The organism is Pseudomonas palmensis (assembly GCF_049942755.1).
Taxonomy (GTDB): Bacteria; Pseudomonadota; Gammaproteobacteria; order Pseudomonadales; family Pseudomonadaceae; genus Aquipseudomonas; species Aquipseudomonas palmensis.
On record NZ_CP187958.1, the window covers coordinates 2321341 to 2544790 of the forward strand.

211 protein-coding genes, 1 other RNA gene and 6 pseudogenes (2 of these 218 running past the window's edge) are annotated in these 223450 nt (G+C 64.7%); 126 read left to right on the top strand and 92 right to left on the bottom strand.

Features of this window, described 5'->3' with window-relative positions; translation table 11 throughout:
• A protein-coding gene (locus tag ACPRTJ_RS10605) for a D-hexose-6-phosphate mutarotase (RefSeq protein ID WP_426428799.1) crosses the window boundary here: on the bottom strand, positions 1–209 show its start. 688 nt of this gene lie to the left of the window's left edge; 209 of the gene's 897 nt are visible here — the first part of the coding sequence; it begins with the start codon at positions 207–209; the stop codon falls past the left edge of the window.
• Positions 210–281: 72 nt separating this feature from the next.
• On the bottom strand, positions 282–683 hold the full coding sequence (locus ACPRTJ_RS10610; RefSeq protein WP_009402429.1) for an acyl-CoA thioesterase: 402 nt from the start codon (positions 681–683) through the stop codon (positions 282–284).
• A 360-nt stretch (positions 684–1043) separates the two neighbouring features.
• Here ACPRTJ_RS10610 and ACPRTJ_RS10615 point away from each other — a divergent pair, with 360 nt between their 5' ends.
• The 8 genes from ACPRTJ_RS10615 (at position 1044) to ACPRTJ_RS10650 (ending at position 11488) form a co-directional block, all read left to right on the top strand.
• Positions 1044–2333 carry an MFS transporter gene (locus ACPRTJ_RS10615; RefSeq protein ID WP_043861540.1) on the top strand — a complete coding sequence of 430 codons (1290 nt, stop codon included), beginning with the start codon at positions 1044–1046 and terminating at the stop codon, positions 2331–2333.
• A 150-nt stretch (positions 2334–2483) separates the two neighbouring features.
• Positions 2484–3485, top strand: a complete 1002-nt coding sequence (locus tag ACPRTJ_RS10620; protein WP_043861541.1) for a phosphate ABC transporter substrate-binding protein PstS — start codon at positions 2484–2486, stop codon at positions 3483–3485.
• Between the two features lie 138 nt (positions 3486–3623).
• Positions 3624–5912: an ABC transporter permease subunit gene (locus ACPRTJ_RS10625; RefSeq protein ID WP_043861542.1), complete on the top strand. Its 2289-nt coding sequence runs from the start codon at positions 3624–3626 to the stop codon at positions 5910–5912.
• A gap of 17 nt (positions 5913–5929) precedes the next feature.
• On the top strand, positions 5930–7600 hold the full coding sequence (pstA, locus tag ACPRTJ_RS10630) for a phosphate ABC transporter permease PstA (protein ID WP_043861543.1): 1671 nt from the start codon (positions 5930–5932) through the stop codon (positions 7598–7600).
• An 80-nt stretch (positions 7601–7680) separates the two neighbouring features.
• On the top strand, positions 7681–8514 hold the full coding sequence (pstB, locus tag ACPRTJ_RS10635; RefSeq protein WP_043861544.1) for a phosphate ABC transporter ATP-binding protein PstB: 834 nt from the start codon (positions 7681–7683) through the stop codon (positions 8512–8514).
• Positions 8515–8570: 56 nt separating this feature from the next.
• Positions 8571–9335: a phosphate signaling complex protein PhoU gene (phoU, locus tag ACPRTJ_RS10640; RefSeq protein WP_043861545.1), complete on the top strand. Its 765-nt coding sequence runs from the start codon at positions 8571–8573 to the stop codon at positions 9333–9335.
• 162 nt (positions 9336–9497) lie between these two features.
• Complete coding sequence (locus tag ACPRTJ_RS10645; RefSeq protein ID WP_088513972.1) at positions 9498–10406, top strand: response regulator; 909 nt, start codon at positions 9498–9500, stop codon at positions 10404–10406.
• A gap of 185 nt (positions 10407–10591) precedes the next feature.
• A complete protein-coding gene (locus ACPRTJ_RS10650; RefSeq protein WP_278929023.1) occupies positions 10592–11488 on the top strand; it encodes a peptidoglycan DD-metalloendopeptidase family protein in 897 nt (298 codons plus the stop codon).
• A gap of 5 nt (positions 11489–11493) precedes the next feature.
• On the opposite strand, the gene ACPRTJ_RS10655 is transcribed toward ACPRTJ_RS10650, so the two are convergent.
• The 3 genes from ACPRTJ_RS10655 to phoB all read right to left on the bottom strand — a co-directional run bounded on the left by ACPRTJ_RS10655 (position 11494) and on the right by phoB (position 15055).
• Complete coding sequence (locus ACPRTJ_RS10655) at positions 11494–12834, bottom strand: hemolysin family protein (protein WP_043861548.1); 1341 nt, start codon at positions 12832–12834, stop codon at positions 11494–11496.
• A 114-nt stretch (positions 12835–12948) separates the two neighbouring features.
• The gene (gene phoR, locus ACPRTJ_RS10660) at positions 12949–14223 is read right to left on the bottom strand and encodes a phosphate regulon sensor histidine kinase PhoR (protein ID WP_213085772.1); all 1275 of its coding nucleotides are present in this window, start codon (positions 14221–14223) and stop codon (positions 12949–12951) included.
• A 142-nt stretch (positions 14224–14365) separates the two neighbouring features.
• The gene (phoB, locus tag ACPRTJ_RS10665) at positions 14366–15055 is read right to left on the bottom strand and encodes a phosphate regulon transcriptional regulator PhoB (RefSeq protein WP_028942483.1); all 690 of its coding nucleotides are present in this window, start codon (positions 15053–15055) and stop codon (positions 14366–14368) included.
• Between the two features lie 147 nt (positions 15056–15202).
• Here phoB and ACPRTJ_RS10670 point away from each other — a divergent pair, with 147 nt between their 5' ends.
• The gene (locus ACPRTJ_RS10670; RefSeq protein WP_100634848.1) at positions 15203–15577 is read left to right on the top strand and encodes a COG4315 family predicted lipoprotein; all 375 of its coding nucleotides are present in this window, start codon (positions 15203–15205) and stop codon (positions 15575–15577) included.
• Between the two features lie 31 nt (positions 15578–15608).
• Here the strand turns inward: ACPRTJ_RS10670 and ubiA are convergent, their stop codons facing one another.
• Positions 15609–16499: a 4-hydroxybenzoate octaprenyltransferase gene (gene ubiA / locus ACPRTJ_RS10675; RefSeq protein WP_054916464.1), complete on the bottom strand. Its 891-nt coding sequence runs from the start codon at positions 16497–16499 to the stop codon at positions 15609–15611.
• On the bottom strand, positions 16499–17065 hold the full coding sequence (locus ACPRTJ_RS10680) for a chorismate--pyruvate lyase family protein (RefSeq protein WP_043861552.1): 567 nt from the start codon (positions 17063–17065) through the stop codon (positions 16499–16501). The genes ubiA and ACPRTJ_RS10680 overlap by 1 nt, the downstream gene beginning before the upstream one ends.
• A gap of 168 nt (positions 17066–17233) precedes the next feature.
• Between ACPRTJ_RS10680 and ACPRTJ_RS10685 the strand changes: the two genes are divergently transcribed.
• The 12 genes from ACPRTJ_RS10685 to ACPRTJ_RS10740 all read left to right on the top strand — a co-directional run bounded on the left by ACPRTJ_RS10685 (position 17234) and on the right by ACPRTJ_RS10740 (position 24192).
• Positions 17234–17401 carry a rubredoxin gene (locus ACPRTJ_RS10685; protein ID WP_007954349.1) on the top strand — a complete coding sequence of 56 codons (168 nt, stop codon included), beginning with the start codon at positions 17234–17236 and terminating at the stop codon, positions 17399–17401.
• Between the two features lie 30 nt (positions 17402–17431).
• Positions 17432–18580 carry an NAD(P)/FAD-dependent oxidoreductase gene (locus ACPRTJ_RS10690; protein ID WP_426428803.1) on the top strand — a complete coding sequence of 383 codons (1149 nt, stop codon included), beginning with the start codon at positions 17432–17434 and terminating at the stop codon, positions 18578–18580.
• Positions 18581–18766: 186 nt separating this feature from the next.
• Positions 18767–19042 (top strand): HU family DNA-binding protein, encoded by a 276-nt coding sequence (locus ACPRTJ_RS10695; protein WP_008366879.1) that lies wholly within the window; start codon positions 18767–18769, stop codon positions 19040–19042.
• A gap of 272 nt (positions 19043–19314) precedes the next feature.
• Positions 19315–19740: a hypothetical protein gene (locus ACPRTJ_RS10700; protein WP_058541951.1), complete on the top strand. Its 426-nt coding sequence runs from the start codon at positions 19315–19317 to the stop codon at positions 19738–19740.
• Complete coding sequence (locus ACPRTJ_RS10705; protein WP_043861554.1) at positions 19730–19942, top strand: hypothetical protein; 213 nt, start codon at positions 19730–19732, stop codon at positions 19940–19942. The genes ACPRTJ_RS10700 and ACPRTJ_RS10705 overlap by 11 nt, the downstream gene beginning before the upstream one ends.
• Entirely contained in the window at positions 19942–20268 is a 327-nt protein-coding gene (locus ACPRTJ_RS10710; protein ID WP_058541950.1) for a hypothetical protein, read from the top strand. Before ACPRTJ_RS10705 ends, ACPRTJ_RS10710 begins: the two co-directional genes overlap by 1 nt.
• Positions 20265–20621: a hypothetical protein gene (locus tag ACPRTJ_RS10715; RefSeq protein WP_043861556.1), complete on the top strand. Its 357-nt coding sequence runs from the start codon at positions 20265–20267 to the stop codon at positions 20619–20621. The genes ACPRTJ_RS10710 and ACPRTJ_RS10715 overlap by 4 nt, the downstream gene beginning before the upstream one ends.
• Complete coding sequence (locus ACPRTJ_RS10720) at positions 20618–21169, top strand: hypothetical protein (RefSeq protein ID WP_052504257.1); 552 nt, start codon at positions 20618–20620, stop codon at positions 21167–21169. The genes ACPRTJ_RS10715 and ACPRTJ_RS10720 overlap by 4 nt, the downstream gene beginning before the upstream one ends.
• On the top strand, positions 21166–22146 hold the full coding sequence (locus tag ACPRTJ_RS10725) for a sel1 repeat family protein (RefSeq protein ID WP_426428805.1): 981 nt from the start codon (positions 21166–21168) through the stop codon (positions 22144–22146). Before ACPRTJ_RS10720 ends, ACPRTJ_RS10725 begins: the two co-directional genes overlap by 4 nt.
• Positions 22137–22838: a hypothetical protein gene (locus tag ACPRTJ_RS10730; protein ID WP_058541948.1), complete on the top strand. Its 702-nt coding sequence runs from the start codon at positions 22137–22139 to the stop codon at positions 22836–22838. The genes ACPRTJ_RS10725 and ACPRTJ_RS10730 overlap by 10 nt, the downstream gene beginning before the upstream one ends.
• Positions 22835–23704: a hypothetical protein gene (locus ACPRTJ_RS10735; RefSeq protein WP_153002517.1), complete on the top strand. Its 870-nt coding sequence runs from the start codon at positions 22835–22837 to the stop codon at positions 23702–23704. Before ACPRTJ_RS10730 ends, ACPRTJ_RS10735 begins: the two co-directional genes overlap by 4 nt.
• A 110-nt stretch (positions 23705–23814) precedes the next feature.
• Positions 23815–24192: a helicase gene (locus ACPRTJ_RS10740; protein WP_043861558.1), complete on the top strand. Its 378-nt coding sequence runs from the start codon at positions 23815–23817 to the stop codon at positions 24190–24192.
• Between the two features lie 24 nt (positions 24193–24216).
• On the opposite strand, the gene ACPRTJ_RS10745 is transcribed toward ACPRTJ_RS10740, so the two are convergent.
• The 6 genes from ACPRTJ_RS10745 to exbB form a co-directional block, all read right to left on the bottom strand.
• Positions 24217–25617, bottom strand: coding sequence for an aminoacyl-tRNA deacylase and HDOD domain-containing protein (locus ACPRTJ_RS10745; RefSeq protein WP_058541946.1), 1401 nt, complete (start codon positions 25615–25617; stop codon positions 24217–24219).
• A gap of 77 nt (positions 25618–25694) precedes the next feature.
• The gene (recG, locus tag ACPRTJ_RS10750; protein WP_043861560.1) at positions 25695–27770 is read right to left on the bottom strand and encodes an ATP-dependent DNA helicase RecG; all 2076 of its coding nucleotides are present in this window, start codon (positions 27768–27770) and stop codon (positions 25695–25697) included.
• A gap of 9 nt (positions 27771–27779) precedes the next feature.
• The gene (locus tag ACPRTJ_RS10755; protein ID WP_043861561.1) at positions 27780–28700 is read right to left on the bottom strand and encodes a hydrogen peroxide-inducible genes activator; all 921 of its coding nucleotides are present in this window, start codon (positions 28698–28700) and stop codon (positions 27780–27782) included.
• 94 nt (positions 28701–28794) lie between these two features.
• Positions 28795–29538, bottom strand: a complete 744-nt coding sequence (locus ACPRTJ_RS10760) for an energy transducer TonB (protein ID WP_043861562.1) — start codon at positions 29536–29538, stop codon at positions 28795–28797.
• Entirely contained in the window at positions 29535–29960 is a 426-nt protein-coding gene (exbD, locus tag ACPRTJ_RS10765) for a TonB system transport protein ExbD (RefSeq protein WP_043861563.1), read from the bottom strand. Before exbD ends, ACPRTJ_RS10760 begins: the two co-directional genes overlap by 4 nt.
• Before the next feature lie 3 nt (positions 29961–29963).
• Positions 29964–30953 carry a tonB-system energizer ExbB gene (exbB, locus tag ACPRTJ_RS10770; protein WP_426428808.1) on the bottom strand — a complete coding sequence of 330 codons (990 nt, stop codon included), beginning with the start codon at positions 30951–30953 and terminating at the stop codon, positions 29964–29966.
• Positions 30954–31149: 196 nt separating this feature from the next.
• On the opposite strand from exbB, the gene ACPRTJ_RS10775 reads away from it, so the two are divergent.
• The gene (locus tag ACPRTJ_RS10775) at positions 31150–32007 is read left to right on the top strand and encodes an SDR family oxidoreductase (protein WP_043861565.1); all 858 of its coding nucleotides are present in this window, start codon (positions 31150–31152) and stop codon (positions 32005–32007) included.
• Between the two features lie 12 nt (positions 32008–32019).
• On the opposite strand, the gene ACPRTJ_RS10780 is transcribed toward ACPRTJ_RS10775, so the two are convergent.
• The 5 genes from ACPRTJ_RS10780 to ACPRTJ_RS10800 form a co-directional block, all read right to left on the bottom strand.
• Positions 32020–32754: a hypothetical protein gene (locus ACPRTJ_RS10780; RefSeq protein WP_043861566.1), complete on the bottom strand. Its 735-nt coding sequence runs from the start codon at positions 32752–32754 to the stop codon at positions 32020–32022.
• A gap of 57 nt (positions 32755–32811) precedes the next feature.
• Positions 32812–33192 carry a RidA family protein gene (locus ACPRTJ_RS10785; RefSeq protein WP_058541944.1) on the bottom strand — a complete coding sequence of 127 codons (381 nt, stop codon included), beginning with the start codon at positions 33190–33192 and terminating at the stop codon, positions 32812–32814.
• Between the two features lie 23 nt (positions 33193–33215).
• Positions 33216–35324, bottom strand: coding sequence for a bifunctional GTP diphosphokinase/guanosine-3',5'-bis pyrophosphate 3'-pyrophosphohydrolase (gene spoT / locus ACPRTJ_RS10790; protein WP_043861568.1), 2109 nt, complete (start codon positions 35322–35324; stop codon positions 33216–33218).
• Between the two features lie 60 nt (positions 35325–35384).
• On the bottom strand, positions 35385–35651 hold the full coding sequence (gene rpoZ / locus ACPRTJ_RS10795) for a DNA-directed RNA polymerase subunit omega (protein ID WP_043861569.1): 267 nt from the start codon (positions 35649–35651) through the stop codon (positions 35385–35387).
• A 252-nt stretch (positions 35652–35903) separates the two neighbouring features.
• A complete protein-coding gene (locus ACPRTJ_RS10800; RefSeq protein WP_054916676.1) occupies positions 35904–36794 on the bottom strand; it encodes a LysR family transcriptional regulator in 891 nt (296 codons plus the stop codon).
• Positions 36795–37037: 243 nt separating this feature from the next.
• On the opposite strand from ACPRTJ_RS10800, the gene ACPRTJ_RS10805 reads away from it, so the two are divergent.
• The 3 genes from ACPRTJ_RS10805 (at position 37038) to ACPRTJ_RS10815 (ending at position 40851) form a co-directional block, all read left to right on the top strand.
• Entirely contained in the window at positions 37038–38420 is a 1383-nt protein-coding gene (locus ACPRTJ_RS10805; protein ID WP_043861571.1) for a glutamine synthetase family protein, read from the top strand.
• Positions 38421–38453: 33 nt separating this feature from the next.
• On the top strand, positions 38454–39224 hold the full coding sequence (locus ACPRTJ_RS10810; RefSeq protein WP_054916675.1) for a gamma-glutamyl-gamma-aminobutyrate hydrolase family protein: 771 nt from the start codon (positions 38454–38456) through the stop codon (positions 39222–39224).
• 106 nt (positions 39225–39330) lie between these two features.
• Positions 39331–40851: an APC family permease gene (locus ACPRTJ_RS10815; protein ID WP_043861573.1), complete on the top strand. Its 1521-nt coding sequence runs from the start codon at positions 39331–39333 to the stop codon at positions 40849–40851.
• An 18-nt stretch (positions 40852–40869) separates the two neighbouring features.
• On the opposite strand, the gene gmk is transcribed toward ACPRTJ_RS10815, so the two are convergent.
• Together gmk and ACPRTJ_RS10825 are read right to left on the bottom strand one after the other, a co-directional pair.
• Positions 40870–41490 (bottom strand): guanylate kinase, encoded by a 621-nt coding sequence (gene gmk / locus ACPRTJ_RS10820; protein WP_043861574.1) that lies wholly within the window; start codon positions 41488–41490, stop codon positions 40870–40872.
• Positions 41491–41503: 13 nt separating this feature from the next.
• Entirely contained in the window at positions 41504–42367 is an 864-nt protein-coding gene (locus tag ACPRTJ_RS10825; RefSeq protein ID WP_043861575.1) for a YicC/YloC family endoribonuclease, read from the bottom strand.
• Positions 42368–42631: 264 nt separating this feature from the next.
• Between ACPRTJ_RS10825 and rph the strand changes: the two genes are divergently transcribed.
• Both rph and ACPRTJ_RS10835 read left to right on the top strand, forming a co-directional pair.
• Entirely contained in the window at positions 42632–43354 is a 723-nt protein-coding gene (gene rph / locus ACPRTJ_RS10830) for a ribonuclease PH (protein WP_043861576.1), read from the top strand.
• 12 nt (positions 43355–43366) lie between these two features.
• Positions 43367–43732 (top strand): DUF4870 domain-containing protein, encoded by a 366-nt coding sequence (locus ACPRTJ_RS10835; protein WP_058541942.1) that lies wholly within the window; start codon positions 43367–43369, stop codon positions 43730–43732.
• Between the two features lie 132 nt (positions 43733–43864).
• Here the strand turns inward: ACPRTJ_RS10835 and ACPRTJ_RS10840 are convergent, their stop codons facing one another.
• Positions 43865–44644 carry an exodeoxyribonuclease III gene (locus ACPRTJ_RS10840; protein ID WP_043859862.1) on the bottom strand — a complete coding sequence of 260 codons (780 nt, stop codon included), beginning with the start codon at positions 44642–44644 and terminating at the stop codon, positions 43865–43867.
• Positions 44645–44724: 80 nt separating this feature from the next.
• Here ACPRTJ_RS10840 and pyrE point away from each other — a divergent pair, with 80 nt between their 5' ends.
• Positions 44725–45366: an orotate phosphoribosyltransferase gene (gene pyrE / locus ACPRTJ_RS10845; protein ID WP_043859861.1), complete on the top strand. Its 642-nt coding sequence runs from the start codon at positions 44725–44727 to the stop codon at positions 45364–45366.
• An 86-nt stretch (positions 45367–45452) separates the two neighbouring features.
• Here the strand turns inward: pyrE and argB are convergent, their stop codons facing one another.
• The 5 genes and pseudogenes from argB to coaBC form a co-directional block, all read right to left on the bottom strand.
• The gene (gene argB, locus ACPRTJ_RS10850; RefSeq protein ID WP_043859860.1) at positions 45453–46358 is read right to left on the bottom strand and encodes an acetylglutamate kinase; all 906 of its coding nucleotides are present in this window, start codon (positions 46356–46358) and stop codon (positions 45453–45455) included.
• Between the two features lie 29 nt (positions 46359–46387).
• Positions 46388–47764: pseudogene (locus ACPRTJ_RS10855) on the bottom strand (phosphomannomutase/phosphoglucomutase); the annotation flags it as partial.
• A 169-nt stretch (positions 47765–47933) separates the two neighbouring features.
• Positions 47934–48647 carry a hypothetical protein gene (locus ACPRTJ_RS10860; RefSeq protein WP_058541940.1) on the bottom strand — a complete coding sequence of 238 codons (714 nt, stop codon included), beginning with the start codon at positions 48645–48647 and terminating at the stop codon, positions 47934–47936.
• Positions 48644–49099: a dUTP diphosphatase gene (dut, locus tag ACPRTJ_RS10865; protein ID WP_043859857.1), complete on the bottom strand. Its 456-nt coding sequence runs from the start codon at positions 49097–49099 to the stop codon at positions 48644–48646. Before dut ends, ACPRTJ_RS10860 begins: the two co-directional genes overlap by 4 nt.
• Positions 49100–49105: 6 nt before the next feature.
• Positions 49106–50314: a bifunctional phosphopantothenoylcysteine decarboxylase/phosphopantothenate--cysteine ligase CoaBC gene (gene coaBC / locus ACPRTJ_RS10870; protein WP_058541939.1), complete on the bottom strand. Its 1209-nt coding sequence runs from the start codon at positions 50312–50314 to the stop codon at positions 49106–49108.
• A 135-nt stretch (positions 50315–50449) separates the two neighbouring features.
• Between coaBC and radC the strand changes: the two genes are divergently transcribed.
• Positions 50450–51130 (top strand): RadC family protein, encoded by a 681-nt coding sequence (gene radC, locus ACPRTJ_RS10875; protein ID WP_058541938.1) that lies wholly within the window; start codon positions 50450–50452, stop codon positions 51128–51130.
• 21 nt (positions 51131–51151) lie between these two features.
• Here the strand turns inward: radC and ACPRTJ_RS10880 are convergent, their stop codons facing one another.
• Both ACPRTJ_RS10880 and ACPRTJ_RS10885 read right to left on the bottom strand, forming a co-directional pair.
• Entirely contained in the window at positions 51152–51958 is an 807-nt protein-coding gene (locus ACPRTJ_RS10880) for a hypothetical protein (protein WP_058541937.1), read from the bottom strand.
• A 147-nt stretch (positions 51959–52105) separates the two neighbouring features.
• A complete protein-coding gene (locus tag ACPRTJ_RS10885; RefSeq protein WP_054916672.1) occupies positions 52106–53695 on the bottom strand; it encodes an ABC transporter substrate-binding protein in 1590 nt (529 codons plus the stop codon).
• Between the two features lie 362 nt (positions 53696–54057).
• Here ACPRTJ_RS10885 and rpmB point away from each other — a divergent pair, with 362 nt between their 5' ends.
• Both rpmB and rpmG read left to right on the top strand, forming a co-directional pair.
• Complete coding sequence (rpmB, locus tag ACPRTJ_RS10890) at positions 54058–54294, top strand: 50S ribosomal protein L28 (protein ID WP_043859852.1); 237 nt, start codon at positions 54058–54060, stop codon at positions 54292–54294.
• A gap of 11 nt (positions 54295–54305) precedes the next feature.
• Positions 54306–54461: a 50S ribosomal protein L33 gene (gene rpmG, locus ACPRTJ_RS10895; protein ID WP_010225867.1), complete on the top strand. Its 156-nt coding sequence runs from the start codon at positions 54306–54308 to the stop codon at positions 54459–54461.
• A 68-nt stretch (positions 54462–54529) separates the two neighbouring features.
• Here rpmG and ACPRTJ_RS10900 read toward each other — a convergent pair whose 3' ends face one another.
• Together ACPRTJ_RS10900 and ACPRTJ_RS10905 are read right to left on the bottom strand one after the other, a co-directional pair.
• A complete protein-coding gene (locus tag ACPRTJ_RS10900; protein ID WP_370409248.1) occupies positions 54530–54778 on the bottom strand; it encodes a hypothetical protein in 249 nt (82 codons plus the stop codon).
• Positions 54779–54868: 90 nt separating this feature from the next.
• A complete protein-coding gene (locus ACPRTJ_RS10905) occupies positions 54869–55231 on the bottom strand; it encodes a cupin domain-containing protein (protein ID WP_043859851.1) in 363 nt (120 codons plus the stop codon).
• Positions 55232–55424: 193 nt separating this feature from the next.
• Here ACPRTJ_RS10905 and ACPRTJ_RS10910 point away from each other — a divergent pair, with 193 nt between their 5' ends.
• The 5 genes and pseudogenes from ACPRTJ_RS10910 to ACPRTJ_RS10930 all read left to right on the top strand — a co-directional run bounded on the left by ACPRTJ_RS10910 (position 55425) and on the right by ACPRTJ_RS10930 (position 61973).
• Entirely contained in the window at positions 55425–56918 is a 1494-nt protein-coding gene (locus ACPRTJ_RS10910) for an aldehyde dehydrogenase (RefSeq protein WP_043859850.1), read from the top strand.
• Positions 56919–57036: 118 nt separating this feature from the next.
• Positions 57037–58176, top strand: coding sequence for an MFS transporter (locus ACPRTJ_RS10915; protein ID WP_043859849.1), 1140 nt, complete (start codon positions 57037–57039; stop codon positions 58174–58176).
• 208 nt (positions 58177–58384) lie between these two features.
• Positions 58385–60742: pseudogene (locus ACPRTJ_RS10920) on the top strand (RHS repeat-associated core domain-containing protein); the annotation flags it as partial.
• A gap of 320 nt (positions 60743–61062) precedes the next feature.
• Positions 61063–61464 carry a hypothetical protein gene (locus tag ACPRTJ_RS10925; protein ID WP_148071558.1) on the top strand — a complete coding sequence of 134 codons (402 nt, stop codon included), beginning with the start codon at positions 61063–61065 and terminating at the stop codon, positions 61462–61464.
• A 116-nt stretch (positions 61465–61580) separates the two neighbouring features.
• Positions 61581–61973 (top strand): immunity 50 family protein, encoded by a 393-nt coding sequence (locus ACPRTJ_RS10930; protein ID WP_078480634.1) that lies wholly within the window; start codon positions 61581–61583, stop codon positions 61971–61973.
• A 67-nt stretch (positions 61974–62040) separates the two neighbouring features.
• Here ACPRTJ_RS10930 and ACPRTJ_RS10935 read toward each other — a convergent pair whose 3' ends face one another.
• Both ACPRTJ_RS10935 and ACPRTJ_RS10940 read right to left on the bottom strand, forming a co-directional pair.
• The gene (locus ACPRTJ_RS10935; RefSeq protein WP_058541849.1) at positions 62041–63564 is read right to left on the bottom strand and encodes a phospholipase D family protein; all 1524 of its coding nucleotides are present in this window, start codon (positions 63562–63564) and stop codon (positions 62041–62043) included.
• 93 nt (positions 63565–63657) lie between these two features.
• Positions 63658–65088 carry a PLP-dependent aminotransferase family protein gene (locus ACPRTJ_RS10940; protein WP_043863325.1) on the bottom strand — a complete coding sequence of 477 codons (1431 nt, stop codon included), beginning with the start codon at positions 65086–65088 and terminating at the stop codon, positions 63658–63660.
• 177 nt (positions 65089–65265) lie between these two features.
• Here ACPRTJ_RS10940 and ACPRTJ_RS10945 point away from each other — a divergent pair, with 177 nt between their 5' ends.
• Positions 65266–65481: a DUF1127 domain-containing protein gene (locus ACPRTJ_RS10945; protein ID WP_426428820.1), complete on the top strand. Its 216-nt coding sequence runs from the start codon at positions 65266–65268 to the stop codon at positions 65479–65481.
• Here the strand turns inward: ACPRTJ_RS10945 and ACPRTJ_RS10950 are convergent.
• Positions 65478–66755, bottom strand: coding sequence for an NAD(P)/FAD-dependent oxidoreductase (locus tag ACPRTJ_RS10950; protein ID WP_043863327.1), 1278 nt, complete (start codon positions 66753–66755; stop codon positions 65478–65480). The two genes, ACPRTJ_RS10945 and ACPRTJ_RS10950, sit on opposite strands and share 4 nt — an antisense overlap.
• A gap of 117 nt (positions 66756–66872) precedes the next feature.
• Between ACPRTJ_RS10950 and ACPRTJ_RS10955 the strand changes: the two genes are divergently transcribed.
• The gene (locus ACPRTJ_RS10955) at positions 66873–67226 is read left to right on the top strand and encodes a YkgJ family cysteine cluster protein (RefSeq protein ID WP_043863328.1); all 354 of its coding nucleotides are present in this window, start codon (positions 66873–66875) and stop codon (positions 67224–67226) included.
• Positions 67227–67229: 3 nt separating this feature from the next.
• On the opposite strand, the gene dadR is transcribed toward ACPRTJ_RS10955, so the two are convergent.
• On the bottom strand, positions 67230–67718 hold the full coding sequence (dadR, locus tag ACPRTJ_RS10960; protein ID WP_042121505.1) for a transcriptional regulator DadR: 489 nt from the start codon (positions 67716–67718) through the stop codon (positions 67230–67232).
• Between the two features lie 156 nt (positions 67719–67874).
• Here dadR and dadA point away from each other — a divergent pair, with 156 nt between their 5' ends.
• The 6 genes from dadA (at position 67875) to ACPRTJ_RS10990 (ending at position 73831) form a co-directional block, all read left to right on the top strand.
• Entirely contained in the window at positions 67875–69176 is a 1302-nt protein-coding gene (dadA, locus tag ACPRTJ_RS10965; RefSeq protein WP_043863329.1) for a D-amino acid dehydrogenase, read from the top strand.
• On the top strand, positions 69148–69501 hold the full coding sequence (locus ACPRTJ_RS10970; protein WP_043863330.1) for a RidA family protein: 354 nt from the start codon (positions 69148–69150) through the stop codon (positions 69499–69501). The genes dadA and ACPRTJ_RS10970 overlap by 29 nt, the downstream gene beginning before the upstream one ends.
• A 40-nt stretch (positions 69502–69541) precedes the next feature.
• Positions 69542–70615: an alanine racemase gene (alr, locus tag ACPRTJ_RS10975; RefSeq protein WP_088514602.1), complete on the top strand. Its 1074-nt coding sequence runs from the start codon at positions 69542–69544 to the stop codon at positions 70613–70615.
• 108 nt (positions 70616–70723) lie between these two features.
• On the top strand, positions 70724–71272 hold the full coding sequence (locus ACPRTJ_RS10980; RefSeq protein ID WP_043863332.1) for a cupin domain-containing protein: 549 nt from the start codon (positions 70724–70726) through the stop codon (positions 71270–71272).
• Between the two features lie 168 nt (positions 71273–71440).
• Entirely contained in the window at positions 71441–71848 is a 408-nt protein-coding gene (locus tag ACPRTJ_RS10985; protein ID WP_043863333.1) for a c-type cytochrome, read from the top strand.
• 123 nt (positions 71849–71971) lie between these two features.
• Positions 71972–73831, top strand: coding sequence for an acetyl-CoA hydrolase/transferase C-terminal domain-containing protein (locus ACPRTJ_RS10990; protein ID WP_426428824.1), 1860 nt, complete (start codon positions 71972–71974; stop codon positions 73829–73831).
• Positions 73832–73915: 84 nt separating this feature from the next.
• Here the strand turns inward: ACPRTJ_RS10990 and ACPRTJ_RS10995 are convergent, their stop codons facing one another.
• On the bottom strand, positions 73916–74488 hold the full coding sequence (locus ACPRTJ_RS10995) for a xanthine phosphoribosyltransferase (RefSeq protein ID WP_043863335.1): 573 nt from the start codon (positions 74486–74488) through the stop codon (positions 73916–73918).
• A gap of 62 nt (positions 74489–74550) precedes the next feature.
• The gene (gene rep / locus ACPRTJ_RS11000; RefSeq protein WP_043863336.1) at positions 74551–76560 is read right to left on the bottom strand and encodes a DNA helicase Rep; all 2010 of its coding nucleotides are present in this window, start codon (positions 76558–76560) and stop codon (positions 74551–74553) included.
• Positions 76561–76825: 265 nt separating this feature from the next.
• On the opposite strand from rep, the gene ACPRTJ_RS11005 reads away from it, so the two are divergent.
• Positions 76826–78490, top strand: a complete 1665-nt coding sequence (locus tag ACPRTJ_RS11005) for a putative bifunctional diguanylate cyclase/phosphodiesterase (RefSeq protein ID WP_058541722.1) — start codon at positions 76826–76828, stop codon at positions 78488–78490.
• A 59-nt stretch (positions 78491–78549) separates the two neighbouring features.
• Here ACPRTJ_RS11005 and ACPRTJ_RS11010 read toward each other — a convergent pair whose 3' ends face one another.
• On the bottom strand, positions 78550–79935 hold the full coding sequence (locus tag ACPRTJ_RS11010) for a NorM family multidrug efflux MATE transporter (protein WP_058541723.1): 1386 nt from the start codon (positions 79933–79935) through the stop codon (positions 78550–78552).
• Between the two features lie 150 nt (positions 79936–80085).
• On the opposite strand from ACPRTJ_RS11010, the gene ACPRTJ_RS11015 reads away from it, so the two are divergent.
• Together ACPRTJ_RS11015 and ACPRTJ_RS11020 are read left to right on the top strand one after the other, a co-directional pair.
• A complete protein-coding gene (locus tag ACPRTJ_RS11015; protein WP_043863339.1) occupies positions 80086–81030 on the top strand; it encodes a LysR substrate-binding domain-containing protein in 945 nt (314 codons plus the stop codon).
• Between the two features lie 152 nt (positions 81031–81182).
• A complete protein-coding gene (locus tag ACPRTJ_RS11020; protein ID WP_058541724.1) occupies positions 81183–83168 on the top strand; it encodes a methyl-accepting chemotaxis protein in 1986 nt (661 codons plus the stop codon).
• Between the two features lie 62 nt (positions 83169–83230).
• On the opposite strand, the gene hglS is transcribed toward ACPRTJ_RS11020, so the two are convergent.
• Both hglS and ACPRTJ_RS11030 read right to left on the bottom strand, forming a co-directional pair.
• A complete protein-coding gene (hglS, locus tag ACPRTJ_RS11025; RefSeq protein ID WP_104572799.1) occupies positions 83231–84631 on the bottom strand; it encodes a 2-oxoadipate dioxygenase/decarboxylase HglS in 1401 nt (466 codons plus the stop codon).
• Positions 84632–84726: 95 nt separating this feature from the next.
• A complete protein-coding gene (locus ACPRTJ_RS11030) occupies positions 84727–85626 on the bottom strand; it encodes a LysR family transcriptional regulator (protein WP_043863342.1) in 900 nt (299 codons plus the stop codon).
• A gap of 139 nt (positions 85627–85765) precedes the next feature.
• Here ACPRTJ_RS11030 and ACPRTJ_RS11035 point away from each other — a divergent pair, with 139 nt between their 5' ends.
• The 4 genes from ACPRTJ_RS11035 (at position 85766) to ACPRTJ_RS11050 (ending at position 92721) form a co-directional block, all read left to right on the top strand.
• A complete protein-coding gene (locus tag ACPRTJ_RS11035; RefSeq protein ID WP_426428827.1) occupies positions 85766–87256 on the top strand; it encodes an aldehyde dehydrogenase family protein in 1491 nt (496 codons plus the stop codon).
• Between the two features lie 112 nt (positions 87257–87368).
• On the top strand, positions 87369–88655 hold the full coding sequence (locus ACPRTJ_RS11040; protein ID WP_043863344.1) for an L-pipecolate oxidase: 1287 nt from the start codon (positions 87369–87371) through the stop codon (positions 88653–88655).
• Between the two features lie 245 nt (positions 88656–88900).
• A complete protein-coding gene (locus tag ACPRTJ_RS11045) occupies positions 88901–90901 on the top strand; it encodes a DUF4034 domain-containing protein (protein WP_315405007.1) in 2001 nt (666 codons plus the stop codon).
• 5 nt (positions 90902–90906) lie between these two features.
• On the top strand, positions 90907–92721 hold the full coding sequence (locus tag ACPRTJ_RS11050; RefSeq protein WP_426428829.1) for a M48 family metalloprotease: 1815 nt from the start codon (positions 90907–90909) through the stop codon (positions 92719–92721).
• A 484-nt stretch (positions 92722–93205) separates the two neighbouring features.
• Here the strand turns inward: ACPRTJ_RS11050 and ACPRTJ_RS11055 are convergent, their stop codons facing one another.
• The 3 genes and pseudogenes from ACPRTJ_RS11055 to ACPRTJ_RS11065 all read right to left on the bottom strand — a co-directional run bounded on the left by ACPRTJ_RS11055 (position 93206) and on the right by ACPRTJ_RS11065 (position 96494).
• Complete coding sequence (locus tag ACPRTJ_RS11055; RefSeq protein ID WP_426428830.1) at positions 93206–94585, bottom strand: PAAR domain-containing protein; 1380 nt, start codon at positions 94583–94585, stop codon at positions 93206–93208.
• Positions 94586–94801: 216 nt separating this feature from the next.
• A pseudogene (locus ACPRTJ_RS11060) lies at positions 94802–94903 on the bottom strand (hypothetical protein); the annotation flags it as partial.
• 100 nt (positions 94904–95003) lie between these two features.
• Positions 95004–96494 (bottom strand): YifB family Mg chelatase-like AAA ATPase, encoded by a 1491-nt coding sequence (locus ACPRTJ_RS11065; RefSeq protein WP_236176478.1) that lies wholly within the window; start codon positions 96492–96494, stop codon positions 95004–95006.
• A 156-nt stretch (positions 96495–96650) separates the two neighbouring features.
• Between ACPRTJ_RS11065 and ACPRTJ_RS11070 the strand changes: the two are divergent.
• A pseudogene (locus ACPRTJ_RS11070) lies at positions 96651–96764 on the top strand (GNAT family N-acetyltransferase); the annotation flags it as partial.
• Between the two features lie 42 nt (positions 96765–96806).
• Here ACPRTJ_RS11070 and ACPRTJ_RS11075 read toward each other — a convergent pair.
• A complete protein-coding gene (locus tag ACPRTJ_RS11075) occupies positions 96807–97070 on the bottom strand; it encodes an accessory factor UbiK family protein (protein ID WP_043863349.1) in 264 nt (87 codons plus the stop codon).
• A 341-nt stretch (positions 97071–97411) separates the two neighbouring features.
• Between ACPRTJ_RS11075 and glnK the strand changes: the two genes are divergently transcribed.
• The 3 genes from glnK to sutA all read left to right on the top strand — a co-directional run bounded on the left by glnK (position 97412) and on the right by sutA (position 99906).
• On the top strand, positions 97412–97750 hold the full coding sequence (gene glnK, locus ACPRTJ_RS11080) for a P-II family nitrogen regulator (RefSeq protein WP_002555808.1): 339 nt from the start codon (positions 97412–97414) through the stop codon (positions 97748–97750).
• Positions 97751–97791: 41 nt separating this feature from the next.
• Positions 97792–99117, top strand: a complete 1326-nt coding sequence (locus ACPRTJ_RS11085; protein ID WP_043863350.1) for an ammonium transporter — start codon at positions 97792–97794, stop codon at positions 99115–99117.
• 465 nt (positions 99118–99582) lie between these two features.
• Entirely contained in the window at positions 99583–99906 is a 324-nt protein-coding gene (gene sutA, locus ACPRTJ_RS11090) for a transcriptional regulator SutA (RefSeq protein ID WP_043863351.1), read from the top strand.
• 160 nt (positions 99907–100066) lie between these two features.
• Here sutA and ACPRTJ_RS11095 read toward each other — a convergent pair whose 3' ends face one another.
• The 6 genes from ACPRTJ_RS11095 to lptM are packed head-to-tail and all read right to left on the bottom strand — an operon-like array spanning position 100067 to position 104639.
• Positions 100067–100762 carry an HAD family hydrolase gene (locus tag ACPRTJ_RS11095; protein ID WP_123753391.1) on the bottom strand — a complete coding sequence of 232 codons (696 nt, stop codon included), beginning with the start codon at positions 100760–100762 and terminating at the stop codon, positions 100067–100069.
• On the bottom strand, positions 100759–101658 hold the full coding sequence (gene xerC, locus ACPRTJ_RS11100; RefSeq protein ID WP_078480655.1) for a tyrosine recombinase XerC: 900 nt from the start codon (positions 101656–101658) through the stop codon (positions 100759–100761). Before xerC ends, ACPRTJ_RS11095 begins: the two co-directional genes overlap by 4 nt.
• Entirely contained in the window at positions 101658–102395 is a 738-nt protein-coding gene (locus ACPRTJ_RS11105) for a DUF484 family protein (RefSeq protein ID WP_088514612.1), read from the bottom strand. Before ACPRTJ_RS11105 ends, xerC begins: the two co-directional genes overlap by 1 nt.
• A gap of 13 nt (positions 102396–102408) precedes the next feature.
• Positions 102409–103239 carry a diaminopimelate epimerase gene (gene dapF, locus ACPRTJ_RS11110; protein ID WP_058541735.1) on the bottom strand — a complete coding sequence of 277 codons (831 nt, stop codon included), beginning with the start codon at positions 103237–103239 and terminating at the stop codon, positions 102409–102411.
• Between the two features lie 4 nt (positions 103240–103243).
• On the bottom strand, positions 103244–104491 hold the full coding sequence (gene lysA / locus ACPRTJ_RS11115; RefSeq protein WP_043863359.1) for a diaminopimelate decarboxylase: 1248 nt from the start codon (positions 104489–104491) through the stop codon (positions 103244–103246).
• A 13-nt stretch (positions 104492–104504) separates the two neighbouring features.
• Entirely contained in the window at positions 104505–104639 is a 135-nt protein-coding gene (gene lptM / locus ACPRTJ_RS11120; protein WP_043863360.1) for an LPS translocon maturation chaperone LptM, read from the bottom strand.
• 195 nt (positions 104640–104834) lie between these two features.
• Here lptM and cyaY point away from each other — a divergent pair, with 195 nt between their 5' ends.
• The 3 genes from cyaY (at position 104835) to rnk (ending at position 105957) form a co-directional block, all read left to right on the top strand.
• Positions 104835–105167, top strand: a complete 333-nt coding sequence (cyaY, locus tag ACPRTJ_RS11125) for an iron donor protein CyaY (protein ID WP_043863361.1) — start codon at positions 104835–104837, stop codon at positions 105165–105167.
• 1 nt (position 105168) lies between these two features.
• Positions 105169–105384 (top strand): DUF1289 domain-containing protein, encoded by a 216-nt coding sequence (locus ACPRTJ_RS11130; protein ID WP_078480661.1) that lies wholly within the window; start codon positions 105169–105171, stop codon positions 105382–105384.
• A gap of 153 nt (positions 105385–105537) precedes the next feature.
• Positions 105538–105957 (top strand): nucleoside diphosphate kinase regulator, encoded by a 420-nt coding sequence (gene rnk / locus ACPRTJ_RS11135; protein ID WP_043863363.1) that lies wholly within the window; start codon positions 105538–105540, stop codon positions 105955–105957.
• Here the strand turns inward: rnk and ACPRTJ_RS11140 are convergent, their stop codons facing one another.
• The 3 genes from ACPRTJ_RS11140 to ACPRTJ_RS11150 all read right to left on the bottom strand — a co-directional run bounded on the left by ACPRTJ_RS11140 (position 105958) and on the right by ACPRTJ_RS11150 (position 109626).
• Positions 105958–108807: a class I adenylate cyclase gene (locus tag ACPRTJ_RS11140; protein ID WP_426428838.1), complete on the bottom strand. Its 2850-nt coding sequence runs from the start codon at positions 108805–108807 to the stop codon at positions 105958–105960. It abuts the gene before it with no gap.
• A 197-nt stretch (positions 108808–109004) separates the two neighbouring features.
• Positions 109005–109253, bottom strand: a complete 249-nt coding sequence (locus ACPRTJ_RS11145; RefSeq protein WP_043863365.1) for a TIGR02647 family protein — start codon at positions 109251–109253, stop codon at positions 109005–109007.
• An 88-nt stretch (positions 109254–109341) separates the two neighbouring features.
• On the bottom strand, positions 109342–109626 hold the full coding sequence (locus ACPRTJ_RS11150; RefSeq protein WP_043863366.1) for a hypothetical protein: 285 nt from the start codon (positions 109624–109626) through the stop codon (positions 109342–109344).
• Positions 109627–109771: 145 nt separating this feature from the next.
• Between ACPRTJ_RS11150 and ACPRTJ_RS11155 the strand changes: the two genes are divergently transcribed.
• Positions 109772–110434: a glutathione S-transferase gene (locus tag ACPRTJ_RS11155; RefSeq protein ID WP_043863367.1), complete on the top strand. Its 663-nt coding sequence runs from the start codon at positions 109772–109774 to the stop codon at positions 110432–110434.
• Positions 110435–110476: 42 nt separating this feature from the next.
• Here ACPRTJ_RS11155 and argH read toward each other — a convergent pair whose 3' ends face one another.
• Positions 110477–111871, bottom strand: a complete 1395-nt coding sequence (gene argH, locus ACPRTJ_RS11160; RefSeq protein ID WP_426428841.1) for an argininosuccinate lyase — start codon at positions 111869–111871, stop codon at positions 110477–110479.
• A 218-nt stretch (positions 111872–112089) separates the two neighbouring features.
• Here argH and ACPRTJ_RS11165 point away from each other — a divergent pair.
• From ACPRTJ_RS11165 to ACPRTJ_RS11200, 8 genes and pseudogenes are all read left to right on the top strand, one after another.
• A pseudogene (locus ACPRTJ_RS11165) lies at positions 112090–112197 on the top strand (sensor histidine kinase); the annotation flags it as partial.
• The gene (locus tag ACPRTJ_RS11170) at positions 112194–112940 is read left to right on the top strand and encodes a LytR/AlgR family response regulator transcription factor (RefSeq protein ID WP_043863369.1); all 747 of its coding nucleotides are present in this window, start codon (positions 112194–112196) and stop codon (positions 112938–112940) included. The pseudogene ACPRTJ_RS11165 and the gene ACPRTJ_RS11170, both read left to right, overlap by 4 nt.
• Positions 112941–113057: 117 nt before the next feature.
• A complete protein-coding gene (hemC, locus tag ACPRTJ_RS11175) occupies positions 113058–113999 on the top strand; it encodes a hydroxymethylbilane synthase (RefSeq protein WP_043863370.1) in 942 nt (313 codons plus the stop codon).
• Complete coding sequence (locus ACPRTJ_RS11180) at positions 113996–114763, top strand: uroporphyrinogen-III synthase (RefSeq protein WP_253086259.1); 768 nt, start codon at positions 113996–113998, stop codon at positions 114761–114763. Before hemC ends, ACPRTJ_RS11180 begins: the two co-directional genes overlap by 4 nt.
• Positions 114764–114809: 46 nt before the next feature.
• Positions 114810–115943: a uroporphyrinogen-III C-methyltransferase gene (locus ACPRTJ_RS11185; RefSeq protein WP_426428844.1), complete on the top strand. Its 1134-nt coding sequence runs from the start codon at positions 114810–114812 to the stop codon at positions 115941–115943.
• Positions 115940–117178: a heme biosynthesis HemY N-terminal domain-containing protein gene (locus ACPRTJ_RS11190; protein ID WP_058541740.1), complete on the top strand. Its 1239-nt coding sequence runs from the start codon at positions 115940–115942 to the stop codon at positions 117176–117178. The genes ACPRTJ_RS11185 and ACPRTJ_RS11190 overlap by 4 nt, the downstream gene beginning before the upstream one ends.
• 210 nt (positions 117179–117388) lie before the next feature.
• A complete protein-coding gene (locus ACPRTJ_RS11195; RefSeq protein ID WP_043863374.1) occupies positions 117389–117910 on the top strand; it encodes a disulfide bond formation protein B in 522 nt (173 codons plus the stop codon).
• A 232-nt stretch (positions 117911–118142) separates the two neighbouring features.
• Entirely contained in the window at positions 118143–118613 is a 471-nt protein-coding gene (locus ACPRTJ_RS11200; protein WP_043863375.1) for an Rsd/AlgQ family anti-sigma factor, read from the top strand.
• Positions 118614–118638: 25 nt separating this feature from the next.
• Here ACPRTJ_RS11200 and ACPRTJ_RS11205 read toward each other — a convergent pair whose 3' ends face one another.
• Positions 118639–119304: an FKBP-type peptidyl-prolyl cis-trans isomerase gene (locus ACPRTJ_RS11205; protein ID WP_116052410.1), complete on the bottom strand. Its 666-nt coding sequence runs from the start codon at positions 119302–119304 to the stop codon at positions 118639–118641.
• A gap of 227 nt (positions 119305–119531) precedes the next feature.
• Here ACPRTJ_RS11205 and ACPRTJ_RS11210 point away from each other — a divergent pair, with 227 nt between their 5' ends.
• Positions 119532–120530, top strand: coding sequence for an AlgP family protein (locus ACPRTJ_RS11210; protein WP_078480670.1), 999 nt, complete (start codon positions 119532–119534; stop codon positions 120528–120530).
• Here ACPRTJ_RS11210 and ACPRTJ_RS11215 read toward each other — a convergent pair.
• Complete coding sequence (locus tag ACPRTJ_RS11215; RefSeq protein ID WP_100634252.1) at positions 120506–120982, bottom strand: TIGR02444 family protein; 477 nt, start codon at positions 120980–120982, stop codon at positions 120506–120508. The two genes, ACPRTJ_RS11210 and ACPRTJ_RS11215, sit on opposite strands and share 25 nt — an antisense overlap.
• A gap of 50 nt (positions 120983–121032) precedes the next feature.
• On the opposite strand from ACPRTJ_RS11215, the gene ACPRTJ_RS11220 reads away from it, so the two are divergent.
• The 3 genes from ACPRTJ_RS11220 (at position 121033) to ACPRTJ_RS11230 (ending at position 124248) form a co-directional block, all read left to right on the top strand.
• Entirely contained in the window at positions 121033–122943 is a 1911-nt protein-coding gene (locus ACPRTJ_RS11220) for an ATP-binding cassette domain-containing protein (protein ID WP_043863378.1), read from the top strand.
• Positions 122943–123530 carry a mechanosensitive ion channel family protein gene (locus tag ACPRTJ_RS11225; protein ID WP_043863379.1) on the top strand — a complete coding sequence of 196 codons (588 nt, stop codon included), beginning with the start codon at positions 122943–122945 and terminating at the stop codon, positions 123528–123530. The genes ACPRTJ_RS11220 and ACPRTJ_RS11225 overlap by 1 nt, the downstream gene beginning before the upstream one ends.
• 85 nt (positions 123531–123615) lie before the next feature.
• Positions 123616–124248, top strand: coding sequence for a LysE family transporter (locus tag ACPRTJ_RS11230; protein ID WP_043863380.1), 633 nt, complete (start codon positions 123616–123618; stop codon positions 124246–124248).
• Positions 124249–124371: 123 nt separating this feature from the next.
• Here ACPRTJ_RS11230 and ACPRTJ_RS11235 read toward each other — a convergent pair whose 3' ends face one another.
• Genes ACPRTJ_RS11235 through ACPRTJ_RS11250 form a run of 4 tightly spaced genes read right to left on the bottom strand, consistent with a single transcriptional unit; the run spans position 124372 to position 127513 of the window.
• The gene (locus ACPRTJ_RS11235) at positions 124372–125112 is read right to left on the bottom strand and encodes a hypothetical protein (protein WP_043863381.1); all 741 of its coding nucleotides are present in this window, start codon (positions 125110–125112) and stop codon (positions 124372–124374) included.
• A gap of 3 nt (positions 125113–125115) precedes the next feature.
• Positions 125116–125703, bottom strand: a complete 588-nt coding sequence (lpoB, locus tag ACPRTJ_RS11240; protein ID WP_043863467.1) for a penicillin-binding protein activator LpoB — start codon at positions 125701–125703, stop codon at positions 125116–125118.
• A 29-nt stretch (positions 125704–125732) separates the two neighbouring features.
• The gene (locus ACPRTJ_RS11245; protein WP_043863382.1) at positions 125733–126107 is read right to left on the bottom strand and encodes a YcfL family protein; all 375 of its coding nucleotides are present in this window, start codon (positions 126105–126107) and stop codon (positions 125733–125735) included.
• Positions 126108–126121: 14 nt separating this feature from the next.
• Positions 126122–127513, bottom strand: coding sequence for a COG3014 family protein (locus ACPRTJ_RS11250; protein WP_426428848.1), 1392 nt, complete (start codon positions 127511–127513; stop codon positions 126122–126124).
• Positions 127514–127941: 428 nt separating this feature from the next.
• On the opposite strand from ACPRTJ_RS11250, the pseudogene ACPRTJ_RS11255 reads away from it, so the two are divergent.
• Positions 127942–129465: pseudogene (locus tag ACPRTJ_RS11255) on the top strand (FTR1 family protein); the annotation flags it as partial.
• Between the two features lie 98 nt (positions 129466–129563).
• A complete protein-coding gene (locus ACPRTJ_RS11260) occupies positions 129564–130025 on the top strand; it encodes a YaiI/YqxD family protein (RefSeq protein WP_043863384.1) in 462 nt (153 codons plus the stop codon).
• A gap of 4 nt (positions 130026–130029) precedes the next feature.
• Here ACPRTJ_RS11260 and elbB read toward each other — a convergent pair whose 3' ends face one another.
• Together elbB and ACPRTJ_RS11270 are read right to left on the bottom strand one after the other, a co-directional pair.
• Positions 130030–130698, bottom strand: coding sequence for an isoprenoid biosynthesis glyoxalase ElbB (elbB, locus tag ACPRTJ_RS11265; protein WP_426428850.1), 669 nt, complete (start codon positions 130696–130698; stop codon positions 130030–130032).
• Positions 130699–130814: 116 nt separating this feature from the next.
• Entirely contained in the window at positions 130815–131456 is a 642-nt protein-coding gene (locus ACPRTJ_RS11270; RefSeq protein WP_043863386.1) for a DedA family protein, read from the bottom strand.
• Between the two features lie 207 nt (positions 131457–131663).
• Between ACPRTJ_RS11270 and hemB the strand changes: the two genes are divergently transcribed.
• Both hemB and ppk1 read left to right on the top strand, forming a co-directional pair.
• Entirely contained in the window at positions 131664–132674 is a 1011-nt protein-coding gene (hemB, locus tag ACPRTJ_RS11275; RefSeq protein ID WP_043863387.1) for a porphobilinogen synthase, read from the top strand.
• Positions 132675–132693: 19 nt separating this feature from the next.
• The gene (gene ppk1, locus ACPRTJ_RS11280; protein WP_043863388.1) at positions 132694–134928 is read left to right on the top strand and encodes a polyphosphate kinase 1; all 2235 of its coding nucleotides are present in this window, start codon (positions 132694–132696) and stop codon (positions 134926–134928) included.
• Here ppk1 and ppx read toward each other — a convergent pair.
• The gene (gene ppx / locus ACPRTJ_RS11285; RefSeq protein WP_043863389.1) at positions 134915–136417 is read right to left on the bottom strand and encodes an exopolyphosphatase; all 1503 of its coding nucleotides are present in this window, start codon (positions 136415–136417) and stop codon (positions 134915–134917) included. The genes ppk1 and ppx overlap by 14 nt on opposite strands.
• 240 nt (positions 136418–136657) lie before the next feature.
• Between ppx and trxA the strand changes: the two genes are divergently transcribed.
• The 7 genes from trxA (at position 136658) to ACPRTJ_RS11320 (ending at position 143199) form a co-directional block, all read left to right on the top strand.
• Positions 136658–136987 carry a thioredoxin TrxA gene (gene trxA, locus ACPRTJ_RS11290; protein WP_043863390.1) on the top strand — a complete coding sequence of 110 codons (330 nt, stop codon included), beginning with the start codon at positions 136658–136660 and terminating at the stop codon, positions 136985–136987.
• Positions 136988–137217: 230 nt separating this feature from the next.
• Positions 137218–138477, top strand: a complete 1260-nt coding sequence (rho, locus tag ACPRTJ_RS11295) for a transcription termination factor Rho (RefSeq protein ID WP_043863391.1) — start codon at positions 137218–137220, stop codon at positions 138475–138477.
• Positions 138478–138602: 125 nt separating this feature from the next.
• A complete protein-coding gene (gene ubiD, locus ACPRTJ_RS11300; protein WP_043863392.1) occupies positions 138603–140069 on the top strand; it encodes a 4-hydroxy-3-polyprenylbenzoate decarboxylase in 1467 nt (488 codons plus the stop codon).
• The gene (locus ACPRTJ_RS11305) at positions 140069–141037 is read left to right on the top strand and encodes a CDP-6-deoxy-delta-3,4-glucoseen reductase (RefSeq protein ID WP_043863393.1); all 969 of its coding nucleotides are present in this window, start codon (positions 140069–140071) and stop codon (positions 141035–141037) included. The genes ubiD and ACPRTJ_RS11305 overlap by 1 nt, the downstream gene beginning before the upstream one ends.
• Before the next feature lie 276 nt (positions 141038–141313).
• A complete protein-coding gene (locus ACPRTJ_RS11310) occupies positions 141314–141964 on the top strand; it encodes a gamma-glutamylcyclotransferase (RefSeq protein ID WP_043863394.1) in 651 nt (216 codons plus the stop codon).
• 51 nt (positions 141965–142015) lie between these two features.
• Positions 142016–142657: an energy transducer TonB gene (locus tag ACPRTJ_RS11315; protein ID WP_081315193.1), complete on the top strand. Its 642-nt coding sequence runs from the start codon at positions 142016–142018 to the stop codon at positions 142655–142657.
• An 11-nt stretch (positions 142658–142668) separates the two neighbouring features.
• Positions 142669–143199, top strand: a complete 531-nt coding sequence (locus ACPRTJ_RS11320) for a CbrC family protein (protein ID WP_054915498.1) — start codon at positions 142669–142671, stop codon at positions 143197–143199.
• A gap of 61 nt (positions 143200–143260) precedes the next feature.
• Here ACPRTJ_RS11320 and ACPRTJ_RS11325 read toward each other — a convergent pair whose 3' ends face one another.
• Positions 143261–144238 (bottom strand): NADPH:quinone oxidoreductase family protein, encoded by a 978-nt coding sequence (locus ACPRTJ_RS11325; RefSeq protein WP_043863397.1) that lies wholly within the window; start codon positions 144236–144238, stop codon positions 143261–143263.
• A gap of 156 nt (positions 144239–144394) precedes the next feature.
• On the opposite strand from ACPRTJ_RS11325, the gene ACPRTJ_RS11330 reads away from it, so the two are divergent.
• Positions 144395–144805, top strand: coding sequence for a flagellar basal body-associated protein FliL (locus ACPRTJ_RS11330; RefSeq protein ID WP_054915500.1), 411 nt, complete (start codon positions 144395–144397; stop codon positions 144803–144805).
• Here ACPRTJ_RS11330 and ACPRTJ_RS11335 read toward each other — a convergent pair whose 3' ends face one another.
• The 4 genes from ACPRTJ_RS11335 to ACPRTJ_RS11350 all read right to left on the bottom strand — a co-directional run bounded on the left by ACPRTJ_RS11335 (position 144806) and on the right by ACPRTJ_RS11350 (position 150157).
• Complete coding sequence (locus ACPRTJ_RS11335; protein WP_043863399.1) at positions 144806–145915, bottom strand: ABC transporter permease; 1110 nt, start codon at positions 145913–145915, stop codon at positions 144806–144808.
• Positions 145915–148650 carry a ribosome-associated ATPase/putative transporter RbbA gene (gene rbbA, locus ACPRTJ_RS11340; RefSeq protein WP_426428855.1) on the bottom strand — a complete coding sequence of 912 codons (2736 nt, stop codon included), beginning with the start codon at positions 148648–148650 and terminating at the stop codon, positions 145915–145917. The genes ACPRTJ_RS11335 and rbbA overlap by 1 nt, the downstream gene beginning before the upstream one ends.
• Positions 148647–149612, bottom strand: a complete 966-nt coding sequence (locus ACPRTJ_RS11345) for an HlyD family secretion protein (RefSeq protein ID WP_043863401.1) — start codon at positions 149610–149612, stop codon at positions 148647–148649. Before ACPRTJ_RS11345 ends, rbbA begins: the two co-directional genes overlap by 4 nt.
• Positions 149613–149707: 95 nt before the next feature.
• Positions 149708–150157 carry an EVE domain-containing protein gene (locus ACPRTJ_RS11350; protein WP_088514621.1) on the bottom strand — a complete coding sequence of 150 codons (450 nt, stop codon included), beginning with the start codon at positions 150155–150157 and terminating at the stop codon, positions 149708–149710.
• Positions 150158–150339: 182 nt separating this feature from the next.
• Here ACPRTJ_RS11350 and ACPRTJ_RS11355 point away from each other — a divergent pair, with 182 nt between their 5' ends.
• Complete coding sequence (locus ACPRTJ_RS11355) at positions 150340–150489, top strand: hypothetical protein (protein ID WP_167400226.1); 150 nt, start codon at positions 150340–150342, stop codon at positions 150487–150489.
• A gap of 16 nt (positions 150490–150505) precedes the next feature.
• Here ACPRTJ_RS11355 and ACPRTJ_RS11360 read toward each other — a convergent pair whose 3' ends face one another.
• The 4 genes from ACPRTJ_RS11360 to ACPRTJ_RS11375 all read right to left on the bottom strand — a co-directional run bounded on the left by ACPRTJ_RS11360 (position 150506) and on the right by ACPRTJ_RS11375 (position 151918).
• The gene (locus ACPRTJ_RS11360; protein ID WP_043863403.1) at positions 150506–151111 is read right to left on the bottom strand and encodes a 5-formyltetrahydrofolate cyclo-ligase; all 606 of its coding nucleotides are present in this window, start codon (positions 151109–151111) and stop codon (positions 150506–150508) included.
• A gap of 86 nt (positions 151112–151197) precedes the next feature.
• Positions 151198–151375, bottom strand: a non-coding RNA gene (ssrS, locus tag ACPRTJ_RS11365) — 6S RNA.
• 19 nt (positions 151376–151394) lie between these two features.
• Positions 151395–151712: a cell division protein ZapA gene (locus tag ACPRTJ_RS11370; protein ID WP_043863404.1), complete on the bottom strand. Its 318-nt coding sequence runs from the start codon at positions 151710–151712 to the stop codon at positions 151395–151397.
• Positions 151709–151918, bottom strand: a complete 210-nt coding sequence (locus ACPRTJ_RS11375) for a TIGR02449 family protein (protein WP_043863405.1) — start codon at positions 151916–151918, stop codon at positions 151709–151711. Before ACPRTJ_RS11375 ends, ACPRTJ_RS11370 begins: the two co-directional genes overlap by 4 nt.
• Before the next feature lie 153 nt (positions 151919–152071).
• Here ACPRTJ_RS11375 and ACPRTJ_RS11380 point away from each other — a divergent pair, with 153 nt between their 5' ends.
• The 9 genes from ACPRTJ_RS11380 to gcvP all read left to right on the top strand — a co-directional run bounded on the left by ACPRTJ_RS11380 (position 152072) and on the right by gcvP (position 163881).
• Entirely contained in the window at positions 152072–152626 is a 555-nt protein-coding gene (locus ACPRTJ_RS11380; RefSeq protein ID WP_043863406.1) for a YecA family protein, read from the top strand.
• A gap of 26 nt (positions 152627–152652) precedes the next feature.
• Positions 152653–153987: a Xaa-Pro aminopeptidase gene (gene pepP / locus ACPRTJ_RS11385; protein WP_043863469.1), complete on the top strand. Its 1335-nt coding sequence runs from the start codon at positions 152653–152655 to the stop codon at positions 153985–153987.
• On the top strand, positions 153984–155180 hold the full coding sequence (ubiH, locus tag ACPRTJ_RS11390; protein ID WP_426428859.1) for a 2-octaprenyl-6-methoxyphenyl hydroxylase: 1197 nt from the start codon (positions 153984–153986) through the stop codon (positions 155178–155180). Before pepP ends, ubiH begins: the two co-directional genes overlap by 4 nt.
• 36 nt (positions 155181–155216) lie before the next feature.
• Positions 155217–156434, top strand: a complete 1218-nt coding sequence (locus ACPRTJ_RS11395; RefSeq protein ID WP_168186836.1) for a 2-octaprenyl-3-methyl-6-methoxy-1,4-benzoquinol hydroxylase — start codon at positions 155217–155219, stop codon at positions 156432–156434.
• A gap of 105 nt (positions 156435–156539) precedes the next feature.
• Positions 156540–157541 carry an extracellular solute-binding protein gene (locus ACPRTJ_RS11400; RefSeq protein WP_043863409.1) on the top strand — a complete coding sequence of 334 codons (1002 nt, stop codon included), beginning with the start codon at positions 156540–156542 and terminating at the stop codon, positions 157539–157541.
• A 130-nt stretch (positions 157542–157671) separates the two neighbouring features.
• Positions 157672–159294 carry an ABC transporter permease gene (locus ACPRTJ_RS11405; protein WP_058541753.1) on the top strand — a complete coding sequence of 541 codons (1623 nt, stop codon included), beginning with the start codon at positions 157672–157674 and terminating at the stop codon, positions 159292–159294.
• A 118-nt stretch (positions 159295–159412) separates the two neighbouring features.
• A complete protein-coding gene (gene gcvT, locus ACPRTJ_RS11410; RefSeq protein WP_043863411.1) occupies positions 159413–160495 on the top strand; it encodes a glycine cleavage system aminomethyltransferase GcvT in 1083 nt (360 codons plus the stop codon).
• 45 nt (positions 160496–160540) lie between these two features.
• Positions 160541–160924: a glycine cleavage system protein GcvH gene (gene gcvH / locus ACPRTJ_RS11415; protein ID WP_043863412.1), complete on the top strand. Its 384-nt coding sequence runs from the start codon at positions 160541–160543 to the stop codon at positions 160922–160924.
• Positions 160925–161007: 83 nt separating this feature from the next.
• Positions 161008–163881 (top strand): aminomethyl-transferring glycine dehydrogenase, encoded by a 2874-nt coding sequence (gene gcvP, locus ACPRTJ_RS11420; RefSeq protein ID WP_426428861.1) that lies wholly within the window; start codon positions 161008–161010, stop codon positions 163879–163881.
• A gap of 62 nt (positions 163882–163943) precedes the next feature.
• Here the strand turns inward: gcvP and ACPRTJ_RS11425 are convergent, their stop codons facing one another.
• From ACPRTJ_RS11425 to ACPRTJ_RS11445, 5 genes are all read right to left on the bottom strand, one after another.
• Positions 163944–164258 carry a DUF2388 domain-containing protein gene (locus ACPRTJ_RS11425; RefSeq protein ID WP_043863414.1) on the bottom strand — a complete coding sequence of 105 codons (315 nt, stop codon included), beginning with the start codon at positions 164256–164258 and terminating at the stop codon, positions 163944–163946.
• A gap of 71 nt (positions 164259–164329) precedes the next feature.
• Positions 164330–164779 (bottom strand): NfeD family protein, encoded by a 450-nt coding sequence (locus ACPRTJ_RS11430; RefSeq protein ID WP_054915507.1) that lies wholly within the window; start codon positions 164777–164779, stop codon positions 164330–164332.
• 2 nt (positions 164780–164781) lie between these two features.
• Complete coding sequence (locus tag ACPRTJ_RS11435) at positions 164782–165702, bottom strand: SPFH domain-containing protein (RefSeq protein ID WP_043863416.1); 921 nt, start codon at positions 165700–165702, stop codon at positions 164782–164784.
• Between the two features lie 83 nt (positions 165703–165785).
• Positions 165786–167528, bottom strand: coding sequence for a GspE/PulE family protein (locus tag ACPRTJ_RS11440; RefSeq protein WP_286902102.1), 1743 nt, complete (start codon positions 167526–167528; stop codon positions 165786–165788).
• 89 nt (positions 167529–167617) lie between these two features.
• Positions 167618–167959 carry a hypothetical protein gene (locus ACPRTJ_RS11445; RefSeq protein WP_426428864.1) on the bottom strand — a complete coding sequence of 114 codons (342 nt, stop codon included), beginning with the start codon at positions 167957–167959 and terminating at the stop codon, positions 167618–167620.
• A gap of 126 nt (positions 167960–168085) precedes the next feature.
• On the opposite strand from ACPRTJ_RS11445, the gene ACPRTJ_RS11450 reads away from it, so the two are divergent.
• On the top strand, positions 168086–168550 hold the full coding sequence (locus ACPRTJ_RS11450) for an Lrp/AsnC family transcriptional regulator (protein WP_426428866.1): 465 nt from the start codon (positions 168086–168088) through the stop codon (positions 168548–168550).
• A 3-nt stretch (positions 168551–168553) separates the two neighbouring features.
• Here ACPRTJ_RS11450 and ACPRTJ_RS11455 read toward each other — a convergent pair whose 3' ends face one another.
• Complete coding sequence (locus tag ACPRTJ_RS11455) at positions 168554–169921, bottom strand: inorganic triphosphatase (protein WP_315405000.1); 1368 nt, start codon at positions 169919–169921, stop codon at positions 168554–168556.
• A 120-nt stretch (positions 169922–170041) separates the two neighbouring features.
• Between ACPRTJ_RS11455 and argE the strand changes: the two genes are divergently transcribed.
• Positions 170042–171199 (top strand): acetylornithine deacetylase, encoded by a 1158-nt coding sequence (gene argE, locus ACPRTJ_RS11460; protein ID WP_043863421.1) that lies wholly within the window; start codon positions 170042–170044, stop codon positions 171197–171199.
• Between the two features lie 123 nt (positions 171200–171322).
• Positions 171323–172621, top strand: a complete 1299-nt coding sequence (gene argA, locus ACPRTJ_RS11465) for an amino-acid N-acetyltransferase (protein ID WP_043863422.1) — start codon at positions 171323–171325, stop codon at positions 172619–172621.
• A gap of 75 nt (positions 172622–172696) precedes the next feature.
• Here the strand turns inward: argA and ACPRTJ_RS11470 are convergent, their stop codons facing one another.
• Complete coding sequence (locus tag ACPRTJ_RS11470; RefSeq protein WP_043863423.1) at positions 172697–174073, bottom strand: glutamine synthetase family protein; 1377 nt, start codon at positions 174071–174073, stop codon at positions 172697–172699.
• 603 nt (positions 174074–174676) lie between these two features.
• On the opposite strand from ACPRTJ_RS11470, the gene ACPRTJ_RS11475 reads away from it, so the two are divergent.
• The 7 genes from ACPRTJ_RS11475 (at position 174677) to ACPRTJ_RS11505 (ending at position 182976) form a co-directional block, all read left to right on the top strand.
• Positions 174677–176035: a glutamine synthetase family protein gene (locus ACPRTJ_RS11475; protein WP_043863424.1), complete on the top strand. Its 1359-nt coding sequence runs from the start codon at positions 174677–174679 to the stop codon at positions 176033–176035.
• A 48-nt stretch (positions 176036–176083) separates the two neighbouring features.
• Complete coding sequence (locus ACPRTJ_RS11480; RefSeq protein ID WP_426428869.1) at positions 176084–177442, top strand: aspartate aminotransferase family protein; 1359 nt, start codon at positions 176084–176086, stop codon at positions 177440–177442.
• A gap of 169 nt (positions 177443–177611) precedes the next feature.
• Positions 177612–178709, top strand: a complete 1098-nt coding sequence (locus ACPRTJ_RS11485) for a polyamine ABC transporter substrate-binding protein (RefSeq protein ID WP_043863426.1) — start codon at positions 177612–177614, stop codon at positions 178707–178709.
• Between the two features lie 164 nt (positions 178710–178873).
• Complete coding sequence (locus ACPRTJ_RS11490; protein ID WP_043863427.1) at positions 178874–179968, top strand: polyamine ABC transporter substrate-binding protein; 1095 nt, start codon at positions 178874–178876, stop codon at positions 179966–179968.
• Positions 179969–180026: 58 nt separating this feature from the next.
• Positions 180027–181169, top strand: a complete 1143-nt coding sequence (locus tag ACPRTJ_RS11495; protein ID WP_043863428.1) for an ABC transporter ATP-binding protein — start codon at positions 180027–180029, stop codon at positions 181167–181169.
• Positions 181170–181204: 35 nt separating this feature from the next.
• A complete protein-coding gene (locus tag ACPRTJ_RS11500) occupies positions 181205–182086 on the top strand; it encodes an ABC transporter permease subunit (RefSeq protein WP_173925095.1) in 882 nt (293 codons plus the stop codon).
• Positions 182083–182976: an ABC transporter permease subunit gene (locus ACPRTJ_RS11505; protein ID WP_043863430.1), complete on the top strand. Its 894-nt coding sequence runs from the start codon at positions 182083–182085 to the stop codon at positions 182974–182976. The genes ACPRTJ_RS11500 and ACPRTJ_RS11505 overlap by 4 nt, the downstream gene beginning before the upstream one ends.
• Before the next feature lie 102 nt (positions 182977–183078).
• On the opposite strand, the gene ACPRTJ_RS11510 is transcribed toward ACPRTJ_RS11505, so the two are convergent.
• Positions 183079–185451, bottom strand: coding sequence for a penicillin acylase family protein (locus ACPRTJ_RS11510; protein WP_088514627.1), 2373 nt, complete (start codon positions 185449–185451; stop codon positions 183079–183081).
• 100 nt (positions 185452–185551) lie between these two features.
• Here ACPRTJ_RS11510 and ACPRTJ_RS11515 point away from each other — a divergent pair, with 100 nt between their 5' ends.
• Positions 185552–186100 carry a sugar O-acetyltransferase gene (locus tag ACPRTJ_RS11515; protein WP_043863432.1) on the top strand — a complete coding sequence of 183 codons (549 nt, stop codon included), beginning with the start codon at positions 185552–185554 and terminating at the stop codon, positions 186098–186100.
• Here the strand turns inward: ACPRTJ_RS11515 and ACPRTJ_RS11520 are convergent.
• A complete protein-coding gene (locus ACPRTJ_RS11520) occupies positions 186097–186654 on the bottom strand; it encodes a DUF6436 domain-containing protein (protein WP_043863433.1) in 558 nt (185 codons plus the stop codon). The genes ACPRTJ_RS11515 and ACPRTJ_RS11520 overlap by 4 nt on opposite strands.
• Positions 186655–186817: 163 nt before the next feature.
• Here ACPRTJ_RS11520 and ACPRTJ_RS11525 point away from each other — a divergent pair, with 163 nt between their 5' ends.
• Positions 186818–187747 (top strand): alpha/beta hydrolase, encoded by a 930-nt coding sequence (locus ACPRTJ_RS11525; RefSeq protein ID WP_058541761.1) that lies wholly within the window; start codon positions 186818–186820, stop codon positions 187745–187747.
• On the opposite strand, the gene ACPRTJ_RS11530 is transcribed toward ACPRTJ_RS11525, so the two are convergent.
• The gene (locus tag ACPRTJ_RS11530) at positions 187748–188497 is read right to left on the bottom strand and encodes a DUF2059 domain-containing protein (protein WP_426428874.1); all 750 of its coding nucleotides are present in this window, start codon (positions 188495–188497) and stop codon (positions 187748–187750) included.
• A 114-nt stretch (positions 188498–188611) separates the two neighbouring features.
• Here ACPRTJ_RS11530 and ACPRTJ_RS11535 point away from each other — a divergent pair, with 114 nt between their 5' ends.
• Positions 188612–189244, top strand: coding sequence for a 2OG-Fe(II) oxygenase (locus ACPRTJ_RS11535; protein ID WP_043863436.1), 633 nt, complete (start codon positions 188612–188614; stop codon positions 189242–189244).
• A gap of 1 nt (position 189245) precedes the next feature.
• Positions 189246–189734 carry a DUF523 domain-containing protein gene (locus ACPRTJ_RS11540; protein ID WP_229588982.1) on the top strand — a complete coding sequence of 163 codons (489 nt, stop codon included), beginning with the start codon at positions 189246–189248 and terminating at the stop codon, positions 189732–189734.
• Here ACPRTJ_RS11540 and ACPRTJ_RS11545 read toward each other — a convergent pair.
• Positions 189731–190270, bottom strand: a complete 540-nt coding sequence (locus ACPRTJ_RS11545) for a transporter substrate-binding domain-containing protein (RefSeq protein ID WP_043863438.1) — start codon at positions 190268–190270, stop codon at positions 189731–189733. The two genes, ACPRTJ_RS11540 and ACPRTJ_RS11545, sit on opposite strands and share 4 nt — an antisense overlap.
• Before the next feature lie 229 nt (positions 190271–190499).
• Between ACPRTJ_RS11545 and ACPRTJ_RS11550 the strand changes: the two genes are divergently transcribed.
• Entirely contained in the window at positions 190500–190973 is a 474-nt protein-coding gene (locus tag ACPRTJ_RS11550) for a DUF4399 domain-containing protein (protein ID WP_058541763.1), read from the top strand.
• Positions 190974–191043: 70 nt separating this feature from the next.
• Here ACPRTJ_RS11550 and serA read toward each other — a convergent pair whose 3' ends face one another.
• Positions 191044–192273 carry a phosphoglycerate dehydrogenase gene (serA, locus tag ACPRTJ_RS11555; RefSeq protein ID WP_043863440.1) on the bottom strand — a complete coding sequence of 410 codons (1230 nt, stop codon included), beginning with the start codon at positions 192271–192273 and terminating at the stop codon, positions 191044–191046.
• A 172-nt stretch (positions 192274–192445) separates the two neighbouring features.
• Here serA and ACPRTJ_RS11560 point away from each other — a divergent pair, with 172 nt between their 5' ends.
• The 4 genes from ACPRTJ_RS11560 to ACPRTJ_RS11575 all read left to right on the top strand — a co-directional run bounded on the left by ACPRTJ_RS11560 (position 192446) and on the right by ACPRTJ_RS11575 (position 196622).
• Positions 192446–193843 (top strand): FAD-binding oxidoreductase, encoded by a 1398-nt coding sequence (locus ACPRTJ_RS11560; RefSeq protein ID WP_043863441.1) that lies wholly within the window; start codon positions 192446–192448, stop codon positions 193841–193843.
• 38 nt (positions 193844–193881) lie between these two features.
• Positions 193882–194547 (top strand): fumarylacetoacetate hydrolase family protein, encoded by a 666-nt coding sequence (locus ACPRTJ_RS11565; RefSeq protein ID WP_043863442.1) that lies wholly within the window; start codon positions 193882–193884, stop codon positions 194545–194547.
• Between the two features lie 162 nt (positions 194548–194709).
• Positions 194710–195642 (top strand): SdiA-regulated domain-containing protein, encoded by a 933-nt coding sequence (locus tag ACPRTJ_RS11570; RefSeq protein ID WP_100634265.1) that lies wholly within the window; start codon positions 194710–194712, stop codon positions 195640–195642.
• A 77-nt stretch (positions 195643–195719) separates the two neighbouring features.
• Positions 195720–196622 carry an SdiA-regulated domain-containing protein gene (locus ACPRTJ_RS11575; RefSeq protein ID WP_088514631.1) on the top strand — a complete coding sequence of 301 codons (903 nt, stop codon included), beginning with the start codon at positions 195720–195722 and terminating at the stop codon, positions 196620–196622.
• An 87-nt stretch (positions 196623–196709) separates the two neighbouring features.
• On the opposite strand, the gene rpiA is transcribed toward ACPRTJ_RS11575, so the two are convergent.
• Positions 196710–197381 (bottom strand): ribose-5-phosphate isomerase RpiA, encoded by a 672-nt coding sequence (rpiA, locus tag ACPRTJ_RS11580; RefSeq protein WP_058541765.1) that lies wholly within the window; start codon positions 197379–197381, stop codon positions 196710–196712.
• Between the two features lie 136 nt (positions 197382–197517).
• On the opposite strand from rpiA, the gene ilvA reads away from it, so the two are divergent.
• Both ilvA and ACPRTJ_RS11590 read left to right on the top strand, forming a co-directional pair.
• Positions 197518–199032, top strand: a complete 1515-nt coding sequence (gene ilvA, locus ACPRTJ_RS11585) for a threonine ammonia-lyase, biosynthetic (protein WP_054915520.1) — start codon at positions 197518–197520, stop codon at positions 199030–199032.
• Positions 199033–199072: 40 nt separating this feature from the next.
• Positions 199073–199501: a DUF2269 family protein gene (locus ACPRTJ_RS11590; RefSeq protein WP_043863447.1), complete on the top strand. Its 429-nt coding sequence runs from the start codon at positions 199073–199075 to the stop codon at positions 199499–199501.
• A gap of 74 nt (positions 199502–199575) precedes the next feature.
• Here ACPRTJ_RS11590 and ACPRTJ_RS11595 read toward each other — a convergent pair whose 3' ends face one another.
• The gene (locus ACPRTJ_RS11595) at positions 199576–200232 is read right to left on the bottom strand and encodes an HAD family hydrolase (RefSeq protein WP_043863448.1); all 657 of its coding nucleotides are present in this window, start codon (positions 200230–200232) and stop codon (positions 199576–199578) included.
• A 140-nt stretch (positions 200233–200372) separates the two neighbouring features.
• On the opposite strand from ACPRTJ_RS11595, the gene ACPRTJ_RS11600 reads away from it, so the two are divergent.
• Together ACPRTJ_RS11600 and ptsP are read left to right on the top strand one after the other, a co-directional pair.
• Positions 200373–200852, top strand: coding sequence for an RNA pyrophosphohydrolase (locus ACPRTJ_RS11600; RefSeq protein WP_043863449.1), 480 nt, complete (start codon positions 200373–200375; stop codon positions 200850–200852).
• Between the two features lie 22 nt (positions 200853–200874).
• Positions 200875–203154 (top strand): phosphoenolpyruvate--protein phosphotransferase, encoded by a 2280-nt coding sequence (ptsP, locus tag ACPRTJ_RS11605; RefSeq protein ID WP_043863450.1) that lies wholly within the window; start codon positions 200875–200877, stop codon positions 203152–203154.
• 110 nt (positions 203155–203264) lie between these two features.
• Here ptsP and ACPRTJ_RS11610 read toward each other — a convergent pair whose 3' ends face one another.
• Positions 203265–204011, bottom strand: a complete 747-nt coding sequence (locus ACPRTJ_RS11610) for an NRDE family protein (RefSeq protein WP_054915521.1) — start codon at positions 204009–204011, stop codon at positions 203265–203267.
• Positions 204012–204140: 129 nt separating this feature from the next.
• Here ACPRTJ_RS11610 and ACPRTJ_RS11615 point away from each other — a divergent pair, with 129 nt between their 5' ends.
• Genes ACPRTJ_RS11615 through ACPRTJ_RS11625 form a run of 3 tightly spaced genes read left to right on the top strand, consistent with a single transcriptional unit; the run spans position 204141 to position 206770 of the window.
• On the top strand, positions 204141–204923 hold the full coding sequence (locus tag ACPRTJ_RS11615; RefSeq protein ID WP_043863452.1) for a sulfite exporter TauE/SafE family protein: 783 nt from the start codon (positions 204141–204143) through the stop codon (positions 204921–204923).
• A 14-nt stretch (positions 204924–204937) separates the two neighbouring features.
• A complete protein-coding gene (lgt, locus tag ACPRTJ_RS11620; protein WP_088514634.1) occupies positions 204938–205750 on the top strand; it encodes a prolipoprotein diacylglyceryl transferase in 813 nt (270 codons plus the stop codon).
• A gap of 48 nt (positions 205751–205798) precedes the next feature.
• Positions 205799–206770 carry a thymidylate synthase gene (locus ACPRTJ_RS11625; protein WP_088514635.1) on the top strand — a complete coding sequence of 324 codons (972 nt, stop codon included), beginning with the start codon at positions 205799–205801 and terminating at the stop codon, positions 206768–206770.
• 93 nt (positions 206771–206863) lie between these two features.
• Here ACPRTJ_RS11625 and cadR read toward each other — a convergent pair whose 3' ends face one another.
• The gene (cadR, locus tag ACPRTJ_RS11630) at positions 206864–207307 is read right to left on the bottom strand and encodes a Cd(II)/Pb(II)-responsive transcriptional regulator (RefSeq protein ID WP_043863455.1); all 444 of its coding nucleotides are present in this window, start codon (positions 207305–207307) and stop codon (positions 206864–206866) included.
• Positions 207308–207391: 84 nt separating this feature from the next.
• Here cadR and ACPRTJ_RS11635 point away from each other — a divergent pair, with 84 nt between their 5' ends.
• The 6 genes from ACPRTJ_RS11635 to ACPRTJ_RS11660 all read left to right on the top strand — a co-directional run bounded on the left by ACPRTJ_RS11635 (position 207392) and on the right by ACPRTJ_RS11660 (position 215820).
• On the top strand, positions 207392–209683 hold the full coding sequence (locus ACPRTJ_RS11635) for a heavy metal translocating P-type ATPase (protein WP_426428880.1): 2292 nt from the start codon (positions 207392–207394) through the stop codon (positions 209681–209683).
• An 8-nt stretch (positions 209684–209691) separates the two neighbouring features.
• Entirely contained in the window at positions 209692–210561 is an 870-nt protein-coding gene (locus ACPRTJ_RS11640) for a LysR family transcriptional regulator (protein WP_043863456.1), read from the top strand.
• Positions 210562–210741: 180 nt separating this feature from the next.
• On the top strand, positions 210742–211806 hold the full coding sequence (locus ACPRTJ_RS11645; protein ID WP_426428882.1) for a putative 2-aminoethylphosphonate ABC transporter ATP-binding protein: 1065 nt from the start codon (positions 210742–210744) through the stop codon (positions 211804–211806).
• Position 211807: 1 nt separating this feature from the next.
• Positions 211808–213526: a putative 2-aminoethylphosphonate ABC transporter permease subunit gene (locus ACPRTJ_RS11650; RefSeq protein WP_043863458.1), complete on the top strand. Its 1719-nt coding sequence runs from the start codon at positions 211808–211810 to the stop codon at positions 213524–213526.
• A 39-nt stretch (positions 213527–213565) separates the two neighbouring features.
• Positions 213566–214591, top strand: coding sequence for a putative 2-aminoethylphosphonate ABC transporter substrate-binding protein (locus ACPRTJ_RS11655; RefSeq protein WP_426428885.1), 1026 nt, complete (start codon positions 213566–213568; stop codon positions 214589–214591).
• 113 nt (positions 214592–214704) lie between these two features.
• Positions 214705–215820, top strand: a complete 1116-nt coding sequence (locus ACPRTJ_RS11660) for a TIGR03364 family FAD-dependent oxidoreductase (protein ID WP_054915527.1) — start codon at positions 214705–214707, stop codon at positions 215818–215820.
• Positions 215821–215898: 78 nt separating this feature from the next.
• On the opposite strand, the gene ACPRTJ_RS11665 is transcribed toward ACPRTJ_RS11660, so the two are convergent.
• Together ACPRTJ_RS11665 and ACPRTJ_RS11670 are read right to left on the bottom strand one after the other, a co-directional pair.
• Complete coding sequence (locus ACPRTJ_RS11665) at positions 215899–217263, bottom strand: DUF3482 domain-containing protein (RefSeq protein WP_426428887.1); 1365 nt, start codon at positions 217261–217263, stop codon at positions 215899–215901.
• Positions 217256–218635: a DUF2868 domain-containing protein gene (locus tag ACPRTJ_RS11670; RefSeq protein ID WP_043860006.1), complete on the bottom strand. Its 1380-nt coding sequence runs from the start codon at positions 218633–218635 to the stop codon at positions 217256–217258. The genes ACPRTJ_RS11665 and ACPRTJ_RS11670 overlap by 8 nt, the downstream gene beginning before the upstream one ends.
• Positions 218636–218710: 75 nt before the next feature.
• On the opposite strand from ACPRTJ_RS11670, the gene ACPRTJ_RS11675 reads away from it, so the two are divergent.
• Positions 218711–219229, top strand: coding sequence for a dihydrofolate reductase (locus ACPRTJ_RS11675; RefSeq protein ID WP_236176460.1), 519 nt, complete (start codon positions 218711–218713; stop codon positions 219227–219229).
• A 67-nt stretch (positions 219230–219296) separates the two neighbouring features.
• Here ACPRTJ_RS11675 and ACPRTJ_RS11680 read toward each other — a convergent pair whose 3' ends face one another.
• The 3 genes from ACPRTJ_RS11680 to ACPRTJ_RS11690 form a co-directional block, all read right to left on the bottom strand.
• Positions 219297–220688 carry an L-cystine transporter gene (locus ACPRTJ_RS11680; protein WP_043860004.1) on the bottom strand — a complete coding sequence of 464 codons (1392 nt, stop codon included), beginning with the start codon at positions 220686–220688 and terminating at the stop codon, positions 219297–219299.
• A gap of 333 nt (positions 220689–221021) precedes the next feature.
• Entirely contained in the window at positions 221022–222863 is a 1842-nt protein-coding gene (gene ilvD, locus ACPRTJ_RS11685) for a dihydroxy-acid dehydratase (protein ID WP_043860003.1), read from the bottom strand.
• 259 nt (positions 222864–223122) lie between these two features.
• Positions 223123–223450, bottom strand: the 3' portion of a protein-coding gene (locus ACPRTJ_RS11690) for an APC family permease (RefSeq protein WP_213606477.1). 1037 nt of this gene lie beyond the right edge of the window; the window shows 328 of its 1365 coding nt (coding positions 1038–1365); its start codon lies beyond the right edge, outside the window — the gene reads right to left on this strand; the stop codon is at positions 223123–223125.

The window sequence follows — 223450 nt, forward strand, 5'->3', positions numbered from 1 at the left end:
GGCCAGCACACCGGGGCACCGGCGCGCACCGATCTGCCCTGCCTGAAGATCGCCTGATCGCTGAGCCACAGCAGCGGCGGCTCGCCCACGCGCTGGTAACTGAGCACCTGTGCGCCCTGCTGGGCAATCAGCAGCTCGGCGCGAGGCGTGGTGATACGCCAGCAGGCAATCTCGCCATGCTGTTCGACTTCTACCTTGGATGTGGACATGCGTTGCTCTCGAAGGGTGGCCTACGAGGTCTTGGACCTCGCGCAGACCCTCGAGTTTAGCGCGCCCCAGGCTCAGCGACGAGGCGGCACCGAGCGGGTGCGGCCGCTGCCGTCGATGGCGACGAACACGAACACCGCCTCGGTGACCTTGCGCCATTCACTGCTCAGCGGGTCGTCGCTCCACACCTCGACCATCATCTGGATCGAGCTGCGGCCGATTTCCAGGGTCTGGGTATAGAAGGACAATTGCGCGCCCACCGCCACCGGCACCAGAAAGGCCATGCGGTCGATCGCAACGGTGGCGACGCGCCCGCCCGCGACTCGGCTGGCCATGGCCGTGCCGGCCAGGTCCATCTGGGCGACCAGCCAGCCGCCGAAGATATCGCCGAAACCGTTGGTTTCACGGGGCAATGCGGTGATCTGCAAGGCCAGGTCGCCTTGCGGAATAGGATCTTCTTGTTCGAGTTCAATCATGCCGGGGGTGCCTCTGACCCGTAACGCTTCGTTGGTTTGCGCTGGTGCGGACGCCGCGAAAAACGATTCAGCACGAACATACTACGCTGCTTCGCTCTGCCGTGCGGCGAAGGGAAACTCTGCGAAACCGACTAAGCATACCTAGCGGCGTTTTCGCACAACATCCCACACAAGGCGTAACCGTTTGATACGAGCGGCCAGTATATAGAGCCGCGCGTGGGGCGACGACCATGCGGTCATGATTATCTGCCCCGATTATGTCGATCCATGTGCTTTTTCGAACAATTTGCTATCGTTCGACCTCCTGACAGGCCGGGGCCAGCGCTGCCGCGGCCTGATTTGCCAATAAGAGACGCTTCGATGACCTCCGTGCCCCCCTCCATAGAGCAGCCCTCGCGGCCGCTCACCCGCAGTGACTACAAGACCCTGTCGCTCTCCGCCCTGGGCGGGGCGCTGGAGTTCTACGACTTCATCATCTTCGTGTTCTTCGCCGCGGTGGTGGGCAAGCTGTTCTTCCCGGTCGACATGCCCGAGTGGCTGCGCCTGATGCAGACCTTCGGCATCTTCGCTGCCGGCTACCTGGCGCGCCCGCTGGGCGGCATCGTGATGGCCCACTTCGGCGACCTGCTGGGGCGCAAGAAGATGTTCACCCTGAGCATCTTCATGATGGCCGTGCCGACCCTGATCATGGGCCTGCTGCCTACCTACGCGCAGATCGGCATGTGGGCACCGATCCTGTTGCTGCTGATGCGCGTGATCCAGGGCGCCGCCATTGGCGGTGAAGTGCCGGGTGCCTGGGTGTTCGTGTCCGAACACGTGCCGGCGCGCAACATCGGCTACGCCTGCGGCACCCTGACGGCGGGCCTCACCTCGGGCATCCTGCTCGGCTCGCTGGTCGCGACCCTGATCAACACCGTATACACCCCCGAGCAACTGAGCGACTACGCCTGGCGGATCCCGTTCCTGCTCGGCGGCGTGTTCGGCCTGTTTTCGGTGTACCTGCGCCGCTGGCTGCACGAAACCCCGGTGTTCGCCGAGATGCAGCAGCGCAAGGCATTGGCCGAGGAAGTGCCGCTGCGCGCGGTGCTGCGTGACCACCGTGGCGCCATCGTACTGTCGATGCTGCTGACCTGGCTGCTGTCGGCCGGCATCATCGTGGTCATCCTGATGACCCCGACCGTGCTGCAGACCCTCTACGGCATCAGCGCCACCGAGGCCCTCAAGGCCAACAGCCTGGCCATCGTGCTGCTGAGCATCGGCTGCATCGTGGCCGGGCGCCTGGCCGACCGCTTCGGCGCCGGGCGCGTGTTCATCGTCGGCAGCCTGGCGCTGCTGGCCAGCTCCTGGAGCTTCTACCACAACCTGGCGGCGCACCCTGAGTGGCTGTACCCGATGTACGCCGTTACCGGGCTGTGCGTGGGCATCGTCGGTGCGGTGCCTTACGTGATGGTGCGCGCCTTCCCGCCGGTGGTGCGTTTCAGCGGCCTGTCGTTTTCCTACAACCTGGCCTACGCGATCTTCGGTGGCCTGACCCCGATCATGGTCACCTCGCTGATGAAGTTCAGCCCGCTCGGCCCGGCCTACTATGTCGCCGGCATCTGCACCCTGGGCCTGCTGGTAGGCATCTACCTGCTGCTCACCAAGCGCTGAAACCCCGCCCCGCGTCCGCTATGAAGGCCATCCCTCGAACGAGGTGATGGCCTTTCATCTAATTGTCACATTCAGTTCATAGAGTAGTCATACGGCCTGCAGATACTTGGGCCCGATCCATCTACCCCCAATTCCTGCTAGGAGTAAGGCATGAAACTGAAGCGTTTGATGGCGGCCCTGACCTTTGCCGCCGCTGGCGTTGCGACTGCCAACGCAGTTGCCGCTGTTGATCCTGCTATTCCGACCTACGTCAAAACCACCGGCGTATCGGGCAACCTCTCCAGCGTCGGTTCCGATACCCTGGCCAACCTGATGACCCTGTGGGCCGAGGCCTACAAGAAGGAATACCCGAACGTAAACATCCAGATCCAGGCCGCCGGCTCCTCCACCGCGCCACCCGCGCTGACCGAAGGCACCGCCAACCTGGGCCCGATGAGCCGCAAGATGAAAGACGTCGAGCTGCAGGCGTTCGAACAGAAGTACGGCTACAAGCCGACCGCCATCCCGGTCGCCGTCGACGCCCTGGCCGTGTTCGTGCACAAGGACAACCCGATCAAGGGCCTGACCATGGCTCAGGTCGACGCCATCTTCTCCTCCACCCGCCTGTGCGGTGCCAAGGCCGACGTGAAAACCTGGGGCGACCTGGGCGTGACCGGCGACCTGGCCAACAAGCCGGTCCAGCTGTTCGGTCGCAACTCGGTATCCGGCACCTACGGCTACTTCAAGGAAGAAGCCCTGTGCAAAGGCGACTTCAAGCCTAACGTCAACGAACAACCTGGCTCGGCGTCCGTCGTGCAGTCGATCAGCAGCTCGCTGAACGGTATCGGTTACTCGGGCATCGGCTACAAGACCGCCAGCGTGAAAACCGTGGCCCTGGCCAAGAAGGAAGGCGGCGCGTTCGTCGAAGACAACGAAGCCAACGCCCTGAACGGTACCTACCCGCTGTCGCGTTTCCTCTACGTCTACGTCAACAAGGCCCCGAACAAGCCTCTGGCCCCGCTGGAAGCCGAGTTCGTCAAGCTGGTGCTGTCGCAGGCCGGTCAACAGGTCGTGGTGAAAGACGGTTACATCCCGCTGCCCGCCAAAGTGGCCGAGAAAGCGCTGGCCGACCTGGGCCTGAACCACGCCGCCAAAGGCGTCGCTGCAAACTGAGTGTGAACGGGCGCGCCCTGCATCTGTGCGGGCCGCGCTGCAAATTGCGAGTCCGCTGCCAGGCATGCCTGAGCGGCGGGCTTTTTTGCGTCACTGCATTGTCATGTTTTTGTCATACGGGACCGCTAGGGTGAGCGCATGAATGATCTGGCCAACTCCACCATGACCCAAAATTCTCCCCCCGTGCGGATTGATTTCAATACGCCCGAGCTGCAACGCAAGCGTCGCCTGCGTGCATTCAAGGACCGCCTGACCCGCTGGTATGTACTGGTGGGCGGGCTCGCCGTGCTGGCGGCGATCACCTTGATCTTCTTCTACCTGGCCTACGTGGTGGTGCCGCTGTTTCAAGGCGCCGAACTGACCACCAAGAAGGCCATGACCCCGGCCTGGCTGACCCAGGACGCCGGCAAGCCGCTGATGATCGCGCTCGAAGAGCAGAACCTGGTCGGCATGCGCGTCTCGGACAAGGGGCAGGCGCTGTTCTTCGACACCAAGACCGGTGCCGAGCTCAAGCGTGTCGACCTGCCGGTACCGGCCGGCACCCAGGTGACCTCGATCGGCGCCGACCAGCCGGGCAACCCGCTGGTGGTGCTGGGCCTGTCCAACGGCCAGGCACTGGTGTTCAGCCACAGCTACAAGATCACCTACCCGGACAACCACAAGACCATCACCCCGGCCATCGACTACCCCTATGGCCAGCAACCGTTCGCCCTCGGCGATTCGGGCCGTGCCCTGGAGCACGTGAGCCTGAACGTCAATGGCGACACCCTGGTGGTGGCCGGCTCCAGCGGTGCGCAGTTGCAGGTACTGCAACTGAGCCGCGAAGAAAACATGATGACCGGCGAAGTCACCAGCGAGCAGAACCACATCGAACTGCCGCAGATGACCGAGGCGGTCAAGGCGATCTTCATCGACCCGCGCCAGCAGTGGTTGTACGTGATCAACGGGCGGGCCCAGGCCGATGTGTTCAGCCTGCGCGACAAGAGCCTCAACGGTCGTTACAAGCTGCTCGACGACGCCGATGCCGAAGTCACCGCCAGCGCCCAGCTGGTGGGCGGCATCTCGCTGATCATCGGTGACTCCAAGGGTGGCCTGGCTCAGTGGTTCATGGCCCGCGACCCGGACGGCGAGCAGCGCTTCAAGCAGATTCGTACCTTCCAGATGGGCAAGGCGCCGATCGTGCAGATCGATGCCGAAGAGCGCCGCAAGGGCTTCGTGGCACTGGATGCCAGCGGCAAGCTCGGCGTGTTCCACAGCACCGCGCACCGCACCCTGCTGGTGGAGCCGATGGCCGAAGGCGCCGGCGTGCTGGCACTGTCGCCACGGGCCAACCGCCTGTTCGTCGAAGAGGGCGGCAAGCTGATCCCGGCCAGCCTGCGCAACCCGCACCCGGAAGTGTCCTGGAGCGCGCTGTGGAGCAAGGTCTGGTACGAGAACTACGACGAGCCCAAGTACGTCTGGCAGTCCACCGCGTCGAACACCGACTTCGAGCCCAAGCTGAGCCTGTCGCCACTGACCTTCGGTACGCTCAAGGCCGCGTTCTACGCGATGATCCTGGCCGCACCGCTGGCGATTGCCGCAGCAATCTACACCGCCTACTTCATGGCCCCGGGCATGCGCCGCAAGGTCAAGCCGGTGATCGAGCTGATGGAGGCGATGCCCACGGTGATCCTCGGCTTCTTCGCCGGGCTGTTCCTGGCGCCTTACCTGGAAGGGCATCTGCCCGGTGTGTTCAGCCTGTTCGTGGTGATGCCGTTCGGCATCCTGCTGGCCGGCTTCATCTGGAGCCGCCTGCCGGAGTCGATCCGCCTGCGTGTGCCGGATGGCTGGGAAGCGGCGATCCTGATCCCGGTGATCCTGTTCACCGGCTGGGGTGCGCTGACCCTGAGCCCGTTCCTCGAAACCTGGTTCTTCGGCGGCGACATGCGCCTGTGGATCACCAACGACCTGGGCATCACCTACGACCAGCGCAACGCCCTGGTGGTCGGTATCGCCATGGGCTTTGCGGTCATCCCGAACATCTACTCGATTGCTGAGGACGCCGTGTTCAGCGTGCCGCGCAGCCTGACCCTGGGCTCGCTGGCACTCGGCGCCACGCCGTGGCAGACCCTGACCCGCGTGGTCATCCTGACCGCCAGCCCGGGTATCTTCTCGGCGCTGATGATCGGCATGGGCCGCGCGGTGGGTGAAACCATGATCGTGCTGATGGCCACGGGCAACACCCCGGTCATGGAAATGAACCTGTTCGAAGGTATGCGCACCCTGGCGGCCAACGTCGCGGTGGAGATGCCCGAATCGGAAGTCGGTGGCAGCCACTACCGCGTGCTGTTCCTCGCCGCGCTGGTGCTACTGATGTTCACCTTCGTGATGAACACCTTGGCCGAGCTGATTCGCCAGCGTCTGCGCAAGAAATACTCGTCGCTTTGATAGAAAGGTAGAGATCCGTGAAAAAGGATTCCCTCAAGAGCTGGTTCAAGAGCGGCGCCCCCGGCGTCTGGATAAGCGGTGGCGCGGTGTCCATCGCGGTGATCATGACCATCGGTCTGCTCTCCGTGATCGCCGTGCGCGGCCTGGCGCACTTTTGGCCGGCCGACCTGATCCAGGCCAGCTACAACGTACCGGGCCAGGCCAACCACATCGTCATCGGCGAAGTGGTGCAGAAGGAAGAGGTGCCGCTGGCACGCCTCAAGGGGGCCGGCCTGCCGGTACCCGACAACGGCCCGGAGTTCATGACCCGCGAGCTGATCAAGGTCGGCAACCGCGACCTCAACGGCAGTGACTTCACCTGGGTGGTCGGCGACTGGCTGGTGGACCAGCAGAAGCCGGTCGACCTGATCGCCCTGGAGCGCCGCGAGTGGGGCAACTTCTACGGCTACCTGGTCAGCGTCAAGGAAAACGGCAAGGTGGTTGCCGAAGGGCAGGCCGCCTGGAACGAGCTGCAGGCACGCCTCAAGCGTGCTGCCGGCCTGGCCGGCGAGCTGCAGAAGCTCGAGAAGAAGGACATCGGTGCGATCAACCATGGCCTTGAGCGCCTGCGCCTGCAAGCCCGCAAGCTGGAACTGCAAGGCAAGCTGACCCCTGTAGCGCAGGCCGACATGGATGCCGAGCGCGCCGAGCTGAACAACCGCTACAAGGCCATCGAGGACCGCCTGGGCAAGCTGCACCAGGACTTCAGCCGCGACAGCCTGGTGGCCCGTGACGGCAATGGCCGCGAAGTCGAGATCAACCTCGACAAGGTGGTGCACGCCTACCAGCCCAACGCCATGAACAACTTCACCAAGCTTGGCACCTACTTCGCCAAGGTGTGGGAGTTCCTCAGCGACGACCCGCGTGAAGCCAACACCGAGGGCGGGATCTTCCCGGCGATCTTCGGCACCGTGATGATGACCCTGATCATGGCCGTGATCGTCACCCCGTTCGGCGTGCTGGCGGCGGTGTACCTGCGTGAATATGCCCGCCAGGGCCCGGTGACCCGGCTGATCCGCATCGCGGTGAACAACCTGGCCGGCGTGCCGGCGATCGTCTACGGCGTGTTCGGCCTGGGCTTCTTCGTGTACGTGCTGGGCGGCTCGCTCGACCACCTGTTCTTCCCCGAAGCACTGCCGGCGCCGACCCTGGGTACCCCGGGCCTGCTGTGGGCCTCGCTGACCCTGGCGCTGCTGGCGGTACCGGTGGTGATCGTGGCCACCGAAGAAGGCCTGGCGCGGATCCCGCGGACCGTGCGCGAGGGCTCGCTGGCCCTGGGTGCGACCAAGGCCGAGACGCTGTGGAAGATCGTGCTGCCGATGGCCAGCCCGGCGATGATGACCGGCATGATCCTGGCCGTGGCCCGTGCCGCGGGCGAGGTGGCGCCGCTGATGCTGGTGGGTGTGGTGAAACTGGCGCCGTCGCTGCCGGTGGACGGCAACTACCCGTACCTGCACCTGGACCAGAAGATCATGCACCTGGGCTTCCACATCTACGACGTCGGCTTCCAGAGCCCCAACGTCGAGGCCGCGCGGCCGCTGGTGTACGCCACGGCGCTGCTGCTGGTGATGGTGATCGCCACGCTCAACCTCTCGGCGGTATGGATACGCAACCACCTGCGCGAGAAGTACAAGGCGCTGGACAGCTGATACCCCTTATTGCAAGCGCCGCCCGTGTGTTGTGCCGGGCGGTACGATGAAACGAAATTGATAGCGTATGGAGTCTTACCATGCAGCATGAATCCCACACCCACGGCATCGACATGTCCGCCCTGGGTCGCACCAAGCAGAGCCTGCAGCTGGCCGACGAGACCGTGGCCATCGAAGTGCCGGGCCTGAGCCTGTTCTACGGCGAGAAGCAGGCGCTGTTCGATGTCAGCCTGAACATTCCCAAGCAGCGCGTGACCGCCTTCATCGGCCCCTCGGGCTGCGGCAAGTCGACCCTGCTGCGCACCTTCAACCGCATGAACGACCTGGTCGACGGCTGCCGGGTGGAAGGCGCGATCAACCTCGACGGCAACAACATCTACCGCAAGGGCGAGGACGTGGCCGAGCTGCGCCGCCGCGTGGGCATGGTGTTCCAGAAGCCCAACCCGTTCCCCAAGACCATCTACGAGAACGTGGTGTACGGCCTGCGCATCCAGGGCATCAACAAGAAGCGTGTACTGGATGAAGCCGTGGAGTGGGCACTCAAGGGTGCCGCACTGTGGGAGGAGGTCAAGGACCGCCTGCACGACTCGGCCCTGGGCCTGTCCGGCGGCCAGCAGCAGCGCCTGGTGATCGCCCGTACCATCGCGGTGGAGCCTGAGGTGCTGCTGCTCGACGAACCGTGCTCGGCGCTGGACCCGATTTCCACGCTCAAGGTCGAAGAGCTGATCTACGAACTCAAGTCCAAGTACACCATCGTCATCGTGACCCACAACATGCAGCAGGCCGCGCGGGTTTCGGACTACACCGCGTTCATGTACATGGGCAAGCTGGTGGAATACGGTGACACCGACACCCTGTTCACCAACCCGGCGAAGAAGCAGACCGAAGACTACATCACCGGTCGGTATGGCTAGGATTCAACGATTGAACGCCGCCTGACAGCACTTACCGGACGCGCCAAGGATTTCTCATGATCGACAAAGACAGCCTTACCCATCACATCTCCCAGCAGTTCAACGCCGAACTTGAAGAGGTTCGCAGCCATCTTCTGGCAATGGGCGGCCTGGTCGAGAAACAGGTCAACGACGCCGTCACCGCGCTGATCGAGGCCGATTCGGGCCTGGCCCAGCAGGTGCGCGAAGTCGATGAGCAGATCAACCAGATGGAACGCAACATCGACGAGGAGTGCGTGCGCATCCTGGCTCGGCGCCAGCCGGCGGCGTCGGACCTGCGCCTGATCATCAGCATCTCCAAGTCGGTGATCGACCTGGAGCGCATCGGCGACGAATCGACCAAGATCGCCCGCCGCGCCATCCAGTTGTGCGAAGAAGGCGAGTCGCCGCGCGGCTACGTGGAGGTGCGTCACATCGGCGACCAGGTACGCAACATGGTGCGCGACGCGCTCGACGCCTTTGCCCGCTTCGATGCCGAGCTGGCGCTGTCGGTGGCGCAGTACGACAAGACCATCGACCGCGAGTACAAGACCGCCCTGCGCGAGCTGGTGACCTACATGATGGAAGACCCGCGCTCGATCTCGCGGGTACTGAGCGTGATCTGGGCGCTGCGTTCGCTGGAGCGCATCGGCGACCACGCGCGCAACATCGCCGAGCTGGTGATCTACCTGGTGCGCGGTACCGACGTGCGTCACCTGGGCCTGAAGCGAATGAAGGAAGAAGTCGAGGGCAACGGCAACGGCGAAAAAGCTAATGTTCCGGGCAAACCTGACGATAAGTAGGACTGCCCCGAGAATGAACGCCCGGCCTTGGCCGGGCGTTTTCGTTTGCGGCAGCGCAACAGCACGCACCCGCGAATGATTTGACGGAGCCCCGGCATGAGCGAAGTCTTGGCAAATGGCCATCAGTCAACGTTATGCTAGCCGGGTCTTGAAGGAGTGGCGATGAGTAAAGTCAGTGTTCTGGTCGTGGATGACGCGCCGTTTATCCGTGACCTGGTGAAAAAGTGTCTGCGCAATTACTTCCCCGGCATGGTCATCGAGGACGCGGTCAACGGTCGCAAGGCCCAGGTGCTGCTGGAGCGCGAGCGTTTCGACCTGGTGCTGTGCGACTGGGAGATGCCTGAGATGTCGGGCCTGGAGCTGCTGACCTGGTGCCGCCAGCACGAAGCGCTCAAGGCCATGCCGTTCATCATGGTGACCAGCCGTGGCGACAAGGAAAACGTGGTGCAGGCGATCCAGGCCGGTGTGTCGGACTTTGTCGGCAAGCCGTTCACCAACGAGCAGTTGCTGACCAAGGTGAAGAAGGCGCTGACCAAGCTGGGCAAGCTCGATACCCTGATGGCCAGTGCGCCCACCCGCGCCACCTCCGCGTTTGCCAATGACTCGCTGTCGGCCCTGACCGGCGGCAAGGCCGAGACCGTGCGCCCGGCCGCCCCTGCTGCGGCCCCGGTGGCGGCGGCCAAGCCACTGATCAATGCGCCGCAACCGGGCGCGGCCAAGGCGGCGGCGCCGGCGGGCCGCGGACAGGGCCAGCTGCGCCTGTCCAGCGGCAACCAGGCCTGCGTGATCAAGGCCCTGAGCCTGAAGGAAGCCTTGCTGGTGGTACGCCGTGGCGAAGTGCTGCCGCAGATCCTGGAAGGCGCGGTGCTGGACCTGGAGCAGGGCGACAATGCCGAGATCGCGCGGCTCAACGGGTACCTGCATGCGGTGGTGGCGGTGGAATCCAAGCCGGACAGCGACTGGCTGCAGCTGACCTTCCGCTTTGTCGATCAGGATGCGCAGAAGCTCGACTACCTGTCGCGGCTGATTGCCCGCGGTACGGCGCTCAAGCACTTCGTGCCGGGGGCCTGACAGGCCCTTTGCTGCTCGCGGCCTCTTCGCCGGCAAGGCCGGCTCCTACAGCCGTAGGAGCAGGCCTTGCCGGCGAAGGACACACCACTGATCGCCTGCCATACCCCGCATCACTCCCCGCAACACGCCCTCCATATTCCCCTGCTAGGCTTGCTCACAGCTAACCTGTCAGATGGCCACTACCGATGCCGCCACACCTGCTGCTGTTCTGCGCCCTGTTGCTGGCTGCCGGCCCGAGCTGGGCCATGACCATCTACAAGAACACCGACGCCGACGGCGTGGTGTCCTATTCCGATCGCCCCAGCCCCGGCGCCCGTGCATTGGTGTTCCGTGATCGCATGGTCGAGCAGCTGGGCCAGCAGGTGCAGTTGCAGGTCAGCAAGTACGCCGACGGCGTGCGTTTCAGTGCCCGCAACGAGCTGCACGCCCCGGTCGAAGTGGAACTGCGCCTGGAGCGCCTGGGCAACGTGCAGAACCTGGCGCCGCGCATCGTACGGCGGGTGGTGCCGGCCCGTTCCACGCTGCTGCTCACTGCCCTCGGTGCGCGCAAGCCCGGTACCCCGGTCAGCTACCGCGAGCAGTTCAACTACACGTTGGGCAACCCCGCCCAGCGCACCCAGGCCTATCGCTACCCGTTCCCCTGGCGCGGCGGCCCGTTCCGCCTCACCCAGGGCCCCAATGGCACCTACAGCCACTTCGGCCCCAAGGGCCGCTATGCCATGGACATCGCCATGCCCGAAGGCACGCCGATCATTGCGGCGCGGGCAGGGGTGGTGATCAAGACGGAAAACACCCAGAGCGGGCGCGGTACCAACCCGGCAGGCAATTTCGTGCGGATTCTGCATGCCGACGGCACCATGGGCGTGTACCTGCACCTGATGCGCGGGTCGGTGGTGGTCAGCGAAGGCCAGCGGGTGGCCTATGGCACGCCGCTGGCAAGGTCCGGCAACACCGGCAACAGCAGCGGGCCGCACCTGCATTTCGTGGTGCAGCGCAACGTGGGGCTGGCGCTGGAGTCGATCCCATACCAGTTCAACCAGCCCATCGGCGGGCTGCCGAGCTTTACCGCCGGCAACCCGTAGGCGCGTCAATCGAGCTTGAGCACCTTGGCCAGCACTATCTTGGGCCCTTTCATCTTCTTGATGATGATGCGCAGGCCGTCGACCTCCAGCACCTCTTCTTCTTCCGGTACGCGCTTGAGCGTCTCGTAGACCAGGCCAGCAAGGGTTTCGGCCTCGATATGGTCCAGGTCCACGCCCAGCAGGCGCTCGACCTTGAACAGCGGGGTGTCGCCGCGCACCAGCAGCTTGCCGGGCTGGTAGGCGAGGATGCCGCGCTCGGTCTTGCGGTGTTCGTCCTGGATGTCGCCCACCAGCACTTCGAGCACGTCTTCCATGGTCAGGTAGCCGATCACCTTGCCATCGGCCTCTTCGACCAGGGCAAAGTGCGCGCCGCCCTTGCGGAACTGCTCCAGCAGCTGCGACAGCGGCATGTGCCGCGATACGCGTTCCAGCGGGCGGGTCAGCTCGGCCAGGTTGAACGACTCGGGCAGGTGGTCCAGCGCGGCCAGTTCCAGCAGCAGGTCCTTGATGTGCAGCAGGCCGACGAATTCGCCGCTTTCGGCGTCAAGCACCGGGTAGCGGCTGAACTTGTGCCGGCGGAACATCGCGAGGATCTCCTTGAGCGGCGCATGGGCGTCGAGGCTGACCATGTCTTCACGGGAATTGGCCCAGTCGACCACCTCCAGTTCGCCCATCTCCACCGCCGAGGCCAGTACGCGCATGCCCTGGTCGCTGGGGTCCTGGCCCCGGCTGGAGTGCAGGATCAGCTTGAGTTCCTCGCGGCTGTAATGGTGCTCGTGGTGCGGGCCGGGCTCGCCCTGGCCGGCGATGCGCAGGATGGCGTTGGCACTGGCGTTGAGCAGGTAGATGGCCGGGTACATCATCCAGTAGAACAGGTACAGCGGCACCGCCGTCCACAGCGACAGCAGTTCGGGCTTGCGAATGGCCCAGGACTTGGGCGCCAGCTCGCCGACCACGATGTGCAGGTAGGAAATCACGAAGAAGGCGCTGAAGAACGATACGCCCTTGATGACTTCAGGCGATTGCACGCCCACCGCCGCCAGCAGCGGCTCGAGCAGGTGCGCGAAGGCCGGCTCGCCGACCCAGCCCAGGCCCAGCGAGGCCAGTGTGATGCCCAGCTGGCAGGCCGACAGGTAGGCGTCCAGCTGGCTGTGTACGGTACGCAGGATATGCCCGCGCCAGCCGTTCTTGCCGGCAATCGCCTCGACCCGGGTCGAGCGCAGCTTGACCATGGCGAACTCGGCCGCAACGAAGAATCCGTTGAGCAGAACCAGCAGCAGAGCAAAAAGAATCATGCCGAAATCGGCGAACAGTGAAGCGAGGGTGATACCAGGGGAAGGGTCCATGATGGAGTTTTACGGGGTCCGTCTTCTGAAATAAGGGAGTGTGGCAATGCCAGCAGGTACTGGCGCGAGTCAGCCAATGTAGCGGCTGACTGCGCAAATTTAAAGGGCGGTCGCTCAGGAAACGGTGCGGGTTGCCACCTGAACGGGGGCGAAATGGCAGGTAAAGGTACTGCCGTGGCCCGGTACGCTGCTGATCTCCAGCCGGCCGCGGTGGCGCAGCAGTACGTGCTTGACGATCGCCAGGCCAAGGCCGGTGCCGCCGGTGGTGGAGTTGCGGCTGGAGTCGACGCGGTAGAAACGCTCGGTCAGGCGTGGCAGGTGCTTGGGGTCGATGCCGATGCCCGAGTCCTGCACGCTCAGGTGCGCGCCCTGGGCGTCGGCCCACCAGCGGATGCGGATCTGGCCCTCATCCTGGGTGTACTTGACGGCGTTGAACACCAGGTTGGAGAACGCGCTGCGCAGTTCCGCCTCGCTGCCCTTGAGGCGCACGCCCGGCTCGGCGTCCAGGGTGATGCGCTGGTTGCGCTGGCCGGACAGGGCCTGGGCATCGCCCTTGATCGACTGCAGCAGGCTGTCGATGGCCACCGGCTGATTGTCGGAGGGGTAGTCGGTGGCCTCCAGCTTGGCCAGCAGCAACAGGTCGTTGAGCAGCGTCTGCATGCGCACGCCTTGCTGCTGCATCTGGGTCAGGGCCCGCACCCAGCGCGGGTTCACCTCCTCGACGTTGTCGAGCAGGGTCTCCAGGTACCCGGCAATCACCGTCAGTGGCGTGCGCAGCTCGTGGGAGACGTTGGCGACGAAGTCCTTGCGCATCTGTTCGAGCTGGTGGATGCGGGTCACGTCGCGCACCAGCATCAGGTGTTCGTTGTTGCCGTAGCGGGTGATGTGCAGCTGGATGCGCAGGCGGTCGCTGATGGGCGAGGGGATTTCCAGCGGCTCGAGGTAGTTCTCCTGTTCGAAGTACTCCTTGAAGCGCGGGTGGCGCACCAGGTTGGTGACCGGCTGGCCGCTGTCCTGTGGGGTCTTGAGCCCCAGCAGGGTCTCGGCGGCGCGGTTCCACCACTCCAGGTTGCCGTCGCTGTCGAGCATGATCACCGCATCCTTGAGGGCGGCGGTGGACTCCTGCACGCGGTCGATAACTGCCTGCAGGCGCCCGCGCACGCGTTGGTCGCGGCGTTGCAGGTGGTAGATGCTGTCGAACACCTCGCCCCACAGGCCATAGCCGTCGGGCGGGGCCTCGTCGGGTTTGTGCTGGCGCAGCCAGTCGTGCAGGCGCAGCAGTTGCTTGAGGGTCCAGCCCAGATACACGCCAAGGCCCAGGGCCAGGCTCCAGCCGTAATGGCCGCTGATCAGCCCGGCCAGCAGGCAGACGGTGGTCAGCAGCAGCATGTGGCGAATCAGGGTGCCATGCCAGTTTTGGTTCACGGTGGGTCCTTAGGGCCCGCTGCAAGCTGCAAGCGGCAAGCTGCAAGATTGAAGCGGATCTGCGTTTGCTTTTGCTCTTACTTGAGGCTTGTAGCTTGCCGTGTTCTCAACTCTTGGTTGAGAACCGGTATCCCGTGCCGCGCACGGTTTGTACCAGATTTTCGTAGGCTTCACCCAGCGCCTTGCGCAGACGGCGGATATGCACGTCGACGGTGCGCTCCTCCACGTACACATTGCCGCCCCATACCTGGTCGAGCAGCTGGCCACGGGTGTAGGCGCGCTCCTGGTGGGTCATGAAGAACTGCAGCAGGCGGTATTCGGTAGGGCCCATCTCGGCAGGCTTGCCGTCGATGGTCACGCGGTGGCTGATCGGGTCGAGCAGCAGGCCGCCGACCTCGATCGGGGCCTCGCCATCACTGGGGCCGGCACGGCGCAGCACGGCCTTGAGGCGGGCCACCAGTTCGCGCGGGGAGAACGGCTTGGTGATGTAGTCGTCGGCGCCGACTTCCAGGCCCTGGATCTTGTTGTCTTCCTCACCCTTGGCGGTGAGCATGATGATCGGGATGTCGCCGGTCAGCTCGTCGCGCTTGAGGCGCCGCGCCAGTTCGATGCCCGAAGTGCCCGGCAGCATCCAGTCGAGCAGGATCAGGTCGGGCTTGCGGTCGACGATGATGGCATGGGCCTGCTGCGAGTTTTCCGCCTCCAGGCAGTCGTAGCCGGCCATTTCCAATGCAACGGCGATCATCTCGCGAATCGGCGCCTCGTCGTCAACGATCAGAATGTTCCTGCCAACCATGCTCAAACCTCTTCCCATTAAGGTGTCTTGGCCCGCATTAGATAACGGAATTATTGCAGTCGTGTGACAGGTCGTGTGGCCTGGCGGCAACATTCCTTGGCTGAGCTAGGCTTTAGCTCCCACCCATCACCAAAAACGGTGAATCCAATGACACGACATACGCTGAACTGGATGGCTCTCTTTGCTGTTGCAGCACTGGCCCTGCCGGGGGTGGCAGCGGCCGCGCCGGGGATGGAGAAGAACGGCGTGCTGGTCGATTCTGCCGGCATGACGCTGTACACCTTCGACAAGGATGCAGGCGGCAAATCCATGTGCAATGACGACTGCGCCAAGAACTGGCCGCCCCTCAAGGCCATGGCGGGCGACGCCGCCGAGGGCAAGTGGACGCAGATCAAGCGCGAAGACGGCTCGATGCAGTGGGCCTACGATGACAAGCCGCTGTACACCTTCGTCAAGGACAAGAAGGGCGGTGACATGACCGGCGACGGCATGAAGGACGTCTGGCACGCCGCCAAGCCATGAGGCCGGCCTTGCGCGGCCGCCCCCGGGGCGGCTAGCGCAGGGCGTAGTCCAGTACCACGCCGATGAACACCAGCAGCCCGGCCCAGTGGTTGTGCAGGAAGGCCTTGAAGCAGGCGTCGCGATCCAGGCTGCGGGTCGACCAGTATTCCCAGGCGAAGCACAGCGCCGCGCCTACCAGCCCCAGGTGGAACCAGCCACCCAGCTCGAAGCGGTTGCCGGCCATCAGCAGGCAGCCCAGCGACAGCAGCTGCAAGGTCAGGATGATGGCGCGATCGGCTTCGCCGAACAGGATCGCGGTGGACTTGACCCCGATCTTCAGGTCGTCGTCGCGGTCGACCATCGCGTAGTAGGTGTCGTAGCCCACGGTCCACAGCAGGTTGGCGATGTACAGCAGCCAGGCGATGGCCGGCAGCTCGCCGGTGGCGGCGGTGAAGGCCATGGGGATGCCCCAGGAATAGGCCGCGCCCAGCACCACCTGCGGGTAATAGGTGTAGCGCTTCATGAACGGGTAGCAGGCTGCCAGCGCCACGGCGCCGAACGACAGCCATACCGTCTGCGCATTGGTGCACAGCACCAGCACGAAACTCAGCCCCACCAGGGTCGCGAACAGGACCAGCGCCTCGCGCCCGCTGATGCGTCCGGCCGCCAGCGGGCGTTCGGCGGTGCGCTTGACGTGACCGTCGACCTTGCGGTCGGCAAAATCGTTGATCGCGCAGCCCGCGGCGCGCATCAGCACCACGCCGAACAGGAAGATCAGCACGTTGGCCACGGTGGGCGTGCCCTTGGCCGCGATCCATACCGCCGTGAGGGTGGGCCACAGCAGCAGGTAGATGCCGATCGGCTTGTCCATGCGGCTGAGCTGGATGAAGTCCCAGGCCCGGGGGTGCAGGCGATTGAGCGACTTGAGCAGGCTCAGGTACATCAGCGGTCCTCCAGGCGGGTATCGGTGGCCTGCCACAGGGCAGGCAGGAAGATCTCGGCCACAAGGATGCTCAGTTCACCCTGGTCGAACCGCGAACGGCGTGCCCACAGGCCGTCATGGCGCTGCTCGCGGGGCAACCAGGCGGCAGGGTAGTGGCACACCTCGATGGCCTGGCGGGCAAACCCGGGGCTGCAGAACAGCAACTCGCCCAGCGAACGGCTGCCCAGCGCTTCCATGTCCAGGCCGCCCTGCTGCAGGGCGCTGCGCGCGGCCACACTGCGTGCGTACACCCACGGCTGGCCATGCCCGCGCAGGTACACCTCGCGCACCCAGCCTTCGCTGCCCGGGGCCAGGCCGAGGCTGGTGCACTCGTCGGCGCGCAGCGGCTGCCAGCCCTCGTACAGGGGGGTCACGCTGAAGTGATCGGCGGATAATCGGGTCAGGCGGCGGGTCAACGAGCCCTGGTCGAACAGCCAGTCGGCGGTAAGGGGGTCGGCGCTTGCGGCCAGCGGCGTTTGCTGCTGCAGCCAGTGTGGCGCGGGCACTTGCGAGGTTTCGTACGGCACGGTAGGTATGCGGTTACAAGCCAGTGAGGCGCCGAGCTTAGCATGTTTGCCGGTTGCGCTTGCATCGCGCCACCAGCCTCAGTACAAAGCCCCCTGACGATCCATGCAGCGCCAAGACTGTAATGATCACAACCGATGTGCGTCTGGATTACTGGAGGGAGAGCGATCATGAAGAAGTGGCAATGCGTGGTATGCGGGCTTATCTACAACGAGGCCGATGGCTGGCCGGATGACGGCATTGCGCCGGGCACCTTGTGGCAGGACGTGCCGGAAGACTGGCTGTGCCCGGACTGCGGCGTGGGCAAGATGGATTTCGAGATGATCGAAATCAACTGATCATTTTTTATACAGGGAAGGGATGAAGGCATGAGCGATCCGGTGGTGATTGTCGGTACGGGGCTGGCGGGCTACAACCTCGCCCGCGAATTTCGCAAGCTCGACGACGAGACGCCGTTGCTGCTGATCAGCGCCGATGATGGTCGCTCGTATTCCAAGCCGATGCTGTCCACCGGCTTTGCCAAGGACAAGGACGCCGACGGCCTGAGCATGGCCGAGCCGGGGGCCATGGCCGAGCAGCTCAAGGCCCAGGTGCGTACCCATACGCGCATCAGCGGCATCGACCCGGGCCACAAGCGCCTGTGGATCGGCGAGGAGCAGGTGCCGTACCGCGACCTGGTGCTGGCGCTGGGCGCGCAGACCATCCAGGTGCCGGTGCAGGGCGACGCAGCCGATGCGATCTTCCCGATCAACGACCTCGAAGACTACGCGCGCTTTCGCGCCGCGGCGGCCGGCAAGCGCCGGGTACTGATTCTGGGGGCCGGGCTGATCGGCTGCGAGTTCGCCAACGACATGCACCTGGGTGGCTTCGAGATCGACATCGTCGCCCCCTGCGAGCAGGTCATGCCGACCCTGCTGCACCCGGCCGCCGCGGCTGCGGTGCAGGCTGGGCTGCAAGGGCTTGGTGTGCGCTTTCACCTGGGCCCGGTGTTGACCCGCCTGGAACGTTCGGCCGATGCCCTGCAAGCGCATCTGTCCGATGGCAGTGTGATCGTCTGCGACCTTGTGGTATCGGCCATCGGCCTGCGCCCCCGCATCGACCTGGCTGCCGCCGCTGGCCTGCAGGTCAATCGCGGGGTGGTGGTCGACCGCCACCTGCGCACCTCGCACGCCAATATCCATGCCCTGGGCGACTGTGCCGAGGTCGACGGCATCAACCTGCTGTACGTGATGCCGCTGATGGCCTGCGCGCGCGCGCTGGCGCAGACCCTGGCGGGCAATCCGACGGTGGTCAGCTACGGGCCTATGCCCATCACGGTGAAGACCCCGGTATGCCCGCTGGTCGTTTCGCCGCCGCCACGCGCCCGCGAAGGCCAGTGGCAGGTCGAAGGGCAGGGCAGCGACATCAAGGTGCTCTGCCGGGATGCCGATGGCCAACTGCTGGGCTATGTATTGACCGGTACGGCAGTGATGGAAAAGCTGGCGCTGAACCGTCAACTTCCGCCGTTGCTGGCATAAATAGCTGTCGTTCTGTCGGATATACCCTGCCATTGCCTGAACAATGGCCGCCCAGAGACTGGCGCGGCCACTGGCGGCGTGCCATTCTCACACCCGTCTGCCGCAGTTTAGAGCCTGCGGTGCCTTAGGCGCTGCCTGCAAGGCAGCACGGCATAACAACAAAAAATCCGTCAGAGGGGCTTCACCATGCGTAAACCAGAACTCGCCGCAGCCATTGCCGAGAAAGCCGACCTTACCAAGGAGCAGGCCAACCGCGTGCTCAATGCCGTACTGGAAGAAATCACCAACGCGCTGCACAAGAAAGACAGCGTCACCCTGGTAGGCTTCGGCACGTTCCTGCAGCGCCACCGTGGCGCGCGCACCGGCAAGAACCCTCAGACGGGCGAGCCGGTGAAGATCAAGGCCAGCAACACCGTGGCGTTCAAGCCAGGCAAGTTCCTCAAGGACAGCGTCAATCCGTAAGGCCGTGGGCTACTGATTGCATTGAAGAGCGGGCACCCCTACAAGGTGCCCGTTCTTGTTTGTGTGGCGGCTCCTCGCCGACAATGCCGGCGCCTACAGGAGATAACCGCCGCCTGCAGGAGCCGGCGTTGCCGGCGAGGAACCCACCGCGCAGTGCGCTATTGCCGTGCCCCGTGCTTGTGACTAGCATACGCCGCCGCCCACACCCGCGCGGCGGTGTTCCAGGGAGGGAGCGGCATGGGCAACTCATCATTCATCGAATCGTTCGGCTCATGCCTGTGAGCTGTGCGCCCCCCTATCGCTTCTACGTCTGGTTACCCTGGGTATGCCTGGTTTCGCTGCTGTGTCTGGATGTCTACCAGTACGGCCTGCGCGTGACCGGTTTCGAGCCGTTCCTGCAAATCTACCTGCTGGGCTTCGGCCTGCTTGGCTACCCCCTGTTCGCGCTGTGGGCCAGCCGCCGCCTGCACCTGGCGCCTCGGCACCTGTGGTGGGCGCCGTTGTGGTGCGTCCCTTTCTACGCACTGCCCTGGGTGCTGTATGGCCTGGTCTACCTGCTCACCGGCCGTATCGCCGGGTTGGGCCTGATGCTGATGTGGGTGGCCTTTGTGCCCTACCTGCTGGGCGCCGGCTATTTTTTCGTCACCCTGACCGCGCTGCTGCTGGCGGCGCAAAGGCGCCTGTGCAATGGATCTTGAGCTGAAGAATTACCTGGCAGGTCTCGCCGACAGCAACCTGTTCGGCAGCCTGGCCATCCTGTGCCTGTTCGCCTTGCTGCTGAACCTCGGCGAGCGCCAGCGCAACACGCGCTGGGTTAGGCTGCTGACGTTTGGCTGCCTGTTGGCGGTGGTGCTGCTGCACGGTGTGGGCACCTACTGCATGAATACCCAGGTACCGTGATGAAGGCAGTAATCGGGGTGGTATTGGTGGCCGTGCTGGCGCTGGGGGTGGGCACGCCGCTGTTCGGCAACCTGCTGATGCTGCTGATGGACCGCGACAACTTCATCCCCGCCGAATCGTCGCTGCTGAGTTTCGAGCCGTATCAGGTGTCCCAGGGCTCATCGAACTATTGGCTGTACGGCGAGGACGACCGTTACTACTACCACTTCACCCATGAGCCCACTCACCCCTATCGCTATATCGCCAAGGACAATCACTGCCCGGCGTTCGACCGTGACGATGTGCGCAGCTGGTGCAATGCGCTGCAAGGAACGCTGCCCAAATGAAGCGACAACTGCTGATCAATGTCGCCCTGCATGCTCTGGCCATCGTGCTCTACGGGGTGCTCAACGATATTGCCGTGGACTGGTACAAGGGCCACTACGGCGGCTTTACCGCCCGTGGCGTGTCCTCCGGCAGCATTGTGTTCCTGGTGATGTGGGTGTTCGTGCCGCTCAATGTGGTGCTGCCCCTGTTGACCAACTGGAAGCTCAAGTACTGGCTGGTGGCCGCGCAAATCGTGTTGATCCTCTGGTGGCTGTTGCCCGAGCACCCGGTGCGGGCGTATTTCTTCAGTTGCCTGGCGGGCGGCCTCAGCCTGTCGGCGGTGCTGATCTCGCACTGGCTGAGGCGTAAATGAGCAGCCCGACCGTAAAGCAGCAACTGTGGCGCTGGCTGGTGGTGCTGGGCGTGCTGGCGTGGGTGGGCTATCAGATTCACGCGCTGATCGAGGCACCCGGACAGACCTCGTTCGTCAGCGAGTCGGGGCGCTACCGTTTCCAGAACGTGCCGGCGCGCAGTTGGCTGATACCTTTCGGCGGCATGGGCTACATGCGCGTGACCGATCGCGAGCGCCCGGGTGAGGTCTGGCGCACGCCGCTGTACGACCTGCAGTCGCTGGACATGCGCGACTTCGAGGATGAAGCCGAAGTGGGCATCTACTGGATCAATTTCAACAAGCGCGACCGCCATTTCGACATCGCCATGCCGCAATGGGAGCCGCACTGGCTCAACAGCTTCATCGCCAATACCGACTACACCGTGGCCGAAGAACAGGCCCGCTGCCGCAAGCCCGAGCACCTGGTGCGCTACTTCTGGGACCTGTGGCTGTGGCTGGTGTGGGTCAGCGACTACCCCTGCACGCAAACCGAGTACTACATCAACCCGCCTCCGGTGTATCAGCCATGAAGTCGAGTATCCCGATGCTGCTGGCCGGCCTGCTGGCAAGTGCGCTGGCGCAGGCCGCGCCGGTTTGCCCCAGCCGCGACTTCGCGATGTTTTTCAAGGCGTTTGCCGAGGATGCGCAGCTGCAGGCCGACTTTACCGCCCATACCCTGGTCGAGCAGCGCCTCCAGGCCGGGCCCGAGGGGCCGCAACCGGTGGTACGCAAGCTCGAGCCGGCCCTGCGTCCTGATCTTTCGCAGCTGTCGTCGGAGCGGGTGGCGGCCGCCGGGCTGATCCGTGAAATCGCGCTGCCCAACCGGGTTTACCTGCGCGACCAGCGCGGCGAGGTGTTGCAGGCATTCATCTTCGAGCAGGCCGACTGCTGGGCGCTGGCGCGGGTCGAGGACTGGTCGCCGAGCGACGCGCTCAAGAGCGTGAAAACCCCCGATGATGCCGCCCCCGGCGTGCGTGCGCTGCAGCGCGGCGATGCCTACGAGCAACTGGGCCAGGGTGAAATCAAGCCCATCGACAAGCAGCTGTTCATCGCTGCGCTCAACAGCTACCTCGATGCCGTGGACCAAGGCTCTGCCTACGCTGCCTACAGCGCTGCGGCAATCAGCCTGTCGGGCATGGCGCCGCGCCTGAGCTACCAGCGCCTGGAGCAGTTGCTGCGCCTGTCGTCGGCCACTGTCCCTGAAGGGGCACTGATGCTGGCGAGCTTCTATTGCGACGAGGGCCAGTACCGCCCCGACGACAACACCTGCAAACACCCGCAGAAGGCCCTCGAGGCCTTGCGTCAGTCCGCCGCAATGGGCTCGGGCAATGCCTTCAACGAGCTGGGCAGCGTGTATGCGCGCGGTGAAATCGTGCCCGCCCAACCGGCACGCTCGCTGGCGTGCTACACCGAAGCGGTGGCGCACGGTGCAGACTGGGCGGACTTCAATGCCCAGGAGATGATCAAACGCGGCGCCCGCGCCGACAAGGACCAGCCATGCCTGTAGCCCACAACTGGCGCGAATGCCTGCAAGACCCGACGCTGAGCCCGCCCGCGCCCTGGGTCAGCTTTCCCGAGCTCGACCCGCAGGGGCTGGGCAGCCTGCAGGGCGATTTCGAACACTACTGGCGTTACTGCTGGTGGCCGTTCTGGTTGCGCCTGGGCAAGGCCCGCCAGCAGGCATACCTGCTGCGCCACAACGCACCGCGTGGCTGGGCAGAGTATCTGGCGCACATCGACCACCAGCCTCCGTCGCCCGGGCTGGCGCCACTGCCCGAACACTGGCGTGGCGACAGCCCGGTCACCCATCGCCAGTTGCTGCGCTGGGTGCTGCCGATAGTGGTGCACCTGTTTGCGGTGGTGGCCTACGTGGCGCTCAACGGCACGCTGGTGAGCTGGTACAAGCAGTACGCCGGCGGGCTGACGTCGCGCGGGGTAGCCGTTGGCATAGCGATGTACATGGTGTTCTGGTTCTTCGTCGGCATGAACCTGCTGATCGCCCTGCTGCCACGGGTGTGGGGCAAGGTACAGGCCACGGTGTTCATGGCGGCGATCATCGGCTTCTACCTGTGGCCCGAGCATCCGCTGCGGGCGCTGTTCTACAGCACACTGTCTGCCAGTGTGACCCTGGTGGCCATCGGCGCGAATGCGCAGCTGCACCGTCACTTTCTCAACCTCATCTTCAAGGGTTCGAAATGAAGCGTACCCCTCACGCCGTTGCCTTGGCGTTGTCACTGTCACTGTCACTGGCAGGCACTGCCCATGCCGCAGTACCTGCCGAAAAAACCATCGAGGGCGCAGGCGGGGCGAAGCTTTCGTTTTCCAAATGGAGCGCCGAGGAGAACGGCTGGCATGCGGTGCAGTGGCAAGGCGCCAATGGCAAGGGCTTCACCTTGTACCCGCACGAGTTTGCGCGGGATGCGATCGATGGCGACGCTTCGGCAGTGTCGCCTGACGGGCGCTTCGTGATGCTCTACCGCCTGCGCCAGTCGGGGCGGCAGTTCACGCCCCCCACGCTGCGCTGCGACATGGTGGCGATGGACACCGGTTGTGTGATGGCCACGCGGCTGGCCCAGTACTGCGTGGGCCGTTGGCAGAACGGCGCCTGGCAGCCGGAGAACAAGCTGCCCTGGGCTACCAAGCTGGAAACCCTCAAGCCGGCCAAGGTCGCAGGCCTGCTGCACAGCAGCGAGAACCGCGAGATACCCGCGCGTCACGCCGTACTGGCCGAAGAAGTGTACATGGGCCTGGATTCCTACATGGCCTGCCATGCGCCCCAGGACAACGTGCCCGGCTACAACGACATGGGCTACCTGATCGGCGACGACTGGAACCCCAACCTGATGCTGCGCATCTATCGCGCCATCGAGCCCTTTGCCCAGGGGCGTCGGGCGCTGCAGCTGAACATTGCCGATATTCTCTGGGGCTACGGCAACTCGCGCGAAGCCGGCCCTTACTACGCGCGCTATCGCCAGCAGATGCTGGAGGCCGGCGCGGCGCAGAAGATTCCGTCACGGGTGCAACTGCGCCTGGATGCGGTACCGGCTGCCGACCCCAACCGGTAGGCCGCACACCCTGACATACAGTCGCCTTCAACAAAGCGAAGTCGGCTGTAGCCTTTGGTCGCAAAAAAGCTAAACTGCGCCCCTCAGTCACTTTTCGCCTAGGGGCGCATATGAAGTTTCGTTTTCTGCTCTGGGCCATGGGTTTGCTGATGGCCCGGGCCAGCCGCAACAACCCGGCGTTCCAGCAGCAACTGAAGGACAAGGACCTGGTGTTCCAGTTGCAGACCCTCGACGGCAAGGTCGCCCGGCACTTCATCGTCAGCAACCAGCGCATCCGCAGCAAGGGTGGCACCCATGCCGAGCCTGCGTTCGCCATTGCCTTCAAGGATGCCGCCTACGGCTTCGCCACGCTGCAGGCCAAGAACAAGCAGCTGGCGTTCATGCAGGGGATTCAGGACAAGTCGATTCAGATCAAGGGCAACCCGGCCCTGGTGATCTGGTTCCAGGGCCTGATGAAGTACCTGATGCCGCGCAAGAAGAAAGCCTGAGCGCAGCGCCCAGGCTTCAGGTTGTCAGTGCGGGGTGAACTGTGACGCCAGTTCACGCAGCAGCGATTCGGCTTCAAGCACCTTGTGCACCACGTCCTCGGCCTTCTCGCGGCTGATGTTCAGGCGCTCCAGCAACGCGTCGGGGATGCGGTCGTCCGGCCCCGAGCCGATGCCGCGCGCGCGCAGCAGGCGTACCGCCACGCACACCAGGTTGGGGAAGGCGGCATGGTCGCCCGCGTAATGCGGGTCGTGCTGAAAGCGCAGGGCGGTGGCCAGCTCTTCGGGCATGTCCCAGAAGCGCATCAGCCAGGCACCGATCTGCTCGCGGCTGATGCCCAGCAGGTGCTGCTCGACATAGCTGTGGCACAGGTGCGGGTTTACCTCCAGGTGGCGGCAGATCAGCGAGAAATGCGGCGGGAACACATGCGCCAGCAGCAGGTAGCCGAAGTTGTGCAGCAGCCCGGCCAGGTAGGTCAGGCCCGACTCAGGACGCTCGGCGCGGGGCATGGCGCGGGTCAGGCCCTCGATCACGGCGGCGGTGTAGATCGATTGCTGCCAGTAGGGGGTGGTCTGCTGCGGGTGATCCTTGGGCAGGCTCAGGGTCTTGCCCAGGGCCAGGCCCAGCGCCAGGTTGATCACCAGGTCGAAGCCCAGCACCCGCACGATGGCGTCTTCCACCGAGCGGATCTTGCCGGGGGAGGCGTAGTAGGGCGAGGCGGCCCAGCTGACCACCTGCGCGGCCAGCGCCGGATCGGTCTCGACCACACCGGTGATGTCGTCGATGGTGGCGTTGGGGTCGACCCGCAGCTTGATGATCTTCTGTGCGGTCTCGGCCAGCGGCGGGATCTCGATGGTCGATTCCAGGCGCTGCTGGATGCGTCGTGCGGTAAATGCCTGCACCGCCTCGGTGATCTCCTTGCTGTCATCGGCCGGACGGTCGAGGTTGGGGCGGATCTCGCTGAGCATTACACCGAAATGCCCGGCACTGGCCTTGGCCAGCATCTTCCTGAAGTGCTCGCTGTGGATTTCCAGCAGCAGGCCGGGGGTTCCGGAATGAATCAGCAGGGCCGGCTGCTTGAGCAGGCGCTCCTCGTACAGGCACGGTGAGCTGGTCAGCGCCGGAATGGCGGGCAGGATCGTCAGGCCGTGCTTCTTGAGCATCAGTTCGAGCCGCTCGAGCGGCACGGCGGTGAGCTTGCGGCCGGTCAGCTCGGTCAGGTGGCTGAGGTCCAGCAGCTGGTTCTGCGGGAACAGCACCATCAGCGCACCGACCGCGTCGTCGAGCAGCACGGCCTGGACCTTGGCCTCGGGCGGCAGCTGCGGGTGGTCGATGACCTCGCGGTAGGCGATGCCGAGCTTGTCGAGCAGCAACCGGATAACAGACGGTGTGTGGGGGGTTGCGGTATCCAGGGCAACTTCAGTCATGGTCTGTATCCAGTATTTTTTCAGCGGCCAGTATAGCCGGCTCGATGGGGGCGGCCCGCGTCGACATGGGAGGTACGTCACACCTGGCCATATTGCTGCCCGTGGCGTAACCAGCGGTCGAGCAACGGGCTGACGTGGTCCGGCCAGCGTGCCAGCAGGGCCTGTGCAGCATCGCGCACCGCCGGCAGCAGGTCGGCGTCGCGCATCAGGTCGGCGACCTTGAACTGCAACAGGCCGGTCTGGCGGGTCCCGAGCATTTCGCCCGGGCCACGCAGTTGCAGGTCTTTCTCCGCAATGACAAAGCCGTCATTGGTTTCGCGCATGATCCCCAGGCGTTCACGCCCGATCTGCGACAGTGGCGGATGATACAACAGTACGCAGTGGCTGGCCGCACTGCCGCGTCCGACTCGCCCGCGCAACTGGTGCAGCTGGGCAAGACCAAGGCGTTCGGGGTTCTCGATGATCATCAGGCTGGCGTTGGGTACGTCCACGCCCACCTCGATCACGGTGGTGGCCACCAGCAGTTGCAGGTTGCCCTGCTTGAACTCGGCCATCACCGCAGCCTTCTCGGCCGGCTTCATGCGCCCGTGGATAAGCCCCACGCGCAACTCGCCCAGGGCACTGGTGAGCTCTTCGAAGGTGGTTTCGGCGGCCTGGCAGGTCAGCTCTTCGGACTCTTCGATCAGGGTGCATACCCAATAGGCCTGGCGCCCTTCGGCACAGGCGGCGCGCACGCGCTCGACCACTTCGATGCGGCGGCTGTCGGCCACCAGTACAGTGTTGACCGGGGTACGCCCCGGCGGCAGTTCGTCGAGCACCGAGGTGTCGAGGTCGGCATAGGCGCTCATGGCCAGGGTGCGCGGGATCGGCGTGGCAGTCATGATCAGCTGGTGAGGGCACAACTGGCCGCCCACGCCTTTCTGGCGCAGGGCCAGGCGCTGCTGTACGCCAAAGCGGTGCTGTTCGTCGATGATCGCCAGCGCCAGGTTGTGAAACTTCACCTCTTCCTGGAACAGCGCATGGGTACCCACCACCATTGGCGCGCCGGCGGCGATCTGCTCCAGCGCGGCGGTGCGCGCCTTGCCCTTGAGCTTGCCGGCCAGCCAGGCGACTTCGATGCCCAGCGGTTCGAGCCAGCGCTTGAAGGTGACGAAGTGCTGCTCGGCAAGAATCTCGGTGGGGGCCATCAGCGCCACCTGGTAGCCGGCTTCCAGCGCCTGCAAGGCAGCGAGCGCGGCGACCACGGTCTTGCCGGCACCCACATCGCCCTGCACCAGGCGCAGCATCGGCTCGGGCTGGCTGAGATCGTAGGCGATCTCGTTGCCCACGCGCTGCTGTGCGCCGGTCGGAGCGAAGCCCAGGTTGGCCAGGTATTGGGCCGCCAGCCTGCTCGCCCTGGGCAACACCGGTGCCCGCTGGGCGCGCAGGCTCTCGCGCAGGCGCTGCTGCGACAGCTGGTGGGTCAGCAGCTCTTCGAAGGCCAGGCGGTGCTGGGCCCAGTGGTGGCCCACGGCAAGCTCTTCGACATCGGCATCGGCCGGCGGGTGGTGCAGGTAGCGGATAGCATCGGCCAACGGTGCCAGCTGGTAGTCGCGTGCCAGTTCCAGCGGCAGCCAGTCGGGCAGGCTGCGCGGGCCGAGCAGGCCCAGGCTCTGCTGGCACAGCTGGCGCAGGCGCTGCTGGGTGAGACCTTCGGTGGTCGGGTAGATCGGGGTCAGGGTGGTATCGACCGGGGGCGGTTCGTCGCCGGTCAGGGCGCGGTACTCGGGGTGGTAGATCTCCAGGCCCGAGGCGCCGGGGCGCGCTTCGCCGTAGCAGCGCAGGTGGGTGCCGCGCTTGAGCGCTTCTTTCTGGGCGTTGCTGAAGTGGTAGAAGCGCAGGCTCAGCGAACCTGTGCCATCGCCCAGGCGCACCAGCAGGCTGCGGCGCCTGCCCATGGTCACGTCGGTGCCACTGACCACGCCTTCGATCACTGCATCCTGGCCCGGGCGCAGGGCGCCGATCGGCACCACGCGGGTGCGGTCCTGATAGCGCAGGGGCAGGTGGAACAACACGTCCTGGATGTTCTCCAGGCCAACCTTGGCCAGCTTCTCGGCCAAGGCTTCGCCAACGCCCTTCAGTGCCGTGACCGACACCTTCGACAACTCGGTCATGCTCGGGCCCTAAGGTGCGGCGGGTGGCTTGGCCACCGAACACAGGCGGATCGAGTCGGCCAGAATCTCGATGGCCTTGGGCCGCGGGAAGCTCGCGCGCCAGGCGATCGCCACGGTGCGAAACGGTGCCGGCGGGCTCAATGGGCGGACTTCGATGATGCCCGGCGCGTAGTGATGGCTGTGCACGGCCGACAGCGGCAGGATCGACACGCCCAGCCCCGAGGCGACCATGTGGCGGATGGTTTCCAGCGAGCTGGACTCCACCGTGGTGTGCTTGGCGCCGTCGTTGCCCTTGGTCAGGGTCGGGCAGGCCTCCAGCACCTGGTCGCGGAAGCAGTGGCCTTCGCCGAGCAACAGCAGGCTCTTGTCGTTGAGCAGGCTGGCGTCGATGGTCTCTTTCTTTGTCCAGGGATGCTCGCTGGGCATCAGCACGTAGAACGGCTCGTCGTACAGCGGCAGCGTCAGCACGTCGGCTTCATTGAACGGCAGGGCGATGATCACCGCGTCCAGCTCGCCGTTGCGCAGCTTGTCACGCAGGATATGGGTGAAGTTTTCTTCGATGTACAACGGCATCTGCGGGGCAACCCGGTGCAGTTGCGGAATCAGGTGCGGGAACAGGTACGGGCCGACGGTATAGATGGCCCCGACCTTGAGCGGCGCGGTCAGCTGGTTCTTGCCGGCCTGGGCCAGTTCACGGATGCCCTGGGCCTGCTCCAGTACCTTCTGCGCCTGGGCCACGATGCCTTCGCCGACCGGGGTCAGGCGCACCGCGCTCTTGCTGCGCTCGAAGATCAGCACGCCCAGCTCGTCCTCCAGCTTCTTCACGCCCACCGACAGGGTCGGCTGGCTGACGTGGCAACGCTCGGCCGCGTGGCCGAAGTGCTGTTCCTGAGCGAGGGTGACGATGTAGCGCAATTCTGTGAGGGTCATAACGTGCGTCCATGAAGTTGCGAGCCCAGCATAGCGGCTGCAATCGATAGACGCACGTTATCAGACTTGCGTGCGTGTGACAGAAACAAACAACTCAGCGTTTCTTGTCCAGCGAGTACACGAACGGCGCGACCACTTCGATACTGCCGTTGTTGAGCAGTTCCTGAGGCGGCTTGGGCACGGGTTGAGCCTTGCGGATCATTTCCAGGGTTGCCCGGTCCAGTGCCGCGCTGCCTGAACCACCGGCCAGCGAGTACGATAGGATCTTGCCTTCGGCGTCGACCACGAAGCGCAGCCGGTTGATGCCCTGCAGGCCCCGCCGACGCGCGTCTTCCGGGTAGCGCTTGTACTTGCCAAGGTGACGCAACAGGTCGCTCTGCCAGGTCGGCAGGGCATTGCTGTTGGCGGCGATGCTTGGCGCCGGTGCTGCGGATTTCTGCGCCGGAGCGTTGCTTGGCGGGGAATCCACGGTTTCCTGGTCGACCGGCTTGTCCTGCGGCGGCTCCGGTTTTTTCTCCGGTTTCGGAGGCTGGGGCTTGGCCTTGGGCTTGGGCGGTGGCTTGGGTATCGCGATTTTCGGTTTGGGCGCTTCTGCCACCTTGGGCAGTGGTGGCTCCTCGACCGGCGTCGGCGGCTGTGGCGGGGCCACGACCTTCGGTGGCGGTGGTGGGGCCGGCTCGGGCATCGGCGCCATCTCGATCATCATCGCCGCAGGCGGCAGTTCGATTGCCTGGGGCACCGACCAGTTGAGCATCAGCACCACGGCAACGGCATGCACGGCCAGCACAATCGCCAGGCTGACGCCGTAGCGCGCCAGTTTATGCCGCGTATTGGTCATTTCTTGGCTGCCGTCTCAAGTCCCACCAGTCCGACCTTCAAGTAGCCGGCTGCGCGCAGGGTGTTCATGACTTCCATCAGGTCGCCGTAATCGACACCCTTGTCAGCCTGGAAGAAGATGGTGGTGTCCTTGTCGCCCTTGGTCTTGGCGTCCAGTACCGCACCCAGCTGGTCGCGTTGCACCTGATCGTCGCCGACGTACAGGTTCTGGTCGGCCTTGACGCTGAGGAACACCGGCTTCTCCGGCCTGGGCACGGGCTTGGCGGTCGAGGCCGGCAGGTCGACCTTGATGTCGACCGTGGCCAGGGGCGCCGCCACCATGAAGATGATCAGCAGTACCAGCATCACGTCGATGAACGGCGTGACGTTGATTTCGTGGTTCTCGGCGAGATCGTCGCCGCCCTCGTTAAGATGCAGGCCCATGGTTTACCCCACTTTCACCATGTGTGGCGCAGCGGAACGCTCGCCTGGCTGGTGGTCCAGGTCGCGGCTGACCAGCAGCAGCACGTGCGCCGAAGCGTCGGAAACCTGTGCCTTGTAACCGGCGATGGAACGGGCGAAGACGTTGTAGATGACCACTGCGGGGATCGCGGCAACCAGGCCCAGGGCGGTGGCCAGCAGGGCCTCGGCGATACCGGGTGCAACCACCGCGAGGTTGGTGGTCTGGGTCTTGGCGATGCCGATGAAGCTGTTCATGATGCCCCACACGGTACCGAACAGACCGACGAACGGAGCGGTGGAGCCGATGGTGGCAAGCACGCCGGTACCGCTGCTCATGTTGCGACCGCTGGCCGCGACCAGGCGCTCGAGGCGGAAGCTCACGCGCTCCTTGATACCTTCTTTTTCACGGGCATTGGCCGACAGGTGCATTTCCTCGAGGGCATCGTGCACCAGCAGGTGTGCCAGGGTGCCGGGCTTGTCGGCGGTTTCGCTGGCGCCCTTGATGCTGGTGGCCTTCTTCAGCAGGGCGATTTCAGAGCGCAGGCGGCGCTTGGCGCCCATCAGTTCGAAGCCCTTGGCAATCCAGATGGTCCAGGTGATCAGCGAGGCGATGGCAAGGCCGATCATCACGATCTTCACCACGATGTCGGCGTTCTGGTACATGCCCCATGGCGACAGGTCGTGGGCCATGCCCAGGCTGGTGTCTTCGACCAGCGCTTGGGTGGCGTCGTCGGCCTGGCCTTCGACAGGGGCAGCGCCCGGCGCGGCGGCGGCATCCGCAGGCTCGGCGCCCGGGGCAGCAGGTGCGGCCGGGGTAGCATCGGCAGGGGCAACGGCGGCGGCCGGTGTGGCGTTCTGTGCGGCGGGCTCATCGGCCATGGCGGCGGGGGCCAGTACCAGGCTGAACATCAGCGCGGCAATGGCGCGCCAGGCGCGCGACAGGGTTGGCGAAGCGGAAGGTTGAATACGTGTCATGCTGGCCGGACCTGATGAAGAAGAAATGGGTGGTTGTCCTTCCAGGCCTCGAGTCGGGCCGAGAACAAAATTTGGGCGGCCATTATTGCAAGTAATTCTTGTTAACAGAAGATACACAGTATCTTTTTTTGCATATTAACTAGCCGCCTATCGATTTCCACAGATAGGCTGTGGCTTTGTCTGACGGAGTGTGCGGATGTCTTCGCCTTCAGTTCTGATCGTCGGTTGCGGCGATGTGGGTGGCCGTCTGGCCCAGCAATTGCTGGGCCTTGGCTGGTCGGTAAGCGGTTTGCGCAGAAATGTGGCGGCCTTGCCCGCGGGGGTTGCCGGCATCGCGGCAGACCTGGAAAACCCGCAGTGCCCGACCGATTGGCCTTTGGTCGCACCCGACTACCTGGTGTACTGCGTGGCCGCGAGCCAGCATGACGAGGCGGGCTATCAGGCGGCTTATGTACAGGGCCTCAAGCATGTACTGGGCTGGCTGGCCGAGCGTGGCCAGCGACCGCAGCGCCTGCTGTTCGTGTCCAGCAGCAGTGTGTTCGCCCAGCAGGACGGCGAGTGGATCGATGAAACCGCCGCCACCTTGCCGTCAGGTTACTCGGGGCAGGTCATGCTCCAGGCCGAACAGCTGGCACTGGCCAGCGGCATCCCGGCCAGCATCGTGCGCCTGACCGGTATCTACGGGCCGGGCCGCGAATGGCTGCTCAGCCAGGTGCGCCAGGGGTATCGGGTGACCGAAGAGCCGCCGCTGTACGGCAACCGCATCCATGCCGAGGACGCGGCAGGGCTGCTGGCCTTCCTGCTCAAGGCCGATGCGGCGGGGCGTGCGCTGGAGGACTGCTACATCGGGGTGGACGATGCACCGGCGCCATTGGCCGACGTGGTGGCCTGGTTGCGCGAGTACATGGGCGTCACGCATTGGTCGGAGCAGCAGCGTGTGCGGCGCACCGGCAGCAAGCGCTGCAGCAATGCGCGTGCCCGGGCACTGGGCTGGGTGCCACAGTACCCGAGCTACAAGGAAGGCTACGCGGCGATTCTGGCGGCGCAACCCTGAGGGCTCACCTGATCAGTCGCGCTCGAGCAGCCATTGCCGGGCGCCGGGATACAGCTGCGGCATCTCGTCTGGTTGGGCGCTGTTGAGGGCACGCAGGATTTCCAGCGTCTTGCCATCACGCTTGAAAATCCACGGGTTGCCCTGCTGGTTGCGCTCCAGCCACAGGCTGTCGTACTCGCCGCTCATGCTGGCGCAGTCGCCGGCCAGGCACAGTGCGTAGCGGTCCAGATTGGGCAGGCCCTCGACACTGCCCGTGTCGCCGAAGCGCACGACATTGCCCTGACCAGGGCCCTCGATCACCTTCCAGTCACCCTTCAGGTAGGCGCCGTACAGCGCCTGCTCGAAGGTGGTCCCGGTGCGGGCTTCCATTGGGGCGGGAGAGCTGGCCTTCTGGAAGCTGTGCTGCGGCGCCATCGGGGTGGCGTGCTGCACCAGTTCGTCGCCATCCAGGCTCAGCGTCTGTATCTCATTCCCCGGGAATACCACGTCCCGCTGTTTTTCGCCGGCCTTGAGCTGGCCTTCGACGATCTCGAAACCGTTGGTGTAGCTGGCCTGTTCGGCCGCGACGTTGACCTTCCATTCCAGGTTGCCGCCGCTGTCCTGCAGCGCCTTGCGCAGGCTCACGCCTTTGGCGGCAGCATCGATGGCCTGCTGGTTGATCCAGATGCCGTTGTAGTCTTCGGGTTTGTGGCTGGCGCAGCCGCTCAACAGTGCGGCGGCCAGAGCCAGGGCAAGCGCGTGGCGCATGGCGGGGTCCTTCCAGAACAGTGCGGCGGCGAGCCGGCCGGCCCGCCGCGCGAGGTATTACTCGAGGACCAGGATCGCGTCCATTTCAACCTGCGAGCCGCGTGGCAGCGCAGCGACGCCGATGGCGGCGCGGGCAGGGTAGGGCTGTTCGAAGTAGCGGCCCATGACCTCGTTGACCTTGGCGAAGTGGCTCAGGTCGGTCAGGAAGATGTTCAGCTTGACGATGTCCTTGAACGAGCCGCCGGCAGCTTCGGCCACGGCTTTGAGGTTTTCGAACACCTGTACGGTCTGGGCTTCGAAGCCTTCGACCAGGTCCATGGTTTTCGGGTCCAGCGGGATCTGGCCCGACATGTACACGGTATTGCCGGCCTTGATCGCCTGGGAGTAGGTGCCGATGGCCGCTGGGGCCTTGTCGCTGGTGATGACGGTCTTGGTCATGGTGACTCCTTGCAGGGGGAGGGCTACGTGCGCATGCGGGTGATGCGAATCACCCCGGTCAGGGCACGCAGTTTCTTGATCACGCGGGCCAGGTGCACACGGTCGTGCACGCTGACCACCAGCTGGACCACGCTGATGCGGCCATCACGTTCGTCCATGCTGATCTTCTCGATGTTGCCGTCGGCGGCGTTGACGCTGCTGGCCAGCAGGGCAATCAGGCCGCGCTGGTGTTCCAGCTCGACGCGCAGCTCGACATTGAATTCGCCGGTGACATCCTTGGCCCAGGACAGCTGGATGCATTTTTCCGGGTTGTGGCGAATTTCGCTGATGTTGCGGCAGTTCTCCAGGTGCACCACCATGCCCTTGCCCGCCGACAGGTGCCCGACGATCGGGTCGCCCGGAATCGGCGTGCAGCACTTGGCGTAGCTGAGCACCAGGCCCTCGGTGCCGCGAATGGCCAGCGGACCCTCGGGGTTGGGCAACTGCTCGCCTTCGCTGGAGAGCAGGCGGCGCGCCACTACGTAGGCCATGCGGTTGCCCAGGCCGATGTCTTCGAGCAGGTCTTCGATCACTTCGAGGCGATACTCGGCCAGCATGGCCTGGATGCGCTCCTGGGGGATCTTGTCCAGCGCGCTGTCGAAACCGTTGAGCACCTTGTTGAGCAGGCGCTCGCCCAGGTTGATCGATTCGGAGCGGCGCTGCAGCTTCAGGGCATGGCGAATATGGGTGCGCGCCTTGCCGGTGACCACGAAGTTCAGCCAGGCCGGGTTCGGTCGTGCGCCTGGGGCGCTGACGATCTCGACCGTCGAGCCGCTCTGCAGCGGTTCGGACAGCGGTGCCAGGCGGCGGTTGATGCGGCACGCGATGCAGCTGTTGCCGACGTCGGTATGCACCGCGTAGGCAAAGTCGACCGCCGTGGAGCCCTTTGGCAGCTCCATGATGCGGCCCTTGGGCGTGAACACGTAGACCTCGTCCGGGAACAGGTCGATCTTCACGCTTTCGATGAATTCGAGCGAGTTGCCCGCGCGCTGCTGCATTTCCAGCACGCCCTTGACCCACTGGCGCGCCCGGGCATGGGTGCCCTTGGGCTGCTCGTCGTCGCTGGACTTGTACAGCCAGTGCGCCGCGATGCCGTTGTTGGCCATCTCTTCCATCTCGCGGGTGCGGATCTGGATCTCGATGGGCACACCGTGCATGCCGAACAGGGTGGTATGCAGCGACTGGTAGCCGTTGGCCTTGGGGATCGCGATGTAGTCCTTGAAGCGCCCCGGCAGCGGCTTGTAGAGGTTGTGCACGGCGCCGAGCACGCGATAGCAGGTGTCGACCTTGTCGACCACGATGCGGAAGGCGTACACGTCCATGATCTCGTTGAAGGCGCGGCGCTTGCCGCGCATCTTCTTGTAGATGCCGTAGATGTGCTTCTGCCGCCCGCTGACCTCGCCTTCGATACCGTCCACGGCCAGGCAGTGGCTGAGCGATTCCTCGATCTTGTTGACCAGCTCCTTGCGGTTGCCGCGGGCACGCTTGACTGCCTGGTAGATACGCGCCGAGCGCATCGGGTACATGGCCTTGAAGCCCAGGTCCTCGAACTCCACGCGCACAGTGTGCATGCCCAGGCGGTTGGCGATGGGGGCGTAGATCTCGAGGGTTTCCTTGGCGATGCGCCGGCGTTTTTCGCCCGACAGCACTTCCAGGGTGCGCATGTTGTGCAGGCGGTCGGCCAGCTTGACCAGGATCACGCGAATGTCGCGGGCCATGGCCATGGCCATCTTCTGGAAGTTTTCGGCCTGGGCTTCGGCCTTGGTCTCGAAGTTCATCTGGGTCAGCTTGCTGACGCCATCGACCAGTTCGGCGACGGTTTCGCCGAATTGGGAACTGAGGGCTTCCTTGGCGATGCCGGTGTCTTCGATCACGTCATGCAGCATGGCGGCCATCAGGCTCTGATGGTCCATGTGCATGTCGGCAAGAATGCTTGCCACCGCCAGCGGGTGCGTGACGTATGGCTCGCCGCTGCGACGGCGCTGGCCGTCGTGGGCTTGTTCGGCGTAGAAATACGCCCGGCGTACCAGGTTGACCTGGTCGGCGCCGAGGTAGGTCGAGAGGCGATCGGCGAGGGCGTCTATGCTCGGCACGATGTTAGCTCCTGCCGAGAAAGTGGGCCCTGCGCCGTACAACGTCGACCAGGCATGGACTTAGACGGCCTCGTTGGCCTCGTCCTCACCGAATGCAGCGAAGACCGGGTCTTCGTGGACGATGTCCTGTTCGGCCATGAATTCTGGGGTGCAGATGCCTTCGGCGATTTCGCGCAGGGCGACGACGGTCGGCTTGTCGTTTTCCCACGCCACTTTCGGCTCTTTGCCGCCGGTGGCCAGTTGGCGGGCACGCTTGGTAGACAGCATGACCAGCTCAAAGCGGTTATCCACGTGTTCTAGACAATCTTCAACGGTTACGCGGGCCATGGTCTTCCTCAGTAGCAAATGCGGTGTTCAGCCCGAATGGGCGAGCGGACTCGATAGTTTAAAAAATCACCAGCCTTTAGGGAAGCGCTGATTTCACGTCGAGACCTGTGTAAGCCGACAATAACCAGTTGTGAGGCTCTAGCACAACTGTCTTGTGGGGGTGGATTCAAATGCTTGGCCGGCAGGTCGGCGCCTGCAGAACTGCGCACCTGCCTTGTGGGAGCCGGCCTTGCCGGCGAAGGGGCCCGAAAGTCAGGCCTGACCCTCCTGGCGCCCCAGCATCCCGCGCAAACGCGGGGTCAATTCGTCGAACAGGGTCTGCACCGAACGCAGCGCACGGCAATCGGGGCGGGTCAGCAGCCACAGCTCGGTATTGCACCCGGGCAGGGCACCGCTCAACTGTTCCACCCCCGGCAAGGTGTCGGCCATGTAGTCGGGCAGGGCAGCCACCCCCAGCCCGGCCGCCACCAGCTGTGCAATCGCCGCGATTCCGCTGCAGCGATAGCGCGGCATCACCCCCGGCAGCTGCTGGCTGCGCCACACCACTGTGGCGTGGTCCTGCATGGAGTCGTCGGGGGCAATCCAGGGCACGCTGGCCGGGGCCTCGGCCAGCCGCTCGCGGTACTCCTCGCGCCCGCACACCACATACGAGGCCGCCCCCAGGCAGCGCCCCACAAGGTGCTCGGGTGGCGAATTGGTCAGGCGCAGCGCCAGGTCGGCGTCGCGCCGGCTGAGGTTGGCGAAGGTGTTGGAGGTCGCCAGTTCCAGTGACAGGGCCGGGTATGCCGGCATGAAGTCGGCCAGGGCCGGCAGCAGCAGGCTGTGCAGCACCGCATCGGTACAGGTCAGGCGCACCGTGCCGCTGACCACCTGTTCGCCGTGCTCCAGCGCCACCCGCGCCGCATCCAGCGCCTGCTCGGCACGTTCGGCCTGCTCGGCCAGGGCCTGGGCGGTGCCGGTAGGGATGTAGCCCTTGCGGCTCTTCACGAACAGCGCGGTGCCCAGGGCGGCCTCCATGCGCCGGATCGAGCGGAACACCGTCGACACATCGACCCGCAGCAGGTCTGCAGCCTTGGCCAGGGAGCGTCCGCGTACCAGCGCGAGCACCAGGGAAAGGTCGGCGTGACTGATCTGATATTGCATGGGTGCACTCTTTGCTTGCCTAAATGCCAATGTCTGTTGCGTGGGGGCCATTCTATAGTGAGGCGGCAGTCGTGAATCAACCCGCGACGTTGTCAGAACCTGGAACGACCGTGCAATGCCGCGGCGTTCGGCATTCCCCACGATGGGAACCTTAAAAAGAACAAATGAAACCATCGCCGCTCCCGATAGCGCAGTAACACCTCCTCCATTGCCGCCCGATAAAAAATCAAAGGATGCCTAGCCATGACGTCGGTCTCCCCGTGCGCCATCCCTCTCGACGAGATGGGTGAATTTCTCAAGGCCCACCCTGAGGTGCAATTTGTCGATCTGCTAATTGCAGACATGAACGGCGTGGTGCGTGGCAAGCGCATCGAGCGTGCGAGCCTGGTCAAGGTCTACGAAAAAGGCATCAACCTGCCGGCTTCGCTGTTTGCCCTGGACATCAACGGTTCCACCGTCGAAAGCACCGGCCTGGGCCTGGACATCGGCGACGCCGACCGTATCTGCTACCCGATCCCCGGCACCTTGAGCTTCGAGCCCTGGCAGAAGCGCCCCACCGCGCAGCTGCTGATGACCATGCATGAACTGGACGGCACGCCATTCTTCGCCGACCCACGCGAAGTGCTGCGCGGCGTGGTGGAGAAGTTCGACGCGCTGGGCCTGGATATCTGCGCCGCGTTCGAGCTGGAGTTCTACCTGATCGACCAGGACAACCTGAACGGTCGTCCGCAGCCGCCGCGCTCGCCGATCTCGGGCAAACGCCCGCAATCGACCCAGGTGTACCTGATCGATGACCTGGACGAGTATGTCGACTGCCTGCAGGACATGCTCGAAGCGGCCAAGGAGCAAGGCATCCCGGCCGATGCCATCGTCAAGGAAAGCGCCCCGGCGCAGTTCGAGGTCAACCTGCACCACGTGGCTGACGCGATGAAGGCCTGCGACTACGCAGTGCTGCTCAAGCGCCTGATCAAGAACATCGCCTACGACCATGAGATGGACTCCACCTTCATGGCCAAGCCGTACCCTGGCCAGGCAGGCAACGGCCTGCACGTGCACATCTCGCTGCTGGACAAGAAGACCGGCAAGAACATCTTCGCAACCGACGACCCCGAAAACAGCGAAACCCTGCGCCACGCCATCGGCGGCGTGCTCGAAACCATGCCGGCATCGATGGCCTTCCTGTGCCCCAACGTGAACTCCTACCGCCGTTTCGGCGCGCAGTTCTACGTGCCCAATGCCCCGAGCTGGGGCCTGGACAACCGTACCGTGGCCGTGCGCGTGCCTACCGGCAGCAGCGATGCCGTGCGTATCGAGCACCGCGTGGCCGGCGCCGATGCCAACCCGTACCTGATGATGGCTTCGATCCTGGCCGGCATTCACCACGGCCTGACCAACAAGGTCGACCCGGGCGAGCCGGTCGAGGGCAACTCCTACGAGCAACTGGAGCAGAGCCTGCCGAACAACCTGCGCGATGCGCTGCGCGAGCTCGATGACAGCGAGGTGCTGAACCAGTACATCAGCCCCGACTACATCGACATCTTCGTGGCCTGCAAGGAAAGCGAGATGGCGGAGTTCGAAGTGTCGATCTCCGACCTCGAATACAACTGGTACCTGCATACGGTGTGATGGCTGGATAAAGCTGCAACGGAGGCTTAACCGATGAACGAGCGCGCAGGGCGGCTGCCCCTGATTGGTGTGAGTGCTTGCCGCCAGCAACTGGGCAAGAACTCGTCGCATACCGTGGGCGACAAGTATGTCGAGGCGGCCGGTTTTGCCGGATTGCCGCTGATTCTCCCGGCCCGGGACGTCGCAAGCGACCCGAACCTTGTGCTGGAGCATCTGGATGGCATTCTTTTTACCGGTTCGCCTTCTAATGTCGAGCCGCATCATTACAATGGCGCCCCCAGCGTGGAAGGCACCCGCCACGACGTGTTTCGTGACCGGCTGACCCTGCCGCTGCTGCAGGCCGCGATTGCCAGGGGTGTACCGGTGTTCTGCGTGTGCCGGGGCTTCCAGGAACTCAACGTCAGCCTGGGCGGCACCTTGCACCAGCGTGTGCAGGAGCTGCCAGGCTACCTGGACCATCGCGAGTCGCAGGATGCGCCGCTGGAAGAGCAATACAGCCCCCGCCACCTGGTGACATGCCAGCCCGGGGGGAAATTCGAGCAGATGGGGCTGCCTGCCCGCTTCATGGTCAACTCGCTGCACAGCCAGGGCATCGATCGCCTGGCCGCCGGCCTGCGCGCCGAAGCCCTGGCTCCCGATGGACTGATCGAAGCCGTGTCCATGGATGACGCCCCAGGCTTTGTGGTCGGTGTGCAATGGCACCCGGAATACCGCTTTGCCGAAAACCCGGTGTCGCTGCGCCTGTTCGAGGCGTTTCGCGAAGCCTGCATCGCCCATGCGCTGCGCCGGGAGAAGGCCCTATGAGGTCACCCGGCTGAGCCGGCGATGCACTGCAACAAGTTTCATTGAGTGATAGCGGGCACCCCACGGGGGGCCCGGAAAACAATACCAATAGTGACGGCAACTACTCATGAGCGAACACAAAGCAGGCCTGTCCCCAGGTGTGGGCGGGCGATCCAAAGGGCTGGCCAAGGGCCGGCTCGGACTGCTGGCCAGCATCGTGCTGGGCATTTCCACTATTGCGCCGGTGTATACCCTCACCGGCGCCCTCGGCCCGACCGTACGCGAAGTCGGCGCCCACCTGCCGGCGGTGTTCATCGTCGGTTTCCTGCCCATGTTGCTGGTGGCGCTGGGTTATCGCGAGCTGAATGCCGCCGAACCCGACAGCGGCACCTCGTTCACCTGGTCGGTACGTGCCTTCGGCCCGATGATCGGCTGGATCGGTGGCTGGGGGCTGGTCACCGCCACCACCATCGTGTTGTCGAACCTCGCCGGTGTGGCGGTGGACTTCTTCTATCTGTTCCTCGGGCAGATCACCGGCAAACACGAGGTGGCGGCGCTGGCCGACAACCTGCTGGTCAATGTGACCACCTGTTGCGTGTTCATCGCCATGGCCGTGTGGATCTGCTGTCGCGGCATCGCCACCACCATGACCGTGCAGTACGGCCTGGTGGCGCTGCAACTGATCGTGCTGCTGGGTTTTGCCATGGCCGCATTCGGCGGGTCGTCGGAGGCGCCGCCGCTGACCTTCGAGATGGACTGGTTCAACCCGTTCGGGGTGGAGTCGTTCTCGGCCTTCACCGCCGGCCTGTCGCTGTCGATCTTCATCTTCTGGGGCTGGGACGTGTGCCTGAGCATCAGCGAAGAATCGGTGGGCAGCGATGACGTACCGGGCAAGGCAGCGACCCTGACCGTGCTGCTGATTCTGGGCCTGTACCTGGTGACCGCAATTGCCACCCTGCAGTTTGCCGGCATCAGCGATATCGGCCTGGGCCTGGGCAACCCGCGTATCCAGGAAAACGTCTTCGCCCACCTGGCCGGCCCGGTGATGGGGCCGCTGGCGATCCTGATGTCGATCGCGGTACTGGCCAGCACCGCGGCCTCGTTGCAGTCGACCTTCGTTTCGCCGGCGCGCACGCTGCTGGCGATGGGGTACTACGGCGCAGTGCCGGAGCGCTTCGCGAGCGTCTGCCCGCGTTCGAAAACCCCGCGTTATGCCACCATCTGTGCCGGCGTGGCCGCAGGCGTGTTCTACGTGACCATGCGTACCCTGAGCGAGAACGTGCTGGCCGACACCATCACTGCCCTGGGCATGATGATCTGCTTCTACTACTCGCTGACCGCGTTCGCCTGCGTGTGGTACTTCCGCCACAGCCTCACCGACAGCCTGCGTCACTTCCTGATGCGCGGCCTGTGCCCGTTGCTGGGCGGCGGCATTCTTTCGGTGATTTTCCTGCAGACAGCCTATGACAGTGCTTCGCCGTCGTTCGGCAGCGGTTCGCATGTAGGCGGGTTGGGGCTGGTGTTCGTGATCGCGATGATCATCACCCTGCTGGGCCTGGTGCTGATGATGCTGTCGCGCCTGCGTGCGCCGGCGTTCTTCCTGGGCATGACCCTGCGCCGTCACGCAACGGTGCCCGGCCGCGGTTAAGCGGCCGGGGCACGCTGCTCAGGCAAGCAGTTGCCTGAGCAGTTCGCTGTGACGTTGCTGCTGCTGGCCGCGCTGCAGGCGGTTGGCACGGAACACCGCCTTGAGGTCGTCCAGTGCCGTGGCGAAGTCGTCGTTGATGATGACGAACTCGTATTCGTCGTAATGCACCATCTCGCTGACCGCCTCGCGCATGCGCCCTTCGATGATCTCGTCACTGTCGGTGCCGCGGTTGGTCAGGCGCTGGCGCAGGGCCTGCTGGCTGGGCGGCAGGATGAAGATCGAACGCGCCTCGGGCATCAGCTTGCGCACCTGCTGCGCACCCTGCCAGTCGATTTCCAGGATCAGGTCATGGCCCTGGTCAAGGGTCTGCTGCAGTGCGCTGCGCGAGGTGCCGTAGCAGTTGCCGAAGACTTCGGCCTGCTCCAGGAAGTCGCCCTGGGCGATCATGCGGTCGAACTCGGCGCGGTCGACGAAGTGGTAGTTCACCCCGTCATGCTCGCCCGGACGCATGGCCCGCGTGGTGTGCGAGACCGACACGCGAATGTGGTTGAGGTCGTCGGTGAGCGCCTTGACCAGGCTGGTCTTGCCGGCGCCCGAAGGGGCCGAGACGATGAAAAGGGTGCCGCTGCTGTGGGTCATGGTAGGGGTGGCCTTACTCGATGTTCTGTACTTGTTCACGCATCTGCTCGATCAGAACCTTGAGGTTGACCGCCGCTTGGGTGCTGCGTGTGTCAAAGGCTTTGGAGCCCAGGGTGTTGGCTTCGCGGTTGAGTTCCTGCATCAGGAAATCCAGGCGCCGGCCGGCGGCGCCGCCCGACGTGAGCACGCGGCGCACTTCGGTGACATGCGTGCTGAGGCGGTCGAGTTCTTCGGCCACATCGCTCTTCTGCGCCAGCATCACCATCTCCTGCTCCAGACGCTGCGGGTCGAGTTCGGCCTGCATGTCGGCAAAGCGGTCCAGCACCTTCTGGCGCTGGGCGGCGAGCATCTGCGGCACCAGGGCGCGCAGGGTGGTGACTTCCTCGCTCATGCTGTCGAGGCGCTCGTTGATCAGTCGGGCGAGTTCCGCGCCTTCGCGGTTGCGGCCGTTCTTGAGCTCCTTGAGGGCCTGTTCGAACAGGCCCATGGCCTCGGCATTGAGCGCCTGCGGGTCGCTGGCATCGGCCACCAGCACGCCCGGCCAGGCCAACACCTCGAGCGGGTTGAGGGGGCCGGGCTGCTTGATCAGGCCGGCCACGGTCTCGGCGGCGGCGACCAGCTGAGCGGCACGCTCGCGGTCGACCTGCAGCGGCTTGCCGGCGTTCTCTTCATTGAAGCGCAGGGTACATTCGACCTTGCCGCGCGACAGGCCCTGGCGCAGGGACTCGCGCACCGCGCCTTCGAGGTCGCGCAGGGCTTCGGGCAGGCGCAGGTGCGGCTCGAGGTAGCGATGATTGACCGAGCGCAGTTCCCAGATCAGTGTGCCCTGGGTCCCGGCCTGCTCGACGCGGGCGAAGGCGGTCATGCTGTGCACCATGGGAAGTACCTCGCAGATTAGGGAGCAAGCCGACAGCCTGCAAAGGCGCAGGATTGTAACGCAGTGCGGCGCCGGCTCCCAATGCGCTGATGCTACAAAGCAGCGGGCAGGGCGCCGCAAATACCGGGCGGCGCGGGCAGATCGGGGCTTGTGGCGTGGTGCGCCGATGATCGGCTGGCCGTGCATTTGGCCGCAGGCATGTCCACCGAGGGCCCTGTAGCCCTATAATGCCGGGCAGATTCATATCCAGTACAGGTAGCCCAAATGAAACGTCCAAGTGGTCGCGTTGCCGATCAGCTGCGCTCGATCCGCATCACCCGCAACTACACCAAACACGCCGAGGGGTCTGTACTGGTCGAGTTCGGAGACACCAAAGTCATCTGCACGGTCAGCGTCGAGAACGGCGTACCGCGCTTCCTCAAAGGCCAGGGCCAGGGCTGGCTGACCGCCGAGTACGGCATGCTGCCGCGCGCCACCGGCGAGCGCAACCAGCGCGAAGCCAGCCGCGGCAAGCAGGGTGGTCGTACCCTCGAAATCCAGCGCCTGATCGGCCGCTCGCTGCGCGCCGCGCTGGACATGAGCAAGCTGGGCGACATCACCCTGTACGTCGACTGCGACGTGATCCAGGCCGATGGCGGTACCCGTACCGCGTCGATCACCGGTGCCATGGTTGCGCTGGTCGATGCCCTGCGCGTGGTCAAGAAGCGTGGCGGCCTGAAGGGCGGCGACCCGGTCAAGCACATGATTGCGGCCGTATCGGTCGGCATGTACCAGGGCGTGCCGGTGCTCGACCTGGACTACCCGGAAGATTCGGCGGCCGAAACCGACCTGAACGTGGTGATGACCAGCGCCGGTGGTTTCATCGAAGTCCAGGGCACCGCCGAAGGGGCTCCGTTCCAGCCTGAAGAGCTCAACGCCATGCTGGCGCTGGCGCAGAAGGGCATGACCGACCTGTTCCAACTGCAGCAGGCCGCGCTGGCGGACTGATCGGGAGTCGTCATGGCCGAGCCGTCCAACGCGCCGATGCCCGGTGATGCAGCCCGTCATTGGGGCATGTTGTGCCACCTGGCGGCGGCTGCCGGCATGGTGGTGCCGTTCGCCAACCTGATCGCGCCGCTGGCCTTGTGGTGGTTCAAGCGCGGCATCGACCCGTACGTCGACGCCCAGGGCAAGGAGGCGGTGAACTTCCAGCTGACCATAACCCTGCTGGGCATGGTGTGCGTGGTGGGGTTTACCGTACCGATGGCCAAGCTGGCGCTGACCATCATCTCGCTGGGGGTGGCGGTACTGATCGTCATTGCGGCGGTCAAGGTAAAGCAGGGCAAGGCCTTTCGTTATCCGTGGGCCTGGCGTGTGCTGACCTGACATGCTTCGTCGGCAAGGCCGGCTCCTACGGCGGTTGCGTTGACCCGGTAGGAGCCGGCCTTGCCGACGAAAGGGCCCGAAGGCCAGATACGAAAAAGCCGACACGCAGTCGGCTTTTTTGTGGCTGAGCGATCAGATCGTCAGCGTCCAGTCATAGTCCACGATCAGTGGCGCATGCTGGGAGAAGCGTGGCTGACGCGGCAGGCGAGCGCTTCGTACGAAGCGGCGCAGGCCCGGGGTCAGCAGCTGGTAGTCGAAACGCCAGCCCAGGTTGAGCATCTCGGCCTGCTCGTTGTCCGGCCACCAGCTGTACTGGTCGCCCTCACGGCTGACTTCGCGCAACGCATCCACATAGCCCATGTTGCCGACGATCTCGTCCATCCAGGCCCGCTCTGGCGCCAGGAAACCCGGCGACTGCTGGCCGTCGCGCCAGTTCTTCACGTCGAGCTTCTGCTGCGCCACATACAGCGAGCCGCAGTAGATGTACTCGCGACGCTTGCGGCGCTGCTTGTCCAGGTATTTGCCGAAGTCGTCCATCAACTTGAATTTCTGGTTGAGGTCTTCGTCACCGTTCATGCCCGAAGGCAACAGCAAGGTGGCAATACTGACTTTGTCGAAATCGGCCTGCAGGTAACGCCCGTAGCGATCGGCTGTCTCGAAGCCCAGGCCGCTGATGACTGCCTTGGGCTGCAAACGCGAGTAGAGTGCCACGCCACCTTGGGCTGGAACTTCTGCATCGCAGGCATAAAGGAAGTAGCCATCGAGCTGGAAAGCTGGGTCGTCGAGTTCAAAGGCCGAGGCGCGGGTATCCTGAAGGCAGATGACGTCGGCATTCTGGGCTTGTAGCCAGCTGAGCAAACCACGCTCGACTGCAGCCTGAATGCCATTAACGTTCACACTGATGATCCGCATAAATGGCCCCAAAAATCTCGTGCGTGTATGATACCCGAGCTGTACTCATTTAGCTAAATCTGTGGTAGCCGGGACTCTTCATGCAGCCGTATCAGCGCGAATTCATTCGTTTTGCCATCGATCGTGGGGTTCTGCGCTTCGGTGAGTTCACCCTCAAGTCGGGCCGCATCAGCCCGTATTTCTTCAACGCCGGCCTGTTCAACAGTGGCGCTGCCCTGGCTCAGCTCGGTCGGTTCTATGCGGCGGCGATCGTCGACAGCAAGATCCCGTTCGACGTGCTGTTCGGCCCGGCCTACAAGGGCATCCCCCTGGCTGCCGCGACGGCGGTGCAACTGGCCGAGCACCATGGGCTGGATGTGCCGTGGTGCTTCAACCGCAAGGAAGCCAAGGCACACGGCGAGGGTGGCAGCCTGGTGGGCTCGCCACTGGCAGGCGACGTGCTGATCATCGACGACGTGATCACTGCCGGCACGGCCATCCGCGAGGTGATGCAGATCATCCAGGGCCAGCAGGCCAGGGCGGCGGGCGTACTGATCGCGATGAATCGCCAGGAGCGTGGCAACGGCGACCTGTCGGCGATCCAGGAAGTGGAGCGTGACTTCGGCATTCCGGTGGTCAGCATCGTATCGCTGACCCAGGTGCTGCAGTTCCTCGCCGATGACCCGGCGCTCAAGCAGCACTTGCCGGCCGTCGAGGCCTACCGGGCCCAGTACGGTATCTGAGGCAAACAAAAAGGCGACCCGCGGGTCGCCTTTTTTGTACCTGTGGTGGCCCGCTCCTGTAGGAGCCGGCCTTGCCGGCGGATGCCTCAGCGCGGTTCGTGATTGGTAATCAGGGTACCCACGCCACTGTCGGTGAAAATTTCCAGCAGCACCGCATTCGGCACGCGGCCGTCGATGATGTGCGAGCTGTGCACGCCGCCCTGTACTGCTTCCAGTGCGCAACGGATCTTGGGCAGCATGCCGCCGTAGATGGTGCCGTCCGCGATCAGTTCGTCAACCTGCTCGGTGGTCAGGCCGGTGAGCACGGTGCCCTGCTTGTCCATCAGGCCGGCGATGTTGGTCAGCAGCATCAGCTTCTCGGCCTTGAGCGCTTCGGCCACCTTGCCTGCCACCAGGTCGGCGTTGATGTTGTACGACTCGCCGTTGGCGCCCACGCCGATTGGCGCGATCACCGGGATGAAGTCGCCCTTGACCAGCATGTTCAGCAGGTCGGTGTTCACCCCGACCACTTCGCCCACATGACCGATGTCGATGATTTCAGGGCTGGTCATCTCTGGCGTCTGGCGGGTGACGGTGAGCTTCCTGGCGCGAATCAGCTCGGCGTCCTTGCCGGTCAGACCGATGGCGCTGCCGCCATGACGGTTGATCAGGTTGACGATGTCCTTGTTCACCTGGCCGCCGAGCACCATCTCCACCACGTCCATGGTCTGCGCATCGGTGACGCGCATGCCATCGACAAACCGGCTTTCGATGGACAGGCGCTTGAGCAGGTCGCCGATCTGCGGGCCGCCGCCGTGCACCACCACCGGGTTGATGCCGACTGCCTTCATCAGCACCACGTCGCGGGCGAAGCCGGTCTTGAGCTCTTCGCTCTCCATCGCGTTGCCGCCGTACTTGATCACCAGCGTCTTGCCGACAAAGCGGCGGATGTAGGGCAGCGCTTCGGACAGTACCTGGGCGACATGGGTGGCGGCATCACGATCAAGGGTCATGCAGGGCTCCAGTTGGAACAAGGGGTCGGTCAGAACGTTGGTTGCAGATCAGGGGCTGCGCGCTTGAGCTGGGCAAGGAACACGTCCTTGATTCGCTGCAGCTCGGCTTCGCTGTCGGCCTCGAAGCGCAGTACCAGCACCGGCGTGGTGTTGGAGGCGCGAACCAGGCCCCAGCCGTTGGGGTAGTCGACCCGTACACCATCGATGGTGGTCAGGTTGGCGTCTTGGCCCCAGTCGGCGTCGCGTTGCAGTGCCTCAATGATGCTGAATTTACCCTCGTCCGTCACATCAATGTTGATTTCAGGGGTACAAATATCGTTCGGGAACGCCGCGAACAGCGTTTCGGCATCGCTATCGGCCTTGCTCAGGATCTCCAGCAGGCGCGCGGCGCTGTAGATGCCGTCGTCGAAACCGTACCAGCGCTCCTTGATGAAGATATGCCCGCTCATCTCGCCGGCCAGCAGGGCGCCAGTCTGCTTCATCTTCTTCTTGATCAACGAATGACCTGTCTTCCACATCAGCGCGCGGCCGCCGTACTGTTCGATCAGCGGGGTCAGGCGGCGGGTGCATTTGACGTCGAAGATGATCTCGGCGCCCGGGTTGCGCGCCAGCACGTCCTGGGCGAACAGCATCAGCAGGCGATCGGGGTAGACGATGTTGCCGGTGTTGGTCACTACGCCGACACGGTCGCCGTCACCGTCGAAGGCCAGGCCCAGGTCGGCGCCGCTTTCCTTGACCTTGGCGATCAGGTCCACCAGGTTTTCCGGCTTGCCCGGGTCGGGGTGGTGGTTGGGGAAGTTGCCGTCGACCTCGCAGAACAGCGGGATCATCTCGCAGCCCAGCGCCTCGATCAACTGCGGGGCGATCACCCCGGCGGCGCCGTTGCCGCAGTCCACCACCACCTTGAGCTTCTTCGCCAGCTTGATGTCGCCGGTGATCTGGGTGAAGTAGCGGTCCAGGATCTCGACCTTCTCGACGCTGCCTTCGCCGCGGGTGAGGTCGTTGGTCTGCAGGCGGATCAGGAGGGCCTGGATCTGCTCATTGGCCAGGGTGTCGCCGGCGATGACGATCTTGAAGCCGTTGTAGTTCGGCGGGTTGTGGCTGCCGGTGAGCATCACCCCGGACTTGCCGGCCAGCACGTTGGCGGCGTAGTACAGGGCTGGCGTGGGTACCAGGCCGACGTCGCTGACCTTGCACCCGGCCTCGACCAGGCCCTTGATCAGTTGCTCGACCAGCATCGGGCCGGACAGGCGACCGTCGCGGCCAACCGATACATGCGGCTCGCCCTGGGCCAGGCTCTGTGCACCGATGGCGCGGCCGATCCAGTAGGCGGTTTCGGCGGTGAGGCCTTCGCCGACCACACCTCGGATATCGTAGGCGCGGAAGATGCTGGCGGGGAGGTTCGGGGTCATGCGTTCCATGTTGCTCACCTGGGGAAACTCCAATTGGAAGGGGCTATGTTGGGTCGACGGTCGGCATGCGCTGCAGGCACCCGGCGCGCCGCGCGGCTAAAGATGTCCGGCTTTGACGGCATTTTCGACATAGAGTTCTTGAGCCGGGCGATTCATCCGTCGATCACCTCTGAAAGATCGACCCGGGCTGAAAGTGCAGGCTCCATGCATCGTTGAAGGTCCCTATCGGGGTTATTGCCGGGCTATCACTTTCGCCTGCGCTGGCCAGTACGGCCTGAGGGTCGTCGAACACGCCTTGCACGAGGCTGGCCTTGCCGATTTCCGGCATGTCTATTTTCAGAGCAGCACTTACACGTTGCAGCTCGAAAGTCATGAGCAGCACAGCCTGCACCGGGCCTGTCGCACTGCCTCGAATGGGCGTGACACTGTGGATATGCAGTTGCCCGTTGGTCGGGTGGGCCTCCAGGTTCGGTGGTACCCCGCGTTCGGCTCGCCCGATCATGTCCAGCAATGGCGGGCTGAGTGAGCGGTCGTGGAGGCTCTCGCGCCTGGCCTGGCCGGGCGTGAGCAACCGACTGCTGACCAACCCTTCGAGGTAGCTGAAGTCGTCCAGCACCTGGCGCGCCTGGCGGGCGTCAGCCGCCTTGGCGGCGGCAAGCAGGGCCGGATGGCGGGCCACGGTGTCGACCTCGGACACCAGACGGGCGATCTGCTGGTCGAGCGCAATGACCAGCCCGAAGGCCGGAAAATACGTCTGCAGGTTACGTTGCTCGCGTTGCAGAGGGATTACCAGCGTCAGCCACACCGCGAGCCCGGCGACGAGCATGCCGGCCAGGCCCCAATACAGGCCTGGCAGCAGGGCTCGCGCGTTGTTCAATGGCTGCCCGAATGGCCGAAGCCGCCAGCGCCACGCTGGGTTTCGTCGAAGGTTTCGACGATGTCGAAGTGCGCCTGTACCACCGGTACCAGCACCAGTTGCGCAATGCGCTCGCCGATGGCGATGGTGAAAGGGGTCTGGCCGCGGTTCCAGCACGACACCATCAGCTCGCCCTGGTAGTCCGAATCGATCAGGCCGACCAGATTGCCCAGCACGATGCCGTGCTTGTGGCCCAGGCCCGAGCGCGGAAGGATCAGCGCGGCCAGGCCCGGGTCGCCGACGTAGATCGACAGGCCGGTAGGGATCAGTATGGTCTGGCCCGGCTCCAGGACGGTCTCTTCCTTGAGCATGGCGCGCAGGTCGAGGCCGGCAGAACCGGGGGTGGCGTATTGCGGCAGCGGGAATTCGCTGCCAAGGCGCGGATCGAGAATCTTGGCTTGTAAGGCGTGCATGCAGAGTTAAACCTGGTTGAGACGTTCGGCGATGAAGGCTACCAGCTGACGGGCGATCTTGCCCTTGCTGGTCTGTGCAAAGAGTGTTGCTTGAAGTTGGCGATCGATCACGCTGCAGGCGTTCTCCTCGCTGTTGAAGCCGATGCTGGGGTTGGCCACGTCATTGGCGACGATCAGGTCGAGGTTCTTGTCCTTGAGCTTGCGCGCGGCGTAATCGAGCAGGTGTTCGGTCTCGGCGGCAAAGCCGACGCTGAACGGGCGGTCGGGGCGGGTGGCGATGGTGGCCAGAATGTCCGGGTTGCGCACCATCTGCAGCAGCAGGCCGTCACCTGTCGTAGGGTCTTTCTTGAGCTTTTGCGGGGCGACGACTTCGGGGCGGTAGTCCGCAACCGCAGCCGATGCGATGAACACATCGCACGGGATCGCCGCTTCGCACGCGGCGAGCATGTCCCGCGCGCTCACCACGTCGATACGGGTCACCCGGTCGGGTGTGGGCAGGTGCACCGGCCCTGTCACCAGGGTTACCCGAGCACCGGCTTCCACCGCCGCTTCGGCCAGGGCAAAGCCCATCTTCCCCGAGCTATGATTGGTGATGTAGCGCACCGGGTCGATGTTTTCCTGGGTCGGGCCTGCGGTAATCAGCACGTGCTTGCCGGTCAGCGACTGGCGCTTGAAGGTTTCGGCGGCGCACCAGGCCAGGTCGGTGGCTTCGAGCATGCGGCCAAGGCCCACGTCGCCACAGGCCTGGCTGCCGGAGGCCGGGCCGAACACCTGGATATCGCGGCTTTGCAGCAGCTGCAGGTTGGCCTGGGTGGCCGGGTCGCGCCACATGGCCTGGTTCATGGCCGGTGCCAGCGCCACGGTGGCGTCGGTAGCCAGTACCAGGGTGGTCAGCAGATCGTTGGCAACGCCTTGCGCCAGGCGCGCGATCAGGTCGGCGGTGGCAGGTGCGATCAGCACCAGGTCGGCCCACTTGGCCAGTTCGATATGGCCCATCGCCGCTTCGGCGGCAGGGTCGAGCAGGTCCATGTGCACGGGGTGCCCGGACAGGGCCTGCATGGTCAGCGGGGTGATGAATTCGGCCCCGCCGTGGGTCATGACGACGCGCACTTGCGCGCCGTGCTCCAGGAGTCGGCGAACCAGCTCGGCGCTCTTGTAGGCAGCAATGCCGCCGCCGACGCCAAGAACGATGCGTTTCCGATACAGCCGCTGCATAGGCTTGCCTTTCTTTGATCAGTGTTTGCACGCGGCGACGACGCCTCCCCAGGCCGAATCGTCGCGTAAAAAGAGGGGGCTACGATAGCACAGGGCTGAAATGGGGAGCAGCCACACACAGACAGAGGGACAGCTATGGGTATCAGGGATTGGCCGTCGGCGGAACGCCCGCGGGAGAAGTTGCTGGAGCGAGGGGCCGCGAGCCTGTCGGACGCCGAGTTGCTGGCGGTGTTCCTGCGCACCGGTGTGGCAGGCAAGAGCGCGGTGGACCTGGCGCGCCACCTGTTGCAGCAGTTTGGCGGCTTGCGGCAACTGCTGGAGGCCGATCAGCCGACGTTTCAGCGCGAGCTGGGGCTGGGCCCGGCGAAGTATGCGCAACTGCAGGCGGTGATGGAGATTGGGCGCCGGCACTTGGCCGAAACCATCATCCGCGACCCGGCGTTGCAGAGCCCGGGGGCGGTCCGGCGTTACCTGAAATCGATGCTGCGTCATGAAGAAAGCGAGGTGTTCGGCTGCCTGTACCTGGACAACAAGCACCGTCCTCTAGGGTTCGAGGCGTTGTTCCGCGGGTCCATCAGCAGTGCCAACGTCTACCCTCGGGAAGTCATCAAGCGTGCGTTGGCCAGAAATGCCGCAGCATTGATCCTTTGCCACAATCATCCGTCAGGTGTTTCCGAGCCAAGCCAGGCAGATATCAATCTGACCCTGCGCTTGCAGAAAGCCCTGGGCCTGATCGAGGTGCGGGTGCTGGATCACATCATCATCGGCGATGGGGAGCCATTGTCGATGGTGGAGCGGGGCTTGTTCGCTGCCTGACGCTGCTGTGCGTGGGCGGTACTAGTCGATCAGCTTTGTTGCAACAAACGACGCAGCCAGCCCGACAACCGAAGCCAGCAGCAGGTAGTGACGCACCACAAGCTCGGTTCTGATCGTGGCTGGAAAGGACTCCACGTCTGCGGCCTGCAGCGATCCTGTTCTGATGAAGAGCTTCGCATGAGCCAGAAGCGCAGCGATGCATACGGTAAACACGATTCTGCCAAACACCGTGTTGTACATCACCGGGCGCTGTCGATTCACCACCGCCTTGCAGTTGGCAAGGTACCGGGATGCACTGGTCATGTAGCGCATGCCAGCCTGTGCGTACTGGGTGGCGACCCACCCCAGGCCGGCGATGCAAGGCAGTTGCAGTGCAAGGGGCAGCCAATAGGGTGAATACCCGCCGAGCCCGAACTCCGTCGGCTCGCCCTGGTGCTGAACGGCTTTGAGCACCTGCAGGGCAAGGGCCAGCAGCACCAGAACGGCCAGCATTGCCAGCCTGAGGTGGTGGCTAAGAACCAGCAGCGTTCTGAGGTTGCCGGGGAAGCGCTTGATGTCCTCTGCGCTCAGGCCCCCGAACTCGACCGGGCAATCGGGGTAGGCCAACAGGCCGGCAATGTCGCCCACTGCCCTGAATCGCTGGCGCAGGCCCAGGTTGAGGCTGTACCGATGAGCGTCAACCAGCGGCGAGTTGTGAAGGTGCTCGAGTGCTTCGGCCAATCGCTGGGTGGCAATGTAGAGAAGCAGTGCGCCGAAGACCACCGGGCCGAGTATCAGTGCCACGGTGAGGCCGGCGATAGCCGCTTCGGTCCAGTATTCAATATCCAATGCGGCTATCCGTACGGTGCGGTTCGCTGGGCAACCATCGTAAGTCGATGGCGAGAGTCACCTGGCGGCTGAACACGCGCTGCAGGCTGCTGCAGTGTCCTTCGGGCTACCAGAGGACGCTGTCAGAAGCCTGCAGGCGCGAGTCGTTCAGCGTGCGGTCTTCACCGTGGCAAAGTCCTGCCGGCCGAACGGGCTGACCGTGTAGCCCTCCACATCCTTGCGCATCAGCACCGCTGCCGTGGGGTGCGCCAGTGGCAGCCACAGCGCCTGCTGCTGGATCAGCCCCTGGGCCTGCTGGTACAGGCGGCTGCGCACGCTCTGGTCGTTGGTGGTCTTGCCGGCACTGATCAACTGGTCCAGGCGCTTGTCGCAGTACCGCGCGAAGTTGGTCCCCGACTCGACTGCCGGGCAGGCAAACTGCGGGCTGAGGAAGTTGTCGGGGTCGCCGTTGTCGCCGGCCCAGCCCATGAACAGCAAATCGTGCTCACCGGCCTTGGCACGGCGGATCAGCTCGCCCCATTCGATCACGCGAATCTCGGCCTTGATGCCGACCTTCGCCAGGTCTGCCTGCAGCAGTTGTGCCCCCAGGCTCGGGTTGGGGTTGAGCAGGCTTCCCGAAGGGCGCGTCCAGATTGTGGTGCTGAAGCCGTCCGGCAACCCGGCCTTGACCAGCAGCGCCTTGGCTTTGGTCGCGTCGGTCGGGTAACCCGGCAAGTCCTTGGCGTAGCTCCAGGTGTTGGGCGGCAGGGGGCCTTCAGCGGCGACTGCGGTGCCTTCGAACACGGCCTTGAGGTAGCTGGTCTTGTCGAACGCCAGGTTGATCGCCTGCCGTACCTCGACCTTGTCCAGCGGCGGGTGCTGGCTGTTGATCGCGACGAACGCGGTCATGAACGCCTCGGTCTTCTCGACCTTCAGGTTTGCGTCTTCGGCGGCTGCCGCAACGTCCAGCGGCTTGGGCGACAGGGCGATCTGGCACTCGTTGCGCCGCAGTTTCTGCAGGCGCACGTTGGCGTCGGGGGTGATCGCGAAAATCAGCGGGTCGACGCTCGGCTTGCCGGCAAAATAGTCGGCATTGGCGCGGTAGCGGATCACCGCGTCCTTCTGGAAACGCTGGAACACGAACGGGCCGGTGCCGATCGGCTGGCTGTTGAGCTTCTCCGGGGTGCCGGCCTTGAGCAACTGGTCGGCGTATTCGGCCGAATAGATCGAGGCGAAGCCCATGCTCAGGGTGGCGAGGAAGGTTGCGTCCGGATGGTCGAGGGTAAAGCGCACGCTCAGCGGATCGGGTGCCTCCACCTGCTTGATCAGGCTGGGCAGCTGCAACGACTGGGCATGCGGGTAGCCGCTCTGGGTGATCTTGTGCCAGGAGTGGGCGGGGTAGAGCATGCGCTGGAAGCTGAACAGCACGTCGTCGGCGTTCAGCACGCGGCTGGGCTTGAAGTACGGCGTACTGTGAAACTTTACCCCCGGGCGCAGCTTGAAGTCGTAGACCAGGCCGTCGGCCGATACCGTCCAGCTTTCGGCCAGGCTCGGCACCACCTTGCCGCTGGTGGCGTCGAATTCCACCAGCCGGTTCATGAGCACATCGGCAGAAGCATTGGTGGTGGTCAGCGCGTTATACTGCACCACGTCAAAGCCTTCGGGGCTGGCCTCGGTACATACGCTCAAGGCGCCTGCCTGGGCCAGTGCGGGGCTTAGCAGCGCTGCGAGCAACAGGGGTAAAGCGGCACGACGCATGGTGACTCCTTGGCTGATCAATGGCCCATCTGCCCGTGCAGTCTGGAAAACTCCTACCCTAGTGCGCAAGGCCGTAAATGGCCAACTCCTTTTTCAAGGAATATTGCGACGAGCGGTTTTGTCGCTGGAAGCCCTGCATCCGGGCGGCCTGGGTTGATTCATGCATCGTGCGATCACATCAAATGTTGTTGTACCCCGGCCTTTCTGGTATAAAGCAGCGCTCTTTTCTAGGGGCTCGGTTTGTCGCATCTGCAGATCTTGCCGATAAGACCCTGAAGAAACACGGCGCCTGGCGCCAAAGACTGAGAGATTAAGCGGCCAACCCATGCCGGGTTGGGCATGTGGTTTTAGAGGGCTGAGGCATGTCGAGAGTCTGTCAAGTTACCGGTAAGGGTCCGGTAACCGGGAATAACATTTCCCACGCGAATAACAAAACCCGTCGTCGTTTCCTGCCGAACCTGCAGCATCACCGCTTCTGGGTCGAGTCGGAGAAGCGTTTCGTGCGTCTGCGCGTTTCTGCCAAAGGCATGCGTATCATCGACAAGCGCGGCATCGATGCCGTTCTGGTCGAAATTCGCCGTAACGGCGCCAAGGTCTAAGGGAGAAAATCATGCGTGAATTGATCCGTCTGGTGTCGACCGCTAATACCGGCCACTTCTACACCACCGACAAGAACAAGCGCACCACTCCGGACAAAATCGAAATCAAAAAATTCGATCCGGTTGTTCGCAAGCACGTGATCTACAAGGAAGCCAAGATCAAGTAATTGATCCCGGCTTACGAAAAAAGGCCCGCATCTCACGATGCGGGCCTTTTTTTATGGCGATTTTCTGTTCAGCCGAAATGGAAACCGCTGATCAGGCCCGCCTCGTTGCCGCTGATGTTCACGCGTTGCGGGTCCATTTCGCGGGTCGACATCTCGCCGATGCCGACCACGCGCTGGCGCCCGGTCAGTTCGCTGATGTAGGCCTTCACGGTCGGCACGTAGCGGGTGCCGACCAGGCGGCCGATGCAGGTGAGCACTTCGTCGTTGCTCAGCTGCAACGCTTCGATGGGGCAGACGACCGGTTGATCCTTTTGCATGGTGAGGCTCCTTGAGTTCAGGTGGGTCCGGATAAGGACCTCGCCATGCTCGCGCTAGGGAGGGCTGGCGCGGCGGTATCTATCTATGGCCTATGCCTTGGGCTCGAACATCACGTAGATCTTGCGGCAGGTCTCCAGCACCTCCCAGGTGCCCTTGAAGCCGGCCGGGATCACGAAGCGGTCACCGGTGCGCAGGGTCTTGGCGTTGCCTTCTTCGTCGCGCAACACCGATACGCCGTGCACGATCTCGCAGTATTCGTGTTCAGTGTAATTGACGGTCCATTGCCCGGGCGCTCCCTCCCACACGCCAGCGGCGAATTGCCCGCAAGGGCTGGCGTAATGGTTGTAGACCGCCTGCTCCGGGTCGCCCTTGAGCACTTTTTCGGCAGCCGGGCGGTAGCGCTCGGCCTCGGTCAGTACCTGTGCGAAGTCGACAATCTGCTGGATATTCATGTTTGGGTCCCCGGATTGTTAAATAAAGTGCACATCACTAGGCATTTGGCCATGTATTGTCAAATATATTGATAATTCAGGTGCCAGAGTTTAGGGTGTCGAGTGCCGTAGAGCGACAATCGCTCCGGCCGTATTCTGACAGCGCCCTGGCCCCTCGTGCGGCGCTGCATTTCAACAACAGGAGGAGTTTCGTATGACCACCCTGACTCGTGCGGACTGGGAACAGCGTGCCCAGCAACTCAAGATCGAAGGCCGTGCTTTCATCAATGGTGAATACACCGCCGCCGTTTCCAACGCCACGTTCGAGTGCCTGAGCCCGGTTGACGGACGCCTTCTGGCGCAGGTCGCCAGCTGCGACGAGGCCGACGCCCAGCGCGCCGTGGAAAACGCCCGCGCCACCTTCGAGTCCGGCGTGTGGTCACGCCTGGCCCCGGCCAAGCGCAAGGCTACCCTGATCCGTTTCGCCGCGCTGCTCAAGCAGAACGTCGAGGAGCTGGCCCTGCTCGAAACCCTCGACATGGGCAAGCCGATCAACGACTCGCTGAACATCGACGTGCCGGGCGCTGCCCAGGCACTGAGCTGGAACGGCGAAGCCATCGACAAGATCTACGACGAAGTCGCGGCCACCCCGCACGACCAGCTAGGCCTGGTAACCCGCGAGCCTGTGGGTGTGGTGGCGGCCATCGTGCCGTGGAACTTCCCCCTGCTGATGGCCAGCTGGAAACTCGGCCCGGCGCTGGCCACCGGTAACTCGGTGGTGCTCAAGCCGTCCGAGAAGTCCCCGCTGACCGCCATCCGCATCGCCCAGCTGGCCATCGAGGCCGGTATCCCGGCCGGCGTGCTGAACGTGCTGCCTGGCTACGGCCACACCGTCGGCAAGGCCCTGGCCCTGCACATGGACGTCGATACCCTGGTGTTCACCGGCTCGACCAAGATCGCCAAGCAGCTGATGATCTACGCCGGCGAATCGAACATGAAGCGCGTGTGGCTGGAAGCCGGCGGCAAGAGCCCGAACATCGTGTTCGCCGATGCCCCGGACCTGAACGCCGCTGCCGCCGCCGCGGCCAGTGCCATCGCCTTCAACCAGGGCGAAGTGTGCACCGCAGGTTCGCGTCTGCTGGTCGAGCGCTCGATCAAGGACAAGTTCCTGCCGCTGGTACTGGAGGCCCTCAAGGCTTGGAAGCCTGGCAACCCGCTGGACCCGGCCACCACCGTTGGTGCCCTGGTCGACACCCAGCAGATGAACACCGTGCTGTCCTACATCGAGGCTGGCCACACCGATGGCGCCAAGCTGCTGGTGGGCGGCAAGCGCATCCTCGAAGAAACCGGCGGCACCTATGTCGAACCGACCATCTTCGACGGCGTGAGCAACGCCATGCGCATCGCCAAGGAAGAGATCTTCGGCCCGGTACTGTCGGTGATCACCTTCGACAGCGTCGAAGAAGCCATCCAGATCGCCAACGACACCCCTTACGGCCTGGCCGCAGGTGTATGGACCGCCGACATCAGCAAGGCGCACAAGACCGCCAAGGCCCTGCGTGCCGGCAGCGTGTGGGTCAACCAGTACGACGGTGGCGACATGACTGCGCCGTTCGGTGGCTTCAAGCAGTCGGGCAACGGCCGTGACAAGTCGCTGCACGCACTGGACAAGTACACCGAGCTCAAGGCCACCTGGATCAAGCTGTAAGGCCATGGGCGCGGCCTGGTGCCGCGCCCCGAGCGATCCGCGCCACAGCCGGGCCCTGCGTTAGCGCAGGCCCGGCTGTGTTGCTTGTGGCGATCCATCATTCTGCGAGGAAGTACACATGCGTTGGGCTACCTACTTCGCCGTGCTGTCGTCGGTTCTGAGCGTCGGCCTTGCCCTGGGCGTGAGCATGCCGTTGGTATCGCTGCGTCTGGAGAGCTGGGGCTATGGCAGCTTTGCCATTGGCGTGATGGCGGCGATGCCGGCAATTGGCGTGCTGGTTGGCGCCAGCCTGTCCAGCCGCCTGGCGGCGTATTTCGGCACCGCCACGCTGATGCGCCTGTGCCTGCTGGCCGGTGCGTTGTCCATCGGCCTGCTGGCGCTGCTGCCCAGCTATCCGGTGTGGCTGGCGTTGCGCCTGCTGATCGGGGTGATCCTGACCATCGTGTTCATCCTTGGCGAAAGCTGGATCAACCAGCTGGTGGTCGAGCAATGGCGGGGCCGCCTGGTGGCGCTGTATGGCAGCAGCTATGCCCTCAGCCAGCTGGCCGGGCCGCTGCTGCTGGGCGTGCTGGGTTCGGAGGATGACCTGGGCTTCTGGATCGGGGCCGGGTTGCTGGTGGTGGCACCGCTGGTGCTGATCGGTCGCAGCGGGGCGCCCAGCGCTGAAGCCTGTGGTGTGGGCCTGCGTGACCTGGTGGGCTTCTGCCGGCGCTTACCGGTAATCGCCTGGGCCATTGCGCTGTTCGCCGCGTTCGAGGCGATGATCCTCACCCTGTTGCCGGTGTACTGCCTGCAGCAGGGCTTCACCACCGAGCTGGCGCTGTTCATGGTCAGTACCGTGGTGGTGGGCGATGCGGTACTGCAACTGCCGATCGGGGCGCTGGCCGACTACATGTCTCGCCGTACGCTGTTCACCGGCTGCGCCATGACCCTGCTGGTGTCGAGCCTGGCCATTCCGGTGCTGATGCACACGCCGGCGATCTGGCCATTGTGGGTGCTGTTCGGCGCCAGTGCCGGTGGCCTGTTCACCCTGTCGCTGATCCTGATCGGCGAACGCTATCGCGATGATGCGCTGGTGCGCGCCAACGCCCACGTGGCGCAGCTGTGGGGCATCGGCTGCCTGATCGGGCCATTGGCTGCAGGGGCCGGCAGCCAGTGGGTGAGCGGGCATGCGTTGCCGCTGCTGATGGCGGCGGGCGCGTTCGGGCTGGTGCTGTTGGCGATGCGGCCGAATGCCTTCGAGCCTGCCACGGCCTAGGGCCGCTTTGTACCGGTTGAATCCCCTCGAGGAGCGCTATTCTCAGGGGATTTCACCTTTCGTCGCTTTCACCCAGCTGCGCAACTTCTTGCGCACCAAAATGTGGATAAACCTGTGCATACATTGCTGCAGGTCATAATAAACGTGGCCTGCAGCCAACTGCGCAACTTCTTGCACAGTACTGCGCAAGAAGTTGCGCACTTTTTCGAACATCATCCGCCACGTGCACCCCGACGGTAGCCAGGACCGCTACAGCTTTGATGAGCGCAGCAACCTGCTGCAGCACATCCGTCCCGACCACAGCACGCTGCATTACGCCTACGACGACCATGACCAGCTGATAAAGATCCGCGATGCCGAGGGTGGCCTTTGGCTGCGCGACTACGACGAGCGCGGCAACCTGGTAGAGACGGTCGACCCGCTGGGCAACAAGACCGAATTTGCCTACACCCCAAGCGGCCTGGTAAGTGCGATCAAGGACGCCAACGGCAACCAGAAGTCGCTGGCCTACAACGACGCCGGGCAACTACTCGAGTACACCGATTGCTCAGGTAAGGCCAGTGCGTGGGCCTACAACGACTTCGGCCAGCTGGTGCAGTTCGCCGACGCAGCGGGCAACAAGACCGCCTATGAGTACAAGGCCGGGCAACTGTCCAGGGTCACCCACCCCGACAACACCGAAGAGCGCTTCGAGCGTGATGCCGAAGGCCGTCTGCTGGCGTACCTCGACGCGCTCGACCGCTGCACCACCTGGACCTATTCCGGCGCCGGGCTTCTGGCCGAGCGCGTCGACGCCAACGAGCACACCCTGCGCTACCGCTGGGACAAACTGGGCCGCCTGATCGGCCTGGAAAACGAAAACACCAGCCAGGCGAGCTTCGTGTACGACCCGGTCGGTCGCCTGTTGCAGGAGACCGGCTTCGATGGCCTGACCACCCGTTATCAATACGACCCGTACAGCGGTCGCCTGGCCTCGACCCAGGTCGGCCAGCGCCGCATCGACCTGCGTTTCGACCCCATGGGTCGGCTGGCCGAGCGTACCGCCAGGCTGGGCGATCAGTCCCAGACCGAGCGCTTTGCCTATGACGGCAACGGCAGGCTGATCCAGGCGATCAACGCGGCAAGCCAGCTGCAGTGGTTCCATGACGAGGCGGGCAATCTGACCCGCGAGCATCAGCATTACCTGGGGTTACAGCAGCCGATGGTGGCGGTGTGGACGCACAAGTACGACGTGCTCAACCAGCGCATCGCGACCGTGCGCCCCGATGGCCACACGGTCAGTTGGCTGACCTACGGCAGCGGCCACCTGCTGGGCATGAAGCTCGACCAGCACGACATGCTCAGCTACGAGCGCGATGACCTGCACCGTGAGGTGGCGCGCCATCAGGGCAACAAGCTGATGCAGACCCAGGCCTGGGACCCGGCCGGACGGCTGCAGGAGCAACTGCTAGGCAGCCACGACGGCAAGTCCACGTTGCTCAAGCGTCAGTACCAGTACGATGGCGCCGGGCAACTTACCGACATTCACGACAGCCGACGTGGTCAGTTGGCCTACCAGTACGACCCTGTCGGTCGCCTGTTGCAGGCTAGCAGTCGCCTGGGGGTGGAGACATTCGCCTTCGACCCGGCGGGTAACCTGCTGGACGAGAGGACGCAGCAGCTCAACCGCCCGCTGGACTTGGCCCCGAAACGCAACAGGTTGATGGACAACCTGCTGCGCGAATACGCCGGTACGCACTACAGCTATGACGAGCGTGGCAACCTGGCCGAACGGCTGCACAACGGCGTGCGTGCGCAGTTCACCTGGGACCTGTTCGACCGGCTGCAGAGCTACAGCGACGACAAGCTCAAGGTCGAGTACAGCTATGACGCCCTCGGCCGGCGACTGCACAAACACTCGGTTGCGCATTACTCGAACAAGCCGCAGGCCGGCACGGGCTGGAATCAACTTGAACGGGCCAAGCGCCAGCGTGAGCTGGACTGTGGCTTCACGCTGTTTGGCTGGGACGGCGACACACTGGCGTGGGAAAGCTCCCCGCCGCGTGATGAAGGCGATACGGGCCGCACGGTGCATTACCTGTATGAGCCGGGCAGCTTTGTGCCGGTGGCCCAGGCCCTGCGCAGGGGGCCGGTGCGGCTGCACAAGCAGCCGGACTGGAGCCAGCGCAGTTACGACTTCGACCAGGACCCGCTGTGGCACACGCACATGCAGCCGCAGGCGTTTGACGCGCTTGCGTGGTACCAGTGCGATCACCTGGGCACGCCAATGGAACTGACTGACCACCATGGGGCGGTGGCGTGGGCGGGGCAGTACAAGGCGTGGGGGGAGGTGCGTGAGGAGCGGTCGGGCTGGGCAAGGCAGATTGGGCTGAGCAATCCGCTACGGTTTCAGGGTCAGTATCACGACCGGGAGACTGGGCTGCATTACAACCGGTATCGGTACTATGATCCGGGGGTTGGGCGGTTTATTGGGCAGGACCCGATCGGGTTTTCAGGCGGTTTGAACGTATATCAATACGCACCCAGCCCAATACATTGGGTTGATCCACTTGGCTTGACGAAAAAATGTAATTTATGCACTGATCAAGAAAATAAAAAAGAAAAACTACAGTGTGATGAAATATACGATGATTACAATCAGGCAATGAATGATGCCCTTAGCTTCACGCATATCACAGCTAAAGGTGGCGTTCCGAACCCAGCAAAATTTGGATCGCAACCGTTTAACGGAAGAGTAGTTCCTGGAGAGTATCGAGGTTTTCGGGTGGAATATGATGAAAGACATAAAGCTCACATCAATGCGTTCAATGGAAAGAAAAATGAGCGAACCATTTGCTTTGATGCTTCAGGAAAAACTGTGACCAAAATAGTAAAGAGATTTAATCCATGAGTTTCTCAAAAAAATGTCAAGAGTTTATCGAGTTGCATGCATGTAGCGATCACGAAGAGGTAGATGTTTTTAAAGTTTTAAATGACAACTTCCCCATTAGCTGTTCCTCCATTGACTGGAATCGTGTAGAAAACAAAACAACATATGAAAGTGTCTCGCGAAGCGATCTTAAAAGAGAACTAATTTCAATTTTGGAAGCTATAGGTTTTCAGTCATCCCATGATTTTTTTGTTATGCATATGGATAATGCAATCCCCTTGTTGAAAACAGGTATTTACGAGTGGCTAGACTTTGTGGATGAACTAGATTTTGTTGATACATTATTTTTGTCGGTTGACAGAAAATTAGTAATTCATTGGGACTTCTACAAGAATTTGCATGTAAGAATAATCGGGTAAGGCAGCCGTTCCAGGCATCCAATGCCGCAAGCAAGCTGCACTGACTCCAGAGCGAATCCGGTATCTGTTGAGGCGATGGTACAACACTACTATTTTTTTGCCGGAATAAGAAGTAAATGAATTTTCCTAACGTTATGAATCCGCAAGCATTGACTACGATATATGGAGGGATGCCAAATTTTCTAGGGTCAGATATTACAGAGGTTAATTTCAGGCGGGATGAACCAAGGTTATCTATTAAGCTGGTTACTCGAGAAAAGCCTGAGAATAGCCCTGTGAAGTGGCCAAGAAATTATGATGCGGTCTATATTGAACTATCATTTATAGGGAGTAAATGTATCGATTTTAGCGAGTGGGGCTATGAGAATGTTATTTGTGAAATTTCGTTTGATGTCGTGGATGAGGCCGTCGCTATAAAGATACGCTGCGTTGATAATAGTCGACTGAAATTTACTTGTGATTTGGTTCGTGTCGAGAGCGTGCGGCATGGTCTCACTGGTACCCCTTGACGAGCTAACTCCACGCAGATCGGCTCGCGCAGCATCGACCTGCGTTCGACAGCATGGAGATTTCACCCTACAACATCCTCTCCAACCCCACCGCCTTGCTCACCCACGCATTGAATCGTCGCCACAGCCCGCCTGGCTCTGTCGTCAACGTGTGCAACTGCCCATTGTCCTCGGTCACCCACACCAGCTTGCCGTCGACCAGCCGCGGCTCGTAGCTCAGCGCCGGGGCCATGCCCTGCAGCGCCAGGTCGCGGGTGTACTCGGCCAGTTGCGGGCTGTCCACCAGCACGCCGACCTCGGTGTTCCACAGCACCGAGCGCGGGTCGAAGTTGAACGAGCCGATGAAAGTCTTCTGCCGATCGAACACGATCGCCTTGCTGTGCAGGCTCGAGTCCGATGCACTGCCGAAGTGATGGATACGCCCGCTGCTGGGGTCGCCGGGCTGGCGGCGCAGTTCGTACAGTTTTACCCCGTGTTCCAGCAGCGCCTTGCGGTACGGCGCATAGCCGCCGTGTACCGCCGGCACGTCGGTGGCCTCCAGCGAGTTGGTCAGCAGGCTTACCGACACCCCGGCGTCGGCATGGCTGGTCAGGTACAGCAGGCCGGTCTCGCCAGGTACGAAGTAGGCCGATACCAGGATCAGCTCATGGTGCACGTCGTTCAGGTCGGGCGCCAACTGCTGGGTCAGCAGCAACCGCGGGTCTGGCTCGGCCTGGGCCAGCACCTTGCTTGGCGCATCCCACAGCGCCTGGTTGTGTGCCCAGATCAACTCGTTGCGCCACGAATCCAGGCGCGGGTGGGTCTTGTAGGCCATCAGGCGGTCGTACAGTGCCTTGCGCTTGACCCTGGCCTCGCTGAGCGAAGCCTCCAGGCGCTCGCGGCTCACACGCAGGTCGTCGGCGTTCGGGGTGCTGAACATGAAGTCGCCAATGGGTCGGCTCAGGGCACTGTTCCAGTACTGGTCGAAGCTGTGCCCCAGCTGTTCGGCCACCGGCCCCACGCCCAGCATGTCGATGTCGGTGAAGTTCAGGTTGGGCTCGGCGTCGAAGTATTCGTCACCCAGGTTGCGCCCGCCGACGATGGCCATGCTGTTGTCCACCAGCCACAGCTTGTTGTGCATGCGCCGGTGCTGCAGCGACAGGTTGAACAGCCTGCCCAAGGCACGGGTCACGCCGGTGCTGCGCCCCAGGTGCAGCGGGTTGAACACGCGAATCTGTACCTTCGGGTGCGCCGCCAGGGTGGCGATGACCTCGTCCAGGCCGTCGCTGGTGGTGTCGTCGAGCAGGATGCGCACGCGCACGCCACGGTCGGCAGCCTGCAGCAGTTCGTGCACCAGCGCGCGGGTGCTGAGCCCGTCATGCACGATGTAGTACTGCAGGTCGATGCTGCTCTGGGCGTTACGGATCAGCTCGGCGCGGGCGTGGAACGCCTCGGTGCTGTTGGGCAGCAGGCGAAAGCCGGACCGCCCCTCATGGGCGCTGGCCTGGCGCTGCACCGAACGGCCAAAGGCCGAGTCGCTGGCGGGCAGGGCCTGGGTCACGGTACGGGGCGTGCTGGAGGTGGCGCACCCGGCAAGGGTGAGCGCCAGCATCAGTAACAGCGCGAAGGCCCTGGGTTTGGTCAAAGGGGCATGTCCTTGAGCAGGAAGGCAGTTGGGGGTTGGACCACGCGGGGCGGCGCAACGTTACCCGCCGCGCTCATCCTCGGCCAGTAGACGAATGGCGGTTTCGCCGACCTTGCGCACGGCCGCTTCGATTTCGGCAGTGGCGCGGGCGGCAAAGTTCATGCGCAGGCAGTTGCGGAACTTGCCCGACGCCGAAAAGATGCTGCCCACCGCAATCTGCACACCTTGCTCAAGTAAAGCCCGGTTCAGGCGCAAGGTGTCGAAACTTTCCGGCAGTTCCACCCACAGCACGAAGCCGCCCTGGGGCCGGCTGGCGCGGGTGCCGGCGGGGAAGTAGCGGCTCACCCAGTCGATCATCTGATCGCGGGCGCGCTGGTACTGGCCGCGCACACGGCGCAGGTGCGGCTGGTAGTGGCCGCCCTCGATGAAGTCGGCAATCGCCAGCTGCGGCTGGGTGGCGGTGTAGCCGGTGCTGATGTACTTCATGTGCATCACCCGCTCCAGGTAGCGCCCCGGCGCCACCCAGCCCACCCGCAGGCCGGGTGCAAGGGTCTTGGAGAACGAGCTGCACAGCAGCACGCGGCCGTCGTCGTCGAACGACTTGATGGTGCGTGGGCGCGGGTAGGTGTAGGCCAGGTCGCCATACACGTCGTCCTCCAGGATCGCCACGTCGAAGCGCTGGGCCAGGGTCAGCAGGGCGCGTTTGCGCGCCTCGGGCATGATGTAGCCCAATGGATTGTTGCAGCTGGGGGTCAGCTGGATCAGCTTGATCGGCCACTGTTCCAGGGCCAGCTCCAGGGCTTCGAGGCTGATGCCGGTGAGCGGGTCGGTGGGGATCTCCAACGCTTTCATGCCCAGGCCCTTGAGGGTCTGCATGGCGCCGTGAAAGCTCGGTGATTCGACCGCGACGATGTCGCCCGGCTGGCACACCGCGCGCACGCTGATCGACAGGGCTTCCTGGCAGCCGGTGGTGATCACCAGGTCTGCCGTGCTCAGGCTGCAGCCCGAATCGAGCATCAGCCGCGCCACCTGCTCGCGCAGGGCTTCGGTGCCGGCGACGGTGTCGTAGTACAGGCCGGGCATGTCCTGGCGCCGGCTCAGTTGCGCCAGGCTGCGCAGCAACGGCTTGAGGGTGGGGCTGCCGACATCGGGCATGCCGCGGCCCAGTTGCACCACGTCCTTGCGCGGCACGCTGCGCACCAGCTCGAACACCTGGTCCCATTGTGAGATATCCACAGGGCGCTGGGCCGGGCGGCTGACGTCGGGCAGGGCGGGTAGTGGGCGATGGTCAGGCACGAAATAGCCGGACTTGGGCCTAGGCGCCGCCAGCCCGTGATCTTCCAGCACCCGATACGCCTGCTGCACGGTACTCAGGCTCACGCCATGCTCGACGCTCAGGGCCCGCACCGACGGCAGGCGGTCGCCGGGGCGGTAGAGGCCCTGCTCGATGCGTGCGCCAATCAGCTCGGCGAGGTTGACGTAGAGGGTCATGGCGTACTCCTGGGCGGGCAAGCGGCTGGCAACCGGTACAGATTGGGCAAAAATACAGCATTCAGCGCCGTTATCGACAGATCTGTATGGAAATAAAACCTGGCGGTTGAATCTGTAATGCCTTGCAGCACCCGCGCATCATGGCTGCACGGTTACCCACCCTGGAGGAATGAAGCGATGAACGGCGCGAGCGATGCAGGCCTGCCACTGTGCACCAAAGGCGAGGTGGCGCTACATGAGGCGCCCGCCAGCCCGAGTCGCTGGGCTGTGATGATGCGGCGGTGGCGTTCACGCCATGCGCTGCTGCAGCTCGATGCCGAGCAGCTGCGCGATATCGGCCTGACCCGCGAACAGGCCGTGAAGGAAGGTCTCAGGCCATTCTGGAGACCCTAGGCCAGTGCCTTGAGGCGGTGCCACAGCATGCCCAGCGCCAACAGCGGCGAGCGCAGGTGCTTGCCGCCAGGGAAGGTGATGTGCGGCACCTGGGCGAACAGGTCGAAGCGCCCGCTCTGCTGGCCGCTGATCGCCTCGCCCAGCAGCCGCCCGGCCAGGTGCGTGGCGTTGAGCCCGTGGCCGGCATAGGCCTGGGCGTAGTAAACGTTGGGCCGGTCGCGCAGGCGGCCGATCTGCGGCAGGCGGTTGGCGCCGATGCCGATCATGCCGCCCCACTGGTATTCGATGCGGGTGTCGGCCAGTTGCGGGAACACCTTGAGCATCTTGGGCCGCATGTAGGCGCCGATGTCCTGCGGATCGCGCCCCGAGTAGTGGCAGGCGCCACCGAACAGCAGGCGCCGGTCGGCCGAGAGGCGATAGTAGTCCACGGTCACCTGCTGGTCGCACACCGCCATGTTCTGCGGCAGCAACTCGTTGGCCAGGGCTTCGCTCAGCGGTTCGGTGGCGATGATGTAGCTGCCGGCTGGCAGCACCTTGCCACTGAGCTCGCGGTCCAGGTCGTTGATGTAGGCATTGCAGCACAGCACCAGCGTGTTCGCCCGCACCGAGCCCTTGGCGGTGTGCACATGCACCTGCGGGCCGTGCTCGATGCGGGTGACACGGGAATGCTCGAACACCTGCACGCCCAGCTGGCGCGCGGCCTCGGCCTCGCCCAGCGCCAGGTTCAGCGGGTGCAGGTGCCCCGAGCCCATGTCCACCAGCCCGCCGGCGTAGCGACGCGAGCCGACCACCGTGTGCATCTGGTCGGGCTGCACCAGGCGCAGCTCATGGGTGTAGCCCAGCCCGCGCAGCTCGTCGATCTCTTCGCTGAAGCCCTCGAATTCCCGTGGCTTGTTGGCCAGGTCGCAGTAGCCCCAGGTCAGGTCGCAGTCGATGGCATGGCGTTCGATGCGCTGGCGCACGATGTCCACTGCTTCCAGGCCCATCAGTTTGAGGCTGCGCACTCCCTCGCTGCCGATCACCGGGGTGAACTGGTCCAGGCCGTGTCCGACCCCGCGAATCAGCTGCCCGCCATTGCGTCCACTGGCGCCCCAACCGATCTTGTGCGCTTCGAGCAGCACCACGCTCAGGCCGCGTTCGGCCAGTTCGATGGCGGTATTGAGGCCCGAAAAGCCGCCGCCCACCACGCACACATCACAGTTCAGCTCGCCTTGCAGGGGCGGGTACGCCGGTTGCCCGGCGCTGTGGGCAGCGTAGTAGGAAGTGGTATGCACGTTTGAAGGATCCTGGTAGGGCTGTGTGGAAAATTTGACACAGCATAGGCGGTGCTTTGATCGGCAGGCAACCGTGGGGCAAAATGGCGCTTCAGCCTTTCCCGCCACGAGTCTGCCATGAGTTGCAACAGTCACAAGATCCGCTTCCTGCGTGAGCAGATCCCGTCGTTCGCCTGCGTGCCGGGCTGCCACGATTGCTGCGGCCCGGTGACCACCTCCAGCGAGGAAATGGCGCGCCTGCCACGCAAGAGCGCGGCCGAGCAACAGGCCGCGCTGGATGAGCTCAACTGTGTGCACCTGGGCCCCGAGGGCTGCACGGTGTACGAGGAGCGGCCGCTGATCTGCCGCCTGTTCGGCACAACCCCGAGGCTGCCGTGCCCCAATGGTCGCGGCCCCGCCGAGATGATCGACCCGCAGGCCGAGCGCCTGGTGCACCAGTACATCGCCAGCACCCGCCAGGTGCTGGTGTAAGGCTCAGTCCGGGATCGGCAGGTTGAGGCTTTCCTTCACCTCTTCCATCACGATGTAGCTCTTGGATTCGCGCACGTGTGGCAGCTTGAGCAGGATGTCGCCCAGCAGCTTGCGGTACGAGGCCATCTCCGAGATGCGCGCCTTCACCAGGTAGTCGAAATCGCCCGATACCAGGTGGCATTCCAATACGTGGGGCAGCTTGAGCACCGCGCGGCGAAACTCTTCGAAAGTGTCCCCCGACTTGTAGTCCAGGCTGATCTCGACGAACACCAGCAGGCTGCCCTTGAGGTGCTGCGGGTTGAGCCGGGCGTTGTAGCCCATGATGATGCCTTCGCGCTCCAGACGCCGGACCCGCTCGGTGCACGGGGTGGTCGACAGGCCGACCTTCTCGCCCAGTTCGGTGAACGAGATGCGCCCGTCGGTCTGCAGGATGCGCAGGATGTTGCGGTCGATCTTGTCCAGTTCACGTTTGCTTTGATGCTGGGTTCTCATAGTGGATGCCCCTCCGTAAAAGCCGACCCTGCCGAGAATTCTCGCCAAATATAGGCTTTTATATAGTGAAAAGCACTGCCTCTACCTTCCTATACTGCGCCCATCCATGCCTTAAACAACAAATGTGTGCGGTACGCCGCCTCGAGGGATAACAACATGCGCGTTCTGGTACTTGGTAGCGGCGTCATCGGGACCGCCAGTGCCTACTATCTGGCTCGTCAGGGGTTTGAAGTGGTGGTGGTCGATCGCCAGCCGGCGGTGGCCATGGAAACCAGCTTCGCCAACGCTGGCCAGGTATCGCCGGGTTATGCCTCGCCCTGGGCTGCACCCGGTGTGCCGCTCAAGGCCATCAAGTGGCTGCTCGAGCGCCACGCCCCGCTGGCCATCAAGGCCACCGCCGACATCGACCAGTACCTGTGGATGGCGCAGATGCTGCGCAACTGCACGGCCAACCGCTATGCGGTGAACAAGGAGCGCATGGTGCGCCTGTCCGAGTACAGCCGCGACTGCCTCGACGAGCTGCGTGCCGAAACCGGCATTGCCTACGAAGGCCGCACCCTGGGCACTACCCAGCTGTTCCGCACCCAGGCGCAACTGGACAACGCGGCCAAGGATATCGCCGTGCTGGAACAGTCCGGTGTGCCATACGAGCTGCTCGACCGCGACGGCATTGCCCGCGTGGAGCCTGCCCTGGCCAATGTCACCGACATCCTCGCCGGTGCCCTGCGCCTGCCCAACGACCAGACCGGCGACTGCCAGCTGTTCACCACGCGCCTGGCCGAAATGGCGCGCGACCTGGGCGTGGAATTCCGCTTCGGGCAGAACATCGAGCGCCTCGATCACGCGGGCGACCGGGTCAACGGCGTATGGATCGACGGCAAGCTGGAAACCGCCGATCGCTACGTGCTGGCCCTGGGCAGCTACTCGCCGCAACTGCTCAAGCCGCTGGGCATCAAGGCCCCGGTGTACCCGCTCAAGGGCTACTCGCTGACCGTGCCGATCACCGACCCGGCCATGGCCCCGACCTCGACGATTCTCGACGAGACCTACAAGGTCGCGATCACCCGCTTCGACAACCGCATCCGCGTCGGCGGCATGGCCGAGATCGCCGGTTTCGACCTGTCGCTCAACCCGCGTCGGCGCGAAACGCTGGAGATGATCGTCAACGACCTTTATCCTCGCGGCGGCGACTTGAGCCAGGCCAGCTTCTGGACCGGCCTGCGCCCGACCACCCCCGACGGCACGCCGATCGTGGGCGCCACGGCGTTTCGCAACCTGTTCCTGAACACTGGCCACGGCACCCTCGGCTGGACCATGGCGTGCGGTTCGGGTCGCCTGCTGGCCGACCTGATGGCGCGCAAGAAGCCGCAGATCAGCGCCGAAGGCCTCGACATTTCCCGCTACAGCAACAGTCAGGAGACTGCAAAGCATGTCAATCCAGCGCCAGCTCACCAATGAGCGCATGAGCCAGATCGTTACCCACAACGGCACCGTCTACCTGTCGGGCCAGGTGGGTAATGACCTGAACGGCGACGTCGGCCAGCAGACCCGCGAGGTGCTGGCCAACATCGAGCGGCTGCTGGACCTGGCCGGTACCGACAAGAGCCGCGTGCTGTCGGCGACCATCTACCTCAGCGACATCGACACCCAGTTCCAGGCCATGAACACGGTGTGGGACCAGTGGCTGGCCAAAGGCAATGCCCCGGCCCGCGCCACCGTTCAGGCCCGGCTGTGCAATCCGCAGATGCTGGTCGAGATCTCGATCGTCGCCGCCCTGCCGTAATCCGTTTCCCAACTCACCCGACTGCCAGAAGGCTGCCGTCATGCGTCCCGCCCGTGCCCTGATCGATCTTCAAGCGCTGCGCCACAACTATCAACTCGCCCGCGAACTGACCGGCGCCAAGGCGCTGGCCGTGATCAAGGCCGACGCCTACGGGCACGGCGCGGTGCGCTGCGCCCAGGCGCTGGAGGGCGAGGCCGACGGGTTCGCCGTGGCCTGCATCGAAGAGGCGCTGGAGCTGCGTGCTGCCGGCATCAAGGCCCCGGTGCTGCTGCTCGAGGGCATTTTCGAAGCCAGCGAGCTGCCCCTGATTGCCGAGCAGGACCTGTGGTGCGTGGTGCATTCGCTGTGGCAGCTCGAAGCCATCGAACAGGCCGGCCTGACCCGCCCGATCACCGTGTGGCTCAAGCTCGACACCGGCATGCACCGCGTCGGCCTGCACCCCAAGGACTACCACGGCGCCTACCAGCGTCTGCTGGCCAGCGGCAAGGTGGCGCGCATCGTGCTGATGAGCCACTTCGCCCGTGCCGACGAACTCGACAGCACGGCCAGCAGCGAGCAGGTGGCGGTGTTCGAAGCCGCGCGCCAGGGCCTGAGTGCCGAGGTCAGCCTGCGCAACTCGCCGGCGGTGCTGGGTTGGCCGCAGGTGCCCAGCGACTGGGTGCGTCCGGGCATCATGCTGTATGGCGCCACGCCCTTCGAGGTGCCGCAGGCCCAGGCTCAGCGCCTGCAGCCGGTGATGACCCTGGAATCCAAAGTGATCTGCGTGCGCGAACTGCCGGCCGGCGAGCCGGTGGGTTACGGCGCGAAATTCATCAGCCCGCGCCCCACCCGCGTGGGTGTGGTCGCCATGGGCTATGCCGACGGCTACCCGCGCCTGGCACCCACCGGTACCCCGGTGCTGGTGGCCGGCAAGCGCAGCCAGCTGATTGGCCGCGTGTCGATGGACATGCTGTGCATCGACCTCACCGATGTGCCCGAGGCCGGGCTGGGCAGCCCGGTGGAGTTGTGGGGCAAGCACGTGCTGGCCAGCGACGTGGCGATCCAGGCGGGCACCATCCCGTATCAGATCTTCTGCAACCTGCGTCGGGTGCCGATGGTGTACAGCGGCAATTGAGGCGCCAAAGCGGACGGGCTGCGGGTCGAAGTGTTGTAAATACTGAACGCTGTTGCGATGATACCGTTCAATTTCGACCCCACGTGTTCGTTTAGGAGGGCCCAGGCCTTGGACGTCGGTGAACGACTGCAAGCCATTCGCAAGCTCAAAGGCCTGTCTCAACGCGAGCTGGCCAAGCGGGCGGGCGTGACCAACAGCACCATCTCGATGATCGAGAAGAACAGCGTGAGCCCTTCGATCAGCTCGCTGCGCAAGGTGCTGGGCGGTATTCCGATGTCGATGGTGGAGTTCTTTTCCGAAGAGCTGCAGCCCGAGAACCCGACCCAGATCGTGTACAAGGCCAACGAACTGATCGATATATCCGACGGCGCAGTCACCATGAAGCTGGTCGGCAAGGCCCACGCCAGCCGCGCCATTGCCTTTCTAAACGAGATCTACCCGCCCGGTGCCGACACCGGCGAAGAGATGCTCACCCACGACGGCGAAGAGACCGGCATTCTGCTCGAAGGGCGCCTGGAGCTGGTGGTGGGGCTTGAAACCTTCATCCTCGAGGCGGGCGACAGCTACTATTTCGAGAGCACCAAGCCGCATCGATTCCGCAATCCCTACGATGAGCCGGCCCGGCTGATCAGTGCCGCCACCCCGGCCAACTTCTGAGCCCACGCGCGTCGCCAATGCGCGGCGGATTGTCGCGGCTAAACCCCTTTGGTCTTTAGGGTTGTTTCGGTGAGGCGGGGTTCCCGCTATACTTGCGCGGCCTGCGAAACCGTGGCCGCGGGCGTGACTAGCCACCATGAGGGTGTACGCGTGAATCTAATCAAGACAATGCTGGCCGTACCAGCAGCCGTAGTAGCCCTATGGGCCGTCAACGCCCAGGCTGTGACCAATGACGACATCGCCAAGCGGCTGGAGCCGGTCGGTCAGGTGTGTGTACAAGGGCAGGAATGCAAGGGCATGGAAGTGGCCGCCACTGCCGGCGGTGGCGGTGCCAAGACCCCGGATGAAGTCATCGCCAAGCACTGCAACGCGTGCCATGGCAGCGGTCTGCTGGGCGCACCGAAGATCGGCGATACCGCCGCCTGGAAAGAGCGCGCCGACCACCAGGGCGGCCTGGACGGCATCCTGGCCAAGGCCATCACCGGCATCAACGCTATGCCGCCAAAAGGCACCTGTGCCGACTGCTCGGATGACGACCTCAAGGCCGCCATCGAGAAGATGTCCGGCCTCAAGTAAGCCCGACGCTGCAGCTACAAGGCCCGCCACGTGCGGGCTTTGTCGTTTCTGACGCTGGCCATTGCAGCAAACGCGGGGCATGCTCGGTCCAACCCTGGAATCACGGATGCCTAGGAGGCCGAGATGGCGCACCGCTGTTCGATCGAGATCGCCGTGGACGAAGTGCTGGCGCGTTTGCCGGCGCACATCCACATGGGCCTGCCACTGGGCCTGGGCAAGCCCAACCGCTTCGTCAATGCGCTGTATGCACGGGTGCGTGAGCTGCCCGAGCGGCAACTGACCATCTACACCGCACTGAGCCTGGGCCGCCCGGACCTGGGTGACGGCCTGCAGCGGCGCTTTCTCGAACCCTTCGTGGAGCGCGTGTTCGCCGACTACCCCGAACTGGAATACCTGCAGGACCTGCGCCGCGACCGGTTGCCGGCCAACATCCGCGTCGAGCAGTTCTTCATGCAGCCGGGCAGCATGCTGCACAGCCACATGGCCCAGCAGGACTACGTCAGCAGCAACTACAGTCATGCGGCCCGCGACATCAATGCCAAGGGCCTGAACCTGGTGGCGCAGATCGTTGCCGCCCACCCCGAGCGCCCCGGGCACCTGAGCCTGAGCTGCAACCCCGACATCACCCTCGACCTGCTGCCGATGATCGCGCGCCGGCGTGCAGCCGGTGAAACCATCCTGATGCTGGGGCACGTGCACGACGAGCTGCCCTACATGCCGGGCGACAGCGAACTGGCGCAGGACGATTTCGACCTGTTGATCGACGCCCCGGAAACCACTCGGCTGTTCTCCACGCCGAACATGCCCGTCACCACCCAGGACCACTTCATCGGCGTGCACGCCAGCACTCTGGTGCGCGACGGCGGCACCCTGCAGATCGGCATCGGCGCCATGGGCGATGCGCTGGCCGCCGCGTTGCTGGCGCGCCAGGGGGATGCGCCGGAGTACCAGGCGCTGCTCGCCGACCTCGACCTGGCGCCCTGGCAGGTGCTGATCGAGCGTGAAGGCGGCACTGCGCCGTTTGCCCAGGGCCTGTATGGCTGCAGCGAGATGTTCGTGAACGGATTGCTCGCGCTGGCGGAGGCGGGCGTGGTGCGCCGGCCGGTGGCCGACGGGGTGCTGGTGCATGGCGGTTTCTTCCTCGGGCCGCAGGCGTTCTACCAGCGCCTGCGCGAGATGCCGCTGGCGCAGCGCAAATCCTTTGCCATGCACGCGATCAGCTTCATCAACGAGCTGTACGGCGACGAGGCCCTCAAGCGCGAACAGCGCCGCGATGCACGCTTCATCAACACGGTGTTCACCATGACCCTGATGGGGGCGGGGGTGGCCGACCAGCTCGAGGACGGTCGCGTACTGAGCGGGGTGGGCGGGCAGTACAACTTCGTCGCCCAGGCCCACGCGCTGGAAGGCGGGCGTTCCATCCTGCTGCTGCGCAGCTGGCGCGAAGCCGGCGGGGAGGTCAGTTCCAACCTGCTGTGGACCTACGGGCACTGCACCATCCCGCGGCATCTGCGCGATATCGTGGTGACCGAATACGGCATTGCCGACCTGCGCGGGCAGACCGACGCCGAGGTGATTGCGCGGTTGCTGGCGATCAGCGATTCGCGGTTTCAGCCCGGGCTGATGGAGCAGGCGAAAAAGGCCGGCAAGCTGGCGCAGGATTTCGAGCTGGATGCGCGCTTCACGCAGAACACGCCGCAGCGGCTGGAGGCATTGCGTGGGCGGCATGCGCGGTTGTTTGCCGAGTATCCGCTGGGCAGCGATTTCACCGCTGAAGAGAAGGACCTGCTGCGCGCGCTGAACTGGCTCAAGAGCAAGTTCAAGTTGAGCGAGGCGCTGGAGCTGGGCAAGGCGGCACTGGATGCGCCGGGGCCGGAGCGTTATCCCGAGCATCTGCAGCGCATGGGCCTGAGCGAGCCGGACGGGCTGAAGGAGGACCTGTACCAGCGATTGCTGCTGGCGGCTTTGCAAACTACCGCGTAGAACGCTTTCGCCGGCAAGGCCGGCTCCTGCAGGCGGTGGAGCACCTGTAGGAGCCAGCCTTGCTGGCGAAGCGGTCGGTAAGCCTTACTCGATAAAGCTGACCACACCACCGTCCAGCGACTTCACCCGGGCCAGCGACTCGACGCGATAGCCCTGGCTGTCCAGCTCTGCACGCCCGCCCTGGAACGACTTTTCGATCACGATGCCCAGCCCGGCCACGGTTGCGCCGGCCTGCTTGATGATCGAGATCAGCGCCTGCGACGCCTTGCCGTTGGCCAGGAAGTCGTCGATCACCAGCACGCGGTCGCTGCTGTTGAGGTGACGCGGCGAAATCGCCACGGTGTTCTCGGTCTGCTTGGTGAACGAGTACACCGAAGCCACCAGCAGGTTCTCGGTCAGGGTCAGCGACTGGTGCTTGCGGGCGAAGATCACCGGCACGCCCAGCTTCAAACCGGTCATCACCGCCGGGGCAATCCCCGAGGCCTCGATGGTGACGATCTTGGTCACGCCCGCATCGGCGAACAGACGGGCGAACTCGTCGCCAATCAGTTGCATCAGCGCAGGGTCGATCTGATGGTTGAGAAACGCATCGACTTTGAGAACCTGATCGGAAAGCACGATGCCTTCTTCGCGAATCTTCTGGTGCAGTGCTTCCACTGGTGTAATTCCTCGATGTAGCCAAAAGGCCCCGGCAACAAGCCAGGGCAAAGGTGGATTATCTATCGTTTGAGCATGGCGCGGATATCGGCCAGGGCCGTATTGCCACGCACGGCTTTGACTTCCGTGGGTGTATCGTCCAGGCCTTCCCAGGCCAGGTCGTCATCGGGCAATTCATCGAGGAAGCGGCTTGGCGCGCAATCGATGATCTCGCCGTACTGCTTGCGCTTGGCGGCAAAGGTGAAGGCCAGGGTCTGGCGTGCGCGGGTGATGCCCACGTAGGCCAGGCGCCGCTCCTCCTCGATGGTGTCGGCCTCGATGCTGGAGCGGTGCGGGAGGATTTCCTCTTCCATGCCCATGATGAACACGTAGGGAAACTCCAGGCCCTTGGAGGCATGCAGCGTCATCATCTGCACGCCCTCGGCGCCTTCTTCCTCTTCCTGCTGGCGTTCGAGCATGTCGCGCAACACAAGCTTGCCGATGGCTTCCTCGATGGTCATGCCGCCTTCCTCGTCCTTCTCGAGGGTGTTTTTCAACGCCTCGATCAGGAACCAGACGTTGCCCATGCGAAAGTCCGCGGCCTTGTCACTGGAACTGTTGGTACGGATCCAGTTCTCGTAGTCGATGTCGGTCACCATGCTGCGCAGCGCGGCGATCGGGTCTTCCAGCGCGACCTGCTCGCGCACCTTGTCCATCCAGCGTTTGAAGCGCTGCAGGCGATCGGTGAAGCGGCTGTCCAGGTGCTCGCCCAGGCCCAGCTCCTCGCTGGCGGCATACATCGACACCTTGCGCTCGGTGGCGTAGTTGCCGAGTTTTTCCAGGGTGGTGGAGCCGATTTCGCGGCGCGGCACGTTGATCACGCGCAGGTAGGCGTTGTCGTCGTCCGGGTTCACCAGCAGGCGGAAGTAGGCCATCAGGTCTTTTACTTCCTGGCGGCCGAAGAAACTGTTACCGCCCGACAGGCGATAGGGGATCTGGTGGTGCTGCAGCTTCAGCTCGATCAGCTTGGCCTGGTAGTTGCCGCGGTAGAGGATGGCGAAGTCGCTGTACGGGCGGTCGGTACGCAGGTGCAGGCTGAGGATCTCCATGGCCACGCGCTCGGCCTCGGCTTCCTCGTTCTTGCAGCGGATCACGCGGATCTCGTCGCCGTGGCCCATCTCGCTCCACAGCTGCTTCTCGAAGGCGTGGGGGTTGTTGGAGATCAGCACGTTGGCGCAGCGCAGGATGCGGCTGGTGGAGCGGTAGTTCTGCTCCAGCATCACCACCTTCAGGGACGGGTAGTCGTCCTTGAGCAGCATCAGGTTTTCAGGGCGCGCGCCGCGCCAGGCATAGATCGACTGGTCGTCGTCACCCACCACGGTGAACTGGTTGCGCGTACCGATCAGCATCTTCACCAGCAGGTACTGGCTGGCGTTGGTGTCCTGGTATTCGTCCACCAGCAGGTAGCGCACCTTGTTCTGCCACTTCTGCAGAATGTCGGGGTGGTCCTGGAACAGCTTGACCGGCAGCAGGATCAAGTCGTCGAAGTCCACCGCGTTGAACGCCTTGAGCGTGCGCTGATAGTGCGCATACACGATGGCGGCGGTCTGCTCCTTGGGGTTGCGCGCGTTCTCCAGGGCCTCGGGCGGCAGGATCAGGTCGTTCTTCCAGGCGCCGATCATGTTCTTGATCTCGTCGACGCCATCGTCCCCGGAGTATTCCTTCTGCATGATGTCGGTCATCAGGGCCTTGACGTCGGTTTCGTCGAAAATCGAGAAACCCGGCTTGAAGCCCAGCCGTTCATGCTCCTTGCGAATGATGTTCAGGCCAAGGTTGTGGAAGGTCGATACCGTCAGGCCGCGCCCCTCGCCGCCGCGCAGCAGGGTGCCCACGCGCTCCTTCATCTCGCGCGCCGCCTTGTTGGTGAAGGTCATGGCCACGATGTACTGGGCACGGATGCCGCAGTTCTGGATCAGGTGGGCGATCTTGCGCGTGATCACGCTGGTCTTGCCGGAGCCAGCACCGGCGAGCACCAAAAGAGGGCCGCCGACGTAGCTCACGGCTTCCTGTTGCCGGGGGTTGAGTCGGGACATGACGTTAACCGGGGGTCGCTGAAAAATAGCCGGGCATTTTAGCAGGCGCAGAGCAATTGTGCCGCGACCGTCTGACAGTGTGACGTACCACGCGATCTTAATTTGCCGCTTTTGATACTTTCCCGCAGGATGCGTGGCGAAATACCGCGGGATCAGGACGAAGGAATGTCGTGAGTTAAAGTGAAAACCATTTACATTTGATGGTTCAGGATCGAGCATCCCGCCCACATCGTCATTGACCGCGTTCTCGTGCTAAGGAGCCAGCTTGTCTACGCTTGTCGAACCGTTGCGTCTGCTTCTGCTGGCGGACGGGCCGCACTGGGCCGTTGCCCTTGGTGAATGCCTGCTGCCGCTGGGCGGTGGCGCGGTGCTGGTGACCGCACCCGGCTGGGACGCGGTCGACAGCCTGTTCGCCCGCGACCGCAACGCGCTGGTGCTGGCCACCCCGGGCTTGCAGCCGGCGCCCGGGCGTTGCGACCTGCCCATGGTGCTGCTGCTGGAGCAGGAGCCGCCCGAGGCGCCGCCGGGTGTGAGCGACTGGCTGGTGTTCGAGCAGCTGAGCGGCGACATGCTGCGCCGCTGCCTGCGCCATGTGCGCGAGCGGGGTGTGCTCGAAGCCACCCTGCAGCGCCTGGCCGAGCAGGACCCGCTGACCGGCATTGCCAACCGCCAGGGTTTCCAGACCCTGCTGGCCGCGCGCCTGGCCGAAAACGACGGGCGCGGTGTGGCCCTCGGGCACCTGGACCTGGACAACTTCCGCCACGCCAACGATGCCCTCGGCCACCAGGCCGGTGACCGCCTGATCCTGCAGGTGGTCAGCCGGCTCAAGCGCCAGCTCGAGGCAGGCGATCAGGTGGCGCGCCTGGGCAGCGACGAATTCGCCCTGCTGATCGACACCCGGCGCGAGCCGCAGCGTGCCGAGTGGATGGCCGAGCGCATCACCGAGGCCCTGGCCGAACCCTACTGGATCGACGGCGAAAGCCTGCTGCTGGGGTGCAGCCTGGGCGTGGCGCATGCCCGTGCGCAGGCTGGTGCCGACCCGCTGATGTGGCACGCGCACATCGCCATGCAGCAGGCCAAGAGCACCCAGGGCTGCACCTTTCACATCTTCAACGAGCGCATCAACCGCAACGCACGCAGCCTGGCCGACCTGGAAAGCGAGCTGCGCCGAGGCCTGCGCCGCGACGAACTGGAACTGCACTACCAGCCACGCCTGGACCTGAGCGACGGGCGCATCGTCGGCCTGGAGGCACTGGTGCGCTGGCGCCACAGCGAGCGTGGCCTGCTGCCACCGAGCGAATTCGTGCCGCTGGCCGAGCAGAGCGGGCTGATCGTGCCGCTGGGGTACTGGGTGATCTCGCGTGCCCTGCGCGACATGCAGGCACTGCGCGAGCAGGGGCTGGCGCCATTGCACATGGCGGTCAACCTGTCATTTCGCCAGTTTCAGGACAGCCAGCTGCTGGCCACGCTGGGGCGGCTGATCGTCGAGCACGGGGTGGATGCGGGCTGGCTGGAGTTCGAACTGACCGAGACCGCAGTGATGCGGCGCAACGACCTGGTCAAGCAGACGATGGACGCGCTGGGACGCTTGGGGGTGCGGTTTTCGCTGGATGACTTCGGCACCGGCTTTTCGTCGTTCGTGCACCTGAACAGCCTGCCGATCGCCCTGCTCAAGGTCGACCGCAGCTTTGTCGGTGGCATGGAGCAGCGCGAAGAGAACCGCAAGCTGGTGCACGCCATGATCAACCTGGCGCACAACCTGAACCTGGAGGTGGTGGCCGAGGGCGTGGAGACCGAGGAACAGCTGGCGTTGCTGCGCAGCTTTGGCTGCGACCAGGTGCAGGGCTTTCTGATCAGCCGGCCGTTGCCGATCGAGCAACTGGTCGAGTATCTGGTGCAGGGGGCGGGGCAGGGCGCAGTGGCGCTGTAGCCCCCGTCGCCGGCATGCGCGAAACAGGGTAGGAGCCGGCCTTGCCGGCGAACAGGCCCTCAAGGTTGTACAGAAACCTGTGCCATCTGCGAACTGCCCAGCAACCGCCGCATCCGCCACTCGAACGCCACCGTCAGCCCGATTGCCGCACACGCCAACCCCAGCGCCAGCCCCCACCACACGCCTACCGCGCCGCCGCCCATGGGAAACGCGAACACCCACGCCGCCGGTGCGCCGATCAGCCAGTACCCGGCCAACCCCACCAGGAACGTGGTCTTGGCGTCCTTGAGCCCGCGAATCGAGCCCATCGCGATGGTCTGAATACCGTCGAACAGCTCGAACCACGCCGCCACCATCAACAGGCTCACCGCCACCCGGATCACATCGGCGAAGGCCGGGTCCTGGCGGTCCAGAAACAGCCCCACCAGCGCCTCGGGCATCAGCCAGAACAGCAGCGAGAAACCGAGCATCATCGCCGCGCCAAAACCGATGCCCACGCGCCCGGCCTGACGCGCCGCCAGCAGGCGGTCGGCGCCGTAATGCAGGCCCACACGCATGGTCACCGCGTATGACAGGCCCGCCGGGATCATGAACGCGGTCGAGACGATCTGCAGGGCGATCTGGTGCGCGCCCAGGTCGGTGGTGCCCATGGTGCCGATGCACAGCGCTGCGAAGGCAAACAGCCCGACCTCCACGGTGTAGGTGCCACCAATCGGCAGGCCCAGGCGCCACAGCTCGCGCAACGCCGGCAGGTGCGGGCGGCTCAGGCCCTGGCGTATCGGGAAGTCCGCGTAGGCCGGGTGGCGGCGGATGTACAGCGCCAGTGCGATGGCCATGGCATTGGCCACCAGCGCGGTCACCAGGCCGATGCCCATCAGGCCCAGCTTCGGCAGGCCGAACATGCCTTCGATCAAGGCGTAGTTGAGCAGGAAATTGACCACGGTGCCGACCAGGCTGATCACCATCACCGGCGTCGAACGCCCCAGTGCACTGGTGAACCCGCGCAACGCCATGAAGCTCAGGTAGCCGGGCAGGGCCAGCGGCAGCACCAGCAGGAACTGGCTGGCAAAAGCCACGTTGCCAGGTGTCTGGCCCAGCATCAGCAGCACCGGCGACAGGTTCCACAGCACCAGCGCGGCGACGATGGCCATGCCCCAGGCCAGCCATAGCCCGGCCTGGGTCAGGCGCGTGGCACCGGGGTTGTCGCCCGCACCCTGGCGAATTGCGACCAGAGTACCGACGGCGGCAATCACCCCCAGGCAGAAGATCGACACGAAGGAATAGCTGGCCGCGCCCAACCCGCCACCAGCCAGGGCCTCGGGGCTGATTTTGGCCATCATCAGGGTGTCGGTGAGCAGCATCAGCATGTGCGCCAACTGCGAGGCGATCAGCGGCCCGGCCAGCCGTAGCAATGCCTTGAGTTCGGTAACGGGCGCAGCCTGCATGATGCAGCTCCTGAAAAGGGAAGGGTGAGCCGTGGATTCTCGGCCTTTGCGGGCCATTGCACAAAAGGATAAAAACGATCATTGGCATGATTAAAACTCATGTGAGTATGATTCGTGCCAACCCGTATTTCATTGCTGGAGCACGCCCGCATGTCACGCCGTTTACCGCCTCTCTACGCCTTGCGGGCGTTCGAGGCCGCTGCCAGGCACAGTTCGTTCACCCGTGCCGCCGATGAGTTATCGATAACCCAGAGTGCGGTCAGCCGGCACATCCGCACGCTGGAAGAGCACTTCGCCTGCCGGCTGTTTCTGCGCAATGGCCGCACCCTGCAGTTGAGCGAGGCGGCGCGCCTGCTGTTGCCCGGTGTGCGCGAGGGTTTCGCCGCACTTGAGCGTGCCTGCAACACCCTGCACAGCGAAGATGGGGTGATCCGCATGAAGGCCCCTTCGACCCTGACCATGCGCTGGCTGCTGGCGCGCCTGAGCCGTTTTCGCCACTTGCAGCCGGGCAACGAGGTGCAGCTCACCAGTGCCTGGATGGACGTCGACCATGTGGATTTCAACCATGAACCCTTCGATTGCGCAGTGCTGTTGGGCGACGGGCATTTTCCGCCGGACTGGGAAGTCAGCCCGCTGTTCCCTGAACTGCTGATACCGGTGGGTGCGCCCGCGCTGCTTGATCAGACGCCCTGGGACGTGGAGCAGTTGAAGGCCTGCGAACTGCTGCATCCCACGCCCGACAAGCGCGACTGGCGCAGCTGGCTGGCGCAGATGGGGCTGACCGAACAGGTCTCGCTCAAGGGCGGCCAGGTGTTCGATACCCTCGAGCTGGGCATGATCGCTGCCGCGCGAGGGTATGGTGTGTCGATGGGGGACTTGCTGATGGTGGCCGAGGATGTCGCCCAGCGGCGCCTGAGCCTGCCCTGGCCGACGGCGGTGGCCAGCGGCCTGAATTACTACCTAGTGTGGCCACGCACGCGTCCCGGTGGCGAGCGTCTGCGCCGGCTCAGCGACTTCCTGCAGGGCGAGGCCCGTGCGATGGACCTGCCCAAGGTGCAGATACTGGGGGCAAATGAGCCCAACATCGGCGATTGAACGTTTGCGCAGAATATCCCTGTGATGCACTCAAGTAATCGATGACGCCGCCGAATCAGTGGGGTCGAGAGCCGCAACCAGAATGGCTCACTTCCCCATGCCGACGGTGCAGCGTGATCAGGATGATCCGGCCCCCATTGCCAGGAGCTTCCATGTCCCAACCCCGTGCCCGAATTGCCTCGCAACTCGGTATTGCCCTGGCCGCCGTGCTGGCGGTCGTCATTACCGGCAGTACGCTGTTTGCCCTGCGCTCGCTCGACAGCGCCAACCTGATCACCCGCCAGGAACACCTGGCCAGCGAGGCGCGGCTGCTCGCCGACCAGCTCGACACGTTCCACAGCACCTTGCGCGAGAGTACCCAGCGCCTCAGTGGCCTGTTCGAAAAACGCTTTGCCGGCGGGCTGCGGCTTGCCTCCGACCAGTCACTCAGCGTGGCTGGAGTGGCCACGCCGGCGCTGTACCTGGCGGACCATGCGCTGAACAACGATTTTCGCGAGGTTGACGACTTTCGCCAGATGACGGCGGGTGTTGCCACCGTGTTCGTGCGCAGCGGTGAGGACTTCATTCGTATCAGCACATCGCTGACCAAGCAGGACGGCAGCCGCGCCATCGGCACTCAGCTCGATCACCAGCACCCGGCCTACGCGCGGCTGATGGCCGGGCAGCCCTACGTGGGGCGTGCCGTGCTGTTCGAGCGCTCGTACATGACCCAGTACACACCGGTGCGTGACGTGTCGGGTCGGGTCATCGCGGTCCTGTTCGTCGGCTTCGACTATACCGACGCGCAGAACGCCCAGTTCGACAACCTCCGGCGCTTCCGTATCGGCCAGACGGGGTCGCTGGCGCTGCTGGACGAACAGCAACACTGGTTGGTGGCGCCGGCAGGTGTCAGCGACACGGCACTGGCTGCCCACCAACTGGGCGGGTTTGCCGCGCATGCAGGGGAAGGGCGCTTCTGGAACGATGGGGTCGAAACCCTCTATAGCGTGGCCATGCCCTTTGCCGACGGCCCGTGGACAGTACTGGCAAGCATGCCCAAGGCCGAGATTCGTGCCGTGACCTGGAGCGTGGGCGCAAGGTTGGCCATTGGCAGCCTGCTGGCCATGATGCTGGCGGTGGGCGCCACCCTGTGGCTGCTGCGCCGCAAGCTGCGGCCGCTGGCCGACCTGGTGCGTCAGGCCCAGGCCCTGGGCGCGGGCGACCTGAGTGCCCGCCTGGCGGTGGCCAGCCACGACGAAATCGGCCAACTGGCACGCAGTTTCAATCAGATGAGCGAAGCGCTGGCGAGCACTGTGCTGCACATTCGTGATGCCTCGCAGCAGGTCAGCCAGCGTGCCCAGGCGCTGGCGGGGCTGTCGTCGGGTGCTTGCGAGGGCATGGAGCAGCAGTCGGGCGAAATCACCAGCATGGCCGGTGCAGTCGAGGAGTTCAGCGCCACCTCCCTGAACATCGCTGACAACATGGGCAGCACCGAACGCATGGCCCAGGACAACGCGCAGCAGACGCGCATTGGCCGTGCGTCGATGGACGAAGCGTCCACCTCGTTGCAGCAGATCGCGCAAGCGTTGGGCAGCACCGCGACAGTGATCGATACCCTTGGGGTGCGCTCGAAGGAGATTGGCGGCATTGTCGGCACCATCACCTCGATTGCCGAGCGGACCAACCTGCTGGCGCTGAACGCGGCCATCGAGGCGGCACGGGCGGGCGAGCAGGGGCGCGGGTTCGCCGTGGTGGCGGACGAGGTGCGCAACCTGGCGGCGCGCACCCGCGAAGCCACCGACGAGATCTCCGGCATGATCGCCAGCATTCAGCAGGAGACCGGCAACGCCATCAGCACCATGGAGCAGGGCAACCGCTTGATGGAGGACGGCTTGCAACGCAATGCCAAGGTCGCCGAGGCCTTGGCGCGCATCGACGAGCAGAGCCGGGCGGCGGGGCAGCAGTTTGCCGCGATCACCACCGCGACTCAGGAGCAGAGCAGCACGGCGACGTTGCTGAGCAGCAACTTGCAGAGTATTGCGCTGGCCAACAGCGAGCAGCGCGAGGTGGCAGCCAACCTGGCGGCTACGGCGCGGGAGCTGGAGGGCTTGGCGGGGCAGCTGCGGGCAGAAGTGGGGCGGTTTGAGGTGGGGCATTGAGGGCCCCTTCGCCGGCAAGGCCGGCTCCTGCAGTGTAGGAGCCGACCTTGCCGGCGAAGCTGTTAAATCAGCCCAGGCAGGTTCAACGCCTGCGCACACGCTGCCAGCGAGCGCCGCTCGCTCTCGGCATACAGCGCCAGCTCATCCTGCACCGATTTGCCCAGCGCCTGCTCGAACGCGTCGCGGTTGGCATTGCTGCCGTACTCGCTCTGCGCGCCTTCGCCCAGGTTGGACTGGAAGATCCCCGCCGCACTCACCGGCAGGAAGTCCTCGTAGACCAGGGCTTCGAAGTGCACATGCCCGGCTTCGATCAACGCGTTCAGCGAGGTCGGCCGCTGCGCCTGGTCGCGGGCACTCAGGCCGGCTTCGGTCGGGAAGTAGCGGAAGTACGCCAGCCCCTGCTCGCGCATCTGCGCCAGGTCGTCCGGGAAGGCTTCGAAACGCTTGCCCAGCAGGCTCATGTAGCGCTCGGCATTGGCCTCGGCCGGCACGCCGCCCAGGTCGGCCCGCGCTGCGTCCAGCAACTGGTCATACAGCACGCGACCCTTGGGGGTCAGCGCCGCGCCGCGTTGCTCGATCTCGCCGAAGCGTGCGGTATGGCTGCCCCCTTCGCTGCCCTGCTGGTCGGTGAATGCCACGCGCTCCTGCAAGGCCTTGAAGCTGGTCTGACGCAACAGGATCGGGCAACGACGCGGTGGCGGGCCCTCGATCACGGCCTTGGGCGGAATGCCCTTAGCCGGCATGCCGACCTGGATCGCATCGATGTCCAGGGTGCGCGGCGTCAGGTGGTTGATGTGCGGGCCCTTGAAGGCCACCACATCGGCGATCAGGCGGTGCTGGTCGTGCAGTTGCTGGTACTGCTCGGCCGTGACCGTCGCGTCGTGGTGCCAGCGGAAGGTGTGCAGTGCTTCATTGACGAACGCCTCGGCGTCGGCGGCATTCAGGCCTGCGTCGGCTTCGAACTGGGCAATCAGCTGCAAGGCACGCGGGGTGAAGATCTGCCGCTTGGCCAGGATCGATGCGGCCAGCTCGCGCAGGGCCGGGTTGTCGATCAGCTCCAGGCGCAGCAGCGAGGTGAACACGCGGAACGGGCTGATGTGCAGCGACTGCTCGTGCACCGCGCGAAACGCGGTGGAGTGCACCGGTACGCCGGCCGAGCTGAGGTCGTAGTAGCCCACCGGGTACATGCCCATCACCGCGAACAGGCGGCCGATGGTCGCCAGTTCCTGGGCGGTGCCGACGCGGATGGCGCCGTGGCGTTCCTGGTCCAGGCGTTCGATCTCGCCGGTCCAGCGTAGCGCCTCGGCCACCTTGGGCTGCTGGGTCATCACCTGTTGATTGATCTCGCTCACCAGTTCCAGCAGGGTGCCGTAGAGCGGCACCTCCTGCTTGTACATGAGCGACATGGCCGCGGAAAACTGCGCGCGAATGCTGTCCGGGCTGACGAAATCTTGAGCGGGCATCGAAAGCTTCCTGGTGGTAAAAGTCACCCTTACATGAAAGCGAGGAATGCAGGCCGGGCACAAGCGAAAAAAATTCGAGGGATCATTCCTGTAATTCAGGACCTCGGCGCGGTCGCCTGTTCACGGATCCATTCCACCAGGCTGCGCACCTTGGGTACCTCGGCGGCATGCTCGGCGAACGCCACAAAGTACGCGCCGCTGCTGCGCATCGCGTAGGGCCACGGTATCACCAGCTTGCCCTCGGCCAGTTCCTGCTCCACCAGATAGCGCGGCACCAGCGCCACGCCGCAGCCCGATAACGCGGCGCCCACGCACATATAGAAGGTATCGAAGCGCGGGCCGTGGTAGCTGTTGGCCGAGTGCAGGCCCTGTTCCAGAAACCACTCGTGCCAGGCCTCCGGGCGCGAGGTGCTTTGCAGCAACACGCGCTCGGCCAGCTCGCCGGCCTCGGTCAGGGTATGCCCCTGCAGCAGTTCCGGGGCGCACACCGGCACAACCTCGTCGCCGAACAGCTCGATGCACGTGGCCCCCGGCCAGGTGCCCTGGCCATAGAAGAACACCACGTCGGCGGTGTTCTGCAGCAGGGCGAAAGGCTCCATCTCGTTGCAGATATCCAGGTGTATATTCGGGTAGCGCTTGCCGAAGCCCTTCAGGTGCGGGATCAGCCAGCGCACGCCGAAGCTCGGCTGGGTGGCCACCTTGAGCACTTCGGTCTGCTGACCGTAGGACAGGATGTAGCGGCTGGACATGTCGACCTGGGTGAGGATCTTGTTCACCTCGGCCAGGTACAGCGCGCCCGCCGGGGTCAGCTGCAGGCGTCGGCGGATCCGCAGGAACAGATGATGGCGCAGCATGTCTTCGAGCTGCGCCACCTGCTTGCTCACCGCGCTCTGGGTCAGGTGCAGCTCTTGCGCAGCGCGGGTGAAGCTCAGGTGTCGGGCGGCCGCCTCGAAGCATTGCAGGGCGGCCATCGACGGCACCAGACGTTTGGACATAGCGGTATCACTCACCCGTCGAATCATTACCTGGCGGAATGATGTGCAGAATAAAGGTCGTTTGTAGCGCCAGAGTGATCGGATTAATACTGATCCCATCACCAATTACAACCACTCACCGCCTTGCAGGAGAAGAATAATGGTTGATGGATTGCTCGACCGCCTGGGTGTACCGGCCTCTGCCTACACCCATGGCAACCATCCCGTTCACACCCCGATCGACGGCAGCGCGATTGCCTCGGTGCACCTGGAGTCCAAGGCTCAGGTACTGGGCAAGATCGAACAGGCCGAACAGGCCTTCCTGGCCTGGCGCAACGTGCCGGCGCCGCGTCGCGGTGAGCTGATCCGCCTGTTTGGTGAAGTGCTGCGTGAGCACAAGGCGCACCTGGGCGAACTGGTATCCATCGAAGCCGGCAAGATCACCCAGGAAGGCCTGGGCGAAGTGCAGGAAATGATCGACATCTGCGACTTCGCCGTCGGCCTGTCGCGCCAGCTGTACGGGCTGACCATCGCCTCCGAGCGCCCGGGCCACCACATGCGTGAAACCTGGCACCCGCTGGGTGTGGTTGGCGTGATCAGCGCCTTCAACTTCCCGGTGGCCGTGTGGGCGTGGAACACCACCCTGGCGCTGGTATGCGGCAACGCCGTGATCTGGAAGCCATCGGAAAAGACCCCGCTGACCGCACTGGCTTGCCAGGCGCTGTTCGAAAAAGCCCTGAAAGCCTTTGGCGAAGCGCCGCAAGGCCTGGCGCAGCTGATCATCGGCGACCGCGACGCCGGCCAGGCACTGGTCGACGACCCGCGCGTACCGCTGGTTAGCGCCACCGGCAGCACCCGCATGGGGCGCGAAGTCGGCCCACGCGTGGCGGCACGCTTCGGTCGCAGCATCCTCGAGCTGGGTGGCAACAACGCAATGATCCTGGCCCCGAGCGCCGACCTGGACCTGGCCGTGCGCGGCATTCTGTTCAGCGCCGTGGGTACCGCCGGGCAGCGCTGCACCACCCTGCGTCGCCTGATCGTGCACCGCTCCATCAAGGACGAAGTGGTGGCCCGCGTCAAAGCCGCCTACGCCAAGGTACGTATCGGCGACCCGCGCCAGGACAACCTGGTCGGCCCGCTGATCGACAAGGGTTCGTTCACCGCCATGCAGGACTCCCTGGCCCGTGCCCGTGATGAAGGCGGCAGCGTGTTCGGCGGCGAGCGCCAGTTGCAGCAGCAGTACCCGGATGCCTACTACGTGAGCCCGGCGATCGTCGAGATGCCTGGTCAGAGCGAGGTGGTGCGCCATGAAACTTTCGCGCCGATTCTCTACGTGCTGGCCTATGACGAGTTCGACGAAGCGCTGCGCCTGAACAACGAAGTGCCACAGGGCCTGAGCTCGTGCATCTTCACCACCGACCTGCGTGAGGCCGAGCGCTTCCAGAGCGCGGCGGGCAGCGACTGCGGCATCGCCAACGTCAACATCGGCACCAGCGGTGCCGAGATCGGTGGCGCGTTCGGTGGCGAGAAAGAGACCGGCGGTGGCCGTGAGTCGGGTTCCGATTCGTGGAAGGCCTACATGCGTCGTCAGACCAACACCGTGAACTACTCGCGCGAGCTGCCGCTGGCGCAGGGCATCGTGTTCGACTGATAACCGCGTCGGCCCCTTCGCCGGCAAGACCGGCTCCTACCGCAACCGTGTAGGGGCCGGCCTTGCTGGTGAAGGGTACTTCCCGTTCCAAGGCCAACCAACGGAGGCGGCCATGACCGACCTGCGTCAAGAATGTCTGTGGGAGTTCGTCACTCCGCCTGCGGCGCCTGCCGCCGCACTGACGGCACAGATCAAGGCCGATGTGTGCGTGATCGGCGGGGGTATCACCGGTCTGTGCACGGCCATCAACCTGCTCGAGCAGGGCAAGTCCGTCGCGCTGCTCGAAGCCCGTGTCATCGGCCATGGTGGCTCGGGGCGCAACGTCGGGCTGGTCAATGCCGGCACCTGGATCCGCCCCGACGATGTCGAGGCCACCCTGGGCCAGCAACAGGGCAGCCGCCTGAACAAGGTACTGGGTGAAGCCCCGGCCGAGGTGTTCGCCATGATCGAACGCCTGGGCATCGACTGCCAGGCACGCAACGAAGGCACCCTGCACATGGCGCACAACGCCAACGGCGTAGCCGACCTGCAATCGCGTCACCAGCAATGGAGCCGACGCGGTGCCGATGTCGAGCTGCTGACCGGTGCGCAGTGCCAGGAATACTGCGGTACCGACAAGATTTCCGCCGCGTTGCTCGACCGCCGCGCCGGCACCATCAACCCCATGGGCTACACCCGTGGCCTGGCCGCTGCGGTACGCCGTCTGGGTGGGCAGGTGTTCGAACAGTCCGCTGTCACCGGGCTCACCCGCGAAGGCAGCGCCTGGCTGGTGAAGACTGCCCATGGCGCGGTCAGCGCCGACAAGGTGGTGATCTCCACCGGTGCCTACACCGAGGGCGACTGGACCGCGTTGCAGAAGCAGTACTTTCGTGGCTACTACTACCAGGTGGCTTCCAAGCCCCTGCAGGGCGCTGCGGCCGACAACGTGCTCAAGCACGGCCAGGGCTCGTGGGACACGCGCACGGTGCTCAGCAGCATCCGTCGCGACGACCAGGGCCGCCTGCTGCTGGGCAGCATGGGCCGGGTCGACAACAAGCCGGCGTGGTTCGTGCGCAGCTGGGCCGACCGCATCCAGGGGCACTACTTCCCGCAACTGGGCAAGGTCGACTGGGAAATGCACTGGACCGGCTGTATCGACTTCACCCCGGACCACCTGATGCGCCTGTTCGAACCGGCCCCGGGCATCGTTGCGGTCACCGGCTACAACGGCCGTGGCAACACCACCGGTACTGTGATCGGCAGGGCCTTCGCACAGTACCTGCTGCAGGACGATCCGGATGCACTGCCGATCCCGTTCGCCCCGATGAAACCGGTATCGGCCCCGTTGCTGCGCACCGGCTTCTACGAAACCGGCTTTTCGCTGTACCACGCCGGGCAGTGCCTGCGCGTGCTGCTGTAACCCCCGCTCCAGTGCGCGGCCATCGACAGGGATGCCCTGGTCGATGGCCTTCGGCATTGCCCGCATGCCGTCCACCTGCCCGCATTTTCAACGCCCCGTACCGCTCGCGCCCGGTCGAGAATCATTAACACCCGCGATTTTTTCAATTGGACTGGATCCAATCGGTAGTGTCGTTTAGCCTTCGCCGCCATCATGAGCGCCTTTGCGCTGAACGCGCTCGCTAAAACGGACTTGAAGGGTGCCACTTGCACAACATTCCCCATATTCGCCTCCACCTGCGTGACCTGGTTCGTACCGAGTCCTTCGCCGAGCTGAACAGCTACTTCGATGCCCTGCAGGCCGAGTGGAGCAGCGCCGAGCCTGGCACCCACCATTATCTGGACACCGCCCGCACCGGCACGCTGTTCGACTTCAGTGTGACCCCAGCGCCGGAGATCGCACGCTTTCTGCAGGCGTGGGTCGCCGCCTGCCCGGATGCCTTCCATCCGCGCCTGTTCCTGGGCAACTACTGCTATGGCCGCGCCGGCAATATCCGCGGCAACGGCTGGGCCAACAGCGTGACCGACGACTGCTGGCTGGGCGCGGCGCTGGCCTGTGAACTGTCGGCGGTGCACCTGCTGGCGGCGCTCGAACGTTCGCCGCAGCCGGTGGCTGCAGGCGTCACCCTGATGGAGCTGTGCGCGCACTTCCACGAGCCGGCGTGGCTGAACGCGCTGTTCGGTGGCGAGCCTGCCAAGGGCATGGCCAGCGACAACCAGGACCCCGAACTGCTGGAGATGGCGGTCGAACACCTGGCCCACTACGGCCTGACGCCCTTGCAACAGGCCCCCACGGCGCTGCCGGCCGGCCTGCCGCAACGCCAGGCGCACGAGATGGACCAGGGTCAGGATTACTGGCTGCACCGCGTGATGGAGTGGCGCCCGGACTGCCTGGAAGCGCTGCTCAACTATGCCAACTACCTGTTGCCACGCTGGGGCGGCAGCTACGAAGACATCGAAGGCTTTGCCAGCGGGCCGCTGTGCGCCGCGCTGAGCGAGGCGCAGCGCAATGCGATCCGCTGGCTGGCGTTCTACGACATCCACGAGGATTACCCCGCCAAGGAGGAATTCAACGCTGCACGCGAGTACCTCGAGCACTTCGAGGCCTGGCTGCAGCGCGACCTGCTGCCAGCCTACCGCGGTTATGCGCTGGGTTACTTCGGCCAGTTCTGCAGCTATTCGCTGGACAACCAGCCACGTGCGATGGCGATGCAGGTCGCGAGCGTGCAGGCCTTCCCCGAAGGCGAGTACTTCCGCCATGTCGAGGGGCCGTTCCACAGCTTCGTCTACCTCACCATGGTGGCCAACATGGCCGACGAAACCGGTGCCTTCAAGGTGGCGGTCGAGCGCATGTGCGCGATGAACGAGTTGGGCGTGCCGGTGGCGATCAAGGCTGTCGGTCACCAGTTCGGCCTGTGGGGTTTCGACAAGGACCCGCAGAGTGTGCCGGCCTTGCTGGACCGCGCGCGGGTGCTGGGCGAACACGACCTGGGGGACTCGGGCCTGGACATCGTCAGCCTGCCGTCATTCCTGTGGGACGGTGGGCGCCACGACGAGGGTTACTTCCTGGCGGTGCAATGGGGCGAGCGTGGCCTGCCGGGCGCGGCCTATTTCCTGCACGAGGTACACACCGGTGCCCGTGAAGAGGCCCCGCAACGCTATGTGGACGAGGGCGAAAGCCTGCGCTGGCTGGAGCGCGGTGCCCAGGACGGCTGCCCGCAGAGCATGTTCAACCTGGCCTGGAAAAAGCTTTTCGACGACGAGCTGGACATGCGTGTGCGTGCCAACCTCGACGAGGTGCTGCGCCTGTTCGAAGGCGCCCGCCAATCGTCGCGGGCAGAACAGCGCGCGCGCATCCGCATCGGCATCCTGCTGCGCGACTTCGGCACTGCCGAAGAGCAGGAAACCGGCGTGAAGTACCTGCGTTCGCTGGTCGACTGTGACGATGACTGGGTCTCGGCGCGTACCAGTGCCGAGATCGCACTGGCCTACCTGCGCGGGCAGGGCGTTCAGCAAAGCCGCTTCGCTGCCATCGAGTGGGCGCAGCATGCCGTGACCCAGTTGCCCGACAACGAAGGCATCCAAGAAGTCCAGTACGAGGTGCTCAACTCCCACAGCCTGCTCAAGAGTGTCACCAGCGTGTTCGGTGCGTTCCTGGGGCGTGGCAAGGTCGGCGCCGACGACCTGCCGCCCAAGCCGGCGCAGTAACGCCCATGGCCGCACTGCAACGGTTGCGACTTCGTGCCTGGCTGCTGCTGGGCAACGGCTTTCTGCTGGTGGGCGGGCTGGCCCTGTGCGTGCTGCCGCTGGCGATGTGCATGTGGCTGCCCGGTGCTGCGGGGCTGCTGGCCGGGTTCGTGACCCTGCCAGCGGGCATGTTCGGCTACAGCATGCTCAAGCTGCCCTTTGCGACGCGTGCCGATTCCAGCGAGGACGGCATCGCCCTGCAGGCAGTGGACGCGCCGCAGCTGTTCGAGGAAATCGAGCGGTTGCGCCTGGCACTCGGCGCGCCTGCGCTGGATGCGGTGTACCTGAACGACGACTTCAACGCCAGTATCCGCCAGCACCACGTACTGTTTCGCAGGACGCGCAACGTGATGTGGCTGGGCCTGCCCTTGCTCGACGCGCTGTCGCCGCGGGCCTGTGCGGCGATCCTGGCGCATGAGTGCGCGCACATCGCCCAGCGTCATGGCCGCTATGCCAGCCGCGTGTATTTCGCACGGCTGCAATGGCAGGCGGCGAGCGAGCGGCTGGAGCGCCATCGCTCGTTGTCGAGCGCTCCGCTGCGTCTGTTCGTGGGCTGGTACGTACCGCGTTTTCTGGCCGTGAGCATGGATTTTGCGCGGCGCTGCGAGTACCAGGCCGACGCCGAGGCGGCGCGGGTAGGCGGGGTCGAGGCGATGCGCGAGGCGCTGGTCGGCCTGGCCTTGCAGGGGCGGGCGCTGGAGCAGGCGTTCTGGCCCAAGGTGTTTCTTGCCGGCAGCACCACGCCATTGACCGACCTGGCCCGCAGCGGTGCGCCGAGCCTGCCGCAGGACATTGCCGAGGCCCGCAGCTGGCTGCATGGCGCACTGTGCAACGAGACCGACGACAGCGATACCCACCCGGCGCTGGCCGACCGCCTGGCGGCGCTGGGGGGGGCACCCGATCAGCCCGACGCGGCACTGGTGTGGCAGCGCAGCCAGCCCAGCGCGGCGCAGGCCTGGCTGGGCGAGCAGCACCTGCCATTGGCGCAGCGCCTGGACGAACAGCAGGCCGATGACAATGCCCGGCATTGCCAGCGCGCCCGTGACGAGCGCGAGGCATTGGTGGCCGAGCAGCACGACCTGCAGCGCAAACGGCGTATCCGTGCGCTGTCGGGCCACGAGATTGCCCGGCTGGCCTGGCTGTACCGCACCCTTGGCGAGGCGGGCGATGAGGCGCTGCGTTTGCTGGAAGATGCACTGCAGCAGGCGCCGGACGCGGCGGTGCGCTATCAGCTGGCCGAGTGTCATGCCCAGGCCGGGCGCCCGGACGCCGCCGCAGCACTGTGGCGGCAGGTGGCCGAGCAGCGCGGGCCGTTGCAGCTGTACAGCCTGCGCAAGCTCAGCGTGCTGGCCCTGCGCAGCGATGACCGCGGCGCGGCCGAGCACTATCGGCGCGAGGCCGATGCCCTGCAGCGTGCCGATAGCGACGATGACGGTGAAGACGGCGAGTGGGTGCCCCACGACCTGGTGCCCGTGGAGCGCAACAAGCTGATCGAGACGCTCACGCCGCTGCTGAAACTGGCGACCGGCGTGTGGCTGCTGCGCGAGACCGGCACGCGGCGCTACATTTTGCTGGTACTGGCGCGGGACTCGCTGACTTTCCGCCTGGTCAGTCGCCTGACCGGCGAAGACAGCTACCTGCGCCGGGATTGCCAGCAGATGCTCAATCGCCTGCTGCCGCGCATTCGCCTGGACCTGGTGCCCGTGGTGATGTCGGCCGGGGATGCGCGGCTGGTGTTCTGCTCGCAGGCGTCGCAGCTGCGCTTGAGCGCGTTGCTGTAGTGCTTAGATTCGATTGGTAAATGCCTTATTGCCTGCTCTTCAACACTTGCCTGTTTTTGCGTCAGGGGCTTGGGGAGCCGGCGGTTTACCGTCCGTTACGGCTTGCTCAAGTTGAGCAGGCCTACGCCAAACATGAACCAGGCAAACCCAATGATGATCAGCCATGAGGTAATAGTCAGGCGCCTTTTGAGCGCAAGAGGGAATTCATGAAAGTCCTTCGGATCCAGCTGCCCTCGTTTGATGGAGCGTCTTGCATACAACATGATCCCGCTGAGTGCTGATACGATCATGCATCGAGAAATGAAGCCGTGTGTTCCCCATATCTGCAAGAATCTGGGCAGACAGTCACTGCGCCGAAAGGCGTGAAGCAAACTTGAAAAATGTCGAGAATGGGCAAGTTGTACCTCTGACAAGAGGCCCCCGATCCCCAAGAAGCAGGGGGTTAACATAAACGCCAGCGCCCAGTGGGACTCCCAGAAGGCCATCATGGCTGGGCGTGCTCATACATAACTTCCCCTAGCCATTCACCACCTGACATACCACCCAGACTCCCTGCTAAAGCCCCTGCACCGACGATGGCGACACTACAAACGGTCGCACTCACCGGTCCTAAACTCAAGCAACCTACCGCGAAAACCCTGTTTGCAGCGGCGCCCCCCAGTGAACCAAAACCAAGCCCTCCCAAGAAACTGCCAGCCTCGGTGAAGCGTATCTTTTTACACGCCTTGGTTTCTCCTGCCATGCACGCCTCTCGAATCTTGAAGTACGAAGAAGCAGCACCTATCACTACGCCGATGTGCCCGCCGGTCTTCAGGTACGTTGACATCCTTGCCACCTTCTCCAAGTGCGTTGCATATCCCGGAATTTGTCCTGGGACGCCCGCTTTGCTCCAATGATGCACCAGACTCCTGCTCGATATTCCAAGGCCTCTGCGCAAGGTGTCATGGCTGCCCAGGTTCATCGGTTTGTTGAGGAAGGCTATCCGCAACTGCGCTTCCATTCGCTTGAAAAGTTCTTTACGGGAAGCGAAGAACTGTGGGCTTTTCAAATGGCCATGCTTGGAGAATTGCTGCTGATGCAAGAGCTCGACCTGATGCAGTGTATTCTTCAGGTCTTCGAATGACCTCGCCATCATGGCCTGGGCCACCCCCATCGACAGACTCACGTCACTTAGTAATCCTGCGATTTCGGCCTGGTGCCTCATCATGAAATCGGCCTCATCGGGGCTCAGACCGGCAAGACTATCTCGCGCCAGTTCTGCCGCTTCCATCAGATGCAGTTCCTCACGCGTACACATCTGCGCACTTCCTGGATCACCGATGACAAAGATTTCCCCTGCCTTGAAGCCGTTCTCAAAGGTTGGGTTGAGACGCTGCAGACGAATGGCCAGGTGCCTCTGCGGGTCAGCCAGCCCATGCAGCACCTGATTGAATGACTGGCTGTGCTGGACAATATGAAAGCCCGGCTCCAGTCTGGGCTGCGCGAATGTTGTCATTGTGCTGACTGCTTGTCGTGGTGAGGGAGTCGACTCAAATCCGAGCGTCGATGCGCTAGGCTGGAGTGGAATGCTGCTCCTGATGGCAGGCCCTTGATGTAGCGGTGCAATGACATAGTTGCTGCCCAGCGGACATTTGCACTGAACCAGTGAGCCATCCACGGCTGTGCTGAGGCCGTCCTGTCGCCAGCGCGATTCACCCTCGATGATCGTGCCTTCTGCACCGCAGTGAGGGCAGGGTGTGGTCCTGTCGCCTTCAAGTAGCCAAGGGATGTCGTGCACCTGGCCGCGCGCATGACTGGCTATGCAGATTGCACCTGTACTGGTGAGATCTCCGTCCAGACCTTGGCCCTTGCCGAAGATATTCATGCGCTGGCTCATGATTCACCCGCGCAATGGAAGCAATGGGAAAGGAGAACGTTTTTCTTGGTCATGAGTGGGTGTCGCAAGCTGGGAAGAGCGCAACTTAGCAGTTGCTTATCCCGGATTTTCCCGGCTTGGAACGGTAAGGAAAGGTCCTGCGTGATTTTAGGATTTGGACGTAATCAGGTGTGCCAGGCTGTCGCCGTGGCTGGTATCCGGGGCGATCACGGCGCCCAGTTGCAAACGCTTGGCCAGGGGCACCGCAATGACCGCGGCAAGCAGGAAGATGACGGCTGTTTGCAAAAGGCTGCCTTCGTGTGGCATCGCTCGGCTCCAGGGGGCTGCTACGGCGGCAGCGTTGAACAGTGAGGGCGCATGATGAGGCTGCGCCCGGCATTGCACAAACCGATGGGCGTCAAGGCACCTAAGGCCCGGGGCGGTACTGCAGGGCCTCGGCCAGGTGCACACGCGCAATGTGTGCGGCCTGTTCCAGATCGGCCAGCGTACGTGCCACCTTGAGCAGGCGGTGCGCGGCCCGTAGCGACAAGGTTAGTCGTTCGCACGCGGTTTCCAGCCAGTGCTGATCGTCAGTGGACAGCGCGCAGTGCTGGCGCAGGCCGGGCAGCTCGAGAAAGGCGTTGGCACAGCCCTGGCGCTGTTGTTGTCGTTCGCGTGCGGCAGCCACCTGCCCTGCGATGTGGGCACTGGCGGGGCCGTTGTCGGTGCAGTGCGAGAGCGCCGTGGCTTCACGGGCGACGGTCAGGTGCAGGTCGATGCGATCAAGCAACGGGCCGGAGAGCTTGTTGCGGTAGCGCTGGATCTGGTCGCTGCTGCATCGACAGCGACCGGTGGGGTCGCCATGGTAGCCGCAGGGGCAGGGGTTCATCGCCGCCACCAATTGGAAGCGGGCCGGGAAGCGGATCTTGTCCTTGGCCCGGGCGATCACGATTTCGCCCGATTCCAGTGGCTCGCGGAGCACTTCCAGCACGCGCCGCTCGAACTCCGGCAACTCATCCAGAAACAGCACGCCATGGTGGGCCAGGGTGATCTCGCCGGGTTGCGGGCGGCTGCCACCGCCGACCAGTGCGGCCCCCGACGCCGAGTGATGCGGGTGGCGAAAAGGACGCTGCGGCCAGCTGTTGAGCGGCAGCGGGCTGGCGACCGACTGGATGGCCGCCACCTCCAGCGCTTCGCGCTCGTTCAGCGGTGGCAGCAGACCGGGCAGGCGGCTGGCGAGCAGGGTCTTGCCGGTGCCGGGTGGCCCGCTGAACAGCAGGTTGTGGGCCCCGGCCGCCGCGACCAGCAGGGCACGCTTGGCGGCGAGCTGGCCCTGTACCTCGTTGAGGTCGGGGTAGGGCTGGCTGTGCAGGACCAGGCCGTTGGCCTTGTAGGGTTCGAGGGGCTGCTGGCCGTTGAGGTGCGCGACCAGTTCCAGCAGGTGGTCTACGGCGTACACCACCAGGCCCGAAGCCAGGCAGGCCTCCTCGGCATTCTCCCGTGGCACCACCAGGGCGCGCCCGGCTTCGCGGGCGGCAAGGGCGGCAGGCAGCACGCCCTGCACGCAGCGCACCGCCCCCGACAGCGCCAGCTCGCCCAGGCATTCCACTGCGTGCAGCGAGGCGATCGGCATCTGCCCGTTGGCGGCCAGGATGCCCAGGGCTATGGCCAGGTCGAAGCGTCCGCCATCCTTGGGCAGGTCGGCGGGGGCGAGGTTGAGGGTGATGCGCCGCGCGGGGAACTCCAGGCCGGAGTTGAGGATGGCGCTGCGCACACGGTCCTTGCTTTCCTTCACCGTGGCTTCGGGCAGGCCGACCAGGGTCAGGTTGGGCAGGCCGTTGGCCAGGTGCGCTTCGATGGTGACCGCAGGGGCCAGCACGCCCACCTGGGCGCGGCTGTGGACAAGGGCGAGGGACATGCACACTCCATGATCGGGACAATGCCGCGTCCTGCGGCTGGGGCAAGGATAGTGGTGCGCGCGCAGGGTGCGCGGGGGAGAGTGAGTCGAGGTTTTGCAGCGGTTGACGGGGCCAGGGGCGCTGGTCAAGATCACGGCGCCCCGGTGCAGCCTTCGGGCCGCGACGGCGTGCGTGCCAATGGCTTCTATCGTCGCTTGGGGTGGGAGGTGGTGGCGCAGTTGGAGGAGGGGGATGTGCGGTATGAGAAGGTGAGGCAGGCCCCTGCATGACCCTGCAGGCGCCGGCCCCGCCGACGAAGGCTGCGCTGCGCTCTACTCGGCAGCCGCCGGGTTCAGCCGCGCTTCCATCTCTTCGACCTTGGCCTCCAGCGCCTCCAGGCGTGCGCGGGTGCGGGCCAGCACTACCATCTGGCTGTCGAACTCCTCACGGCTGACCAGTTCCAGCTTGCTGAAACCACTTTGCAGCAGCGCCTTGAACTGGCTTTCCAGTTCGCTGCGCGGCTGCGCGGTGTCACCGCTGAACAGGCGCGAGGCCTGGTCGCTCAGGGCATCGAGAAAGGCTTTGGGCGCGAGCATGTTGGTCCGTCCGGTAAATGCAAAGAGGCGGCCAGTGTAACACGCACCCCACGCCCGCTCGCCCCGCACGCTTTTCGCGCATTCTCGCGACCGGGAGTGCACCGTTTTTGTGCGTGTTTGCCCTGCTGGCGACTGGCCAATTCCCCGTAAGGCACGCAAGCCGTTGTAATTGGTGGCTTTGGCAGACATGGCAAGGTTTCTGCTTAGAGCCAAGTGACTCATGCACTGGTGTCGGGCCTTGGGATTGAGGCCGACGAAGCGTTACAAAGCCAGGCACTGCGCTTAGACTTGAGACGGGTTTGTTTTCCTGGGGCAAGTCCACCAATTCGGGAGAGAGTTTCATGAAGCTAGTCACTGCCATCATCAAGCCATTCAAGTTGGACGACGTGCGCGAGTCGCTGTCCGAAATCGGCGTGCAGGGCATTACCGTCACGGAAGTCAAAGGCTTCGGACGGCAGAAAGGCCACACCGAGCTGTATCGCGGTGCTGAATACGTAGTCGATTTCCTGCCCAAGGTGAAGATCGATGTCGCCATCGACGACAAGGACCTGGACCGGGTCATCGAGGCGATCACCAAGGCGGCCAACACCGGCAAGATCGGTGACGGCAAGATTTTCGTGGTCAATCTGGAACAGGCCATCCGCATCCGTACCGGTGAAACCGATACCGACGCGATCTAAGTAACGCCGCCCCAAACCCCAACGCCCCAGGAGATAACAATATGACTCTGCGTCAGTTCGCAGGGCTAGGAGCCCTTTTGTCCCTCGTAATGCCTGGCATGGCCATGGCAGAGGAGGCAGCCGCCCCCGTGCTCAACTCCGGCGACACCGCCTGGATGTTGACCGCCACCGCGCTGGTGCTGTTCATGACCATCCCGGGCCTGGCGTTGTTCTACGGCGGCATGGTGCGTTCCAAGAACGTGCTTTCGGTGATGATGCAGTGTTTCGCCATCACCGGCCTGATCAGCATTCTGTGGATGGTCTACGGCTACAGCCTGGCGTTCGATACCACGGGTATGGAAGAGGGCGTGGTCAACTTCAATTCCTTCGTCGGCGGGTTCTCCAAGGCCTTCCTGGCCGGCGTCACCCCCGCGAGCCTGACCTCGTTGTTCCCCGAGGCGGTGTTCATCACCTTCCAGATGACCTTCGCCATCATTACTCCGGCCCTGATCGTCGGTGCCTTTGCCGAGCGCATGAAGTTCTCGGCCATGCTGATCTTCATGGCCGTGTGGTTCACCCTGGTCTACGCACCGATCGCGCACATGGTCTGGTCCGGTGCCGGCGGCCTGATGTGGGACTGGGGCGTACTGGACTTTGCCGGTGGCACCGTGGTGCATATCAATGCGGGTATCGCAGGCCTGGTGGCGTGCCTGGTGCTGGGCAAGCGCAAGGGTTTCCCGACCACCCCGATGGCCCCGCACAACCTGGGCTACACCCTGATGGGCGCGGCCATGCTGTGGATCGGCTGGTTCGGCTTCAACGCCGGCTCCGCAGCCGCTGCCAACGGCACCGCCGGCATGGCCATGCTGGTGACCCAGATCGCCACGGCCGCCGCTGCGCTGGGCTGGATGTTCGCCGAGTGGATCACCCACGGCAAACCCAGCGCCCTGGGCATCGCCTCCGGTGTGGTGGCGGGCCTGGTGGCGATCACCCCGGCTGCGGGCACCGTAGGCCCGATGGGCGCGCTGGTGATCGGCCTGGTATCGGGTGTGGTGTGCTTCTTCTGCGCCACCAGCCTCAAGCGCAAGATGGGCTATGACGACTCCCTGGACGCCTTCGGCGTGCATGGCATCGGCGGCATCGTCGGCGCGATTCTCACCGGCGTGTTCGCGGCCCCTGCACTGGGCGGCTTCGGTACCGTCGAAGATATCGGCGCACAGGTCTGGGTGCAGGCCAAGGGCGTGGGCTTCACGGTGATCTACACCGCTATCGTCACCTACGTGATTCTGAAGGTGCTGGACCTGGTGATGGGCCTGCGGGTCAACGAAGAGGAAGAAGCGGTCGGCCTCGACCTCGCGCAGCACAACGAGCGTGGCTACAACCTGTAACATGCTCGAAAAAACATGCCCGGCTTGCCGGGCATTTTTTTGCCTGGATTTTGTCCATCCAAGGGCACGCAAACGGTTTCCACGGGGGCATTTGCAGGCGCTTGACGCTGTAATGGCCATCAAGCATAAAACTTACAGCGAACAAGGATATTTAGGCACTTTGCTTTTTCACACATCACGCTAGAATGCGCGCCGTAGGGTGCGGATGACCTGTCCGCGCACTTCGATACCCTTTGCTAGGCTTGGCATTGAACAGGCCGCTCACGGCGGGGTCAGCTGGTGAAGCAATGCCGGCAGCTCTTTCTTTTTGTCGGGCCCTGCACGGGCCCGCACGGTGCTCGCCAGGCGGTAGGGCGGGCGCCGCTGGCCGCGGGCTACCCGTGGCCCTGGATTTTTCCGGCAGTGGCCGCACCTGGCGCTGTTGGTCTATAACTTATCTGCTTTTCGCAAGTCATGAGGTAGAACATGAGCGACGATGATCTGGAAAACGACGACCTCGAAGTGGGCGACGAAGACGATACCGATGAAGGCCTGGAAGCGGCTGCCGACGACGTTGCCGATGACAGCGGTGACGACAGCCCCGCACCGGTAGCCAAGGGCAAGTCCAAGGCTGCGGTCTCGGTCGACGAAATGCCCAGCATGGAAGCCAAGCAGAAGGAGCGCGACGCGCTCGCCAAGGCGATGGAAGAGTTCCTGTCGCGTGGCGGCAAGGTGCAGGAAGTGGAGGCCAACGTGGTCGCCGATCCGCCCAAGAAGCCAGACAACAAGTACGGTAGCCGTCCTATCTGAGGGGTGCCGTCGAACAGAAGAGCCCGCCGTCGCTGCGGGCTTTTTTGTGGGTGGCGTTATCGGTTGCCGCTGCTGACGCTATGGCGGGGCAGGCGCGCTCCTACAACGATCACCGCAACCCTTGTGGGAGCGGGCTTGACCCGCGATGGGGCCAGCGGGGCTAACGCCAACTGAGCAACAGCTCAGGCAGCTGCGACAGGCGCTGGATCTCGGCATCCGGCTGCCCCTTGGCCGTCCACGCCTTGCCCTGCGGGTTGAACCATATCGCGCGCAGGCCGGCCTGCTGGGCCCCGGCGATGTCGTCGCCCGGGTGGTCGCCGATATGCACGGCATTGCCGGCCTCGGCCTGGCCCTGGCGCAATGCTTCGAGAAACGGCTGCGGGTCGGGCTTGCCGATGCCCAGGTCCTCGGCGCACAGGGCGAACCTGAAATAGTCGGCCAGCCCCAGGCGCCTCACGTCGGCATTGCCATTGGTAACCACGCCCAGGGTGTAGCGATGGCGCAGCACCTCCAGCACTGGCTGCACCTCGGGGAAGATATCCACCTGGTGGCGCGCATGCAGGAACACTTCAAAGCCCTCGTTGGCCAGGGCGTGGGCCCTGGCTTCGCTGTAGCCGACGTCGCTCATGGCATGGAACAGCACCTTGCGCCGCAAGGCGCTGATGCGATGCCGCAGGCCCGGCTCGGCCTGCACCAGGCGCTCGCGAATGGCATACAGGTGCTCCACCGGCACCGCGCCCAGGTCGGGTGCATTCGCCGCCAGCCAGTCGCGCAGCACGGCCTCGGCACTGACAATGACCGGGGCGGTGTCCCACAGGGTGTCGTCCAGGTCGAAGGTGATCAGCTGAATGCTCATGAGTCACTGTCCTTGCTGCGTTTGGCCCTTGGGTGGGCGCTGTCATAGACGCTCGCCAGGTGCTGGAAGTCCAGGTGAGTGTAGATCTGCGTGGTGGCGATGTCGGCATGCCCGAGCATTTCCTGCACCGCACGCAGGTCCTGGGACGATTCGAGCAGGTGGCTGGCGAAGGAGTGGCGCAGCATGTGCGGGTGCAGGTTCTGCCCCAGCTCGCGGCTGCCCGCCGCCTGGACCCGCAGCTGGATCGCCCGCGGGCCCAGGCGCCGGCCTTGCTGGCTGACGAACACCGCGTTGTCCTGCGGGGCGCTGATGCCGCGCAGCGCCAGCCACTTTTCCAATGCCTCTCGGGCTTTGCGGCCTACCGGCAGCACGCGGGTCTTGCTGCCCTTGCCATGCACCTGCACCAGGCCGGCTGGCAGGTCGAGCTGATCGAGATCGAGGCTGGTCAGCTCCGACAGGCGCAGGCCCGAGGAGTAGAACAGCTCGAGCATGGCCTGGTCGCGGCGGGCGAGAAAGTCGTCGTCCACCGCGCCTTCGAGCAATTGCAGCGCGCGGTCGGTATCGAGGGTCTTGGGCAGCCGGCGCTCGCCCTTGGGCGCGGCCAGGCCGTTGGCCGGGTCGTGGTCGCACAGGCCTTCGCGGTTCAGGTAGCGGTACAGGCCGCGCACCGCCGAAAGCATGCGCGCCAGGCTGCGCGACGACTGCCCGGCATGGTGCTGGCGCGCCACGAACTGGCGCAGGTGCTGGATCTGCAGGGCGCTCCAGCTGGCGATGCCGGTTTTCTCGCAGTAGGCCAGCACGTTGGCCAGGTCACGCCGGTAGGCCAGCTGGGTATGCTCCGACACCTGGCGCTCGTTGCGCAGGTGCGCGATGAACGCGTCCAGCTGGCGCTCCATCAGCGTACCGGGCGCAGGGTCTGGGTAAAGCGCGGTAGCACGCGGCCGAGCACTTCGGCGATGTAGCTCAGGAACAGGGTGCCGACGCTGCTTTTGTAGTGCTGCGGGTCGTGGCTGGCGATGGCGAGCACGCCATGCAGGCCCTGATAGTCGAGCGCGGCGACGGCACTGGAGCCGACTTCGGGGCGCTGGGCCTCGCCGAACAGGAAGTCCAGCTCGTGGTCGCGCAGGGTGCCGCTGACCGTCTTGCCCGCGCACAGCAGGCCGCCGATGGCCTGTTGTGCTTCGGTCGGGTTGACCCAGCGGCCCACGGGCGCCACGGTATCGCCGAACAGGATCAGGCTCACGAACGGCACCTTGAACTCCTGGCGCAGGCTGTCCTCGACGGCCATCACCACGGCCTCGAGGCTGTCGGCGTCGAGCAGGTCGAGGATCAGCCGGCGGGTCTTCTCGAACAGCCGGTCGTTGTCGCGGGCCACGTCCATCAGGTGCGAGAGGCGGTGGCGCATCTCGATGTTGCGGTCGCGCAGCAGCTTGAGCTGGCGCTCCACCAGCGACACGCTGTCGCCGCGCTGGTGAGGGACCTGCAGCTCCAGCAGCAGGTCGTCATGCTCGGCGAAGAACGCCGGGTTGGCGCGCAGGTAAGCCACCACGTCCTGGGCCCCGACGCTGGGCGTCGAGCCCTGGGCGTCGGAGGCTTCGGGCTCTGCGGTGGGCGTGTGGGGCTGGTCGGTCATGGCTGGTACTCACTCATAGGCGAACCTGTCCTTCATACACGCGTACGGCAGGGCCTGTCATCACTACAGGCCGGCCCGGGCCGCCCCACTCGATGGACAGGCGCCCTCCGGGCAGGTCGATCAGCAGCGGCGAATCCATCCAGCCCTGGCTGATGGCAGCCACCGCCGCGGCGCAGGCACCGGTGCCGCAGGCCTGGGTTTCCCCGGCGCCGCGCTCCCACACGCGCAACTGGGCGCGGTGGCGGTCGATGACCTGGAGGAAGCCGACGTTGACCCGCTGCGGGAAGCGCGGGTGGTTCTCGATCTGCGGGCCGAGGTCGTGCACCGGGGCGCTGTTGATGTCGTCGACGCGCAGCACCGCATGGGGGTTGCCCATCGACACGGCGGCCAGGTTGACCGTGCGACCGGCCACTTCCAGCGGGTAGCTCAGGGCCTGGGCGGGGGCGTCGAAGGGGATCTCGGACGGCACCAGGCGCGGTGGGCCCATGTCGACGCTGATCTGCCCGTCGCCGCGCACATCGAGTTCGATGATGCCGCTCTTGGTCTCGACGCGGATGCGCTTTTTCGCCGTCAGGCGCTTGTCCAGCACGAAGCGCGCGAAGCAGCGCGCACCGTTGCCGCACTGCTCGACTTCGGACCCGTCGGCGTTGAAGATCCGGTAGCGAAAGTCCACGTCCGGATTGCTCGGCGCCTCGACGATCAGCAGTTGGTCGAAACCGATGCCGGTGTGCCGGTCACCCCATTGCTTGGCGTGCTTGGGCAGGATGTGCGCGTGCTGGCTGACCAGGTCGAGGACCATGAAGTCGTTGCCCAGGCCGTGCATCTTGGTAAAACGCAGCAGCATGGGGTCACTCCGGCAGCAGGCTTTCGCCGGCAAACAGCTCGGCCACGGTTTCGCGACGGCGCACTTCGAAGGCCTGATCGGCATCCACCAGTACTTCGGCGCAGCGACCACGGGTGTTGTAGTTCGAACTCATGACGAAACCGTAGGCACCGGCCGAATGCACGGCCAGCAGGTCGCCTTCGGCCAGGTTCAGCGCACGGTCCTTGGCCAGGAAGTCGCCGGTCTCGCAGATCGGGCCGACCACGTCATAGCTGCGCGGCTCGCCATCACGCGGCTGCACGGCGGTCACGTCCATCCAGGCCTGGTACAGCGCCGGGCGGATCAGGTCGTTCATCGCCGCGTCGACGATGGCGAAGTCCTTGTGCTCGGTGTGCTTGAGGTACTCGACGCGGGTCAGCAGCACGCCGGCATTGGCCACGATGTAGCGGCCCGGTTCGAATACCAGCGCCAGGTCGCGGTCGCCCACGCGCTCGCGGATGGCCTTGATGTAGTCGCCGGCCAGTGGCGGCTCTTCGTCGCGATAGCGCACGCCCACGCCGCCGCCCAGGTCCAGGTGGCGCAGGTAGATGCCGCACTCGCCGAGGCGGTCGATCAGCGCCAGCAGGCGGTCGAGGGCATCGAGGAAGGGCTCCAGCGTTGTCAGCTGCGAACCGATGTGGCAGTCGACGCCGACGATTTCCAGGTTCGGCAGCTGCGCGGCGCGCACGTAGACTTCTTCGGCATCGGCAATGGCGATACCGAACTTGTTCTCTTTGAGGCCGGTGGAAATGTACGGGTGGGTGCCGGCATCGACATCCGGGTTGACCCGCAGCGAGATCGGCGCGCGTACGCCCATTTCGGCGGCAACCACCTGCAGGCGCTCCAGCTCGTCGGTGGACTCGACGTTGAAGCAGTGCACGCCCACTTCGAGGGCGCGGCGCATGTCGTCGCGGGTCTTGCCCACGCCGGAGAACACCACACGGTCGGCGCGCCCGCCGGCGGCCAGCACACGCTCCAGTTCACCGCCCGAGACGATGTCGAAACCTGCGCCCAGGCGTGCCAGCACGTTCAGCACGCCGAGGTTGGAGTTGGCTTTTACGGCGAAGCACACCAGGTGCGAAACACCCTGCAATGCATCGGCGTAGCTACGGTACTGGGCTTCGATATGCGCCCGCGAGTACACGTAGGTAGGCGTGCCGAAGCGTTCGGCAATCGCCGACAGCGCCACGCCTTCCGCGAACAGCTCGCCGTCGCGGTAGTTGAAAGCGTCCATGGGGATCCCTTAATCAGTGCTGGTGCGATTGCGACTTTTTGCCGTCTTTGCCGTCTTCAGGCAGGTACAGTGGGCCTTTCTGACCGCAAGCGGAGACGAGGCAGGCAATCGCGACTAGCGCCGCGAGGGAGGAAATCAGGCGCTTCATGGCGAAATCCTTTGAATTTAAGCAGTATTGCGCCCGAGTATACCGAGCGCCCGGCGCCTTGCCTATGTAGCCGCTGCGCCGTCGGACAGGCGCCCGTGCAGGGTGTCGGCTGCGGGCGTTAACCTTTGCATTCGTGGCGCGGCGCTCGTATCTTGCCCGGCTTGCGTGTGTGCAGACATTTTCGAGGTTCTTGCAATGAGTTTGAGCGAAGCGCGTTTTCACGACCTGGTCGACGCGACCCAACAGGCCCTGGAAGACCTGTTCGATGAAACCGACCTGGACCTGGACATGGAGAACTCGGCGGGCGTTCTGACCATCAAGTTCGACAACGGCAGCCAGTTGATCTTCAGCCGCCAGGAGCCGCTGCGCCAGCTGTGGCTGGCCGACAAGTCGGGTGGTTTCCATTTCGACTATGACGAAGCCAGCGGCAAATGGACCTGTGAGAAGACCGAGGAACTGCTCGGCGAGATGCTCGAGCGCATCGTCTGGGAGCGGGTCGGCGAAAAGCTCGACTTCGACGAGATCTGAGATGAGCACTGCTGCCAAACCGGCCAAGCCGCTGTACAGCAATGTCAGCCCGGCGGTGCCGTCGCCCTGCATCAGCCTGTGCCGGCTGGACGAGACCAAGGTGTGCCTGGGCTGCTTTCGGCATGTCGAGGACATTCGCCAGTGGCGCAGCGCCGACGACCAGCGCCGCCGCGAGATCTGCGCCCAGGCACAGGCACGACGCCAGGCGGCCGGCTAGGCTGCGACGGCGAGCCTCTTGTGTATTTATTGTGCTGTGGTAGTGTCGAGGTTGATCGGCCTGGCCGAAAAACATGCAAACCCCGCCCTTGGGCGGGGTTTTGCTTTATAACGCCCAGCACTTTTACCCATGAACAAGGAGTCTGACTGGATCATGAGCACCAAGCCTTCCCTTATCCTCACCCGATTGGACGTACAGCGTCTCGAGCGTCTGATCGATGGCCTCGATGAAAAGACGCAGGACTCGCCGGGTGTGCTCGCCCTGCAGGACGAGCTGGACCGCGCCGAGCAGGTAGTGAGCCACGAGGAGGTTCCGGCCGGTGTCGTGACCATGAACTCGCGCGTGCATTGCCGCGATGAAGTCAGCGGCAAGGACTACCACCTGACCCTGGTGTACCCGAAGGACGCCGGCGCCGAAGGCACGGTCTCGATCCTGGCGCCGATGGGCAGCGCATTGCTCGGCCTGTCGGTGGGCGAGCAGATCGACTGGCCGGTGCCCGGCGGCAAGACCCTCAAGCTCAAGCTGCTCGAAGTCGAGTACCAGCCCGAAGCCGCAGGCGACTTCGACCTCTGATCAGGCCGCTTCCAGCGCCTGGTTCAGCACCCGCTCCAGTTCCTGCTTGTAGCGCAGGTACAGGATGCTCGAGCCCTGGCCTTCGGCAAGCAGGTCGGACAGGTCCAGGTCGGTGATGTAGCAGCGGTAGCGCTGGGCGTCACGGCGCTGGCCGACGATCTCGCGGGCGACCACCGCATACAGCTGGTCGCCATACTCGAGCTCCGAAAACTCCTTCTGGTTGCAGTACAACGTCACCTGCAAGGCGTCTTCGACGCCTGCCTGGATGATCGCCTGCACTTCGTAGGCGGTGCTGCCCAGCGTGGTGGGCGGTGCCTGGCGCGGCTCCAGCTGGCGTGCCCGGCCGATACCGGAGGGCGACAGCTGATAGTAGAGGATGTCCAGCGCGCCCTGTGCCGGCAGCTCTTCCAGCGGCAGCCGTGCGTTGTGCCGGAACACCACCGATTGCAGAAAGCGCTGCAGCGGCAGCAACAGGCTGCTGTCGTCGTGGTAGGGCAGGCGTTGCTGCCACAGCGCATTGAATTCATCCAGCACGTAGACGTCGGCCCAGTTCTCCTGCACCCGGTAGAACACCTGCAGGCACTGCGGCTGGCCCTGGGGCAGCACCAGCGCCAGGTCGTGGTCTTCCAGCACGTTGGCGTCCAGGTGCAGCGGGGTGTACTCGGCACGTTCCTCGCCCAGGTACGCCAACAGTGCATCCTGACTGTCCAGGCTGACCAGGTTGACCGCCCCGTGGTGCAACTCCAGTACATGGGTGTGCTGCTGCACCTGTATCAGGTAGCGATGCCCCAGGCCTTCGGCAAGCAGCGCCTGAGCGGTGGCGAACACCTCTTCGACCCGCTGGGCGATGGCCTGGGCGCGGTTGTGGCAGAAGCAGCGCACGTTCAGCGTAGGCAGGTGGCCCTTGCTGCCCAGGCTGTTGAGGTAGTCACGCAGGTTGCGCATCAGGGCGTGCTCGCCGTCATACCGCTGCACCAGCACTTCGTTCCAGCTGTTGAGGGTCACCTGGTCCAGGGTCAGCACCAGGTTCTCGCGCACCCCGGCGTAGCTCAGCGAGTCGGTGCGCTCGGTGGTCATCAGGATATTGAGGTCGCGGTGATGCTGCAGCGGGTCGATGCCGACGTTGACCAGCAGCAGGATCTCGTCCGCCACGCTCGGTTGCAGCAGGCGCGCCTCGCTGACTTCCTTGAACGGCAGGGCCACGCTCTGCTGCAGGCTGCCCAGCAGGTTGAACAGCTCGTACTCGCTCAGGTCGCTGCTGCCGGGGTTGAGCGCCAGGCGCGTGGTGCTGTCGATCACCCCGTTGCGGTGCGCCCAGGCCAGCAGTTCGAGCAGTTCGCGGCAGCGCTTGAACGGCACGAACTGCTCCCACTCATGGGCGTTCAGGTTGCCGCTGTACAGGCTCCAATGGGTTTGCCCAGGCTCCTGGCGATTGGGTGCCTGGACCAGGGTCAGGGTGTCTTCGGCCAGGTCCGGGGCGATGCCCGGGTTGATGAACTCGACCTTGCCGGCGCGCCGCTCGAAGGCGGCGTAGAGGCGTCGGCCCAGCACGTTGAGGTCGCGCTGGTCGAGGCGCGTGGCAGCTTGCGGGTTGCGTGCGAACTGGCCGAGAAAACGGTAGCTGTGGTTGAGTTCGGCCACCAGGATGCGCCGTTCGGCTTCCACCTGGCGCACCTTCCACTGGCTGCGGCTGTCCAGCAGCAACAGCTGGCGCTCGTCCCAGCCCCACTCGCGGGTCAGGCGCTCGAGCAGGTCGCGCTGCCAGCCGCCGCTGCGCTGGCGCGCCAGCAGGCTGATCTTCTTGTTCACCTTCAGGTACAGGCTGCGTCGCACCAGCTCCAGGCGCTGGGCCTCGCCGCGGTGCTGCAGGTACTGCTCGATACGCCGGTACACCATCATGTACGGGTCCAGCTCGTCGAGGTCGAGGCGGTTGGCGAACACCGCCTGCTTGAACTGCAGGCTCAGGCACTGCACGTGCGGATGTTCGCTGGCATACACCTCGGTCAGCAGCAGCTTGAGCAGCGACTTGTAGGGTGACTCGATGCCCTTGAACAGCTGCCACAACCCGGCGCCCACGAACTCGCCGGGCGGGATGTGGGCCAGGTGGCCGAGGTCCAGGTTCTCGTCGGCGCGGATGAAGCGCTTGGACAGCAGGGTCTGGGTGTAATGCGCGTAGCTGCCTTCCTCGTAGACCGGCACCAGCCACCACAGCGGCGTGCGCCCGGCCAGCCACAGCGCGGTGCGGTAGAACTCGTCCAGCAGCAGGTAGTGCTGGGTGGTGCCGCAGTCGTCGGAACTCAGTGCGGTATTGCGCTCGCCGGTGACGAAGCGCTCCGGCTCGATCAGGAACAGGTGCAGTTCGGCGCCCTGGGATGCGGCCCAGACCTCCAGCAACACGCACTTTCTGCGCAGCTCGCTCAGCTCGGCCTCGCTGAGCCCGGGGGCGTGGCACAGCCACACGTCCATGTCGCTTTCATCGGCCTGGGCCAGGGTGCCCAGGCTGCCCATCAGGTACAGCCCCAGCAGCGGGCGCGGTGGCTGGCCGTGACGCTTGCGGTAGGTGAACGAGCGGGTCAGGCGCTGGGCCTCGGCCAGCGCCTCGTCGTCGGGCTCGTAGCACGAGATGCCCGCCGGAGTGGTGCCCGATACGTAGCCGGGCAGCAGCGGGTGATTGACGTGGAAGAACAGCGCCAGCAGGTTGAGCACCTGCTGCTGGCGGCTCGACAACCCTTCCATGGCGCGTGCCAGTCGACCCTGGTTGATGGCCAGGAAGCGCTTGCGCAACTGGCTGAGCACCTTGCGATCGATGCCTTCGTCGAGGTCGGGTCGAATTTCGTGGGGGTGGTTCATTGCAGGGCTCTAACTGGCCATCACGGGAGCAATGGCGAGTTTAGCCGCTACGGGGCGAGGGGCTGAAATCTATTTGGTTTCTGGCGCCATTTTGTCAGCGCCTGACGTATTGACCGGGTGTGGCCTTCGCCGGCAAGGCCGGCTCCTGTACCGATCTGCAGGAGCCGGCCTTGCCGGCGAAGGCTTCAGCGAAGCTCTCAAGCCGGCTCGGCGACCGTGTTCAGGATGATCAGCAACTGCTGTACGTTCTGCGCCGCATCGCGGCCCAGCGGGGTCAGGTAGCCGCCGTCTTCCTGGGTGATCAATTCCTTGGAGAACAGGCGCTTGGCGGCGGCAATCGCCTGGGGTGCTGCGGTGGCATGGACTTTCAGTCCTTCCTGCGTGCTGTCCAGGTTGAACAGCGCGAGTATTTCCAGTTCGGCAATCAGCTCGGGGGTAAACGACATAGATACTCCGGACTTTCCTGAAGTGGAGGGCAGCACCCTTGCAGGGGTACATGAAGTTGCAGTGTAGCCACGCCAGCCGGTAATTGCTTCAGTCCTTTTCGGGTGGTAACTCAGGCAGCGCACGCAGGGCGGTTTCGTACCACTGCGTATCGAACGCTCGGTCGTCCTCGAGCATGGCGTCGATCTCGCAGGCCAGCACGTGGGCCATCAGGTTGAGGATGTCCTCGCGCTCGTAGCCCACCAGCGTCAGCTTGTTGAACGTGGCCTTGGCCGCTGGCGGGTTGTCGTTCTCGATCTGGTTCTCGATGGCCTGGATCAGGGTCGATTCGGCGAACGCTTCTTCGTCATTGTCGATATCGGTGGGCTCGCTCATGGGCGCTCTCCTCGGAATGGGCATCCAGTTTGCCATGCAGTGCACGCCAATGCCTGGCTATCGAGCAACTGCATGATGCTGGTCAGTGCCTGCGGTAGCGTCTATAAAGGCCAGGCCAACCCCTTTCGGCCTGGAGGCATGTTTCATGCTCAAGCTTCACGGTTTTGCAGTCAGCAACTACTACAACATGGTCAAACTGGCGCTGCTGGAAAAGGGCGTGCCCTTCGAAGAGGTGCTGTTTTTCGGCGGCCCCGGCCCCGCATCACTGAAGATCAGCCCCTGCGGCAAGGTGCCGGTGCTGGAGACCGAGCACGGCTTTCTCAGTGAGACCAACCTGATCCTTGACTATATCGAGCAGACCCAGCCCGGCAAGGCGCTGCTGCCCGAGGGCGTGTTCGCCCAGGCCAAGGTGCGCGAACTGGCCAAGGAGATCGAGCTGTACATCGAGCTGCCGGCCCGAGCCTGCTACCCCGAGGCGTTCTTCGGTGCCCAGGTGGACCCGGCCATCAAGCAAAAGGCCAAGGCCGAGCTGCTGGCGGGTCTTGCCGCTCTCAAGCGCAACGGTGCCTTCGCTCCCTATGTGGCGGGCGAGCAGATGACCCTGGCGGACATCCTGTTCTGCTACAGCGTCGACCTGGCGTATGCGGTGGGCAAGAAGGTGTTCGATATGGATGTGCTGGCGGACTTCCCGCAGGCCAAGGCCCTGCTCGAACACTTCAAGCAGAACCCCAACGTGCAGAGAAACGCCGCAGACAAGGAAGCCCAGATGCCGGCCTTCCTCGAGATGGTGCGTACCGGCAAGCGCTGACTTCAGCGCAGCCAGGCCCGCCAGGCGGGCCTGGCGAATGCCTCAGCGGCTGGCCAGCAGTGCCTGGCCGCGGGCCACGGCTGCACGTACCTGGGCCGGTGCGGTGCCGCCGATGTGGTTGCGCGCGTTCACCGAGCCTTCCAGGGTCAGCACGGCAAACACGTCCTGCTCGATCTGGTCGCTGAACTGGCGCAGTTCGTCCAGGCTCATCTCGGCCAGGTCCTTGCCGGTGTCCACGCCGTACTTCACCGCGTGGCCGACGATCTCGTGGCAATCACGGAACGGCAGGCCGCGGCCTACCAGGTAATCAGCCAGGTCGGTGGCGGTGGAGAACCCGCGCAGCGCGGCTTCGCGCATGATCGCGTGCTTTGGCTTGATCGCCGGGATCATGTCGGCAAATGCCCGCAGCGAATCGCGCAGGGTATCGGCGGCATCGAACAGCGGTTCCTTGTCTTCCTGGTTGTCCTTGTTGTAGGCCAGCGGCTGGCCCTTCATCAGGGTCAGCAGGCCGGTCAGGGCGCCGAACACGCGGCCGGTCTTGCCGCGTACCAGCTCGGGGACGTCGGGGTTCTTTTTCTGCGGCATGATCGAGCTGCCGGTGCAGAAGCGGTCCGGCAGGTCGATGAACTGGAACTGCGCGCTGGTCCACAGCACCAGCTCTTCGGAAAAGCGCGACAGGTGCATCATCGCGATGCTGGCCGCCGCGCAGAATTCGATGGCGAAGTCACGGTCGGACACGCCGTCCAGCGAGTTGCCGCCCACCGCTTCGAAGCCCAGCAGCGAGCAGGTCAGTTCACGGTCGATCGGGTAGGTGGTACCGGCCAGTGCGGCGCTGCCCAACGGCATGCGGTTGGTGCGCTTGCGGCAGTCCACCAGGCGCTCGTAGTCGCGGCTGAGCATTTCGAACCAGGCCAGCAGATGATGCCCGAAGGTCACCGGCTGGGCGGTCTGCAGGTGGGTGAAGCCCGGCATGATGGTGTCGGCTTCGCGCTCGGCCTGCTCCAGCAGGCCTTTTTGCAGGCGGGTGATCTCGGCCAGGATCAGGTCGATCTCGTCGCGCAGCCACAGGCGGATGTCGGTGGCCACCTGGTCGTTGCGGCTGCGCCCGGTGTGCAGCTTCTTGCCGGTGATGCCGATGCGGTCGGTCAGGCGTGCCTCGATGTTCATGTGCACGTCTTCGAGGTCGATGCGCCAGTCGAAGTTGCCGGCCTCGATTTCGCCCTGGATGGTGGTCAGGCCGTCGATGATGCTGTCGCGCTCGGCATCGGTGAGCACGCCGACCTTGGCCAGCATGGTGGCGTGGGCGATCGAACCCATGATGTCGTGGCGGTACAGGCGCTGGTCGAAGGTGACGGAGGCGGTGAAGCGGGCGACGAAGGCGTCGACCGGCTCGCTGAAACGGCCGCCCCAGGACTGGTTGGTCTTGTCGGTGCTCATGGATTCACTCGTGTAAGGCGTGAACGGAAAAAGTGGCGCAGATGATAGCAGGGTTGCCGGGGCTCACGGGGCTCGGCGGTCGGCGCAACTGCGGGTTTGTGTCGCAGCCGGGGGCCACGACAGGGGCGATGCAAAAGGATATTTATCGATTGAACGGCAGCGTGCCTGCAACCGTCTACAGTTGGACAGAGGATTGGCAGGTTTCGCCCTCCCAGTGAATCTTTAGCCCTCGTGCGAGTCTGAGCGTGGATCGCCGTGACGGTCGTCACTTCACCTGTCTACGCTATCCTTGTGCGAGACTCACGCAGGAATCCAGCGCTATATGAATGTCCTGATCGTTGATGACGAACCCCAAGCCCGGGAACGCCTGAGCCGAATGCTCGGCGAGCTGGAGGGCTATACCGTGCTGGAGCCCAGCGCCACCAATGGCGAAGAGGCCCTGGCATTGATCGACAGCCTCAAGCCCGAGGTGGTCCTGCTCGACATCCGCATGCCCGGCATGGACGGGCTGCAGGTGGCGGCCCGGTTGTGCGAGCGCGAAGCGCCACCGGCCGTGGTGTTCTGTACGGGGGATGACGAATTCACCGTGCAGGCGTTCAAGGACAGCACCCTGGGCCATCTGCTCAAGCCGGTTCAGGCCGATGCCCTGCGCGACGCGCTGCGCAAGGCCGAGCGCCCGAACCGCGTGCAGCTGGCGGCGCTGACCCGCCCCGGCGCCGAAAGCGGCAACGGGCCGCGCAGCCACATCAGCGCCAGGACCCGCAAGGGCATCGAGCTGATTCCCATCGACCAGGTGATCTACTTCATCGCCGATCACAAGTACGTGACCTTGCGTCATGAGGGCGGCGAGGTGCTGCTGGACGAACCGCTCAAGGCTCTGGAAGACGAGTTCGGCGAGCGCTTCGTGCGTATCCACCGCAACGCGCTGGTGGCCCGCGACCGTATCGAACGCCTGCAGCGCACGCCGCTGGGGCATTTCCAGCTTTTTCTCAAGGGCCTCAATGGCGATGCCCTGATTGTCAGCCGCCGCCATGTGGCCGGCGTACGCAAGATGATGCAGCAGCTTTAGGGCGGGGCGGGAGCACTGCTTGACCAGGGACGGTCGACCCCTCCACTGACATAGATCTGCTAGCAGCCCGGATTGAGCTGTTATCATCCCGCGCATCTATCTCGTACGGATCGATCCATGTCCACTCGTGAAATCCGCATTGCCACGCGCAAAAGTGCCCTTGCCCTGTGGCAGGCCGACTATGTAAAAGCCCGCCTCGAACAGGCACACCCCGGCCTGGTGGTGACCCTGGTGCCGATGGTCAGCCGCGGCGACAAGCTGCTCGACTCGCCACTGTCGAAGATCGGCGGCAAGGGCCTGTTCGTCAAGGAGCTGGAAACCGCGCTGCTGGAGCAGGAAGCCGACATCGCCGTGCACTCGATGAAAGACGTGCCGATGGACTTCCCCGAAGGCTTGGGCCTGTTCTGCATCTGCGAGCGCGAAGACCCGCGCGATGCCTTTGTCTCCAACACCTATGCCAGCCTCGATGCACTGCCGGCAGGCGCCATTGTCGGCACCTCCAGCCTGCGTCGCCAGGCGCAGTTGCTGACCCGCCGCCCCGACCTCGAGATCCGCTTCCTGCGCGGCAACGTCAACACCCGCCTGGCCAAGCTCGATGCCGGCGAGTACGACGCGATCATCCTGGCGGCTGCCGGTTTGATCCGCCTCGGTTTCGAAGACCGCATCACCGCCAGCATCAGCGTCGACGACAGCCTGCCAGCCGGTGGCCAGGGCGCGGTAGGCATCGAGTGCCGCACCACCGACGCCGAAATCCATGCCTTGCTCGCGCCGCTGCACCACGCCGATACGGCTGACCGCGTGGTGGCCGAACGGGCCATGAACAAGCACCTCAACGGCGGCTGCCAGGTACCGATCGCCTGTTACGCCGTGCTCGAGGGCGAGCAGCTGTGGTTGCGCGGCCTGGTGGGCGAGCCGGCCGGTGGCCTGTTGCTCAGCGCCGAGGCACGTGCACCGCGCGCAGACGCGGATGCACTGGGTGTACGCGTCGCCGAAGACCTGCTGAACCAGGGCGCCGAAGACATTCTCAAGGCGGTGTATGGCGAGGCCGGCCACCCGTGAACGGCTGGCGCCTGCTGCTGACCCGGCCGGCCGACGACTGCGCGGCACTGGCCGCGACCCTGGCCCAGGCCGGGGTGTTCGGCAGCAGCCTGCCGCTGCTCGAGATCGAAGCGCTGCCGGTGACCGATGCGCAGCGCAGCACCGTGCTCGGCCTGGCCGACTATGCTGCGGTCATCGTGGTCAGCAAGCCGGCAGCCCGGCTCGGCCTGGCCCTGCTCGACCAGTACTGGCCCCGCACGCCGGCCCTGCCGTGGTTCACGGTGGGGGCGGCTACCGCCGCGATCCTGCAGGCCCATGGCTGCGAAGTGCACTTCCCGCCACAGGGGGACGACAGCGAAGCCCTGCTGCAACTGACCCGGCTGCAGGAAGTTTTCGCACAGCCCCAGCCGCGCTTTCTGATCATGCGCGGCGAAGACGGTCGCGAGCTGTTGGCCGAGCGATTGACCGCGCAGGGTGCTAGTGTCGATTATCTGCCCCTGTACCGCCGCTGCCTGCCCGAGTACCCGGTCGGCACGCTGATGCGACGCATCGATGCGGAACGCCTGAACGGCGTGGTGGTCAGCAGTGGGCAGGGTCTTGAACACCTGCGCCAGCTGGCTGGCAGCGACTGGTCGCGACTGGCCGCGTGGCCGCTGTTCGTGCCGAGCCCGCGTGTTGCCGAGCAGGCCCGCGCCGCTGGCGCACAGAATGTAGTGGATTGCCGTGGTGCCAGTGCCACGGCTTTGCTGGCGGCGTTGCAGGAAACCCCTGCGCCCGCCTCCTAAGGCGCTAAGCTGTCTGGCGAGGTGCCCCAATGCAAAGGATGGATACGTGAGCGAAACTGCCTTGCCCAACGATGATCTGCAGCCGGCGCCAGAAGCGCCCGCGCAAACGCCCGCCGCCCCTGCCAAGCGGGCCGGCACCGGTCTGGCACTGTTCGCCCTGCTGCTGGGTGCGGCAGGTGTCGCAATCGGTGGCTGGGGTGTCTGGCAGGTGCGCCACCTGCAGGGCGCCAACCAGCTCCAGAGCGAACAATTGCAGGCCTTGAATGCCCAGGCCCAGGCCTTGCAGCAGGGCGAGCAGCGACTGTCGTCACGCCTGGCCGACCTGCCACCGGCCGCCGAGCTCGAAGAGCGCCGGCGCCTGGTGGCGCAATTGCAGGGCGACCAGCAACGTCTGAGCCAGCGCCTGGAGACCGTGCTCGGTGCCAGCCGCAAGGACTGGCGCCTGGCCGAGGCCGAGCACCTGCTGCGCCTGGCCAGCCTGCGCTTGTCGGCATTGCAGGACATCACCAGCGCTCGGGCGCTGGTCGAAGGCGCCGACCAGATCCTGCGCGAGCAGAGCGACCCGGCCTCGTTCGCTGCCCGCGAACAGCTGGCACGCAGCCTGGCCACCCTGAACAGCGTCAAGCAACCGGACCGCACCGGGCTGTTCCTCAAGCTGGCCGCGCTGCGCGAGCAGGTAGTGCAGCTCACCGCCATGGCCCCCGAATTCGAAGAAGGCGGCGAACCGCTGTTCGGCCTGGCTGCCGACGGCGACGGTGCCAGCCGCTGGTCACAGTGGTGGGCGCAGCTGTCGCGCTACTTCCGTATCGATTTCAATGCCGACAAGAACGTCAAGCCGTTGCTGGCCGGCCAGGCCCTGAACCAGGTGCGCCTGGCCCTGAGCCTGACCCTGGAGCAGGCGCAGTGGGCCGCGCTCAACGGCGAGCCGAAGGTCTATGCCCAGGCGCTGGATGAAGCGCACAGCGTGCTGCTGGCCAACTTCAACCACGACAACGAGCAGAGCCAGTCGATGCTCGAACAGCTCAACGCGGTGGCGAACGAGCCGGTGTCGGTAGTGACGCCGGACCTGGCCGACAGCCTCGGTGCGGTCCAGGCCTACCTCGAGCGTCGCCACCTGCCCGCCGAAGAATCGATCACGCGCCAGCCGGCGGCACAAGGTCATGAGGAGGGCACCCCATGAAACGTGCCTACCTGTGGGTGGTGGTGGCGATCGTCGCCGCGACCCTGCTGGGTATCGCCGTGGCCCGGCATAGCGGGTACGTGCTGATCGCCTACGACAGCTTCCGCTACGAGTCGAGCCTGTGGGCGACCCTGGCCCTGCTGCTGGCCGTGGTGCTCGTTGTACTGATGGTGCGCTTCGTGCTGGGCCTGGTGTTCACCTCGGGCGGGGTGGTCAACCCATGGTCGCGGCGCAACCGCAGCCGGCGTACACGCCTGGCCATCGAGCAGGGGCAACTGGACCTGGCCGAGGGCCGCTGGGCCAGTGCCCAGCGCCATCTGCATCGCGCTGCCGAGGCCGAACGCCAGCCGCTGCTCTATTACCTCGGGGCGGCCCGCGCTGCCAACGAGCTGGGGCGCACCGAGGACAGCGACAACCTGCTGGAACGTGCCCTGGAGCGCCAGCCGCAAGCCGAGCTGGCCATCGCCCTGACCCACGCGCAGTTGCAGGTCGACCGCGGTGACACCGAGGCGGCGTTGGTGACCCTGCAGGCGATGCACGAGCGCCACCCGCACAACGTGCAGGTGCTGCGCCAGTTGCAGCGTCTGTACCAGCAGCGTGGCGACTGGAGCGCGGTGATCCGCCTGCTGCCGGAGCTGCGCAAGGACAAGGTGTTGTCTGCCGCGGAACTGGCCGAGCTGGAGCGGCGGGCCTGGGGCGAAAACCTGAGCCTGGCCGCACGCCGCGAGCAGGACGACCAGACCGCACAGCAATCCCTTGAACGTGCCTGGCAGCAACTGACCTCGGCACAACGCCAGGAGCCGCAACTGGTGCTGGCGTATGCCGAGCAACTGCGCCAGCTGGGCGCCGAAAGCGACGCCGAGAAGGTCCTGCGTACGGCCCTGCAGCGCGAATACGAAAGCCACCTGGCCCGGCTGTACGGGCTGGTGCGAGGCGGCGACCCGGCGCGTCAGTTGCAGACGGCCGAGGGCTGGCTCAAGCAGCACCCGGACGATCCCAGCCTGTTGCTGACCCTGGGTCGTCTGAGCCTGCAGAATCGTCTGTGGGGCAAGGCGCGCGACTACTTCGAAGACAGCCTGCGCCGGCAGCGCAACCCTGAGGCCTGCGCCGAGCTGGCCCGTCTGCTGGCCGGCCTGGGCGACACCGAGCGCAGTAACCAGCTGTTTCAGGAGGGCCTGGGCCTGTTGGATGAGCGCCTGCTGGCCTTGCCCCTGCCTGAAGCCGTCCGGGCCTGACGTCGTACGGGTTTAGCCCCAGGTTAAACCCGTACTGTTTGGCTGGTTGCGGGGGTGGGTAACTTTTCGCTGAGTTACAGAGGAAATATCCACCTCAACTCTTCGACACTTCCCTTATGTTTCAGCGCTTTATCGCGCCTGTCGTGCCTTGAAACAAGGCTCGATTTTCCTCTACCGTTGTTACATGTCTTTCCCGCACCTGGACTTGCCATGCCATTGGCCTGTTTGCGCTCATTGTTCTCCCTGGCTTTCGTCGCGTCGTTACTGATTCTCGCCGGTGCGTTTTACCTCGAATTCACCAAAGGGCTGGTGCCTTGCCCGCTGTGCCAGAGCCAGCGTGTATTGCTGGTTGTGTTTGCCGGTGTCTGCCTGGCCGCGCGCCTGCATGCACCGGGTCAGCCGGGTGCGCGTCGCTATGCGGCTGCGGCGTTGGGCCTGGCGCTGGGGGGCGGCTTGCTGGCGGTGCGCCAGATCTGGTTGCAGGGCAGCGGGGTGGCGGCGGGTGAGGCCTGCTCGATGCCCCTCGGTGCGCTCATCGAGCAAGGCAGCCTTGCCGACGTGCTGCACGCCATGCTGCTCGGTTCGGCCGATTGCGCTTCGATCACCTGGAGCTTTCTGGACCTGAGCCTGCCGGAGTGGAGCCTCCTGGCCTTCCTGCTGCTGGCGGCGCTGGCGTTGGCGCGGCTGCTGTACGTGCAGCCAGCGGCCACGGGCAAGTCATTGAAACCCTGATGCTTGCCGGCGGGGGCCAGGCAATCGACCGATGGCCGCGGGTGCGGCGATTAAACACTTGTATGAAACTTGTCGCCTGCGTACCTTGAAGGCAAGGGCGCGCGGGAATAATCTCCCTTGCACGCATACCCAAAACACTGCTGCTCGATGCCGTTCTGCTGCTTTCTCCCTTTGTTGTGCATACCTCGCACGACGGGGCGCAGCGGCATGACCCAGAAGGGAAGACACCGCCATGTTAGATAGTTGTCAGAATGCTCAGGAACGCTGGGGTGGGGTTCACAAGCTGATTGACCGCTGGCTGGACGAGCGGGCCGAACTGGTCACGGCCTTTCGCGCATTGCGCGATGCCAAACCGGCTTTTGCGGACAAGGATAAGAACCTCGGCTTCTGCGCGATACTGGTCGATTACGTCTCCGCCTGGCACTTCGAGGTCAGTGAGCAGTTGGTGGCTGAAGCCAAGGCGTTCGGAGATGACAAGGGCCTGGAACTGGCGAAGCAGATCAGCCCTCGTATCAGTGCCATTACCGATATCGCGTCGGCTTTCAACGATCACTGCGACAAGGGCAACTGTACCGACCAGGAGCGCTTCGCCAAGAAGCTCAGCGAGCTGGGCAGCCTGCTCCACGAGCGCTTCGAGCTTGAGGATTGCCTGATCGAAGTGCTGCACAACGCGCACAAGGAAGAAGAGGCCGTCCAGGCCTGACCCCTGTCTCCTCCGTTGCCGACATTCAGTCGGCAACCCCCAGTAGTTCGATCTCGAAGATCAGTGGCGTGAATGGCGGAATCAGATCGCCTGCGCCATCGGCTCCGTAGGACTTGGCCGACGGAATCACCACACGCCATTTCGCCCCGACAGCCATCTGTGGCAACGCCACCTGCCAGCCCTCGATCACACTCTTGAGGCTGAACCACTGCGGTTGTTCGCTCTGGTCGAACACGCTGCCATCGGGCAGCTTGCCGACGTAGCGTACCTGCACCCGGCCATCGGCTCTGGGTGAGGCACCATTGCCCTTGACCAGTTCGGTCACCAGTACGCCTTCGGGTAGTTCTCGTACTCCGGCACGGGCGCGTTCGGTGGCCAAGTAACGGGTTTCCACCGCCATCAGCATTTCCACCTGCGACTGCTCGGCGGCCTCGCTGGCCTGGGCCTCGTGCTGGCTGAGAATCGCTTCGCGCCGTGCCTGGCTGATTGCCAGGGGCTTGTTCGCGTAGGCCTGTTGCAACCCCTGGATCAAGGCATCGAGCTGCAGCTCGGGCATCTCGTTGCGCAACCGTTCACCCAGGCTGGCGCCGACGCTATAGGACAGGTCGTGAGCACTTGCCGGTGGCTCGGTGGTGTCTGCGAATGCGCAGGGCAGGGCGAGCAGCAAGGGCAGTAACAGGTAGCGTGGCACAGGCTCACTCCAGGTGGTTTGAGTGCATGGTGAGGGCCGGATGAATCTTTGCATAGAGCAAATTCCGACAGCCTTTTTAACAGCATCTACACTTGTGCGCAGCTGCAGCCATAACAACTTTGCCCAGGCATGCAACGCGGCGTCCTACTTACTGTCAACATGCCCTAGCGGCGGTAGCAGCAGAAGGTCTAGTATGAGCCGCATTCTCGTCAGCCAGGAGGTAAGCCATGTCGGCCAGTAAGAAGCCAGTCAGTACGCCATTACACCTGCTACATCAACTCTCGGGCAGTTTGCTCGAGCATCTGGAAAGTGCCTGCTCGCAAGCACTGGCTGATGCTGAAAAACTGTTGGCCAAGTTGGAAAAACAACGGGGCAAGGCGCAGGAAAAACTTCACAAGTCGCGTCTCAAACTTCAGGACGCTGCGGTCGCCGGCAAGAACAAGGCGCAGAACAAGGCCAAGGGCGCCGTAGGCGAACTGGAAACCCTGCTCGATTCGCTCAAGGATCGCCAGTCGCAAACCCGCCTGTACATCGTGCAGCTCAAGCGTGATGCGCAGGAAAGCCTGAAGCTCGCCCAAGGCGTCGGCAAGGTGCAGGAAGCAGCGTCCAAGGCCCTGACCTCGCGTTCGGCCAAGGCTGCTCCGGTAGCGGCCAAGTCGGCCACCAAGGCCCCGGCCCGCAAGGCTGCAGCCAAGCCAGCCGCTACCAAAGCCGCCGCCAAGCCAGCGGCCAAAACTGCCGCGGCCAAGCCAGCCGCTGCCAAGGCTCCGGCCAAGCCAGCTGCCAAACCTGCAGCCGCCAAGGCTCCGGCAAGGTCTGCTGCCAAACCCGCAGCCGCCAAGGCCCCCGCCAAGCCAGCTGCCAAACCTGCCGCTGCCAAGGCGCCCGCCAAGCCAGCTGCCAAACCTGCTGCGGCCAAGGCTCCGGCCAAGCCAGCTGCCAAACCTGCTGCGGCCAAGGCGCCTGCCAAACCTGCAGCCGCCAAGCCAGCTGCCAAACCCGCCGCTGCCAAGGCTCCGGCCAAGCCAGCTGCCAAGCCTGCTGCTGCCAAGGCCCCCGCCAAGCCCGCCGCTACCCGCGCACCCGCCAAGCCGGCCGCCAAACCCGCTGCTGCCAAACCGGCGACTTCGGCACCTGCTGCGGCCACCACAGCCGCACCTGCTGCTTCGCCTGCCGCTGCACCCGTGACGACCCCAGTGACTCAGTCGCCCTCGACTGCTTCCTGATCCGCCACCGCCACGACGCGCAGCACCTGCAGCGCGTCGTGGTGCCGGGTGCCCTGGGGGGCCAGCACGGCCAGCCAGTCACCTGCCACACCCTGATTCATCCAGCCTTCGCTAGCCTGTTGCAGGCGCGCCAGCAATGTTCGCTCCGCCTCCAGTTCCAGTGCCTTGACCTGCCCGCGCAAGTGCGCCAGCTGCGGGTCGTGCTGCGCGTCTGCACGCCATTGGCGGCGCAGTTGACGCAGCGGTGTCACCACATGCTGCTGCCAGGCAGCGGCCAGCTGTTGCAGGTGCTGTACGCGCTCGGGGGTCACCCCGGCCCTGCGGGCTTCAAGCCACGCCCCGCACAGCAGAAGGCACACATCGGCCCCTTCGTCCTGCAAGGCCAGGCAGGCAGCTTCCACGCCCGGCCGGGCGTACAGGTGCAGAGCGAAATTCCACAGGTCGGTGTGCATGGTCCTACTCGCGCCAGTTGCCATCGAAGCTGGTAGACTCCGCGGCCATTATGATCAGACTTTCGAACCTCACTTTACAGCGTGGTCCCCAGCGCCTGCTAGAAGGCGCCGAGTTGACCCTGCACGCCGGCCAGAAAGCCGGCCTGATCGGTGCCAACGGCGCCGGCAAATCCAGCCTGTTCGCCTTGCTGCGCGGTGAGCTCACGCCCGATTCGGGCGAATGCCAGCTGCCCGGCGACTGGCGCATCGCGCACATGCGCCAGGAGGTCGATACCCTCGATCGCCTGGCGGTGGACTATGTGCTCGATGGCGACGTGCGCCTGCGCGAGGTACAGGCTGCGCTCGCAGCCGCCGAGGCCGCGCACGACAACAATGCATTGGCCCGCCTGCATGTGGAGCTCGACAGCGCCGACGGTTATACCGCCGATGCCCGCGCCCGCAAGCTGCTGGCCGGCCTGGGCTTCAGCAACGAACAGATGGACCGGCGCGTCGGCGACTTCTCCGGCGGCTGGCGCATGCGCCTGAACCTGGCCCAGGCACTGATGTGCCCCAGCGACCTGCTGCTGCTCGACGAGCCCACCAACCACCTGGACCTGGATGCGATCCTGTGGCTTGAAGACTGGCTCAAGAGCTACCCCGGCACGCTGCTGCTGATTTCCCACGACCGCGATTTCCTGGATGCGGTGGTCGACCACGTGGCACACGTGGAACAGTGCAAGCTGACCCTCTACCGCGGCGGCTACAGCGCCTTCGAGCGCGCCCGTGCCGAACGCCTGGCGCAACAGCAGCAGGCGTACGAGAAGCAGCAGGCGCAACGCGCCCACATGGAAAAGTACATCGCCCGGTTCAAGGCCCAGGCCACCAAGGCGCGCCAGGCACAAAGCCGCATCAAGGCACTGGAGCGCATGGAGGAGCTTTCGGCGGCGCATGTCGACTCGCCGTTCGACTTCACCTTCCGCGAGTCCGAGAAGATCTCCAGCCCGCTGCTCGACCTTGCCGAAGCCCGCTTGGGCTATGGCGAAAAGACCGTGCTGGAGAAGGTCAAGCTGCAGCTCACCCCGGGTGCGCGCATCGGCCTGCTGGGCCCCAACGGCGCCGGCAAGTCGACCCTGATCAAGAACCTGGCCGGCGAGCTGGAGCCGCTGGCCGGACGCCTGGTGCGCGGCGAGAACCTGGTGGTGGGCTACTTTGCCCAGCACCAGCTCGATTCGCTGGACAGCAAGGCCAGCCCCCTGCTGCACCTGCAGCGCCTGGCCCCCACCGAGCGCGAGCAGACCCTGCGCGACTTCCTCGGCGGTTTCGACTTTCGCGGTGCGCGCATCGACGAGCCGGTGCTGAACTTCTCCGGCGGCGAAAAGGCCCGCCTGGCCCTGGCGCTGATTGCCTGGGAGCGGCCCAACCTGCTGCTGCTCGACGAACCGACCAACCACCTGGACCTGGAGATGCGCCTGGCACTGACCATGGCCCTGCAGGAGTTCAGTGGCGCGGTACTGGTGGTGTCCCACGACCGTCACCTGCTCAAGAGCACCACCGACGACTTCCTGCTGGTGGCAGACGGCAAGGTCGAGACCTTCGATGGCGACCTCGACGACTACACCCGCTGGCTGGTCGAGTATCGTCAGCGCAATGCCCCGGTCAGCACCACACCGGTCAACCCCGACAAGACCGACAAGAAGGCCCAGCGCCAGGCTGCGGCGGCGTTGCGCCAGCAACTGGCCCCGCACAAGCGCCAGGCCGACAAGCTCGAAGCCGAGCTGGCCAAGTTGCATGAAGAGCTGGCCGGGGTCGATGCCAGCCTGAGCGACAGCGCGCTGTATGAAGCGGCGCGCAAGGACGAGCTGCGCGAGCTGCTGGCCCGCCAGGCCAAGCTGAAGGTGCGCGAAGGCGAGCTGGAAGAAGCCTGGATGCAAGCGCTCGAAGTGCTTGAAAGCATGCAGGCCGAGCTGGAGGCGTTGTCCTGATGGAGTCGATGCAGGGATTGCTGCCGGTCGAGTGGATCGGCCCCTTCTGGATGGGCCTGCAGATACTGCTGATCCTGGTCGCGGCGTACCTGCTGCAACGCCTGGTGGCGCGCTGCCTGACTCGCCTGAGCGAGCGTTACCCGTTGCCGCCGGAGCTGATGGTGCCGCTGCGCGGCGGCTTGCGCTGGCTGATCATGGGCAGCGCGCTGATCTTCGTGCTGGAGCGCCTGGGTGTTTCGGCCACGGTGCTGTGGACGGCCCTGTCGGGCTTTGTCGCGGTGGCGGCGGTGGCCTTCTTCGCGATGTGGAGCGTACTGTCCAACCTGCTCTGCGCGGTGCTGATCTTCACCGTGGGGCCGTTTCGCATCGGCGACGTTGTCGAGCTGGTCGAGACACTCGACAAGCCGGGGGTCAAGGGCCGCGTGACCGCGATCAACCTGCTGTTCACCACCCTGGTCGAACTGCCCGAGGCGGGCGGCGCACTGGTGCAGGTGCCCAACAGCCAGTTCTTCCAGAAGAGCGTGCGCCGCTGGCGCGGTTCGGACGGCCTGGCCGTGGTAAGCGAAAGCCCGAAACCCGGGGCCTGAACACCGGCTGCAAAAAAATGTGGTGATTTTTTCAGCGGCGCATTAGCGTGGAACCCTTGAACAAGGGTCCGGGCCGAGGTGTGTGATGTCGCTGGAAACGTGGTTGGCTTTTTTTGCTGCCTGTTGGGTAATCAGTCTTTCGCCGGGGGCGGGGGCCATTGCGTCCATGTCCTGCGGCCTGCAGTACGGCTTCTGGCGCGGCTACTGGAACGCGCTGGGCCTGCAGTTGGGGCTGGTGATGCAGATCGCGATCATTGCCGCCGGCGTGGGCGCGGTACTCGCTGCCTCGGCTACCGCGTTCCAGGTCATCAAATGGTTTGGCGTTGCCTACCTGATCTACCTGGCCGTGAAACAGTGGCGAGCGCTGCCGGCAGACCTGGCCGACGACTCGACGGTACGCCCCATCGGCAAGCCGTTGAGCCTGGTGTTCCGTGGTTTTCTGGTCAACGTCAGCAACCCCAAGGCGCTGATCTTCATGCTTGCGGTGCTGCCGCAGTTCATCAATCCGCATGCCGAGCTGCTGCCGCAGTACCTGACGATCGCCGGCACCATGGTGGCGGTGGACCTGCTGGTGATGGCGGGTTATACCGGGTTGGCGGCGCGGGTGCTGCGCCTGTTGCGCACGCCCCGGCAGCAGCGGCGCATGAACCGCACGTTTGCCGGGTTGTTCCTGGGTGCGGCGACATTGCTGGCGACCATTCGCCGGGCGCCGGTCTAAGACCGGAAGGCTGCGCCTTCCATCGCGGTTCACCACTGTTCTTGTGGGAGCCGGCGTTGCCGGCGAAGAGGCCAGCACAGACACCCAATAAAAAAGGCGACCCGAAGGTCGCCTTTTGCATGCTCAGCGCAAGATCTGCGCCGGTTCATCCGGCGGCAGGTTGTTGCGCATCGGCGCACGTTCCTGATCCGGCATCACACCCACCAGCTGCTCCTTGAGCTGTCTGGCCACATCCATGCCCAGTTCCTTGGACACTTCACGCACCACCCGCGGACGGTTCAGGCTGACCCGCACGTCCTGGCTGTTCACCAGCTTGGTGTCCTGGCCTTCACCCATGGCGGTGAACGCCGAGGTGATCTCATAGGTACGGGTGTTGATCAGGCTGAAATCGGCCACCAGGGTCAGGCCCAGGATCGCCGAGTAGCTGTTGGTGTTGTCGATCGAGGTGATATCGCGCTGGAAGTCGATATCCGACAGGGTGCCGAACAGTACGTAGTCGGCGCCCTTGTAGTTGCCCGCCTTGATCCGCGCGATCACGTCATACACGTCCTGCTTGGCCTTGGCCGTGTACGGCGTGCCCTGCACCAGCTGGAACATGCCGGACTTGAGGATCTCGCCCTTGATGTCGCCGCTGAACTTGCGCAGCTCGGTCTGCTCGATGTAGCTCTGGCTGCTTTCGAATTCGCTGTAGCTGGACGACGCGTTGGCGTGGTACATGCTCGCATTCGAGTTGCTGCTCGCCGAGACCATGTGGATGTACTGCTCCACGCGCTCCTGATAAGCCAGGTCGGTGACCGCTACCTTGGGGGCCGCTTGCACGCCGAACGCGCAAGCCAGGCCGATGATGCCCATCCATGCACGCATTGCTTAGCGCTCCGTGGTCTTGCGGATTTCTTTTTCGTCCATCCACTCGGCCAGGCCGCTTTCCACGTCGATCAGCTGCAGGCTGAACTTGTAGAACACGTCCTTGTAGTCGCTGCTGCGCTTGACGATCGAGCTGATCGACCCTTCCAGGCGGTATTTGGCAGCGATCATGTTGCCGGTCTTGGCCACGGTGTTCTTCTTGTACAGGCCGCTCTGGTTCTGCAGCTTGAGCTGGTCGACCTGGCTCTGCATCTGGTTGTTGTCGCTGGCGAAGCGGGCGGTGCCGGTCTTCATCAGCTGGGTCTTGATCGAGGTGGTGATCTCGCGGGTATCGATGTACTCGCTGGTCTTGTTCTTCACGTCGTAGACCTGAACCACCGGACGGCCCTGCAGGATGCCGGACTGGGCCAGCGAGCGGGTCATGCTTTCGGCGATCATCTGCAGGTCGGTGGAACCGAACTCGTTGGTGACCAGTTCAACGGCCTTGCTGTCGCCGTAGCCAATGTTCTTGCCGCCCAGTACAGGGGAGTTGTTGGCGCAGCCGCTGGCCAGCGCGACCACTACGGCCAGCAGGGAAAAACGAGCGAACATCATGTTGAGCATCTCCTGAAAATTGAAAATTACTGGGCCTGGACTTCAATGCGGAAGTCAGTGGCCTGGGGGACCGGGGCAATCGCTGGCAGTACGGTGGACTGCGAGCCGTACAGGCTCAGGGTCTTCCAGCTTTCTTCGCTGGCGACCGGGAAGCCGTCGTTGCCCAGCCAGGCAAAGCGATAGAACATCGTCTTGTTGCTGCGGCTGGTGTTGGTCAGCGAGACCTTGACGGTCATGAAGCCGTTTTCGCGGGCAACCCGCATCGGGCCGATATCGATGTTGCTCAGTTTGCCCATCACGACCACCTTGCTGGCGGCGCTGCCCGGTGCGGGCGGTGGTGGGGTGGCGCAGCCGGCCAGCAGGGTGGCGGTGGCGAGCGCGGCGAGAAGCTTGAGGCGCATGGCGATTCCTTGGCTTACTTGAGGCTTGCGACGGCGGCGGCCGGCGCAGGCTGGGTGACTTGCAGGGCCGGGCCACCGGCGTAGACGCGGTTGCCCACGACGCGCAGGGCCACGACCTGATAGGGGCGATCGATCTTCACGGCGATCTTGCTGCCGCCCAGGTTCGACGGCAGGCTCAGCTGGTGCTCGCCCTGGGCCAGGCGCACGCGGGCAACCAGGGTGTCGTCCGGCAGGGTGCGCCAGGTGCGGGTGTCGGCGCCTTCGGTGACGGCCGAGGCGATGCCCACGGCCAGACCAGCCAGCGGGTTGACGTCGTTGAGCTGCTTTTGCGCCACGCCACGGGTGATGGCGCGCACGCTGGTGCGCAGGATGATGCCTGGCATGTCGTCACGCAGCGCGCGGCGCGACATGGCGGTGGTGCTGTTGAGCGCGGTCAGCGAGAGGGTCTTGTCGTTCAGGTAGATCTCGCTGAAGTGCGCGGTGGAGGTGTCTTCCTTGATGATCGGGAACGACAGCGGGGTGATCACCAGATTGCCGCTGATTGGCAGGGGCAGGGGGATGCGCACCGAGTCGCGGGCCGGCGCCAGGCCGCTCTGCACCACGATCAGCACGTCGCTGTCGGCGCCCTTGGCGGCAGGCTTGTCGAGGTCGAGCAGCGCACGCTCGAGCAGCGCGGTGTTCGGGCGCAGTTCGGCCGCCTTGCGGTAGCCCGGTGCAGCCAGGCCTTTTTCGCCCAGTGCTTCGTATACGTAGCCGGACAGGTAGTGGCTGAACGCACTCTGGTAGCTGTTCTTCAGGCCGACCACTTCAGGCGCGTCCAGGGCGGCCACCGGGTAGCCCTGCAGGTCCTTGTACTCGGTCTTGACGCCTTCCTTCTCGGCCTCTTCTTCGCGCTTGAGGTATTCCTTGTCGCGCAGCTCGGCGATCACGGCCTCACGTTCGTGGGTTTTCTTGATTTCGGTGCGGGCACCGTCGAAATCATTCTGCGCCAGCAGGTTCAGGGCCATCTGGGTGGTCAGCATGACTTTTTCGTAGTCGTAGCCTTCGTAGCGGCGCACCTTGTCGTTGACCAGGTAGCTGCCGAACTGGCTCAGGTACTTGGCGGTGTCCAGCTTCACCGACTCTTCCCACTTGAACACCACGCTATCGGCTTCGCGCCAGGCATCCTGGCTGCCGCTCAGGTCGCCCTTGGAGCGCAGCAGTTCGCCTTTCTCGAAGTAGTAGAGAAGGTCCTTGTCCTCACCCTTGTTGTTCTTTTCCAGCAGGGCCAGGGCCGCGTCGACGTTGCCGCTGGCCAGCTGCTGGTTGGTTTCCTGGAGTTCGCTGTCGTAGCTGCGAAACGCTGCGCAGCCCGTCAGTTGGATGATCGCGCACAGCGTGGCGACGGTGAGGACACGGGAGGCCATCTTGAATCTCTTCCCTGAAAAGTGACGTTAGGCGCCGGCGAGTGGCGGTGATCCCTTTGGACGCTAGTTCCAAATCCTCTTAGCAGAGGAGCCTGTATTTCCATTCGCTATAACGAAAGGCGCGGCATTATAGACGCAATGACTGGCTAATTAATGGCCTTGTGCTTCATTTTTTCTTGGATGTGCCAGTAGTCACATTTCCCGTGTGGTGTAGGAATAAGTCGATTCCCGGGGTAGGAGATAAACTTGTTTCAAAATTTTTCATGAAACTTCCGGGTGGTGCTTGAGCCGGCGCAAGTGGAAGTGAACAATGCAATCCTCCTCATTCCTGTTCGAGATTGGCTCCCATGATGCCCCGCCCCCGTGTGTTCGCCTGGCTGCTAGGGTCGCTGCTGGCCCTGGGCAGTGCCTTGAGCAGTGCCGCGCCGCAAGCGCCGCTGATTACCCCGGACCCGGCCCGCGGTGCACCGCTGTACGCCCAGCACTGTTCGGTGTGCCACGGTGACGGCGGCGCCGGCGATGGGCCGGCGGGGTTGGGGTTGGAACCATCGCCGGGCGATCTGCGCCAGGCGGCGCGACTCGACACCCTGAGCCTGGCCGAGCTGTACCGGGTGATGGAGCAGGGCATCGAGGGCAGCGACATGCCGGCGTTCGCCGACCAGCTCGACGAGCGCCAGCGCTGGGACGTGGCCAGCTACATTGCCGGCTTCAGCGCCGAGCCTGGTGCTGTGCAGACCGACCGGCGCTTCAGCCTGGCCGAGCTGGCGCAGCTCACCCCGGCGCAGGTGCGTGACACCCAGGGTGGCGAGGCGGCGGCCGCCTTTCGCGCCCAGCGCGCCAAGCCGCCAGCGGCGCAACGCGGCCCTGGCCAACTGATCGACTACACCGCCACCACCCTCGAACAGAGCCTGGCCGCCTATCGTGCCGGCGACCACGAGCAGGCCTACGACTTGTCGGTGGCGGCGTACCTGGAGGGCTTCGAGCTGGTGGAAAGCGCCCTGGACAACGTCGATGCCAACCTGCGCAAGAACACCGAAAAGGCCCTGATGGCCTACCGCCAGGGGTTGCAGGACGGCTTGCCGGTGGAGCAGGTGACGCAACGCCTGGCGGCGGCCAAGGCCAAGCTCGAAGCATCGGCCAAGCTGCTGGGTGGCGATGGCCTGAGTTGGTCGCTGAGCTTCATCTCCGGCCTGCTGATTCTGCTGCGCGAGGGGCTGGAGGCAATCCTGGTGCTGGCGGCGATTCTGGCCTTCCTGCGCAATACCGGGCAGCAGTCGGCAGTGCGCAGCGTCAACGTGGGGTGGGCGCTGGCGTTGGTGGCGGGCTTTGCCACCTGGGCGCTGGCTGCCTACGTGATCGACGTGGGGGGCGCACAGCGTGAACTGCTGGAGGGCTGCACCGCCCTGTTCGCCTGCGTGATGGTGCTGTGGCTGGGGGTGTGGATGCACGACCGGCGCCATGCGGCGGCCTGGCAGGACTACATCAAGAGCAGCCTGGTGGGGGGCGGCGGCCGCTTCGGCTTTGCCGTGCTGGCGTTCTTTTCGGTTTACCGCGAACTGTTCGAGGTGATCCTGTTCTACGAAACCCTGTGGCTGCAGGCCGGGCCTGCGGCGCACGATGCGGTGCTGGCCGGCGGGGCGACGGCGCTGGTGCTGCTGGTGGGGCTGGCGTGGGTGATTCTGCGCGGGTCGGCGAAGTTGCCGCTGTCGCTGTTCTTCAGCATCAACGCGGCGCTGCTGTGCGCGTTGTCGGTGGTGTTCGCCGGGCATGGGGTGAAGGCGTTGCAGGAGGCGGGGGTGTTCGGTACGCGGCCAGTGCCGTTCTTCGACTTCGACTGGCTGGGGATTCATGCCGATGCGTATTCGCTGGCTGCGCAGGCGTTGGCGCTGGTGGCCATTGCAGTGTTGTACGGGCGCAGCTGGCTGGCAGGGCGGCGGGTTTCGGTGCACTGATCGAGGGCCCCTGCGCTGGCTTGTCGGCGAATGCTGCAACGCCGCGCCAATGCAGGGATACTGTGCCCCTTGTTCTCTTTGCGGTGGATAACCCAACCATGCGTGTCTGGATCGACGCCGATGCCTGCCCCAAGGCGGCCAAGGACCAACTGGTCAAATTTGCCCTCAAGCGCCAGTTCGAGGTGGTGCTGGTCGCCGGTCAGGGCCAGATCAAGCCGGCCTTTGCCTGCGTCAGGCTCATCGTGGTGCCCAGTGGGCCGGATGCTGCCGACGACTACCTGGTGGAACACGCCGTGCCCGGCGAGTTGGTGATCTGCAGCGATGTGCCGCTGGCCGATCGGCTGGTCAAGAAGGGGGTGGCCGCGCTCGATCCGCGTGGCCGCGAATTCGACGAGCGCAACATGGGCGAGCGGCTGGCGGTGCGCAACCTGTTCACCGACCTGCGCGAGCAGGGCCAGGTCGGTGGTGGGCAGGCGCCCTACGGCGAGCGTGAGAAACAGGCCTTCGCCAATGCGCTGGACCGCATTCTCACGCGGTTGGCACGCGCCTACCCGCAGTGATGCCTCAGTCGGCCTCGTGGGTCAGTTCCAGAACCCGGTCGACCAGCTTGTAGATCCCGCCCGCCGCCTCGCCGATGCTCTGCGCCAGCATGTAGGCGGGGGTGCTGACCAGCTTGCGCTGAGTGTCTTCGACGATGTCGTGCACATCGCATTCTTCATGGGTGCCGCCCATCTTGACCACAGCCGCGCTGGTGTCGGCATCGTTGCCGATGGTGCAGACCACGCCTGGCCCGTAGATCTTGGCCGCCAGGGCCGGCGAAATGCAGATCAGGCCCACCGGCTTGCCCGCTTCGGCGAAGGCTTCGGCCAGTTCGAGCACATCGGGGTTGACCGAGCATTTGTCGCCTTCCACGGCGAAGTTGGAGAGGTTTTTCGCAGCGCCGAAGCCACCGGGCACGATCAGTGCGTCGAAGTCGTCCGCATTCGCTTCACGCAGGTCCTTGACCTCGCCGCGCGCAATGCGCGCCGACTCCACCAGCACGTTGCGCGTTTCGGGCATCTCTGCGCCGGTAAGGTGGTTGATCACATGCATCTGCGCGATGTTCGGTGCAAAGCACTGCACCTGGGCGCCACGCTGGTCAAGGCGCAGCAGGGTGATGACGCTCTCGTGAATTTCGGCACCGTCGTACACACCGCAACCGGAAAGGATCACCGCAACTTTTTTCTTGGTCATGCTCACTACTCCCGTTCAAGGCGCTAAATGTCCCCTGATTTGGCCATTCTCGCCAGGCTCTCTACATAGATCGCAATGCAGGGGGAGTGTTCAGTCGTGAGAGCGAGCAGCCAGGCCTATGGCCGGTCGCCACCTTCGCCAGTGTGCTGCTCCCGGGCCTGGGCCCGCGCCTGTTCGGCCTGGGCCTCGGCGGCTTCCTGGCGGGCAATGCGCGCGGCCTTGAAGCGCCGGCGCAGCCACAGCAGGGCGCCCAGTACCACCAGGGCACCGAGTACCCACAGCTCGTACTTCTTCACGTTGCCCAGCAGCCCTTCGAGGATGGCGCCGAAGTGGTAGGCGGCCGCGCCCAGGGCCAGTGCCCATACTGCGGCACCGATGCCGTTGAGCAGCAGGTAGCGGCGCGGCGGGTAGCCGGACAGGCCGATGGCCACGGGCATCACCGTGCGCAGGCCGTAGACGAAACGGAAACTCAGCACCCAGATGTCGGGGTGGCGGCGGATGTGCTCCAGCGCACGGTCCCCCATCATCTGCCAGCGCGGCTTGCGCGCCAGCAGCTTGCGCCCGTGACGACGCCCCATGAAGTACCACAGCTGGTCGCCGGCATAGCTGCCGAAGAAGGCAACCAGCACCACCATGTTGATATCCATGTAGCCACGGAACGCAAGAAATCCGGCGAGAACCAGTATGGTCTCACCTTCAAAAAAGGTGCCTAGAAAAAGGGCAAAATAGCCGAAATCCTGCAGGAATTGTTCAAGCATTTTCTGGGTGCTGGCGAAATGAACGCGCAGCCTACCCCCTGGGAGGCTTTAGGGAAAGTGTCCAAATGTGTCTCGACGTGAACATTTCCTACAAGGAGAATGAATGCGTCCATAAGTCGCAGGGTTGCCTCAGGTCGTCATACGGGCGTCATAATGGCTGCTTATAACTGTCGCGCTCGCCCGCCTGCGCGGGCTCAGGAGTCTGCCGTGAGCTTTACCCCCGCTAACCGTTTGTTTCCTGCCACTCGCCTGCGTCGCAACCGCCGTGACGACTTTTCCCGTCGCCTGGTGCGCGAAACCACACTGACTGTTGACGACCTGATCCTGCCGGTGTTCGTGCTGGACGGCGAAAACCGTCGCGAGGAAGTCGCCTCGATGCCCGGCGTGGAGCGCCTGAGCATCGACCTGCTGCTGCAGGCCGCCGAGGAGTGGGTGAAGCTGGGTATTCCGGCCCTGGCCCTGTTCCCGGTGACCCCGCTGGACAGGAAGTCGCTGGATGGCGCCGAAGCCTACAACCCGGACGGTATTGCCCAGCGCGCCACCCGCGCCCTGCGCGACCGCTTCCCGGAGCTGGGGGTGATCACCGACGTGGCACTGGACCCGTTCACCACCCACGGCCAGGACGGTATCCTCGACGAGGAAGGCTACGTCCAGAACGACATCACCGTCGACGCCCTGGTGCGCCAGGCGCTGTCGCATGCCGAGGCCGGCGCCCAGGTGGTGGCCCCGTCGGACATGATGGACGGGCGGATCCAGGCGATCCGTGAAGCCCTGGAGCTGGCCGGTCATGTCAACGTGCGCATCATGGCCTACTCGGCCAAGTATGCCAGCGCCTACTACGGCCCGTTCCGCGACGCGGTCGGCTCGGCGCTGAACCTGGGCAAGGCCAACAAGGCCTCGTACCAGATGGACCCGGCCAACACCAACGAGGCCCTGCATGAAGTGGCCGCCGACCTGTCCGAAGGCGCCGACATGGTAATGGTCAAGCCAGGCATGCCGTATCTGGATATCCTTGCGCGGGTCAAGGACGAGTTCAAGGTGCCGACCTTCGTCTACCAGGTCAGTGGCGAGTACGCGATGCACATGGCCGCGATCCAGAACGGCTGGCTCTCGGAAGGGGTTATCCTCGAATCCCTCACCGCTTTCAAACGGGCGGGCGCCGACGGCATCCTGACCTATTTCGCTGTTCGCGCCGCACAATTGATGAGAGGGCAGTAACGCCCTTCAGGAACGCTAGATGAATAACGAAGCACTTACCGAAGTCGAAGTGAAGGATGCCCAGCCGGTGCCCGAGCAACTGGTCGAAACCCCGCCGGACCTCGAGCCCGCGCCGGTGGTCGAAGCCGAGGCGCCCGTGGTGGCTCCGGCCCCGGCGGTGCCGGCGATTGCCGTGCCGGGCCTGGACGACAGCAGCCTGTACATCCATCGCGAATTGTCCCAGCTGCAGTTCAACATCCGCGTGCTGGAGCAGGCGCTGGACGAGTCCTACCCGCTGCTGGAGCGACTGAAGTTCCTGCTGATCTTTTCCAGCAACCTGGATGAGTTCTTCGAAATTCGTGTGGCGGGCCTGAAGAAGCAGATCACCTTCGCTCGCGAGCAGGCCGGCGCCGACGGCCTGCAGCCGCACCAGGCGCTGGCGCGCATCAGCGAGCTGGTGCACAGCGAAGTGGACCGCCAGTACGCGATCCTCAACGACGTGCTGCTGCCGGAGCTGGAAAAGCACCAGATTCGCTTCATCCGCCGGCGTCACTGGACCACCAAGCTCAAGACCTGGGTGCGCCGCTACTTCCGCGACGAGATCGCACCGATCATTACCCCGATCGGCCTGGACCCGACCCACCCGTTCCCGCTGCTGGTGAACAAGAGCCTGAACTTCATCGTCGAGCTCGAAGGCATCGATGCGTTCGGCCGTGATTCGGGCCTGGCGATCATTCCGGCGCCGCGTCTGCTGCCGCGGGTGATCAAGGTGCCGGAAGACGTCGGTGGCCCCGGCGACAACTACGTGTTCCTGTCGTCGATGATCCATGCGCACGCCGACGACCTGTTCCAGGGCATGAAGGTCAAGGGCTGCTACCAGTTCCGTCTGACCCGCAACGCCGACCTGGCGCTGGACTCCGAGGACGTCGAAGACCTGGCCCGTGCCCTGCGTGGCGAGCTGTTCTCGCGTCGCTATGGCGATGCGGTGCGCCTGGAAGTGGCCGATACCTGTCCCAAGCACCTGTCCGATTACCTGCTCAAGCAGTTCAGCCTGAGCGAGCACGAGGTGTATCAGGTCAATGGCCCGGTCAACCTCACGCGCCTGTTCAGCATCACCAGCCTGGACAGCCACCCGGAGCTGCAGTACACCCCGTTCACCCCGGCAATTCCCAAGCTGTTGCAGAACAGCGAGAACATTTTCAGTGTCATCAGCAAGCAGGACATCCTGCTGATGCACCCCTTCGAGTCGTTCACCCCGGTGGTCGACCTGCTGCGTCAGGCGGCGAAAGACCCGCACGTGCTGGCCGTGCGCCAGACCCTGTACCGCAGCGGCGCCAACTCCGAGATCGTCGACGCGCTGGTGGATGCGGCGCGTAACGGCAAGGAGGTCACCGCAGTGATCGAACTGCGCGCGCGTTTCGACGAAGAGTCCAACCTGCAGATGGCCAGCCGCCTGCAAGCGGCGGGTGCGGTGGTGATCTATGGCGTGGTCGGGTTCAAGACCCACGCCAAGATGATGCTGATTCTGCGGCGCGAGGCCGGCGAGATCGTGCGTTATGCGCACCTGGGTACCGGCAACTACCACGCCGGCAACGCCCGCCTGTACACCGACTACAGCCTGCTGACCTCCGACGACGCCTTGTGCGAGGACGTCGGCAAGCTGTTCAGCCAGCTGATCGGCATGGGCAAGACCCTGCGCATGAAGAAGCTGCTGCACGCGCCGTTCACCCTCAAGAAGGGCATGCTCGACATGATCGCGCGCGAGACCCAGTTCGCCCTGGAAGGCAAGCCGGCGCACATCATCGCCAAGTTCAACTCGCTGACCGACCCCAAGATCATCAAGGCGTTGTACAAGGCCAGCCAGTCGGGCGTGCGCATCGACCTGGTGGTGCGTGGCATGTGCTGCCTGCGTCCGGGCATTCCGGGCGTTTCGCACAACATCCACGTGCGCTCGATCATCGGGCGTTTCCTGGAACACACCCGGGCGTTCTACTTCCTCAATGGCGGGGAAGAGCAGATGTTCCTTTCCAGTGCCGACTGGATGGAGCGCAACCTCGACAAGCGTGTCGAGACCTGCTTCCCGGTGGAGGGCAAGAAGCTGATCCTGCGGGTGAAGAAGGAGCTGGAGGGGTACCTGACCGACAACACCCACGCGTGGCTGCTGCAGTCGGACGGCCGCTATGTGCGCAGCACGCCGACCGGCAACCAGAACCCGCGCAGTGCCCAGGCCACTCTGCTTGAGCGCCTGAGCAACCCGGTGCTTATCGTACGCTGAGGGTAAAGCCGACCCGGGCCAGCCATTCGGCTTCCAGGCCGAAATCGGCCTGGGTCAGCTGGTTCTGTTCCAGCCAGCCGGCCGGGAACTCCACATCCAGGCTCTGACCGGCGGCATGCAGCTTGACCGTCGGCATCTGCTGGGTGCCGCGGATGTGGTGGAACAGGATCGCGAAGCGCAGCAGCACGCACAGACGAATCAGCTTCACGCCGTCGTCGCCGAATTCGGCGAACTTGTCCTTGGGGATGTTGCGCCGGTGCCCGCGCACCAGCAGTGCCAGCATCTGCTGGTCTTCACGGGAGAAGCCGGCCAGGTCGGAGTGCTCGATCAGGTAGGCGCCGTGCTTGTGGTAATGATAGTGGGCGATGTCCAGGCCCACTTCGTGCACCTTGGCCGCCCAGCCCAGCAGTTCGCGCCAGATCCCGTCTTCAAGATCCCACGCCTTGGCCACCTGGTCGAAGGCATGCAGCGCCTTGCGCTCGACCCGTGCCGCCTGGCCCTGGTCGACGTGGTAGCGCTCCATCAGCGAGGTCAGGGTGCGCTCGCGCACGTCTTCGTGGTGGTGGCGGCCCAGCAGGTCGTACAGCACGCCTTCGCGCAGGGCACCTTCGCAGTGGTCCATGCGTTGCAGTTCCAGCGCGTCGAAGATCGCCTCCAGGATCGCCAGGCCCGCCGGGAAGATGGTGCGCCGGTCGGGCTTGACCCCTTCGAAATCGATCTTGTCGGTATCGCCCAGCTTGAACAGTTTGCGCTTGAGCCAGGCCAGACCTTCGGCGTTGACCTCGCCGTTGCCCATGCCGCCGGCCTTCAGGGCCAGGCCGATGGCGCGGATGGTGCCCGAGGAGCCGATGGCTTCATCCCAGGTCAGGCGGTGCAGGGCATTCTCGATGCTCATCAGCTCCAGGCGCGCGGCGGTGTAGGCCTGGGCATAGCGCGCCGGGGTGATCTTGCCGTCGCGAAAGTAACGCTGGGTGAAGCTAACGCAGCCCATCTGCAGGCTTTCGCGCAGCAGGGGCTCGAAGCGCTGGCCGATGATGAATTCGGTACTGCCGCCGCCGATGTCGGCCACCAGGCGCTTGCCGGGGGTGTCGGCCAGGGTGTGGGAGACGCCCAGGTAGATCAGGCGTGCTTCTTCACGGCCGGAAATCACCTCCACCGGGTGTCCGAGAATGGCTTCGGCGCGGCGGATGAATTCGCCGCGGTTGCGCGCTTCGCGCAAGGCGTTGGTGCCGACGATGCGCACCGCGCCGTCAGGCATGCCGTTGATCAGCTGGGCGAAGCGCTTGAGACAGTCGAGCCCGCGTTGCATGGACTCTTCGCTGAGCTGGCGCTCTTCGTCGATGCCGGCGGCCAGCTGAACCTTTTCCCCCAACCGCTCCAGGATGCGAATGTCGTTGTGGTGGGCCTTGGCCACGACCATGTGAAAACTGTTGGAGCCCAGGTCGATGGCGGCTATCAGGGACAGATTCTTGGCTGGGTTTTGCGGCATGGTGATGGGTTCTCGGTCGATAACCCGGCAATCGTGCCACGATCCGCCGCCGACGCCAACGCGCAGTGTGGCAAGGCTTGACCTGACGCAGTTGCGAGTCTTTTTTATGACTTTTGTGTGACAGTCGATATGCAACGTCTCGCACAACTATAGTTACAGTCAATCGCGCGTGGCTTCCTGTCTACGGCGATGGCGGCTATGATGGGCCACGTTTTTTTGCTTACGACCTTGGAGACTTCCATGAGCAGCGATCTTATCAAACACGTCACCGACGCCACCTTCGAAGCCGACGTGCTCAAGGCTGAAGGTCCGGTGCTGGTCGACTACTGGGCTGAATGGTGCGGCCCATGCAAAATGATCGCTCCGGTTCTGGACGACATCGCCGCTACCTACGAGGGCAAACTGACCGTCGCCAAGCTGAACATCGACGAAAACCAGGAAACCCCAGCCAAGCACGGCGTGCGTGGCATCCCTACGCTGATGCTGTTCAAGAACGGCAATGTCGAGGCGACCAAGGTCGGCGCATTGTCCAAGTCTCAGCTGCAGGCGTTCCTCGACGCCAATATCTGAGTCGAAAAAAGCCCCGCATTCGTCGGGGCTTTTCTCTGTCTGGTGACTAGACGCCAGAAAATGCAAGTGATACATTCGGCCTCGCACTGTTTCTTTCAGTGCCCCCTGCACGCCGTCGCCGACGCACCTCAATTCGAATTAGTACGCGATCCTGTCGCCTTCTCTGCGGCGCGGCTTCATTAAGCCAGAAGCTTAATTCCCCCTTCTTACATGATTACGTCATTCCCCTTATGAATCTGACTGAACTCAAGCAAAAGCCGATTACCGATCTGCTCGAATTGGCCGAACAGATGGGCATAGAAAATATGGCCCGTTCGCGCAAGCAGGACGTGATTTTCTCCCTGTTGAAAAAGCACGCGAAAAGCGGCGAGGAAATCTCCGGTGACGGCGTGCTGGAGATTCTCCAGGACGGTTTCGGCTTCCTGCGTTCGGCTGACGCTTCGTACCTGGCCGGCCCGGATGACATCTATGTCTCGCCCAGCCAGATTCGTCGCTTCAACCTGCGTACCGGTGACACCATCGTCGGCAAGATCCGCCCGCCCAAAGAAGGCGAGCGCTACTTCGCGCTGCTCAAGGTCGACACCATCAACTACGACCGTCCGGAAAACGCGAAGAACAAGATCCTCTTCGAAAACCTGACGCCGTTGTTCCCGAACAAGCGCCTGAAGATGGAAGCCGGCAACGGTTCCACCGAAGACCTCACCGGTCGCGTCATCGACCTGTGCGCGCCGATCGGCAAGGGCCAGCGCGGCCTGATCGTCGCCCCGCCGAAAGCGGGCAAGACCATCATGCTGCAGAACATCGCGGCCAACATCACCCGCAACAACCCCGAGTGCCACCTGATCGTGCTGCTGATCGACGAGCGCCCGGAAGAAGTGACCGAGATGCAGCGCACCGTGCGCGGCGAAGTGGTCGCCTCCACCTTCGACGAGCCGCCAACCCGTCACGTGCAAGTGGCCGAGATGGTCATCGAGAAGGCCAAGCGCCTGGTCGAGCACAAGAAGGACGTGGTCATCCTGCTCGACTCGATCACTCGTCTGGCCCGTGCCTACAACACCGTGATCCCGAGCTCCGGCAAGGTGCTGACCGGTGGTGTCGACGCCCACGCCCTGGAGAAGCCGAAACGTTTCTTCGGTGCTGCACGTAACATCGAGGAAGGCGGTTCGCTGACCATCATCGCCACCGCGCTGGTCGAGACCGGCTCGAAGATGGACGAAGTGATCTACGAAGAGTTCAAGGGTACCGGCAACATGGAACTGCCCCTGGACCGTCGCATTGCCGAGAAGCGCGTGTTCCCGGCCATCAACATCAACCGTTCGGGTACCCGTCGCGAAGAGCTGCTGACCGCCGACGACGAGCTGCAGCGCATGTGGATCCTGCGCAAGCTGCTGCACCCGATGGACGAGATCGCTGCCATCGAGTTCCTGGTCGACAAGCTCAAGCAGACCAAGACCAACGACGAGTTCTTCCTGTCGATGAAGCGCAAGTAACACGGGCGGTACGCAAGAGCCGGGGAAACCCGGCTTTTTGCTATCTGTACATTGTCTATTCTGGCGGGCGGGGTTCGGCGCTACACTTTGCACCCCGACCGCTACGGCGAACACGAGGCTCCCGCATGCAGTATCGCGATTTGCGCGACTTTATCCGCGGCCTGGAACAGCGCGGCGAACTCAAGCGCATTCAGGTCCCCATCTCCCCGATCCTGGAAATGACCGAGGTCTGCGACCGCACCCTGCGTGCCAAGGGCCCGGCGTTGCTGTTCGAGAACCCTACCGGTTTCGACATCCCGGTGCTGGGCAACCTGTTCGGCACCCCGGAGCGCGTGGCCATGGGCATGGGCGCCGAGTCGGTCAGCGAACTGCGCGAGATCGGCAAGCTGCTGGCCTTCCTCAAGGAGCCCGAGCCGCCCAAGGGGCTGAAGGACGCCTGGTCGAAGCTGCCGATCTTCAAGAAGGTCATCTCGATGGCGCCCAAGGTGGTCAAGGATGCGCCCTGCCACGACGTGGTGATCGAAGGTGACGACGTCGATCTTGGCGCGCTGCCGATCCAGCACTGCTGGCCGGGCGACGTGGCGCCGCTGATCACCTGGGGCCTGACCGTGACCCGAGGTCCGAACAAGGACCGCCAGAACCTGGGTATCTATCGCCAGCAGGTCATCGCCCGCAACAAGGTCATCATGCGCTGGTTGAGCCACCGTGGCGGCGCGCTGGACTACCGCGAGTGGTGCGAGAAGCACCCTGGCCAGCCGTTCCCGGTGGCCGTGGCACTGGGCGCCGACCCGGCGACCATCCTCGGCGCGGTGACCCCGGTGCCCGACAGCCTGTCCGAGTACGCCTTCGCCGGCCTGCTGCGCGGCAACCGTACCGAGCTGGTCAAGTGCCGCGGCAATGACCTGCAGGTGCCCGCCACCGCCGAGATCATCCTCGAAGGCGTGATCCACCCCGGCGAGATGGCGCCCGAAGGCCCGTATGGCGATCACACCGGCTACTACAACGAGGTCGACAGCTTTCCGGTGTTCACCGTGGAGCGCATCACCCACCGCACCAAGCCGATCTATCACAGCACCTACACCGGGCGTCCGCCTGACGAGCCGGCGATTCTGGGCGTGGCGCTGAACGAAGTGTTCGTGCCGATCCTGCAGAAGCAGTTCCCCGAGATCACCGACTTCTACCTGCCGCCTGAAGGCTGCTCGTACCGCATGGCGGTGGTCACCATGAAAAAACAGTACCCAGGGCACGCCAAGCGCGTGATGCTGGGGGTGTGGTCGTTCCTGCGCCAGTTCATGTACACCAAGTTCGTGATCGTCACCGACGACGACATCAACGCGCGGGACTGGAACGACGTGATCTGGGCCATCACCACGCGCATGGACCCCAAGCGCGATACCGTGATGATCGACAACACGCCGATCGACTACCTGGACTTCGCCTCGCCGGTTTCCGGCCTGGGCTCGAAGATGGGCCTGGATGCCACCCACAAGTGGCCGGGCGAAACCACCCGCGAGTGGGGGCGTGTCATCGTCAAGGACGAGGCCGTCACCCGACGCATCGATGAGCTGTGGACACAGTTGGGAATAGACTGATGCAGGTTACCTTGCAGCCCTCCGGGGCGGTGCTGGCACTGAACCCTGGTGAGCGCATACTGGATGGGGCCCGTCGTCTGGGCTATGACTGCCCGCAGAGCTGCCGCAATGGCAATTGCCATGTGTGCGCGGCACTGCTGGTGGAAGGCCGTGTGCGCCAGGATGGCGAGGTGAAGGACCATGGCGAGCTGTACACCTGCATCGCCGAGCCGCTGGAGGATTGCGTGTTGCTGTGGGATGGCGTGTTGGCCCTGGGCGAGCTGCCGGTGCGCAAGCTGGCCTGCCAGTTGAGCGAATGTGTCGAGGTGGGCGGCGACGTGTGGCGCGTGCGTCTGCGCGCGCCGGCCGGCAAGCCGCCGCGCTACCACGCCGGGCAGTACCTGATGATCGAGCGCGAAGCTGGCGACAAGGCCGCGTTCTCGCTGGCCTCGGCGCCACACAGCGGGCGTGACCTGGAGCTGCACGTGCTGGCCCGCGAGAGCAGTGCACTGGAACTGATCGCACAGTTGCAGCGCAACCGCATGGCGCGGGTGGAGCTGCCGTTTGGCGACACGCACCTGGCCGAACTGCCGGACGGGCCGCTGGTACTGATTGCTGCCGGTACCGGCATGGCGCAGATGCACAGCCTGATCGAACATTGCCGGGCCAGCGGCTTCAAGCACCCGGTGCACCTGTACTGGGGAGTGCGCCGCCCGGAAGACTTCTATCAGATCGAGCACTGGGACGAGTGGGCAACGCTGCCCAACCTGTTCCTGCACAAGGTAGTGAGCGACTTGTGCGGCTGGGAGGGGCGCTGCGGACTGCTGCACGAGGCCGTGTGCGAAGACATTGCCGACCTTGCGGGCGTGCACGTGTATGCCAGTGGCTCGCCCACCATGATCTACGCCACCCTCGATGCCCTGGTGGACGCTGGCATGGACGCACACCAGATGCGCGCCGATGTATTCGCTTATGCCCCGCGCGGCTAACTTAGGTAATAACGGCGCGTTGCAATAACGCGCCGATTCAAATAACCCGATTGTGCCTCGTTGGTTATAAGTGCTGGTCGCGTTAATTATTGCAAGCACCGCCAAAAACTATTACTACACTTGAAACAGCAGGCCTGAAAGCCCCGGTGCTGGGGGCTTTGTTTGCAACGGGGGCTTGTATTCGAGCGGCCATCTGCCGTACGGTCGATGTATTGTTAGTGCAATGACTTTACAGTGGGCCACTTCAGTAGTTCACGAGGAATTCTGGCGGCGATCATGTCGGCAATTGAAACTGCACCCTCGAGTTTGGCGTACCCTCCGGTGCTCGACTTCGGTCAGCAACTGACCCACGAGCAACTTCGACAATCGGTTGATCACACCATGTCCCGCCATCAGGGCGGCCCGGTCTGGCTGTTTGCCTATGGCTCGCTGATCTGGCGACCGGAATGCAGCGCGGCCGAGCGCCGGCGCGCACGCGTGCATGGCTATCATCGCGGCCTGTACCTGTGGTCCCACGAGCACCGCGGCACTCCGGAGTGCCCGGGGCTGGTGTTCGGTCTGGACCGTGGTGGCTCGTGCAGCGGCTTTGCCTATCGGCTGCCCGAAGAGCGCCTGGAGGATTCATTGCTGGCGCTGTGGCAGCGCGAGATGCCGTACCCGGCGTACCGTCCGCACTGGCTCAACTGCCGCCTCGAGGACGGCAGCAAGGTGCAGGCACTGGGCTTCGTGCTGGAGCGGCACTTGCCGTGCTATGCCGGCAACCTGCCCGACACCTTGCTCAGCCATATCCTGGCCAGCGCCAAGGGTCGCTACGGCACCACCCGCGACTATGTCGAGCAGACCCTTTCGGCGCTGCGCACCCATGCCATGCCCGACCGCAACCTGGAGGCACGCTTCAAGCGTTGTCATTCGGCGGACAAGGCGTGAAGCCTGCGGTACCATCGCGCCCCTTATCAATGGACGTGTTGGGAATCAGGGATGAAACGCTGGCTTGGAATACTGTTGTGCTGGTGCTGCGCCGTGCAGGCCGAGCATGTGCCCACGTTCGCGCAGCCCCCGGCCCCGGTGTACCCGAGGGCCATGAGGCTGGTGGGCCTGGAGGGCGCCGTGCGCATCGGCTACCAGGTCGATTCGCGCGATGGCTCGGTCAGCCATGTAACCGTCAAGCACAGTGATCATGCGTTGTTCAGTGCGTCTGCAGAAGCGGCCATCGCAAAGGTGCGGTTCGAACCCTGGACGGTGGCCGCGGGCGAGCCGGTGAAAACCGATGTGGTGCAGAGCCTGCTCTTTCGCATGGATGAGCAGTCCATGGCGATGACCCTGGATGCCCAGGCCGCGTTGCCGCAGCTGCAGTGCAAGCTGTTCAACTATTACCTGACCACCTACCGTCAGATCCGCTCGCATCAGCCGCTGTGGCAGATGGACAGCGTGGCCACGTCCATCGGCTTGCTGGCCAGGACGTCACCCGCATCGCCCACCCTGCTGCAGTTCAAGCAGGCGCAGCAGGCGTTCGAGGCAGCGCTGCCGTCTATCGAGCGGCGCTGCGCCGGGCAGCCCGACCTGATGTTCATCGACGCCTGGCCGCAGCAACTGCGTGACCTTGCGCTCAAGCAGCTGTGAGAAGGAATGCCATGACAACACCACTTCCGGTCTTTACCTATTACCCCGGCAAGGTTCATTACATCGTGGCCAGCAGCGAGGCTTGCGTGTGCTGCGGGCAGGCGCGTGGTTACCTGTATGACGGCACGCTGTACACCGCGCAGACACTCGAGGGCGATATCTGCCCGTGGTGCATCGCCGATGGTTCGGCGGCCAGGCGCTACGACGGCAGTTTCCATGATGTGTATGCGATGGGGGAGGCGGGCATAAAGCCTGAGGTGCTCGACGAGATCGCCTACCGCACGCCGGGCTATCCCACATGGCAGGACAGCCAGTGGATGCACCATTGCGGTGACGCCTGCGAGTTCCACGGGGACGCCAGCGCCGAGGACATCAGTGAGGCCACGCCGGCGACCCGGGAGCACTGGGCCGAGTACAACGGCATGACCGTGGAGGACTGGTCGTGGGCCGCGGTGGGGTATGCGCCGGGCGGGGATACCGGGTTCTACAAGTTCGTGTGCCGTGGGTGCAAGCAGGTGCTGCTGGCCTGGGACATGAGCTGACGTTCACGCCTCTATCGCGGGTCAAGTCCGCTCCCACAGGGCAGTGCGGGAGCGGGCTTGGCTATCGCACAGACACCACCAGCTTGCCCACCGCCTTGCGCCCCGCCAACTGCTCGATTGCAGCCCCGGCATCGGCCAGTGGGTAGGTCTGCGACACCAGTGGTTTCAGCTTGCCCTCGGCATGCCACGCAAACAGCTGCTTGAAGTTCGCGGCGTTATCCGCCGGCTGGCGCTGCGCGAACGCACCCCAGAACACCCCCAGCACCGCCGCGCCCTTGAGCAGCGTCAGGTTCACCGCCAACTGCGGGATCTGCCCGCTGGCGAACCCCACCACCAGCATCCGTCCGTTCCACGCCAGCCCGCGCACCGCCTGCTCGAACAGCTCGCCGCCCACCGGGTCGAAAACCACGTCCACGCCCTGGCCACCGGTCAGGCGCTTGATCTCGTCCTTGAGGCCGCTTTCGCTGTAGTTGATCAGCTCGTCGGCACCGGCAGCCTTGGCCACGGCCAGCTTGTCGGCGCTGCTGGCCGCTGCGATCACCCGCGCGCCCAGGGCCTTGCCGATCTCCACCGCCGCCAGCCCGACACCGCCCGACGCGCCCAGCACCAGCAGGGTTTCCCCGGCTTGCAGATGCCCGCGCTGGGTGAGCGCGTACATCGAGGTGCCGTAGGTCATGCCGAATGCGGCAGCCGTGGCGAAGTCCATGTGCGCCGGGATCGGCATCACGTTGTAGCCCGGCACCGCGATCTGCTCGGCAAAGCTGCCCCAGCCGGTCAGCGCCATCACCCGGTCGCCCACCTGCAACGGCCCGGCCTTTTCGCCCACCTCCAGCACTACCCCTGCTGCTTCGCCACCCGGCGAGAACGGCAGTGGCGGCTGGAACTGGTACTTGCCCTGGATGATCAGGGTGTCGGGGAAGTTGACCCCCGCCGCATGCACCTGCACCAGCACTTCATTGCGTTTGGGCACTGGGCTGGCGACCTCTTCGAGGACCAGGTCGCTGGCCGGACCATGGGCTTTGCACAACACGGCTTTCATCAGGGCTATTCCTTTGCGGGTGGTGGCCGATAAGTGTAGGTGGGCAGGGTGTCGGGTCAACGAGCATGCCCCGGCCTGATAAGCCGGCATAAGCCCGGGCTTGGGTTTGGCGAAGGCGCTGGGTATGCTGGCGCCAACTGTTTGAGGAGCGAATTGGTGAAAGCGTGGATCTTGATGGTACTGGCCCTGATGCTGCCAGCGGCGGCCATGGCCGAAGAAGCCAAGGACGGAGAGGGCGCGCCGAAGGTGTCGTACATCTCCCTGACCCCGCCACTGGTGGGCAACTATGCCCTTGATGGCGGCCCCAAGCTGCGCGTGTACAAGGCCGATGTGGCGTTGCGCGTGGACAACGATGTGGATGCGGCCGCGGTCAAGCACCACGAACCGCTGATCCGCAACCAGCTGGTGGCCCTGTTCACCCAGCAGAGCCTGGACGGCATGAGCAACGTCGAGGCCAAGGAACACCTTCGCCAGGAAGCCCTCAAGCAGGTGCAGCAGGTGCTCAACGGCGAAGAAGGCCGGCCGGTGGTGGCCGACCTGCTGTTCAACAACCTGATCGTGCAGTAGTCACGAAGCCAGGCTGCGGCGAAAGCGTGCCAGGGCGATCGCAAAGAACGCCAGGCCGATCGCCGCCAGCGCCAGCAGGTCCGGCCACACCACCGATGCGTCGGCGTCGCGGAACAGGATCGCGGCACCCAGGCTGACGAAGTGGGTGGAGGGTGACAGTTGCATCACCCACTGCAGCCATTGCGGCATGCTGTCCAGCGGCGTGCTGCCGCCCGACAGCAACAGCATCGGGATGATCACCGGGATCGCCAGCAAGCCGAACTGCGGGGTCGAGCGCGCCAGTGTGGCGAGGAAGATCCCCAGCGCGGTGCTGGCGAACAGGTACAGCGCGGTCACGCCCAGGAACAACCCCATGGAGCCGGCCAGCGGCACTCCCAATGCCCCCTTGACCACCACCTCCAGCGACACCCAGGTGCACAGCACCACCACCAGCGCGTTGCTGCCGATCTTGGCCAGCATGATTTCCAGTGCCGTCAGTGGCAGTACCAGCAGGTGGTCGAGGGTGCCATGCTCGCGTTCGCGCAGCAGCGCAGTGCCGGTCAGCACGATGGCCAGGATGGTGATGTTGTTGACGATCTGGATCACTGCCAGAAACCAGCCGCCCTCCAGGTTGGGGTTGAACAGCGCCCGTGGGCTCAGCAGCGCCGGGCTCTGCACGGCCTGCTTGGCGTAGTCGAGCAGCTCGCGTTCGAAGATCCGCCCGATGTAGCCGGCGCCCATGAACGCCTGGCTCATGGCGGTGGCGTCGACGTTCACCTGCAGTTCCGGGGTGCGCCCGGCCAGCAGGTCGCTCTGGAAGTTCACCGGGATATTGATCACGAAGGTGTACTGGCCGCTGTCCATGGCCTGGTCGAGCTGGTCGTAGGGCAGCGTCACCGCCGGCTGGAACTCCGGCGGTTGCAGCGCCTCGCCCAGCTTGCGTGAGACCAGGCTGTGGTCTTCGTCGACGATGGCCACGCTGGCGTTGTGCACGCCGATCACCGAGCCGGCGGCGGGCATGTAGATGGCCACGCTGAAGGCATACAGCAGAAACAGCAGCAGCACGCTGTCGTGGCGCAGGCTGGTCAGCTCCTTGAGACCGAGGCGGTAGATATGGGCCAGGCGCTGCATCAGACCTCCTGCTTTTTCAGCATGATCAGGCTCAGCCCGGTGAAGCCGGCGAAGAACCCGAACAGGGCCAGGCACTGCGGCCATAGTTCGCGCAGGTCCAGGGCCTTGGTGAAGGTGCCGACGGCAATGTCGAGGAAGTAGCCGGCCGGGAACAGCTGGCCCATCAGTGCTGCCGCGCCATCGAGAGAAGAGCGCGGCACGATCAGCCCGGAGAACTGGATGGTCGGCAGGCTGGTGATGATCATGGTGCCCAGGATCGCCGCGATCTGGGTGCGGGTGAATGCCGAGATCAGCAGCCCCAGGCTGGTGGTGGCCAGCAGGTACAGCACCCCGCCGCAGGCCAGGGCCAGCGCGCTGCCCTTGAAGGGCACGCCGAACAGCCAGCGGTTCATCGCCACCAGCAACGCCAGGTTGACCAGGCTCACCAGCAGGTACGGGGCCTGCTTGCCGAGCAGGAACTCCAGGCGCGTGAGCGGCGTGGCGTAGAAGTTGGTGATCGAGCCCAGCTCTTTTTCACGCACGATGCCCAGTGCCGTGAGCATCGCGGGAATGAATGCCAGGATCAGCGCCATCACCCCGGGGCCGATGGCGTTCACGCTGATCACGTCCTGGTTGTAGCGAAAGCGGGTTTCAAGCTTTACCGCTGCCAGGCCTGGCTGTGCGCGGCTGCTCAGCGCGGCGAGCTGTTCGAGGTTGGCCTGGTGCACGGCCTCCACATAGTTGCGGCTGGTTTCGGCGCGAAACGGCATGCCGCCATCGAGCCAGGCCGCCACCACCGGCTGGCGCCCGGCATTCAGGTCGCGGCCAAAGCCGGGGGGGATCTCCAGCGCCAGCTTGATTTCCGAGCGTTGCAGGCGCTTGTGCAGTTGCGCGGCGTCGCGGATCGGCGCCTGCTCGGCGAAGTAGCGCGAGCCGCGAAACGCTTCCAGGTACAGACGGCTTTGCGGGCTCTGGTCCTGGTCGTAGACCGCGAATGCCAGGTTCTCCACGTCCAGCGAAATGCCATAGCCGAAGATCACCATCATGAACAGCGCACCGAGCAGGGCGAAGGCCAGGCGCACCTTGTCGCGCAGCAGCTCCTTGCCTTCGCGGGTGGCTACCGCGAACAGCCGCACGAAGCTGAAGCCGCTGCGGGGCGGCGGGCTGGCGGCTTCGGCGGTGGTGCTCACCGGTTGGGCCTCGGTCGGCGCCGGGCTGCTGTTCTGCGCCTGTTCCAGGCAGGTGACGAAGGCGTCTTCCAGGGTCTGGCCGCCGAACTGCTGTTGCAGCGCGGCCGGGGTATCGCAGGCCAGCACACGGCCGGCATGCATCAGCGAGATGCGATCGCAGCGCAGCGCCTCGTTCATGAAGTGGGTGGACAGGAAGATGGTCACGCCCTGCTCGCGGGACAGCTCGATCAGCAGGCGCCAGAAGTCGTCGCGTGCGGCCGGGTCGACGCCGGAGGTGGGTTCGTCGAGGATCAGCACTTCAGGCCGGTGCAGCACCGCCACGGCCAGCGACAGGCGCTGGCGCAGGCCCAGCGGCAGGGCGCCGGACTGCTGGTCGGCAATGTCGCCCAGGTCGAAGCGCTCGATCAGTTCGGCGATGCGCGGGGTGCTGTCGGCCTTGTTCAGGTCGAACAGGCGTGCGTGCAGCTCGAGGTTCTGACGCACGCTCAGTTCGCCATACAGCGAAAAGCTCTGAGACATGAAGCCTACGCGCTTGCGCGTGGCCAGGTCCTTGGCGTCGACCGGGCGGCCGAGCAGGGTGGCGCTGCCTTCGCTGGCCGGCATCAGGCCGGTGAGCACCTTCATGGTGGTGGTCTTGCCACAGCCGTTGGAGCCCAGGAAACCGAAGATCTCGCCACGGCCGATGGCGAAGCTGACCTTGTTCACTGCGGTGAAGTCGCCGAAGCGCAGGGTCAGTTCATGGGCCTCGATGGCGATGTCGCCGTCGTCGGCCGGGCGTGGCGGGATCACCAGCGGCGCCTGGGTGCGGCTGCGGTCATCCTGCTGCTGGCTCTGGTAGCAGGTGAAGGCGTCGTCCAGCTTGCCGCTGGCGGTGGCGCCGGCCAGCTCGCGGCTCAGCCCCTGGGCGATCAGGCGACCACGGTCGAGCATCAGACAGTGCTCGAACTGTTCGGCCTCTTCCATGTAGGCGGTGGCCACCAGCAGGGTCAGTTGCGGACGCTCGCCGCGCACCTGCTCCACCAGCTCCCAGAAGCGCCGGCGCGACAGCGGGTCGACGCCGGTGGTGGGCTCGTCGAGAATCAGCAGGTCGGGCTCGTGGATCAGTGCGCAGCACAGCCCGAGTTTCTGCTTCATGCCCCCGGAGAGCTTGCCTGCCGGGCGCTCGGCAAAGCGTTCCAGGTCGGTGGCCAGCAGCAGCGCGTGCATGCGCGTGTCGCACTCGGAACGGCTCAGGCCGAACAGCGTGGCGAAGAAGCGGATGTTCTCGCTGATCGACAGCTCTGGGTACAGGTTGCCGCCCAGGCCCTGGGGCATGAAGGCGATGCGCGGGTACAGGCTGTTGCGGTGGCGGCGCTGGCGGATCGAGCCGTCCAGCACCTGCAACTCGCCCTGTTGCAGCTTCTTGACCCCGGCAATCAGCCCCAGCAGGCTCGACTTGCCCGCACCGTCCGGGCCGATCAGGCCGCAGCGGGTGCCTGTCGGCAGTTCAAAGCAGATGTTTTGCAGGGCCTCGAGGGAGCCGTAGCGGTGGCTGATGCCACGCGCCTGCAGCGCCAGGGCCGTCATTGCAGGTTGGCCGGCCAGTCCACGGGGGCGCTACGCACATAGCCGGCGCCGGGCATGCCCGGCTTGGCCTGGGGCACCGCGCTGGGCTCGGTCAGGCGCAGCTTGACGCGAAACACCAGCTTCTGGCGCTCGTCACGGGTTTCCACCTGCTTGGGGGTGAACTGCGCCTTGGCTGCCACGAAGCTGATCTTGGCCGGCAGCGCGCGGTCGGGCAGGGCATCGAGCACGATGCGTGCCTGGTCGCCCACGGTCAGTTTGCCGGTGGTGGAGGCGGGCAGATAGAGGTTCATGTACTGGTCGCTGGGGTCGATCAGCAGCAGTACGCGCCCGCCGGCCCCGAGCACTTCGCCCGGTTCGGCCAGACGCAGCTGGATCACGCCATCGATGGGCGCGCGCAGGCTGCTGTCGTCGATTTCGCTGGTGAGCTGGGCCACCTGGGCCTCGGCGGCACCGATGGCGGCCTTGATTGCCGCGAGTTGCGCTCGCGCTGCCACCACGGCTGAATTGCTGGTGTCGTAGCGGGCCTGCTGCTGGTCGAGCAATTGCTGGCTGGAGTACTTGCGCTGGAACAGTTCGCGCACGCGCTTGAGTTCCTGGCTGGCCAGCAGCTGTTCGCTCTGGCGCAGCTGCACGGTGGCCTGGGCGGCCGCGTAGTTCTCGCGGGCACGCAGCACTTCGGCTTCGGCCTGGTTGCGCTGGGCCTCCATGGTGCGGGTGTCGATGCGCGCCAGCAGTTGGCCCTTGTGCACCACGTCGCCCTCGTCGGCCAGCACTTCGGCCAGGCGCCCCGGCACTTTGGTGGCGATCTGCACCTCGGTGGCCTCAAGGCGACCGTTGCCCATGCTCAGGCCTTCGGGCAGACGGTCGTGCATGGACTTCCAGTAGCCCAGGCCGCCGGCTGCCACCAGCAGCGCAATCAGCGCGCCGGCAAAGAGTTTGGGGGTGTGTTGGCTCATCGACATGCACCTGCATCCTGCTGCGTTTGACGTCAGAGTCTGACGTTTTGCCTACCGTGGCGGGTTGATACGTATCAAACGAGTGGGCATCTTACGCGAAATTAACGTAGTGCGAGCACCGCGGCCCATTGTTCGTCCGTCACCGGCATCACCGACAGGCGGCTGCCCTTCTGTACCAGTGGCAGTTCGGCCAGTGCCGCCTGTTGCTTGAGGTAGCCAAGGCCCAGCACCTTGCGCATGGTTTCCACATGCTCTACGTCCACTGCGCTCCACGGGTTCTTCTCGGCGCTTGCCTTGGCGTCGAAGTAGTGGCTCTCGGGGTCCAGTGCGGTGGGGTCGGGGTAGGCGGCGGTGGTGATGCGGGCAATACCGGCGATGCCGGGCTCGGGGCAGCTGGAGTGGTAGAAGAAGAACAGGTCGCCCACCGCCATGGCGCGCATGAAGTTGCGCGCCTGGTAGTTGCGCACCCCGTCCCAGCGCGCCTGGCCGAGGCGGGCGAGGTCTTCGATCGAGAGCTCGTCGGGCTCGGATTTCATCAGCCAGTAGGCCATCGTTGACGCTCCAGACAAAGTTTGAAATAACCTGTTGCATGAAACCGACAGCCGGTTGGCGTCAACGTTTGCGTGTGGCACCAGGTTGTCGGAGAATGCGCGCATTTTAAGCTTGACGCTGCTGCACGGCATAATAAAAACCGTTGCTGTCATCGTATGAGTTTGCCTGAGGGGGGCAATCGATGAATCGCAAACCGGATTTGCTCTGGGTGCTCGTTTTTCTGTTTGGCCTGGGTGTGGTCACCACCGGCTATGCACAAAGCCTGTGGGAACAGAAACTCGAAACAGCCGCCTACGAGATGCCGGCCGCCCCGACCCCCGTCAAGCGTTGAGCCTTGCGGCGCCCGTTCAGGGTGCCAGGTACCACCCCCTGTCCGATACCGTGCCCTGCAGCGGCACGTCCCAACTGGCCTGGGCCAGTCGTTGCACTTTCTGGCATTCGTGCGCCAGCCCCAGCAGCAGGGGTTTCTTCCAGGCCTTGCGCCGCCCCTGATACGCCAGGCTGCGGTCATAGAACCCGCCGCCCATGCCCAGTCGCCCACCCGTCTCGTCGAAACCCACCAGCGGCAGCAGGATCAGGTCCAGTGCCCAGGTGGGTCGCTGGCGTGTGAGATTGATGCGTGGTTCGGGGATGCGGAAGCGGTTGGGGCGCAGTTTTTCACCGTGCTCGAAGCGCTGGAAGGCCATGCGGGTTCTGGGCCAGGCGTGCAGCACCGGCAGGTAGGTATGCTTGCCTCGACGTTGAGCTTCGCGCAGCAGCAGGCGCGGGTCGATCTCGCTGTCGTTGGGCAGGTACAGGGCAATGTGCCGGGCACGACGAAACAGCGGGTGCTGCGCCAGTTGCCGGTACAGGCCGCGCGCGGCACGGCGCTGTTCGGCCGGGCTGAGGGCACGGCGGGCATCACGGAGCAGACGACGAAGTTGGGGGCGGGTAAGCGGCGCGGTGTCGGTCATGGCACGGGCGGTCCCTGGGGCGACTGCCACGCAGGGGTGGCAGTGCGTGTGCGTGCGCCGCTGGGTGGGCGCAGGCTGGAGAATTCAGGCTCCCCGACGAACCGCTGTCGGTGTAGCCCTTGAACCCGAAAGTTCAAGGTGGAGATTACAGGAGGCGTTAAGGCTTTCCGTCAAGCGGACATGCACACCGGCCCCACGTGCAACCCCCGTGGTTGTGCGTATCGGCTCAGGGACATGACCGACTGGCAAGCACTCCAGGGAGTGGTCGGAGTATACCCGAAACTCAGGCCGGTTTTGAACCCGCGTCGTCGGCCAATGCCTGATCGACACGTTCGAGCAGGTCGCGCACCTGTTCACGGGTGGCACCGCCGGTGGGCGCCTGCGGGCGCTCCTGATTGTGCAGCAGGTCGTGGGTGATGTTCAGCGCCGCCATCACCGCGATACGGTCGGCGCCGATCACCTTGCCGCTGCTGCGGATCTCGCGCATCTTGCTGTCCAGGTAGCGCGCTGCGCTGACCAGGTTGCTGCGCTCTTCCGGCGGGCAGATGATCGAATACTCCTTGTCGAGGATCTGAACGGTGACGCTATTGCTTGAACTCATGAGTCTTGCTCCAGGGCCTTGAGCCGCGAAATCATCGATTCGACCTTACGCCGGGCGATCTCGTTTTTTTCGATGAGGTGGGCGCGCTCCTCGCGCCAGGATTTTTCCTGAGCTAATAGGAGTGCATTTTGCCGCTTTAGTTGCTCGACACGTTCGATCAACAGCTCGAATCGGCCCATCAGCGCTTGCAGGTCGTTCTCTGGCATGACGTGCCACTCGCTTTTGTCAGACGGGTCTTACCCGCTCATTAAGTTCCGGCATGCCCCGAATTGGCGGCGTCGATGGTCTTGGCGCGCCTGCCGGTGCTAGGATACAAGGCCTTCATTCTAGTCATTGCGCCGTCTGGCGCCTAGCTGCCCATGCCCATTACGAATTCGCCATACACCGCTTTTGCCACCTTGCTCACCAGCAACGGTCACCCTGTTTCGCCTGCCGAGCTTCACGGCTTGTTGCTCGGGCGCAGCTGCGCCGGCGCCGGCTTCGATGCCGACGGCTGGTTGGCCGATGCGGCCCACCTGCTGGAAGTCGATCCTGTAGACAATGTTCGTAACGCTTTGATCGGCCTGCAGGAGATGGTCAAGGGCGAACTCACCGGTGAAGAAGTCACCGTCGTGCTGTTGCTGCCCACCGACGACGCCCCGCTGACCGAGCGTGCCATCGCTCTGGGCGAGTGGTGCAAAGGCTTCCTGTACGGCTTCGGCCTCAACTCGGCAGGCCTGAGCCTGAGTGCCGAAGCCAAGGAAGTGCTGGGTGACCTGGATGCCATTTCCCAGGTCCAGGATGCACTGGAAGAATCCGAAGACGGCGAAAGCGACTATATGGAAGTGATGGAGTACCTGCGCGTCGCACCGATGCTGCTGTTCTCCGAGCTGGCCAAGCCACAGGCGCCTGCGCCCAAGCCTTCCTTGCACTAAATGCCGAACAGGGGTTCCTCGTGCCAATAGCCCATATCCCCAAAGCGGAGTATGCCCGTCGTCGCAAGGCGCTGATGGCGCAGATGGAACCCAACAGCATCGCCATCCTGCCCGCGGCCGCGGTGGCCATTCGCAACCGCGACGTGGAGCATGTGTACCGCCAGGACAGCGACTTCCAGTACCTCAGCGGCTTCCCGGAGCCCGAGGCGGTGATTGCGCTGATCCCCGGCCGCGAGCACGGTGAGTACGTGCTGTTCTGCCGCGAGCGCAACCCCGAGCGCGAGCTGTGGGACGGCCTGCGCGCTGGGCAGGAAGGCGCGATACGCGAATACGGCGCGGACGATGCGTTCCCCATCACCGACATCGACGACATCCTGCCGGGCCTGATCGAAGGCCGCGACCGGGTGTACTCGGCCATGGGCAGCCACCCCGAATTCGACCGCCACCTGATGGAGTGGATCAACGTGATCCGCTCCAAGGCCAACCTCGGCGCCCAGCCACCGAACGAGTTCGTTGCGCTGGATCATCTGCTGCACGACATGCGCCTGTATAAATCGGCCACGGAAGTGAAGGTGATGCGCGAGGCCGCGGCGATTTCGGCACGCGCTCACGTGCGGGCCATGCAGGCCTGCCGCGCCGGGTTGCACGAATACAGCCTGGAGGCCGAGCTGGACTACGAGTTCCGCAAGGGCGGGGCGAAGATGCCGGCCTACGGCTCGATCGTGGCATCGGGTCGCAACGCCTGCATCCTGCATTACCAGCAGAACGACGCCCTGCTCAAGGACGGCGACCTGGTCCTGATCGACGCCGGGTGCGAGATCGACTGCTACGCCAGCGACATCACCCGCACCTTCCCGGTCAGCGGGCGCTTCTCGCCGGAGCAGAAAGCGATCTACGAGCTGGTGCTCAAGGCCCAGGCTGCAGCCTTTGCCGCGATTGCACCGGGCAAGCACTGGAACCATGCCCACGAGGCCACCGTGCAGGTGATCACCGAAGGGCTGGTGGAGCTGGGGCTGCTCAAGGGCGACGTGCCGGCGCTGATCGAGGCCGAGGCCCATCGGGCCTTCTACATGCACCGCGCCGGTCACTGGCTGGGGCTGGATGTGCACGACGTCGGCGAGTACAAGGTCGCCGACCAGTGGCGCGTGCTGGAGCCGGGCATGGCCCTGACGGTGGAGCCGGGCATCTACATTGCTGCCGACAACCAGAGCGTCGCGAAGAAGTGGCGCGGTATCGGCGTACGAATCGAGGACGACGTAGTGGTGACCAAGCAGGGCTGTGAAATCCTGACCTCCGGCGTACCGCGCACGGTGGCCGAAATCGAAGCATTGATGGCGGCTGCACGCAGCCACGCCGCATGAGCCGGGTCAACCTTGCCATCATCGGTGGCGGCCTGGTCGGTGCCAGCCTGGCGCTGGCCCTGCAGGCCGGGGCCAGGGCGCGTGGCTGGAAGATCCTGCTGATCGAGCCGTTCGCCCCCGGCGACAGCTTCCAGCCCAGTTACGACGCACGTTCCTCGGCGCTTTCCTACGGCACCCGGCAGATCTACGAGCGTCTGGGCCTGTGGCAGCCGATCAGCCGCCGCGCCGAACCGATCCGCCAGATCCAGGTGTCCGACCGTGGCCGCTTTGGCGCCACCCGCCTGGACGCCCTGGAAGAAGGCGTGCCGGCACTCGGCTACGTGGTCGAGAACGCCTGGCTCGGCCAGTGCCTGTGGCAGGGGCTGGATGCCGAGGTGGTGACTTGGCGCTGCCCGGCGCAGGTCAGCGCGATGCAGCCGCTGGCCGACGGCTACCGCCTGACACTGGATGACGACACCACGGTGGACTGCGACCTGGCGGTACTGGCCGACGGCGGGCGTTCCGGGCTGCGCGAGCAGTTGGGCATCCACGTCAGCCAGCGTCCGTACAACCAGAGTGCGCTGATCGCCAACATCACCCCGAGCGAGGCCCATTGCGGGCAGGCGTTCGAACGCTTCACCGATGACGGCCCGATGGCCTTGCTGCCGCTGCCGGAAAACCGCTGCGCGCTGGTCTGGACCCGTGGCGGAATGGATGCCAGACGGCTGGCCGAGATCGACGAACGAGCCTTCCTGGCCGAGCTGCAAGGCGTGTTCGGCTACCGTCTGGGCACCTTGCGCCAGGTGGGCGCGCGTCACCTCTACCCGCTGTCGCTGGTCGAGGCCCAGGAGCAGGTGCGCTCGCACCTGGTGGTGCTGGGCAACGCCGCGCACAGCCTGCACCCGATTGCCGGGCAGGGTTTCAACCTGTCGCTGCGCGACGTGCAGTCGCTGGCCGACGGTCTGCTGGCCGGGCCCGAAGTACCAGGCGACCTGGCGACCCTGCAGGCCTACCGCGAGCGCCAGCGCCTGGACCAGGACCTGACCGTGGGCTTCTCCGACAAGGTCACGCGGTTGTTCGGCAGCGGCCAGCCGTTGCTCGCCACCGGGCGCAACCTGGGCCTGCTGGGCCTGGACCTGCTGCCCCCGGCCAAGCGCTGGTTCGCCCGCCAGGCCATGGGCCTGGGTACACGCCCGGACCAGCCTGGCCAATGACCCCTTCTTCTCTTTATCGGGCTTGAAAGCATGGAAATGCGCGCAGATCTGTTGATTGTCGGTGCCGGAATGGTCGGTAGCGCCCTGGCCCTGGCCTTGCAGCACAGTGGCCTGGACATCCTGCTGCTCGACGGCAGCCCCCTGACGGTCAAGCCGTTCGATGCACAGGCGCCCTTCGAGCCGCGAGTCAGCGCGCTGTCGATGGCCAGCCAGCGCATCCTCGAGCGCGTGGGCGCCTGGCAGCACATCCGCGAGCGGCGCCTGAGCCCGTATTCGGACATGCACGTGTGGGACGGCAGCGGCACCGGGCAGATCCACTTTTCGGCCGCCAGCGTGCACGCCGAGGTGCTCGGCCACATCGTCGAGAACCGCGTGGTGCAGGACGGTCTGCTGCAGCGCCTGCACGACAGCGAGATCGGCCTGCTGGCCAACGCCCGCCTGGAGCAGATGCGCCGCAGTGGCGACGACTGGCTGCTGACCCTGGCCGATGGCCGCACCCTGCGCGCGCCGCTGGTAATTGCGGCTGACGGCGCCAACTCGGCGGTGCGCCGCCTGACCGGCTGCCAAACCCGTGAGTGGGACTACCTGCACCACGCCATCGTGACCAGCGTGCACTGTGCCGAGCCGCACCAGGCCACAGCCTGGCAGCGCTTCACCGATGACGGCCCGCTGGCGTTTCTGCCACTGCTGCGCGACGGCCAGCAGCACTGGTGCTCCATCGTGTGGTCGACCACGCCTGCGCAGGCCGAGCGCCTCATGGCCCTGCCGGACGAAGCCTTCTGCGCCGAGCTGGAGCGGGCCTTCGAGGGCCGCCTGGGCACGGTGCTGGCGGCCGACCCACGGCTGTGCGTACCGCTGCGCCAGCGCCATGCCAAGCGCTACGTGGCCGAGGGCCTGGCGTTGATCGGCGATGCGGCACATACCATTCACCCGCTGGCCGGGCAGGGCGTGAACCTTGGCTTTCTGGACGCGGCGGTGCTGGCCGAAGTGCTGCAGCATGCCCATGAGCGCGGCGAGCGCCTGGCCGACGTGCGCGTGCTGAGCCGCTACGAACGACGGCGCATGCCGCACAACCTGGCCTTGATGGCCGCAATGGAGGGTTTCGAGCGCCTGTTCCAGGCCGACCCGCTGCCGCTGCGCTGGCTGCGCAACAGTGGCCTGAAGTGGGTGGAGCAACTGCCGGAGGCCAAGGCGCTGTTCGTGCGCCAGGCGCTGGGGCTGAGCGGCGACCTGCCGGAGCTGGCACGGGCCTGAGGCGGCACCGCAACATCTGGTAACTCCTCCCTTGGCAGTTCGGTTGAGAAGGCAAATGGCATTCACTACCATTTGCGCCTCTCCCGCATTCCGAGGACCGCCTTCATGTTGCCACGCAAGCATCTACTCGCCGCCCTGGCGCTCACCCTGCTGGGCGGTACCGCACAGGCGGCGGACGAGGTGGTGGTGTATTCCTCGCGCATCGACGAGCTGATCAAGCCGGTATTCGATGCCTACACCAAGGAAACCGGGGTCAAGGTCAAGTTCATCACCGACAAGGAAGCGCCGTTGATGCAGCGCATCAAGGCCGAGGGCAGCAACGCCACCGCCGACCTGCTGCTGACCGTGGATGCCGGCAACCTCTGGCAGGCCGAGCAGATGGGTATCCTGCAGCCGATCAAGTCGGCCGTGATCGACGCCAACATTCCCCCGCAGTATCGCGCTTCGTCCCATGACTGGACCGGCCTGAGCCTGCGCGCGCGGACCATTGCCTACGCCACCGACCGGGTCAAGCCCGAGGAGCTGAGCACCTACGAGGCGCTGGCCGGCAAGGAATGGGAAGGGCGCTTGTGCCTGCGTACCGCCAAGAAGGTCTACAACCAGTCGCTGACCGCGACCCTGATCGAAACCCACGGCGCCGAGAAGACCGAAGAGATCCTCAAGGGCTGGGTGAACAACCTGTCCACCGACGTGTTCTCGGATGACGTGGCAGTGCTCAAGGCCATCGAGGCCGGGCAGTGCGACGTGGGCATCGTCAATACCTACTACTATGGCCGCCTGCACAAGGAGCAGCCGCAGCTGCCGATCAAGCTGTTCTGGCCCAACCAGGCCGACCGTGGCGTGCACGTCAACCTGTCGGGCATCGGCTTGACCCGGCACGCGCCGCACAAGGAGGCCGCGATCAAGCTGGTGGAGTGGATGACCGGGCCGCAGGCGCAGAAGATCTTCGCCGATGTGAACCAGGAGTTCCCGGCCAACCCCAAGGTGGAACCTTCGGCAGAAGTGGCGGCGTGGGGCAAGTTCAAGGCCGACAGCCTGCCGGTGGAAGTGGCGGGCAAGCGTCAGGCTGAAGCGATTCGCCTGATGGATCGGGCTGGCTGGAACTGAGCGCAAGGCTTTATTCTTGCGGGGCCCTCCAGGGCCCCTTCGCCGGCAATGCCGGCTCCTACAGGTAATGCGCGCCCCCTGTAGGAGCCGGCGTTGCCGGCGAATCTCACATTCGCTAGAGATCTCCCCCTTGGCCCACCCCGCCCAACGCCGCTGGTACCCCCTGGTCTTCACCGTCTGCGCGCTGGTGCTGCTGCCGCTGAGCGTGCTGGTGCTGTCGTGGCAGAGCATCGACCTGCAGATCTGGTCGCACCTGCTCGACACCCAGATGAGCCGCCTGTTGGGCAACACCCTGACCTTGATCCTCGGCGTGGGCGTCGGCGTCACCGTGCTGGGCGTGAGCCTGGCCTGGCTCACCAGCCTGTGCGAATTCCCCGGCCGACGCTGGCTCGACTGGGCATTGATGCTGCCGTTCGCCATCCCCGCCTATGTGCTGGCGTTCGTCTTCGTCGGTTTGCTGGACTTCTCCGGCCCGGTGCAAACCCTGCTGCGCGAATGGTTCGGCCCCATGCGCCTGCCGCGCGTGCGCTCCACCGGCGGGGTGATCATCGTGCTGGTGCTGGTGTTCTACCCCTATGTCTACCTGCTGGCACGTACAGCCTTCCTGGCCCAGGGCAAGGGCCTGATGGAAGCGGCGCGGGTGCTCGGGCAATCGCCGCTGCAAGCCTTCTGGCGCGTGGCCCTGCCCATGGCGCGGCCGGCGATCGGCGCGGGCGTGGCGCTGGCGCTGATGGAAACCCTGGCCGACTTCGGCGCGGTGGCCGTGTTCAACTTCGACACCTTCACCACCGCCATCTACAAGACCTGGTACGGCTTCTTCAGCCTCTCCAGCGCCGCCCAGCTCGCCAGCCTGTTGCTGCTGGCCGTCATGCTGGTGCTGTACGGCGAGCGCCGGGCCCGCGGTGCGGTACGCAGCAGCAACGAGCGGCCCCGGGTGGCGGCGCTGTACCACCTGCGCGGGGTCAAGGCGCTGGCTGCCAGCAGCTGGTGCCTGCTGGTGTTTGCCTGCGCGTTCGTTATCCCGGTGCTGCAGTTGCTGGTGTGGTTCTGGCAGCGCGGGCGTTTCGACCTCGACGAGCGCTATGGCGCGCTCATCCTGCATACCCTGTACCTGGGCGCCATGGCTGCGCTGATCACCGTGGCGGTGGCACTGCTGCTGGCGTTTGCCCGACGCCAGGCCCCCACCCGCGTGGTGCGCGCCGGGGTCAGCCTGGCCAACCTAGGCTACGCCTTGCCCGGCTCGGTATTGGCGGTGTCGATCATGCTGGCCTTCAGTTACCTCGACAACCAGCTGGTGGTGCCGCTTTCGAGCTGGCTTGGCGGTGCCGGCCGGCCGCTGCTGATGGGCAGCCTGGCGGCACTGCTGCTGGCCTATCTGGTGCGCTTCATTGCCGTGGCCTACGGCCCCTTGGAAAACAGCCTGGGGCGCATCCGGCCCTCGCTGCCGGAGGCCTCGCGCAGCCTCGGGGTCAGCGGCCCGCGATTGTTTTTCAAGGTGTATCTCCCGCTGCTGGTGCCGGGTGCGCTGAGCGCGGCGCTGCTGGTGTTCGTCGATGTGCTCAAGGAGATGCCCGCCACCCTGCTGATGCGCCCGTTCGGTTGGGACACCCTGGCGGTGCGGGTATTCGAGATGACCAGCGAGGGCGAGTGGTCGCGTGCCTCGCTGCCGGCGTTGACGCTGGTGCTGGTGGGGCTGCTGCCGGTCATCGGTTTGATAAGGCGTTCGGCGCGTCACCCGGGTCAAAGTCACTGAGGGTGTAAGGCTGCGCCCTTGCGGCTACAATGCGCGGCATTCGCTGCGGCCGATCAGCACCGGGTAGCTGAAACGCTGCCCTCAGCCGCAGCCTCGCCACGCCCGGAAGGAGAAACCCATGGGACAGCGTACGCCTCTTTATGACCTGCACCTGGCGCTTGGCGCCAAGATGGTCGATTTTGGCGGTTGGGACATGCCCCTGCATTACGGCTCGCAAGTCGAGGAGCACCACCAGGTGCGCCGCGACTGCGGGGTCTTCGATGTCTCGCACCTCACCGTGATCGATGTGCACGGCGCCCAGGCCACGCCCTGGCTGCGCTGGTTGCTGGCCAACGATGTAGCCAGCCCGAATGCCCACGGCAAGGCCCTGTACAGCACCCTGCTCAACGAACAGGGCGGGGTGATCGACGACCTGCTGGTCTACCGCACCGACGACGGCTACCGCCTGGTGGCCAACGCCGCCACCCGCGACAAGGACCTGGCCTGGCTGCAGGCCCATATCGGCGACTACGACGTGCAGGTGCGCGAGCGTCCCGAACTGTCGATCTTCGCTGTGCAGGGCCCGCATGCGCGGGACAAGCTGGCCGAGCTGGTGAGCAGCGACCGTGCGGCGCTGATTCGTGAACTGGCCCCCTTCGAAGGCCGCAGCAGTGGCGACTGGTTCATCTCGCGTACCGGCTACACCGGCGAGGACGGCCTGGAGATCACCCTGCCGGCAGAGCAGGCCCCGGCGTTCTTCAACGACCTGGTCGGCGCCGGTATTGCCCCCAGCGGGCTGGGCGCGCGCGATACCTTGCGCCTGGAAGCGGGCATGACGCTGTACGGACAGGACATCGACGAGGCACACTCGCCACTGACCTCCAACCTGGCCCACAACATCGCCCTGGAACCGGCCGACCGCGACTTCATCGGACGCCGTGCGCTGGAGGCCGAACAGGCCGCAGGCGTGCAGCTGAAACTGGTCGGCCTGGTGCTCGAGGAACGCGGTGTGCTGCGTGCGCATCAGGTGGTGCGAATCGCACAGATTGGCGAAGGGGAGATCACCAGTGGTAGTTTCTCTCCTACGCTGAGCAAGGCGATTGCCCTGGCCCGCGTGCCGGTGGCTACCGCCGACCGCGCCGAGGTGGAAATTCGCGGCAAGTGGTACCCGGTACGGGTGGTCAAGCCGACCTTCGTGCGCCAGGGCAAGATCCTGATCTGAATTCATTCCGGCGGGCCGACCGCTGACCTGTTGAGGAAAGACACTATGAGCAATATCCCCGCCGACCTGCGTTTTGCCGAGAGCCACGAGTGGGCCAGGCTGGAAGCCGACGGTACCGTCACCGTGGGCATCAGCGACCACGCCCAGGAAGCCCTGGGCGACGTGGTATTCGTCGAACTGGCCGAGGTCGGCAAGGTGTTCGCGGCCAAGGATGCCGCCGGGGTGGTGGAGTCGGTGAAAGCCGCTTCGGATATCTACGCGCCGGTCAGCGGCGAAGTGATCGCGGTCAACGAAGACCTCAGCGACAGCCCTGAGAACCTGAACAACGATCCTTACGCCAGCTGGATCTTCAAGCTCAAGCCGTCCAACCCGGCAGAGCTGGAGCAGTTGCTGGACGCCGCCGGCTACAAGGCCGCCATCGGCGAGTAGTTTTTCCCGCACGAACGGCAATCCCTTCCTAGACTCAATAAGCCTCGACCCCTCGAGGCTTGGTCTTGGAAGAGAGAGCCGCTATGTCCCAGTCGCCGTCCCTGAGCCAACTGCACGATCCCAACCCGTTCCTGCGTCGTCATCTTGGCCCGGATGCGGCCGAGCAGCAGGCGATGTTGCAGGCCCTGGGCCTGAGCAGTCGCAGTGAACTGATCGAGCAGACCGTCCCGCCGGGCATTCGCCTGAACCGCCCGCTGGAACTGCCCCCGGCGCTTGATGAACAGGCCGCCCTGGCAAAACTGCGCGGTTACGCCGAGCAGAACCAGGTGTGGACCAGCCTGATCGGCATGGGGTACCACGCTACCCTGACGCCCACGGTGATCCTGCGCAACGTGCTGGAGAACCCCGGCTGGTACACCGCCTATACGCCGTATCAGCCGGAGATCGCCCAGGGTCGCCTGGAGGCGCTGCTCAATTACCAGCAGATGGTCATCGACCTGACCGGGCTGGACCTGGCCAATGCCTCGCTGCTCGACGAAGCGACGGCCGCTGCCGAAGCCATGGCTCTGGCACGGCGCATGGCCAAGTCGCGCAGCAATGCGTTCTTCGTCGATGAACATTGCCACCCGCAGACCCTGTCCGTATTGCAGACCCGCGCCGAGGGCTTCGGCTTCGAGCTGATCGTCGATGGGCTGGACAACCTGGACAAGCACCGGGTGTTCGGCGCGCTGCTGCAATACCCCAACACCCACGGCGGGGTGCACGACCTGCGCCCGGCCATCGAGCAGCTGCATGCCCAGCAGGCGCTGGCCTGCGTCGCCGCCGACCTGCTGAGCCTGGTGCTTTTGACCCCGCCGGGCGAGCAGGGCGCCGACGTGGTGCTCGGCTCGACCCAGCGCTTTGGCGTGCCCATGGGCTACGGCGGCCCGCACGCGGCCTACTTTGCCTGCCGCGACGACTTCAAGCGCGCCATGCCAGGGCGCATCATCGGCGTTTCCAAGGACGCGCGCGGCAACCTGGCGCTGCGCATGGCCCTGCAGACCCGCGAACAGCACATCCGCCGCGAGAAGGCCAACTCCAACATCTGCACCGCGCAGGTGCTGCTGGCCAACATCGCCGGGTTCTATGCCGTGTACCACGGGCCCGAAGGGCTCAGGCGCATCGCCCAGCGGGTGCACCGGCTCACGGTGATCCTGGCTGCCGGCCTGCAAGCCAAGGGGCTCAAGCGCTTGAACGAGCACTTCTTCGACACCCTGACCCTGGACGTCGGCGGCAGCCAGACCGCGATCATCCAGAGCGCCGAGGCCGCGCAGATCAACCTGCGCATCCTGGGCCGCGGGCACCTGGGCGTAAGCCTGGATGAAACCTGTGACGAGGCCACGGTGCTGCGCCTGTTCGGCATCTTTCTGGGCGCCGACCATGGGCTGAGCGTGGCCGAGCTGGATGCCCAGGCGCAGCACAGCGGCATCCCCGACGCCTTGCAGCGCCAGTCGGCGTTTCTGACGCACCCGGTGTTCAACCTGCACCACAGCGAAACCGAGATGCTGCGTTACCTCAAGCAGCTGGAGAACAAGGATCTGGCCCTCAACCAGTCGATGATCCCGCTGGGCTCGTGCACCATGAAGCTCAACGCCAGCAGCGAGATGATCCCCATCACCTGGCCGGCCTTCGCCAACCTGCACCCGTTCGCGCCGCTCAGCCAGGCCCAGGGCTATACCGCGATGATCGACGAGCTGGAGCGCTGGCTGTGCGCGATCACCGGTTTCGATGCCATCTGCATGCAACCCAACTCCGGTGCCCAGGGTGAATACGCGGGGCTGCTGGCGATCAGCAAGTACCACCGCAGCCGCCAGCAGGGTCAGCGCGATATCTGCCTGATCCCGGCCTCGGCGCACGGCACCAACCCGGCGTCTGCGCAGATGGCCGGCATGCAGGTGGTGATCGTGGAATGCGATGTGGCGGGCAACGTCGACCTGGTCGACCTCAAGGCCAAGGCCCAGGCGGCGGGTGAGCGCCTGGCCTGCCTGATGGCCACCTACCCGTCGACCCACGGCGTGTACGAGGAAGGCATCAGTGAGATCTGCGAAGTTATCCACAGCCACGGTGGCCAGGTGTACATGGATGGCGCCAACCTCAATGCCCAGGTCGGGTTGGCGCGGCCGGCGGACATCGGTGCCGATGTATCGCACATGAACCTGCACAAGACCTTCTGCATTCCCCATGGCGGTGGCGGGCCGGGCATGGGCCCGATCGGCGTGCGTGCACACCTGGCACCGTTCGTGGCCAGCCATCCGGTGGTGCCGGTGCCCGGGCCCGACCCGCAGAACACCGCGGTCAGTGCGGCGCCCTGGGGCAGTGCGAGCATCCTGCCGATCAGCTGGATGTACATCGCCATGATGGGGCCGCAACTGGCCGATGCCAGCGAGGTGGCGATCCTGTCGGCCAACTATCTGGCCCAGCAGTTGGGCGGGGCGTTCCCGGTGCTGTACCGCGGGCGCAATGGGCGGGTGGCGCATGAGTGCATCCTCGACCTGCGGCCCTTGAAGGCGCTGACCGCCATCACCGAAGAGGATGTGGCCAAGCGCCTGATGGACTACGGGTTCCATGCGCCGACCATGTCGTTCCCGGTGCCGGGCACCTTGATGGTGGAGCCGACCGAGAGCGAGTCCAAGGCCGAGCTGGACCGCTTCGTGGAGGCGATGCTGAAGATTCGGGCAGAGATTGCAGAGGTGCAGAACGGCAACTGGCCAGCCGAGGACAACCCGCTCAAGCGGGCGCCGCATACCTTGGCGGATGTGCTGGGGGTGTGGGAACGACCTTACTCGATCGAACAGGGTGTTGCGCCGAGCCACCATGCGCGGCTGCACAAGTACTGGCCGGCGGTGAACCGGGTGGACAACGTGTACGGGGACCGCAACCTGTTCTGTGCGTGTGTGCCGGTGGAGGATTATCGCTGAGGCCAGGGCCTCGTGGCCGACAAGGCTGGCTCCTGTAGGAGCCGGCATTGCCGGCGAGGTGATTACTCGGTCACGGCATTCTGCGCCAGGATCGCATTGGCCAGCTCCATGTCGCTGACCTGCAGCCCTGGCTGCTCGGCACGCACACGCTGCATGGCAGCCTCAAGATACGGCCCGCTGATCTGGCCGTTGCTGGCCACATAGCTGCTGGCATCTTCCTGCGCCGCCACCACCAGCTTGTGGTCCTTGAAGGTCAGGTAGGTGGAGCCGGTGGTGGCACCGGACGAAATCACATCACGCCAGAAGCCATCAGCCATCGCCGAGCCAACCGGCAGCGACAACAAGGCAAGGGTGGCAACCGCAAGTTTGACGCGCATGGGGCTTACTCCAGTGTGGGGGCTATTATGGTGCGTTGGATCGTGATTTCCCCAGGCAAGTTCCCCAGGGCCTACGGTGCGGGGCCAACCTGCAGTATCGCGCCGTCCTGCGACAGCACTTGCACCGGGGTGCCCACCGGCAGGTCCGGCCCGCGGACCATCCACACCCCGTCGCCGACCTTGATCTTGCCGCGACCGCCCACGATGGCCTCCTGCACCACGAAGGTCCGGCCGATCAGTTCCTGGCCGCGCATGTTCAGCCCCGGCGCATCGCTGGGGCTGGCATTGCTGCGCTGACGGTGCCACCAGAACACTGCGGTGAATACCGACAGCAGGCCGAACAGCAGGAACTGCAAGGTCCACGGCAGCTGCGGGACGACGAAGGTAATCACGCCCACGCCCGCCGCCGCCACCCCGATCCACAGCAGGTAGCCGCCGGCGCCGAACACCTCCAGGATCAGCAGCAGCGTACCGAGCGCCAGCCAGTCCCAGAACGACAGGTGTTGCAGGTAGTCCCACATGCTCAGCCCTTCTTGCCGTCGAAGGTGGCCCGCACGATTTCGCCGATGCCGCCGACGGCGCCGATCACCTGGCTGGCCTCCAGCGGCATCAGCACCACCTTGCTGTTGTTGGCCGAGGCCAGCTTGCCCAGCGCGTCGACGTATTTCTGCGCCACGAAGTAGTTGATGGCCTGCACGTTGCCGTTGGCGATGGCCTCGGACACCACCTGGGTGGCGCGGGCTTCAGCTTCGGCCTGGCGCTCGCGGGCCTCCGATTCCAGGAATGCCGCCTGACGCTCACCCTCGGCCTCGAGGATCTGCGCCTGTTTCTTGCCTTCGGCGGTGAGGATGGCTGCCGCCCGCAGGCCCTCGGCTTCGAGGATCTGCGCACGCTTGACCCGCTCGGCTTTCATCTGCCCGGACATGGCGGCCATCAGGTCGGCCGGCGGGCTGATGTCCTTGATCTCGATACGGGTGATCTTGATGCCCCACGGTGCGGTGGCTTCATCCACGGTGCGCAGCAGGCGCTCGTTGATGGCGTCGCGCTGGCTGAGCATGGCGTCCAGTTCCATGGAGCCGAGCACGGTACGGATGTTGGTCTGCAGCAGGTTGCGGGTGGCGTGCTCGAGGTTGTTGACCTCGTAGGCGGCCTGCGCCGTGTTGACCACCTGGAAGAAGCACACCGCATCGATCTGCACGGTGGCGTTGTCGGCGGTGATGACTTCCTGCGGCGGGATGTCCAGCACGCTTTCCATCATGTTGATCTTGCGCCCGATGCGGTCCATCACCGGCACGATGATGTTGAGGCCCGGCTTGAGGGTGGTGGTGTAGCGGCCAAAGCGTTCCACGGTCCACTGGAAACCCTGCGGCACCACCTTGAACCCCATGAACACCAGCGCCAGGGCCAGGCCCACGAATAACAGCATTACCATTCCGATTTGCATGACGTTTCCTTGGTCAGCAGGACTGAAAGTGCGCAAGCTTGGCATGTGGTCAGCTGTGCAGGCCAGCGCCGGATCATTTCATTTCATGCAGTAACGCGAATCACTTCTGTCAGTGTAGTCAGCCCTGCGGCGACTTTTTGCGCGCCGCTGGTGCGCAGGCTGCCCAGCCCCTCGGCCCGGGCCTGGCGGCGCAGGTTTGCCAGGTCGACGTCGCCCGACAGCTGCTCGCGCAGGCGTGGGCTCACAGGCAGCAGCTCGAACAGGCCGGTGCGGCCCCGGTAGCCGGTGTACCGGCAATCGCGGCAGCCTTCAGCCTGGCAGGTAGCGGTGGGCAGCGGCGCCTGCGGGTCGAGTTCGCGCCAGTGCGCCATGTCGAGCGGCTGCGCCACCTTGCACGCCGGGCACAGCGTGCGCACCAGGCGCTGGGCCAGCACGCCGACCAGCGTGGCACGGATCAGGTACGGCGCGATGCCCAGTTCCAGCAGGCGCCCGACGGCGCCGCAGGCATCGTTGGTGTGCAGGGTCGAGAGCACCAGGTGGCCGGTGAGCGCGGCCTGGATCGCCACCTGCGCGGTGTCGGCATCGCGGATCTCGCCGATCATGATGATGTCCGGGTCCTGGCGCAGCAGCGCACGCACACCGTTGGCAAAGCCCAGGTCGATGCCGGGCTGCACCTGCATCTGGTTGAAGGCCGGCTCGAGCTGTTCGATCGGGTCTTCGAGGGTGCACAGGTTGACCTGTGGCGTGGCCAGTTGCTTGAGGGTGGCGTACAGGGTGCTGGTCTTGCCCGAGCCGGTCGGCCCGGTCACCAGGATGATGCCGTGGGGCTGGTGCAGCATCGCCTGCCAGTGCTGCAGCGCCTCGCCGTCCAGGCCCAGCTGGGTGAAGTCCTGGTGCAGCAGGTGCGGGTCGAAGATACGCAGTACCAGTTTCTCGCCGAACGCGGTGGGCAGGGTGGCCAGGCGCAGCTCGACCTCGGCGCCGGCGGCCGAGCGGGCCTTGATGCGGCCATCCTGCGGGCGGCGCTTTTCCGCGACGTTCATGCGCCCCAGGCTCTTGAGCCGGCTGACCACCGCCAGGGTCACTGCCGGCGGGAACTGGTAGGCCGGGTGCAGCAGGCCGTCGATGCGCAGGCGCAGGTGGCCCTGGTCGCGGCGCGGCTCGATGTGGATATCGCTGGCGCGCTGCTCGAAGGCGTACTGCAACAGCCAGTCGACGATGCCGACGATGTGCGTCTCGTTGGCATCGACGTCGCCTGCGCTGTTGCCCAGGTCAAGCAGTGCCTCGAGGCTGGCGCCTTCGGGCCCGGGCACGGCCTGCTGGCTGGCACCACTGACCGAGTGGGCCAGGCGAAACACCGCCTGGCTCAGCTCACGGATCTGCACCGGGCTGGCCAGCACCCGCTGCACCCTGCGTTGCAGCACCTGCCCAAGGTCGCGCTCCCAGCTGCGTACGTAGGGCTGGGCGCTGGCGACGGTCACCGTGTGGGCATCCACCGCGATGGCCAGAATCTGGTGACGCCGCGCGAATGCGGCCGACATCAGCCCGCCGAGGCTGGCTGCCTGCAGTGCCAGGGGGTCGATGCGCACATGGCGCTGGCCGGCCTGGCGGCCCAGCCATTCGCCCAGGGCATCGAGGTCCAGGGTATGGCCGGGGCGTTGCAGGTCGTTCAGGCCGCGTCGGGCGATGCGCTCCAGCGGATGTGTGGGTTCATTGGCGGCCTGCGGCCAGGGGCGCGCACAGGCGGGGCTGATGCGTTGCTGGGCGAGCAGTTCGGCGAGCAGGGTGTCGAGGTCGAGCCAGCGATCGGGCGGCGTGGCAGGCATGGGGCTTCCTTGCGAAGGTCGGACGGCCAGCCAAGGCTAGCTGCCAGCGGACCACAGGGCCTGTCGCAAGGGTTGCCGGATTTTTCTGTTCAGCGTGCCTGCTGCAATGGCATGCGCGAGGCCGCCAGAGGCTCGACGCTGACCTGGGCGACACAGATCAGGTTGCGCATTTTCTGTGCAATCAGTTCGGCGCGGTGCCAGCTCAGCCCGGCTACGCCGATCTCCAGGTTCAACAGGTCGTCCTGCTGCTGCATCTGTACCTGGTGCGGGGTGAGGAACTGCAGGGCAAAAAGGTTGAGCACGCGGCACAGGCTGTCCGGCTCGGCTTCCACCTGCAGGCTGTAGTGCACGCTGCTGTGCGCAGCATTGGCGGCCCAGACATCGCTGCGCAGCGGGGTGACGGGGCTGTCCAGCCGTTCGTGGGCGCTCATGGGAAATCTCCGGTTTCGATGGAGGAATTTTTACATCTTCAACCGGGTATTTTTTCTCTATGATCGAGCGATCTGCGTAATCTGCGCATTGTTCGATTCATTAATGGCGCCTTGAGGGGATAAAACATGCAAATCCAACTGGACGCCTACGATCGACGTATCCTGGCTCTGCTGCAGGAGGATGCGTCGCTGTCCAGCGCACAGATTGCCGAACGGGTCGGCCTGTCGCAGTCGCCGTGCTGGCGGCGGATCCAGCGGCTCAAGGAGGAGGGGGTGATTCGCGGGCAGGTGACCCTGCTCGATCGCAAGAAGATCGGCCTGAACACGCAGATTTTCGCCGAGGTCAAACTCAACGCCCACGGGCGGACCAACTTCGCCGAATTCACCGAGGCGATCCGCGAGTTTCCCGAGGTGCTGGAATGCTATGTGCTGATGGGCGCAGTGGACTTCCTGCTGCGCATCGTCACCCCGGACATCGAAGCCTACGAACGATTCTTCTTCGAAAAGCTGTCGATGGTGCCGGGGATCCAGGAGGTCAACTCGATCGTGGCCTTGTCCGAAATCAAGTCCACGACCAGCTTGCCGGTGTAGCCGTCACTTGCGCAGCAGGTGCTTCCAGCCGCGGCTCTGGAACACCGCCATGGCCTGATGCACACGGGCTTCGAGCACGTCGTCGCTGATTGGCAGGTTGGCCAGTTCGTGCAGCTTGTTCAGCTCGCCGAACAGGCGGTCCAGGTCGGGGCTTTCCAGCACCTGGCGGGCATGGTGCAGCCAGGCCAGCAGGCGCTCGATGCGCGGCAGCTGTTCGGCCAGGTCTTCAGGCTGGCGGTGGTACAGCGGCAGTTGCAGCGCGTTGGCTTCGTCCGACAGCAGCACCTTGAGCCAGTTGCCCAGTTGCGCGGCTCCCTGGCGGTCGCCACGTTTGTTGCGCTCGACGGTCCAGCCACGGGCCAGCAGCCAGCGCGAGGTGTCCAGCGAGAACTGGCCCCAGCGGGTGTCGAGCAGTTCTTCGGCGAACTGCTCGGGCGCCGCGCGGCGCACGTCTTCGTCGTCGTTGCCGGCCAGCACCAGCGGGCGCCAGTCCTCGAGCAGGGCGTCGAGGCTGGCACGCAGGGCGCTGGTGGTCGGGCGCGGCGCGGCCTGGCCCAGGCTGCCGAGCAGGGCGCGCAGTTCGGCCAGGCTCTGGACCCAGTCCTGCAGCAGGCGCCAGTGTCCGTTGAACAGGTACTGCTCGGCCAGGCGCTGGCTGCTGCCCAGCAGGTGCCAGGCCAGTGCCGCGAAGGCATCGTCCAGCGGCATCTCGGCGTTCAGTTCAGCAGGCGGCAGGCTCACGGCGAAGCTCGAGGGGTCGAGCAGGCGGTAGCCGCGTTCGGCCTTGCTGATGTCGCACGGCATCAGCGGCAGGCTGGCGGCCAGCTCGGCGGCCAGTTCCAGCAGTGCGGCCGGCTCGCCTTCACGCAGTTCCAGCTCCAGCTCGCAGATGGCTTCCTTCTGCTTGCCGGCCACTACATGGCCCAGGTCCAGCGCAGCCTCGATGACCACCTTGGCCTTGCCGCGACCCCAGGCGATTTCGGCGTATTCGCGGGTGAAGTCGGTGCTGAACAGCGGCTTGATGGTTTTCTTGTCCAGGTCGGCCAGCTCGCCCGGCCATACCTGCTCGTCGAGCTTCTTGAGGTCGAGCTTGGCCTTGGGCAGCTGCCATTCGTGCTCGTTGCGTACCGACAGCCCGGCGGTGCTGTGGCCACGGGCCTTGAGGGTCTGGATCACCACGTCGCCGTCACGGCGCAGGCGCAGGGCCACCTTGGCCGCGGCCAGGTCGCGTTCTGGGGTATCGAAATATTGATTGAGCAGCTCGCGCTGCTGCCAGCCGGACTTGTTGCGCTTCTTCAGCAACGGGTGTTCGCGCAGGGCAGCGAGGGTCTCGCGGCTGACCCGCAGTTTGAGTTCGGTTTCTTTGTTCATTGCTGGCAGGCTCGATGACTGGGTGCGTCTTGGCCGTGCAGTGTACAGGAGTCGGCCGCTGACGGTTTATTCCAGGTGCCCGATAGCCCTATGATGGGCCTCGTACCGAGGAGAATGCGCATGCCTTTGCCGCCGCTCAAAGACCAGTTCGCCGCCCTGATCGCCACGCCGTCGGTCAGTTGCACCCAGCCGAGCCTGGACCAGTCCAACCGCGCGGTGATCGACCTGCTGGCCACCTGGCTGGGTGACCTGGGTTTTGCCTGCGAGCTGCAGGAGGTGACGCCGGGCAAGTTCAACCTGCTGGCCAGCTACGGCAGCGGCCCCGGTGGCCTGGTGCTGGCCGGGCACAGCGACACGGTGCCCTATGACCCGCAGCTGTGGCAGACCGATCCGCTCAAGCTGACCGAGGTGGACGGGCGCTGGGTGGGCCTTGGCAGTTGCGACATGAAGGGCTTCTTCGCCCTGGTGATCGAGGCGGTACGCCCGCTGCTCGAGCAGCCGTTCAGGCAGCCGCTGCTGATCCTGGCTACCTGCGACGAGGAAAGTTCGATGTCCGGCGCCCGCGCCCTGGCCGACGCCGGCCGCCCGCTGGGCCGTGCTGCGGTGATCGGCGAGCCGACCGGGCTGCGCCCGATCCGCCTGCACAAGGGGGTGATGATGGAGCGCATCGATATCCTCGGGCGCAGCGGTCATTCGTCCGACCCGAGCCTGGGCCACAGCGCCTCGGAGGCGATGCATGCGGTGATGGGCGAGCTGATGGGCCTGCGCCGGCAATGGCAGCAGCAGTACAGCAACGCCCAGTTCAGCGTGCCGCAGCCGACCATGAACTTCGGCTGCATCCACGGTGGCGACAACCCCAACCGTATCTGCGGGCAGTGCGCCCTGGAGTTCGACCTGCGTCCGCTGCCGGGCATGGACCCCGAAGTGCTGCGTGCTGCGATCCGCAGCAAGCTGGCGCCGCTGGCCGAACAGCACCAGGTGAAGATCGACTACGCGCCGCTGTTTCCCGAGGTGCCGCCGTTCGAGCAGGCCGCCGACGCCGAACTGGTGCGCGTGGCCGAGCGTCTTACCGGGCATACGGCCGAGGCGGTGGCCTTTGGTACCGAGGCGCCTTATCTTCAACGTCTGGGCTGCGAAACCCTGGTGCTGGGCCCCGGCGACATCAGCTGTGCCCACCAGCCGGGCGAGTACCTCGAAATGTCACGCCTGGAGCCTACCGTGCGTCTATTGCGTGAGTTGATCGGGCATTATTGCCTCAACCCGGTAATTGCCCGCTGATTTCAACCGTTTTTACCCAAGGAGAATGCGCGTGACGCCAGACCTGTTGCGACGATAACCCTTCGAGCGCTGTGTGCTTTTCCGTTCTTGTCCTTTTTCCACAGGTTTCTACAGGCTCTGGTTATGCCCGAATACGTCAATTGGCTGCGTCATGCTTCGCCTTACATCAATGCCCACCGCGACTGCACCTTCGTGGTCATGCTGCCCGGTGACGGGGTCGAGCACCCCAACTTCGGCAATATCGTCCACGACCTGGTGCTGCTGCACAGCCTGGGCGTGCGCCTGGTGCTGGTGCACGGTTCGCGCCCGCAGATCGAAAGCCGCCTGGCCGCCCGCGGCCTTAGCGCGCACTACCATCACGGCCTGCGCATCACCGATGCGGCCACCCTGGAATGCGTGATCGACGCGGTCGGCCACCTGCGCATCGCCATCGAGGCGCGCCTGTCGATGGACATGGCCGCCTCGCCGATGCAGGGTTCGCGCCTGCGCGTGGCCGCCGGCAACCTGGTCACGGCGCGCCCCATCGGCGTGCTCGAAGGCGTCGATTATCACCACACCGGCGAGGTGCGCCGGGTCGATCGCAAGGGCATCAATCGCCTGCTCGACGAGCGCTCCATCGTGCTGCTGTCGCCGCTGGGCTATTCGCCCACCGGCGAGATCTTCAACCTGGCCTGCGAAGACGTCGCCACCCGTGCGGCCATCGAGCTGGGGGCCGACAAGCTGCTGCTGTTCGGCGCCGAGCGCGGGCTGATGGATGAGAGCGGCAGGCTGGTGCGTGAGCTGCGCCCGCAGCAGGTGCCGGCGCATCTGCAGCGCCTGGGCTCGGACTATCAGGGCGAGCTGCTGGACGCGGCCGCCGAAGCCTGCCGTGGCGGTGTGGCGCGCAGCCACATCGTCAGCTATGCCGAGGACGGTGCGCTGCTCACCGAGCTGTTCACCCGTGACGGTGGCGGCACGCTGGTGGCTCAGGAACAGTTCGAGAAGGTGCGCGAGGCGGCCATCGAGGATGTCGGCGGCCTGCTGGACCTGATCAGCCCGCTGGAAGAGCAGGGCATCCTGGTGCGGCGTTCGCGCGAGGTGCTGGAGCGCGAGATCGAGCAGTTCAGTGTGGTGGAGCGCGAGGGGATGATCATTGCCTGCGCGGCGCTGTACCCGATCGCCGATTCGGAGGCGGGCGAGTTGGCGTGCCTGGCGGTGAACCCGGAATACCGGCATGGCGGGCGTGGCGACGAGTTGCTGGAGCGCATCGAGACGCGTGCGCGGGAGATGGGCTTGAAGACCTTGTTCGTGCTGACGACGCGCACGGCGCACTGGTTCCGCGAACGCGGCTTCGTGCCCAGCGAGGTGGAGCGGCTGCCTGCGGCGCGGGCTTCGCTGTACAACTACCAGCGCAATTCGAAGATCTTCGAGAAGGCGCTTTAAGGGCTTCGCCGGCAAGGCCGGCTCCTACACGGTCACATCGACCCTGTAGGAGCCGGCCTTGCCGGCGAATGGACCTTACACGGTGTGCAGGTACCAGTTGTACTCAAGGTCGGAGATGGAGTGTTCGAATTCCTCCAGCTCGCTTTCTTTGCAGGCCACGAAGATATCGATGTACTTCGGATCGATGTACTTGGCCATGATCTCGCTGTCGTCCAGCTCGCGCAGTGCATCACGCAGGTTGTTCGGCAGGCTCTGCTCGTTCTGCTCGTAGGAGTTGCCCACCATCGCCGGGCCCGGTTCGACCTTGTTGGTCAGACCGTGGTGCACGCCCGCCAGTACGGCTGCCATCAGCAGGTACGGGTTGGCGTCGGCACCGGCCACACGGTGCTCCAGGCGCACGGCGTCCGGCGTGCCGGTCGGTACGCGCAAGGCCACGGTACGGTTGTCCAGGCCCCAGGTCGGGGAGTTGGGCACGTAGAACTGGGCACCAAAACGGCGGTACGAGTTGACGTTCGGGCACAGGAACGCCATCGACGCCGGCAGGGTCTCGAGCACACCGCCGATCGCGTGACGCAATGCGGCGTTCTGCTCGGGATCCTCGCTGGTAAAGATGTTCTTGCCATCCTTGTCCAGCACCGAGATATGCACGTGCAGACCATTGCCCGCCTGGCCAGGGTACGGCTTGGCCATGAAGGTGGTGTCCATCTCATGGTCGTAGGCGATGTTCTTGATCAGACGCTTGAGCAGTACCGCGTAGTCGCAGGCCTTGATCGGGTCGGCCACGTGGTGCAGGTTCACTTCGAACTGCGCCGGGGCACTTTCCTTGACGATGGCATCAGCCGGGATGCCTTGTTCCTTGGCACCTTCCAGAATGTCCTGCAGACAGTCGACGTACTCGTCGAGGTCGTCGATCAGGTACACCTGGGTGGAGATCGGACGCTTGCCCGAGATCGGCGAGCGCGGCGGCTGTGGACGGCCGTTCACGTTCTCCTGGTCGATCAGGTAGAACTCCAGCTCGAACGCGGCGCAGATGGTCAGGCCCAGGTCGTCGAACTTGCTCACCACCTGGCGCAGCACTTCACGCGGGTCGGCGAAGAACGGCTCGCCCTCGAGCTCGTGCATGGTCATCAGCAGCTGCGCGGTAGGGCGCTTCTGCCAGGGCTCGTTGGAGAGGGTGCCGGGGATGGGATAGCAGATACGGTCGGCATCGCCGATGTCCAGGCCCAGGCCGGTGCTTTCGACGGTGGAACCGTTGATGTCCAGGGCGAAGAGGGAGGCCGGCAGGTTGATGCCTTTCTCGTAAACCTTGTGCAGGCTCGTGCGTTCGATGCGCTTGCCACGCACCACACCATTCATATCTGCAATCAGAAGGTCAACGTAGAGAACCTCAGGATGTTCCTTAAGGAACGCGTTCGCTTCGTTAAGCTGAACGGCACGCGGGGGTACCGACATGATGCAACACCTTTGTTGTTAAAAATATCAATCAATGGGGGCTTGCAGGTTCAGTCAACGCGAAAGCCCTGCTGAAGTCAAGCCAGCCCCATCATGCCCTAAAACGGCGCTGAAGCGGCATTTTTGCTGCAAATGAGGGCGTCGACAAGGCCTGCTTTGGTAGCGAGACAGCGACTTTGAGCGGGCCGTATTCTATTTTTTACAGGGGTGTTGTGTAAAAAAATGAACAAGGCTAAGCTCGGTTGCAACCCATAACAGCAATAATACCGGGGGTTACATGTCTCGCCAGCCGACAATCGGCGTCACCGGCCGCACCGCGCGGATCGGTCTGCACGCCCGCCGCACCCACGGCAGATACCGCGTGGCCGTGCACCGCCACCTGGCCGCAATAATTGACGGCCTGGGCTGCATGCCCGGTATCGCACCCTCTTCTGTAATCGACTGCCACCACTATAGCCGGCCAGGCGGCCCAGCGGGTATTGCCCTGCGCGTTCGCCCCGTGGCAGGTGCTTTGCTTTAGCGTCGTGCGGCATCCAGAATGAGCAGGACGGCCCAGCCTGGGCGTCCTGACGTCAGTCCAGACATTTACCTCCTGAGGTATTTATGAGTAACAACCTCGACCAGCTCACCGATTGGTTGAAAGAGCACAAGATCACCGAAGTCGAGTGTCTGATCAGCGACCTCACCGGTATCACGCGCGGCAAGATCTCCCCCACCAACAAGTTCATTGCCGAAAAGGGCATGCGCCTGCCCGAAAGTGTGCTGTTGCAGACGGTGACCGGCGACTACGTCGACGATGACATCTATTACGAGCTGCTCGATCCGGCCGACATCGACATGATCTGCCGCCCCGACGAGAACGCGGTATTCCTGGTGCCATGGGCCATCGAGCCCACCGCGCAGGTGATCCACGACACCTACGACAAGCAGGGCAACCCGGTCGAGCTGTCGCCGCGCAACGTGCTCAAGAAGGTCTTGAAGCTCTACGCCGACAAAGGCTGGCAGCCGATCGTGGCGCCGGAGATGGAGTTCTACCTGACCAAGCGCTGCGAGGACCCGGACTTCCCGCTGCAGCCGCCCATCGGCCGCTCGGGTCGCCCCGAGACCGGTCGCCAGTCGTTCTCCATCGAGGCCGCCAACGAATTCGACCCGCTGTTCGAGGACGTCTACGACTGGTGCGAACTGCAGCACCTGGACCTGGACACGCTGATCCACGAGGACGGCACCGCGCAGATGGAAATCAACTTCCGTCACGGCAACGCGCTGTCGCTGGCCGACCAGATCCTGGTGTTCAAGCGCACCATGCGCGAGGCCGCGCTCAAGCACAACGTCGCCGCCACCTTCATGGCCAAGCCCATGACCGGCGAGCCGGGCAGTGCGATGCACCTGCACCAGAGCATCATCGACGTGAACACCGGCAAGAACATCTTCTCCAACGAAGACGGCAGCATGAGCCAGCTGTTCCTGCACCACGTCGGTGGCCTGCAGAAGTTCATCCCGTCGGTGCTGCCGCTGTTTGCCCCCAACGTCAACTCGTTCCGCCGCTTCCTGCCCGACACCTCGGCGCCGGTGAACGTGGAGTGGGGCGAGGAGAACCGCACCGTGGGCCTGCGCGTGCCGGATGCCGGCCCGCAGAACCGGCGTGTGGAAAACCGCCTGCCCGGCGCCGACGCCAACCCTTACCTGGCGATTGCCGCCAGCCTGTTGTGCGGTTACATCGGCATGGTCGAAGGCATCAACCCCAGCGCGCCGGTCAAGGGCCGCGGTTACGAGCGGCGCAACCTGCGCCTGCCGCTGACCATCGAGGACGCCCTTGAACGCATGGAGAACTGCAGCGCGCTGGAGCCGTACCTGGGCAAGAAATTCATCGCAGGCTACGTCGCCACCAAACGCGCCGAGCATGAAAATTTCAAACGCGTGATCAGCTCCTGGGAACGCGAGTTCCTGCTGTTCGCGGTCTGATAAACCCCGGGGCCGCAGGAGCGCGGCCGTCAGTCATCGGAGAAGCACATGAGCGTCAAGAACCCGCAAACCCGCGAGTGGCAAGACCTGAGTCGTGATCATCACCTGGCGCCGTTCAGCGACTACAAGCAGCTGAAGGAAAAAGGCCCGCGGATCATCACCAAGGCCAAGGGCGTGCACCTGTGGGATAGCGAGGGCAACAAGATCCTCGACGGCATGGCCGGGCTGTGGTGCGTGGCCGTCGGCTACGGCCGTGAAGAACTGGCCGAGGCGGCAGCCAGCCAGATGCGCGAGCTGCCGTACTACAACCTGTTCTTCCAGACCGCCCACCCGCCGGCGCTGGAGCTGGCCCGGGCGATCACCGAGGTGGCCCCTGCGGGCATGAGCCATGTGTTCTTCACCGGCTCCGGCTCCGAAGGCAATGACACCAACCTGCGCATGGTCCGCCATTACTGGGCGCTCAAGGGCAAGCCGCAGAAGCAGGTGATCATCGGTCGGGTCAACGGCTATCACGGCTCCACCGTGGCCGGCGCTGCCCTGGGCGGCATGAGCGGCATGCACGAGCAGGGCGGTACGCTGCCGGGCATCGTGCATATTGCGCAGCCGTACTGGTTCGGCGAAGGCGGCGACATGACCCCGGACGCGTTCGGCGTATGGGCCGCCGAGCAACTGGAGAAGAAGATCCTCGAAGTCGGCGAAGACAACGTGGCCGCCTTTATCGCCGAGCCGATCCAGGGTGCTGGCGGGGTGATCATCCCACCAGAAACCTACTGGCCGAAGATCAAGGAAATCCTCGCCAAGTACGAAATCCTGTTCATTGCCGATGAGGTGATCTGCGGTTTCGGTCGTACCGGCCAGTGGTTCGGTACCGACTACTACGGCCTCAAGCCCGACCTGATGACCATCGCCAAGGGCCTGACTTCGGGCTACATCCCCATGGGCGGCGTGATCGTGCGGGACGAAGTGGCGGCCGTGCTCAGTGAAGGCGGCGACTTCAACCACGGCTTCACCTATAGCGGCCACCCGGTGGCAGCAGCAGTGGCCCTGGAAAACCTGCGGATCCTGCGCGACGAGAAAATCATCGAGCGCGTTCAGGCAGAAACGGCACCGTATTTGCAGAAACGTCTGCGTGAGCTGAACGATCATCCGCTGGTGGGCGAGGTCCGTGGCCTGGGCATGCTCGGCGCGATCGAACTGGTCAAGGACAAGGCGACCCGCACCCGTTACGAGAGCAAGGGCGTGGGCATGATCTGCCGCCAGTTCTGCTTCGACAACGGGCTGATCATGCGCGCCGTGGGCGACACCATGATCATCGCGCCGCCGCTGGTCATCACCTGCGAGGAGATCGACGAGCTGGTGGAAAAGGCACGCAAATGCCTGGACCTGACGCTCGAAGCGTTGAAGTGAGCAGGTGCTAGGCTCAGCCTTGGGTTGAATGGCGATCTGCGGCGCACTCTGGTTGAAACCGCGCCGTGGATCTTGCCAGACTAGCGACTGTTTCAGTCGCCCAGCGCTTGCGCCGAACGAGTCGGTCGCTGAACAGATGGTTTCTATAAAAAATTCTGGAGCATTACGCATGAAGAAAATGGGCAAGACGCTGTTGGCCGCTACCCTCGCGGGGTTGATGGCCGGTGCTGTTCAGGCGGACGACAAGGTGCTGCACGTCTACAACTGGTCCGACTACATTGCGCCGGACACCATCGCCAAGTTCGAGAAGCAGTCGGGCATCAAGGTGGTCTACGACGTGTTCGACAGCAACGAAACCCTGGAAGCCAAGCTGCTGGCCGGCAAGTCGGGCTACGACGTGGTGGTACCGTCCAACAACTTCCTGGCCAAGCAGATCAAGGCCGGTGTGTACCAGGAGCTGGACAAGTCCAAGCTGCCGAACTGGAAGAACCTCGACGAAGACCTGCTCAAGGCCGTGGGCGATGCCAGCGACCAGGGCAACAAGCATGCCTTCCCGTACATGTGGGGCAGCATTGGCATCGGCTACAACCCCGAGAAGGTCAAGGCCGCGCTGGGCGTCGACAAGATCGACTCGTGGGACGTGGTGTTCAAGCCGGAAAACATCGCCAAGCTCAAGAGCTGCGGCGTGAGTTTCCTCGACGCACCGACCGAAATGATCCCGGCGGCCCTGCATTACCTGGGCAAGCCGACCAACAGCAAGGACAAGGCAGACCTGAAGGCCGCCGAAGACCTGTTCCTGAGCATTCGCCCATCGGTGGCGTACTTCCATTCCTCCAAGTACATCTCGGACCTGGCCAACGGCAACATCTGCGTGGCCGTGGGTTACTCGGGTGACCTGGAGCAGTCCAAGGCCCGTGCCCACGAAGCGGGCGACAAGGTCAAGCTGGCCTACAGCATTCCGAAAGAAGGCGCCGGCACCTTCTATGACATGGTCGCGATTCCCAAGGACGCCACCAATGTCGAAGCAGCCTACAAGTTCATGGACTTCCTGATGCAGCCGGAAGTCATGGCCGAGATCACCAACGCCGTGCGCTTCCCGAACGGCAACAAGGCAGCCACCGCTCTGGTGGACAAGGACATCTCCGGCGACCCGAGCATCTACCCGTCGGATGAAGTGAAGAAGCACCTGTACGCGATCAGCGATCTGGATGCAGGCACCCTGCGCCTGATCACCCGCAGCTGGACCAAGATCAAATCGGGCAAATAAATCCGGTTTTTCCCGTCAGGCACTGAAAAACAGTGCCTGAACGGGGCTCGAGGGCAAATTCTTTTTGCTCGATGGGTGTATCGAAGGTAAGTTGCGCGCCGGTTTGCCGGTACCGCAGGCGTATCTGCCAAACGACTCGGGCACTTTTGTAGAGGACCTCCCACTTGTCTACTTCACATTTTCGCAAGGCCGTCCTGGCCACAGCGAGCCTGACGCTGGCGATCAGTGTCCAGGCGGCGCCCACGGTGCATATCTACAACTGGTCGGACTACATCGGCCAGACCACCCTTGCGGACTTCGAAAAGGAGACCGGCATCAAGCCGGTGCAGGACGTCTTCGATTCCAACGAAACCCTGGAAGGCAAGCTGCTGGCCGGTCGCACCGGCTATGACGTGGTGGTGCCGTCCAACCATTTCCTCGGCAAGCAGATCAAGGCGGGCGCGTTCCAGAAGCTCGACAAGACGCTGCTGCCCAACTATTCCAATCTCGACCCGGCCCTGATGAAGCGCCTGGAGAAGAACGACCCGGGCAACCAGTACGCGGTCCCCTACCTGTGGGGCACCAATGGCATCGGCTACAACGTCGAGAAGGTCAAGGCCGCGCTGGGCACCGACACCATCGATTCATGGGCCGTGCTGTTCGAGCCGGAAAACATCAAGAAACTCTCCAAGTGCGGCGTGGCGTTCCTCGACTCGGCCGACGAGATGCTGCCGGCGGTGCTCAACTACATGGGCCGCGACCCCAACAGCACCAACCCCAAGGACTACGCCGACGCCGAGAAGAAGCTGCTGGCCATACGTCCCTACGTGACCTACTTCCACTCGTCCAAGTACATCTCGGACCTGGCCAACGGCGACATCTGCGTGGCCGCCGGCTTCTCCGGCGACGTGTTCCAGGCCAAGTCCCGCGCCGAAGAGGCGGGCAAGGGCGTGGAAATCGCCTACGCGATCCCCAAGGAAGGCGGCAACCTCTGGTTCGACATGCTGGCGATTCCCAAGGACGCCAAGAACGTCAAAGAGGCCCACGCCTTCATCAACTATCTGCTCAAGCCTGAGGTCATCGCCCAGGTCAGCGATTACGTCGGTTACGCCAACCCGAACCCCAAGGCTGGCGAACTCATGGACCAGAGCGTGCGAACCGACGCAGCGGTTTACCCACCGCAAGAGGTGCTGGACAAGCTGTACGTCAACTCAGAGTTACCCCCCAAAGTGCAACGTTTGATGACCCGAAGCTGGACCAAGATCAAGTCGGGCAAGTAACTATCCAGGGCCCGTCACGGCAGGGGCGGGCACCAAAATCTTGTTGGGAGTTTCACACATGGCAGTTGCCTCCGGTGCCTATAAGAAAGCCCTAGAAGGCGATCAGCAACCTAAACAGGTGCTGGTCAAGATCGACCGGGTTACAAAGAAGTTCGACGAAACCGTAGCGGTGGACGATGTGTCCCTGGAGATCAAGAAGGGCGAGATCTTCGCGCTGCTCGGTGGCTCCGGCTCGGGCAAGTCCACCTTGCTGCGCATGCTGGCAGGGTTCGAGCGCCCGACCGAAGGGCGGATCTTCCTCGATGGCGTGGACATCACCGATATGCCGCCCTACGAGCGGCCGATCAACATGATGTTCCAGTCCTACGCGCTGTTCCCGCACATGAGCGTGGCCGACAACATCGCCTTCGGCCTCAAGCAGGACCGCATGAGCAAGGACGAGATCGAGGCGCGGGTGGCCGAGATGCTCAAGCTGGTGCACATGACCCAGTACGCCAAGCGCAAGCCGCACCAGCTCTCCGGTGGCCAGCGTCAGCGTGTGGCCCTGGCCCGTTCGCTGGCCAAGCGGCCCAAGCTGCTGCTGCTCGACGAGCCGATGGGCGCGCTGGACAAGAAACTGCGTTCGCAGATGCAGCTGGAACTGGTGGAGATCATCGAGCGCGTGGGCGTGACCTGCGTGATGGTGACCCACGACCAGGAAGAGGCCATGACCATGGCCCAGCGCATCGCGATCATGCACCTGGGCTGGATTGCCCAGATCGGCAGCCCCATCGATATCTACGAAACCCCCACCAGCCGCCTGGTGTGCGAGTTCATCGGCAACGTCAACCTGTTCGAAGGCGAAGTGGTCGAGGACGCCGAGGGCCACGCGCTGATCGCCAGCCCCGAGCTCGAGCGCAAGATCTACGTGGGCCACGGTGTGACCACCTCGGTCGAAGACAAGCGCATCACCTATGCGCTGCGTCCGGAAAAACTGCTGGTGACCACCGAGCAGCCGAGCTTCGAGTTCAACTGGTCCCATGGCAAGGTGCACGACATCGCCTACCTGGGTGGCCATTCGGTGTTCTACGTGGAGCTGCCAGGCGGCAAGATCGTGCAGTCGTTCGTCGCCAACGCCGAGCGCCAGGGCACCCGGCCGACCTGGGATGACCAGGTCTACGTGTGGTGGGAAGACGACAGCGGCGTGGTCCTGCGGTCATGACAGCGCGCAAGCTCAAGCGAGCGTTTCAGCGATTGATACCCGAAGGGCGTCACCTGGTGATCGGGGTGCCGTTCCTGTGGCTGTTCCTGTTCTTCATGCTGCCGTTCTTCATCGTGCTGAAGATCAGCTTTGCCGAAGCCGACGTGGCGATCCCGCCGTACACCGAGATCTTCACCTACCTCGAAGACAAGGTGCAGCTGGTACTCAACCTGGCCAACTATGGCCTGTTGACCGAGGACGAGCTGTACATCGCGGCCTACCTGGGCTCGTTGAAGATGGCCCTGATCAGCACGATCCTGTGCCTGGCGATCGGCTACCCGATGGCCTATGCCATCGCCAACGCGCGCAAGGAAATGCAGACCGTGTTGCTGCTGCTGATCATGATGCCGACCTGGACGGCGATCCTGATCCGCGTGTATGCGTGGATGGGCATCCTCAGCAACAACGGGCTGCTCAATGCCTTCCTGATGTGGCTGGGGCTGATCGATCAGCCGCTGCAGATCCTCAACACCAACCTGGCGGTGTATATCGGCGTGGTCTATTCGTACCTGCCGTTCATGATCCTGCCGCTCTACGCCAACCTGGTCAAACACGACCAGAGCCTGCTGGAAGCGGCGTCCGACCTGGGTTCGAGCACCTTCAACAGCTTCTGGAAAATCACCGTGCCGCTGTCCAAGAACGGCATCGTGGCCGGCTGCATGCTGGTGTTCATCCCGGTGGTGGGCGAGTTCGTGATCCCCGAGCTGCTGGGCGGCCCGGAAACCCTGATGATCGGCAAGGTGCTGTGGCAGGAATTCTTCAACAACCGTGACTGGCCGGTGGCTTCCGCCCTGGCGGTGGTGATGCTGGCAATCCTGATCGTGCCCATCCTGCTGTTCAACCGCAGCCAGGCCAAAGAGATGGAGGGCAGGGCATGAAGCGTTTCAGTTTCTCCAAACTGATGTTGGTGGTAGGCCTGCTGTTCATCTACCTGCCCATGCTGATCCTGGTGATCTACTCGTTCAACGCCTCCAAGCTGGTGACGGTGTGGGGGGGCTGGTCGGTGAAGTGGTACGTGGGCCTGCTCGACAACACCCAGCTGATGGGCTCGGTGATGCGCTCGCTGGAGATCGCCTGCTACACCGCGGTGGCCGCGGTGGCGCTGGGTACCCTGGCGGCGTTCGTACTGACCCGCGTGACCCGCTTCAAGGGGCGCACGCTGTTCGGTGGCCTGGTCACCGCACCGCTGGTAATGCCTGAGGTGATCACCGGTCTGTCGCTGTTGCTGCTGTTCGTGGCCATGGCGCAGATGATCGGCTGGCCGCAGGAGCGCGGCATCGTCACCATCTGGATCGCTCACACCACGTTCTGCGCCGCCTATGTGGCGGTGGTGGTGTCGGCTCGCCTGCGCGAGCTGGACCTGTCCATCGAAGAGGCGGCCATGGACCTGGGCGCGCGGCCGTGGAAGGTGTTCTTCCTGATCACCATCCCGATGATCGCGCCGTCGCTGGCGGCGGGCGGCATGATGTCGTTCGCACTGTCGCTGGACGACCTGGTGCTGGCCAGCTTCGTGTCCGGGCCGGGTTCGACCACCTTGCCGATGGAAGTGTTCTCGGCGGTGCGCCTTGGCGTGAAGCCTGAGATCAACGCGGTGGCCAGCCTGATCCTGCTCAGCGTGTCGCTGGTGACCTTCATGGTCTGGTACTTCAGCCGCCGTGCCGAAGAGCGCCGCAAGCGCGCGATCCAGCAAGCCATCGAAGAAAGCGCCGCGGATTCGTGGAAGCAGCCGGACGTGCGCCGCGCCACTGCGGCGCAGGTCTCGGCCTGATCTGAAAAAGCCATCGCGGTTCACGCCCGCTCCCACAGGTTTTGCGAACACCGCAGACCCCTGTGGGAGCGGGCGTGACCCGCGATGGGCTGCACAGCAGCCCTAGGGCACCAGCCGCAACGTCCCCTCGGTCTCCCCCGCCAACCCCATCAGCGCCCGCTGATACCTGCCGTCGATATAGTCCTGCGCCTGATCGGCATAGTGCCTGTCGAACACCACGCCGCTCTGCCCGAGCGGGTTGATGCTCAGCGCCGTCCCCGCATCGGCGAAATCGATCACGCGCCGCGTCGATGGCCCGTAGGTCACCGGCCACGGTGCCGGGCCGATTCTGGATGACAGGTTGTTCGGTACCTCATGCGCGCCCGGCGCCGCGAATGGCCCCACGTTGAACAGCAGGTTCAGCGGCTTCTGCGCACCCAGCGGGTGCCCGTGGGTCAACGTGTGCGCCTTGCCCCACTGCCAGTTCGCCGGGTCCTTGCCCAGGGTGGTGCGCAGATGCGCCAGGGTGTTGTCCCAGGCCAGCTTGACCACCGTTTCGCGGTCACTGTGCGCGTTGCTGCCCTTGCGCGCCCACCACTGCGAATCCACGTCTGCGGCCAGGCGCGGCAGCAAGGTATCCACCATGCGCGTCGACAGCAGCGTCTCGAACCATTCGTCACCGAGCTCGTCATGGGTGGCGGCGCGGGCGAATTCGTACAGCAGCTGGTTGAACAGCGTGGCGCTGGTCGATTCCACCGGGTAGTCGCCGCGCCACGCGGCCAGTTGCTCGACCAGCTCGCGCTCGTGTACGTCGGTGACCACCTGGCGCAGTACCGACAGCAGCGGTGTGAGCAGGTGCGGGCCATAGGCGGTGGCCGTGTCCAGCTGCAACGCCTGGCTGTTGTGCAGGTCCCACTTCACGCCGGGCGAGGCCAGGTTGTTGTTGAGCTGGCGGCCGCGGTCCGGCGGGTTGTAGTAGCCGGGGATGACCATGCCGGTGGGCGACACCGGCTGGAAGTTGGCCGAGACGATGTAGCCCGCGGCGGGGTTCTCCTGCTGCGGGTTGGCGCTGAACGGGTAGAAGCCGAGCTTGTCGGCCTGGGCCGTGCTGCCGTCGAGAATGAACGCCGGGTTCACCCCATCCGGGCGGATCGGCAACTGCGCTGCCGCCCACCAGCCGATGTCGCCCTGTGCGTTGGCCCATACCAGGTTGAGGCCGGGGGCGTGGATCTTGGCGGCGGCCGCACGCATCCTGTCCAGGGTGTTGGCGCGGTTGATGTCGTAGAAGGCCTCCAGGATCGGGTTCTCGGTTTCCAGGAATGCCCACCACATCGCGATCGGCGTGCCGTTTTCATGCCCACTGACGGCGGGGTTGATGATCGGCCCGTGCGGCGAGCGGCGCAGGGTGAGGGTGAGCGGGTCTTCCCCCTTGATCCGGACCTGCTGCTGGGTGGAGGTGAGGTCGTGCCACTGGCCGTGGATCTTCACCTGTTCGGGGTTGTCCGGGTTGACCTGCTCGGCGATCAGGTCGAGGTCGTCGTTCTGGAACATGGTCAGGCTCCAGCCGAACTCGCGGTTGTGTCCCAGCGAGGCGAACGGGTTCAGCGCCTGGTGGTAGCCGTACAGGTGAAAGCCCGGCGCCGACAGTTCGGCCTCGTACCACACCGACGGCACCGAGAAGCGAATATGCGGGTCACCCGCCAGCAGCGGCTTGCCACTGGCGGTGAGCCTGCCGCTGACAGCCCAGGCGTTGCTGCCCTCGAATTGCGGCAGGCCCGCATCGCCCAGCGCCTGGTGGCTGACCTGGGCGATGCGGCCCAGCCTGCGCCAGTCGGCGGCGGCCAGGTGTGGCGGGGTCTGCACCGCGCCTTCGGGGTCCCAACCCAGGTCGAAGTCGCTGAGGTAGTACTTGCCCAGGTGATCGCGCACGTAGGTCAGCAGCGGCTCGGTACGAAACGCGGCGGCGAAGCTGTAGGCCATGAACCCTGCGATGCTCAGGGTGTCCTCGGCGGTGAACGGGCGCGGTGTGATGCCCAGCACATCGAACTCCACGGGCCTGGGGTGCGAGTCCTGCCAGGCGTTCACGCCCTCCAGGTAGGCTTGCAGGGCCAGCCAGGCCGGGGATTGCCTGTCCTGGCGGGCGACCATGCTGCGCGCCTGCTCGGCAATGCGCAGGCTGCGGAACAGGGTGTCGGTCTCCACCAGCTTGGGGCCCAGTACCTCGGCCAGTTCGCCATTGGCCAGGCGCCGGGTGATTTCCATCTGGAACAGGCGGTCCTGGGCGTGCACGTAGCCCAGTGCGCGGTACAGGTCGGTTTCGTTCTGCGCCTGGATGTGCGGTACGCCGCGCTGGTCGTAGCGCACGCTCACCGGCGCCTGCAGGCCGGCCACGGTGACTTCGCCGGTGCGTTGCGGCAACTTGCTGTGGGCATACCAGTAGCCGCCGCCGGCGACGGCGGCGATGAGCACCGCAAGAAGGGTAAGGCTGCGTTTCATCGGGGCTCCTTGTGCGAGGATCGTTCCTTGCCCTGGCCGGTCAGATGTTCGGCACAGGATAGACCCTGCAACTTAACCCATCCCAGGAAGCCACGGTCCGATGAACCTCAGTGAAAAGCAGAAAATGCTCGCCGGCCAGCTCTATCATGCCGGCTGTCCCGAGCTGCAGGCCGAGCAGATCGCCAACAAGCACTGGATGTACCGCTACAACCATTCCCCCGAACTGCTCAACGAGCAGCGTCATGCCCTGCTGGTCGAGCACTTCGCCAAGGTGGGGGCAGGCGCGGTGATCCGGCCGCCGTTTCATTGCGACTACGGCTACAACATCACGCTGGGCGCCAACGTGTTCGTCAACTTCAACTGCGTGATCCTCGACGTGGTGCAGGTGCACATCGGCGATGACTGCCAGATCGGCCCCGGTGTGCAGATCCTCACCGCCGACCATCCGCGCGATCCGGCCATCCGCCGTTCGGGGCTGGAGAGCGGGCGCCCGGTGAACATCGGCAGCAACGTGTGGATCGGTGCCGGTGCGCTGATTCTGCCAGGGGTGAGCATTGGTGATGATGCGATCATCGGCGCGGGCGCAGTGGTGACCCGCGATGTGCCGGCGGGGGCGACAGCGATGGGCAATCCGGCACGGGTACGCTAGCCGGCCCAGGGGCAATAGCAGCCCACCGCCAGGGTGTGGGTGGCGTTCACGCTGCGGCCCTGGGTGAGGGCCAGCAGAATGGGCTCGATGAAGCTGTTGCTCGAATTGCACGTGGCACCCTCGCTGTAGGGGCCGAAGTAGGCGAGCTGGCCGTTGCGGTCCCAGATCGCTACCGCAGGGCTTGCCGGCAGGTGCTCGGCGCCGGGCAGATCGGCCAGTGGCTTGAGCGCGCCGAGGGTGGCGGGCAGTTGGCCGTGGGTACCGGGCTTTTGCACCACGTAGAACTCCACGCCCTGGGCGGCGAAGTGCTCGGTCAGCTCGGCCAGGTGCTGCTGGTTGCCGACGTTGCAGGGGCAGGCCGGGTCCCAGAAGTGCACCAGGCGGACGGGGCCGGGGCCGGCGATGTCTTCCGGCAGGCGCAGAGTGTCGCCGGCGAACAGTGCGGTGTGGTTGTCGAAGGGGCGCAGGTAGCGGCCCTGGAAGCTGTCGTAGGCCCACCACAGGCCGGCGGCGCAGAGGAGCAGGGTGAGGCCGGTGAGCAGGTGGCGGGGCATCGGGGGTACCAATTCTGGAAAGGGGTGTATCTTTTCGCCGGCAAGGCCGGCGCCTACGGGCGAGGGGGCGGCACAGGCAACAAAAAAGTCCCCCAGCTTGCCACGCCGTTCGCAACAGATGAATATCACAGGCCAATCCTTTGCCCCGTTGTTGGTAACTTCCATGCCCGCGTCATTCCAGCCCGACTCCCTGCGTGCCAGCCTGCAACCGCTGGCCGCGCGTCAGCCGTTGTCGACCCAGGCGCAGGCGTACCGGCATTTCTACAGCCTGGACATTCCCGGCGTCGACAGCTGGCTGGGGCGTTTCGACACCGCAGGCTTCGAGCTGGTCGCCCAGGTCTGGCTGCCCGCCGCGCCTGTGGCGACGCTGGTATTGCTGCACGGTTTCTACGACCACATGGGCCTCTACCGCCACGCCATCGAATGGGCTCTGGCCCGGCAGTTCGCGGTCATCGCCTGCGACCTGCCGGGTCATGGGCTGTCCAGTGGCGAGCGCGCCAGCATCGATGACTTTGCGGTGTATCAGGACGTGCTGCAGGCGCTGTTCGAGCAGGGCCAGGCGCTGAACCTGCCGCAACCCTGGCACCTGTGTGGGCAGAGCACCGGCGGCGCCATCCTGGTCGACCACCTGCTGCATCACGGCGCGCACAGCCCGGCCCAGGGCCAGGTGATCCTGCTGGCGCCGCTGGTACGCCCGCGTGCGTGGCGCTGGTCGAAATTCAGCTATCAGGTGCTGCGCCACTTCGTCACCGGCATCGAGCGGCGCTTCAGCGAGAACAGCAACGACCCTACCTTTTTGCCGTTCCTGCAGGCCGACCCGCTGCAGCCGCGGCGCCTGCCCACTGCCTGGGTCGGGGCGCTGATGGCGTGGGTCAAGCGTATCGAGGTGGCGCCATGCAGCCCGCGCCAGCCGCTGATCGTGCAGGGGCAGGCCGACATGACTGTGGACTGGCCGTACAACCTTGAGGTGCTCAAGGCCAAGTTCGCCGAACCGCAGATTCTGCTGATGCCCGAAGCCCGCCACCACCTGGTCAACGAGCTGCCGGCAATACGCCGAGACTACTTTGCCTTCATCGGCCAGCGCCTGGGCTGATCACTGCAGGTCGGAGGTGCTCTGACCGACCGCCAGGCCAGCCCGGATTGCGGCCAGGGCGGCGGCATAGTACGCCTTGCCTTCGGGCGATTCGGCAAAGCTTGCAAAGGCATCGAGTTCGGCATCCGACAGCCCGCGATACACATACAGCAGGGTGTTGTTCAGGTCGGCCTCGATCTGCTGCATCAGGCGCTGGCGCTGTCCGTCGAGCAGGCCCTGGGCCTGGCTGCCACCGAGCAGGCCGGGGATCATCTGGCTCAGGCTGTCGGCCGCTACCCCGGCAATCGCCAGGCTGACCTCGGCACCGGCCTCGCGGGCCGGCAGGGCCTGGGCCAGGTGGCCGATGATCAGCAGGCGGCTGTCGCTGGCCTCGATCTTGGGCAGGCCCTTGGCATTCTTGGCCAACTGGTCACGGCGGGTGGCCAGCAGCTCGGCCGCCACGATCTTGCGCCCCAGGGGGGATTGAAAAAACTCCAGCGCAGGCTTGGGGTCGCTGAGGTTGGCGCGCAACTGGGCTTCGGCGCGGCGGTCGACGGCGGTGGGTTCGAAACGCTGGTTGCTGTTGTTCACCAGGGCCTGGAAGACTGCAGGCGGCAGGCTGCTGCGATAGCGCTGCTGGGCGGCATCGAGGGCATCGGTGAAGTGGGCGCGCTGCTCCGGCCACCCGGCAACCTTGTACAGTTGGTCGTGGGTATCTGCCAGGACAGGCGTGGTGCAGATCATCAACAGCAGAAAAAACAAACGGCGCATTCAGGACTCCTGTCGGCAGGCCGCTATTGTCCGTGGCCCGGCGGGGCTTTGTCGAGACGCCAATGCACACTCTCGGCCAAGTGGCGCTGTCGGTTTTGCTGGCGGCTCGATACTATGCGCGGCATGCAGATATCCCTTGATCACCCCTTGCTGTCGCGCATCGTCGACGACCTGGCCACTCGTGGCTGGTCGCAGCACGACCTGTTCCTGCCGGCCCCGCTGACGCGGGCACTGGCGGCCGAGTGCCGCCGCCGCGCCGCCGAGGGCGAACTGGCCCCTGCGGGGGTCGGGCGAGGGCCCGCGCAGGAAGTACGCGAAGGTATTCGCAACGACCATATCCAGTGGCTCGAACCCGGTGACTCGGACGCCTGCGACCAGTACCTGGGGTTGATGGACGGCCTGCGCGAAGCGATGAACCGCGGCCTGTTCCTGGGCCTGGAAGACTTCGAGTGCCACTTCGCCCTGTACCCGCCCGGCGGCTTCTACCGCAAGCACCTGGACCGCTTTCGCGACGACGACCGGCGCATGGTCTCGGCGGTGATCTACCTCAACGAAGACTGGCTGCCCGAACATGGCGGGCAGTTGCGCATGACCCTCAAGGACAATGTGGAACACGATGTGCAGCCGACCGGCGGTTGCCTGGTGGTGTTCCTCTCCGGCGAGATCCCCCACGAAGTGCTGCCGGCCAACCGCGAGCGGTTGTCGCTCACCGGCTGGTTCCGTCGGCGCGGCAACGAGCCCTTCTAGCATGCACAAGGTTCTGGTCAGCGCCTGCCTGTTGGGGCAGCCGGTGCGCTATGACGGTCGCGCCAGCGGGCATCCGGATGTGCTCCAGGGCTGGCAGCGGGAGGGTCGCGTGGTGCCGTTGTGCCCCGAGGTCGCCGGCGGTCTGCCGACCCCGCGGCCACCTGCGGAAATTCCCGGTGGGCAGGGCAGTGCGGTGCTGGAAGGCCAGGCCCGGGTGGTGACGGTAGCCGGCGAGGACGTGACCGCGCCGTTCGTGCAGGGCGCGCACCTGGCGCTGGCACTGGTGCAGCGCCACGCCATAAGGGTGGCCGTGCTCAAGTCGGGCAGCCCGTCCTGTGGCAACCGGCTGACCTATGACGGTACGTTCAGCGGCACCAGGGTGGAAGGTGAGGGTGTGACCACGGCGCTGTTGCGCCGGGCCGGGGTGCAGGTGTTCAGCGAACTGGAGCTGGACGCGGCCGTGCAGGCCCTGGATGCCCTCGACGCCTAAGGTGCGTCGGTGTCCACGGCAGCATCCGCCGCTTCGGTGTGGGTCTGGGCCTGGGGCTCGACAGCGGGCCGCGCCGCCTGCTGCGCCAGCTCGGTCATGCGCCCGTTGTCCTTGATGCGCTGCAGGGCGGCGTTCAAGGCTTTCTCGAAGGCCGGGTTGTCCTTCTGGAAGGGCATCACATAGCGTTTGTCGTCGTCGCCGTCGGTATAGGGTTCGCTGACACCCAGGCGCTGCTTGAGCTCGGGGCTGGCGGTGATCTGGTCCAGGGCGATGTCGTAACGGCCGCTTTCCACACCGTCCAGCAACTCGTCATGGTCGACGGGCACGAACTCCACCCCTACATCCAGCTCCTTGGCCAACGCCTGGCCCAACCCGATCTCGAAGCCGGTCCACTGGCCCTGCTTGCGGATATTGGTCGAGGAATCGGCGCTGATCGCGATACGCAGTTCATTTCGATCGTTGACCTCGTCGATCAGCTCGGCATGGGCCAACGGGGTCAGCAGGGCCGTGAGCAGTACCCCAATAGTCAAACGCATCTAAGCCCCTTTCCTGGTCTTTGGCAGTGAGTCCGGTCGCCGCGACTTTTTGTGTGTGTCGCGGTCGAACAGTGTCTAGGACCGCACTTGGCCGAGGATGTTAGATGCCAGGGAAGATTTTTCCGTGGCGTTTTTTAAAGCTTGCCTTGGCGCAATTGATCTATCGTAATGAACCGTTGCCCTGGTATTCAGGGGTAAGGGTTACCGAAGTAAATCACAGGAGAAGTGAATGAAAAGCCTATTTTCGCGTGCTGCCGTCGCTGGTTTGTTGATGGGCGTGTCCGCGCTGGCCGCCGCCGAAGGCCTGGTGAGCCAGGCACCACCCAAGGATGCCAAGGTATTCATCGTTTCCCCGGCCGATGGCGCCACCGTCGACAAGACCTTTACCGTCAAGTTTGGCATCGAAGGCATGGAACTCAAGCCGGCCGGCGACGCCACCCCGCATAGCGGCCATCATCACCTGCTGGTGGACGTCGACAAGGCGCCGGCTGCCGACCAGGTGCTGCCCACCAGCCTGATGCCGGAAAACGGCCAGCCGCTGCCCGCCGGCCCGCAGGTACTGCACTTTGGCAAGGCGCAGACCGAAACCCAGCTGACCCTGACCCCTGGCAAGCACACCCTGCAACTGGTGCTGGGCGACAAGTTCCACGTGCCGTTCAAGCCAAGCGTGGAATCGAAGAAGATCACCGTGACCGTGAAGTAAATCGCGGGCATGAAAAAAGGCGACCCGAGGGTCGCCTTTTTCATTTGGATCGGCGTTGCCGGCGAAGCGTTTAGAACAGCACGCGCGAACGGATGGTGCCGTTGATGTGCTGCAGCTTCTCTTGCGCCAGGTCCGAGTACTCGGCATCGACGTCGATCACCACGTAGCCGACCTTCTCGTTGGTCTGCAGGAACTGACCGGAGATGTTGATCGAGTTTTCCGCGAACACCTTGTTGATCTCGCTGAGCACGCCCGGAATGTTCTGGTGGATGTGCAGCAGGCGGTGCTTGCCCGGGTGCGCCGGCAGGGCCACTTCAGGGAAGTTGACCGACGACACGGAGGTACCGTTGTCGCTGTACTTGACCAGCTTCTCGGCCACTTCCAGGCCGATGTTGGCCTGGGCCTCGGCGGTGGAACCACCGATGTGCGGGGTCAGGATCACGTTGTCCAGGCCACGCAGCGGGCTTTCGAACTGCTCGTCGTTGGAGCGCGGCTCTACCGGGAACACGTCGATGGCGGCGCCGATCAGGTGCTTGTCCTTGATCGCGGCGGCCAGGTGGTCCAGCTCGACCACGGTGCCACGGGCGGCGTTGATCAGGATCGCGCCCTTTTTCATCGCGCGGATTTCCTTCTCGCCGATCATCCACTGGGTGGATGGCAGCTCAGGAACGTGCAGCGAGACGATGTCGGCCAGGCCCAGCAGCTCGTGCAGGCTGGCGACCTGGGTCGCGTTGCCCAGCGGCAGCTTGGTCAGCGGGTCGAAGAAGAACACCTGCATGCCCAGGCTTTCGGCCAGTACCGACAGCTGGGTGCCGATCGAGCCGTAGCCGACGATGCCCAGCTTCTTGCCACGGATCTCGAAGGAGTTGGCCGCGCTCTTGATCCAGCCGCCACGGTGGCAGGAAGCGTTCTTCTCGGGGATGCCGCGCAGCAGCAGGATCGCTTCGGCCAGTACCAGCTCGGCAACCGAACGGGTGTTGGAGTAAGGCGCGTTGAACACGGCGATGCCGCGCTCGCGAGCGGCGTCCAGGTCGACCTGGTTGGTGCCGATGCAGAAACAGCCGACAGCGACCAGTTTCTTGGCGCAGTCGAAGACCTCTTCGGTCAGCTGGGTGCGAGAGCGAATGCCGATGAAGTGGGCATCGGCGATCTTTTCCTTCAGTTGCGCGTCCGGCAGGGAGCCGGTGAGGTATTCGATGTTGCTGTACCCGGCGGCCTTGAGGACGTCCACGGCGGATTGGTGGACGCCTTCGAGGAGAAGGAACTTGATCTTGCTCTTATCGAGAGAAGTCTTGCTCATCTGCGTAAACCTGTGTCCCGGAGAAAAATGGCAGGGAAAGAAGCGCTCGCAGCATCGGCTTTCGGCACGATCTGCGGGGGTGCGTATGCTAGCATAGGCACCCCTGTTTACGCCCATCCCTGGCACGTGAAACGTGCTCAGGGTGACCATGAATTGTTCGAGAGTTCTGTAGATGACCGATCGTGCGCTGTTGGATGAGCTGATGACCCTGGTTGAGCCTGGAAAGGTCCTGACCGACGCTGCTTCACTTGATGCGTACGGCAAGGACTGGACCAAGCATTTTGCTCCAGCCCCTCTGGCCATCGTGTTCCCCAAGAGCACCGAACAGGTTCAGGCCATCGTGCGCTGGGCCAACCAGCGCCAGGTCGCCCTGGTGCCGTCGGGCGGGCGCACCGGCCTGTCGGCTGCCGCAGTAGCCGCCAATGGCGAAGTGGTGGTGGCGTTCGACTACATGAACCAGATTCTCGACTTCAACGAATTCGACCGCAGCGTGGTATGCCAGCCTGGCGTGATCACCGAGCAGCTGCAGAATTTTGCCGAGGACAAGGGCCTGTACTACCCGGTCGACTTCGCGTCGGCAGGTTCCAGCCAGATTGGCGGCAATATCGGCACCAATGCCGGCGGTATCAAGGTGATTCGCTACGGCATGACCCGCAACTGGGTAGCTGGCCTCAAGGTCGTGACCGGCAAGGGCGACCTGCTCGAGCTGAACAAGGACCTGATCAAGAACGCCACCGGCTACGACCTGCGCCAGCTGTTCATCGGCGCCGAAGGTACCCTGGGCTTCGTGGTCGAGGCCACCATGCGCCTGGACCGGGCACCCAACAACCTCACCGCGATGGTGCTGGGCACGCCTGATTTCGACTCCATCATGCCGGTGCTGCACGCCTTCCGTGGCAAGCTCGATCTGACCGCCTTCGAATTTCTTTCCGACAAGGCCCTGGCCAAGGTGCTGGGCCGCGGCGACGTGCCTGCGCCGTTCGAGACCGATTGCCCGTTCTACGCGCTGCTGGAATTCGAAGCCAGCACCGAGGAAGTGGCCAACGAAGCCCTGGCCACCTTCGAGCACTGCGTCGAGCAGGGCTGGGTACTGGACGGCGTGATGAGCCAGAGCCAGCAGCAACTGCAGAACCTGTGGAAGCTGCGCGAGTACATCTCCGAGACCATCTCGCACTGGACCCCGTACAAGAACGACATTTCGGTAACCGTGTCGAAGGTGCCGGCGTTCCTCAAGGATATCGACGCGATCGTCGCCGAACGCTACCCCGACTTCGAGGTGGTGTGGTACGGCCACATCGGCGACGGCAACCTGCACCTGAACATCCTCAAGCCCGACGACATGAGCAAGGACGAGTTCTTCTCCCGTTGCGCGGTGGTCAACAAGCAGGTGTTCGAGACGGTAGAGAAGTACAACGGCTCGATTTCGGCCGAACACGGCGTGGGCATGACCAAGCGTGACTACCTGACCTACAGCCGTTCGCCGGTCGAGATCGAGTACATGAAGGCAGTGAAGGCGGTGTTCGACCCCAACGGGATCATGAACCCGGGCAAGATCTTCGCCGTCGAGTGAACCCAGCAGCGCCAATAACATCGTTCCAGGAGTCGGCAATGAACTATCAGCACCAGTATGTAGACGGCACGCGTACTCATCTGCCGGTGGGCAAGGTGGTGTGCATCGGTCGCAACTACGCCGAGCACGCCAAAGAGCTCGACAACCCGATTCCGACCGAGCCGCTGCTGTTCATTAAGCCGGGCAGTTGCGTGGTATCGCTGGAAGGCGGGTTCAAGATCCCGGCCGAGCGTGGCTCGGTGCACTACGAGGCGGAAATCGCGGTGCTGCTGGGCAAGTCGCTGTCGCCGGCGCCTACCGAAGAAGAAGTGCTCGACGCCATCTCCGGCTTCGCCCCGGCACTGGACCTGACCCTGCGTGACCTGCAGGCGCAGCTCAAGGAAAAGGGCCTGCCCTGGGAGCGCGCCAAGTGCTTCGACGGCGCCTGCGTGCTGACGCCCTTCGTGGTTGGCAGCACATTCGAAGACCTGGCCGATATCGGCATTCGCCTGAGCATCAACGGCGAGGTGCGCCAGGACGGCAACAGCGCGCTGATGCTCAACCCGATCGTGCCGATGATCCAGCACATGGCCTCGCAGTTCGCGCTGCAGGCGGGTGACGTGATTCTTACCGGTACGCCGGCCGGCGTCGGGCCGCTGAGCGCTGGCGATGAGCTGGTGCTGGAACTGCCCGGTGTAAGCCGTTTCGAGGGCAGCGTTCGCTGACCTGCCCCGGGTGGCAGTCGATAGCCGACTGCCACCTTTTCCCCGGCCTTTGATCGGGCGTTGCCGTTTTTTTCACAAATGATCCGGATAATCCCCGCGAATCAACCTTGTGAACGTGCCTGCGTGTTGCGTGCCAGGCTAAAAAAACAACGGGAATACCTGATGGCCACACCTTATCCTTCCAGCGGTTCGCTCCCTCCTGTGCGCAAGCGTCGTCTCCTGTTGCGCTGGTCTACCTGGCTGGTGACGGCTGCGGTGATCGGCTATGGCGTGGCTATCGCCATGCACTGGGACGACCGTGGCCTGCTGTGGCTGCAGGAGCGTTTCGAGTCGGTGAGCGAACAGCAGGCCAGTATCTGGCTGCCGGGCTATACGGTCGATATCGACGCCAAGGTGCTGCCGGGCATGGAGGACGACGAGGCCTCCGACCTGGCCTACGACCCCCAGCGCAAGACCCTGTTCGCCGTCATGGGCAAGAACCCGTTCCTGGTCGAGCTGACCCTGGACGGCGATGTGTTGCGCAAGCTGCCACTTCACGGCTGGAGCAACCCCGAGGGGGTTGCGGTGCTGGCGGACGGGCGGTTGGCCATTGTCGACGAGCGTGATCACACCATGACCATCGTCAGCCTGGACGACAGCACCCAGGCACTGAACATCAAGGATTTCACGCAATACGACCTGGGCCCTTCGGCCAATCAGAACAAGGCCTTCGAGGCGATTGCCTGGGACCCGCGCAACCAGCGCCTCGTGCTGGGCGAGGAGCGTCCACCACAGCTGTTCACCTGGCGCACCGACGGCCGTTCGCCGCTGACCGGCGACAAGCAGCCGCTGCCCAGTGACGAGCTGGACCTGCGCAACCTCTCGGCGCTGGGGGTCGACCCGCGTACCGGGCACATGCTGGTGCTGTCGGCCGACTCGAACATGCTGCTGGAGCTGGACGAGCGGGGCGAGCAGGTCAGCTTCATGACCCTGCTCGGCGGTTTCAACGGCCTGAAAAAGCGCATCCCTCGCGCCGAGGGCGTGGCCATGGACGACCAGGGCACCCTGTACATCGTCAGTGAGCCGAACCTGTTCTACCGCTTTCGCAAGCAGTGACTCCCGCATAGTGGCATTAAGCTTCGATTCAGTTGGCTATGGTTAGATGACGCCCGAACCCTGCCGAGTCTTCCCGAATGCGTCGTTACCTGCCCCTGGTCTTTCTTGTTTTCAGTCTGCTGGCCCTTGCCGCCCTGGGCGTGGCGGGGCAGCAGCACCGCGTGTTCGAGCGTGCCTGGTTCGACCTCAAGGCCTGGTGGCAGCCGGCCGAGCAGGGCATGGGGCTGAGCCGCTACCAGGTGGTGGTCGAGGCACGTCCGGTCGAGGGGCTGCAGGCGGATATTTCGGCGCTGACCTTCGATCCGGACCGCAACAGCCTGTACACGGTCACCAACAAGAACCCCGAGCTGATCGAGCTGTCGCTGGAGGGGCGCATCGTGCGGCGCATCCCCCTGACCGGTTTCGGCGACCCCGAGGCGGTGGAGTATGTGGGGCCGGGCAGTTTCGTGATCACCGACGAGCGCGAGCAGCGCCTGATCCGGGTGCATGTGGCGCCCGATACCGCGTTCCTGGATGCCAAGGATGCGGAGCAGCTTACCCTGGGCATCGGCCTGAACGGCAACAAGGGTTTCGAGGGGCTGGCCTACGACTCGGGCGGCAAGCGCCTGTTCGTGGCCAAGGAGCGCGACCCGATGCTGATCTACGAGGTGCACGGGTTTCCCCATGACAATCCGGAGCAGCCCTATGCGGTGCACGTGGTGCAGGACCGCAAGCGTGATTCGCGGCTTTTCGTGAGAGACCTGTCGAGCTTGCAGTTCGACGAGCGCAGCGGGCATCTGCTGGCCCTGTCGGACGAATCGCAACTGGTGCTGGAGCTGGACGTGAAGGGCAAGCCGATCAGCAGCCTGTCGCTGCGCAAGGGGTCTGCCGGGTTGAAGGCGAGCGTGCCGCAGGCCGAGGGGATTGCGCTGGACGATGCCGGGACGCTGTATGTGGTGAGCGAGCCGAACCTGTTCTACGTATTCAAGAAGACCGAGTAGGCTGTATCGCGGGTCAAGCCCGCTCCCACAAGATCACACCGAACCTGTGGGAGCGGGCTTGGCCCGCGATGAGGCCGCCCCGCAAGCTTACTTGGTCAGGGTCTTCACGCCGTCCGCGGTCCCCAGCAGCAGCAGGTCCGCCGGGCGCGCCGCGAACAGGCCGTTGGTCACCACGCCCACGATCGCGTTGATCTGGGTTTCCAGCTCCACCGGGTTGGTGATCTGCAGGTTGAACACGTCCAGGATGATGTTGCCGTTGTCGGTCACCACGCCTTCGCGGTACACCGGGTCGCCGCCCAGTTTCACCAGCTGACGTGCCACATGGCTGCGCGCCATCGGGATCACCTCGACCGGCAGCGGGAAGGCGCCCAGTACCGGCACCAGCTTGCTCGCGTCGGCAATGCAGATGAAGGTCTTGGCCACGGCCGCGACGATCTTCTCGCGGGTCAGGGCTGCGCCACCGCCCTTGATCAGGTTCAGGCGCTCGTCGCTCTCGTCGGCACCGTCCACATAGAACTCCAGGTCGCTGACCGTGTTCAGCTCGTACACCGGAATGCCGTGGCCCTTCAGGCGTGCAGCCGTGGCCTCGGAGCTGGCGACCGCACCATCGAACGCACCCTTGTGCAGCGCCAGGGCGTCGATGAAGCAGTTGGCGGTCGAACCGGTGCCGACGCCGACGATGCTCTTGTCATCGAGCTTGGGCAGAATGAAATCGACAGCGGCCTGGGCGACAGCCTGTTTGAGTTGGTCCTGGGTCATGCGGGCTCCGGAGCGGGCAGGGGTATCGTGAGGGCGCGTAGTATAGCGGCTAAAACCACAGACTGGCTGTGGTCGCCCGACCGGGCGCTGCGGTAGACTCCGAGGCCCCGCCCAGCTGCCCAGTGATGCGTTCCCGATGCTCGAACAGTACGTCAAGAAGATCCTCACCTCGCGCGTCTATGACGTCGCCGTCGAAACCCCGCTGCAACCGGCCGGCCAGCTCAGCAAGCGCCTGGGCAACCACGTGCTGCTCAAGCGCGAAGACCTGCAGCCGGTGTTCTCGTTCAAGATCCGCGGCGCCTACAACAAGCTGGCGCAGTTGAGCGCCGAGGAACTGGCGCGGGGCGTGGTCACCGCCTCGGCCGGCAACCATGCCCAGGGCCTGGCGCTGGCCGCCCGTGAACTGGGGATCAAGGCCACCATCGTGATGCCCAAGACCACCCCCGAGATCAAGGTCGAAGGCGTGCGCTCGCGGGGCGCCAAGGTGGTGCTGCATGGCGATTCGTTCCCCGAGGCGCTGGCCTACTCGCTCAAGCTGGTGGACGAAAAGGGCTTCGTCTATATCCACCCCTATGACGACCCGCACACCATCGCCGGGCAGGGCACCGTGGCCATGGAGATCCTGCGCCAGCACCCCGGGCCGCTGGACGCGATCTTCGTGCCGGTGGGCGGCGGCGGCCTGATCGCCGGCATTGCCGCCTACGTCAAATACCTGCGCCCCGAGATCAAGGTGATCGGTGTCGAGCCGGACGACTCCAACTGCCTGCAGGCCGCCATGGCCGCCGGCGAGCGCGTGGTGCTGCCGCAGGTGGGCCTGTTCGCCGATGGCGTGGCGGTGGCGCAGATCGGCCAGCACACCTTCGACATCTGCAAGGATCATGTGGACGAGGTGATCACCGTCAGCACCGACGAGATCTGCGCGGCCATCAAGGACATCTACGACGATACCCGCTCGATCACCGAACCTGCCGGCGCGCTGGGCGTTGCCGGCATCAAGAAGTACGTTGAGCTGCGAGGTGTGACCGGGCAGACCCTGGTGGCCATCGACTCCGGTGCCAACGTGAACTTCGACCGCCTGCGCCATGTGGCCGAGCGCGCCGAACTGGGCGAGGGCCGCGAGGCGATCATCGCAGTGACCATCCCCGAACAGCCGGGCAGCTTCAAGGCGTTCTGCGAGGCCATCGGCAAGCGCCAGATCACCGAGTTCAACTACCGCTACCACGCCGACGGCGAGGCGCACATCTTTGTCGGGGTGCAGACCCACCCCGACACCGACCCGCGCAGTGCCCTGCTGCACAGCCTGACCGCGCAGGGTTTTCCGGTGCTGGACCTGACCGACAACGAGCTGGCCAAGCTGCACATCCGCCACATGGTGGGCGGGCACGCGGCGCGCGTCAGTGACGAGCTGGTGCTGCGCTTCGAGTTCCCGGAGCGGCCGGGGGCGCTGTTCAACTTCCTCAACAAGCTGGGTGGGCGCTGGAACATCTCGATGTTCCACTACCGCAACCATGGCGCGGCCGATGGTCGCGTGGTGGCCGGGCTGCAGGTGCCGGATGATGAGCGCCACCTGGTGCCGGCGGCACTGGCCAAGATCGGCTACCCGTACTGGGATGAAACCGACAACCCGGCGTACCGCCTGTTTCTGGGCTGAGCGGCTACGCTGTTGGGCAACGCCTGAGGAATAAGAAGACATGGAATTGCTGACAAGCCTGAAAATCGCCCACGTGCTGGCCACGGTCGTGCTGCTGGGCAGTGCCCTGGGCCTGGCCCTGTGGGTCTGGCTGGCACGACGCAAGGGTGACGTGACTGCGCACACGCGCCTGTTGCAGCGGCCTTTGCTGTTCGTATGGTTGCTGATGGGCGTATGCCTGGTGAGCATGCCGTTCAGTGGCTGGTGGCTGGTGCACCTGATCGGCTGGCCATTGGGGCAGACCTGGGTGCTGGGCTCCAGCCTGATCTATACGGTGGGGGCGTTCTGCTGGTTCTGGCTGAGTGTGCGCCTTAACCGGCTGCGCACGGCGCCGGGCGCAGGCAACCCGAAGGTGACGCTGGGCCTGGCGGTGTTCTGCGCCGTGTGCTTCATCGCGATTGCCGGGCTGATGGGTGCAAAACCCGTCTGACGCCTTCGCCGGCCAGGCCGGCTCCTACACCCGTTGCGCTGTAGGAGCCGGCGTTGCCGGCGAATGGTCACACCTCAATCGCGCAGGCTGATCACCGGCCAGCCGCGTTTCTCGGCTTCGGCACGCAGGGTAGGGTCCGGGTTCACCGCCACCGGGTTGGCCACCTGCTCCAGCAGCGGCAGGTCGTTGATCGAGTCGCTATAGAAGTAGCTGTCGTCCAGGTTCAAGCCATTCTCTTCGAGCCAGCGGTTCAGGCGCGTCACCTTGCCTTCACGGAAGCACGGCACGTCGATGCTGCGCCCGCTGTAGCGACCGTCGACCATCTCGCATTCGGTGGCCAGCAAGGTCTCCACGCCCAGGCGCTGGGCAATCGGGCCGGTGATGAAGCGGTTGGTGGCGGTGATGATCACCAGCTTGTCGCCCGCGTCACGGTGCTTTTGCAGCAGCGCCAGGGCCTGGGGCAGGATGATCGGCTCGACGCAGTCGCGCATGAAGTCGCGGTGCCATTCGTCGAGTTGCGCCATTTCGGTCCTGGCCAGGATCTCCAGGGTGAATTCAAGGTAGGCGCCCTGGTCCAGCTTGCCGGCCAGGTAGTCCTGGTAGAACGCATCGTTGCGGTTCTTGTAGGCGATGGGGTCGAGAATCCCGCGTTCGCACAGGTAATCGCCCCAGGCGTGGTCGCTGTCGCCACCCAGAAGCGTGTTGTCCAGATCGAATAAAGCCAGGCGCATCGAAGTCACTCGCATAACATCTGAAAAGGCCCACAGAATACGGACTTTTATCTGCTATGCACATAAGGTGGAGCGGCGCGTTGCTGGCGTTGCAAGCTTTGTGGAACAATGCGGCGACATGCGTTTGCGAGGTTGCTGCCGTGATCGACCCCGATGGTTTTCGCCCCAATGTCGGGATCATTCTGACCAATGATCTCGGGCAGGTGCTATGGGCTCGACGGATCAACCAGGATGCCTGGCAGTTTCCACAAGGCGGGATCAACCCCGAGGAAACGCCGGAAGACGCCCTGTACCGCGAGCTGAATGAAGAAGTGGGCCTGGAGCGGCAGGATGTTGAAATTCTTGCCTGCACCCGTGGCTGGTTGCGTTATCGTTTACCCCAACGCCTGGTGCGTACCCACAGCCAACCGCTGTGCATCGGCCAGAAACAGAAATGGTTCCTCCTGCGCCTGGTGTCCAACGAGCAGCGGGTGCGGATGGATTTGACCGGTAAACCGGAATTCGATGGGTGGCGCTGGGTCAGCTATTGGTATCCGTTGGGCCAGGTGGTGACATTCAAGCGCGAGGTTTACCGCCGCGCTCTCAAAGAGCTTGCCCCGCGCCTGCTGGCGCGCGACTGACGACGGAGTTCGACCCCGAGCCATGCTCAATACGCTGCGCAAGATCGTCCAGGAAGTTAACTCCGCCAAGGATCTCAAGACGGCGTTGGGGATCATTGTGTTACGCGTCAAAGAAGCCATGGGCAGCCAGGTGTGTTCCGTCTACCTGCTCGACCCGGAGAGCAACCGCTTCGTGCTGATGGCCACCGAGGGCCTGAACAAGCGCTCCATCGGCAAGGTCAGCATGGCCCCCAACGAAGGCCTGGTGGGCCTGGTGGGTACCCGCGAAGAACCGCTGAACCTGGAAAACGCCGCCGATCACCCGCGTTATCGCTACTTTGCCGAAACCGGCGAAGAGCGCTTTGCCTCCTTCCTCGGTGCACCCATCATCCACCACCGCCGTGTGGTGGGCGTGCTGGTCATCCAGCAGAAGGAACGTCGCCAGTTCGACGAGGGCGAAGAAGCCTTCCTGGTCACCATGAGTGCGCAGCTGGCCGGGGTTATCGCCCATGCCGAGGCCACCGGCTCGATTCGCGGCCTGGGGCGCCAGGGCAAGGGTATCCAGGAAGCCAAGTTCGTCGGCGTGCCGGGCTCGCCGGGGGCGGCGGTGGGTACGGCGGTGGTGATGCTGCCGCCGGCCGACCTGGACGTGGTGCCGGACAAGACCGTCACCGACATCGACGCCGAACTCAAACTGTTCAACAACGCCCTCGAAGGCGTGCGCAGCGACATGCGCAACCTCTCGGCCAAGCTCGCCACCCAGCTGCGCCCCGAAGAGCGTGCGCTGTTCGACGTGTACCTGATGATGCTCGAAGACGTCGCCCTGGGCGGCGAGGTGGTGGAGGTCATCAAGACCGGCCAGTGGGCCCAGGGCGCCTTGCGCCAGGTGGTGGGCGAGCACGTCAACCGCTTCGAGCTGATGGACGACGCCTACCTGCGCGAGCGCGCCTCCGATGTCAAAGACCTGGGCCGGCGCCTGCTGGCCTACCTGCAGGAAGCCCGCCAGCTGACCCTGGTGTACCCCGACAACACCATCCTGATCAGCGAAGAGCTGACCCCGGCCATGCTCGGCGAAGTACCCGAAGGCAAGCTGGTGGGGCTGGTGTCGGTTCTCGGCTCGGGCAACTCCCACGTCGCGATCCTGGCGCGTGCCATGGGCATCCCCACGGTGATGGGCCTGGTCGATCTGCCGTATTCGAAGGTCGACGGCATCCAGATGATCGTCGACGGCTACAAGGGCGACGTCTACACCAACCCCAGCGAAGTGCTGCGCAAGCACTACACCGAAGTGGTCGAGGAGGAGCGCCAGCTGGCCCAGGGCCTGGACGCCCTGCGCGAACTGCCGTGCGAGACGCTCGATGGCTACCGCATGCCGCTGTGGGTCAACACCGGGCTGCTGGCCGACGTGGCGCGGGCGCAGCAGCGCGGCGCCGAAGGGGTGGGGCTGTACCGTACCGAAGTGCCGTTCATGATCAACCAGCGCTTCCCCAGCGAAAAGGAGCAGCTGGCGATCTATCGCGAGCAACTGGCGGCCTTCCACCCGTTGCCGGTGACCATGCGCAGCCTGGACATCGGGGGTGACAAGGCGCTGTCGTACTTCCCGATCAAGGAGGACAACCCGTTCCTGGGTTGGCGCGGTATCCGCGTGACGCTGGACCACCCGGAGATCTTCCTGGTGCAGACCCGCGCCATGCTCAAGGCCAGCGAAGGCCTGAACAACCTGCGCATCCTGCTGCCGATGATCTCCGGGATACACGAACTGGAAGAGGCATTGCACCTGATCCACCGCGCCTGGGGCGAGGTGCGCGACGAAGGCACCGACGTGCCGATGCCGCCTGTGGGGGTCATGATCGAGATTCCGGCGGCGGTCTACCAGACCCGCGAGCTGGCGCGCATGGTCGACTTCCTGTCGGTGGGGTCCAACGACCTGACCCAGTACCTGCTGGCGGTCGACCGCAACAACCCGCGGGTGGCCGACCTCTATGACTACCTGCACCCTGCGGTGCTGCAGGCCTTGCAGCACGTGGTGACCGCGGCGCATGCCGAGGGCAAGCCGGTGAGCATCTGTGGCGAGATGGCTGGCGACCCGGCAGCGGCGGTGCTGCTGATGGCCATGGGCTTCGACAGCCTGTCGATGAACGCCACCAACCTGCCGAAAGTGAAATGGATGCTGCGTCAGATCAGCATGAGCAAATCCAGGGAATTGCTGGAGCAGGCGATGGGTATCGATAACCCGCAGGTTATCCACAGCTCGCTGCAACTGGCGCTGAAGAACCTGGGGTTGTCGCGGATGATCAATCCTGGGGCTTCCAAGACCCTGTGAAGCCGGGGCCGCTTCGCGGCCCTTCGCGGGTCAAGCCCGCTCCCACAGGGATCTCACCGGTCTTGATGCTTGTGCTGTATCTGTGGGAGCGGGCTTTACCCGCGAAAGCGTCAAACCTGCAGGGTGACCTCGCCCAACTGCCCCCCAAACGGCCCGAAGCTGCGCTCCACCATCAACCTGCTTCCATCCGCCTCGACAATCAACACCGTACTCGCCCGCGTTCCGTAGTTCTGGCTGGCAATGAACACGCTCGACAGCAACCGCTCGGTCGCCAGCCCCACACCGGTCTGCGGCAGCTCGGCCTCTTCGGCCTGCTGCTCATCCCCCAGCAACGCCAGCAGCCGCTGTGGTCGCGGGTCCTGCAGCTGGTCTTCGAGCGCAGCCCGCATCTTCAGCAGTTTCGGCCACGGCGTATCCAGCCCGGCATTCGACAAGCCGTACACCCCCTCGCCCAGCAGCACCGGCGCCGCCTCCTGCGCATTCAGGTACCCCAGCTGCCCGGCGTCCCCTACCAGCAGGTTGAATCCCGAATACTGGCTGCTGCGGCTGGCCACATGGTCCAGGTAAGCCTCCACCCCCAGCTCGCCGCGCAGAAACCCCGCCACCAGCTCGCCGCGCGAGCGCGCACCCTGCGCCTGCTGCGGGTCCCGAATATTGGTCAGCGCCGCAAAGCGCCCGCCCGGTCCGACCCCCAGCCAGCTGCCGCCAGCTTCCAGGTCACGTCCGGCATATACCCCCGGCGCATCCTCCCACGCCCCCAGCGCCTGGCTGGGGCGGGCATAGAACTCGTCACGGTTGGCCGCGACGATCAGCGGCCGGGCATGCCCCGGGCGCCATGCAAAAGCAATCAGACACATAGGTTCGCTCCCAGTGTTTTCAGCCACTCTACCCACACTGGCGTTCGCTATCCATCGACTAAACGTGTCTTCACTAGAGCCACAGGCCCACCTTCCGTTACCATGCCGAACTGATTTTGGGGGTCGACAATGGAATTTGTGATCTATCTGGTGCTGGGCGCCTGTGCAGGTGTACTGGCCGGGCTGTTCGGCGTGGGCGGCGGCATCATCATCGTGCCGGTGCTGGTGCTGAGCTTCACCCTGCAGGGCTTCGACGCCTCGGTGCTGACCCACCTGGCAGTCGGCACGTCGCTGGCGACCATTGTCTTCACCTCGGTCAACGCCATCCTCGAGCACCACCGCCGTGGCGCGGTGCAGTGGCCGATCTTCGTGTGGATGACCGTGGGCATCCTGCTCGGCGCCGGGGTAGGGGCCAAGACCGCCTCGCTGATCCAGGGCCCGCACCTGCAGAAGATCATCGGCGTGTTCGCCCTGCTGGTGGCCGTGCAGATGGCCCTGGACCTCAAGCCCAAGGCCAGTCGCGGCGTACCCGGCAAGCTTGGCCTGACCGCCGCCGGCGGCGTGGTGGGCTGGGCCTCGGCGATCTTCGGCATCGGCGGCGGCTCGCTCACCGTGCCCTTCCTGACCTGGCGCAGCCTGCCCATGCAGCAGGCGGTGGCCACGTCCTCGGCCTGTGGTTTTCCGATTGCGGTGGCCAGTGCCCTGAGTTTCATCGTGCTGGGCTGGGACGAGGCGCACCTGCCGCCCAACAGCCTGGGCTTCGTGTATTTGCCGGCGCTGCTCGGGATTGCCCTGACCAGCATGTTCTTTGCCCGTTTCGGTGCGCGCCTGGCGCATAAACTGTCGCCACGCCTGCTCAAGCGGCTGTTCGCCGCACTGCTGTTCTGTGTAGGCCTGAGCTTTTTGCTTTAACGAGAGGAGTCACCATGCTGCCTTACCCGCAGATCGATCCCGTGGCACTGGCCATCGGGCCGCTGAAAATCCACTGGTACGGCCTGATGTACCTGATCGGCATCGGCGGCGCGTGGCTGCTGGCGTCGCGCCGGCTGCACCGCTTCGACCCCACCTGGAGCCGCGAGAAACTCTCCGACCTGGTGTTCTGGCTGTCCATGGGCGTGATCGTCGGCGGGCGCCTGGGCTACGTGCTGTTCTATGACCTGAGCGCGTACCTGGCCAACCCGACGCTGATCTTCGAGGTGTGGAAGGGCGGCATGTCGTTCCATGGCGGCTTCATCGGCGTGATGCTGGCGGCGCTGTGGTTCGGCAAGCGCAACAACAAGTCGTTCTTCGAGCTGATGGACTTCGTTGCGCCGCTGGTGCCGATCGGCCTGGGTGCCGGGCGCATTGGCAACTTCATCAACGCCGAGCTGTGGGGCAAGGCCACCGACGTGCCGTGGGCCATGGTGTTCCCGCCGTTCAGCGACCCGGCGCAATTGCCGCGTCACCCGTCGCAGCTGTACCAGTTCGCCCTGGAAGGTGTGGCACTATTCCTGATTCTGTGGCTGTACTCGCGCAAACCGCGCCCGACCATGGCGGTTTCCGGGATGTTCGCGCTGTTCTACGGCATCTTCCGCTTCATCGTCGAGTTCGTGCGGGTGCCGGATGCGCAGCTGGGTTACCTGGCCTTCGGCTGGCTGACCATGGGTCAGGTGCTGTGCGTGCCGATGATCGTCGCCGGTATCGCGCTGATCTGGCTGGCCTACCGCCGCGCGCCGAGTGCCAAGGGCGCCGCGCTTTAATTTTCCCGGCAGGGGCCTGGCCCCTGCCGGTATCGAGACAGGTAAGACATGAAGCAATATCTAGAGCTGGTGCGTGATGTGATCGAGAACGGCACCCTGCAGGGCAACCGTACCGGCGTGCGCACCATCAGCCTGCCGGGCGCCATGCTGCGTTTCGACCTGCAGAAGGGTTTCCCGGCCATCACCACCCGCCGTCTGGCGTTCAAGTCGGCGATCGGCGAAATGGTGGGCTTTCTGCGTGGCGTGAAGAACGCCGGCGAATTCCGTGAACTGGGCTGCAAGGTCTGGGACCAGAACGCCAACGAGAACGCCCAGTGGCTGGCCAACCCCTTCCGCCAGGGGCATGACGACCTGGGCGAGATCTACGGCGTGCAATGGCGCCAGTGGCCGGCCTACAAGCGCATCCCGCTGAGCAACCCGGCGGCCATCGAGCTGGCGCAGAGCAATGGCTTCGTGAAGATTGCCGAGGCAGAAGAAGAGGGCGAGGCGTTCGTGGTGCTGTACAAGGCCATCGACCAGATTCGCCAGTGCATCGACACCATCCACAACGACCCGGGCAGCCGCCGCATCCTGTTCCATGGCTGGAACTGTGCGCAGTTGGACGAGATGGCGTTGCCGCCGTGCCATCTGCTGTATCAGTTTCACCCGAACGTGGAGACCAAGGAGATTTCCCTGACCCTCTACATCCGCTCCAACGACCTGGGCCTGGGCACACCGTTCAACCTCACCGAAGGCGCCGCGCTGCTGTCGCTGGTGGGCCGCCTGACCGGCTACACGCCGCGCTGGTTCACCTACTTCATCGGTGATGCGCACGTGTATGAGAACCACCTGGACATGCTCACCGAACAGCTCAAGCGCGAGCCGCTGGCGGCGCCCAGGCTGGTGATCTCCGATCGTGTGCCGGAGTATGCCAAGACGGGTGTGTACGAGCCTGAGTGGCTGGAGAAGATCGAGCCGAGCGACTTCAGCCTGGAAGGCTACGAGCACCATGCGCCGATGACGGCGCCGATGGCGGTCTAAGCGCGCCATACCGCTTCGACAGCAAGGCTGGCTCCTACAAGGATCACCGCGATCCCCTGTAGGAGCCAGCCTTGCCGGCGAAAGGGCCCTCAGTCAGTGCCCATGACTGCGCCCCACATGCGAATGCTCCGCCTCCGGGGCTGTCACCGCACCGTTCACCTCCAGATGCTGCAGGATCGAGCACTGCGTTTCCTGCGCCCGGCAATGCTGGCGCAACTCCAGCAACTGCCCCTGCAACGCCACCAACCCGTCGATGCGCGCCTTCACGTGCTGGATATGCTCGTCGATCAGCGCATTCACGCTTTCGCACTGGTCCTCCGGGCTGTCGCGCAGGCGCAGCAGGCTGCGGATCTCTTCCAGGGTCATGTCCAACGTGCGGCAGTTGCGGATGAAGGTCAGCCGCTCCACGTGCGCCTGGGTATACAGCCGGTAGTTGCCCTCGCTGCGCGCAGGCTCTGGCAAGAGGCTTTCACGCTCGTAGTAGCGAATGGTTTCCACCGGGCAGTCGGTGGCCCTGGCCAGCTCTCCGATCTTCATCTGCAAAATACCTCGGTTGGTTGCTTGACCCTATAGTGGCTACAGGGTGTTCACTTGGCAACAGGACCTTTAGGGATGAACCACATGAACCAGCCTGTCAGCCCCGACCACGTCGGCCACGCGCACGATCACAAGCATGAACATAGCCACGATCATGCCCACGACCACGCGGACCACGACCACGCCAGCCCCGCGCCTGCCGCGCCTGCCCACGGCAGCTGCTGCTCCGGCGCCGCCACACCGGCCCTGGTGCAGCTGCGTGAAACCACCAGCAGCGATGCGCGGCTGAGCCGCTTCCGGATCGAGGCCATGGACTGCCCGACCGAGCAGACCCTGATCCAGAACAAGCTGGGCAAGCTCGACGGCGTCGAGCAGCTGGAGTTCAACCTGATCAACCGTATCCTCGGCGTCACGCATACCCACCCCGACACCCGCGGCATTGAGCAGGCGATCACCTCGCTGGGCATGCACGCCGAACCGCTCGACGATGCGGGCGAGGCCGGCAGCGACGCAGTGGCTGCGCCGAAGAAAGCCTGGTGGCCGCTGGCGCTGTCCGGTGTCGCCGCACTCGCCGCCGAGATCGTCCACTTCACCAATGCCGCCCCGGAATGGGCCGTGGCCCTGCTGGCGCTGGCGGCCATCCTCGGCTGCGGCCTGGGCACCTACAAGAAGGGCTGGATTGCCCTGAAGAACCGCAACCTGAACATCAACGCACTGATGAGCATCGCCGTGACCGGCGCCGTGCTGATCGGCCAATGGCCGGAAGCGGCCATGGTGATGGTGCTGTTCACCCTGGCCGAACTGATCGAGGCGCGCTCGCTGGACCGTGCACGCAACGCCATTGGCGGCCTGATGCAACTGGCCCCGGACCTGGCCACCGTGCGCCAGGCCGACGGCCAATGGCAGGAGGTCGACGTGCGCCAGGTGGCCCTTGGCGCCACCGTGCGCGTGCGCCCAGGCGAACGTATCGGCCTGGACGGCGAAGTGCTGCAAGGCCAGTCCAGCATCGACCAGGCGCCGATCACCGGCGAAAGCCTGCCGGTGGAGAAGGGCCCCGGCGACAAGGTGTTCGCCGGCACCATCAACCAGTCCGGTGCGCTGGAGTACCGCGTGACCGCCGCCGCCGGCCAGTCGACCCTGGCCCGCATCATCAAGGCCGTGGAGCAAGCCCAGGGCGCCCGCGCCCCGACCCAGCGCTTCGTCGACCAGTTCTCGCGCATCTACACCCCGGTGGTGTTCGTGCTGGCACTGGCGGTGGCCGTGGTGGCACCGCTGTTCTTCGGCGGCCTGTGGTTCGACTGGATCTACCGTGCGCTGGTGCTGCTGGTGGTGGCGTGCCCGTGCGCGCTGGTGATCTCGACCCCGGTGACCATCGTCAGCGGCCTGGCCGCCGCAGCGCGCAAGGGCATCCTGATCAAGGGCGGCGTGTACCTGGAGGGCGGGCGCAAGCTCAGCTTCCTGGCGCTGGACAAGACCGGCACCATCACCCACGGCAAACCGGTGCAAACCGACTACCGCGTGCTCGATGCGCGCTTCGAAGGCCGCGCCCAGCACATCGCCGCGAGCCTGGGCGCTCGTTCCGATCACCCGGTGTCGATGGCCATCGCACAGCAATACGCCGATCAGCCGCTGGCCGAGGTCAGCGAGTTTCAGGCCCTGATGGGCCGTGGCGTGGGCGGCAGGATCGACGGCGTGCTGTACCACCTGGGCAACCATCGCCTGGTCGAGGAACTGGGCCTGTGCTCGCCCGAACTGGAAGCCCAGCTCGATGAGCTGGAGCGCCAGGGCAAGACCGTGGTGCTGCTGCTCGACGCCTCCGGCCCGCTGGCGCTGTTCGCCGTGGCCGATACGGTCAAGGAAAGCAGCCGCGAGGCGATTGCGCAGTTGCATGCACTGGGTATCAAGACCGTCATGCTCACCGGCGACAATCCGCACACCGCCGAGGCCATCGCCGCGCAGGTGGGCATCGATGAGGCTCGCGGCAACCTGCTGCCGGCCGATAAGCTCAAGGCCATCGAAGACCTGTACGCCCAGGGCCATCGGGTCGGCATGGTCGGCGACGGCATCAACGATGCCCCGGCGCTGGCGCGGGCCGAGATCGGGTTTGCCATGGCGGCGGCCGGTACCGACACCGCCATCGAAACCGCAGACGTGGCACTGATGGATGACGACTTGCGCAAAATCCCGGCGTTCGTCAGGCTCTCGCGGCAAAGCGCGGCGATCCTTGTGCAGAACATCGTTCTGGCCCTGGGCATCAAGGCGATCTTCCTGGCGATCACCTTCACCGGCATGGCGACCTTGTGGATGGCGGTGTTCGCCGACATGGGCGTGAGCTTGCTGGTGGTATTCAACGGCTTGCGCCTGCTCAGAAAGTAAGAGGCGGTATGTTGAGTTCCGAGTTGAAGGCGTTCTACATGGTGGCCCGCCTGGGCAGCATTACCCTGGCGGCGAAGAAACTCGGGCTCAGCCAGCCAACGGTGACCACGCAGATCCGCAACCTGGAGGCCCAGTACGGGGTCGAGCTGTTCTTTCGTGGCGGTCGCCGCCTGACCCTGAGCGACGACGGCACGCGGCTGATGCCGATGGTCAAGGCGCTGATGCAGCAGGAGTCGGATATCGAGTTCTTCCTGCGCAACAGCGGCCAGGGGCAGGGCGGCCTGCGCATTGCGGCCACCGCGCCGTACTACATTCTCGACCTGGTGAAGATCTTCCGCGAGCGCCTGCCGCAGGTGGAGCTGTCGGTGGAGATCGGCAACTCGCAGCAGGTGCTGGAGTGGCTGGAGGATTACCGCGTGGACATGGCCGCCTCGTCACAGCTGGTGGAGGATGCGCGGCTGGTGCGGCGGGTGCTGGGCGTCGACCCGCTGGTGGTGGCAGTGCATCGCAACCACCCCCTGGCCTCGCGTGAGGCGGTGCCGCTGAGTGCGCTGGGCGGGCACTGCCTGCTGATGCGCGAACAGGGCTCGACCACGCGCCGGCTCACCGAGCAGATGCTCGACGAGGCGGGGGTGAAGGTGGGCTCGCTGCTGGAGATCGGCAGCCGCGAATCGATCCGCGAGGCGGTGCTGCGCAACATCGGCATCAGCATCATCGCCCGCCACGAGGTGCCGCATAACCCGGAGCTGAAGGTGCTGGCGCTGGAGGGTGCGCCGGTGATGCATGAGTACCTGTACTGCCTCAAGGAACGCCGCCAGGCGCGGTTGCCTGCTGCCTTTCTCGGCCTGGCCCAGGAAGTATCGGCGTCTGGTCCATAGCCATCGCGGGTCAAGCCCGCTCCCACAAGATCGTTGTGGGAGCGGGCTTGACCCGCGATGGGCTGCGCAGCAGCCCTACAAAATCTGCCTATACCACTATCACCCGCTTTTGCCCCACCGCCACAGAACCTTCGCATTGCCCGCCTAGCATGGCCCTCACTCGTTCAGTGAGGTCCCGGCATGAACAACGCACTCGCAACCCCCGGCGCACAGATGAAAGTGCGCGGCATCCACAAACGCTTCGGCGCCTTCACCGCGCTGCACGACGTGTCCCTGGACATCGCCGCCGGCGAACTGGTGTGCCTGCTCGGCCCCTCCGGCTGCGGCAAGACCACCCTGCTGCGCTGCATCGCCGGGCTCGAACGCCAGGACCGCGGCACCCTCTACATCGGTGACCGCGACATTTCCGAGCTGCCGCCCCAGGCCCGCGACTACGGCATTCTGTTCCAGTCCTACGCGCTGTTCCCCAACCTCACCGTCGAAGCCAACATCGCCTACGGCCTGACCGCCAGCAGCCGCGACGAATCCCGTCAGCGCGTGGCCGACATGCTCGACCTGGTCGGCCTGCGCGGCAGCGAGAAGAAGTACCCCGGCCAGCTCTCCGGCGGCCAGCAACAACGTGTGGCCCTGGCCCGCGCACTCGCCCCGGCACCCTCCTTGCTGCTGCTCGACGAACCCATGTCGGCCCTCGATGCCCGCGTGCGCGACCACCTGTGCAGCGAGCTGCGTCAGTTGCAACGCCAACTTGGCATCACCACCCTGATGGTCACCCACAACCAGGACGAGGCCATGCTCATGGCCGACCGCATCGCGGTGATGAACAACGGCCAGGTCGAGCAGTACGACACCCCGCAGGCCATCTACGACAAGCCGGCCACGCCGTTCGTGGCCGAGTTCGTCGGCCAGGGCAACTGGCTGCCATTCCAGCAGCGCAGCGACAGCCATGCCCAGGTAGGTGACATGAGCCTGCGCCTGGCCCCCGGTGCGGGCGCGGCCAACAGTGGCCGGTTGTTCTGCCGCCCCGAGGCGATCAGCGTCAACCCGCCGGTGCATGAAGAAAACCTGTTCCCGGCCCGCGTGCGGGAAATCACCTTCCTTGGCAATCGCTGCCGCATGAGTTTCGAGTTCAACCAACTGCCTGGCCACGCACTCACCGCCGAGGTGGCACCCGAATCGATGCCGCGCCTGGGCTCGCAGGATATCTGGGTGGCCTTGCCGCCGCGCAGCCTGCAGGTGTTTGCCTGACATGGGCGCGCCGATGAGCCTGCCGATCGCACCTGCGAAGGCCAAGACCACCGGCGGCGTCGCGCTGGGTGATCGCCTGTTCGTGACCGGCGGCAAATGGCTGTTGCTGGTCCTGCTGACCGTCGCGGTGCTGCTGCCGTTGCTGGCGATCTTCTGGCGCGGCTTCAGCAGCGATGCCGGGCAGGGCGGCGGGCTGGTCGCGGCCCGCGAACTGTTCGCCAGCGCCAACTTCCACTGGCTGCTGGGCAACAGCCTCACCGTCGCGCTGAGCGTGGCGGCCATCGTGGTGCCCACCGCCTACCTGTTCGCCTATGCGCTGCAACGCACGCTGATTCCGGGCAAGCGCATCTGGCGCGGGATCTCGCTGCTGCCGCTGCTGGCGCCTTCGATGCTGCCGGCCATCGCGCTGGTGTACCTGTTCGGTAACCAGGGCCTGCTGCGCGGGCTGCTCAGCGACAATATCTATGGCTTCTGGGGCATCGTGCTGGGCGAGGCCATCTACACCTTCCCGCATGCGCTGATGATCCTGCTCTCGGCACTGTCGCTGGCCGATGCACGGTTGTTCGATGCGGCCTCCAGCATGGGCGCCGGGCCACGCCGCGCGTTCACCAGCATCACCTGGCCGGCCACGCGCCAGGCCGTGTTCGCCGCGTTCTGCCTGGTGTTCACCCTCACCATCACCGACTTCGGCGTGCCGGTAGTAGTGGGTGGCGACTACCAGGTGCTGGCGCTGGAAGCCTACAAGGCGGTGGTGGGCCAGCAGCAGTTCGGCCGTGGTGCACTGATCGGCATGGTGCTGCTGGTGCCGGCGCTGCTCAGCTTTGCGGTGGATGCCTGGCTGCGCCGGCGCCAGGGCGATGCCATGAGCGGTCGCGCCCAGGTGTTCGAGCCGGCCCCCAGCCGCCGGCGAGATGCGTGCTTCCTGGCCATCGTGCTGCTGGTGTGCGCCATTCTGCTGCTGGTGGTGGGCATGGCGGTGTACTCCTCGCTGGTCAAGTTCTGGCCCTACAACCTGTCGCTGTCGCTCAAGCACTACCAGTTCGACGACACCGCCGGCGGCGGCTGGCTGGCCTACCGCAACAGCATCACCATGGCGCTGGGCACCGCCCTGATCGGCAGCGCGGTGATCTTCAGCGGCGCCTACCTGATGGAGAAGACCAGAGGCCGTCTCAACCTGCTGCTGCGCCTGCTCAGCTTCGTGCCGATGGCCGTGCCCGGGTTGGTGCTGGGGCTGGGCTACGTGTTCTTCTTCAACCTGCCGGGCAACCCGCTGCATGTGTTCTACGGCAGCATGACGCTGCTGGTGGTGTGCACCATCGCGCACTATCTGACCACCGCGCAGATGACCGCCACCACTGCACTGCGCCAGCTCGACAGCGAGTTCGAGGCCGCCGCGCTGTCGCTCAAGGCCCCGCTGTACCGCCACTTTGCGCGGGTCACCGTGCCGATCTGCCTGCCAGCGCTGCTGGACATCATCCGCTACCTGTTCGTCTCGGCGATGACCACCGTGTCGGCGGCCATCTTCCTCTACAGCCCCGACACCATCCTGGCCGCGGTGGCGGTACTGAACATGGACGATGCCGGCAACGTCGGCGGTGCCGCCGCCATGTCCACCCTGATCCTGCTGACCAGCGCCGGCGTGTCACTGCTGCTGGCGTGGGCCTCGCGTGGCCTGCTCAAACGCTCCCAGGCCTGGCGCCAGCGCGCGCCGGGCCACTGATTGCTCTTCCAACCCTGTACTGCTCAAAGGAACCGCACCATGTTCAAGCCACTTGCTCTTGCCGCTGCCGTGCTCGCTGCCGTGACCGTGCAGGCCCAGGCCGCCGACACCCAGCTCACCGTGTACACCGCGCTGGAGGCCGAACAGCTCAAGACCTACAAGCAGGCCTTCGAGAAGGCCAACCCGGATATCGAGATCAAGTGGGTGCGTGACTCCACCGGCATCATCACCGCCAAGCTGCTGGCCGAGAAGGATCGCCCGCAGGCCGACGCGGTGTGGGGCCTGGCGGCGTCGAGCCTGGCGATCCTCGACCAGCAGGGCATGCTGCAGACCTATGCCCCCAAGGACCTGGGCAAGATCGGCGCCAACTACCGCGATGCGGCCAACCCGCCGGCGTGGGTGGGCATGGACGTGTGGGCGGCGACCATCTGCTTCAACACCATCGAGGCCGAGAAGCAGGGGCTGAGCAAGCCGGTGAGCTGGCAGGACCTGACCAAGCCCGAGTACAAGGGCAAGATCGTGATGCCCAACCCGGCCTCGTCCGGCACCGGTTTTCTGGATGTGAGCGCATGGCTGCAGACCTTCGGCGAGAAGCAGGGCTGGCAGTACATGGACGAGCTGCACCAGAACATCGGCCAGTACGTTCACTCCGGTTCCAAGCCGTGCAAGCTGGCGGCGGCGGGAGAGTTCCCGATCGGCATCTCGTTCGAGTACCCGGCGGTGCAGCTCAAGCGCCAGGGCGCGCCGCTGGATATCGTGTTGCCCAAGGAAGGCCTGGGCTGGGAGATCGAGGCCACTGCGCTGATCAAGGGCAGTCAGCATGAAGCCGCGGCCAAGCGCCTGGCCGACTTCTCGGCGAGCCCGGCGGCGATGGAGCTGTACAAGGAGAACTTCGCGGTGCTGGCGCAGCCAGGCATTGCCAAGCCGCAGACCGAGTTGCCGGCCGATTACGAGCAGCGTCTGATCAAGAACGACTTCGGCTGGGCATCGAAGAACCGCGACAGCATCCTGGCCGAGTGGCGCAAGCGCTATGACGGCAAGTCGGAGAAGGTGGCGCAGCAGTAAATCCGCTTCGCATTCATCGCGGGTCAAGCCCGCTCCCACAGGGATCATCGCCGTCCTTGTGGGAGCGGGCTTGACCCGCGATGGCCCGCACCACAATCCTGAAGGGAACCCCCATGTCAGATTTTCTCATCGTCGGCGCCGGCATCCTCGGTCTGTCCCACGCCTACGCCGCAGCCCGGCGCGGCCTGCGGGTCAAGGTGTTCGAACGCAGCGCCACCCCGCTGGGCGCCTCCATTCGCAACTTCGGCCAGGCCCTGGTCAGCGGCCAGCCACCCGGCCAGATGCTCGAACTGGCCAAGGCCAGCCGCGGCATCTGGGCCCACTGGGCCGAGCACGCCGGCTTTGCGCTCAAGCGCAACGGCTCGCTGCTGCTGGCCCGCACCGCGCTGGAGCAAGACCTGCTCGAAGCCTTCTGCAACGGGCGTGCACTCGAGCACGGCTACCCGGTCGAACTGCTGCAGGGCGCCGCGCTCGATGCGCTGTACGACGGCCAGTTCCGCCATCATCGCGCCGCCCTGCGTGGGCTGGACGATCAGCAGGTGTACTCGCGCGAGGCCATCCCTGCGCTGGTCAACTACCTGCGCGAGCAACTGGGCGTCGAGTTCCACTTTTCCACGCTGGTGCGCGAGGTGGAGCCGGGGTTTCTGACCACCACCGCCGGTCGCTTCAGCGGCGAGCACATCGTGGTGTGCAGCGGGCACGACTACCAGACGCTGCTCGCCGAGCCGATGGCGCAGTTGCAGCCGCAGGTATGTCGCCTGCAGATGCTGCGCGCCCGGCCATGCTTCGGCCTGGACCTGCAGCATTCGCTGCTGACCGGGTTGAGCTGCCTGCATTACGGGGCGTATGCCGACCTGCCGCAGGCGCAGGCCCTGCGCGCCGAGGTGCAGGCCGGCAGCCCGCACCTGCTGGAAAACGGCATTCACCTGTTGATCAGCCCGACGCCCCATGGCGAGCTGATCATCGGCGATTCGCATGCCTATGGCAGCGATGCATCGCCGTTCAATGCCGAGCAGGTGGACAACTGGATGATCGAGCTGGCCGAGCAGACGCTGGGTGGGCGCATCGAGGTGCTGGAGCGCTGGCAGGGGGTGTACGGCTCGGGTGGGCCGGGGCCGTTTTCGCTGCTGGCGGTAGCGCCGGGGGTGAGTGCGGCGCTGATGCACAGCGGGGTGGGGATGAGCGTGGGGCCGGCGTTGGCGGAGGGGCATATTGCACGTCTGATCTGAGACCGCCATCGCGGGTCAAGCCCGCTCCCACAGGGATCGCACACTCTCTGTGGGAGCGGGCTTGACCCGCGATTGGCCTTAAAGCTCCTGCACAAGACTGTCGATCTGCTCCTGCCGCTCCGCCTGCCCGAGCTTGGCCCCTGGGTTCATCGACGACCACTGCGGGTGCGCCCGCGCCTTGCTCAGCGCCTCCGGCAACTTGCCCTCGCGCCAGCCCTTGTCGCTGGGCAACGTCAGCTTGATGCGAGCTGTCGCCGCATGCCCGCGCCCCTCCAGCGCCGCCAGCAACTGACGCTGACGCAACGCCAGCAAGCGCAGCACCCCGTCGTCCACCGTCAGTTCATGCTGGCCCTTCAGCTTGCCCATCAGCCGCGAACCGTAACTGCGTGCCGTCTGCAGCGCACCCCCGGCAATCGCCCCGGCCAGTGCGGCCGCCCCCAGGGTGATGCCGCCGACCAGCAGGTCGACCCCGGCACCGGCCGCCGCGCCCGCGGCAACCCCGCTGCCCAGGCGCACGCCCAGCAATTTCAGGGTCTCGGGGTTGAACAGGTCATCGCCCCAGCGCCCGTCCAGCAGCGGTAGCTCGCCGGTGTTGGCGTCGTCCTTGCGAAACGCATACAGCTTGAGCAGCGCCTCGACGCAGCGTTGTTCACGCTGGCGAATCACCTGATGCAGCTCGCTGATCGCCGCTGCCTCGGCCTCCGGCCTGGCGATCACGCTACGCCGGCACGCCGCGCAATCGAGCAGCAGTTCGGCAATCAGGCGCTTGGCGCTGTGCTGGCGTGCTACACGCTGGGCCTGCAGGTCATCGATAAGGCGCTGCAAGGCCGGGCGCGCATTCTCCAGCAGCAAGGCCAGGCTTTCGTACAGGCGCTGCTCGCCATCCTGCGGCGGGGCCACGCTGTCGAAGCGCACCAGTGCGTGCAGCCCCAGGCGTGCCAGGGCCTCGCGCCAGTCCGGCTCGCGATGCTCGTTGCTGGCCACGAAGTTGAGCACCGGCAGCAGCGGTTTGCCGCAACCGGCCAACACTTCCAGTTCATCGCGGTACTTGGCCAGCACCGGCTCGCGGGCGTCGATCACGTACAGCCCGGCATCACTGGCCAGCAGCTGGCGCAACACCTTGGCCTCCTGCTCGAAGCGCTGGCGCGCCTCGTTGCCTTGCAGAAAACGCTCGACCCGCGCCGGGCCGTCCAGCCGCTCACCGGGCCGATCGAGACGCTCCAGGTAATCGAGCAGCGCGATGGCATCCTCCAGGCCCGGGGTGTCGTACAGCTCCAGCAGCGGCTCGCCCTCCACCGACAGCCGTGCGCCTTCCACATGCCGGGTGGTGCTGGGGCGGTGCGAGACTTCGCCGAAACCCACGTCGCGGGTGAGCGTGCGCAGCAGCGAGGTCTTGCCGACGTTGGTGTGGCCGACCACGGCCAGTTTCAACGGCTTAGTCATGGCCATGCTCCAGCCAGTTGAGGGGGGCACTGTCGGCGTACGCCAGGCCCAGTTGCTCCAGCGCCTGGTGCCAGTCGCCCAGGCGGTCGGCGTCCAGTGCCTGGCCGGGTGGTGCCTGCAACAGCCAGATGCGCGTGGCCCCGGCGCTGCGCGCAAGCTCGGCCAGCAGCGCCAGGCTGCCCCGGTCGGGCGAGCGGCGCGGGTCGCAGGCGATGGCCAGGCGCGCGGGCGGGAAGCGGCTCAGCTGTTCGAGCAGCCTGTTGCGTGATTCGCGGCTGTCGAGGATACCGGCGTTGGTCACCGAGGCTGGCAGAGCGGGCGGCCAGGGGCGCTGGTCGTCGAGCTCCAGGCCCACCAGCAAGGCGCCCTCGGCCGGTGCGTCGCCTTCGCTGCGGGTGATTTCGGGCAAGGCCTGCGGGGCAGGGTCGTTGACCCCCAGGCGTTCGCTGCTGGGCATCAGCACGTCGCGCAGGGCGCTGTAGCCGGGCAGGTTGAGGTCCAGGCCCAGGCGCCGGCGCCCGCTGTGCCAGCGCCACAGGCACAGGGCCGCGAGCACCAGCCGCGGCAGCAGGCCGTACACCACCAGCACGCCGAGCATCCAGCCGGCCCACGACTGGCGTGCCAGCTCCAGCGCCGGTTGGCTGGCGCCGCTGGCGCGGATCATGGCCGCGTCCGGCACGCTGAAGCCCAGCAGCGCGGGCAGGGTGCCGAGGGCCTGGGTCAGGCCGACAAAGGTGTCGGGGTCGAGGATGGTGGTTTCCCACACAAAGCCATAACGCCGGGTGGCCAGCAGCATCAGCATCACCACCAGGGCGCTGGCCAGCGCCAGCAGCCACAGGCCGTGCACCAGCAGGCCGAGCAGCCAGCGGTTGAGGCGCTGGCGTTGCAGCAGTACCAGCAGGGCTGGGGCCAGATGCGCGGCCTTGGCATCGCGGGCGAACTTTTCGCTCAGCCATAGCCACAGCCGCCCCAGGCTGGCGCCATGGTCGCCGGCCAGGGCAAAGCCCAGAGTCCAGCTCAGCAGCATCAGCAGGTTAAGCCCCAGCAGGCTGCCCAGCGCCCAGAACACGTTGACCGGGCGCTGGCCGTCGCCCAGCCCGGCGAAGGCCAGGCCGGCGCCGCTGAGCACGGCGAGCAGCAGCAGGGCCAGCAGCGCCAGGCGCGCCCCGGCTTTCCAGCGCCCCAGCGCGGCGCGCAGGCCGTCGCGTTCGGCCAGCCACAGGGCGCGGTGTTCGATGCGTGCAGCCAGGTCGCCGCCTTGCTGGCGCGCACGGCGGTTGGCTTCCTGGTCTTCCAGCGCGCCGGCATGTTCTTCACGCAGGCGCACGGCTTCGGTGAGCCAGCGTTTGTCCAGGTCAGTCAGTCCAGTCACACCCAGCTTCCATTGGTCAGATGATTCGAAGCATAACTCACGCATCGGTTGGCGAGCTTTGCTATCCTCCCGCGCATGAAAACATCACTACCTCTATGCCTGATAGCGGCCGTCGCCGAGAACAACGTCATTGGCATCCACAACCGTATGCCTTGGCATCTGCCAGGTGATTTCAAATTCTTCAAGTCCACTACCCTGGGCAAGCCGATCATCATGGGTCGCAAGACCTGGGATTCGCTGGGGCGCCCGTTGCCGGGGCGTCTGAACCTGGTGGTCAGCCGTCAGCCGGGCCTGGTGCTGGAGGGCGCCGAGGTGTTCGGCTCGCTGGATGAGGCCATCGTGCGGGCCGAGCAGTGGGCGCTGGAGCACGGTGTGAACGAGCTGATGCTGATCGGCGGTGCGCAGCTGTACGGGCAGGCGCTGGAACGCGGGCTGGCGGATCGGCTGTACCTGACGCGGGTCGAGCTCAGCCCGGTGGGGGATGCGTGGTTCCCCGAGGTGGATGCACAGCAGTGGGCGATGAAATCGACCCAGGCCAATGCGGCTGAAGGGGACAAGCCGGCTTATCACTTCGAGGTGTGGGAGCGGCGTTGATGCATTCGCCGGCAAGGCCGGCTCCTACACGATTGCTGTAGGAGCCGGCCTTGCTGGCGAAGGGGCTTCAGCTATGCGTCAACTGCGCATGCTCATCGGCCTCCAGCAGCACCTTGTCGGTCTGCCCCATGGCCTGGCTGGTCAGGGTACCGGCCACCATCGCACCACTCACGTTCAGTGCCGTGCGGCCCATGTCGATCAGCGGCTCGACCGAGATCAGCAGCGCCACCAGCTCCACCGGCAGGCCCATCGCCGGCAGCACGATCAGCGCGGCGAAGGTCGCACCGCCACCCACCCCGGCCACCCCGGCCGAACTCAGGGTCACGATGGCCACCAGCGTGGCGATCCACAGCGGGTCGAGCGGGTCGATGCCCACCGCCGGGGCCACCATCACCGCCAGCATCGCCGGGTACAGGCCTGCGCAACCGTTCTGGCCGATGGTCGCGCCGAACGAGGCGGCAAAGCTGGCAATCGCCTGAGGGATGCCCAGGCGACGGGTCTGCGCCTCGATGCTCAGCGGAATGCTCGCCGCACTGGAGCGGCTGGTGAAGGCAAAGGTCAGCACCGGCCATACCTTGCGGAAAAACCGCAGCGGGTTGACCCCGCCCAGGCCCAGCAGCACACCGTGCACCAAGAACATCAGGCCCAGGCCGATGTACGACACCACCACGAAACTGCCCAGCTTGAGAATGTCGTCCAGGTTCGAGCTGGCCACCACCTTGGTCATCAGCGCCAGCACGCCATACGGGGTGAGCTTCATCACCAGGCGTACCAGGCGCATCACCCAGGCCTGCAGGGTGTCGATGGCCACCAGCGCACGGTTGCCCTTGTCGGCGTCGTCCTTGAGCAGTTGCAAGGCGGCCACACCGAGGAACGCGGCGAAGATCACCACGCTGATGATCGAGGTCGGCTTGGCCCGGGCCAGGTCGCCCACCGGGTTGGTGGGGATGAACGACAGCAGCAGTTGCGGGATGTTGAGGTCGGCAACCTTGCCCGCGTAGTCACTCTGGATGGTCTGCATGCGCGCGGTTTCCTGCACGCCGGCCACCAGGCCTTCGGCGCTGAGGCCGAACAGGTTGGTCAGGCCGATGCCGATCAACGCGGCGATGGCCGTGGTGAACAGCAGGGTGCCGATGGTCAGGAAACTGATCTTGCCCAGCGACGAGGCGTTGTGCAGGCGTGCCACGGCGCTGAGGATCGAGACGAAGATCAGCGGCATGACGATCATCTGCAGCAGGCCCACATAGCCGTTGCCGACCAGGTCGAGCCAACTGATGGTGCTTTTCAGGACCGGGCTGCCGGCACCGTAGATGGCATGCAGGGCACTGCCGAACAGCACGCCGACGATCAGGCCGACCAGCACTTTCTTGGCCAGGCTCCAGGAGGTCTTGCTGGTTTGCGCCAGGCCCAGCAGCAAGGCTGCGAACACCAGCAGGTTGAGAAACAGCGGCAGGTTCATTGAAGCTCCAGACAAAGGGCGGGGCGTCGCGTCTGTGCGCGATTGCGAACAGAAATGCTAACAGCCTGAAAAACAACGAAATTAGATCTAAATGGAATTTAGATAGATGGTTTTGGAATAACCATATTCCTCGGCAAGCAAAGACGGACGAAAACAGATGCGGGGCTGGGGTGTAAGGGGCAGATGTTGCCGCCCTCTGTACCGGCCTCTTCGCCGGCAACGCCGGCTCCTACGGGGGCCACGGCGTCTGTAGGAGCCGGCGTTGCCGGCGAACACCGCACCGCAGGCAAAAAAAACCGGCGCCTGGGCGCCGGTTCTTTACTTTGCCAGACCTTACAGACCGTCCAGCATGGCCTTGTTGCGCACCGCGCCCTTGTCGGCACTGGTGGCGAGCAGGGCGTAGGCCTTGAGTGCGGTGGTCACCTTGCGCGGACGCTGCTCGACCGGCTTCCAGCCCTTCTTGTCCTGCTCGACACGCCGCGCCGCCAGCTCTTCATCGCTGACCAGCAGGTTGATCGAACGGTTGGGAATGTCGATCAGCACCTTGTCGCCGTCGCGCACCAGGCCAATCGCGCCGCCTGCTGCCGCTTCCGGCGAAGCATGACCGATGGACAGGCCCGAGGTGCCGCCCGAGAAGCGCCCGTCGGTCAGCAGCGCACAGGCTTTGCCCAGGCCCTTGGACTTCAGGTACGACGTCGGGTACAGCATCTCCTGCATGCCCGGGCCGCCTTTTGGTCCCTCGTAGCGGATGATCACGATGTCGCCGGCCTGCACTTCGTCGGCCAGAATGCCGCGTACCGCGCTGTCCTGGCTTTCGAAGATCTTGGCGTTGCCTTCGAACACATGGATCGACTCGTCGACGCCTGCGGTCTTCACCACGCAGCCATCCAGCGCGATGTTGCCGTACAGCACGGCCAGGCCGCCTTCCTTGGAGTAGGCGTGCTCGAAGCTGCGGATGCAGCCGTTCTCGCGGTCGTCATCCAGGGTTTCCCAACGGGTCGACTGGCTGAACGCGGTCTGGGTCGGGATGCCGGCCGGGCCGGCCTTGAAGAAGTGGTGCACCGCTTCGTCGTCGGTCTGGGTGATGTCCCACTTGGCGATGGCTTCTTCCATGCTGCGGCTGTGCACGGTCGGCAGGTCGGTGTGCAGCAGGCCGCCACGGGCCAGCGAACCGAGGATGCTGAAGATGCCGCCGGCGCGGTGCACGTCTTCCATGTGGTACTTCTGGATGTTCGGCGCCACCTTGCACAGCTGCGGCACGCTGCGCGACAACCGGTCGATGTCGCGCAGGTCGAAGTCGATCTCGGCTTCCTGGGCGGCGGCCAGCAGGTGCAGGATGGTGTTGGTCGAGCCGCCCATGGCGATGTCGAGCATCATGGCGTTCTCGAACGCCTTGAAGTTGGCGATGTTGCGCGGCAGTACCGACTCGTCGTTCTCGCCGTAGTAGCGCTGGCACAGTTCGACGATGGTGCGGCCGGCCTTGAGGAACAGCTCTTCGCGGTCGCTGTGGGTGGCCAGGGTCGAACCGTTGCCCGGCAGGGCCAGGCCCAGGGCTTCGGTCAGGCAGTTCATGGAGTTGGCGGTGAACATGCCGGAGCACGAACCGCAGGTAGGGCAGGCGCTGCGCTCGTATTCGGCGACCTTTTCGTCACTGGCCGAGCTGTCGGCGGCAATCACCATGGCGTCGACCAGGTCCAGGCCGTGGCTGGCCAGCTTGGTCTTGCCGGCTTCCATCGGGCCGCCGGACACGAAGATCACCGGGATGTTCAGGCGCAGGGCGGCCATCAGCATGCCGGGGGTGATCTTGTCGCAGTTGGAGATGCACACGATGGCGTCGGCGCAGTGGGCGTTGACCATGTACTCGACCGAGTCGGCGATGATCTCGCGACTGGGCAGCGAGTACAGCATGCCGTCGTGGCCCATGGCGATGCCGTCATCCACGGCGATGGTGTTGAATTCCTTGGCCACGCCACCGGCGCGCTCGATCTCGCGGGCCACCAGCTGGCCCAGGTCCTTCAGGTGCACGTGGCCCGGGACGAACTGGGTGAAGGAGTTGGCGATGGCGATGATCGGCTTCTTGAAGTCGGCATCTTTCATGCCGGTGGCGCGCCACAGGGCGCGTGCGCCGGCCATGTTGCGACCGTGGGTGGACGTTTTCGAGCGGTAATCAGGCATGAAGCACTCCTGGCGGCTAATCAGGTAACAAAAAGGGGAGTGAGCTTCTCTTGTCCTTTGCACCGAAGGCAGGTGGCCGCTGGTACGGATGAGGCCGAAAACACCACGGGATCGCCGAGGGCTCGACCAGAGCTCATAAACCCGCCGGGGATGACTGGCGATGAATAGGCCGATTCTACACCGCTGGCGGCGGGAAGGAATGGCGCATTGGGCGGTTGGGCGTTTTCGCTGCGCGCGGGCCGCCCAACCGCCATGGCGTTCAGCCGGCCTCGGAGAAGTGCACCAGCTTCACGCGCTTGCGAAAGCCGCCGGTCAGCACGCCCAGGTACACCAGGCCGAGGGTGAACCAGGTCATGCCGATGGTCAGGGTCAGTGCCGACAGGCTGGTCCACAGCCACAGCGTGAGGCTCATGCCCACCAGCGGCACCACGCCGTAACGCAGCAGCCCCGAGAGGTTGCGGTGGCAGGCTTGATCGACCAGGTGCGTGCGCACCACCGCCAGGTTCACCGCCGAGAACGCCACCAGCGCGCCAAAGCTGATCAGCGAGGCCAGGGTGGTCAGGTCGATCACCAGTGCCAGCAGGGAG

Bases quoted from the DNA above. Each gene is read 5' to 3' on its own strand.
- ACPRTJ_RS10610 (WP_009402429.1), bottom strand. From the start codon at position 683: ATGATTGAACTCGAACAAGAAGATCCTATTCCGCAAGGCGACCTGGCC.
- ACPRTJ_RS10615 (WP_043861540.1), top strand. From the start codon at position 1,044: ATGACCTCCGTGCCCCCCTCCATAGAGCAGCCCTCGCGGCCGCTCACC.
- ACPRTJ_RS10620 (WP_043861541.1), top strand. From the start codon at position 2,484: ATGAAACTGAAGCGTTTGATGGCGGCCCTGACCTTTGCCGCCGCTGGC.
- ACPRTJ_RS10625 (WP_043861542.1), top strand. From the start codon at position 3,624: ATGAATGATCTGGCCAACTCCACCATGACCCAAAATTCTCCCCCCGTG.
- pstB (WP_043861544.1), top strand. From the start codon at position 7,681: ATGCAGCATGAATCCCACACCCACGGCATCGACATGTCCGCCCTGGGT.
- phoU (WP_043861545.1), top strand. From the start codon at position 8,571: ATGATCGACAAAGACAGCCTTACCCATCACATCTCCCAGCAGTTCAAC.
- ACPRTJ_RS10645 (WP_088513972.1), top strand. From the start codon at position 9,498: ATGAGTAAAGTCAGTGTTCTGGTCGTGGATGACGCGCCGTTTATCCGT.
- ACPRTJ_RS10650 (WP_278929023.1), top strand. From the start codon at position 10,592: ATGCCGCCACACCTGCTGCTGTTCTGCGCCCTGTTGCTGGCTGCCGGC.
- ACPRTJ_RS10655 (WP_043861548.1), bottom strand. From the start codon at position 12,834: ATGGACCCTTCCCCTGGTATCACCCTCGCTTCACTGTTCGCCGATTTC.
- phoR (WP_213085772.1), bottom strand. From the start codon at position 14,223: ATGCTGCTGCTGACCACCGTCTGCCTGCTGGCCGGGCTGATCAGCGGC.
- phoB (WP_028942483.1), bottom strand. From the start codon at position 15,055: ATGGTTGGCAGGAACATTCTGATCGTTGACGACGAGGCGCCGATTCGC.
- ACPRTJ_RS10670 (WP_100634848.1), top strand. From the start codon at position 15,203: ATGACACGACATACGCTGAACTGGATGGCTCTCTTTGCTGTTGCAGCA.
- ubiA (WP_054916464.1), bottom strand. From the start codon at position 16,499: ATGTACCTGAGCCTGCTCAAGTCGCTCAATCGCCTGCACCCCCGGGCC.
- ACPRTJ_RS10685 (WP_007954349.1), top strand. From the start codon at position 17,234: ATGAAGAAGTGGCAATGCGTGGTATGCGGGCTTATCTACAACGAGGCC.
- ACPRTJ_RS10690 (WP_426428803.1), top strand. From the start codon at position 17,432: ATGAGCGATCCGGTGGTGATTGTCGGTACGGGGCTGGCGGGCTACAAC.
- ACPRTJ_RS10695 (WP_008366879.1), top strand. From the start codon at position 18,767: ATGCGTAAACCAGAACTCGCCGCAGCCATTGCCGAGAAAGCCGACCTT.
- ACPRTJ_RS10700 (WP_058541951.1), top strand. From the start codon at position 19,315: ATGCCTGTGAGCTGTGCGCCCCCCTATCGCTTCTACGTCTGGTTACCC.
- ACPRTJ_RS10705 (WP_043861554.1), top strand. From the start codon at position 19,730: ATGGATCTTGAGCTGAAGAATTACCTGGCAGGTCTCGCCGACAGCAAC.
- ACPRTJ_RS10710 (WP_058541950.1), top strand. From the start codon at position 19,942: ATGAAGGCAGTAATCGGGGTGGTATTGGTGGCCGTGCTGGCGCTGGGG.
- ACPRTJ_RS10715 (WP_043861556.1), top strand. From the start codon at position 20,265: ATGAAGCGACAACTGCTGATCAATGTCGCCCTGCATGCTCTGGCCATC.
- ACPRTJ_RS10720 (WP_052504257.1), top strand. From the start codon at position 20,618: ATGAGCAGCCCGACCGTAAAGCAGCAACTGTGGCGCTGGCTGGTGGTG.
- ACPRTJ_RS10725 (WP_426428805.1), top strand. From the start codon at position 21,166: ATGAAGTCGAGTATCCCGATGCTGCTGGCCGGCCTGCTGGCAAGTGCG.
- ACPRTJ_RS10730 (WP_058541948.1), top strand. From the start codon at position 22,137: ATGCCTGTAGCCCACAACTGGCGCGAATGCCTGCAAGACCCGACGCTG.
- ACPRTJ_RS10735 (WP_153002517.1), top strand. From the start codon at position 22,835: ATGAAGCGTACCCCTCACGCCGTTGCCTTGGCGTTGTCACTGTCACTG.
- ACPRTJ_RS10740 (WP_043861558.1), top strand. From the start codon at position 23,815: ATGAAGTTTCGTTTTCTGCTCTGGGCCATGGGTTTGCTGATGGCCCGG.
- ACPRTJ_RS10745 (WP_058541946.1), bottom strand. From the start codon at position 25,617: ATGACTGAAGTTGCCCTGGATACCGCAACCCCCCACACACCGTCTGTT.
- recG (WP_043861560.1), bottom strand. From the start codon at position 27,770: ATGACCGAGTTGTCGAAGGTGTCGGTCACGGCACTGAAGGGCGTTGGC.
- ACPRTJ_RS10755 (WP_043861561.1), bottom strand. From the start codon at position 28,700: ATGACCCTCACAGAATTGCGCTACATCGTCACCCTCGCTCAGGAACAG.
- ACPRTJ_RS10760 (WP_043861562.1), bottom strand. From the start codon at position 29,538: ATGACCAATACGCGGCATAAACTGGCGCGCTACGGCGTCAGCCTGGCG.
- exbD (WP_043861563.1), bottom strand. From the start codon at position 29,960: ATGGGCCTGCATCTTAACGAGGGCGGCGACGATCTCGCCGAGAACCAC.
- exbB (WP_426428808.1), bottom strand. From the start codon at position 30,953: ATGACACGTATTCAACCTTCCGCTTCGCCAACCCTGTCGCGCGCCTGG.
- ACPRTJ_RS10775 (WP_043861565.1), top strand. From the start codon at position 31,150: ATGTCTTCGCCTTCAGTTCTGATCGTCGGTTGCGGCGATGTGGGTGGC.
- ACPRTJ_RS10780 (WP_043861566.1), bottom strand. From the start codon at position 32,754: ATGCGCCACGCGCTTGCCCTGGCTCTGGCCGCCGCACTGTTGAGCGGC.
- ACPRTJ_RS10785 (WP_058541944.1), bottom strand. From the start codon at position 33,192: ATGACCAAGACCGTCATCACCAGCGACAAGGCCCCAGCGGCCATCGGC.
- rpoZ (WP_043861569.1), bottom strand. From the start codon at position 35,651: ATGGCCCGCGTAACCGTTGAAGATTGTCTAGAACACGTGGATAACCGC.
- ACPRTJ_RS10800 (WP_054916676.1), bottom strand. From the start codon at position 36,794: ATGCAATATCAGATCAGTCACGCCGACCTTTCCCTGGTGCTCGCGCTG.
- ACPRTJ_RS10805 (WP_043861571.1), top strand. From the start codon at position 37,038: ATGACGTCGGTCTCCCCGTGCGCCATCCCTCTCGACGAGATGGGTGAA.
- ACPRTJ_RS10810 (WP_054916675.1), top strand. From the start codon at position 38,454: ATGAACGAGCGCGCAGGGCGGCTGCCCCTGATTGGTGTGAGTGCTTGC.
- ACPRTJ_RS10815 (WP_043861573.1), top strand. From the start codon at position 39,331: ATGAGCGAACACAAAGCAGGCCTGTCCCCAGGTGTGGGCGGGCGATCC.
- gmk (WP_043861574.1), bottom strand. From the start codon at position 41,490: ATGACCCACAGCAGCGGCACCCTTTTCATCGTCTCGGCCCCTTCGGGC.
- ACPRTJ_RS10825 (WP_043861575.1), bottom strand. From the start codon at position 42,367: ATGGTGCACAGCATGACCGCCTTCGCCCGCGTCGAGCAGGCCGGGACC.
- rph (WP_043861576.1), top strand. From the start codon at position 42,632: ATGAAACGTCCAAGTGGTCGCGTTGCCGATCAGCTGCGCTCGATCCGC.
- ACPRTJ_RS10835 (WP_058541942.1), top strand. From the start codon at position 43,367: ATGGCCGAGCCGTCCAACGCGCCGATGCCCGGTGATGCAGCCCGTCAT.
- ACPRTJ_RS10840 (WP_043859862.1), bottom strand. From the start codon at position 44,644: ATGCGGATCATCAGTGTGAACGTTAATGGCATTCAGGCTGCAGTCGAG.
- pyrE (WP_043859861.1), top strand. From the start codon at position 44,725: ATGCAGCCGTATCAGCGCGAATTCATTCGTTTTGCCATCGATCGTGGG.
- argB (WP_043859860.1), bottom strand. From the start codon at position 46,358: ATGACCCTTGATCGTGATGCCGCCACCCATGTCGCCCAGGTACTGTCC.
- dut (WP_043859857.1), bottom strand. From the start codon at position 49,099: ATGCACGCCTTACAAGCCAAGATTCTCGATCCGCGCCTTGGCAGCGAA.
- coaBC (WP_058541939.1), bottom strand. From the start codon at position 50,314: ATGCAGCGGCTGTATCGGAAACGCATCGTTCTTGGCGTCGGCGGCGGC.
- radC (WP_058541938.1), top strand. From the start codon at position 50,450: ATGGGTATCAGGGATTGGCCGTCGGCGGAACGCCCGCGGGAGAAGTTG.
- ACPRTJ_RS10885 (WP_054916672.1), bottom strand. From the start codon at position 53,695: ATGCGTCGTGCCGCTTTACCCCTGTTGCTCGCAGCGCTGCTAAGCCCC.
- rpmB (WP_043859852.1), top strand. From the start codon at position 54,058: ATGTCGAGAGTCTGTCAAGTTACCGGTAAGGGTCCGGTAACCGGGAAT.
- rpmG (WP_010225867.1), top strand. From the start codon at position 54,306: ATGCGTGAATTGATCCGTCTGGTGTCGACCGCTAATACCGGCCACTTC.
- ACPRTJ_RS10900 (WP_370409248.1), bottom strand. From the start codon at position 54,778: ATGCAAAAGGATCAACCGGTCGTCTGCCCCATCGAAGCGTTGCAGCTG.
- ACPRTJ_RS10905 (WP_043859851.1), bottom strand. From the start codon at position 55,231: ATGAATATCCAGCAGATTGTCGACTTCGCACAGGTACTGACCGAGGCC.
- ACPRTJ_RS10910 (WP_043859850.1), top strand. From the start codon at position 55,425: ATGACCACCCTGACTCGTGCGGACTGGGAACAGCGTGCCCAGCAACTC.
- ACPRTJ_RS10915 (WP_043859849.1), top strand. From the start codon at position 57,037: ATGCGTTGGGCTACCTACTTCGCCGTGCTGTCGTCGGTTCTGAGCGTC.
- ACPRTJ_RS10925 (WP_148071558.1), top strand. From the start codon at position 61,063: ATGAGTTTCTCAAAAAAATGTCAAGAGTTTATCGAGTTGCATGCATGT.
- ACPRTJ_RS10930 (WP_078480634.1), top strand. From the start codon at position 61,581: ATGAATTTTCCTAACGTTATGAATCCGCAAGCATTGACTACGATATAT.
- ACPRTJ_RS10935 (WP_058541849.1), bottom strand. From the start codon at position 63,564: ATGCTGGCGCTCACCCTTGCCGGGTGCGCCACCTCCAGCACGCCCCGT.
- ACPRTJ_RS10940 (WP_043863325.1), bottom strand. From the start codon at position 65,088: ATGACCCTCTACGTCAACCTCGCCGAGCTGATTGGCGCACGCATCGAG.
- ACPRTJ_RS10945 (WP_426428820.1), top strand. From the start codon at position 65,266: ATGAACGGCGCGAGCGATGCAGGCCTGCCACTGTGCACCAAAGGCGAG.
- ACPRTJ_RS10955 (WP_043863328.1), top strand. From the start codon at position 66,873: ATGAGTTGCAACAGTCACAAGATCCGCTTCCTGCGTGAGCAGATCCCG.
- dadR (WP_042121505.1), bottom strand. From the start codon at position 67,718: ATGAGAACCCAGCATCAAAGCAAACGTGAACTGGACAAGATCGACCGC.
- dadA (WP_043863329.1), top strand. From the start codon at position 67,875: ATGCGCGTTCTGGTACTTGGTAGCGGCGTCATCGGGACCGCCAGTGCC.
- ACPRTJ_RS10970 (WP_043863330.1), top strand. From the start codon at position 69,148: ATGTCAATCCAGCGCCAGCTCACCAATGAGCGCATGAGCCAGATCGTT.
- alr (WP_088514602.1), top strand. From the start codon at position 69,542: ATGCGTCCCGCCCGTGCCCTGATCGATCTTCAAGCGCTGCGCCACAAC.
- ACPRTJ_RS10985 (WP_043863333.1), top strand. From the start codon at position 71,441: ATGCTGGCCGTACCAGCAGCCGTAGTAGCCCTATGGGCCGTCAACGCC.
- ACPRTJ_RS10990 (WP_426428824.1), top strand. From the start codon at position 71,972: ATGGCGCACCGCTGTTCGATCGAGATCGCCGTGGACGAAGTGCTGGCG.
- rep (WP_043863336.1), bottom strand. From the start codon at position 76,560: ATGTCCCGACTCAACCCCCGGCAACAGGAAGCCGTGAGCTACGTCGGC.
- ACPRTJ_RS11010 (WP_058541723.1), bottom strand. From the start codon at position 79,935: ATGCAGGCTGCGCCCGTTACCGAACTCAAGGCATTGCTACGGCTGGCC.
- ACPRTJ_RS11015 (WP_043863339.1), top strand. From the start codon at position 80,086: ATGTCACGCCGTTTACCGCCTCTCTACGCCTTGCGGGCGTTCGAGGCC.
- ACPRTJ_RS11020 (WP_058541724.1), top strand. From the start codon at position 81,183: ATGTCCCAACCCCGTGCCCGAATTGCCTCGCAACTCGGTATTGCCCTG.
- hglS (WP_104572799.1), bottom strand. From the start codon at position 84,631: ATGCCCGCTCAAGATTTCGTCAGCCCGGACAGCATTCGCGCGCAGTTT.
- ACPRTJ_RS11030 (WP_043863342.1), bottom strand. From the start codon at position 85,626: ATGTCCAAACGTCTGGTGCCGTCGATGGCCGCCCTGCAATGCTTCGAG.
- ACPRTJ_RS11035 (WP_426428827.1), top strand. From the start codon at position 85,766: ATGGTTGATGGATTGCTCGACCGCCTGGGTGTACCGGCCTCTGCCTAC.
- ACPRTJ_RS11040 (WP_043863344.1), top strand. From the start codon at position 87,369: ATGACCGACCTGCGTCAAGAATGTCTGTGGGAGTTCGTCACTCCGCCT.
- ACPRTJ_RS11050 (WP_426428829.1), top strand. From the start codon at position 90,907: ATGGCCGCACTGCAACGGTTGCGACTTCGTGCCTGGCTGCTGCTGGGC.
- ACPRTJ_RS11055 (WP_426428830.1), bottom strand. From the start codon at position 94,585: ATGAATATCTTCGGCAAGGGCCAAGGTCTGGACGGAGATCTCACCAGT.
- ACPRTJ_RS11065 (WP_236176478.1), bottom strand. From the start codon at position 96,494: ATGTCCCTCGCCCTTGTCCACAGCCGCGCCCAGGTGGGCGTGCTGGCC.
- ACPRTJ_RS11075 (WP_043863349.1), bottom strand. From the start codon at position 97,070: ATGCTCGCGCCCAAAGCCTTTCTCGATGCCCTGAGCGACCAGGCCTCG.
- glnK (WP_002555808.1), top strand. From the start codon at position 97,412: ATGAAGCTAGTCACTGCCATCATCAAGCCATTCAAGTTGGACGACGTG.
- ACPRTJ_RS11085 (WP_043863350.1), top strand. From the start codon at position 97,792: ATGACTCTGCGTCAGTTCGCAGGGCTAGGAGCCCTTTTGTCCCTCGTA.
- sutA (WP_043863351.1), top strand. From the start codon at position 99,583: ATGAGCGACGATGATCTGGAAAACGACGACCTCGAAGTGGGCGACGAA.
- ACPRTJ_RS11095 (WP_123753391.1), bottom strand. From the start codon at position 100,762: ATGAGCATTCAGCTGATCACCTTCGACCTGGACGACACCCTGTGGGAC.
- xerC (WP_078480655.1), bottom strand. From the start codon at position 101,658: ATGGAGCGCCAGCTGGACGCGTTCATCGCGCACCTGCGCAACGAGCGC.
- ACPRTJ_RS11105 (WP_088514612.1), bottom strand. From the start codon at position 102,395: ATGACCGACCAGCCCCACACGCCCACCGCAGAGCCCGAAGCCTCCGAC.
- dapF (WP_058541735.1), bottom strand. From the start codon at position 103,239: ATGCTGCTGCGTTTTACCAAGATGCACGGCCTGGGCAACGACTTCATG.
- lysA (WP_043863359.1), bottom strand. From the start codon at position 104,491: ATGGACGCTTTCAACTACCGCGACGGCGAGCTGTTCGCGGAAGGCGTG.
- lptM (WP_043863360.1), bottom strand. From the start codon at position 104,639: ATGAAGCGCCTGATTTCCTCCCTCGCGGCGCTAGTCGCGATTGCCTGC.
- cyaY (WP_043863361.1), top strand. From the start codon at position 104,835: ATGAGTTTGAGCGAAGCGCGTTTTCACGACCTGGTCGACGCGACCCAA.
- ACPRTJ_RS11130 (WP_078480661.1), top strand. From the start codon at position 105,169: ATGAGCACTGCTGCCAAACCGGCCAAGCCGCTGTACAGCAATGTCAGC.
- rnk (WP_043863363.1), top strand. From the start codon at position 105,538: ATGAGCACCAAGCCTTCCCTTATCCTCACCCGATTGGACGTACAGCGT.
- ACPRTJ_RS11140 (WP_426428838.1), bottom strand. From the start codon at position 108,807: ATGAACCACCCCCACGAAATTCGACCCGACCTCGACGAAGGCATCGAT.
- ACPRTJ_RS11145 (WP_043863365.1), bottom strand. From the start codon at position 109,253: ATGTCGTTTACCCCCGAGCTGATTGCCGAACTGGAAATACTCGCGCTG.
- ACPRTJ_RS11150 (WP_043863366.1), bottom strand. From the start codon at position 109,626: ATGAGCGAGCCCACCGATATCGACAATGACGAAGAAGCGTTCGCCGAA.
- ACPRTJ_RS11155 (WP_043863367.1), top strand. From the start codon at position 109,772: ATGCTCAAGCTTCACGGTTTTGCAGTCAGCAACTACTACAACATGGTC.
- argH (WP_426428841.1), bottom strand. From the start codon at position 111,871: ATGAGCACCGACAAGACCAACCAGTCCTGGGGCGGCCGTTTCAGCGAG.
- ACPRTJ_RS11170 (WP_043863369.1), top strand. From the start codon at position 112,194: ATGAATGTCCTGATCGTTGATGACGAACCCCAAGCCCGGGAACGCCTG.
- hemC (WP_043863370.1), top strand. From the start codon at position 113,058: ATGTCCACTCGTGAAATCCGCATTGCCACGCGCAAAAGTGCCCTTGCC.
- ACPRTJ_RS11190 (WP_058541740.1), top strand. From the start codon at position 115,940: ATGAAACGTGCCTACCTGTGGGTGGTGGTGGCGATCGTCGCCGCGACC.
- ACPRTJ_RS11195 (WP_043863374.1), top strand. From the start codon at position 117,389: ATGCCATTGGCCTGTTTGCGCTCATTGTTCTCCCTGGCTTTCGTCGCG.
- ACPRTJ_RS11200 (WP_043863375.1), top strand. From the start codon at position 118,143: ATGTTAGATAGTTGTCAGAATGCTCAGGAACGCTGGGGTGGGGTTCAC.
- ACPRTJ_RS11210 (WP_078480670.1), top strand. From the start codon at position 119,532: ATGTCGGCCAGTAAGAAGCCAGTCAGTACGCCATTACACCTGCTACAT.
- ACPRTJ_RS11215 (WP_100634252.1), bottom strand. From the start codon at position 120,982: ATGCACACCGACCTGTGGAATTTCGCTCTGCACCTGTACGCCCGGCCG.
- ACPRTJ_RS11220 (WP_043863378.1), top strand. From the start codon at position 121,033: ATGATCAGACTTTCGAACCTCACTTTACAGCGTGGTCCCCAGCGCCTG.
- ACPRTJ_RS11225 (WP_043863379.1), top strand. From the start codon at position 122,943: ATGGAGTCGATGCAGGGATTGCTGCCGGTCGAGTGGATCGGCCCCTTC.
- ACPRTJ_RS11230 (WP_043863380.1), top strand. From the start codon at position 123,616: ATGTCGCTGGAAACGTGGTTGGCTTTTTTTGCTGCCTGTTGGGTAATC.
- ACPRTJ_RS11235 (WP_043863381.1), bottom strand. From the start codon at position 125,112: ATGCGTGCATGGATGGGCATCATCGGCCTGGCTTGCGCGTTCGGCGTG.
- lpoB (WP_043863467.1), bottom strand. From the start codon at position 125,703: ATGTTCGCTCGTTTTTCCCTGCTGGCCGTAGTGGTCGCGCTGGCCAGC.
- ACPRTJ_RS11245 (WP_043863382.1), bottom strand. From the start codon at position 126,107: ATGCGCCTCAAGCTTCTCGCCGCGCTCGCCACCGCCACCCTGCTGGCC.
- ACPRTJ_RS11250 (WP_426428848.1), bottom strand. From the start codon at position 127,513: ATGGCCTCCCGTGTCCTCACCGTCGCCACGCTGTGCGCGATCATCCAA.
- ACPRTJ_RS11260 (WP_043863384.1), top strand. From the start codon at position 129,564: ATGCGTGTCTGGATCGACGCCGATGCCTGCCCCAAGGCGGCCAAGGAC.
- elbB (WP_426428850.1), bottom strand. From the start codon at position 130,698: ATGACCAAGAAAAAAGTTGCGGTGATCCTTTCCGGTTGCGGTGTGTAC.
- ACPRTJ_RS11270 (WP_043863386.1), bottom strand. From the start codon at position 131,456: ATGCTTGAACAATTCCTGCAGGATTTCGGCTATTTTGCCCTTTTTCTA.
- ppk1 (WP_043863388.1), top strand. From the start codon at position 132,694: ATGAATAACGAAGCACTTACCGAAGTCGAAGTGAAGGATGCCCAGCCG.
- ppx (WP_043863389.1), bottom strand. From the start codon at position 136,417: ATGCCGCAAAACCCAGCCAAGAATCTGTCCCTGATAGCCGCCATCGAC.
- trxA (WP_043863390.1), top strand. From the start codon at position 136,658: ATGAGCAGCGATCTTATCAAACACGTCACCGACGCCACCTTCGAAGCC.
- rho (WP_043863391.1), top strand. From the start codon at position 137,218: ATGAATCTGACTGAACTCAAGCAAAAGCCGATTACCGATCTGCTCGAA.
- ubiD (WP_043863392.1), top strand. From the start codon at position 138,603: ATGCAGTATCGCGATTTGCGCGACTTTATCCGCGGCCTGGAACAGCGC.
- ACPRTJ_RS11305 (WP_043863393.1), top strand. From the start codon at position 140,069: ATGCAGGTTACCTTGCAGCCCTCCGGGGCGGTGCTGGCACTGAACCCT.
- ACPRTJ_RS11310 (WP_043863394.1), top strand. From the start codon at position 141,314: ATGTCGGCAATTGAAACTGCACCCTCGAGTTTGGCGTACCCTCCGGTG.
- ACPRTJ_RS11315 (WP_081315193.1), top strand. From the start codon at position 142,016: ATGAAACGCTGGCTTGGAATACTGTTGTGCTGGTGCTGCGCCGTGCAG.
- ACPRTJ_RS11320 (WP_054915498.1), top strand. From the start codon at position 142,669: ATGACAACACCACTTCCGGTCTTTACCTATTACCCCGGCAAGGTTCAT.
- ACPRTJ_RS11325 (WP_043863397.1), bottom strand. From the start codon at position 144,238: ATGAAAGCCGTGTTGTGCAAAGCCCATGGTCCGGCCAGCGACCTGGTC.
- ACPRTJ_RS11335 (WP_043863399.1), bottom strand. From the start codon at position 145,915: ATGCAGCGCCTGGCCCATATCTACCGCCTCGGTCTCAAGGAGCTGACC.
- rbbA (WP_426428855.1), bottom strand. From the start codon at position 148,650: ATGACGGCCCTGGCGCTGCAGGCGCGTGGCATCAGCCACCGCTACGGC.
- ACPRTJ_RS11345 (WP_043863401.1), bottom strand. From the start codon at position 149,612: ATGTCGATGAGCCAACACACCCCCAAACTCTTTGCCGGCGCGCTGATT.
- ACPRTJ_RS11350 (WP_088514621.1), bottom strand. From the start codon at position 150,157: ATGGCCTACTGGCTGATGAAATCCGAGCCCGACGAGCTCTCGATCGAA.
- ACPRTJ_RS11355 (WP_167400226.1), top strand. From the start codon at position 150,340: ATGAATCGCAAACCGGATTTGCTCTGGGTGCTCGTTTTTCTGTTTGGC.
- ACPRTJ_RS11360 (WP_043863403.1), bottom strand. From the start codon at position 151,111: ATGACCGACACCGCGCCGCTTACCCGCCCCCAACTTCGTCGTCTGCTC.
- ACPRTJ_RS11370 (WP_043863404.1), bottom strand. From the start codon at position 151,712: ATGAGTTCAAGCAATAGCGTCACCGTTCAGATCCTCGACAAGGAGTAT.
- ACPRTJ_RS11375 (WP_043863405.1), bottom strand. From the start codon at position 151,918: ATGCCAGAGAACGACCTGCAAGCGCTGATGGGCCGATTCGAGCTGTTG.
- ACPRTJ_RS11380 (WP_043863406.1), top strand. From the start codon at position 152,072: ATGCCCATTACGAATTCGCCATACACCGCTTTTGCCACCTTGCTCACC.
- ubiH (WP_426428859.1), top strand. From the start codon at position 153,984: ATGAGCCGGGTCAACCTTGCCATCATCGGTGGCGGCCTGGTCGGTGCC.
- ACPRTJ_RS11395 (WP_168186836.1), top strand. From the start codon at position 155,217: ATGCGCGCAGATCTGTTGATTGTCGGTGCCGGAATGGTCGGTAGCGCC.
- ACPRTJ_RS11400 (WP_043863409.1), top strand. From the start codon at position 156,540: ATGTTGCCACGCAAGCATCTACTCGCCGCCCTGGCGCTCACCCTGCTG.
- gcvT (WP_043863411.1), top strand. From the start codon at position 159,413: ATGGGACAGCGTACGCCTCTTTATGACCTGCACCTGGCGCTTGGCGCC.
- gcvH (WP_043863412.1), top strand. From the start codon at position 160,541: ATGAGCAATATCCCCGCCGACCTGCGTTTTGCCGAGAGCCACGAGTGG.
- gcvP (WP_426428861.1), top strand. From the start codon at position 161,008: ATGTCCCAGTCGCCGTCCCTGAGCCAACTGCACGATCCCAACCCGTTC.
- ACPRTJ_RS11425 (WP_043863414.1), bottom strand. From the start codon at position 164,258: ATGCGCGTCAAACTTGCGGTTGCCACCCTTGCCTTGTTGTCGCTGCCG.
- ACPRTJ_RS11430 (WP_054915507.1), bottom strand. From the start codon at position 164,779: ATGTGGGACTACCTGCAACACCTGTCGTTCTGGGACTGGCTGGCGCTC.
- ACPRTJ_RS11435 (WP_043863416.1), bottom strand. From the start codon at position 165,702: ATGCAAATCGGAATGGTAATGCTGTTATTCGTGGGCCTGGCCCTGGCG.
- ACPRTJ_RS11440 (WP_286902102.1), bottom strand. From the start codon at position 167,528: ATGCCTGCCACGCCGCCCGATCGCTGGCTCGACCTCGACACCCTGCTC.
- ACPRTJ_RS11445 (WP_426428864.1), bottom strand. From the start codon at position 167,959: ATGAGCGCCCACGAACGGCTGGACAGCCCCGTCACCCCGCTGCGCAGC.
- ACPRTJ_RS11450 (WP_426428866.1), top strand. From the start codon at position 168,086: ATGCAAATCCAACTGGACGCCTACGATCGACGTATCCTGGCTCTGCTG.
- ACPRTJ_RS11455 (WP_315405000.1), bottom strand. From the start codon at position 169,921: ATGAACAAAGAAACCGAACTCAAACTGCGGGTCAGCCGCGAGACCCTC.
- argE (WP_043863421.1), top strand. From the start codon at position 170,042: ATGCCTTTGCCGCCGCTCAAAGACCAGTTCGCCGCCCTGATCGCCACG.
- argA (WP_043863422.1), top strand. From the start codon at position 171,323: ATGCCCGAATACGTCAATTGGCTGCGTCATGCTTCGCCTTACATCAAT.
- ACPRTJ_RS11470 (WP_043863423.1), bottom strand. From the start codon at position 174,073: ATGTCGGTACCCCCGCGTGCCGTTCAGCTTAACGAAGCGAACGCGTTC.
- ACPRTJ_RS11475 (WP_043863424.1), top strand. From the start codon at position 174,677: ATGAGTAACAACCTCGACCAGCTCACCGATTGGTTGAAAGAGCACAAG.
- ACPRTJ_RS11480 (WP_426428869.1), top strand. From the start codon at position 176,084: ATGAGCGTCAAGAACCCGCAAACCCGCGAGTGGCAAGACCTGAGTCGT.
- ACPRTJ_RS11485 (WP_043863426.1), top strand. From the start codon at position 177,612: ATGAAGAAAATGGGCAAGACGCTGTTGGCCGCTACCCTCGCGGGGTTG.
- ACPRTJ_RS11495 (WP_043863428.1), top strand. From the start codon at position 180,027: ATGGCAGTTGCCTCCGGTGCCTATAAGAAAGCCCTAGAAGGCGATCAG.
- ACPRTJ_RS11505 (WP_043863430.1), top strand. From the start codon at position 182,083: ATGAAGCGTTTCAGTTTCTCCAAACTGATGTTGGTGGTAGGCCTGCTG.
- ACPRTJ_RS11510 (WP_088514627.1), bottom strand. From the start codon at position 185,451: ATGAAACGCAGCCTTACCCTTCTTGCGGTGCTCATCGCCGCCGTCGCC.
- ACPRTJ_RS11515 (WP_043863432.1), top strand. From the start codon at position 185,552: ATGAACCTCAGTGAAAAGCAGAAAATGCTCGCCGGCCAGCTCTATCAT.
- ACPRTJ_RS11520 (WP_043863433.1), bottom strand. From the start codon at position 186,654: ATGCCCCGCCACCTGCTCACCGGCCTCACCCTGCTCCTCTGCGCCGCC.
- ACPRTJ_RS11525 (WP_058541761.1), top strand. From the start codon at position 186,818: ATGCCCGCGTCATTCCAGCCCGACTCCCTGCGTGCCAGCCTGCAACCG.
- ACPRTJ_RS11530 (WP_426428874.1), bottom strand. From the start codon at position 188,497: ATGCGCCGTTTGTTTTTTCTGCTGTTGATGATCTGCACCACGCCTGTC.
- ACPRTJ_RS11535 (WP_043863436.1), top strand. From the start codon at position 188,612: ATGCGCGGCATGCAGATATCCCTTGATCACCCCTTGCTGTCGCGCATC.
- ACPRTJ_RS11540 (WP_229588982.1), top strand. From the start codon at position 189,246: ATGCACAAGGTTCTGGTCAGCGCCTGCCTGTTGGGGCAGCCGGTGCGC.
- ACPRTJ_RS11545 (WP_043863438.1), bottom strand. From the start codon at position 190,270: ATGCGTTTGACTATTGGGGTACTGCTCACGGCCCTGCTGACCCCGTTG.
- ACPRTJ_RS11550 (WP_058541763.1), top strand. From the start codon at position 190,500: ATGAAAAGCCTATTTTCGCGTGCTGCCGTCGCTGGTTTGTTGATGGGC.
- serA (WP_043863440.1), bottom strand. From the start codon at position 192,273: ATGAGCAAGACTTCTCTCGATAAGAGCAAGATCAAGTTCCTTCTCCTC.
- ACPRTJ_RS11560 (WP_043863441.1), top strand. From the start codon at position 192,446: ATGACCGATCGTGCGCTGTTGGATGAGCTGATGACCCTGGTTGAGCCT.
- ACPRTJ_RS11565 (WP_043863442.1), top strand. From the start codon at position 193,882: ATGAACTATCAGCACCAGTATGTAGACGGCACGCGTACTCATCTGCCG.
- ACPRTJ_RS11570 (WP_100634265.1), top strand. From the start codon at position 194,710: ATGGCCACACCTTATCCTTCCAGCGGTTCGCTCCCTCCTGTGCGCAAG.
- ACPRTJ_RS11575 (WP_088514631.1), top strand. From the start codon at position 195,720: ATGCGTCGTTACCTGCCCCTGGTCTTTCTTGTTTTCAGTCTGCTGGCC.
- rpiA (WP_058541765.1), bottom strand. From the start codon at position 197,381: ATGACCCAGGACCAACTCAAACAGGCTGTCGCCCAGGCCGCTGTCGAT.
- ilvA (WP_054915520.1), top strand. From the start codon at position 197,518: ATGCTCGAACAGTACGTCAAGAAGATCCTCACCTCGCGCGTCTATGAC.
- ACPRTJ_RS11590 (WP_043863447.1), top strand. From the start codon at position 199,073: ATGGAATTGCTGACAAGCCTGAAAATCGCCCACGTGCTGGCCACGGTC.
- ACPRTJ_RS11595 (WP_043863448.1), bottom strand. From the start codon at position 200,232: ATGCGCCTGGCTTTATTCGATCTGGACAACACGCTTCTGGGTGGCGAC.
- ptsP (WP_043863450.1), top strand. From the start codon at position 200,875: ATGCTCAATACGCTGCGCAAGATCGTCCAGGAAGTTAACTCCGCCAAG.
- ACPRTJ_RS11610 (WP_054915521.1), bottom strand. From the start codon at position 204,011: ATGTGTCTGATTGCTTTTGCATGGCGCCCGGGGCATGCCCGGCCGCTG.
- ACPRTJ_RS11615 (WP_043863452.1), top strand. From the start codon at position 204,141: ATGGAATTTGTGATCTATCTGGTGCTGGGCGCCTGTGCAGGTGTACTG.
- lgt (WP_088514634.1), top strand. From the start codon at position 204,938: ATGCTGCCTTACCCGCAGATCGATCCCGTGGCACTGGCCATCGGGCCG.
- ACPRTJ_RS11625 (WP_088514635.1), top strand. From the start codon at position 205,799: ATGAAGCAATATCTAGAGCTGGTGCGTGATGTGATCGAGAACGGCACC.
- cadR (WP_043863455.1), bottom strand. From the start codon at position 207,307: ATGAAGATCGGAGAGCTGGCCAGGGCCACCGACTGCCCGGTGGAAACC.
- ACPRTJ_RS11635 (WP_426428880.1), top strand. From the start codon at position 207,392: ATGAACCAGCCTGTCAGCCCCGACCACGTCGGCCACGCGCACGATCAC.
- ACPRTJ_RS11640 (WP_043863456.1), top strand. From the start codon at position 209,692: ATGTTGAGTTCCGAGTTGAAGGCGTTCTACATGGTGGCCCGCCTGGGC.
- ACPRTJ_RS11645 (WP_426428882.1), top strand. From the start codon at position 210,742: ATGAACAACGCACTCGCAACCCCCGGCGCACAGATGAAAGTGCGCGGC.
- ACPRTJ_RS11650 (WP_043863458.1), top strand. From the start codon at position 211,808: ATGGGCGCGCCGATGAGCCTGCCGATCGCACCTGCGAAGGCCAAGACC.
- ACPRTJ_RS11655 (WP_426428885.1), top strand. From the start codon at position 213,566: ATGTTCAAGCCACTTGCTCTTGCCGCTGCCGTGCTCGCTGCCGTGACC.
- ACPRTJ_RS11660 (WP_054915527.1), top strand. From the start codon at position 214,705: ATGTCAGATTTTCTCATCGTCGGCGCCGGCATCCTCGGTCTGTCCCAC.
- ACPRTJ_RS11665 (WP_426428887.1), bottom strand. From the start codon at position 217,263: ATGACTAAGCCGTTGAAACTGGCCGTGGTCGGCCACACCAACGTCGGC.
- ACPRTJ_RS11675 (WP_236176460.1), top strand. From the start codon at position 218,711: ATGAAAACATCACTACCTCTATGCCTGATAGCGGCCGTCGCCGAGAAC.
- ACPRTJ_RS11680 (WP_043860004.1), bottom strand. From the start codon at position 220,688: ATGAACCTGCCGCTGTTTCTCAACCTGCTGGTGTTCGCAGCCTTGCTG.
- ilvD (WP_043860003.1), bottom strand. From the start codon at position 222,863: ATGCCTGATTACCGCTCGAAAACGTCCACCCACGGTCGCAACATGGCC.